Source organism: Sphaerobacter thermophilus DSM 20745, assembly GCF_000024985.1.
GTDB lineage: Bacteria > Chloroflexota > Chloroflexia > Thermomicrobiales > Thermomicrobiaceae > Sphaerobacter > Sphaerobacter thermophilus.
In genome coordinates this window covers 1,665,069-1,895,754 of sequence record NC_013523.1, presented here as the reverse complement: position 1 = coordinate 1,895,754, position 230,686 = coordinate 1,665,069, and the positions used below count along the sequence as shown (strand labels likewise).

Genomic DNA, 230,686 nt, shown 5'->3' with positions numbered 1-230,686 from the left:
CTCGCCGATCGCCTGCTCGATCGGGCCGAAGGGCCGGATCGGGTGGGATGGGAGCGGGCGGTCCACCTCTACGGCGGCAGTAATGCGGCTCACGTGGACGGCGGAGTTGCCGAGCGTGCGCGGCACCCGGGGGTTGAACTCGGCGATGACGATGCGGGCGTGGTCGACCGCGGCGCGGGCGCAGGCCACCGAGGCACCCAGCCGGCAGAAGCCGTGCCGGTCGGGCGGGGAGACCTGGATGAAGGCGACGTCGATCGGGAGCGTGCCGTCGGCGATCAGAGCAGGGATCTCGGAGAGGAAAACGGGAGTGTAGTCGGCGCGGCCTTCGTTGACGGCGGCCCGGACGTTGGCGCCGATGAAGAAGGCATTGTGGCGCAGGTGGCCCTCCATCTCGGGCGCCACATAGGGAGCCGGCGCTTCGGTGTGCAGGTGGACGATCTCGACGTCGCGCAGCTCCGGGGCGCGCTCAACCAGGGCGTCGAGGAGAGTGGTTGGGACCATCGCCGCTTCATGGACGTAGACCCTGTTGCCGGGTTCGACCAGCTCGACGGCTGCTGCCGCGTCCATGATCCGCATTGAAACTCCTCTCTCGCAACGCGTCTGGCCCACCCTGCCAGCGTACCGGCCTGGCTGTGTATTATCTCGCGTGCGGCCGGGTGTACGTGCACCTGCATGCCGAGCTCGAGTCGATCCGATGCCGGTGAGGGGGCGGGGTGCGAAGCGACCGCTGCTTGATCTTTCAACGGGACCGGACGGTGCTGGTGTCGACCGGCGCCGCCACCTACCCCGAGGCTCGGGACGGTATTCGCCAGTTCGCAGAACTCGTACACGCGGCGGGGGCGTACCACACCTACCGCATCACTGAGCTGGCGCTCTGGTCAGCCGCGGCCGGTGGGCTGACGGCTGAGGAGATCATCGCGTTCCTGGAGCGGTATGGCGAGCATCCTCCGCCGCTCACCCTGGTCGCCTTCATCCAGGAGGTCATCGGACGCTACGGGCTGCTGCGGCTGACCGGCCCACTGGGGGGGCTGCGGCTGACGGGGCCCGACCGAGGGCTTCTGGCGCGCGTGGCTGATGCGCACGGGCTGGCGTGGGACGGCGACGCGCTGGTGGTGCCGGACTCCCAGCGGGGCGCGATCAAGCGTGCGCTGGCCGATGAGGGCTACCCGGTCGTAGACGAGGCGGTGCTGGCAGCCTCGGCGCCGGTGGCGTTCGCGCTCCGACCGGACGTCCGGCTCCGTCCCTACCAGGCCGAGGCGGTGCGGCGCTTTGTTGAGCGGGCAGTGACCGGCGGGGTGGTGCTACTGCCCTGCGGTGCGGGCAAGACGGTCGTCGGCGTGGCGATCGCCGCGGTGCTCCAGTCGGCCACGCTGATCGTGACACCCAGCCGGACGATTGGAGAGCAGTGGCAGCGTCACCTGCGGGAGATGACGACCCTACCTCCGGATTCGGTCGGAGAGTACGTCCCCGGGCGGGAGCCTCCTCCGGTGACGGTGGTCACCTACCAGCGCCTGACTGCTCGCGCAAACGGGCGACAGGCCACGCTGGGCGCCCTGCTCGACTGGCCGTGGGGGCTGGTCATCTACGACGAGGTCCATGCCCTGCCCGCCGAGATCTTCCGGCAGAGCGCCAGCCTCCAGTCGCGGCGGCGACTGGGGCTGACGGCGACACTGGTGCGGGAGGACGGACGGGAGCGCGACGTCTTTTCACTGGTCGGGCCGACGGTCTTCTCTGTGCCGTGGCGCGACTTGGAGCGCCGCGGGTGGATCTCCCCGGTCGATTGTGTCGAGGTGCGCGTTCGGCCTCCGGCTACGGGCGCGGCCAGCGCGGATCGCATCCTCGCGGCCAAGCTGCGGGTGGTGCGGCGTCTGGCGCGGCGGCATGCGGGTGAGCCGACGCTGGTGGTGGCGCACCGGTTGATCGAGGTGGCCGCCGCAGCGCGTGCCCTGGGTGTGCCCATGGTGACCGGCCAGACCCCGGCAGCGGAGCGACGGGCGCTGTACGACGCGTTTCGGCGTGGCGAGATCCGCTGCCTGGCGCTGTCGCGCGTGGCGAACGTCGGGGTGGACCTGCCCGATGCCGCCGTGCTGATCCAGATCTCCGGTGCGTTCGGGTCGCGGCAGGAAGAGGCCCAGCGGCTGGGGCGGCTGCTGCGGCCGAAGGAGTCCGGGCGGCGGGCGGTGTTCTACTCGCTGGTCGTGCCCGGGACGCGCGAGGTCGAGTTCGCGGCCCGCCGTCAGCGCTTCCTGGTCGACCAGGGGTATCGCTATCGCGTGGTGGACGCTGAAGGCTCGGCCGGTTCCTGACGCCCGCGGGTCCTGCGGCGTGGCGCTCGTGGCGCGCCCTCGTCCGCGGGCGTGGTGGTGTCCCAGACAGGCTGGAGCACGGCCCACTGGCCCGGATCGCGTCTGATCATCCGCTCCAGTGCCTCGGCCATCCGGATCATGTTCACTCGCAGGTCGACATCCCAGTCGCCGGTGTCGACCATCTCGATCGCCGGCTCGACGAAGGCAAGCGACCGCCGGCTGCCCTTGCGTACCGTGCCGGCCGGGATGAGCGCCGCGCCGGTGCGCATGGCGAGGAGCACCGGGCCCGTCGGCAGGCGGGCCGGTTCGCCGAAGAGCGGCACCGGCATGCCGCTCCCGACCACGTCGCGGTCCCCGGCGAGGATGAGGATGCCGTTGCGACGCAGCAGGCGGATGATCGGCCGCAGGGATTCGGAGCCGGGCGGAATCACCTGAACCCCGAGGCTGGCCCGCAGCTCGTTGACATAGGTGTAGAGCTCCTCCGGATGCACCCGCTCGGCCACGACCGCGGTCGGGTAGCCGCGGGCCACCGGCAGACTGGGGACGACGTTGTAGTTACCGACATGGGCAGCCAGAATGATGACTCCGCGGCCACGCGTCAGCGCGGCCGTCAGGTGTTCGATGCCCTCGGTCTCGAACATCGCCAGCACGCGGTCGCGATCCATGTGGCCGAGGCGGATCAGGTCGTAATAGTTGGTGACGACACTGACGAAGACGCGCAGCGCCTGCCACCGGAGCCGGATCGGGCCGGCTGTGGGGAGAACCCGGCGCAGGTTACACAGCACGTTCCGGCGGGCGCGGACGTTGAGCCCACCGAGAATGACCCCGATGAACCAGCAGATCGTGTAGCCGATCGCGGCCGGGACATACGGCGTCAGGAAGGCGACGACCTGGAGCACGCGCAGGGTCCACATCGCGACCTCCACTCACCCCGACTAGCCCGGTGCAAACTCAGGCAGGCTCAACTCCGCGGGCGCATCCCACAGTGGACCAGGGCACGACCATTGTTCCACATGGGCGCGGATGGCGCGCTCGGCGGCGCCGAGGAGTGCCGCGTCGCGCTCACCAGGGGATACCTCGGGCCCGGGGATCGCATCCAGTCGGAGCAGGAGCGTGTCGCCGCCCGGCCGCAGCACGAGCGCGGCGAACCAGGCCGGGTAGTCCGGGGCCGACGCCTCCGGCAGGGCGAGTCGCGCCGGGGCGCGGAAAAACGGCACCATCCGGGTGGCCGCCGCGGCGGGCTGGTCGATGAAGTGCACCGGCTGGGGAGTGCCGTCCGATGCACTCAGGCCGAGGATGCGCGGCAGGAGCCACCAGGGACCGAGGTGGATGGACGCGATCGCGGAAGGCGTGGCCCGTTTGGCGAACGCGTCCAGTGGGGAGGTGGACAGCACGACGACGCGCTCGCGGAGGACGGGGTTGGGGAGGGCCGCGAGGGTAGCAGTTGCCCGGTGCAGGCGCCGCGCTTCGGCTACGCCGCGCTCGGCGACGTCGCGAACCATGGCACTGGTCGATGGTTCATGCAGCACGTACGAGAGGTTGAGGCGACGAGGCGCGAGGTCCACGGGCGGCCTCCGCTTTGTCCGATTTCGGAGGAACAGTGCAGCCGGCCGGGGCAATCCGGCCGGCTGCTTCGTCTTCGACAGACGACGTGTCAGGGGCAGCTCGACACTCGACAGTCGAGCGTCAGACCTTCCCCGCTGGGATCACCCCTGCTCGGCCGGGGTAGCGGCAGCCTCGGCAGCCTCGCGATGCGCGACGGTCTCGCGGATGAAGCTCTCAACCATCTCGCGGGCCTGGTCGTCGTGGTACTGGACGGGCGGCGACTTCATGAAGTAGGCCGACGGTCCGAGCAGCGCGCCGCTGATGCCGGTATCGAGCGCGAGCTTCGCGCAGCGGATGGCGTCGATCACGACGCCGGCCGAGTTCGGCGAGTCCCACACCTCGAGCTTTAGCTCGATGTTGAGCGGCACATCGCCAAAGGTCGTTCCCTCCATGCGGATGTGGCACCACTTGCGGTCCTGGAGCCACGGCACATAGTCGCTCGGGCCGACGTGCACGTTCTCCGGATCCACCGGGTAGTCGATCTGGCTGGTGACGGCGTTCGTCTTGGAGATCTTCTTTGACTCCAGCCGCTCGCGCTCCAGCATGTTGAGGAAGTCGGTGTTGCCGCCGAAGTTGAGCTGGTAGGTGCGGTCGATGCGGACACCGCGGTCGGCGAAGAGGCGGGTCAGCACGCGGTGGGTGATGGTCGCGCCGACCTGGCTCTTGATGTCGTCGCCGATGATCGGCAGACCCCGCTCGCGGAAGCGGTTCTGCCAGTACTCCTCGCGGGCGATGAAGACCGGGATGCAGTTGACGAAGGCGCAGCCGGCCTCCAGTACCTGCTCGACGTACCACTTGGTGGCCATCTCGGAGCCGACGGGCAGGAAGTTGACGACGACGTCGGTGCCGGTCTCCTTGAGGATGCCGACGATGTCGGCAGTGGAGCCTGGCGCCTTCTCAATGATCTGTGAGAGGTACTTGCCGAGGCCGTCGTGCGTCATGCCGCGGTGGACGGGGACGCCCAGGTGCGGCACATCGGAGAACTTATAGGTGTTGTTGGGCGACGTGAAGATTGCCTCGGAGAGGTCCTTGCCCACCTTGTTCTTGTCGATGTCGATCGCGGCGCTGAACTCGATGTCCCCGACGTGGTAGCCGCCGAGATCAACGTGCATCAGGCCGGGCACAAAGTCGTTCGGGTCAGCGTGGCGGTAGTACTCGACCCCCTGAACCAGGGATGACGCGCAGTTCCCCACGCCGATGATCGCGACACGGATCTTTCTGCTACTCACTTGTGCCGGGTCCTCCACTCCTTGCCGCCGCGCCCGCCGCCCAGCGCTTCCGATGCAGGCGACTCCCTGCGCGCGCGGCCGACAGTCAGCGCGCATGATCGCGATTCTACGGTAGCTTCTCGGGTGCGTCAATTACGCCCGAGTTGCGGAGCATGTGCAGCGCCGCCTCGACGACCTCGGTTGCGGCAACCCAGTCGAGGCAGGTCCGTAGCGTGCACCCCTGCCGCTGCCCGAGAGTGTAGCCCGTGTAGAGGCACGGCGCACACGGGATGGGCGCTCGCACAACCAGTGCCCCGGCATCGGGGAAGGGACGAGTTCCCACGTAGTGGAGGGCCGCACCCATGGGGCGCCAGGCGTCGTGGTTCGATGGGCCGAAGATGGCCAGTGTCGGGCGCCGGAGCGCGGCCGTGAGATGCGCCACGCCACTGTCCGCACCGATGACCAGGGCAGCGCGTGCCAGCACCGCCGCCAGCTCCGCGATCGTGGTCCGCCCGAGCAGGTTGACAACCCCGTCTTCCGCCAACAGTGGTCCGGCGCCGGCCGCCTCGTCCCGTGTGCCGACCGCTACGATCGGCAAACCGGTGCTAGCGCGGAGATCGCGCGCGACGGCAGCGAAGCGGTCGGCCGGCCAGGCACGGGCCTGGCTATACGACCCGACGCCCGGGTGGACGACGATGAACGGCTCCGCGATGCCAGCTTGCCCGAGGAGGCGGTCGGCCGCCGCCCGGGCGCTATCCGGGACCGCGAGGTTCGCGCGGGCGCCGTCGGTGGGCACCCCGAGCGCGGCGACGATGTCCAGGCCGTACTCCCACTCTGTCCGTCCGCCGAATCCCAGGTCGGTCGCCCGGTGGGTGAGGAACGTCCCTCGCCCGTTGTCCAGCCCGGCGACGACCGGAGCGCCGGTCGCCCGCGCCAGGGCGCGGAACTTCAGCGCACCGAAGCCGGTTGTCAGGTGGTGGAGCAACACGACTGCGTCGTAGCGCTGCGCGCGCAGGTGTGCGGCCAGCCGTGCCATTGTGACGAGCCGCCCGGGGTGTGCCAGGTCGGTGGGCCGATCGAAGAGCGCCTTGGGGAAACCGATGGTACGGTCGACCGCGGGGCACAGGGCGAGCACCGCCCGGGCAGCAGGCGTGGTCAGCGCGTCGATGCGGGCCGTGGGGAAGGCGCGGCGCAGCGCGTCGATGGCCGGCGTCGCCAGCACGGCGTCGCCCAGGTCGGCGAGTTTGACGACCAGGATGCGGCGCGGTGCAACCACGTCAGCGACGGCCATGGCTCCCCCCGGTGACGGCGACGGCCTCCTCGATCACTGCCAGCGTGGCGCGACCGGCATCGTCCCAGCGGAAGCGTGCGGCGTGGGCGCGTCCCGCCGCGACCCGGCGCTCCCGCTCGGCAGGGTCGAGCGCGCGAGCCAGCCCGGCGGCGATGGCGTCCGTGTCGAGCGGGTCGACGACGATCGCCGCGTCGCCGCCGACCTCCGGCAGCGCCCCGCGGTTCGAAATCACCACCGGTGCGCCGCAGGCCATGGCCTCGAGGACCGGCAGGCCGAAGCCCTCGTAGAGCGACGGGAGCGCCAGGGCCTCGCAGCCCGTGTAGAGCGCCGGGAGCGCGGCGTCGGGCACGTGGCCGGGCAGGTCGATGCGGCTGCGGTTCGGGCTGCGGGCGAGCGCGGCGTCGATCTCCTCCGCCAGCCACCCACGCTTCCCCGCCAGCACCAGACGCAGATCCGGGTGTTCGGCCGCCAGCCGGTCGAAAGCCGCGATGAGCCGGGCAAGATTCTTCCGCGGTTGCAGCGTGCCGACATAGAGCAGATAGGGGCGGCGCAGTCCCAGATTGGCAAGCCAGCGGTCGACTTCGTCCGGCGGGCGCGGTGTAAACGTCTCGTCGATGCCGTGCGGGATGACGCCAATCTTCTCCGCCGGCACGTGGTAGTGCCGGATGAGGTCGTCGCGCGTGGCGCGAGAGATCGCGATGACACGGGCGGCGACGCGGGCGCTCCAGCGGGTGGACCAGTCCAGGTAGCGTCGCGCCGAGGGCGTGTGTGCATCGGCTTCGTACAGGTAGCCGAGGTCATGGATGGTGACCACGCTGGCGCGCGGGTGTACCGGCGGGATGACGTGCGCCGGGACGAAGAGCGCGTCCACCCGGTGCCGCGCCAACTCGGCTGAGAGCCGCAGGTGTGTCCAGAGACGCGGGAAGGGAATCAGGCGCTGCTCGGTCCCGGCGGGAACGCGCAGCGGAATCGGCTCGGTCGCGTTGCGGTACAGCCGGTAGCGGTGGTGCGGCCCGGCGGCCGTCAGCGCCTCGATGATGTGGCGCGAGTACCGCTCGGTGCCGGTTTGGCGCTCGCTGACGCGGCTGGCGTCGATCCCGATCGTCAACGGCCGCGACTCAGCCATCGGCCAGCACCTCTCGCGCGGCTGCCAGGACCGCGTCCGCGGTGATCGCCACCATGCACCCCGCGCCCTCGGGCCGCTCCGGCGAGAGGTCGCCACAGCGGGAGCAGCACCATCCGGCGCTCACCACGCGGTGGCGCGCCGGATTACCCCAGGGGCCGAACTGTGCGGCGGAACTCGGGCCAAAGAGGTGGACCGTCGGTGTCCCGGCGGCGACGGCGAGGTGCATTGGTCCGCAATCCACCCCGACCGCCAAGCGTGCACCCTGCAGTACGGCGGTGAGCGTCGGGAGGTCGGTCTGCCCGGCGAGGGAGGCGGCCGGCGCCTGGATACGTGCCCGGATCTGGTCGATCATCGCCGCCTCGCTCATGCTCCCGGTAAGGACCACCATACAACCAAGCTCGCGCGCAAGTGTCGTGGCGACGGTCGCCCAGCGGTCCGGGAGCCAGTGCTTGACGCGTGCTCCGGCGCCGGGGATGACGGCCAGATACGACCCGGCGATCCCCGCCCCGGCGAGCGTAATGGCAGCCGACTCGCTCGCTACCGATGGCAGGCGTAGCGGCGCGGTGGCCGGCGTGACCGGCTCGTCCGGTGGGGTGCCACCGAGGATGCGGGCGGTCGCGTCGAGCAGGGCGGCGTTGCGCTGGACCCAGTGCGGCTCACGCAGCGGGATGGCGTGGGTCAAATAGCGCCTCACTGCCGGGTGGTCGGCCCCGATGCGCAGCGGAACCCCGGCGCGCTGGGCCAGGAGTGCACCCCACCAGTGGTCGTCGCGTAGAACCACGACCGCCGCGGGCGCCCGCTCGCGGATCAGCGCGGCCCACTGCTGGAGCAGCCGATACGGCTGCAGGCGGCTTAAGGGGCGGCGCGTGAAGCCGGGGAACGGCAGCGTGAGCACCTTGTCGATGTCGGGGTTGCCTGCCAGCACCGGTGCGGCCCAGGGGCCCACGACCGCAGTGATGGTGGCCTCCGGCAGCGCCTTCCGTAGGCGGCGCAGTGCCGGGGTGACGAAGAGCAGATCCCCCAGGTGGTCCGGCCGCAGCAGCAATATCTCATAGGAACGCGGCACGGCCGGCGTCACTGGCGCGCGCGAGGCGATCGCCAGGCCGGCATCGCGCAGGCGATGGAGGATCATGCGGCCCCCTTGCCCGCCGCGCCCAGCACCTCAAGGCAGGCTGCGGCGACCATGTCGACCGTGACCGATTCGACCGAGGGGCCGTCCCCGCGCTCGTGGCGAAGATCGATCACTGCACCCTTCCAGCTCTCGGGCGGTGCGCATACTCGCGCGTGTGGACCGAGCGGGCGGTAGCGGCCGGGGTTGGTGGGTCCGAAGATCGTCACCGTAGGGGTACCCACCGCCGCTGCCAGGTGGCTGGTACCGCTATCGTTGCCGACGTAGAGCGCAGCCCGCTCGGCGACCGCAGCCAACTCGTCAAGCGTCAGCCGCCCGCAGAGGTTCACCACGGGTGCCTGGGTCCGGCGGACAACCGCCGCGACCACCGCGCGGTCGGAGCTGGCCCCGGCCAGGATCACGCGCGCCCCGGCCTCCCCCGCGAGCCGGTCCGCGAGAGCGGCGAAGCGCTCGGGCGGCCAGCGCTTGGCGGGCATGGCGGTCCCCGGGTTCACCGCGCCGCCGGGGTGGATGACGACCGTGGGAGGCGCGTCATCCGGAATGATCACCGCGGCGGAGCGCCGGGCTTCGGCGGAGGGGTGGTACTCCGGCTCGGTCCCTGCGGGCGGCACACCGATCGCCGCCAGTACGGCAAGGTACGCCTCCGTCTCGTGCAGAGCAGGGTCGGGCGTGACCGGATGGGTCAGGCCGATGCCGCGACCGGCGCTGTCGATCCCAGCGCGGACCGGGATGCCCGAGCGCCAGAGGAGCACGTTGACGAGCGGCGAGGGATCGAGCCCGATTCCCAGGTCGTAGCCCGTGCGGCGCAGTGTGCGGGCGAGGAAGTGGAGTCCCACCATCGGGAGGCGATTCGGGTACGGGATGATGCGCGCTACATGTGGGTTCCCCGCGAGCGCGGGCGCCGACCAGTCGGTGGTGACGACGTCGATCTCCGCACCCGGGTAGTGTGTGGCAAGCGCGCGGAGCGCAGGCGTGGCCATCAGCACGTCACCAAGGCAACAGGGTTTGACCACCAGGATGCGCGGCGCGGTGCCGGGCTCGGGTGGTTCCGGGATGTGCCGGGGACGCGCCAACCGCCCCGCCAGGCGTGCCCCGGCGCCGACGGCGTGCTCGCGCAGCCGGTGACTACGTGCCCGTGGGCGCATCGACCACCGCGAACATCAACTCGCCGCGGGCCGCGAGTTCGCCGTCGACCGTGGCGACGGCGGTGCCGGTGCCGACCCCGCGGCGCATCTTGCCCATCTCAACCTCAAGGCGCAGCGTGTCGCCCGGGACGACCTGCCGCTTGAAGCGCACGTTGTCGATCCCGGCGAAGAGGGCCATCTTGCCGCGGAACTCCTCGCTGCCGAGCAGCGCCACGGCCCCCACCTGCGCCAGGGCTTCGATGATCAGCACACCGGGCATGACCGGGTAGCCGGGGAAGTGTCCCTGGAAGAACGGTTCCCCCATGCTGACATTCTTGATCCCGACCGCGCGTCGGCCCCACTCGACCTCGATGATGCGATCGACGAGCAGGAACGGGAACCGGTGGGGGATGATCTCCTGGATCTGCTGTGCGTTCAGCACGCCGCGCTCCTCTGCCTTGCCGATAGGGTAGCGGTCCTCCGGTGGACGGTCTCGGGCACCCGCCGGGCGCTACCGAGACATGTGGGTCCAGTCACCAGGTCGGCGGTCCGGCCGATGCGCGAAAGCGCACTCAGCGGCCGGTCCGTCGCCGGCGCACCGGAACCCGTGTCTGCGCGGATCGTACGAACGCGCGCGCGAGGTGTCAACGCGGCGGTGTCGCGCTAAACGGCCGCCCCAGCCTGGCGATGGAGCAGTTGCTGGCGACCCGGACCGACCCCGACCATCGTCACCGGCACGCCCAGCAACTCCTCGATCCGCTCCAGGTAGCGGCGGGCGTTGGGCGGCAGATCATCGACGCTCGTGGCGCTCGACGTGTCTGCCTGCCAGCCGGGCAGCACCTCGTAGACAGGCTCGACCCGCTCATAGACCGACGCCACGGCGGGCGGTGCCACGATCGGCTCCCCGTCGAGGCGGTAGCCGACGCAGATGCGCACCTCCGGCAGCGTGTCGAGCACATCGAGCTTGGTGACGGCGACCTCAGTGACGCCGTTCAGGCGGGCGGCGTAGCGCCCGGCGACGGCGTCGAACCAGCCCGTGCGGCGTGGCCGGCCCGTGGTGGTCCCATACTCGTGACCCCGGTCACGGAGCATCTGGCCCGTCTCGTCGTGCAGCTCGGTCGGGAACGGCCCGCCGCCGACACGGGTGGTGTACGCCTTGTAGACGGCGATCACCGTATCGACCTGTGTCGGGCCGATGCCCGCACCCTGGCAGGCGCCTGCGGCGGTCGGCATGCTCGACGTGACGTACGGGTAGGTGCCGTAGTCGACGTCGAGCATCGTGGCCTGTGCGCTCTCGACGATGACCCGCTTCCCGGCGGCCAGGGCGTCCTGCACCACCATCTCCGCCTGCACAACGAGCGGTGCCAGGCGCTCGCCGAGCGCGGCGTACTGCTCCGCGAGCGCGGCGACGTCAAGCGTCTCCCCGTTGTCGAACCCGGCGAGCAGCAGGCGCTTTTCCGGCACGATCAGTTCGAGCCGGTCACGGAGCGCGGACTCGTCAAGGAGGTCCGCCACGCGGATGCCCCGACGCCCGACCTTATCGCTGTAGGCGGGTCCGTTGCCGCGCAGGGTGGTGCCGATCGACTGGGTGGCGCGGCGTTCTTCCTCGGCGCGGTCGAGAGCTGGATGGTACGGGAAGATGACGTTGGCCCGGTCGCTCAGGAAGAGCCGGCTCAGGTCGACCCCGCGCTCCCGCAGCGCGTCGATCTCGTTGAGGAGTTGAACCGGATCGACCGCGACCCCGGCACCGATGACGCAGTCGCAGCCGGGGTGCAGCACCCCGGAGGGGACCAGGTGGAACTTGAAGACCCCCTGGTCCGTGACGACGGTATGGCCGGCGTTGGTGCTGCCGTTGGGGCGGACCACCATCTGCGCCCGCTCGGCGAGCGCGTCCGTGATCTTCCCCTTGCCCTCGTCGCCCCACTGGCCGCCAATGATGATCGTTGCCGGCATCGCCGACCTCCCGTCCGGGCACGCACAACGGTCCGCGAACCAGTTGCCCGCGGACCGTGCCCAACTATATCTCAGGGATGGGTTTGAGAACAGGTTGGCGTGGGTGTCGGCCGGAGGCTCGCCCAGTCCCAGACAGGGAGACGGGCCCTTACCCCCGTCCCCTCTCCCAACATAGGGAGAGGGGGGGTACTTGCAGGGCTTGGGCGGCGCTTCGTCTGCTGTCCGAGCTCACGGCGTGGCTTGTTACCGCTATGCGTGGACGCGGGCCTTGCGGGCGTCGCGCAGGCGCTCGAACAAAGCGCGCTCCTCGTCGCTCAGCCCGGTCGGGAGCACGACCTTGACCCGGGCGAGCAGGTCGCCCTTGCCGCCACCCTTGAGGGCCGGCATGCCCTTGCCCCGCAGGCGGAAGACGCGCCCGTTCTGCGTCTCGGGCGGGATGGTGAGCACCACCGGGTTGTCAAGCGTGGGCACCATAACCTCGCCGCCGAGAATGGCCGTGTAGAGCGGTACCTCAACCTCAGTACGCAGGTTCAGCCCATCGACCTGGAAGCGCGGGTGCGGCGCCAGCGAGACGAGCAGGTAGATGTCGCCGTTCGGACCGCCGTTGACTCCAGGCCCGCCCTGGCCGGCCACCCGGATGCGGGAGCCGTCGCGCACACCGGCCGGGATCTTGACCTCCAGCGTCTTGGTGCGACTCAGCGTGCCCGAGCCGCCACAGGTGGGGCAGAAGCCCTGGCCGTTCAAGCCGGTGCCGCCGCAGGTGGGGCAGCGCTCCTGGATCTGCACCTCGAAGCGGCGGGTCGTCCCGTGGTAGGCGTCACGCAGCGAAATGGTGATCGGATACTCGTAGTCCTGACCGCGCTGCGGCTGCTGGCGGACCCGCGAGCGCGCCCGGCCGATAGTGTCGCCGAACAGCGTCTCGAAGAAGTCGGAGAACGGGCTCTCGCTCGACTGGCGCGTCCCGCCGGACCACCGGCCACCGGTGAACCAGTCGGAGAAGTCGGTCCAGCCGGAACCCGTCCCGGTGCCGGCCGTCTCCGCCTGCTGGTAGCGCTCCCAGTCTGCGCCGAAGCGGTCGTACTTGGCGCGCTTCTCGGGGTCGCTCAAGACCTGATAGGCCTCGTTGATCTCCTTGAAGCGCTCCTCGGCGCTGGCATCCCCCTTGTTGACGTCGGGGTGGTACTTCCGCGCCAACTTGCGGTACGCGCTCTTGATGGTCTTCTCATCGGCGTCCCGAGGGACCCCGAGGATCTTGTAGTAGTCCTTGAACTCCATCGAACCCTCAGCTCCACCCCTGAGTCATGACGTCAGCGCCGTTGGTCGCCCAATTATACGACCTTGAGTCGATCAGTGTCAACCTTCTTGTCTACTCCCGTCACGACCTGGGTGGCACCGGGGCGTGAGGTGAGGTCCGGCGCTCGCACCGCGCGGGCGCCGGACGTCGTGCACGAGGAATGCCGCTATGCGCGCTAGGCGAGCGGGCGAATAGCGGCGGTCGGATCACCCTGAAGCTGACGGCGAACCTGGCCGTACAGGTGCGCCTGAACGACGTAGGCGAAGAACACCGTGAAGATCACGCCGATGATGCAGAGGACCACCCCGACCATGGCCAGCAGGGCGATTACGATCGACATCAGCAGAACGATCAGCAGCGAAGTGGCCACCGGCCGAATCTCGTTGAAGATGGCGCCGAACTGCAACCCGGCGCCGATGTCCTCGGTGAGGGCCACCCGGGTGGCGAAGAGCGGCTGAACGAACGCGGCGCCCAACGAAAGGATGGTAATGAGACACTGAAGGCCCAGGTTCGTCGAGCTCAAGTCGTTGCCGTTCCCGCTGAAGGAGGCCATCAGTGAAACGATAGCGGCCGGGATGCTCCAGACGAACGCGACGACGATAAACTTGAGCCCGCGCACAAGATCCCCGCCGAAGTCATTCCACTCGGGCAACGGCACGTCCTCGTTCTCCACCACCTGCCGGACCAGCCGGAGCCAGTAACCGCTGACGAAGAGCCAGCCGATGATGGGGATTAAGACGAGGAGACCCCCGATAGCGACCTTCTTGATCCACTGAGAGTCCTGGAACGTGAACGTGAACGCGCGTCCGATGTCCACTCGCTGACCTCCCCACGTTACGTACGCCGGTCATGCCGCCGGCCCCCGGAACCTACCTGTGCCACCCCTCTCGGCCCCGATCCTCAGGGGAGATTGGCGTGCTGGCAAGATCCAGCGGTCCTGATCTATGAGTAGCATGATACCAGCTAGCGTGCAGGCACGGAATCGTCGAACCCGCGTTCGTACTACGCGGAATTGGAGTGACGATCCACCCGTACCCGCGAACGTCCCCAAAGTCACCGCCGGGCCGGCTCGTGCCTGGTCAGTCGGCCGCGTGGCGGTGCGTGCCTCTGATCGGCTCAGGACGACGTGCGCGGCGGTGACCCATCGGGACGCGCAGCGCGTTGCCTGCGCACCAGTGCCGTGGTGATCCTGACGGCATGTAGCGTGACGCCGAGCGCGGCGCCGATAGCGTCGGCAAGCAGGTCGCCGAGCGACGGGTCGCGGCCAGGGACGAACGACTGATGCCACTCGTCGCTGATCCCGTAGAGCACCGCCAGGACGAGCGCCAGGCGAGCCGCGCGGCGTGGGCCGGCGCCGGACTCCTGCAGAGCCGCGGCGAGCAGAAAACCGAGGATGCCGTAGGCGATAAGGTGCCCCGCGATGGCCGTCAACTGCGTCGAGAGCCCCGGAGCGGTCGGGATCCGCGATTGGTCGGAGAGCATGTAGATGACCGTCGCCCAGAGCGCGACGGCGACCCACCGACGCGCGACCCGCACACGCCTGCGCCGGTTCATGTCCGGGTGCTCCCCGCGTCGAGCGCGACGGCGTAGGCTTCCAGGACGCGTTCGACCAGGCGATCCCAGAGGAGTTCGGCACCGATGAACGCGCGGGCGGCTTGGCCGATCTGGCGACGCCGCTCGGGATGGGACAGCAGCACGCTGACGGCCGCGGCCAGGGCTCCGGGGTCGCCGGGTGGCACCAGCGCGCCGGTCGCGCCGTCCCGGATGACCTGGGCGTTCTCGCCGACATGCGTGGTCACGACCGCTGTGCCGGTTGCCATCAGCTCCAGTAACTTGACGGAACTCTTGGCTCGATTCAGCGGCGTGTCGTCAAAGGGATGGACCGCGACGTCGCACGCAGCGGCGATAGCGCCGATGTCGGTGGCTTGTACCCAGCCAAGGCGCGTGATGGCGGAACCGATGCCGGCCTCCTTGGCGGCCTGATCGAGGATTTCCTCCGGACGGCCGTCTGCTGACGCACCTGCGATCACGAGTGTGGCGGTCGGGTGTACCTCACGTACCCGCGCAAGCACCGTCACGAGCGCAACCGGGTTGAACTCGACGAAGCGCGTGTAGAGGAGGATGCGTGGCCCGTCGCCGGGCAGGCTGGCACGGGCACGGGCGACTGCATCCTCGTCGGGTGCGAGCTGTGCGAAGCGGGCGGCGGTGAGGCCGTTGGGAACGTAGAAGACCCGCTCCGGCGGCGCCCCGAGGTCGCGGGCGCGCCGCTCCAGGATACGGCTGGCGACAGTCAGCGCGGCGGCCTGCCGCGGCCAGGTACGCTCCTGCCAGTCGAACAGGCGGCGCTCGACGGGGCCGTAGAGGCCGGTATCGTTCCAGCCGCCGTCCCCCTCCCAATCGTCCATGTCGATGACCACCGGCAGTGACCTCCGCAGCCGGCGCCCTGCCAGATCGCCGAAGCCCTTGGGTTTGAAGACGTGGATCAGACCCGGCCGGTCGGCTCGTGCCCAGCCGAGCATCTCGCGGACAGCCAGCGGCCAGAGGAGCGGATGGGTCGTGCGGGTCGTGCGGAGTTCGACGCCGTCCTCCTCCCATTGCTTGCCGGCGTCGTCGGGATAATCCCAGGGCGTGGTGCCGATCGCGGCCCACCAGCCGCGGGCGACCAGTACCTGAGCGATGCCAAGCGCGCGGGCACGCAGCGTCGCCTTCGGCCGGAAGCCGAAGGTGCCCAGCATCAGGACACGGTTTGGCTCGGGGGTCATGCTCACGGCGCAGCCTACGCTCCGACAACGTTCCCAGCCGGATGCTACCAGCGGGTCCAGGGGCACGACAACCGGAGTACAGCCGCCCGTCCCCGGCGGTATGGAGTCTATGAAGTATGACGAATACGATGGGGCACGGCGGTGGTGTGGGGCACGGGGCTCATGGCACTCGCCGAACTAGCGGCGTGGCGCAGGTCGGCACGTGCCCTGGGGTGATCGAATCCAACTCCTGCGTTCGGTCTGCTGCACCGGCATGTGTCCGGGGGTGAACCCCCGGGCTAACAAGGGAAGCCGGCTAAAGCCGGCTGAGGATGGGGCATGGCTCACGGCCCGGTGATACGGTGTTCACCAGCTGGCCCGTGCCCGGGGACTTACCCCAGGCACCAACCACGCGGTCGGGACCTGAGGTGCACCATCGACGCCGATTGCCCTTCAGCCCGCTTCAGCGGGCTTCGTCTTGTCAGCCCGGGGGTTTACCCCCGCGCACGCGCCACATCGCGGGACTCTCACCACCCACCCCCGGGGTACCGAGCACCGAGGGATCCTTTGCACAACCCATCCGCGGCCACGCGCCACGGCGCATGGACCCTCGCACTACCTGTCCCCCGGTACGGAGGAGGGCGTTGATCACAGGCGCGATCCGTTCGCATACCCGCGTAACCATCCCGCGCCGTATCAAGGCGGCGGCTCGGGCCGCCGCACTCGAAATGGATTACCCGTCAGGGGAGTCGAACGAAGCGGTGCTGCCTGCCTCGGCAGCGCAATGCGTGGGGGAGCATCGCGCCGCCCCGGGTTGTGGGCGTGGGAAATCGCTCGGTTCGGCGGTTACGAGTAGGGGCGGACGACCGTTACCAATTTCCCCTGGATTTCGACGTTATCGGGCGTAGTATAGATTGGAGACATCGTGGCATTCGCGGGCTGCAACCGAATGCGGGAGCCTTCGTGATAGAAGCGCTTGAGGGTCGTCTCCTTCTCGGCTCGGAGCCACACCGCCACCGTCTCCCCGTTCTCGCAGGTCTGCTGATGGCGGAGGATGACGATGTCTCCGTCGTTGATGAGCGCGTCGATCATCGACATCCCCTTGACCCGCAGCGCAAAGAGCCCATCGGTGCGCGAGCCGATCAGATCGCTGCTGATGTTGATGGTCTCAGTCGTCTCGTCGATCACGATGTCATCGAGGACTGGAATCGGCTCACCGGCGGCGATCTGCCCGATCACCGGGACCTGAACGATATTGCGCACCGGTACGGGACGGTTGACCAGTTCGATCCCGCGCGAGATGTTGCGGTTGCGGCGGATCAGATTCCGCTGCTCCAGGATGTTGAGGTTGTAGTCCACAACACTGGTGGACGAAATATTAAGATCCCGCTGAATCTCGCGAATGGTTGGAGGATAGGTGTTCTCCTCCAGGAACCGCTCGATATACTCGAGCATCATCTGCTGTCGTCGAGAGAGCGGCTTACCCATCCTCCACCTCATCTCCGGGCCGAACGCGCGAACGACACGACCTTAGTGTCATTATAGGAGCGAACATCTGTTCTTGTCAACTAGACGAGGCCCGGAGGGATGCGGCAGGCGGTGAGCCGCGGCGTAAGTGGGTGCCGGCTGCGTCGGAGGAGTGATAGGGGACGAGGATGAACGTCGTCGATATCGTCATGACCTTCGTCTTCCTGGGTGTGTTTTCGCTAGGATTTTTCGCGGGGCCCGCACGGGCAGTGATCGGCTTGATCTCGCTGTACGGCGGGCTCGTGGCCGCGGCGGTGTTCTATCAGCCGCTCGGGCGTACCCTGACGGATCTCTTCTGGCCGATGTCGCCGTGGATCGGCGCCGTGACGGCCTTCATCCTGCTGCTGGTAGTCGTCGGGGGTGCGCTGCTCTACGTGCTGCTCTGGTCGTTCCGGGTGAGCCGCCTGCGCAGCCGCCTCGCCAGCAACGACCGTGGGGGGCGGCTCGGGATGCTCGTGGTGGTGCTGGTGTCGGTGGTGATCAGTGCCACGGTCGTGACCACCGCCGTCCGGCTCGCGGACTGGAGCGTGCAGAACCTGCCCGAGGGAGACCGGCGCGCCGCGATAACCCGACACTTGAACGGGTCGGTGATCGCTGGGAATACGCGGCGCCTGACGCCGCACCTGTACACGGCTGTGGTGTCGTGGACGCCCGTCGCCGACGCGCCGATTCTGCGTCCTGACTGAATTAGAGGATCACATTCGTGAGCTATGAAGCATCCAGGCAGCTCGAGTTCGATCGCGTACTCGAACTCCTCGCCCAACGCTGCCAGTACTCCGTCGCCGCTGAGCGGGCGCGTGAGATCGGCCCGACCGGCGACGCGTCGCGCGTGGCCTACCTGCTGGCCGTCACGCGGGAAGCGGTGACACTCCTGACCACCTACCCGTCCTTTACCGTGGGCGGGGTTCGCGACATCCGACCACTCGTGGAGCGGGCACGCCGCGGGTCGCTCTTGTCGGCGGGTGACCTGCGCGACGCGCTCGACACCATCCAGGCGGCGCGTGAACTGCGGCGCACGTTCTTCAAGATCCCAGACGCGAACGAGCTGTACCCGAACCTCTCGGAATTCGTGGAGGCCATCGCAGACCTCGCGGGGCTGGAGGCCGACCTGGGAAGGACCGTCGGGCCGCGCGGCGAGATCCTCGACACCGCGTCCGAGCGTCTGGCGGAGATCCGGCGCGAGGTGCGAATCGCGCACCGTCGCCTGCTCGATCGCCTGAACCGGATGCTGACCGACGCCGCCTACGCCGGCGCGATCCAGGACGCCATCGTGACGATGCGCGAGGGGCGATACGTTATCCCGGTGCGCGCGGACCGGCGAGCGCAGATACCGGGGGTGGTCCACGCCACTTCGGCCAGCGGGCAGACGCTGTTCGTCGAGCCGATGGCCGTGGTCGAGTTGAACAACCGCTGGCGTGAGCTGCAGATGGCCGAGGAGCACGAGATCGAGGCCATCCTCCGGGCACGGTCGGACCAGATCGCGGCGGCTGCCGACGACCTGGATCAAACGGTTGAGGCCGTGGCTGCGATAGACCTGGCGCTGGCGAAGGCGCGGCTGGCGTTCTCCATGCGCGCCGTCGAGCCGATTCTGGTAGAGGCGAGCGGGCCGGGCGCACCCGGTGGACACCCGCGGCACCGGATCGACCTCCGGCAGGCGCGCCACCCGCTGCTTGACCCGGATACGGTGGTCCCGATCGACGTGCGGATCGGAGAGACGTACCGCATCCTGGTCGTGACCGGGCCGAACACCGGCGGGAAGACGGTCGCGCTCAAGACGGTCGGGCTGCTGACCCTGATGGCGCAGACCGGCCTGTTTATCCCCGCGGCGGATGGCTCGGCGCTGAGCGTCTTTTCTGCCGTCTATGCCGACATCGGGGATGAGCAGAGTATCGAGCAGAGCCTGTCGACCTTCTCCGCGCACGTCACCAAGATCATCGCCATGCTCCGGTCGGCGGATGCCGACAGCCTGGTGCTGCTCGACGAGATTGGAGCCGGGACCGACCCGCAGGAGGGCTCGGCGCTGGCCCGCGCCATCATCTCCGCGTTGCTCGAGCGCGGCGTGATCGCAATGGTCACCACCCACTACTCGGAACTGAAGGCGTTCGCGTACGTGACCGAGGGGACGGAGAACGCCAGTGTCGAGTTCGACCTGCGAAACCTCTCGCCGACCTACCGGCTGCTCCTGGGGGTTGCCGGGCAGTCGAACGCGCTGGCGATCGCCGAGCGGCTGGGGATGCCGCGCGAGGTAATCGAGGCGGCGCGGTCGTACCTTTCCCCCGGCACCGAGCGGGCGGACGAACTCTTGACCGAGATCCGGCGCCGTCGCGCCGAGGCGGAGAAAGCGCTGGCGGCCGCGCGCGACCAACAGCGGGCGGCGGAGCGAGCCCGGCGGCAGGCTGAGGAGGCGCTGCGGGAAGCCGAGCAGGCCCGTGCTGCCGCGCGGGAGGACGCGCTGGCGGAGCTGGCGGAAGAGCTGCGAGAGGCGCGCGACCTGCTGCGGCGGCTGCGTGCTCGTGCCGAGGCGCCGGCTACCCCGATCACCCCGGCCGAGAGGCCCGCGTCGCAGGACGTGGAAGAGCTGGGCGAGGAGCTGCGCCGCGCGCAGGAGCGCGTGCGACAGGCCGCCCGGCGTCGTCGGCCACGCACGGCACCCGCCGAGCCGCTACGGGTCGGCGACATGGTTGAGATCCCCTCGCTCGGAATGGAGGGGGAGATCGTCGGGTTTGCTGACGGCGGCGAGGAGGCCGACGTGCAGGTCGGCGCCTTCAAGGTCCGTCAGCCGGTGTCGGCGCTGCGGCGTGTTCGGTCCGCCCCGGCCCCGCGTCAGGCGACGCGGGTCACCGTGCCGGCCGCCCCGTCGGTGGACCAGGAGATCAACCTCCTCGGGCGTCGTGTCGCCGAGGCTCAAGAGGAACTGGAAACCTACCTCGACGCGGCGGCGCGGGCCTCACTACCGTGGGTCCGGATCGTCCACGGCAAGGGAACGGGTGCCCTCCGCGCCGCGGTGCACGAGATGCTGCAGCGTCATCCGCTGGTGGAGCGCTTCGAGACAGCCGAGCCGAATGCCGGTGGTGACGGCGTCACCGTGGCGTTCCTCAAGGGATGAGCCGTCCCGCAGAGCCTCGCCCGTCGATCCTGTGTAGCTCTCCTCTCCCAACCTTGGGAGAGGGTCGGGGGTGAGGGCCGCTCCCTCGGGCGGGGCGCCTATCCGGCCGCGGCGAGGACGGTCGCATCGGCCTCCTCGACGGCGTCCAGGACCCCTTGCACGGCCTCTCGGACATTCACGCGTAAGCGGGAGAGGACCAGGCGGACCTGGTTCGGGGTGACGTAGACCCCGTCGCCGAGCTCGCGCCGAAGCTGTGCCTGGTTGAGCCGGGACCCGAGCACCGGCCGGATGTAGACCTCGCCCTCGCGTTCCACCATCGAGGTGATGCCGAGCCCATTGGCGCGGATGCGCAGCCGTGCGAGGTCCACGAGCCGGAGTAGCGGGTCGGGCATCGGGCCGAAGCGGTCGATCATCTCCTCCTGCAGATCGCGCAGTTCGGCGTAGGTCCGGACGGCCGCCAGCCGCCGGTAAAGGTCGATGCGCACGCCCTCGTCGCCGACGTAGCTCTCAGGGATGGTTGCCTCGATCGGGAGGTCGACCGTGACGGCCTCCGGCTCCTCGATCGGCCGACCCTGCTTGATCTCCTCGACCGCCGTCGCCAGCATTCGGGTGTAGAGATCGAGGCCGACGGCTGCCACATGGCCGCTCTGCTCGGGGCCGAGCACGTTGCCCGCCCCGCGAATCTCCAGGTCGCGCAACGCGATCTGGAAGCCGGCGCCCAGCTCCGTCGCCTCCTGGATCGCCTCGAGCCGGGCCACTGCCTCGGCGCTGAGGGGTACGTTGGCATCGTAGAGCACGTAGGCGTAGGCGCGGTGGTGGCTGCGTCCGACACGCCCGCGGAGCTGGTAGAGCTGGGTCAGTCCGAGCTGGTGAGCGCGGTCGATGATGATCGTGTTGACGTTCGGGATGTCGACGCCCGACTCAATGATTGTGGTGCAGACCAAGACGTCGAACTCGTGCTGCATGAACGCGAGCATCAGCTGCTCGAGTTCGTCCTCATCCATCTGGCCATGGCCGACGCCGAAGCGGGCCTCCGGCACCAGCTTCTCCAGCCGCTCCAGCACGTGGTAGATGCTCTGCACACGGTTGTGTACGAAGTAGACCTGCCCGCCTCGGGAGATCTCGCGCAGGATCGCCTCGCGGATCAGTGAGTCATTGCTCGCGGTGACGAAGGTGCGGATCGGCGTCCGCTCCTGCGGCGGCGTGGTGATAACTGACAGGTCGCGGATCCCCGACAGGGCCATGTAGAGCGTGCGCGGGATCGGCGTCGCCGTCATCGTCAGCACGTCGACGTTGGTGCGGAGGCGCTTGAAGTGCTCCTTGTGGGCCACGCCGAAGCGCTGCTCCTCGTCGATGATCACCAGACCCAGTTTCTTGAAGCGCACGTCGCGCTGGAGCAGCCGGTGGGTTCCGATGATCACGTCGATCTCACCACGCTCGAGCTGCTGCAGGATCTGGGTCTGCTCCTTCCGGCTCCGCAGCCGGGAGAGCATCTCAATCCGCACCGGAAAAGGAGCCAGGCGGGAGCGGAATGTGTGGTAGTGCTGCAGCGCCAGGATCGTGGTGGGCACCAGGATCGCGACCTGATAGCCGTTGTTGACCGCCTTGAAGGCAGCGCGTAGTGCCACCTCGGTCTTGCCGTAGCCAACATCGCCGCAGACCAGGCGATCCATCGGCCGTGGCTTCTCCATGTCGGCCTTGACCTCACGGATCGCCTGCAACTGGCCGGGCGTCTCAACGTACGGGAAGGACTCCTCCAGCTCGCGGTCCCAATCCGTGTCGGGGCCGAAGGCCACGCCTTCGGTGGCTTCACGCGCGGCGTAGAGCTGGAGTAGCTCGAACGCCATCTCGCGCACGGCTCTGCGCACGCGCTGCTTGACACGTGCCCACTCCGGCGAACCGAGGCGCGTGAGCTTCGGCTCGATCCCCGCGCCTTCGTATGGGGTGATCCGGTCGATCTGGTCCACCGGCAGGTAGAGCCGGTCGTTGGCCGCGTACTCGAGGAGCAGGTACTCCCGCTCGACGCCGCTCACTTCGAGGGTGACGAGGCCACCGTAGCGCGCGATGCCGTGCTCAACGTGGACCACGTACTGCCCGGGCGTGAGGCTCGGGAGGAGCGGTGGGCGGCGGGCGGCACGGCGGCGCGGTGCGGGCGCTGCCACCCGCCGGTAGCCGAACATCTCGCGATCGGTCAGCAGGAGGACCTTGATCCCGCCGTGTTCCCAGCCGCCGTTGAGCCGGCTGTACACCACCTCGACCGTGCCCGGCGTCGGCGGCTCCGGCGGCGGCGCGATCCGCCCGTTCCCGGCGGGGCGCTTGCGCGTGCGCGGGAAGATGTCGTGTTCCTCCAGGACCTCGGTGAGCCGCCCACTCTGCTCGCTGGCCAGGATGACCGCCCAGCCGTCCGCCAATCGCTCGCGCACGTCGGCGACGAGCGCGTCGAGGCGTCCCGCGTAGGCTGGCAATTCCCGCCCGTAGACCGGGCGCGCGTCGGGGATGATCGCCACCGGCGGGGACCAGTGCGTCGGAACCGGCCCGAAGGCGATCTGGCGGGCTCCGCTCAGTCGGTCGGCCACGGCCTGCCAGTCGAGGTACGGGCGGGGCATGCCGGACGGCAGCTCCCCGGCGTCCTCGAGTGCGTCCCGTAGCTCCTCCGCCTGCGCTTCGAGCTGCGTGATCGAGAGCTGGACCGACGCCGGCTCAACCACTACCAACAGGTGCTCGCCCATGGTGAGGTAGTCCAGCAACGAGGCCGGCTCAGGCAACAGCAAGGGGGCAAGCAACTCGAGGCCGACCGTCACCTGGCCGCGCTCCAAGCGCTGGAGCGATCGCTCCCACTCCTCTGCCACCTCGGGCCGCAGGGTTGTCGTGTCCATCTGCCGCAGCGCGCTGAGGGCCGCATCTCGCTGGGCCAGGCTGACCTCCAGCGGCGGGAGGATGTCGTAGTGCTCGACGCGCCGGACCGAGCGCTGGGTGTTCGGGTCGATCAGGCGTAGCGAATCGATCTCGTCGCCGAACAACTCGATGCGGAGCGCGTGGTCGCCGACGGGTGGGAAGACGTCGATGATGCCGCCCCTGCGACCGACCTGGCCTGGGGCCTGGACCACCGGGACCATTTCGTACCCGGCGTCGAGCAGGCTGGCCACGAAGGCATCGGAGCGCAGGCGCTCGCCCACCGCGAGGTGCCATGATTGAGCAGACACGTCCGCCGGCGGGCTGAGGAGCTGTGTCAGGGCCCGTGCGGGTGCGACGATCGGGACCGGCTCCCGCCGCGCCAACCTGGCCAAGAGTTCGACGCGCAGCGCGCTCACGGACCGATCGACCGGTAGCAATTCGTAGGGCAGGGTCTCGGAGACCGGCCACAGAGTCGGATCGCGGTCGTCGGGCAGGTACTCCGCAAGCCCGGCGGTGACTTCCTCTGCGCTGTCCAACCGGTCGGTCACGATCAGGACCGGGTGGGACACCTCGGCGATCAGCGCTGCGAGGATTGCGAGGCGCGCGGAGGTGGGCGGACCTTCGATCTCCAGAACGCGGCCTGGCTTCAGCCGCCGGATGGCGTCGAGGAGCGCGCGGTGGTCTGGCTCCTGGTGAAGCAACGGGATGATGTTCTCGAATGCCACGACGACGGCTCCTCCGGTCCGGCCCACGCACAGACCCCGGCGGGTCGCGTGACCGGCCGGGTTGGATGACAGACCGCCATTATACCATTCGAAAGTGGCGCTGTCGCGGCGCCCTCTTGCCAAGCTGGCACAGACCCGCTATAGTGCGCATACGCATCCCTTGACTCCAGTGAGGTTCTGCTGGCTGTTTTCGCCAGGCCGACTCCTGGCTGCTCCATACCGTGAGGGAGGGGACGGATGGAGCTGACTCGGGCGAGGTTGATCCTGCTCGGTGTGGCAGCGGCGATCGCGGTGGCCGTTCTGACTGCCGTGCTGCGCGCCGAACGCTCTCGTGAACTGGTGCTGCAGATCGAGCCGGTGGGGGATACCAACACGCTCACCGTCTACGTCGGCGGTGCCGTGCGCGCGCCAGGGCTCTACACGCTCCCGCGCGGCAGCCGGGTCGCCGAAGCCATCGCCCAGGCCGATCTGCTCGACGAGGCCGACGTAGCAGGGCTGCCGATGGCGGACCACCTGCGCGACGGCCAGACGCTCATCGTGCCCGAGCGCCGTGCCATGTCGTCCCAGCCGGTCGCCAGCGGGGATGGATCGGCGATCACCTCGGCGGTCCCGGTGGGCGTGGCTCCCCCGGGGTTGGTGAACGTCAATACCGCTTCACAGGCGGAACTCGAATCCCTGCCCGGGATCGGCCCGGTCCTGGCCCAGCGCATCATCGCCTATCGCACCACTCATGGCCCCTTTGCCACGCTCGATGACCTCGAAGCCGTGCGCGGCATCTCCGCCCGGATGGTGGAGTCGCTGCGGGGGCTGGCGACGACGGAGTCCTGAACGTGCTCGGGGCGCTGCTGGCTGCGTCGGTCCTTGGCGGGGTACTGCTGCGCGACATGGGCACCGGCTGGCTCGCGCTGCCGGTCGCCGCCTGCGTGAGCCTCACGGTGCTCGCACTCCGGCCGGGGCGGGCGACTGCCGTAGCGCTGGCCCTCGTGCTCTGCGCCGCGGGGATCGGTTTCTGGCGGGCGGCACCGATCCCTCGTCTCGCTGCGCCTGAGCCATTGGTCACCGCCCGGGAGTTCTCGGGGACCGTTCAGGACATACCCCGTCGCTACCCCGGCCACACGCGCGTCACGGTGGCGCTCGACACGCCTGTATCGGCGCTCGTCGTCGCCCAGCTCCCCCGCGACCAGCGCGTGGCGCAGGGCGACGTGGTTGCTCTCACCGGCCGATTCCTTCCGCGCCCATCGCACACCCAACCTGGCGCTGTCGGGACAGTCGTCGTGAAGCGGGCTCGCGTGCTGGGCAATGAAGCACCGGCCTGGCAGCGGCTGCGCACGTGGCTCGTCCGGGGGATCGTCGCAAGGATCGAGCGAGCCGTGCCGCGGCCAGCCGGGCCGTTCGTCGCGGGTGTCCTCACCGGTGACGACGGCGGCATGACCGAAACGACCGTGCGCGCGTTCCGCGCGGCCGGCTTTTCGCACCTGACCGCCGTCAGCGGCTGGAACGTCACCGTGGTCGGCGCCGTGGTGGCGGTACTCACCGGGCGCGGGCGCCTTCCCCGGCGCTGGGTGCTCCTGGTGAACCTGGGAGCGGTGTGGGCTTTCGCCTATCTCGTCGGGATGGAGCCCTCGGTGACGCGTGCCGCGTTGATGGCGACGCTGGCGCTGCTTTCCCTCTGGCGCGGGCGGCCGCGCGATGTCGTCACCGCCCTCGCCTGGTCGGCGGCCCTCATGGTGCTCGTCCAGCCGGCCATCCGCTCCCACGCCGGGTTTCAGTTGTCGGTCGCATCGACCGCGGCACTGGTGGCGATCATGCCCCGCGTGGCAGGTGGGCCGCGCTGGCTGGCGCTGATCGCCACTCCGCTTGCCGCGCAGCTCGCGGCCACGCCGCTCCTGCTACACCACTTCGGGCAGTACTCGTTGGTCGCCCCCGTCGGCAACGCCCTCGTCGCACCCCTCATCCCCGCGGTCATGGCGGGTGGGGTAGCCGTGGTGCTCGCGTCGCTCGTTCACCCGGTCCTTGCCGACGCAGCCGGGATCCTTGCCTGGATCCCGGCGCAGGCGACCGTTGCCGTGGCCGAGTGGTGCGCAAGAATCGAGTGGTCATCCGGTCTGGCGCCGTCGCTCGACCGGAGCGCCGTCGTGGTTGTCTACCTGCTCCTCGCCGTGGCGTACGTGTTGGCATCGTGGCGCTGGCCACGCTGGGGCCCGGCCCGCGGGGCGAGCTTGCCCGGAACGGTTTGAAAGTCAGCGCGCGACAGTGTATCCTTGAATGCGGCTATCTGGGCGTCGTGCCCCCATAGTCTAGCGGCCTAGGACGCCACCCTTTCAAGGTGGAGATCGCGGGTTCGAATCCCGCTGGGGGTACCGGTCAAGCCGCACGTCGAGCGACGCCCTGGCCGTGCCCCCATAGTCTAGCGGCCTAGGACGCCACCCTCTCAAGGTGGAGATCGCGGGTTCGAATCCCGCTGGGGGTACCACGGTATGACCCCGATTCGATCGGGCAACATCTCCCGCTCGGGCACAAGACCGCCCAGGTGTTCCGGCACCTGGGCGGTTGGCTGTCTTGTGCTCTGGTGGGTGCCTATTCGGCGATGAAGAGTTCCGCGCCGAGGCGGCCGAGCATCACGTCGTACCGCTCGGGCCACTCGCCGGGGTGCCACTCGAAGCGCTGGCGTTCGAAGTACTGCACCGTGTACTCGACGCCGGTGTCCGGGTTGACCTCCCGGAACTCCTCGCTGATCGGCATGCCGTAGACGGCCAGGCCGCCGAACTGCTCCCAGTAGGCGCGGAAGCCACCGCAGAGATTGTGGCCGGTCGCTTCGAAGTAGATGCACCCCTCGATCGCCTGGGCGGGCGCGAAGGGCTCCTCACCGCGTCGATCGACCGTCAACTCGTTCCCCAGCAGACCCAGTTGCACGTCGAAGCGCTCCGGCCAGGTCCCCGGATGCCACTCGAAGCGTGCCCGCTCGAACCACTGGGTCACCCGCCCGGTGGCCGGATCCACGAACTCGTCGGTGATCGGGAACCCGTACACGGCGAGGCCGCCGAACTGCCGCCAGTACGCCCGGAACCCGCCGCAGAGGCTGTGTCCCGTCTCCGCATAGAAGGTGCAGTGCGGCTCCGGCTCCGGCTTCGGAGCTGGCGGGGCGGGCGGCTGCGGTGCGGGCGCTTCACCAGGCCGCCGGTAGTCGTACGGCCCGGGGTTCGACTCGCAGGCGATGCCATCCTTGTCCTGGTCCAGGTTGCTCAGGCCGATCGGGTCTGCGCGGTAGGCAGCCTGAGCGGCGGCCTGCGAGGGAAAGTCGCTGCACGTGACCCGCAGCAGATCGAACTGCTGTGCGCCTACACCCGGCGCGAGCACCATGACGCCGATGATGAGCACCATCACCAGCAGACGACGCACTGGTCGAGACTCCCTTCCGTACAGGCGCGGGAACTGTCCTCGCAGAGCCGCGGCCATGTCCGATCGATCTTGTCAACAAGCAATACTAGTCAATCTGCCCATGGACGTCCACGTGCCATCATCGCTGCAACCCGTGTCCTCTTGTCGGGGCGACTCCAAGTGACGGCTTGCGGCTGGCTTGGAGTCCCTGCTGTGCGGTTCCTGGATGCAGCGCGACGCCACGATCCCTCCCAGTCAGGTAGCCTAGTGACGGCCTCGGGTGTGAGCCTGAGGAGCGGGTGTGGACGGCAGAGGAGAGGACTGAATGGTGCGCCCGTTTCTCTCGACGCAGTGGAAGAACGTGGTCCTCGTCAACTACCGGGTGCCGCCGGAGTTACTGCTGCCCCACGTGCCACCCGGCAGTGAGCTGGACACTCCCGACGACGACCCGTCGCTCCACCTCCTCTCGCTCGTCGCGCTCGAGTTCGCCGACATGCGCGTGCGCGGCATACCCATCCCGACCGCCCGGAACTTCCCCGAGATCAATCTCCGCTTCTACGTGCGGCGCGGGCCGATGCGCGCCGTGGTCTTCCTGCGCGAGTTCGTACCGACCCGTCTCGTCGTGCTCGGCGCGCGCCTCCTCTACAACCAGCCGTACTACCTGGCGCGGATCACGCATCACACCCACCGGGACGGTGGCCGGGTGCGCGTGGACACCACGTTCGAACACCGCCAGCATCGCGGCATCATCCGGATAGACGCCCGCGATGAGCCGTTCATCCCGCCGGAGGACAGCCAGGAACACTTCCTGAAAGAGCACTACTGGGGGTTCGACCGGGACCGCGCGGGACGGAGTTTCCGCTACCGCGTGACGCACCCGGTCTGGCGGATCTACCCGATCGAGGACGCCGAGGTCACGATCTCGCCTGGCGCCCTGCTCGGCGGGGAGTGGCAGTCGATCGCGTGGGAGAAAGCGCTGCACTCGATCGTATGGGCCGAAGGGTCGGAGGCAGCCGTTTACCCGGCCGAACCGCTGGACGCGGGTGAGATGTAGCCGGTGGGTGCCGGCTGCGCGACGGCCGGAGGGGCGGTGGTGAGCCGGTACCGTGAGGTGGAGTGCACCTCCCTACGTATCCTCCTGGCGATGCCGCGTTGCCTCCTCCAGCATCGCCTCGATCCGTGCCAGCCGGGCCTCAATGTCGCGTAGTTCGGCTTGCTCCTCCTGGCCGACGAAATAGGCTGCGGTGGCGGCCGCCAACGTCGAGGCAAGCCCGATCCCGGAGAGCATCAGCAGCACCGCAACGACTCGTCCCGCGATGGTGGCTGGGGCTTCGTCGTAACCGACGGTGATGACCGAGATGATTGCCCACCAGATTCCGCCGAGGAAGCTTCCTTCCACAATCTCCGGCTCGATCAATGAGAGGAGACCTCCGCCGGCAACGCTGAGAACGCCGGTCACGATCGTGACGTAGAGGAGACCGCGCCGCGCGAAGACGACGCGTACGCCCTGGAGACCGCGGCTGGTGGCGACGATCAGCCGGACCAGGCGTGCGAGGCGTACCAGCCGGGAGAGGCGGGTGAGCCGGGTGAACGCCAGCACATGTGGCAGGATCGGGAAGCTGAGCACGACGACGACCGCGCTGATCCAGTGGCGGCACGCGGCGGTTCTGCGGTCAGGTGCTGCTGACACGGCATGCGCATAGTCAGCGACAAAGACGAACCAAATAGCCCAATCAGCGACGGTGAGCCACGGGGCCGAATGGCCGCTTAGTTGGAGGAATGTTACGGGCACGGTGAGCAGGGCTGCCCCGATCACGGCGAGCTCCAGCCGTGAGCGGGTCGTCCCACTCGCCGCACGCTTCACCGTGCCTTCGAACTCGGAGAACAGTGCGCCGGGCATGTCGGCGAGATCGCCGGGGTAGGATTGATCGCCGCTGGGTTCGAGCACAGTGCGCTCCCTTCCCGTCTGGCCAGCATCCGTGTCGCCGACAGCCGCTCGGCTTTGACCAGGATCGTAATCAATGTATGATCGATTGCGGACCCCTAAGGAATGTCGTTGTGAGTTGCATACTACCACAATCGGCAGGCACATAGACGCGCCCATATTGCTTGGATGGGTGAATCGCCGGCCTCTTGCGCGCGATCTCGGTGGTAGACGCAGCACCCCGCGCGAGGGTGCCGGTGTTCCGCCGTTTGACCCTCCCGCGCGGGGACACCTATAATTCGCCGGGCCTGCTGTTTCGGGGATGCCTCGCGAACGGCCGCGATCCCTACCCCGTGCCAGTAACCGGGATTGAGTTGCAGCCGTGGTGAACAGCCTCCAGCGATTCGAGAACTTCTTCGAGCGCCTGATGGAAGGATCCGTCGGGCGAATATTTCGCACCCCGGTGCAGCCCGCCGAGATCGGTCGCCGCCTAGAGCGAGCCATGGAGGGGAACCAACTGGCGACGGTGGATGGGATCGTTGTCCCCAACGACTATGTCGTCTTCCTCAACCCTGAAGACATGGTCCAGTTCGCGGACATCGTCCCCAGCCTGTGCCGGCAGATGGAAGACTGGCTCATCGACCTGGCCGAGGAACGCAACTACGGGTTCATCGATCAGGTTCGAGTCCAGATGATCGGGGACGAGAACGTGCCGCGGCGGCGCATCAGCGTCGAGGCCCATATCGTCGAGCTACCCGACTACGACCCGATCCAGCAGGAAGCGGTGCAGCGCACCGAGGTCTACCGCGTGGTGGAGCGGACGGGCAACGTGCAGCCCGTGCTGCTGCGTGTGGCACCGACCTCGGTATCGCCGGAGCAAGTTTTCGTCATCCGGCGGCAAGTTACGACGATCGGCCGGGCACTGGACAACGACGTCGTCGTCGAGGTGCCCGAGGTCTCCCGTCACCATGCGCGGCTGGAGTACGTCAACGGCCAGTTCCAGATCGTCGACCTGAACTCGACCAACGGGACCTCGGTGAACGGGGTGCGTGTCGACCGCCAGTGGGTGCAAGTGGGTGACGAGATCCTTCTCGGGACGGCACGCTTGACGCTGCTGCCGTACCGTGGCGACAGGCGCGGTTAGTCCCATGGCGCGTGGAGAGCAATGATGGCGTCACTACCGTTCGAGTGGTTCCTGCTCCTCCTCCGCGTCGTGTTCATTTTCCTCCTGTACTTCTTCCTCTTCCAGGTGATCCGGGTTATCCTGCGCGAGATGCAGTCGTACGCGCGGGGGTCGCAGGCCGTCCGCGCCGCGGAGCCCTCGGGCCACCTGATCGTGAAAGCGCCGGGGAACTCGGGTTTGCGTCCCGGAGCGCGGCTGGAGTTGGAGCCGGTGACCGTCATCGGCCGGCACCCACGGGCGACGATTCGCATCGATGACAGCTTCGTCTCGGGCGAGCACGCCCAGGTGACCTGGACTGAGGACGGTTGGTGGGTAACAGACCTCGGTAGCACGAATGGGACACGTGTGAACGGCAAGCGGGTCATGGTACCCACCGGCCTCCGCTACGGGGACGTGATCCAGATCGGGGACGTGGAACTCCAGTTGGCGCCGTAGCTCGCGCCGGGGTCGATCGGCCGGGGCGGCGGCATGGTCCATGCCGGGGAAACGGCATGGCCGACGGGGGACGGGTTCAGGGCCACCTGGACCCGGCGATGGGAAGGGTACGTCGCTCAGCCGAGCATCTCTCTCATAGGTCCCAGCCCCGGTCCACAACCCCGCAGGACGCCGCGACATGCGGTACCCCGGAGCGGGTGTTACGGCTGGCTGGCTGATCCACGGTTTCACGGCGCGCGATGGGGAGGCGCGCTAGAGCCGTGACCCGGCCCGCTCCCCGAGGGCCGGCAGCGACGGTTGGGCGGGTGCTGCCCGCGTGACGGGAAGAGGGAGTAATGCGCGTCCTACGCTGGCTATTCTTGTTTGTCCTGCTCGGTGCCGTGCTGGCGCCGACCAGCGGCGCGCGTGCGGAGAACCCGAGCGCGCCGGAGGACCTCGAGATGCCACGCTACTTCGCGGAGACCGGCTTCTGGGTGCAGGGGCCGTTCCGGAAGTACTGGGAGACGCGCGGCGGGCTGTTTATCTTCGGCTACCCGATCACTGGAGTCTTCGAGCAGGACGGCTTCCTGCGGCAGTACTTCGAGCGGGCGGTCTTTGAGTATCACCCGGAGTTTGCCGGGACCCCCTACGAGGTGCTGCTGATGCGGCTGGGTGCGATCCGGGTCGAGGGTCGCGAGTCCGAGGAGCCCTTCCAGCCCATCCCGCCGTTCCCGGATAACCCGGATCATCGCTACTACGCGGAGACGGGGCACTCCCTCAGCTACGGGTTCAAGAACTACTGGGACGCCAACGGCGGGCTGATGAACTTCGGATTCCCGCTATCTCAGGAGTTCGATGAGCGGAACCAGCCGCCGCCCGCCGGGGACGGCGAGGTTCACACGGTCCAATACTTCGAGCGGGCACGCTTTGAGTGGCACCCCGAGTACCGGGGGACGCCCTATGAGGTGTTGCTCGGCCTGCTGGGCACGGAGTACCTGCAGGTGCGCGGCGCGCCTGAGGACGCGCTGGCGCGGCAGGACCCGACACTGCCGCCGCCCGACCCGATTCGGAACCTGCGGCATGGGCCACACGTCGGCTACGGCTTCAACGTCTTCCTGTGGGGAGACGACCAGTCCGACGCGCTCAACCAGAAGGCCCACGAGATGGTGAAGGCCGCGGGGTTCTCCTGGGTCCGCGTTCAGGCGCAGTGGCGTGAACTCGAACCCGCACCGGGGAGTTACAACCCCTCTGGCCTCGACCGCATCGTCGATAGTGCCGCCCGCAACGGGGTGAAGCTTCTGGTCAGTGTGGTCAAGTCGCCTGAATGGGCCGGGGCCAATGGGGGCGTGCCGGAAGACCCGGCGCGCTTCGAGGAGCTGATGCGCTTCCTGGCCGAGCGTTACCGCGGTCGGGTCCACGCCTGGGAGATCTGGAACGAGCAGAACCTGGCCTTTGAAATGGGCGGGTACGTGGACATCGGGCGCTACGTTAACCTGCTCAAGGCCGGGTACACCGGGGTGAAGGCGGGCGACCCGTCGGCGATCGTCGTGTTTGGCGGCCTGACGCCGACGGGGGTCAACGACCCGACGATCGCGATCGACGACGTCAGCTATCTCCGGCAGATCTACAGCTTCAACGATGGCGAAGTGAAGCAGTACTACGACGTGCTCGGTGCCCACCCGGGCAGCAACAACAACCCGCCTGATGCCCTCTGGCCGACGCAGCCCGGCCCCGGACCGAACTGGCGCGACCACGAGTCGTTCTACTTCCGCCGGATCGAGCAGCTCCGGCAGGTAATGATCGAGCACGGCGAGGCCGGCAAGCAGATCTGGCTGACCGAGTTCGGCTGGACCACGGCCAACCAGGCGCCGGGCTACGAGTACGGCAACCAGATCTCGGAAGAGGCGCAGGCCGAGTATCTGGTGCGGGCGTTCCAGATGGCGCGCCAGTATTACCCGTGGATGGGCGTGATGTTCGTCTGGAACCTCAACTTCAGCGTCGTGACCCCGCCGGAGGACGAGAAGCACCCGTGGTCGGTGCTGTACAGCGATTGGACTCCGCGCCCGTCCTACACGGCATTGCAGCAGATGCCGAAGTAGGGGGCACTCCGGCGAAGCGGGTATACTGAAGCCCACGGTGTAGCAGCGGCCCGGTCGCACGCGACCGGGCCGTCGCCCGGGGGAGGTGGGATGATCCGGGGCAGGCTCTCGCTCGTGCTGCCGGCGCACAACGAGGTGGACAATCTGTCAGCAGTCGTCCACCGTGCGCTCGATGTCCTCCCCCAACTGGTCGAGGAATTCCAGATCGTCATCGTCAACGACGGCAGCCGCGACGGCACCGGGCCGCTGGCCGACGAGCTAGCCGCCGCAGACGAACGGATCACCGTGGTCCACCACCCGCGGAACCGCGGCTACGGCGCGGCTCTGACCTCCGGCTTCTCCGCGGCGACCGGCGACTACATCATGTTCATGGACAGCGACCAGCAGTTCGACATCGCTGACCTGAGTTTCCTCACGCCCTTCATCGGCCAGTACGACCTCGTCGCGGGATACCGGGTCAACCGCCAGGATGCCCTGTACCGGATCGTCTACGCCTGGATCTTCAACGTGGCCGTGCGGATCCTGTTCGGCGTGCGGCTACGGGACGTGGACTGCGCCTTCAAGGTGTTCCGCGCCGACCTGCTTCGGGCGATCGACCTGACGTCCCCAGGGGCGTTGATCAACACGGAGATCCTTGCCAAGGCGGAGCGAGCCGGGGCCACCTGGATCGAGGTGGGGGTCAACCATTATCCCCGCCCCGCCGGAGAGTCCTCCGGCGGCAGCCCGCGTGTCGTCTTCCGCGCGATGAAGGAGACGATTGCGCTCTGGCTTCGATTGCGCGACTACACCCCGCCGGTCGGGGTAACCAGCGGCGAACCGCCGTCGCACCGCGTCGCCAACGGGCTCGCCGGGGTCGTAGGCGGCATCGTCGGCGCCTTGACCGCCGTCGCCGTCATGCTTCGGCGTGGGAGGCGGTAGGTGGCGCGCACCAGGATATTCCCGAGGTACACCATCAGCGCTGACTGACGGGGGCTGGGGCGCTCTGGGCTTACACCTGGGTGTTGGGTGTCCACTGGCCGGTTCGTGCCCGGGAGTAAACGCCCGGGCTCACAAGGCGAATCCGGCTAAAGCCGGCTGAGGGCGATGATTCGACCGGGTGGTGAGCGGCGGAACCTAATGCCGGGGTGTGAACCGTGCTGAATCCCAGCCGGCATCAGCCGGCTTTTCCTTGTCAGCCCGGCGGCTTTAGCTCCGGGCACACGCCACGGCGTGGGATCCTTCACGCCACCGATGCCCGTGCACGCGCTACGGCGCGAGGCTCCTCACGCCACCGATCTCCCGGGCACGCGCCACGCCGCGTGGCCCCTTTTCTGCCTGTCGCCCCCTAGCGCTCCAGGGCGGCGGTGAGGCGCTCGCTGACGTCGGCGGGGGTGAGGCCGCGGAGGAGGACGGTCTTCTGGCGGCCGCGCGCTCCGGCGACGAGTTCGACGTCGCGCTTTGGCAGGCGCAGGAGGTTAGCGAGGAACTCGGTGAGGGCGCGGTTGGCGGCGCCTTCGACCGGCGGGGCGGCGAGTCGGACCCGGAGGGCGCCGTCGGCGACGCCATCCACCTGCGTGCGGCTGGCGCGGGGAGTGACGCGGACCGTCACCTGCGTGCCGTCTGCCGTCTGCCGGAGAGTCAGCTCGTCGATCATAGGGCGATCCGCGGCCGAGCGGCCGCCAGGTGCTGAACGACGTCGGTCAGGTACTCAGCGGCGAACACCGGCCGGCCGAGCGCCCCTTTCAGGTCCTCCAGGTGGAGGTCGTCGAGGAAGGTCTTCGTACGCTTCGAGAGCATGTGGTGGGAGACGAAGACCGGGTCGGTTGCCGTCTCGCCAGCGAGGGCGTCACGCACCAGCCCGCCGGTCAGGAGGCCGGAGACGTTGATCTCGGCGCCGAAGAAGGTGTTCACGATCGGGACGACCCGCAGGCGGGTGTCGAGCGCGTCGTTGACCCGGTCGACCAGGCTCTGCATTGTCGGTGCGATCAGCGTGCCGCAGGCGATGGTGCCGGACGCGCCGGCGGTGGCTGCCTTGCGCCCGCGCCGGATCAGGCGCTCGGCGTCGTCGATGAAGAGGCGGGTGATGCCGATCCCGTCCTCCACCTGGGGGAAGCCGTCGTAGTGGGACGCCGGGGGCACCGGCTTCCCGGTCATGAGGTAGAACTCGTCGCCCAACTGGAGGAAGGTGCGGCCACGCTCGCGGCGGAAGCGCACCTGCCACCCTTCGGCCTGTGCGATGACGCCTTCGGCCTCCTCCGGGGTGTAACGCCGGATGTCAAGTAGCGCGCCCGGAAGGGAGCGCATGCAGGTGCGGGAGAGGCGCACCCGCCGGCTCTGGCGCTCCTGGCCGAACTTGGACAGGCCCACGGGCACCGCGGCGATCGACAGGAGGTGCGGGCCGAGCGAAATCAAGTCGCGGATCGTGCGGTCCATCTCCGGCCCGTCGTTGATGCCGGGGCAGAGGACGAGCTGGGCGTTGTAGTCGATTCCGATCCGCTCCAGGCGTGCCAGGTCCTCCATGATCTGGGCCGCGCGCGGGTTCCCGACCAGCGCGACCCGCAATTCGGGGTTGGTAGCGTGGACGGAGACGTTGATCGGGCTGATTCGCTGCTCTTCGATGCGCTGCCAATCCTCCTCGGTCAGGTTGGTCAGCGTGATGAAGTTGCCGTAGAGCATCGAGTAGCGGTAGTCGTCGTCCATGACGTAGAGGCTCTTGCGCATGCCCTTCGGCATCTGCTTGATGAAGCAGAAGGGGCATTGGTTGTTACAGAGGTGGATGCCGTCGAACGTCGGGTCGGCGAAGGTGATGCCCCAGGGCTCGTCGCTGTCGCGCTCGACCTCGTAGAGGGTGACCTCCTCACCCCGCACGACCTCCAGCGTGACCTCCTCGGCCTCGGCGTAGAACTGGAAGTCGAGCGCGTCGCGGAGGGCGCGGCCGTTGACGGCGACGATACGGTCGCCGGGCTGAAGGCCAAGCTCCGCGGCCAGTGAGTTGGGCGCCACCTCAGCGATCGCGCCGGGCTGGTCTGGGACGTCGGTGAAGCGGCGTCGGGTGGCAATCATGGACAACTACCTCTACGTGAGCCTACGGATTGTCAGCGGCCGCAGCGGCCAGCGTGAAGATCCCGGCGAGGGCGGCCAGCGCGGCCGTCTCGCTCCGCAGGATCAACGGACCCAGCGACACCGTGCGCGCCCCGGCATCGACGGCGGCGGCGATCTCTTCGCGGGTGAACCCGCCCTCCGGGCCGATTACCACCAGCAGCGGGCCTGCGGTTGGCAGCCGCACCCGGTGCAGGGGCATCGCCTCGTTCTCCCAACAGACCAGCGCGGGAATCCGAGCCATCAGCGGGAGGAGGTCGTCAAGCGTGGCGGGCTCGTCGATCTCCGGGATCGTGACCCGGCCGCTCTGCTCCGCCGCCTCGACCGCGATCCGCTGCCAGCGCTCGCGGCGCTGGCGGGCGCGCTCGACGGGCAATGATACCACCGTCCTGCTTGTCGCCAGGGGCGTGATGCGAGCGACCCCCAGCTCCGTCACCTTCTGCACCACCCAGTCGAACCGGTCGGCCTTGATCAGGGCCTGGGCCACGTGGATGGCCGGAACCGGGCAGGAGCGTCCGGCGCGCGGCTCGCCGAGGCGGACCGTCACCCTGCGAGGGGCGCAGTCCTCGATGGTCCCCGGCACTTCCTGCCCGTCGCCGTTGAAGAGGACGACGGGGGCACCCGGCGCGAGGCGCAGCACGCGCGCGGCCTGCCGGGCTTGCTCCTCGGTCAGGGCCACGCTCTCACCCGGGGGGAGCGGCGCCGGGAGGTAGAAGCGATGGACCGTCCCGGCCACCGGCTACGCCTCGCGGGTCATGAGCAGCGACACCCAGTCCCCGGCGACACGCCGCTCCTGGAGGGTGCAGCCCACGGCCTCGAACGCGGCCAGGACCTCCGCCTCGCGCTGGGTGATGACGCCGCTCAGCACGAGCGGTGCGCCGGGGCGCGCGGCTCCGGCCAGCGTCGGTGCTGCTCGGATCAGGACGTTCGAGATGATGTTGGCCAGGACGAGGTCGTACCCCCCAGAGGGCTCCACGACCTCGACCACGTCGCCCTGGATGACGCGCACGCGGTCCGTTACCTGGTTGAGGTCCAGGTTGTGCCGCAGTGCCTTGACGGCGACCGGGTCGATCTCCACAGCGTCGACGTGCGCCGCGCCGCGGGCGATCGCGGCGATCGAGAGGATCCCCGATCCCGCCCCCGCGTCGAGCAGGGTCTTGCCCTCGACCGGCAACTCTTCCAGCCACCGTAGACAGAACTCGGTGGTCGGATGCAACCCGGTGCCGAACGCCATGCCGGGGTCGAGGGTGATGACGAGGTCGTCCGGTTCGGGTGTGTACTCTCGCCACGAGGGGCGGATGACGAATCGGCGGCCGATCCGGGTGACCTGGAAGTGCTCCTTCCAGGCGTTGGCCCAGTCTTCCTCCGGCCGCTCGGCGGTCTGCATCTCGCCCACGGTGCCGAGCTGCCGCAGGTGCCACAGGCCCTCTGCAATGCGCTGGAGGTGGTCCGAGAGCCGTTCGTCCCGCGGGAGGTAAGCGCTCACGCGGACCGGGCGGGTGGGGTCGACCGCCAGGTCCTCGCCGTCCGGCTGCTGGACGAACGGCTCTTCGATCACCACGCCCTGGTTATAGGCGTAGCGGCTGAAGAGGTCTGCCACCGCCTCAACCGACTCGGCGTCGGCTTCGACCGTGACTTCGAGCCAGCCGGCGTTCGGGGTGGTCTCCTGGTCAGTCACGCGGCTGCGCTCCCTCGGTGTGGTTGCCCCCGGCCAGAGTGATGTCGGACGAGTCGCCGACGTTCACCTGCATGAAGTAACCGCGGACGAAGGCGTCGCGCCCGACGATGGAGCGGGTCAGCATCACCGTTTCGATCTCGGCGCCCTCATCCACGATCGAGTCGGTCACGATCGAGTTGTCGATCGTGACCCGGGCGCCAATGCTGGCGTAGGGCCCGATGACAGCGTTGCGGATCGTTGCCGTCGGGTCGATCACCACCGGGGGGACGATGACCGCGCCCGGGATGTCGGGAACATGGTTGCCCAAGCGCGCCAACAGATAGCGGTTGGTGTTCAGCAGCGCCTTCGGGTTGCCGCAGTCCTCCCAGACAGTGACCGGCAGGTAGGTGAAGTGCGTCCCCTGGTCGATCATGTGCTGGATGGCGTCGGCCAGGAAGTACTCGCCCTTCGTCTGGATGTTGTGGGCCATCTGGTAGTCGATCGCGTCGAAGAGATCCTCGACGGCGCGGAAGTAGTAGATCCCCACGATCGCGAGGTTGGAAACCATGGTCTCCGGCTTCTCCACCAGCCGCGTGATTCGCCCGTTCTCGACCTCGATCACGCCGAAACGGCGCGGGTCGTCGACTTCCTTGACGAAGAGCGCCCCGTCTGCCGTGAGCCCGGAGATCTGATCCAGGTCCGCCTCAAACAGCATGTCCGGGAAGACGACGAGGGTGGGACCGGTCACCTCACCCCGCGCCTGGATGATCGCGTGGGACTGGCCCAACTGTTCCTTCTGCTCGACGAAGGTTGCATCGAAGCGGTAGTTCTGGCGAACGTAGTCCTCGATTTGGTCGCCGAGATAGCCGGTGACGAAAACCACCTTGTCGATCGGCAGCGCGAGGAGGCGATCCAACACGTGGCCGAGCACTGGTTTGCCCGCCACACTAACCAGTGGCTTCGGCTTGCTCCACGTCTGCGGACGTAGCCGCGTGCCCAAACCCGCGACAGGGATAATGATGTTCATCGGCTCCGCCCTCCCTCATCACCTGCACATGGCTATGCCGTCCCCGTCTTCCCAGTCCGGGGACGGCCTCCGATTATTGTAAGCGAGCTGTATGCCGCGTGTCCGGCGTGACAGTTTTGTCAGCCTGCCGCGAATACCTGGGTGAACATCTTGCCACCGGTTGGCGCGCTGACCACGCCGATGCCGACCCGCGTGTACTCCGGTGACAGGATGTTGGCGCGGTGACCGGGACTCTGCATCAGGCCCCGGTGGGCGATCGCAACGGTCGGCGCGTAGGCGAGGTTCTCTCCGGCTACTGTGAACGGAATCCCGGCGGCCTGGAGGCGGTCGGCAGGGGCCCCGGATACCGGCGATTCGTGAGCGAAATAGCCGAGCGAGAACATCTCGCTCGAGTGCGCCCGTGCCACTTCCTGCAGCGCCGGGTCACTCTCCAGCGGCGGCAGGCCCTCCGCTACGCGCTCCGCGTTCAGCAGGGCCAGCATCTCGTCCTCGTCGGACGGGCTTACCGTCAGTCCCTGCGTGACGCGGAAGGGGAGCCGGACGCCCGCCTCGCCCGTCGGCTCGGTGATGACGGTAAAGTCGGCCAGGTTGAGCCCGGTACGGCTCTGCGCCCAGGCCAGCACGCGGGCTGAACGGGCGACCAGCGGCGACGCCAGGTGTGAGCGCTCCAACCCTGTCTCGGTGATCGGTCCCAACGACAGTAGCGTCGCCAACAGCACCAGCAAGGTGGCTACGACCAGCCCCTTGATGGCTCCGGGGATCAGTCCCAGCATCTCGTCGGCCCAGCGGATCGGCGGAATGGCGCGGACGACGCCGATGATCGGGCCGAGCGTGATCCCCGCGATCGCGGAGAGGATGCCCTGGACGACGAGCGCGACGAGGGCAAAGCCCGCCACGTTGAGGACGATGCCGTGCTCACCGATGAGGCGTTCGAGGAGGCCGCTGGCGGCTCGGTAGCCCACCGCCCCGGCAAGCAGGCCGACGACGACCAGGACCACGTCGAGTGCGCCCCGGAAGAAGCCCCGGCGCACGCCGACCGCGGCGCCAAAGAGTACGATCAGGACGATGACGAAGTCGAGCCAGTTCACGCTACGCAGTGGCCTCTACTGGAGCAACACAGCGATGCTGCGGCGTCCCCAAGGGACCGCGAAGAAAGTCTACCGAACCGGCGGTAAACCTGCCCGGACCATGGCGTGCCCGCTTCGCCGGTACAATCCCCGAGACAGGCGGTCGAGCGGGCTGAACGCGGGAGGGAATGAGCGACGATGACGGTGGAGCAGCGGGCGGGGCGCAGAGTCGCGATCGCACCGTCGGTGCTGACGGCCGATCTGGTACGTTTGGCGGACGCGGTCGCCGCGATCGAGGCCGCGGGGGCGGACTACGTCCACCTGGACGTGATGGACGGTCGCTTCGTGCCGAACATCACTATCGGGATCCCGGTCGTCGAGGCGGTGGCTGACGTGACGCACCTACCGGTGGACGTGCACCTGATGATCGTCGAACCGGAGCGGTACGTGGACCAGTTCATTGCGGCCGGTGCACAGATCGTGACGGTGCATGTCGAGGCCAGCGTGCACCTGCATCGCACGGTGCAGCGCATCCGGGAGGCCGGCGCCCAGGCCGGAGTGGCCTTGAACCCGGCGACGCCGCTCGCGGCGATCGAGGAGATCCTCCCGTTCGTCGATCTCGTTCTGGTGATGAGCGTCAACCCGGGCTTCGGTGGCCAGACGTTCATCCCGACATCGCTGGGGAAGATCGAACGGCTGCGCCGCATGATCGATGAGCGCGGCGCTCGGGCGGTCATCCAGGTGGACGGGGGGATCAAGGCAAGCAATATCCGGCGCGTTGTGGACGCCGGGGCGGACATCATCGTCGCCGGGTCGGCTGTCTTCACTCCCGAGCGGTCCGTAGCGGAGGCGATGGCGTTGCTGCGCGAGGCGCTGGGGGAGGCGTGATGCGTCATGCGTCCCCCTCACCCCCGGCCCCTCTCGGACGGAGCCCACCAGGGGAGAGGGGAGCTTGACGCATGACGCATCACGCATGGCGTATCACTCTCGCTCCCGGCGCCCGCGCCGGGAGAGGAAGAGCGCGGGGAGGATGGCGAGCAGGCAGATGAGAGCCGCGGCGCCGAAGGTGTCGCGAATCACGTCGATGGTCGCCGGGATGGCCTGCTGCACGGCCACTTCCTGCTGTCGCGCCAGGTAGTCGGCCAGCGACTCGCCCGGCTGCTGGACGACCGGGGGCAAGTTGGTCAACGCCTCGTTTAGGCGGCTGACGCCCCAGGCGGTCAAGGCGGAGATGCCCAGCGTCATGCCGAGCAGGCGCATGACGATGACCAGGCCCGAGGCGATGCCGAGGTCGGACCGGCGCGCGGCGTTGATGGCCGCCGCGGCGATGGGCGCGATGACCAATCCCACACCGACCCCGGTGACGGCGAGGTCGAGGCCCATCCGCCTCATCTCCAGCGTGTTGCCCCACCCGCTCATGCGCCAGAATCCGGCCGCCGCGATGAGCAGGCCCGCGAGCGTCACCCCGACGTAGCCGAACCGTTCCGCGACGCGCCCGCCCACCAGGGCACCCACACCCATCGCGAGCGAGAAGGCGCCCAGCAGCTCCGCGCTGACGATGCTCACGCGGGCCTCCTCGACCAGGAGCGCGGTGAGCAGCGGGACGTTCACCATCGCCACCATCAGCGCCGCGCCGATCAGGAAGTTTGTCCCGTTGGCGGCGGCGAAGAGACGCTCACGGAAGATGCCGAGGGGGATGAGCGGATCCCGGGCCCGCCGCTCGACCACGACCAGTAGTGCGAGTGCGACGACGCCGACGACGACCAGAGGCAGACGGTAGGCTGCCAGCGGGTTCGGCGCCGCTCCGAGTGCCCGGCTGCCGCCACCCGGCATCGGCTCGGCACCAACAGAGAGTCCCAGGCTCAACCCCAGGAGGCCGATTGCTAGAAGCAGCGCGCCGGGAAGGTCGAGTGCCATACGCTGGCGTCCACCCAGCGGTGCGTCGCGCCAGCGCAACACCAGGACCGCGCCGGCCGCGAGGCCGATCGGCAGATTCAGGAGGAAGATCCAGCGCCAGTCGCCGGTGAGCTGTTCGATGGCCGCTCCCCAAAGCGGCCCGAGGACCCAGCCGAGTGTGTCGGCCGCGGCGACGATGCCAAGCGCGCCTGCTCGCCGAGCCGGAGGCAGCAGGTCGCCGACCACCGCCATCGCGACCGGTACCATGGCGCCCCCGCCGAAGCCCTGGACGACCCGTGCGGCGACGATGGCGGGGAGTGTATCGGCTGCGGCGCAGGCCGCCGAGCCGGCCAGGAAGACGCCTAGCGCCGCCAGGAAGGTCGCGCGCCGGCCGACGATGTCGGAGAGTCTCCCCATCAACGGGATCGTGAGGGTATAGGCCAGCAGGTAACCGCTGACGATCCACACGTAGCGGTCGGCCTCAGCGGTGTTGACGCGCAGGTCGACCAGGACTGCAGGGAGGATCGGGGCAATGACCGTCAGGTCCAGGGCGGCGACGACGACGATGATCAGGACCGGCACGAGCAGCCGCGCCGGGCTCTGCCCGGCGGCGGCCGCGGGTGCTAGGTCGCCGGCTTCTCGATGGTGACCGGCTCGTTGTGCCTGCTCAGTACGAGGGTCCATGTCGCCGGTGTCGCTCCCTGCGCGGCGGCCGTGTCGTGGAGCACAACCTTGAGAATGTCGGATGTGTCGCGGCCGATCCACAGGTCGAATTCGATCGGGTCGCCCTGGAAGGCGTTCCCGGTCATCGGCGCGACCGAGGCTTGCGGGACGACACCCCGCAGGTGGTAGGCCGCAGTGCCGTCCAGGCTCTCCTCACCGACCAGGGTCACGTCGCGCGTCTCACGGAGGACGCCCGGGATACCGCGCTCGGAGTCGAACACCACCGCCGGGTTGTAGTCCAGATCTTCGGGGGCGCGTTCCCACCGGCCGGTCAGGAAGTTGGTCATGTACTGCTCCTGGCCCAGGGCGACTACGTTCACCGAGAGGGTCGTGCCGGCGAAGCCGATGTCGGCCTTGGCGGTGGCGCGGTCGGGGCGCTGGAGGTCACCCTCAGCGCCGCGCAGGGCGAGCATACCCTGGGCGTCGAGGTAGACATCCCCGTCGATCGTGAGCGTGTAGTGGGCCGTATCGAGCTCGTTGAAGCGGTTCGCGGCAGCGTCGATGAGGCCCTGAGGCGAGGGGGTCGGGGTCGGTTCCTCGTCGGACCCACCGCAGGCGAGCAAGAGACCCGCCACGAGGAGTACCGGCAGGAGTCGGAGCAGTGGGACCAGTCGCATGTGTTCGTGTCTCCATCCCGGGCACGGTCGAAACAGGGCAATCGTAACACAGGTGCATGAACGGACGCGGATCGGCGAGCGTGGCCAGAGGCGCTCCGCTGTGCTACGATTTCGCAGCCAGAACCGGGGGATGTTCGCCGTTCCGGGGGAATAGAACGGTACCGAGGGTAAGGGCGCGATTACGTGGATGAGATGCGGGTGGCGGTCGGTGCTGCGACCGACACCGGGACCGTCCGGGAGGAAAACGAGGACAGCGTCTTCGTCGCCGATCCGGAAGGGGAATTGGCCCAGAGCCACGGGGTGCTCCTGGCCGTCGCCGACGGCATGGGTGGCTACCAGCGGGGCGAAGTCGCGGCACAGATCGCAGTTGATACGTTGCGCGAGGACTACTATGGGTCTGAGATCGGCCCGACCGAGGTCCCGCTGCGTCTGAAGCAGGCTTTTCGCCACGCCAACGAGCTAATCTACCAGAACGGCTCGGCCAACGGCGACGACAACATGATGGGCACGACGCTGGTCGCCGCGGTCATCCGGGGGAATGACCTGACGATCGGCAACGTGGGCGACAGCCGTGCCTACCTGATCCGGGCGAACCGGGCGACGCAGGTGACGCGGGACCACTCCCTGGTGGCGGAGCAGGTCGCGGCCGGAGCGATGACCGAGCAGGAGGCACGCGAGAGCCAGCACCGCAACATCATCACCCGGGCGCTCGGACACCGGCCGCGAGTCGATGTGGACATCTTCGAGATCCGCTTGCTGGCGGACGACCGATTGGTCCTGACCACCGACGGCGTCCACGACTACGTCGACGAGGAGGATCTCACCCGCATCGTGCTTAGCTCGCCGCCCGAGCAGGCCGCGCGGGAGCTCGTCCAGACCGCACTAGCCCGTTCTTCCAACGACAACGTCAGCGCGGTGGTCGCCTGGATGATGCCGGCCGGTGCGACGCTGGAGCCGCAGCCGGTGGAGGTAGAGGCCGGCGGGCGCGGCGCGCTGCTGGTCCCGGTGCTGGTGCTGATCGGCCTCCTCGTCTTCATCGCCATTGTGGCGGTCATCCTGTTCATGGGTGGCGGGGCCTAGGCGTTCAGGCCCTCGCCTCCGGGGATACCGCGAGCACGGGAGTGGCCGTCGATGTTGGTCGTCGACGCGCATACGCACGTCTTCGCCCCGGAGATCTGCCGGGACCGAGCGGCGTATGTGGCGCGTGACCCCTGGTTCGAACACCTCTACACGAACCCGCGTGCCGCGCTGGTGACTGCCGAAGACCTGATCGCCAGCATGGACGCCGCGGGGATCGACCGCTCCATCATCGCCGGGTTCCCGTGGCGCGACCCGGCCCTCTGCCGGATGCACAACGACTACATGGCGGAGGCGGCCACGACCTACCCCGACCGGTTGAGCTGGCTGGCGACGGTCGTGCCATCCGCGCCGGACGCGGCCGACGAGGCCGCTCGCTGCTTCGCGCTCGGCGCTGTCGGGATCGGGGAGTTGAACGCCGACGCGCAGGGCTTTGACTTCCGCGAGCCGGAGCCGCTGGCCGCGCTGGTCGATGCCTGCTTGCAGCACGACCGGCCGGTGATGTTCCACGTCAGCGAGCCGGTGGGGCACGTCTACCCCGGCAAGGGCACGGCGACGCCCGAGAAGTTCGTCCACTTCCTGGCGGCGTACCCCGACCTGCGGGTCGTTGCGGCGCACTGGGGCGGCGGGCTGCCCTTCTACGAGTTGATGCCGGAGGTCGCGTCGATCGCGCGCAACGTGGCGTACGACTCGGCCGCGTTGACCTACCTGTACCGCTTCGAGGTCTTCCGGGCGGTGTTGGATATTGTCGGCCCGGAGCGCGTCCTGATGGCGTCGGACTATCCGGTGCTGCGGCAGGATCGCTTCCTGCGGCGTGTGCGCGACGCGAACCTGCGCGAGGAGGAGGTGGGCCCCGTGCTCGGTGGCAATGCGATCCGTGTTTACAACCTTCCCGGCGGGGACGCGCGATGATCAGCGGTGTTCGGGGGCCGATCCACGCCAAGTACCCGGGGATCGTGCTCATCGATCTCCACGGGCTTATTATCCGGGTGCTTACCTCGCAGACGACCGTCGATGACCTCGGCGAGGTTGGCGACCACGCCGAGCTGTACACGCACCTGCGCGTGCGCGAGGACGACATCACGCTCTACGGCTTCAGCACGCCGGAGGAGTTGCAGCTCTTCGAGTTGCTCACGAGCGTGACCGGTGTCGGGCCACGGGTTGCGCTCAACATTCTCTCGAGTGCCCGGCCGGAGGAAGTGCACCGGGTCATCGAGTCGGAGGACATCGCCGCGCTCAGCCGGGTGCCGGGCATCGGCAAGAAGACCGCCAGCAGGATCATCCTGGAGCTCCGCGGCAAGCTGCCCGCTCCGGCCGGCGCGCAAGCGCCGGCCCTCGCTGCGGCCGACGCCGAGGCGATGGAGGCCCTCATGGCCCTCGGCTACACCGCACCCGAGGCTCGCGACGCCCTGGCTCGCATCGAGCGCCACGAGGGGCAGACCGTTGAAGAACGGGTCTACGCCGCGCTGCAGACGCTCGCCCGTCACTGAACGGATAGGTATGGGTAGACGCCGACCTGGCCGGGATCCAACAAGGTCGGCGTTCGGCTTCCTAGGCGCGGGACAGGCGGCGGTAGAGCACGACCGACAGCGGCGCACAGACGGCGACGATCGCTGCACACCAGGCCAGGGCCTGCCACGGCGCAGCTCCGGTCGATTGGCCGAGTAACAGGCCACGGACCGTGTCGACGATGACGGTCACCGGCTGATGGCGCACGATCGGCTGGAGCCACCCCGGCATCGTCTCCACCGGCACGAAGGCGCTGCTGGCGAAGGCGAGCGGCATCATCACGACGAAGCTCATGACCTGCACGGCCTCCGGGTCCCGAACGAGCAGCGCCACGACCGAGCCGACCCATGAGACCGCGAAACTGGTGGCCACGAGGAGGCCGATGGCCCCGCACCACGCGAGCGCGCTCGCCTGCGGCCGGAAGCCAACCGCAAGCCCTAGCACGAGCATCACCCCGATGACGAACAGGTTGCGCAGTGTGTCCGCCACGATTGGGCCGGTCAGCACCGCGGAGGGTGCCATCGGCAGGGTGCGGAAGCGGTCGATGATGCCGCGCTTCAGGTCGTGGGCGAGGCCGATGCCGCCGGTCATCCCCTCCATGACGACCGACTGGACGAAGATCCCGGCCATCAGGAAGTTGATGTAGGACGCTTCCGGCGTCTGGATCGCGCCGCCGAAGACGTAGCGGAACAGCAGCACGAAGATGATTGGCTGCACGGTGGCGGAGATCCACTGCTCGTGCTGCTGGGGGATGTGCAGGAGATGCCGCCGGGTGACGACCAGGGCGTCAACGAGTGCCCAATACAGCCGTCGATACACAGGGACGGCATCGAGGGTTATCGCTGAGGTGCTCATGCGGCCTCCTCGCATTCGCCCCCTGCCGGCTCAGCCGGGGCGCTGGTCAGAGCCAGGAAGACGTCGTCCAGGGTGGGCCGTCGCAGGCGGAAGTCGAGCGGGCGCACGTTCCGGGCATCGAGGTCGCGCACCACGGCGGCGAGCAGCCCGGGAGCGTTGCGGATCGGCACGCTGACCTGTCGCTGCGCGACGTCGACTCGGGCGGGACCGGTGGCGTGTCGCTCCAGTGCGCGGACCACGCCGTCGAGATCGCTCTCCGCCGCAACGGTCACGTCGAGGCGGTCGCCGCCGACCTGATCCTTGAGCTCGTCGGCGGTCCCCGAGGCGATGACCCGCCCGTGGTCGATCACGACGATGGTGTCGGCGAGCTGGTCGGCCTCGTCGAGGTACTGCGTGGTGAGCAGCACCGTGGCGCCGCGCGCGGTCTGCTCGCGGATGACCTCCCACAGCGTTAGCCGGCTGCGGGGATCGAGACCGGTGGTCGGCTCATCCAGGAAGAGGATCTGCGGCTCGGTGACCAGGCTCGCCGCGAGGTCGAGCCGCCGGCGCATGCCGCCGGAGTAGGTCTTGACCGGGCGGTCGGCAACGTCGGTCAGGCCGAATCGCTCGAGCAGCGCGTCGGCCCGCCGCCGCGCCTCGTTGCGCGGCAGGTGGAAGAGCCGCCCAATCATGACGAGGTTCTCGCGACCGGAGAGGAGCTCGTCGACGGTGGCGTACTGACCGGCCAGACCGATCCGGCTGCGGACCTGATCCGGCTGGCGGACGACGTCGAAGCCGGCGACTTGGGCGTGACCGGCATCCGGTCGCAGCAGGGTGGTCAGGATGCGGACCGCCGTCGTCTTACCGGCGCCATTCGGGCCGAGGACACCGAGGATGGTTCCCGGCTCAGCGGTCAGATCCAGGCCGGCGAGGGCATGCGTGGTCCCGAAGCGCTTGACGACGCCGCGGGCGAGGATCGCGGGGGAGTGCGCACCCATAGGCGGTGGCTCCTCTCACAGGTCGATGCGCCGGTGCGGCCGTGCTAGAATCTTACTGACCGACCGGTAAGTACTTACCTACCGGTCGGTAAGTTAGCACGGAGGAGACCCTGTGTCAAGTGGTGCACAGCAACCGACGGCGCCCCCGCCGCGTGGCGAGGCTCGGGATCGAATCCTTCAGGTAGCCTCCGAGCGCTTCGCCGCTCGGGGCTATGCCGATGTCTCAATGCAGGAGATCGCGGACGCGGTGGGCATCACCAAGGCCGCCCTCTACTACCACTTCCGCAGCAAGGAGGACCTGTTTGCCGAGGTCGCGCGCCGGGCGATCAACGACTTCTGGGCCGGGATCATCGCCCTTGCCGAAAGCGGCCGGCCGCTTCGCGAGACGCTTCAGAGCATTGCCCGCTTCGTGCGCGACTCGATGACGTCCGTCTCGATGTCGCTGCTTGAGGACGTGCACCGCCACCTGCCGCCGGAGGTCGAGCAGGAGATCTTCACCGAGCATCCGACGCCGGAGGCAGCACTCGAGGGACTGTTCCGGCGCGCGATCGCAGCCGGGGAGATGCGGCCGATGGACGTGGAGCCGGTCACGGCGATGTTTGTCGGCATGGTCATGGGCCTCGGCCAACGCGGGCACACCAGGCGACAGCCGAAGCCGGACGAGGACGAGCTGCTGGTCGATGTGCTCCTGCGCGGCATCGGCACTGAGCGAACAGGGGCCGTGCCGGATACGGACCAGGATTCGGAGCGATCGTCGCGGTAGCGCGACGCGGCCGCGTCGCGCTACGACCCCAGTCGGCGCTCGATGGCGCGTGCGTGGGCGGTGAGGCCCTCAGCACGGGCGAGGGTGGCTGCCGCGGGACCGAGACGTTTCAGTCCCTCGCGGTTGATCCCCACGACGCTGATGATCTTCAAGAACTCCTCGACGTTGATCGGCGAGGAGAAGCGGGCGGTTTGCCCGGTCGGCATGACGTGGCTCGGGCCGGCAGTGTAGTCGCCCAGGACCTCGGGCGACGACTCTCCCAGGAAGACCCCACCGGCATGCCGCACCCGGTCGAGGTGCGCCCAGGGCTCGGCCAGGAGCAGGCAGAGGTGCTCCGGAGCATAGGCATTCGCCAGGTCGAACGCCGTGGGGAGGTCGGGCACGACCGCGATGAGCCCGTTGTTCACCAGCGCCTCGCCGGCGATCTCGGCCCGCTCCAGCGCCGGGAGCTGGGCGGTCAGTTCCTGTTTGACAGCCTCGGCAAGCTGGGCCGAGGTCGTGAGAAGGATCGGACTGGCGAGCGGGTCGTGCTCGGCCTGTGCCAGCAGGTCGGCAGCGCACAGCGCCGGGTCGGCGCTCTCGTCGGCGATGAGGAGCGTCTCGGTCGGCCCGGGGAGCTGGTCGATATCCACCTCGCCGTAGACGCGGCGCTTGGCCAAGACGACGAAGATGTTGCCCGGGCCGAGGATCTTGTCGACGCGCGGCACGCTTTCAGTACCGTAGGCCATCGCGGCAATAGCCTGCGCCCCACCGACCTTGAAGACCCGATCGACCCCCGCGATGTCGGCCGCCGCCAGGATCAACGGCGAGATGCGGCCGTCCCGCTCCGGCGGAGCGCAGACGATGATCTCCTCGACGCCCGCCACACGGGCCGGCACGGCGGACATCAGCAGCGAGGACGGGTAGGGCGCCCGGCCTCCAGGGGTGTAGATCCCGACCCGCTCCAGCGGCCGGATGATCTGCCCGAGTGCGCCGTCCTCGTCAAAGTGCATCCAGGAGGAGCGGAGCTGGCGGCGGTGGAAGGCGTCGATCCGGTCGCGGGCGAAGCGTAGCGCCTCCAAGACGTCCGACGGTACTTCAGCGGTCGCCGCAGCGATCTCCTCCGGCGCGACCTCCAGCCGGTCGAGCTCAGCGCCGTCGAGGAGGCGCGTGTAGCGGCGCAGGGCTGCGTCCCCCTCCTGGCGGACGTCGGCGATGATCCGGTCCACCACCTCCCCCGCGGTAAGGTCCGCGCCGAAGATGGAGCGGATCCCGGCCCGCACCCGCTCCGGAAGCTCGGTCGCCTCCAGGCGACGCCGTCGCAGCAGGAACTCCCGCGCGGCGGCCGGGTCGTGCAGGACGCGGACGGTGACGGTGCTGGTCATCGACACTCCTCCAGGGAACGCAGCAGTCGCTCATATGCCGGCGAGCAGGCGTCGAACACGTAGTCGGGCGAGGTGACGGTGATGCCGCTGCTGCCGGCGCGGCGCAGGTGGTCCACTGCCGGCAGCAGCAGGTGGGCCGGCACGATAATCGTGACGCCGAACCAGCGCGGGCCGCCGTCGACGGTGCCGTGCTTGGGGTAGATGTCGGCGATCGTCGGCCCCTGCTCGCCCGCCGTCTCCATCTGGCTGATGACGTGCTGGGCGACCGCTTCGGCCGACTCGCCCTGCACGTTGGCGGTGATCAGGCGAAACTGGCGCGTCCGCAGGCGTGCCTCGCTCAGCTCGATGATGGTTCGGGCCGCTTCGAGCTTGGCCGGCTGGTCGCGCAGCGTCCGTCGCGAGGCGATCAGGCAGGCCTGGGCGCGCAGGATAACCCCACCGTCAAGCACGCGGAGGCGGTTGTCGCGCAGGGTCACGCCGGTCTCGCTCAGGTCGGCGATGATGTCGGCGTAGCCAAGGGTCGGGGCGGCTTCGAGCGCACCGTGGGCGTCGACGAGTGAGAAGTAGTTGACGCCGTGGCGGTAGAGGAAGTCGCGCGTGAGGTTGGGGAACTTGGTCGCCACGCGCAGGGTGCGACCCGTACGGCGCAGGTCGACCGAGAGGTCGGCTAGGTCAGCCACGGTGGTGATATCGAGCCAGCCCTCGGGCACGGCCAGGACCAGCTCGCAGCGGCGGAACCCCAGATCCTCGATCACGACGTGCAGGTTGGGCGCGTCGCCGCCGTGCTCGGCAACCAGGTCGTAGCCGGTGATGCCCAGATCGGCGCTGCCGTCGACGACCTTGTGGACGATGTCCTCCGTGCGCTGGAACAGCACCTCGACGTTGGGCAGACCGCTGATGCGCCCGACGTACTGCCGCGGGTTCGGCCGCCAGACGGAGAGCCCGGCACGCTCCAGGAAGCGCATGGTGGCTTCCTCGTAGGCGCCCTTGGAGCTGAGGGCGAGGCGCAGCGGCTCAGTCATCGTTCCCCTCCGTCGCCGCGACCGCATCCTCGCGCCGGGCCACCGGCTCTACCGTCACGCCGCCCGCCTCGTCGACCACCATCACCTCCGCGATGCCCCGCCGCAGCGCGTACTTGCGGCTGGCGTGCACCGACCGGCCGCGGACGTCGATCTCGACTCGCCGTCCCTCGGCACGGAGCCGCTCGCTCAGGCGGATTGCGGCAGCGCTCGCGGCGCTGCTGTTGGGGACCACCAGCACCTCGGGCGCGGGAGGCTCGACGGTGATCCCGGCCACCTCGACAACGCGCTCCAGGCCGTAGGAGAAGCCACAGGCGGGGAGTGGCTGGCGTGTCCCGAGCATCTGCGCCAGGTCGTCGTAGCGCCCGCCGCCGCAGAGCTGGAGTCCGGGGCGGCCCGGCGCATAGATCTCGAACAGCATGCCGGTGTAGTAGTGGAGCCCCCGGCCGAGGCCAAGGCTCAGCTCAATGGTATCGACGGCGTGACCGTAGGCGGCGAGCAGGTCGAGCACTTCCTCCAAGCGCGCGATTGGCTCGTCGTGCAAACCGTGTCTTCGGGTGAGGGCGCGTACCGCCGGGATGACATCGCCCGGCGGGCCTTGAATCGCCGCCAGCTCGCGCACGAAGTCGAAGGCGCGGCGCACGTCGCCGGCGTCGCTCTGCCGGTTCATCTTGGCGATCAACCCGGCGACGATCTCCTCCGGCGTCCGGGTGCCCCCCTGCACCTGGACACCCACCTCCCGCAGGATGGCCAGGACCCAGTCTTCGAGCCGGTCCGGGGGGATGTCGTGCAGGGTATCGCTCATCTCGGTGAAGATGCTGGCGAGCGGGTCGCCTGCCACCAGCCCGGCCAGGGCCGTCTCCAGATCAACCTCCTGGCCCTTGCGGAGCCGCTCCATGCTCCAGACGAGCCAGTCGCGCGCACGCTGCCGCAGCGGCAGGCGGTTGAGGAAGTCGAGCACGATGCCGATGTGCCCCAGGACGAGGCGGCCCTCGACCCCGACGGCCCGAAGCCCCTCCAGCGCCAGGTGGATCACTTCGGCGTCGGCGACGGGACCCTCCGCTCCCAACAGCTCACAGCCCACCTCGGTGAACTGGCGGGTTCGTCCCGCCTGCGGCTTCTCGTAGCGGAAGACCGGGCCGGCGTAGCTGAGGCGGAGCGGCAGCGGCTCGCCCTGCATGCTGTCGGCGTACATGCGAAGCACGGAAGCGGTGTGCTCCGGGCGCAGGGCGATCTCGCGGTCGCGGTAGTGGAACGCGTACATCTGCGCGACTCGCTCGCCGCCGGACTTGCGGAGGAAGAGCTCGGTCGGCTCAACGACCGGCGTCTCGATCGGCCGGTAGCCATGCCGGTCGAAGGTCTCAAGGACGCGCTCCAGCGCCAGGCGACGAGCCTGGTACCGGCTGGGGTCGACATCGACCATGCCGCGCAGGCGCTCGATCGCAGCCTGGCTGGCGCGGGGAGAGGGGCGTGGGTCGTTCAATGGCTGCTGCCTCACTCGCTCGGCGCGGCGCCGCGGCCGGGCGCGACATTCCGGCCGCGGGGTGCCGCGGGAATTCCGCTGGTCGAGTCTATCACACGACCTGGACCGGTCGGACGGGTCGCTCCCTGTCCAGGAGAGCGGCGCCCATTCTTCGCGAATTGGCGAATCTCGGAATGAAGGATGCGGTGGCTGCCGCGCGCGGAACGATTGTGACGCATGTGTTGTACTGCGCGGCGTCAATCGATGCGTCTGCGATGCAGAGTCGTGTACCGTCTCATTGAGGCTCGATTGCCGCGAGAGGAGATGCTATGTCAGCGCAGCATCGAGATGAGCCCGTGGAGGAACGAGACGCGTACGCTTCCGGCCAACCGGACGGGCTTGGAGCGGGCCATCAACGGCTGCTGCGTCGCAGCCGCACCGACCGCGTCGTCGCCGGTGTCTGTGGCGGCCTGGGCCACTACCTCGGCATCGATCCCATCTTGCTCCGCCTCGCCTTTGCGGCGCTGGTGTTCGCAGGCGGCGCCGGCATCCTGCTGTACTTCGTGTCGTGGATCGTGATCCCGGAGGCGGATGCTGATGAGCCGCTGGCCGCGGCACCGTCCTCGAACGCCGAGACGGCGCGCGTCATCGTGGGCGGCGTCCTGATCGCGCTCGGCGCCATCATCCTGTTCGAGCGGATTCTTCCGTGGTTCGACTCAACCGTGGTCTGGGCGCTCATGCTGATCGCCATCGGCGCGGCGGTGATCTTCCGGGGGATGCAGCGATGACCGTCGAAACGCGCGAGCGCCGCCACAGCGGCGGCCCCTCAGCGGGCCAGATTGCCCTTGGACTGCTCCTCGTTGTGGCCGGCCTGGTCTGGCTGCTCCGGTCGATCGGCGTGTTCGACCTCTCCTGGGATTTGCTCCTGCCCTCGGCGCTGATCCTCGTCGGCGCGGCGTTGGTAGCGACGGCCCGCGGCCGGGACCACGGCGGGCTGGTGTTCCTCGGCGTCGTGCTGACCCTGGCGCTGGTGCTGACCTCCATCACCCCAATCAACTTCAGCGGCGGTGTCGGCGACCGCACCGTTACCCCGAGCACCGCGACCGAACTGCGCAGCGAGTACGCGCTGACGGTGGGGAAGCAGACGATTGACCTGGGCCAGGTGACCTTTGATGCCGGCGAGACGCGCATCGCCGCGAGCGTAGGGATCGGGGATCTGGTCGTGCGGGTCCCGGATGACGTGGCTGTGCGGGCCACCATCCAGATCGGTGCGGGCAACGCCGATGTCATGGAGCGCCGCTTCTCGGGTGCGAATGTCGACGAAACCTATGAGTCGGAGGGGTACGACACCGCATCGCGGCGCCTGCTGCTCGACCTGAGCGTGGGTGTCGGGAACATCGAGGTGAGCCGATGACGGAGCAGGGTGTCGACCGGGGCGCGGTGATCAGCGGCCTGGTCTTTATGGTGCTAGGCGGGCTGTTCCTGCTCGACCGCCTGGGAACGATCGACTTCCGCGTCGTCTACGTCTGGCCGATCTTGCTGATCGGCCTGGGTCTGGCGGTGCTGTTCGGCGGCAGGTCTTAGGGTTGGCGCGGCGCCCGTAGCTAAGCCGTGTTATCGCCGGCAAGCGCGCTCCACGCGCAACGACCAGCCTTGTATTGGGGCGCTGCGTAGCCGGGAGCGCAGGTCCCCCTCACGCTACCCCCTCTCCCACAAGGCGAGAAGGGGGGACGACGAATTCCTGCACTGCGCCGCGCGCCGCATCCGCGTTGCCGCTGCGCTGCACCTCACGGAATTGGGACGGATGTCATAAGAGTGCGTCCGCCGCCCTTGCGGCCCGAAGGTCTGGGCGGCGGACGCACGGAGTGCGCACGTGTATCGGCTCCGGCCGACAAGCGTGAGTCGCTAGGCCCGAAGGGTGCCGGAGACCTGGCGTGCGAGCTGGCGCTCGATGCGGCCCCGGATGCGCTGGATCTCGTTCTCCGAGAGTTCCCGGTCAGGGGCGGAGAGGGTCACCCGGTAGGCGAGGCTCTTCTTGCCCGCATCGATCGCTGGACCGCGGTAGATGTCGAACAGGCGCACTGAGGTCGCCAGCGGGCCGGCACCGGCGCGGAGCGCTGCCTCCACCGCATCGGCCGGGACAGCCTCCTCGACCACCACGGCGAAGTCCTGCTCCACCTGCTGGTAGCGCGATACCGGGCGGAGCTCCACGTCGCTGAGGCCCGTGTCGAAGAGCGCCTTCAGGTCGATCTCCGCCACCGCAACGCGCTGTCCTGCCGGGATGCCGAACTGCTCCGCCACCACCGGGTGAACCTCTCCGATGATGCCAACCGGCTCGCCCTTGACCGTGATCTCGGCGGCACGTCCGGGGTGCAGGCTCGGGTGCGTGATCGGCCGCACGGCGATGTCGACCGCGCCCAGGCGGGGGAGGAGCGCATCGACGACGCCCTTCACGTCGAAGTAGTCCACCGGCCGGGCCTGGTGATAGAGGTCTGCTGCGTTGCGCTCCCCGGCGAAGCCGAGGCACAGCGTGGGGCGCTCGTCGGGCAACTCGTCCAGCCCGCGCGGCAGGTACACCCGCCCGGTTTCGAAGACGGCGACGCCGGCGGAGTGCTTCAGGTTCTCAGCCACGTTCTTGAGCCAGGCTGGCAGCAGCGTTGGCCGCATCATCGTCCACTCGGAGCGCAGCGGGTTGCGCGCCGTCACCAGATCGAGCTCCGGCCGCGGGAAGAAGCCATAGCGGTCGGGCGCGGCTTCGGCTCCCGGGACGAGCGCTCGCAGGTCGTCCTCACTCACCATCGGGTAGGTGATGATCTCGGTCATCCCGGCGGCGACCAGGAGATCCTGGGTGTCGGCGATCAGGCGCCGCATCGGGTCGCGGGTGACGTGCGGCGTCTGGCCCCAGGGGAGCGTCTCCGGCAGCGACTCGTAGCCGACGATGCGCGCGACCTCTTCGACCACATCGGCCGGGATATTGATGTCGCTCCGGTAGGTCGGCACCTGCACGACGACGGAGCGGACGCCGTCGACATCGCGGATCTCCGGCTGGAGCTCCAAACGGCCCAGCACGTCGAGGACCACCTCGTCCGGGTAGTCGATCCCCAGCAGTCGCGGGATCTCGTTGCGCGGCATGACGACGGTCTTCGGATGGCGCGGCTCGGCGTACGCGTCGGCCATTACGGTAACGCGGGCCTCGGGATTGAGCTGGAGGATGAGCGCCACCGCGCGCTGAGTGGCGGTCCAGACCAGATTCGGGTCGAGCCCGCGCTCGAAGCGGGCCGAGGCTTCGGTCCGCAGCCGCTGGGCCCGCGCTGTGTGGCGGATGTTGAGCATGTTGAAGTTGGCCGCCTCCAGCAGGATCGTGGTGGTGTCGTCGCGGATCTCGGATTCGAGGCCGCCCATCACCCCGGCGATAGCCACCGCCCGGTCGGCGTCGGCGATCACCAGCATGTCGGGCGTCAGCTCGCGATCGACGTGGTCAAGCGTCTCGATCCGCTCGCCCGGACGCGCCCGGCGCACGACGATGCGACCCTCGTGGAGGAAACGCCGGTCGAAGGCGTGGAGCGGCTGTCCCCACTCCAGCATCACGTAGTTGGTGATGTCGACGATGTTTGAGATCGGCCGGACGCCCGCAGCCGCCAGTCGCCGCTGCAGCCATTCGGGCGACGGCTCGACCCGGACGTTCTCGATGACGACACCGACGTAGCGCGGGCACAGGTCCGGCGCCTCCACGATCACCAGCCCGGGGTCGCGCGGCACCGCCTCAAGGTCAGCCAGCTCCGGGAGTCGTACCGGGGCGTCGATCAAGGCGCCCAGTTCCCGGGCGATCCCCACCATGGAGAAGGCGTGCACCAGGTTCGGCGTGATCTCAAACTCGATGACCGACTCGCCCAGATAGTCCCGGAGCGGTACCCCGACCGGAGCATCAGGATCCAGAACCAGGATGCCCTCGTGCTCGTCCGAAAGGCCCAGCTCCTTCTCCGAGCAAACCATGCCCTCGGAGCGGACACCGCGGATGGTGCTCGGCTTGAGGGTGAACATCCGGAACTCTTCAGAGTAGCCGTCGATCAGCCGGGCGCCAGCGAGCGCCAGGGGAACCTTCTGGCCTTCCCGGATGTTGGGCGCGCCGGTGACGACCGTCAGGTGGTGCTCGCCGGCATTGACCGTCGCCAGCACCAGTCGGTCGGCGTTCGGGTGCGGCTCCACCCGCTCCACCACACCGACGTAGATGCGGTCCCAGGTGCCACCGATCTCGGTGACCGCCTCGGCTTCGAGACCGGCCATGGTGAGGCGCTGGGCGATCTCGGACGGCGGCAGGTCGTTCGGGACCAGCTCCTTCAGCCAACGGACAGGAACCTTCATGCGCTCATCACCCCCCTCTCGACCCGTGCCTCACGCGGCCGCGCGGTTGAACTGCGCCAGGAATCGAACATCGCCCTGGTAGAACGCGCGGATGTCCTGGACTCCGTACTTGAGCATCACCAGTCGCTCGACGCCCATGCCGAAGGCGAAGCCGGTGTAGCGGGACGGGTCGTAGCCAACGTTGATGAGCAGGTTGGGGTGGACCATCCCGGCGCCCAGGATCTCGATCCAGCCGGTGCCCTTGCACACCCGGCAGCCCACGCCCTTGCACACCATGCAGTCGATGGCGAAGTCGACGCCGGGCTCGACGAAGGGGAAGTAATCGCAGCGGAAGCGGACCTTGCGCTCGCGCCCGAAGATCTGGCGCGCGAACTCGGCCAGGACACCCTTCAGGTCGCTCATGGTGATGCGCTCGTCGACGGCCAGTCCCTCGATCTGGTGGAAATGCCACTCGTGGGTGGCGTCGAGCGCCTCGTACCGGTAGCAGCGGCCGGGCACGACAACCCGCACCGGCGGGGTGGACTGCTCCATGGTCCGGATCTGCATCGGAGAGGTGTGGGGGCGCAGCACGATCTCGCGGGATTCACTGTGGATGAAGATCGTGTCCCACACGTCGCGCGCCGGGTGCTCCTTCGGGATGTTGAGCGCATCGAAGGCGTAGTAGGCGTCCTCGACTTCCGGGCCCTCGACCGTCTGGAATCCGAGGTGGGCGAAGATGTCGGTCACCTCGCGGATCATCTGGGTCACCGGATGCAGTGTGCCTATGTCCGGGGCGCGACCGGGCAGGGTGATGTCGACCGCCTCGGCCTCGAGGCGCTGGGTGAGCTCGGCACGGCGCACCTCTTCCTGCCGCCGGTCGAAGGACCCCTGCAACGTGGTTTTCAGTGCGTTGACGGCCTGACCGAAGGCCGGGCGCTCCTCAGGCGGCAGCGCGCCGAGGCGGCGGGTGAGCGAGGTCACCTCACCCTTGCGGCCCAGGTACTGCGCGTACCACGCCGCCAGCGCCTGACTGTCGCATGCAGCAGCCAGATCCTGCTCCGCTCGCTGACGAATTTGCTCCAACTCGTCGTTCACCGCTCAACCTCCCCCCGTGGCTGCCTGCGGCAAGAAAAAAACCCCGTCGCCCAGGGGCGAGGGGTCTCCACGCGGTACCACCCTGTTTCACCGGCAGCGCCGGCGATCTCAGTGGCGCGCCGCCCGCGGCGGCAGCACCTGCTCCGATAATGGGGAGCAGCCAGAGGCGACTACTGGGTGCACCCGTGGGTCCACCGTTCCCCGCTCGGCTCCGGAGCGAACTTCCCCGCGCTTCTCCCGAGGGAAGCTTCCAGTCTACGGCTTCCCCTCCCTGCCGGCGTCGACGCGGGTACTCCTCTCCATCGTCGCCGTTGCCATGGTTGATTGTTGCCGAGAAGTATAGCGACGCGGGACGAGGGCGGGCAACCGGCGAGCCCTCGCCTCACGGAGCCTACGCCAGCACCCCGGATGCGATCTCCTGCACGATGTGCACGTGGTTCCCGTCCTGGTCGGCGACCCAGGCGCCGTGAAGGCGGCCGATGAAGTCGTGCGGCTCGCTGACGGAGCGGACGCCCTTGTCCATCAGCTCGGCGTAGACGCGATCCACGTCATCGGTCCAGAGGATGATCTCGCCGCGCGGTGGGCCACCCGGCTCCGCGGGGAGGCCGTGAGCGCGGCGTGCGGCCTCGATCGAGGAGAGTCCCAGGGTGAAGCCGTCGAGCCGGAGTTCGACGTGGTCCGGTGTGCCGTTCACCGGGGTGCGGTACGCCTCCGTGAAGCCGAAGTGCTCGGAGTAGAAGCGCGTGCAGGCCTCGACGTCCTGCACGTAGAAGTTGACTTCGGGTGCACGGAACATGCGGCTCACTCCTCTCAATGGTCGCTCACGGCGTCTGGCTGAGACGGAGATCGCCGCCGTTGCCAGCTATTGCGAACGTGCGTTCTATGTACGTTCATCCCAGTGTATTGAGCAACGGCGCCGATGTTAAGCTCGGAGTCCCCCGGCGACCCTTGCCATCGGGTCTGGCTTGAGACCGGTGGCGGCTCCTGGACGGCTATAATGCGGCCGTTGACCTGCGGCGCGGACGTAGGGAAAGGGTGACAGGGAGTGGTGAGCACAACCATTGAAGCGATCAAAGCGCGCGAGATCCTTGACTCGCGCGGGAACCCGACCGTGGAGGTCGATGTCATCCTGGCTGGCGGTGCCCGCGGGAGGGCCGCGGTGCCCTCGGGTGCATCGACCGGTGCGTACGAGGCGGTGGAGCTGCGCGATAAGGACCAGCGCTACGGCGGCAAGGGCGTCCGCACCGCGGTCGACAATGTGAACGGGCCGATCGCCGGGGTGCTGCTGGGGATGGACGCTCAGGACCAGCGGGCGATCGATATGGCGATGATCGAGCTAGACGGCACGCCGAACAAGTCACGCCTCGGCGCCAACGCGATCCTGGGTGTGTCGCTGGCGACGGCGCGGGCCGCGGCGGCGGCTGCCGGCCTGCCCCTCTACCAATACCTCGGCGGGCCGTCAGCGCACGTGCTGCCGGTGCCCATGATGAACATCCTCAACGGCGGCAAGCACGCCGAGGGCTCCACCGTGGACATGCAGGAATTCATGGTCATGCCGGTCGGAGCGCCCACCTTCCGCGAGGGGCTCCGCTGGGGCGCCGAGATCTTCCACTCGCTGAAGAAGGTTCTTTCCAGTGCCGGGTACGCGACCGGCGTGGGCGACGAAGGGGGCTACGCGCCGAGCCTGAAGAGCAATCAGGAGGCGCTGGCCTATATCACCCAGGCGATCGAGCAGGCCGGGTATCGCCCGGGTGAGGATGTCCTGCTCGCGCTCGACCCCGCGTCGACCGAGCTGTACGAGGACGGGCGCTACGTCCTGCGCGGTGAGGGCCGAACCCTCACCACCGCCGAGATGGTGGACTTCTGGGCGGAGTGGGTCGATCGCTACCCGATCATTTCGATCGAGGACGGCCTGGCTGAGGACGACTGGGACGGCTGGGCGGAGCTGACCCGGCGCCTGGGCGATCGGGTGCAGCTCGTCGGGGACGACCTCTTCGTGACCAATACGCAGCGCCTGGCGCGGGGCATCGAGCTGGGGGTCGGGAACTCGATCCTGGTCAAGCTCAACCAGATCGGCACGCTGTCGGAGACCTTCGATGCGATCGCGATGGCGCACCGGGCGGGTTTCACAGCAGTCATCTCGCATCGCAGCGGCGAGACGGCCGACTCCTTCGTCGCGGACCTGGCCGTGGCGACGAACGCCGGGCAGATCAAGACCGGGGCGCCGTCGCGCATGGACCGGGTGGAGAAGTACAACCAATTGCTGCGGATCGAGGAGGAACTCGGCACGCAGGCCGAGTACGCCGGGCGCCGTGCCTTCGCGGGGTTGAAGGGGCGGAGCCTGTAGCCTCCGCGCACGAGAACACACAAACCCGCCCGGATCACCCGGGCGGGTTTTTTCGCCTGCGTAGTCGGCCGGTACTAGTTGAGGCTGCTGGCGAGCGCCTTCGGCGTGCGGACCTCGATCTTCCGCGCCCGAGCGTGCTCCGCCTTGGGCATCGTCAGGGTCAAGATTCCGTCGTTGTACGCCGCCTCAGCGCGCTCGGCGTCCACGGGCACCGGCAGGGTCATGCTGTGGGAGAACTCACCGCTGCCGATCTCCCGCCGGTACCAGGTCCACCCCTTGGCCTCGTCCTCGTCAACCTCAGCACCGAAGCGACCCTTGATGCGCACCGTGTTCTGCTCGATTTGCACGTCCAGCGACCCGGGCTGCGCACCCGGCACCAGCGCCCTGAGCACAAGCGCGTCGCCGTTGTCATACAGATCCACCGCCGGGCGGATCGTCGTCACCGACGTCAGCCCGTTCCGGTTCATCATGGTGCCGGTCACTTCGTCGAGCAGGCGATCAACCTCGTTGAACAGTCGAGCGACCTCGATCATCGGGCTCCAGCGCACCATCATGTGCACCTCACCTCCTGATCCGTGTTGTCCAACCTGCCGTTTGCTCTGCGGCCGGCCATCGGCCGCTATCCACCTCAGTTAATACATCATTAGTCGCTCTGTGTCAAGACTTTGCAGTACAAGGAGTCACAAAAGGTGAGCAGGTTCACGGTGCCGCGGCGCCAGTTCGCTGCTATGCTGAGCGAAACCGGGGGCGGTTAGCCGTCCCCGGCGAAGTCGAAGAACCTCTCCGGTGCCTTGTCGATCCGACGCGAGATCCGTCGCGTCGCTCCGCATGACAGGAAGCGACCGCCGGCATGCGATGACGAAGAGCGCGGGCGTCGTGCACCGACGCCCGCGCTTCCTTGCAACCGGCTACCAGGGGCTACGCGCGTCGCCCCTGGTGCTGACATGACTAACTGACTGCCCGGTCGGTGATCTCCAGCACCTCGTCGAGGATGGCGAGGCCGCGCTGGGCCTCCTCGGGCGTGATGATGAGCGGCGGGGCGATCATGATGACGTTCCAGTGGATCATCAGCGAAAGCCCCCGGTTCATCGCCGCATGGCCCAACTCCCCGACCGGTCCCATTTCTGCCCCCGAGGCGTTGAACGGGACGAGCATCTCCCGCGTCTCGCGGTTCTTGACCAGTTCGATGCCCCAGAAGCAGCCGCGGCCGCGCACGTCGCCGACCGAGGGGTGCTTGTCCATCAACTCCCGCAGGCCGGGGCCGAGGACCTCGTCACCGATCATCTTGGCGTTCTCGACGACGCCCTCCTCCTTCATCGCCGTGACTGCCGCCAGCCCCGCGGCGCAGGCCAGCGGGTGGCCGGAGTAGGTCAGGCCGCCGTAGAAGACCCGGTCCTGGAAGGCATCGGCGATCTTGCGCGAGATCACGACGGCGCCCAGCGGGACCGCGCCGCTGGTGATGCCCTTGGCGCAGGTCATCAGGTCCGGGGTGACGCCGAAGCCCTCGCAGCCGAACCAGTACCCGGTGCGGCCGAAGCCGGTCATGACCTCGTCCAGGATCATCACGATCCCGTGCTTGTCACAGATCTCCCGGACGCCCTGGAGATAGCCCTCGGGTGGCACCAGGATGCCGTTGGTGCCCACGATCGTCTCCAGGATGATCCCGGCGATGGTGTGCGCCCCTTCGTACTGGATGATCTCTTCCAGGTGAGCCAGCGCCCGCTCGCACTCTTCCTTCTCATCCTTGGAGAAGAAGGAGGAGCGGTAGGTGTAGGGGCCGCAGAAGTGGACGACACCGCTGATGGCCGGCTCCGAAGCCCAGCGGCGCGGGTCACCGGTTATCGTGATCGCGCCGTGGGTGGCGCCATGGTAGGAGCGGTACGCCGCCAGGATCTTGTGCCGGCCGGTGTACATCCGTGCCAGGCGGATCGCGTTCTCGTTCGCCTCGGCACCGCCGTTGGTGAAGAACACCATCTCAAGGTCGCCCGGAGCCAGCTCGGCGATGGCGTGCGCCAGTTCCGCGGTCGGCTGGGAGGCGAAGGCCGGCTGGATGACGCAGAGGCGCTCTGCCTGCTCCTTGATCGCGGCGACGACCTTCGGGTGCTGGTGGCCGAGGTTGGTGTAGACCAACTGGGACGCGAAGTCGAGGTAGCGCTTGCCCTCGAAGTCCCAGAACTCGCAGCCCCGCCCGCCCGCGATCGGGAGCGGATCGATCTTGCCCTGTGCCGACCAGGAGTGGAACACGTGCGCGCGGTCGTAACGCCGGACGCGCTCCTCGGTCTCCATGTCTACGAAGTCCCTAACCACGGCATCTCCCTTCCGTGATGGACGAGCCGGGGGTCGGACGCAGCCCGGCCCACTCAGTCCGGCGTCGTCGGCCGGCGGCTGCCCTGCCCGCCTGGCCCTGTGGCCCCATCATAAGCCCTTATACAGAAAGGTCCAGTGGGCCGGGGATCGGGCAGGTCGGCGGAGGATCACTTCCCTGGCCGGAGGATGAGCGAGCGGCCGGTCATCTCTTCCGGCTGCGGGATCCCCATCACGTCCAGCACGGTCGGCGCGACGTCGGCCAGCCGCCCGCCCGTGCGCAGGCTCGCCGTGCGCAACGGCGAGTCGTCCGGGGCGACGAGCACGAACGGCACCGGATTCGTGGTGTGCGCGGTCCAGACCTCCTGCGTGCCGGGGATCAGCATCTCGTCGGCGTTGCCGTGGTCCGCGGTTACCAACGCGACGCCGCCCCGGGCGAGAGTGGCCTCGACGAGACGCCCAACGCAGCCGTCGACGGTCTCGACGGCCTTGACCGCGGCCTCGAAGCTCCCGGTATGCCCCACCATGTCGGGATTGGCGTAGTTGATGATGATGAAGTCGTACTGGTCGCTCTCGATCGCCTCGAGCGTGGCATCCGTCAGCGGCAGCGCGCTCATCTCGGGTTGCAGGTCGTAGGTCGCGACTTTGGGCGACGGGATGAGCACGCGGTCCTCACCCGGGAACGGCTCCTCCCGGCCCCCGTTGAAGAAGTACGTCACGTGGGCGTACTTCTCGGTCTCCGCGGTGTGGTACTGCCGCAGGCCGGCATCGGAGATGACGCGCGCGAGTGGGCGAACCACGTCCTGGGGCGGGAAGGCGATCGGGAGGTCGAAGTCTCGCTCGTACTCGGTCATGGTCACGAAGTAGAGGTCCTGAGGGATCTTGTCGCGGGCAAAGCCGGTGAAGCCGGGGTCGGTAATGGCCTGGGTCAACTGGCGGGCGCGGTCGGCTCGGAAGTTGAAAAAGATGACGGCGTCGCCGTCGTCCAGCGTGGCGACCGGGCGCCCCTCATCCATGAGCACCACCGGCACGATGAACTCGTCGGTTACCCCGGCGTCGTACGAGGCGCGGATGGCCTCCACCGGATCGTAGCGGGGCACACCGGTGCCGGAGACGATGGCCTGGTAAGCCTTTTGGGTCCGGTCCCAGCGCTTGTCACGGTCCATGGCGTAGTAGCGCCCGCTGATGGTGGCGACCCGACCGGTGCCGATTCGAGCGGCCTCGTCGAGCAGTTGCTGGACGAAACCGGCGCCCGAGTCGGGCGGGGTGTCGCGCCCGTCGGTGAAGACGTGGATGAAAACTTGCTCCAGGCCGTGGCGGTGCGCCAGGTCGAGTAGCGCGTAGAGGTGGCGCTGGTGGCTGTGAACGCCACCGTCACTGACCAACCCCATGAGGTGGAGCTTGCTGCCGCGCTGGCGGGCGTGCTCGATGGCTCCGAGCAGGGCCGGGTTCGCGTAGAGGCTCCCGTCCTCGATCGCGGCGTCGATGCGGGTGATCCACTGGTAGACGACGAAGCCCGCGCCGAGGTTGAGATGGCCGACCTCTGAGTTGCCCATCTGCCCATCGGGGAGCCCGACGTCGCGTCCTGAGCATCGCAGTTCGGTCGTGGGGTAGACCGCGGTGAGGCGGTCCATCACCGGGGTTCGCGCGGCTCGCACCGCATTGCCGGGAAAGTCCGGCCCGTTCGCCCAGCCGTCCAGGATTACCAGCACGACCGGCCGGTACGCCATTCCACCCTCCACTCGCTGTCACTCTCTACCCAACCGGCCCGGCGGTCGGGCCGGTTTCGCGCGGCCGGACCCGTGCCCGGGCGCGCGCCTGCTTCCGCCGGATGCGCTCCAGGCGGTGGAGCAGGCTGCTCCTGCCATGATACTCCCCGTGCAGGTCGAGGAGCCGAAGCGCCCGCTCGACGACGGCCTCGGCCGCCACGAGGTCGCGGGCTTGATGCTCGTAGTACTTGGCCAGCTCCTCGAACGGGTAGAGGTCGAGCGGACGACGCCGCGCGGCTCGGTCGCACATCTTGCGCCAGAGCGGGACGGCTTCAGGTGTCCGGTCGAGTCGCTTCAGCCAGCGGCTCAGCTCGACCTCGGCGCGGCGGCGGAGCGCCGGGTCGATCTGGTCGGCGTCCTCCAGTGCGTCGGCCAGGAGGTCGATTCCCCGCATCAGCTCGCCCCGGTTCAGGAGCAGCAGGGCAAGCCCGGCGCGGTCGGCCGGGTGGTCCAGCACCGACTCCGGCGCGGCCGTGGCGCGGATCAGCAGGTCGGTCAGGCGCACCAGCGTGGCGATGTCCTCGTGGTTGTGGGCGAAGACGGGTCGCAGGCGGCGGGCGTCGCCGTCGCGGAGGTAGTCGAAGTACATCTGTGGGATTAGCCAGCCCGGCACGTCCTCGGATCGACGGACGCCGAAGAGGGAGGCCTCCAGGTTGCTGAGCGTGCAGCTCGCCAGCCGGTGGCGCCAGACGCGCCGGGCGGGGTGAAGGATGTCGAGGTGGGCGAAGTCGAAGCGCGGGCGGTAGCCGTGGATGATGAAACGCCCCTCGATCAGCGGCCAGTCGAAGGCGCGCCCGTTGAAGCTCACCAGCATACGGAAGGGCGCCAACGCCTCGCGCAGCGCGTCGAGCAGGGCCGGCTCCTCGCTTGGCCCGCGCATGAAGAACTGCCGCACCACCAACCGTCCGGCCTCGAAGTGGCCGAGCCCGACCAGGAAGACGTGGGTGCCGGCTCCGCCCGCCAGCCCCGTCGTCTCGGTGTCGAGGAACACGATCTCTTCCGGATGAACGGTTGGCGCGCCGGGCACGAAGAGCGACGGCGCCAGCGGGGCGTGCTCCAGCAGGCGGCGTACGTCGTCCTCCTCACGGGCCCACTCGGCGACGAAGACCTCACCGACCGGGCCGGGAAGATAGCGCCCGGGCACGACGGCATCGATCGGTACGCCCGCCGGTCTTGGGCGGGCTGGGCGCGCCGGGCTGGGTTGCAGGGCGGCGAGACGCTCACGCAGGCTCCGCACGGGTCCCCCTCCGTCGCTGGGCCGGCTCGTCCCCGGCATTGTACGTACCTGGTGGGCGTCTGTCAGGTCCGCACTGTTTGACACCCGTTCTTGACCCAGCCTAGAATGCGGGGCTGGTTGGGGACGGCTGGTGACGAAGTAGAGGAGTGGAAGCAGCCGATGGCATATCAGGTCACGTTTATTCCGGGGGACGGCATCGGGCCGGAAGTGTCGTCGGCCGCGCGCCGCGTCCTCGAGGCTACCGGCGTGCCGTTCGAGTGGGACGTCCAGGAAGCAGGGATGACCGCCCTGGAGAAGTACGGTGACGTCCTGCCCGACTCGGTGATCGAGTCGATTCGGCGCAACGGTCTCGCACTGAAGGGCCCGCTCACGACCCCGGTCGGCGGCGGCTTCCGCAGCGTCAACGTGGCGCTCCGGCACATGCTCGACCTCTACGTGAACCTGCGCCCCGCACGCACCTACAAGGGTGTGCAGAGCCCATACGAGGATGTCGACCTGGTTGTGGTCCGCGAGAACATGGAGGACCTCTACGCCGGGGTCGAGTTCGACACCGGGACGCCCGAGGCCAAGGAGGTCATCGCGGCGATCAACCAGCGCAGCGAGAAGCCGGTGGCCGAGAACGCGGCGATCTCGATCAAGGCGATCACCCCGGAGAACTCCGAGCGGATCGTGCGCTTCGCCTTCGACTACGCGGTCAAGAACGGCCGGCGGCTGGTCACGGCCGTACACAAGGCCAACATCATGAAGTTCACCGACGGCCTCTTCCTGCGGGTGGCGCAGGAGGTGGCCAAGGACTACCCCAGTATCGAGTTCAACGACCGCATTGTCGACAACATGTGCATGCAGCTCGTGCAGAAGCCGGAGCTGTACGACGTGCTGGTCATGCCGAACCTGTACGGCGACATCCTGAGCGACCTGACTGCCGGGATGATCGGCGGGTTGGGCGTCGCGCCGAGCGCGAACATCGGGGATAAGGCCGCGGTGTTCGAGGCGATCCACGGCAGCGCCCCGTCCTACGCCGGGCAGAACGTTGCCAACCCCGTTGCCATGCTGCTCAGTGGCGTCATGCTGCTCCGCCACATCGGGGAGATGGAGGCGGCCGAGGCGGTCGACCGGGCAGTGGCGACCGTCATTGCCGAGGGCAAGCATGTGACCTACGACCTGCGGCCCGACCGCGACCGCACCAAGGCGGCCAGCACCACCGAGATGACCGACGCCATCATCGCCGAGCTGAACCGCTAGCGCAGCGATTCTCGTAGCCGAGGAAGAACAGGCGAGGGCACGGCTGGCCGTGCCCTCGACCGTGTCTGCCGTGCTTCTTCCCCGCGACGGTGCGTGCAGGTCACTGGTGCATCTGATACGCTTCGCCCGGCGTCCATGTTCAACCCAGGATGCGACATCTCGCCGCAACGGGAATCACTGCGTTCTCGCCAACTTGTAATGATCCTCAGAGGGCGAGCACTGCAAGTAGGGGAGGAGGGGACCAGTGGTCACGGTTCGGTACTGCGCAGCCTGTGGCGCGCCGCGCCGCGCGGCCGAAGACCGTTTCTGCTATGCGTGCGGGGCGGCGTACCCGGCAGACACGCCTGTCGCGAATGGGGGCGTACCGGGGTTCGCTGAGTCAAGCTCGGCGGCGTCGGCGGCTCCTCTCACAACACGCACCGGCTCGGTCGCTGCGCCGCCTCGACCCGCTGCGTGGGGCGTGCCAGACGTCGGAGGGGTGTTGGCCGCTGCTCCGCCCGAGTCCCAGCGCCAGCGACCGCTCTGGGCGGTGGCGACTCTCAGCGTGTGCACCCTCGGGCTCTATTTGCTCTGGTGGATCGGCGCGAGTTGGGCCGAGATGAAGCGCGAGCTCCGCGACGAGGGGATGCACCCGTTCTGGCACGCCGTCTCGCTAATTGTCCCGATCTACGGCCTGTTTCGGGTCCACGCCCACTACGCTACGATCAACACGATGCTCACTGCCACCGGTGCCAGCCTTCGTCTCCGCCCGGGTGTGATGGTCGTCCTCGTGGTGCTCTTCGGGGTGCTGAATCGGATCGTCCGTGAGGATATCCCTGCCGTCGTCTGGGTGCCGCTCGCGCTCGTCGCAACTGCGTGCGCTGCCGGGATGGTCGTCCACGGGCAGCGTGGCCTGAACACCTACTTCCAGAGTCTCCCCGACCGGACCATCACGCCGCGTGTCCATCCAGTCGAGTGGATCGTCATTGTCGTCGGCGCGATCATCTGGGTGCTCGCCCTCATCGGGAGCTCCATTCCGGACGAACCAGCATCGGGGACGTTTGTCTGACCCGACCCCGAGATGTGCGGTGGCGGACGCGCCTAGTCCGTGAGCAGGCGCTCGATCGCGTCAACGGGAACGCGGCGGGCGGATTGGATGCGGCGGCGCTTCGTGAGCATGCGGGGCCAGAGTACCGGGGCGGCCAGGAGCCCGCGGAGGCGGGCCCGCGCGGCCGGCTCGCGGAGGTGGGGGAGGGTGCCGAGGAGCAGTCGGGTCTGCTGGGCGGCGATGCGCGGGAGGTTCCGCCGCAGGATCGGTCCGGGCACGTCCTTGACGAGCACCGCCAACGTGTTGCGCGCGACATAATACGACGCCAGCGGCCCGCCGCCGGTGGCCGAGAGCCGGTGGTAGACGACGGCGTCCGGCGCGAAGATGATCCGGTAGCCGAGCAGGCGCAATCGCCAGGAGAGATCGACGTCCTCACAGTACATGAAGAAGTCGGGGTCGAGCACGTGGCCGTCGATGGCGGCCACGGCCTCCAGCGCACTCCGCCGGTAGAGTGCCGCGCCGCCGCAGGCGCTGAAGACCTCCTCCTCGCGGTCGTACTGACCACGATCCACTTCCCAAACGCCGCGGCTGTTCGGCACGCCGCGCCGGGAGTAGGTGTCACCCGCGGAGTGGAGCACGTCGCGCCGGTCGAACAGGCGCAGCTTGCTGGCAACGGCCGCGGCGTCGGGGTGGCGGTCGAGCGCGGCGACCAGGGCCGCGAGCCAGCCCGGCTCCGGCTCGGTGTCGTTGTTGAGGAAGGCGACCAACTCCCCGCGGGTGCTGGCCAGGGCGCGGTTGATCGCCACGGCCAGCCCGCTGTTCCTCGGGAGTCGCAGCAGCGTCGCCTCCGGCATGAGGCTGCGGACGAGGTCGACTGTGTCGTCGGTGGAGGCGTCGTCCACGACGACGACGTGGAAGTCGCGGTACGTCTGGCGGGCGAGAGCGGGCAGGCAGACCGCCAGATGGTCACGGCCGTTGTAGGTCGGGATGATGATGTCGACGCGTGGGGTGGTCATGCCGGCTGGAGCGCCGCTCGCCGGGCGAGACAGCGCGCGAGGGCGTCCTGCCACGGCGGAAGGGTGATGCCGAGCGCCGCCGCGGCGGTATTGGCGAGGACGCCGTTGGCGGGGGGACGGGCCGCGCGGTGCCACTCCGCGGCTGGGATCGGCTCGACCCGCGTCTCGATCTCGGCGAGGCGGAAGATCTCGGTCGCCCACTCGTACCAGGAGGCGCTGCCCTCGTTCACGAGGTGGTAGGTGCCGTAGGCGGGCTGCTCGATCAGGCGGTAGATCCCGGCGGCGAGGTCGCCGGCGTACGTCGGGTTGCCCCGCTGGTCGGCGACGACGGTGAGCGAGGGGCGCTCGGCGGCGGCCCGCAACATCGTGTTGACGAAGTTCCGGCCCGTCTCGTCGTAGACCATCGCCGTGCGGACGATATAGTGGCGCGGGGCGATCGCCCGGACGGCCTCCTCGCCCGCGAGCTTGGAGCGACCGTAGACGTTGATCGGCCGCCGCTCAGCGAACTCGTGGTAGGGCTCGGCGGCCTCACCGTCGAAGACGTAGTTGGTTGAGAGGTAGACAAGGGCTGCGCCGAACTGCTGCGCAGCGGCGGCGACGTGCTGGGTGCCGGTGGCGTTGATTCGGAAGGCGCGCTCCGGGTCGCGCTCGCAGCCATCCACGTCGGTCATGGCGCCCGCATGCACGATCACGTCGGGCTGCTCATCTGCTACCAAGCGGATGAAGGCATCGAAGTCAGTCACGTCGCAGCGGTCGGAGCCGGGCGCGACGATGCTGTACCCGGGAGGTGCGAGCCGCTGCAGGGCGCGTCCCACCTGCCCCGTTCCGCCGGTCACGAGGATTCGCAAGCCGCTCCTCCTCTCCTCGGCGCCGAGTGTACACCGGGTGGCAGCAAATCAGGTAGTGGTGGTGGCTGGACTCGGCCGGAGTGGCCCGAGCCAGCGCTGACGGGCCGGGCGCGGGCGGCGCTGGGCTGTTACCATGTCGGGCATGGGATGGAACCTGACGGAAGGGGGTCGGGCAGGTGGCGAACGACGTCGAGATCTACGTCCATCCGACGTGAACGAGCTGTCGCAAGGCTCAGGAGTATCTTGAGCAGCGAGGGGTCGAGTACGTGCGGCGCGACTACTTCAAGGAGCGCTTCACGCGCGAGGAGTTGGCCGACGTACTGCGGCGAGCGGGTTTGACGCCCCGCGAGGCGCTGTCGAAGCGCAGCCGAGCCTACCGGGAACTGGGACTCGCCGAGCGCGAGGTGTCGGACGACGAGCTGTTGGACCTGATGGTCGCAGAGCCGACGCTGTTGCGGCGCCCGCTGCTGCTGACGCCCGAGGGGAGCGCCCTCGGGTTCGACCGGAAGCGGATGGACGCGCTGTTCGGAACTGGAGAGACGGGATAGCGCCGCGGATCGATGACGGCGCATGTGTAGCGGAGAGATGGAGCGGAGCATGCTGCTCTTCGGGGCGCATATGTCGATCGCGGGTGGAGTCGACAAGGCGATCGACCGTGCCGAGAAGGTCGACTGCGACGCCGTGCAGATCTTCACCAAGAACAACAACCAGTGGAACGCCAAGCCGATCCCCCCGGAGCAGGTGGAGCGGTTCCAGCAGCGGCAGGAGGAAGCGGGCATCCGCGCGGTGGTGGCGCACGACTCGTATCTGATCAACCTCGCCTCGCCCGACGATGCGCTGTGGGAAAAGTCGATCGACGCCTTCCGGGTCGAGTTGGAGCGCTGTGAACTGCTGGGTGTGCCCTATCTTGTGACGCACCCCGGGTCGCACACCGGCGCGGGCGAGGATTTCGGCATCCAGCGCGTGGCCGATGCGCTCAATCGGATCCATATCGACTTGCCGGGCTACCGGGTGATGACGCTGCTGGAGATCACGGCGGGGCAGGGATCCGCGCTCGGCTACCGCTTCGAGCAGCTCCGGGCCATCGTCGATCGCGTGGCAGAGCCGGAGCGTGTCGGCTACTGCTTTGACACCTGCCATGCCTTCGCCGCGGGCTACGAGCTGCGCACGCCTGAGGGGTACGCCGAGACGATGGACGCGTTCGATCGCATCCTGGGGCTGGCGAACCTGCGGGCGCTCCACCTGAACGACTCCAAGCGCGAACTCGGCTCACGCGTCGATCGCCACGACCACATCGGGGCCGGGATGATCGGGCTTGCGGGGTTCCACAACGTCGTGAACGACCCGCGGCTGGAGGGCCTGCCGGGGCTGCTGGAAACGCCCAAGAGTGACGATCTGCATGAGGACGCGGAGAACCTGGCGAGACTGCGAAGCCTGGTCGGCGCGCCGCGTCCGGAGGAGTAGCGCATGACGAACGGCGGGAGCTTCGAGTCGATCGCGGACTTCTGGGATGAGCAGGTTGGAGAGGAGGGTGACGACTTTCACCGGCTGCTGGTCCGGCCGGCGCTGCTGCGGGTGCTGGGCGATGTGTCCGGCCTGGATGTGCTTGATCTGGGATGTGCCAACGGCGCAACCAGCCGAGCGCTGGCCGACCTGGGCGCTCGGGTCACCGGAGTAGACGTCTCCGCGCGCCTGATTGAGCTGGCGCGCCAGCGGGAGGCGGCGCGACCGCGTGGGGTGCGGTACCTCGTCGGCGATGCAGCCCACCTACCGGACCTGGCCGACGCGAGCTTCGATCGCATCACCGCCAGCATGGTCCTGATGGACATCGAGAACGCCGAGGGCGCGATCCGGGAAGTGGCCCGCCTCCTCCGGCCGGGTGGGCGCTTCGTGGCGACGCTGTTCCACCCCTGCTTCCAGATCCCGGAAGGGTAAAGCTGGCTGATCGAGCAGGACGTGACCGACGAACAATGGATCTCGGTGCGGGTCTGGCGGTATCGAGAGCCCTTCGCGGCGTCCACCATCGCCAAGAGCGGGCAGCCCGCTCCGACAATGAACTACCATCGCCCGCTCTCCTGGTACGCCCACCAGTTGACGGCGAATGGGCTGCTGATCGATGCGCTCGATGAGGCCTACCCCGACGACGCGTTCGCCGAGCGTTTCCCGGATGCCACCGTCCGTCGCCTGTCGGTCATCCCGGCGATCCTCGTGCTCGGGGCGCGGAAGGGGTAGAAAGTGTACTGCGTGTTCCGTGTTGCGTGTTCCGTGATGCCATGGGAGCAGCCCAGTAGCCGGTTACGTACTACGGAGTACGCAACACGCAACACGCAACAGCCCTCACACCTCCGTGTTGGCGATGTAGCGCCGGGAGAGCAGAGCGGCGGTCCAGTCGAGCGTGACGCCGACCCGGCTGCGCACACCCATGATCTGCGACAGGTGGAAGACACGCCAGACGAGCCATGCCGGCAGGCCGCCGAACGCTACCGGGCCGATGGTGGCCGCCGCGTGGCCACGCCCGAGGGCGATCATCTCGCCCGGCGAACGGAAGACGAAGGGCTCGAGTGGGTGGCCGGTCAGGAGCCGCACCAGGTTGCGGCCCACGGCTGCCCCTTCCCGGACGGCGACGGAGGCGTTCGCCGGCAGCGGGGCGCCGCTGTTCTGGTCCGGGACGAAGGCGTTGTCGCCAAGTGCGAAGACGTTGGGCGCGCTCGGGATGCGCAGGTACTCGTCGACGACGATCCGGCCGTCGCGGCTCTTCTCAACGGGTAGCGACGCGGCGACCGGATTGGGCCGGATGCCTGCCGTCCAGATGAGCGTCGCGGCGGCGATCTCGTCGCCCGCCCGGGTGACCAGGGCACCGTTGCGCACACCGGCGACGGCGGTCTTGAGCCGGATATCAATGCCCAGGTCTTTGAGTCGCCGCTCGGCAATGGCGCGCATCCTGGGTGTGGTGCCCGGAAGGATCGTGTCCATCGCCTCGATCAGGACGATGCGTGGCTCCTCCCCGCGGAGGCTGGGGTAGTAGGGCAGCAGGTTGTTTCGTAACAGGTCGTCGAGCGAGGCGACCAGTTCCACGCCGGTGGCACCAGCGCCAACGACGGCGAAGGTGAGGAGCCAGCGGCGCTCCTCCGGGTCGGATGCCACGGCAGCGCGCTCAACGGAGTCGATGATGCGTGCTCGGATCGAGCTGGCGGCGGGGATGGTCTTGAGTCCGAGCGCCTCGCGTTCTACCTCGTGCATGCCGAAGTAGTTCGTCTGGCTGCCGAGGGCCAGGACGAGGTAGTCATAGCGGATTCGCCCGGCGTCGGTCTCCACGACCTGGTCGACCAGATTCACCCCGCGAATCGTCGTGCAGAGGAACTCGGCCGGGACCCCCGCGCAGAACGGGCGCAGGGGGTAGGCGATATGCTGGTCGTCCACCGACCCGGTGGCGACCTGGTACAGCAGCGGGGTAAAGAGATGGTAGTTGTGCTGGTCGATCAGCAGGATGTCGGCTCCGTCCAGCCCCGCATTCCGCAGCGCGTTCAGGACCGCGATGCCGCCGAAGCCCGCCCCGGCGACCACGACTGATGCACGTCGGTCGCCTGTGGCCTGTGCCCGATGCGGAGCACGGCGGCGGCGCGCCGCGAGCAAAGCCAACGGCACGCCCGTCGCGGCGATGAGAGCCGCGCGGTTCCGGGTTTTTGTCTCCATACTGGTGATGCTCCTCGCCGCCTGCGCTCAAGCTTGCCCGGCGGCATGTCTTCGCGCGCAGTGTGCCACGGCGTCGGGCCCGGTCGTTTGTGTTCGACCGGGCCCGACAGGCCGCTATTCCTCGTCCGGTACCCGATTGATGACCATCAGCCGCGGTTCCGTCATGTCCTCGATCGCGTAGCGCAGACCCTCGCGGCTCAGTCCGGAGTCCTTCACGCCACCGTACGGCATATGGTCGATTCGGTAGGTCGGGATGTCGTTGATGACCACGCCGCCGACCTCCAGCACCTCCCAGGCACGGAGCGCGTGCTCCAGCCGGTTGGTGAACACGCCGGCCTGCAGCCCGTACTCGGAGTCGTTGACCGCCGCCAGCGCCTCTTCGAAGTCGTCGAACGGGAAGAGGTTCACCAGCGGCGCGAACGCCTCGCGGGAGCAGACGAAGCTCGTCGGCGGGACATCGACCAACACCGTCGGTTGGAAGAAGCGACCCTCGGCCTTGCCACCGATCAGGACGCGCGCGCCTTCGGAGACGGCGGTGTTGACCCAGTCCTCAGTGCGCGCGGCGGCCTTCTCGTCGATCATCGGGCCCAGTTCGGTCGCCTCGTCCAGCGGGTCGCCGATCTTGATCTCCTTGACCGCGGCCACGAACTTCTCCACGAACTCGTCGTAGCGCGAGCGGTGGATGTAAACCCGCTGAACCGCGATGCAGACCTGCCCGGCGTAGGCGAACGCCCCCACCCGCACCCGCGAGATCGCCAGCGGCAGGTTCGCGTCCTTGTCGACGACGACACCCGCGTTGCCACCCAGCTCCAACACGACCTTCTTCTTGCCGGCCCGGGACTTCATGTCCCAGCCGACGGCCGGGGAGCCGGTGAAGGATAGCATCTTGAAGCGGGGGTCGGTAACCAGCCGATCGCCGACCGTACGGTCCATCGGCATGATGCTGACCGCGCCCTTGGGAAGCCCGGCCTCGTCGATCAACTCGGCGAAGGTGAGCATGGTCAGCGGGTCGTGCGTGGGCGGCTTGAGGACGATCGTGTTCCCGGAGGCGATCGCCGGAGCCACCTTGTGCAGGGCGAGGTTCAGCGGGAAGTTGAACGGCGAGATGCCGGCGATCGGGCCGATCGGGAAGCGGCGGGTCACACCGAAGCGACCCTGAGAGCTGGCCATCCAGTCGAGCGGGATCAGCTCGCCGCCGATGCGCTTGGCCTCCTCGACGGCCGTCCGCAGCGTGAAGACACCGCGGGCGACCTCGGTGCGCGCGTCGCGGATCGGCTTGCCGGCCTCCTGCGCCAACAGGCGGGCGAACTCCTCCTGGCGCGCTTCCAGCCCATCGGCGAGCCGCTCCAGGATGGCTGCGCGCTCGTAGCTTTGGAGCCGTCTGGTCTCTTCAAAGGCGCGCTCGGCGGCGGTGATGGCATCCTCCAGGTCCTGATCGGTGGCGAAGGATGTGGTGCCTACCACCTCGCCGTTGTACGGGTTGATCACCTCGAGTGGCTGGTCGGAGGAGCGCCACTCGCCGGCGCAATAGAAACGATATTCCTTGGCCATCGCTTGCCCTCCCATCGCGCAGGTAGCCGGGATGCGTGCGCGGCCACAGCCGCCCCCGGCGCACCTCATGCCTGCGATGATATGCCCCGGTCCAGGGCGGGTCAACGCGCTCAGGATGATACCGAAACGACTTAGGCGACGGGGTTCTGCACGGGTGGTCATGATCCGGCTCGCTGGCCCGCCGCCGGGAACCCGCTCTCAGACCCGTGGCTGGCCACGCGGCTTGATGCACCGTGCGTTCTGACAGGCGAAAACCGCCGGCCAGAACGTGGCCGGCGGTGATTGAGCGTTCCGTGCTGTGCTGAACCGGACGGTTACCGTGCGTCCTGTGTGTCAGCGTCCCACCAGCCGAGGTTCTGGGCGCCGATGGCGGCCAGCTCGGTCTTGGTGTAGATCAGACCGTCCCGCTGCAGGGTGGCGAGCTCGTACTCGCCGCTCATGGTGATCGCGTCGACCGGGCACACCTGTGCGCACATCCCGCAGAAGAGGCACCGGCCGGAGCGCAAAATGAACTCGGCCAGCTCGCGGTCGCCCTCTTCGGACGGGACAACGGTCATCTCCAGGCAGCTCGTCGGACAGATCCGGGCACACAGGCCGCAGGCGACGCAGAGCGGCTCGCCCGTCTCCGGGTCGGCGCGGAGCGACGGCAGCCCGCGGAAGCGCGGTGCCATCTGCCGCTTCTCTTCGGGGTACTGGATGGTCACGTTCGGCGTGAACAGTCGCCGGAAGGTGACCCAAAAGCCTTTGACTTCGTCGAGCATCGCGATGCCGATCCTCTTCCTGCCCGCGGCCGCGCCGCGCGCTGCCGGTTGTCGCTTAGTCCGCGACGAAGCGGACCGCCTCGGGCGCCAACCCGTCCCCAAGTTCCAAGAAAACCGACTGCTCCGCACCGAAGGGCTGCACCGGCCACTGGAGCGGGCCACGCTCCAGCCGGGGCAGCGACACGCCGCGGTAGATCGGTGTGAGCTGGGCGATCTCCTCGAGCACGAAGGACGGGTGCCGGTAGGTCAGGTTGTAGCCGAGCCGTTCGGCGATCTCCTGCAGGAACCACCAGCTCGGCTGGGCGTCGCCGGGTGGGGCGACGGTGTAGCGTAGCCGCTGGATGGTGCGATCCGCGTTGGTGTAGGAGCCGTCCTTCTCCAGGAACATTGCACCCGGCAACACCACGTGCGCGAGCTTCGCCAGATCGCTCGGGAAGCTGTCCTCGACGACCAGGAACTCCAGCTTCGGCAGAACCGCCAGCAACCGCTCGTCGATCCCTGGGCTGTACTCGTGGCTCGATGCCGCGATGTACATCGCCTTGATCTGGCCGGCCTCGATCGCGGCGATCATCCCGTCGAGATCCAGGCCCGGCGTGGCCGGGAGCTCACGCAGCGGCTTGAAGCCGTTCTGCGGCACGGCCGCGTCGTTCCATCGCGGGAGCCAGGCCGCCTCGAACTTCCGGCGGATCTCCGGGTCGTCGACCGGCTGGTAGCCGGGGAAGTAGCCCGCCTCGCATCCCATGTCGGTCGCGCCCTGGAAGTTGGCCGACCCTCGGAAGGCGATCACGCCGCCACCGGCGCGGCCGACGTTGCCGGTCAACAGGGCCAGGTTGTTGAGTGCCACGGCAGCCGGGTGGGCGTCCGCGCCGCGGTCGGTGCCGAGCGTCTGGTAAATCGCGCTGGCCGGATAGTCCGCCAGATCGCGGCCGTCCACCTCGCCGACCCCGCCCGTGGCGTAGAGAATCGCCGCGCGGCGGAGCGTGGCGACGTCGATGCCGACCTCCGCGGCGACCTGCTCCGGATCCACCTGGGCCAGGCTCGCGCGCCAGGCCTCGAACCCGGCGCTGGCACTCTCGGCCGGGCGTGCCAACCCGGCGTCGAGGATGATGCGCGCCATGGCGTCGATTACCCTGGCCTCGGCACCCCGTGGCGGCTTGATCCAGACCTCGGCGCGGTCGCAGAGCGGGAAGTGGTCGTGGCTGACGACGACGGTCTTCGCCTCACGGTAGTTCCGCGACCAGTAGAGCCAGTAGCTCCCGACCGGAGCGGTCTCTCCGATGTTGGGGCCGACGACCAGCATGCACTGGGTGTCGGTGAATGCCTCCTGCATCGAGTTGGTGCTCGCCGGGCGACCGAAGGAGTCGCGCAGCGCCTGGCTGACCCCGCTCTGTCCCCGGTGGCGCAGGCGGTCGATGTTGTTGGTGCCCATCACGGCACGAGTGAACTGCTGCAGCAGGTAGTTCTCTTCGTTGGTGTTCTCAGGCGACGCGAGCGCGGCGAACTGGTCGCCCTGATAGCGGCGGAAGGCATCCGCTACCCGGTCGAGGGCGTCGTCCAGGTCGGCGGCAACGAATTCATCGCCCTGGCGGATGTAGGCGGTCTCGAGCCGGTCCGGGTGCTGGACCTGTGCGTAGCCCCACTTACCCCGCTCGCAGGTGTAGCCGTGGTTCACGCCGCGGTCCCACAGGTGGGTCACCCGCCGGACGATCCCCCGGCTGTGCTCGACGTTCAGGGTACAGCCGACGTCGCAGAACCCGCAGATCGTCTCCGTCGCATCCAGCTCCCACGGGTGCATTCCGAAGCGGCGGTCGGTCAACGCGCCGACCGGGCAGACGGCGATGCACATGCCGCAGGAGGTGCAGGTGCCCTCGCGCAGGTCGGTGCCGTAGGCAGGCCCGATCTCGGCCTCCAGCCCCCGGTTGAGGACGCCGATCGCCGTCACGCCGATGACCTCGTCGCAGACGCGGGTACACCGCGCGCACATGATGCAGCGGTCCCACTTGTAGTCGATGACGTCGCTCAGGTGCGTGTACGGCTTGGCCAGCTTCGGGCGGCGATACGGGTTCAGGTGGACGTTGTGCAGATAAGTGTTGTCCTGGAGGTAGCACTCACCCGACTTGTCGCAGGTGGGGCAGTCGAGTGCGTGGTCGATCAAATACATCTGGAGGATGAACTGGCGGGACTTCAGGACCTCGGGCGAGTGGGTGCGGACCTCCATGCCCTCACGGACCTGTGCCGCGCACGACTCGACGAGTCCCCCACGCCTGCCCAGGACCTCCACCGTACAGATACGGCAGGAACCCCAGGGTCGCAGGAGCGGCTGGTAACAGAGGTTGGGCACCTCAATGCCCGCCGTCTGACACGCCTGGAGGATCGTGGTGCCCTCCGGGACGGTGACTTCCTGATCGTTGATCTTCAGGGTGACTAGTTTCGCTTCAGACTTCACGACCACGGCGTTGGTCTCGCCTCCTCGCTGCCCAGTCCCCCGAAGCCGCGGCCTCGGACTGGGTCCGGTCGCGCGGTGCCGCCGTACCGGTCACCGGTCGGGACCGGTGCGGCCGCGTATACTCTGCGACCGCATTGTCCGGGCCAGCGGCAGCCAGATCTTACCATAGGAACGCGCAACCTTTCACAATCTCGGTGTTGCAATACGAGCCACGAACGTGTGCGGCCCGGCGGTTAGCCCAGGAGTCCGGGACAGAGCGGGACGCGCGTCTCGGCGCGAAAGCCTTTCAGCCGTGCGCCAGCCGGTACCTGTGTACCATTGTTCACAAGTTGCGCGCTTCGTATTGTCAAGTCATGGTCGTGAATGATCCGGCGTACGTGCCGCGTGCCACAACCGTATTCCGGCCGCTGTCGCCGCCCTCACCGGCGGAAGCGGGGCGACTGTCGCGTGCGCAAAGAACGCCGTCTGCCGGTCTTGTTGCCGCAGCGCTCCAGTGGTTGCGTGCGCCCACGGTGGTGCCCTCCTGGTTGCTGGCCGTCCTCCTGATGGGCATGGTCGGCACGACGGGCCTCCTGGTCTATGCCACGAGCCGGGATACGGCCTACACGCCCGACGTGGCCGCCCGGGTGAGCGAGCCGTCGCCGGTGACGCCGGTGCCCGACGCTGGCGCTGCGGCCGCGGCGGCCGAAGCCGCGGCGCTGAAGGCTCAGCTCTCCGCGTTGATCGCCGACCTGGAGCAGGCCGAGCGAGACAGCAGCATGCTGTTCCACCTGTCGCGAGAGCAGTCGGCGGAGCTGTCGGAGACTCAGGCTGCCCTGCAGGCGGCCGAGCAGGCGCGCGTCCAGGAGGTGCAGGACCTGGAGAGCCGGATCGCGGCGCTGGAGGAGCAGATCGACACTGTCGAGAATCTCGCCGCGCGGATGCGTCAACTCGTGGGCCTTCCCGCTGGAGATGACGCATCGGGGGGGCCCGCGGTGCCGGCCAATCTGCCGAGTGATCCGGGTGACGCGGCCCGCGCCCGCATCGAGTACGCCCAGCAGCGGGTTCAGGCGTTGCACGCCGTCCTCGACGAGATCGACACGCGGGCGCGAGCGCGGCTCGCGGCGGTGGAGCAGAGCGGCGTCTTGAGCGCGGGGATCGCCCCGTCCGTGGTTGCCTTCTCTCCCGATGTGCCGCGCGGCCAGCCGGTGTCCGGCCCGATCACCTCGGGCTTCGGCGTCCGTGGGAATCCCTTTGGGAGTGCCGACGGCGAGGCTGCGTCCGAGATGCACACGGGCATCGACTTCGCAGTGCCGCAGGGGACGCCAGTTCTCGCAACCGGCGCCGGAGTCGTGCGGATCGCCGGCTGGTCCGGTGCCTATGGCAGTCTGGTGGTCATCGACCACGGCAACGGCATCAGCACCTACTACGGGCACAACTCCTCTGTTCTGGTCAGCCCAGGAGAGCGCGTCGAGCGGGGACAGGTTGTCGCGCTATCCGGCAACACCGGCCGGTCCACCGGCGCTCACGTCCACTACGAAATCCGCGTCAACGGCACGCCAGTCGACCCGAGCCCGTTCCTCGCACTCAGCCCCTGAGCCCGTCGATCCACCCGAGCAACGGGCGCTGGCAGCGTGCTGGCGTCTGCCCCCCGCGAGCGTCGCGCGGAGGCGACGCGGGCGCCTCTCCGATGTGCTCAGACGCGCGTGTCTGCGCTCCAATGCGGCGCCAGACGGGAGCGTGGCGTTTGACATCGGGGGCCGCGTTGCCGTGGAATTGGCCGTGTTATAATCGCGCCGGTGTGGTCCCCAGGACCGCAAACAGGGCGGGGTGATCCAGGTGGAATTTGAGACCATCATCGGGTTAGAGGTTCACGCGCAGCTTCTGACCCGGTCCAAGATGTTCTGTGGGTGCTCGGCGGCGTACCAGACGGCCGAGCCGAATACACATGTTTGTCCGGTGTGTCTCGGGCTCCCGGGCGCACTCCCGGTCATCAACCGCGAAGCGGTGGCCTACACCATCATGGCCGGCCTGTCGCTCGGCTGCTCGATTCCTTCCTACAGCAAGTTCGACCGGAAAAACTACATGTACCCCGATCTGATGAAGGGGTACCAGATCTCGCAGTACGACCTGCCGTTGTGCGTCAACGGCGTCTTTGAGTTCCCGACGGCCAACGGCACAGGGCGGGTCGGGATTCGCCGTGTACACCTCGAAGAGGACACGGCACGACTGGTGCACCGGGCGAGCAACGGGCGGAGCTACAGCCTGGTCGACGCCAACCGCTCCGGGGTGCCGCTGATCGAGATCGTCACCGAGCCGGACCTCCGCTCGCCGGAGGAGGCCCGCAGCTTCCTGGTCGCGCTGCGCCAGGTTCTCCGCTACCTTGGGGTGTCGACCGGGAACATGGAGGAGGGCGCCTTCCGCTGCGATGCCAACATCTCGCAGCGCAGCACCGATGGCACCGTCGTCGGCCCCAAGGTCGAGATCAAGAACATGAACAGCTTCCGGGCGGTCGAGCGGGCGCTGCACTACGAGATCGAGCGGCAGCGTGCGGCCCTCCGGAACGGCGAGACGCTGGTCCAGGAGACGCGGGGCTGGCTCGATGACCAGGGCATCACGGTGTCCCAGCGGACCAAGGAGTTCGCCGAGGACTACCGCTACTTTCCCGAGCCCGACCTGCCACCGCTCTACCTGACCGAGGAAGATGTCGCCGGGATCCGCGCGCGGATGCCGGAATTGCCGGCGGCGCGGCGGGCGCGCTTCGCCGCGCAGTACGGGCTCTCCGAGAGCGACGCGGCGCTACTGACCGAGGAGCGCGCCGTCGCTGACTATTTTGAGTCCGTCGTCGACGGGAACCAGGCTCTGGCGCGGGACGCGGCCAACTGGATCACCGGCGAGATCTTCGCGTTGATGCGCGACCAGGACCTGGCTATCGACGAGATCAACGTCTCGCCGCAGCAGTTGCGCCGGCTGATTACGCTGGTCACAGACGGCACCATCACCATGCGGTCGGCCAAAGAGGTGCTCGCGGCCGTCCACGAGACCGGACGGGACCCGGACGCGATCGTGGAGGAGCGCGGGCTGGCCCAGGTGAGCGATGCCGCTCAGTTGGCCGAGGTGGTGAAGACCGTGCTGGCCGAGAACCCGGCCGCGGTGGCGGATTACCGCAAGGGGAAGAAAGCGGCTATTGGGTTCCTGCTCGGCCAGGTCATGCGCCACATGCGCGGCACCGCCAATCCGGCGGTAGCCAGGCAGCTTCTTGAGCAGGCTCTCGAGGATGAGGGGTGAGGTTCACAGAGGCCGGGTACTCCCGGCCTCTTTCTACTAATCGGATAATCGGAGACGGTGCGGGCAGATGCCCGCCTCGACGCAACTGGAGGGACCGCGCAGACCGGTCGCGCTGGCGGGAGGCGTATCGCCGGCCCGCCAGCATCAAAGGGTGGGGACGTAGGACGGATCGAGCCATCGTCATCTCGGGCGTAGCGAAGGAGCATCGGAAGCGGGGTCCGGTCCTTCACCTCCGCTCGGGATGATGATGATCCGGTCTGACGGTGGGTCCGGCGGCAGGTCGCGTGCGGTGCCAGGCCGTGACAGATGGACGGAGGGACGAAGGTGCTAGTCGACAGTCCCGCACACGACCAGCCCGCTCCCAGCCTGTATGACATCGCGGTTGAGCAGTTCAACACGGCCGCGGATGTCATCGGGCTGGATGACGACATGCGGCGCATCCTCAGCGTTTGTAAGCGGGAGCTTGCGGTTAACTTCCCGGTGGAAATGGACGACGGCACCGTCCAGGTCTTCACCGGCTATCGCGTTCAGCACAGCATCGCACCGGGACCGTCCAAAGGCGGAATCCGGTATCATCCGGACGTCACGCTCGACGAGGTCAAGGCCCTCGCAATGTGGATGACCTGGAAGTGCGCCGTGGTCGGGCTCCCTTACGGGGGTGCCAAGGGCGGCGTCCGGGTCAACCCGAAGGTGCTGTCGCAGAACGAGCTCCAGAATCTGACCCGGCGCTATACGACCGAGATCTCGATGCTGCTCGGGCCGCACAGCGATATCCCGGCTCCGGACGTCAATACCAATCCCCAGGTCATGGCCTGGATCCTTGATACCTACAGCATGCACCATGGCGGCGTCGCGGTCCCGGCGGTGGTGACCGGTAAGCCGCTATTGCTCGGCGGTTCGGCTGGACGGTTGGAGGCGACCGGCCGCGGCTGCGTGTTCGCCATCGAGCAGGCCTGTCGAACCTACGATATCGACCTGCCCTCACAGCGGGTGGTCGTCCAGGGGTTCGGCAACGTCGGCTCCACGGTTGCCCAGATCCTGCACAGCATCGGGTGTCGGGTCATCGGCGTGAGCGACTCGCACGGCGGGATCTACAACCCCAATGGCCTAGATATCCCCTCGGTGCTGGCCTACAAGCGCCAGATGCAGACCATCGTCGACTTCCCCGAGGCCGAGAACGTCACGAACGAGGAGCTGCTGGAACTGGATTGCGACATCCTCGTTCCGGCCGCACTCGAGGAGCAGATCACCGAGGAGAACGCGCCGCGCATCAAGGCTCGCCTGATCGCCGAGGCGGCGAACGGTCCGACGACCCCCGACGCCGACCGGATTCTCTACGACCGCGGCATCATCGTGCTCCCCGACATTTATGCGAATGCGGGCGGGGTGACCGTGTCCTACTTCGAGTGGGTCCAGGCTCTGCAGTCGTTTAGCTGGACCGAGGACGAGGTGAACAGCCGCCTGCAGCGCATCATGATCGAGTCGTTCATGGCGATCCACGAGGCGGCCGAGCAGTACCACGTACCGCTGCGCACTGCCGCCCTGGTCCGGGCGATCCAGCGCGTGGCCGAGTTCACCCGCGTCCGCGGGATCTATCCCTAGGTGACGTGGCGGCCCGCGCCGCGCTTCAAGCGGACGCGGGCCGCCCAGTCGGTCCCCCTGCGATGGCTCACCCGGCGCTAGCCCGGCACGATGTTCTGGTTCATGTTGAACACGTTGTCGGGGTCATAGCGCCGCTTGACCTCAACCAACCGGTCGTAGTTCGTGCCGTAGGCGGCGCGCACGCGTTCCTCACCCTCGTTCCCCAGGAAGTTCACGTAGACCCCGCCGGTGGAGAAGGGCTCCATCACCGTGAACATGTCCCGCGTCCACTCGATGTGCTCCGCGTCTTCCGCTGGGTCGGTCCAGACACCGTTGATGTTCAGCACGTGCTGGGCGTCGCGGTGGGCAAAGGCCGTCGCCGACTCGGCCACCCGGCTGACCGCCCCACCCACCCGGGCAACGACGGTGTAGGAGCGGAGCGATGAGGTGCGCCACGCGCGTGCGAGCAGGGTGTCGATCGCGTCGTCGCTCAACCCGCTGAGGTAGTGCGACTTCCAGTAGTAGCGCAAACCCGGCGGTGCCGAGGCGTCGAACATCCGCTGGTGGAGCGTGTAGGGCTTTGGCTGGATGATATCGGCGATCGGCGACCCGAACGCCTTGAGCGGCTTGAGTACCTCTGTTCCCTCGGCGATGTTACCTGCGTAGCATGCGAGGATGGCGACCACCGGCTTGCGCCAGTGCTCGGACGGAATCCACGGGGACTCCGGCGCGTGTCGGAGCAGCACGATCGTCCCGAGGGCATCTGGTGCTTCCTCGATGTAGTCGCGGTAGAAACGCAGCACCTCGCCCGCCGCGCTGGCGGGGAAGACGATCGCTCCCGCGAGGACGGTCGGGCCGAGCGGTTGGAGAGCGAACGTGAACGAGGTCACGACCCCGAAGTTCCCGCCGCCACCCCGGAGCGCCCAGAAGAGATCAGGATGTTCCTCCTCGCTGGCCGTGATGAAGGCACCGTCGGCGGTGACGACATCGGCAGTGCGGAGGTTGTCGCATGTGAGCCCAAAGGCGCGCATGAGCCAGCCGATGCCGCCGCCGAGGGTGAGGCCCGAAACGCCGGTAGTCGACGCGATCCCGCTGGTGACGGCGAGGCCGAATGCCTGAGTCTCGTGGTCGAGATCCCCGTTGAGGATGCCGGGTTGCAGGCGAACCGTTCGCGCCGCGGGATCGACACGGATTCCCTTCATGCGAGAGAGATCCAGCACCAGGCCGTCGTCCCGCAGGGCCGTACCTGCGACGTTGTGCCCGCCGGCACGCACGGCCAGCGGGATATCCCGCTCGCGGGCGAAGCGCAGCGCGGCGAGCACGTCGGCCACGCCGGTGCAGCGCGCGATAGCGGCCGGTCTCTTGTCGATCATGGCGTTCCAGAGGGCGCGCGCCGCATCGAAGCCGGGAGTAGAGGGCAGCAGCACCTCGCCCCTGAGCTGGTCCTGCAGGGTATTCCAGGGAGCGCTCGCAGCCGGTGTGGTCGGTACCGGCATCGCAGCCGCAGTTGTCGCACGTTTCGTCGCCATAGCCCCGTCTCTTTCTATGTGCGTAAGATCATTGCCACTACTGTGGTGATAGCAGTAGACTATGGCGGTCGCTAGTATGATTTCTGGAGTGACGCCAGCGGTGGGAGAGGGGTCCCGCGATGACGCGCTACCGCCAGTTCTGCCCGATCGCCAAGGGGGCTGAGATCTTCGCCGAGCGCTGGACGCCGCTCATCCTGCGCGAGATGCTCTGCGGCAGCCACCGGTTCGCCGAGATCCAGCGGGGCATCCCGCGCATCTCACAGAGCCTGCTGGCGACGCGGCTGCGGTCGCTGGAGCGGGAGGGGATCATCGAGCGCCGGCCGGCGCGGGATGGGCACGGCTTCGAGTACCACCTGACCCCGGCCGGGCGTGAACTCGGGACGGTTGTCGAACTCCTCGGAGGCTGGGGCTATCGCTGGGCGCTGGGGCGGCTGCGTGCCGAGGATCTGGATCCCCCGTCGGTGCTGTGGTTCCTGCACCGGTATATCCGGGTCGAGCGGCTCCCCGCGGAGACGGTTGTGGTCCGGGTGGACCTGCGTGATGACCCTCTGCACGCCTGGTGGCTGATCCTGCGGCGGACGGGGGTCGAGTTGTGCTTCCGCGATGAAGGGTTCTCGGTCGACTTGTGGGTGACCGCGGACGCACCGACGCTAGCCGCCATCATCCTCGGGGAGCTTGAACCGCGGGCGGCGATGCGCTCGGGCCGCCTCCAGGTGGACGGGCCGCGCCCGCTGGTGCGGCAGTTCCCGGACTGGCTCGGCGTCACGCAGTTCACCCGCTATGGTCGTCCGGGCGAGATCGATCACCTCCTCGACCCCGGCATAGCCTGGGCGGCGCTGGCATCGCCCGATGCGGGCCCGGCGGTGCCGGAGCAGCCGTAGCCCCCGGACCCGTGGCTGGTGGGGTGCCTCAGAGGGGCTCACGTGGCGGCGCTTGCCCGGTGCGGATCCCGTGCGGTGGCACGTGCCCGGGGCTAAAGCCGCCGGGCTGAGTAGGAAAAGCCCACTGAAGGGGCTGGGGCAGCGCGTCTCCTGGGCTGCCGAATCGGCTCCGCCCCCGTGTGGCCAAGTGGGCTTACCGACAGATTCAGCCCGGGGTTTACCCCGGGCGCAGACCGACTGTTCGGCCAGTATCTCAGTCCACCAAGAGGTGCCGGAGTTCCTCTTCGCGCTCGCGTTTCGTGACGGCGATGATCTCGTCGCCGGCGCGGATCACGGTCTGTCCGGTGGGGATGATCAGGTCCCCAGCGCGGAGGACTGCCGTGACGTTGACCTCCGGCGGGAACTGGATGCGCTCGATCGGCTGATTGACCACCGGTGAGTCGTCGGACACTTTGGCTTCGACGATGGCGAGGTCGGCGTGGCGCAGCGCGAGGAGATGGACAAACGGGCGCTCCGGGATCTGCTGCTCGATGATGCTGAGGATGACGTTGGTCTGGCTCACGGTCACGTCGATGCCCAGCTTGCGGAACAGCTCCTCGTTCTTGGGGTTGTTGACCCGGGCGATGACCCGCGCGACGCCGAAGCGCTCCTTGGCCATCTGGCAGATGACGAGGTTGTCCTCGTCGTCACCGGTGACGGCGATGACGACATCGGCGCGACCCGCCCCAGCGGCTTCCAGGATCGCGGCCTCGGCGCCGTCCCCCTGCATGACGACGGCACCGAAGCGCTCGGCGTAGATCTGGCACTTGATCGGGTTCTTCTCGATCAGGAAGACCTCGTACCCCTCGTGGACCAGGGTCTTTGTGAGGTAGTAGCCGACCTTCCCGCCCCCGACGACGATGATGTACATGGTGTCGCTCCTGTGCCTGCCTGCGCTCCCCGCGCTAGCCCTGTGGCGACGCCGCGCCCGCCAGGACCTGCTCCTCGATCAGACCGGCGACGGTCGTCGTCGGGCAGACCACTGTGAGCCCGAGGTCGCGGAAGATCTCCGCCCGCACGGGGTCATAGACCCGCAGCACCACGCGGGGGACATGGTAGATCTTCTGGGCGATCTGGGCGGCCATGATGTTGGTGTTGTCGTCGTTGGTGACGGCGACGAACACGTCCGCGTGCTCGATTCCGGCCGAGCGCAAAACGTCCTCATCGATGCCGGTGCCGACGATCACGCGCCCGGGGAACTCCTCGGGTAGCTGCCGAAACGCATGCGGCTTGATGTCGACCACCACGACGTCGTGTCCCTGAGCCGTGAAGTCGGACGCCAGGCGCCAGCCGACGCGCCCACAGCCGACGATGAGGATTCTCATCGTGCCTCCCCAATCTCCCCGGCTATGCGCAGCAGGATGACATCGCACGGGGCATTGTCGAGAACGTAGGGTGCCACGTCCCCCTGTGTCAATTCGCCGTAGCGGCGCTGGTTGGTCGTTCCGAGAATGATCGTGTCGGCGCCCCGCTCGATGGCCTCGTCCACGATCGCCGCCGCTGCCAGCCGGGCCTGGAGCAAGGTCGTGGTCACGCTTGCCCACGGGTGGCCCCCGCGTTCCCGCGCGTGGTCCTCCGCCCGCTGCAGAACCTCCTCGCCGATCGCGATCAGTTCCGGGAGGTCGGCGTCGAGCGGGAAACGTTGAGGCACTTCCACGACGTACACCAGGATCAAATGGATGCGGCCGGTTCGGTTTGAGAGAGCCGAGGCCAGATCGATGCTGGGAAAGTCAGCGGGTCCCCCATCAACAGGGACGACCACGGTGCGATCCAGGGTGAGTACCCTCCACAATACCAGTCAACACCGCGCCGGCCGTGTTTGAGCCGCCGTGAACCGGTAGTATGCCCCACGACACGGCGCCGCGCAACGCGGACGACGGCGGCAAGGCAATACCTCGACGCATGGCTTATACCCCCGCTGCGAGGCGTGTGACAAGCGACTCAGGCAAGCCGGCCTCGCGCATCTGCGCCTGCGTGTCGGCGATCCGGTATTCGACGCGGTGGAAGGTCACGCGCTGGGCGTCGGGTTCGAAGATGGCGTACGACGCGCGGGGGTCGCCGTCGCGCGGCTGCCCGACGGCGCCGGGGTTGATGATGTAGCGGCCGCTGGAGACATCGAGGACCTCGCCGTCGTTGGGGTGGTGCGGGGCGACGTTGGACAGGGCCTCGTCTTCCCGGATATAGAGCGGCACATGCGTGTGCCCGACGAAGCAGAGCGGCGTATCGAATGCGGGGAAGTTCAATGCGGCGATGCGGGCGTTGTAGATGTACTCCCAGATGGGATGCCGCGGGCTGCCGTGCACGACCGTCCAGTCGCCGTCGATCATGCGGTTGGGGAGCGACTCCAGGTACTGGAGGTGTTCGGCCTGGAGTTGCATGGTGGTCCAGTAGCTGGCGAAGCGCGCGACGGGATTGAACTCGTCCAGGGACAGGCGCCCGATGCACGCCCAGTCGTGGTTGCCGATGACGCTGATGTTGGGCGCGAGCACCCGTACCAGCTCCACGCACTCGCGCGGCCGCGGACCATAGCCGACGATGTCGCCCAGGGACCAGATGTCGTCCACCCGCCCGGCGTCGCTGAGTACCGCCTCGAGCGCGACGAGGTTAGCGTGGACGTCTGAGATGATCAGAATGCGCATGCAGGTGTCCCTGTGCTCTCGCTAGCGCTGCCGCGGGACGACCGCGGGTCGCTCCTCGATGCTCGCCGCGCCCCGTTCGAGGTGCACCATCAGCACCGCCACGTCGCCGGGCGTCACGCCGGCGATGCGACTGGCCTGACCCAGCGTTGCCGGGCGGAAGCGCGCCAGCTTCTCCCGCGCCTCGTTACGCAGTCCCGCCAGCGCCGTGTAATCGATCCCGTCGGGGATTGGTCGTTCCTCCAGGTGGCGTATCCGCTCGACGCGCGCGAGTTCCTTTTCGATATACGCCTCGTACCGCGCCTCAACCTCGATCCGCTCGGCCAGCCGGGATGGCACGGACAGGCTGTCGGCGCCGAGCGCCTCCAGGACGCTCGCCAGTGCCTCGTAGCGCACCTCCGGCCGCCGCAAGTAGTCGAGCGCGGTCTGGTTCCGCGCCAGCGGCGGCAATCCGGCTCGCTCCAGAGCCTCCGCCGTGCGCGGATTCATCGAGAGGTGGTGGGCGGCGAGCCGCGCCAGAGTCTCCGTGATGATGCGGCTTTCCGCCTGCACGGCCTCCCAGCGCTCCCGCGAGATCAGGCCGAAGCGATAGGCGATGTCCGACAGGCGAGCCTCGGCGTTGTCACAGCGCAGGAGCAGTCGGTGCTCGGCACGCGAGGTGAGCATACGATACGGCTCGACGAACTCTTGGGTGGTCAGGTCGTCGATCATCACGCCGATGTAGCTCTGGTCGCGCCGGAGCACGAGCGGTTCCGCGCCCTGGGTGAAGCAGGCGGCGTTCAAGCCGGCCACGATTCCCTGACCCGCTGCCTCCTCGTAACCGGAGGTGCCGCAGACCTGCCCGGCGAAGAAGAGTCCGTCGACGCGCCGCGCGGCCAGGGTGCGGGTCAGTTCGGACGAGTCGATCGCGTCGTACTCGACGGCGTAGCCGTAGCGGGTGATGGTCGCCTCCGCCAGGGCCGGGATCGTCCGCAGGAACGCGAGCTGGACGTCCTGGGGCAGACTGGTGTTGGCACCCTGGACGTAGACCTCGGTCGTCCGCCAGCCCTCCGGCTCCAGGAAGAGGCCGTGCGACGGCTTGTCGCGGAAGCGCACGATCTTGTCCTCGATCGAGGGGCAGTAGCGCGTGCCGACCGCCTGGATGGTGCCGTTGAACATCGGTGCGCGGTCGATGTTGGCCGCGATGATGTCGTGGGTGGCGGGGTTGGTGTGGATCAAGTAGCAGGGCATCTGTACCCGCCAGCCGTCGGTGATGCCGGGGTAGATCGGCAGGGGCGGCAACTCCAGCCGCTCGATCCGTCCCTGGGCACCGTCGAAGCTGAACCAGAGCGGCCGATCGCTCCCGGTCTGTACCTCCGCCTTGCTGAAGTCGATGCTGCGCGCGTCGATGCGGGGTGGCGTGCCGGTCTTGAGCCGGCGAAGGCGGATGCCGAGATCGCTCAGTGAGGCGGAGAGGGCGGTGGCCGCTGGATCACCGGCCCGGCCGCCCGCCGCGCGCCATTCTCCCGCGATCATGCGGCCGCGGAGGAAGGTGCCGGCGGTCACGACGACCGCGCCCGCGAGGTAGCGGTTCCCGGCGTCCGTGCGAACGGCCTGGACCCGGTGGCGCCCCCCGGCCGTGACCAGTTCGATATCGGTGACGGCCTCCTGCCGCAGGGTGAGTCGCGGCTGGCGCTCCAGCGCCTCCTTCATCGCCATCGGGTAGAGCATCTTGTCGGCTTGTGCCCGAGGAGCCTGGACGGCCGGGCCCTTGCTCGTGTTGAGCATGCGGATCTGGATGGCGGTGCGGTCGATGGCGCGTCCCATCTCGCCCCCGAGGGCATCGACCTCACGCACAAGATGGCCCTTCGCGGGGCCGCCGATTGACGGGTTGCACGGCATGAAGCCGATCCGGTCGAGGTTCGGTGTCAGGACCAGGGTCGTGCAACCCGCACGCGCCGAGGCGAGCGCGGCTTCACAGCCCGCGTGGCCGGCTCCAATGACGATGACATCAAACTGCTCAGTGTATACGCTCATAATGCGAGCGAAGTATAGGGTTCCGCCCGGTCGCTGGCAATCGACGTTGGTGCTAATTCGCGGGCCGCGCACGCTTCTTGCGGTCGCAGCGGCGGTCGTCACCGCCGCGGCTGCCCATTCGGGGCACTGGGATTGGCGTACCACGTCGGCCACACGGCTGGCACGGAACGACTTCCCATCGCGGCGGGAGACCGAAGGGAGTGGAGGTACACCAATGAGGCAACGCGAACCTGATCCACTGGCAATTGGTGCGGTCGTCGCGGTGTCGGCTGCGGCAGCGGCAGGGGTGGGGAGCCTGGTTGCCGCCATGCTCCGGCGTCGGCGTCCCGAGCCGAAACCAGTAGCTACGATCCCGTCTATGGCCGCGCTCATGGAAGATCCGCGTGTCCGCTCGGTAGCGGAGACGGCGCGGACTGCGCTTGAGCAGGCGAAAGCGACGGTGGGGTCCTCCGATCGGGAGGCGATGCGCCGTGAGCTGGCGCGGCGGGTGGAACCGCTGGTGGCTGCGGCACGGACGGACCTCCCGCCGCTCACCCGAGAGGCCACGCAGCGGGCGTTGCGGGCGGCCGAGCGGCTCCGCGAGGAGGGGACAGTACGCCTCCGCACCGACGTGCAACCGGCCGCGCGCACCCTGGCCCAGGAAGCTGTCGCGGAGGCGGAGGAGATCCTGGCCGCCGCACGGGAGCGGGCCGCCGAGTTGAGTGAGTCGGCAGAGGAGTACCTGCCGCAGGTCGGGACGCGGGCCGCGGCGCTCGCCGGGCTGGTGGCCGGGTCGGCCACCGCGGCAGCACAGCAACTGGGCGACCGACTGGGTGGCGTGATCGAGTCGCGCCGCCGCCCGTCGCAGCGGGGGCGAAAGCCGAGCATGCGGCAGCGTAGTGGAGCGGCGGTCCAGCGGGCCGGCGCGAGTGTCGTGTCGGCGACGACCGAGTCCGCGTTGATCCTCTTCTGGGCCGGTGCGCTGAGTGCGGTGGTGTACTTCGGCGTGCTGAACCAGCAGCAGCGGGAGCGCGTGCGCCGGGCGGTGACCGGCGTGTACCAGCGCGTGCGGCGGATGGTCGAAGACCGCCGCGGTGAGACGGCGTAGCCTTCCCGCTACCGGGAAGCCCTATTCTTCGCGAAGGCGTCGTTGTCTCCCACGTTCCCGCGTATGAAACCCCGCCCGTGGCGGATAACGCCACGGGCGGGGTTCTGTGTCCATCCCTGCGGGACGCGCGATAGCCCGTACAAGGTATTTCGTCTTTGCGGCCGGACCGGTTGCCGCCGACTCTTCGCGCTAGGGAGGAGTCGGCGGCTGACGTCCGGATTCCCGCACGCGCTAGCTGACGCCCTTGACCGCGTCGGCGAAGACGTCCAGGAACTCCTCCGCCTGCTGCTGGTTGATGACCAGCGGCGGGATGACGCGGATGACCTGGTCGCTCGTCCCGGCGCTGATGAGGAGGGTGCGGCGCTCCTGGGCGCGGCGAATGACCTCCTGGGCGGCGGCACCGTTCGGCGCCCCGTTGGGCTTGACGAACTCGACGCCGATCATCAGTCCCATACCGCGCACATCCCCGATGACCGGGAACTCGCTCTGCATCTCGCGGAGCTGGCTCATCAGGAACTGGCCGATACGGGCGGCGTTGCCCGGCAGATCCTCGTCCCGCATGACCTCGAAGGTGGCCACACCGGCGGCGCAGGCAACCGCGTTGCCGCCGTAGGTGCCGCCGTGCGCGCCCGGAGCCCAGCGGTCCATCAGATCGCGGGAGGCGACCACGGCGCTGAGCGGAAGGCCGGAGGCAATCCCCTTCGCCACCGTCACGATGTCGGGGACGATGCCGAACTGCTCGAAGGCCCACATCGTGCCGGAGCGGCCGACGCCGGTCTGGATCTCGTCGGCGATGAGCAGGATGCCGTGCTCGTCGCACAGCCGGCGTAGCCGCTGCATGAAGCCCTTCGGTGCGACCACGTAGCCGCCCTCACCGAGCATCGGCTCGATGATGATGGCGGCGACGTCATCCGGCAGGACCTCGGTCTCGAACAGCGCCTCCAGATCGGCGAAGTAGGCGTCCTCGGCCTTGTCGGGCGGGAGGTTGTAGGGATTGCGGAACGGGTTGGGATAGGGCGCGCGGTAGATGGACGGGACGAGCGGTTCGTAGTGCGCGCGCACCTTGGCCCGCGAAGACGTCAGGGCCATGGCGAGGTGCGTGCGCCCGTGGAACGCGCCACGGAAGGAGATGATCGCCGGACGGCGGGTGGCGATCTTCGCCAGCTTGATGGCGCCCTCGATGGCCTCTGCGCCCGAGTTGCTGAAAAACACCTGGTTCAGCGACGGCGGCATGGTCTCGGTGATGAGCTGAGCCAGGCGCATCATCGGCTCGTGGGCCAGGATGTTCGCCTGGGCGTGGATGATCTTTCCGGCCTGCTCCCGGATCGCGGCCACCACGCGCGGATGGCAGTGACCGGTGTTGGTTACGGCGATGCCGGACGTGAAGTCGGTCCACCGCTCGCCGTGAATATCCCACACGTAGATCCCCTCGGCGTGGTCCACCACGACCGGTGAGTACCGCGACAGAACCTTAGGGATCAATGCAGACGGGTCGAGGTCGTGACCTGGCATCATTTTCTCCTCTCGCTACTGAACAATCAGGCCGGTCACAGCTCCGTCAGAAGGCCGGTGAGCAGGGCCGCCCGCTCGACGAGCCCGGTAACGCTGATGTGTTCGTGCTCGGCGTGGCCGCCGTCGCCCGGGCAACCGAGCCCGTCGATGGTCGGCACGCCCAGCGCTGCGGTAAAGTTGCCGTCGCTGGCTCCGCCGGTGCCCCCCTCTTGCAGGTCGAGCCCGAGGGAAGCGCCGATCTCTCGCGCGCGCTCGAATGCGGCGACGATTGTGGGGGTCCGCTCCATCGGAGGCCGGTTTAGGCCGCCTTCGACCGTGACGCTCGTCCCGGGATGACGCGGGCGGGTCTCGAGGATGGCGGCCACGACGCGCTCGGCCTCGGCCTGGCTCGACACGCGGAGGTCGATCTCGGCAACCGCCTCGGCCGCGATGACGTTCGGTCGCGTGCCGCCGTGGACCACCCCGACGTTGACGGTGGTCCCCAGGTCCAGATCGCTCAGGCTGTGCAGGTAGAGGATCTGGTTGGCGAGTTCCTGGATGGCGCTCGCGCCCTTCTCCGGGTCGGCGCCGGCGTGGGCGGCTCGGCCGGTGATGCGCATGGTGAACATCCCGACGCCCTTGCGGAAGGTCTTGAGCTTCCCTTCCGGCGGGATCGGCGGCTCAAGACAGAGGACGTAGGCGCTATCCCGGGCCAGTTCCTCGATCAGCGGGCGGGAGACGGGGCTGCCGACCTCCTCCTCGGTGTTGATGAGCCACTGGATCGGACGGTGCGGCAGATCGCGCTCGCGGATGAGGCGAATAGCCTCCAGCATCATGGCGACGCTGGCCTTCATGTCGAAGATGCCGGGGCCGCGCGCGATGTCGCCCTCCACGCTGAAGGGCTTGCGGTCGATGGTCCCAAGCGGCCAGACCGTGTCGATGTGGGTCATGACCAGCAGGGGCTTTTCGTCGGCGCTGCCCGTGCCGCCCCAGCGGGTTACGGTCAGGTCGCCGTACTCGCGCTGGGGGTGTACCTCCACCTCCGCACCGAGCGCCCGGCACTGCTCCTGGAGGTAGGCGGCCAGCGCGTCGACCGCCGCCTTGTCGGTGCTTGGGGACTCACGGCGGACCACCTCGCCCACGGTCGCGAGCAGGTGCTCGCGCCGCTCGTGCATCGCCTCGACCAGCGTCATTGTCCTTCCTCTCCCTTGACTGATCCTGTCCCCACATCCGACCCGGTCTGCGGCCTGTGGCTCAGAGTTCATCCGGCCGGCCGTTGCGGTCCTCCTGCGACGGATCGTGTGCCGCCCGGGATACCCCCTCGGACGGCATGGTCGGGAGACTCGGAGCCTGTGTCGCGCGCTCCAGCGCGAAGACGTGCAGGTTGGCCTCCAGGTCGATGTAGCGGTCGGCGATCTCCATCAAGTCCGTCGCAGTATAGCGCGGCGTGGACGCGATCTCGACCCGCAGTCCCAGACGCTGGGCCCGGTCGACCAGGTAGGTGAAGTCGCCGTCGCCGCTCACGATGACGGCCACATCGATGTAGGGCGCCTGGGAGAGAAGATCGACCGCCAGTTCCATGTCCAGGTCGCCCTTGCTGGTGCCGTCACTGTAGCGCCGGAGCGTCTTGGTGATGACGCGAAAGCCGTTGCGCCGCAGCCAGGTGAGAAATGGGACGGCCGTGTTGTCGTCCGGCGCCACAGCCATGTAGGCGTAGGCACGGTGGAGGCGCCGTCCCCCGACGATGAAATCGAGCAGCCGTGTGTAGTCGATCTTGATGCCTAAGTCTCGTGCGGCGAAGTAGAGGTTGGACATGTCGAAGAACACAGCAACCTTGTCGAATTGATCGGGTCGACACATAGGCTTGTCCATCCATCATGTCGGTTGGGTAACGTCGTATTGGCTGCTGGCCCAAACGGGCACTACCGCTCGTGCTGGTGGGACCAGATCGATCTTGGGTGAAGTGGATGCGGTCCGGGCGGGCCACGGGCAGGGGTGCTGGCATCGGCCAAGGAAGGGAAATTCGCCTGGACGGCAACAAATCCACGGGCGATGCTCCTCTGCGCCTCCCGGGGCTACTCGTCCTCCGCTGCTCGTTTGCGGGCTTCGCGCTCCCGCAACTGCTTGTAGTACTTCTTGGGCTTCGGCATCGGCCGGCTCTCCTCGGCCTCGCGCCGAGCCGCGGCCTCGGCGGCTGCGGTGGCGAGTTGCTCTTCGAGGAGTGCCAGGTCGTCGTACACGCCGATGTTGCTGTTCGCGACCGGTGTGCGCATGAGGCGCCGGACGAGTTCGAGCAGCGAGCGGACCTGCGCGCGATCGGCGCCTGGCTGGGAGGCCGTCTTTTCGATCGTGTCGATCAGGCGCAGCGTCTCCGGCCGCGCCTGGTTCGCCTCGAGAAGCTCGCGAATACGCTCCAGTGCGTTGAGGATATTCATGCGCGTCGTCCTTCCCTCTCCGGCGGCAGGCCGCCGGGTTGGTTGCCAACGGCAGTATCCGGGATCGCTGGGACCGGTGCAAGTCGCACCGCCTGCCGCCTGTCGCCTTGCCGCCACCCCACAGATCCCCGCACGGAGCACGCCATGTCGCGGGTGTGCTGTGGCGTGATGGGCGGACGTGCTTTAATCGCGGCGGTTGAGTGCGGGCGCGTCCCGCATGGGAGAGAGGTGGCGATCGGGTGAGCGTGGAGCAGTCCACCGCGCGGGTGTCGACAAAGGACCGGTTCCTCGGCTGTCTCCTCGGCCTGGGGATCGGCGATGCCCTCGGGATGCCGGTCGAGGGTTGGAGTCGGGAAGAGATCGCCGCTCGATATGGGTGGATCGACGGCTACCTGCCGCGGATCGAGGGCGAGACGGAGACCGTGCCCGCGGGTGAGTTCACCGATGCCACCGAGGTCGCGCTCTGCCATGTGGAGGCGCTCATCTCCGCAGGGGGCTTCGTCGACCCCGAGGCGGTCGGCCGCCGGCTGATGCTCCTCGCCCGGGGAGAGAGCCGCCGGTTCCTGGATCCCTTGACCTTGAGTGCGATCGAGCGCATGGAGGAGACCGACCAGTTCCAGGAGGGGGTGGTCGGTGACGGACCGCCGGACGCGACCATCGCTCCGCAGATCGCGCCGGTGGCGTTGATGCACGCGCTCGGGCGGCTGAATGCAGAGGTCTTCACGCGCGAGGTCCTGCGCGCCGGCCTGATTACCCGCAGCCACCCGGAGGCGCTGAACGGTGCGCTGGCGATGGCGTACGCCATCTGGCTCCTGGCGGCAGAGCACATCCCGCCGGACGTGCTGATCCCGGAGGTTGCCGCCTTCATCGACGAGGACGACGTCGCCAAGCGCCTGCGCCTGGCGGAAGCCCTCGCGCGGAACGGCGGGGACCGGGAGCAGGACCTGGCCCACTTGCGGCGCATTGGGACCGACGGCTCGGTCGCTGGATCGGTTGCGGCGGCGCTCTACGCCTTCGTCGTCCACCCCGACGACTTCGCCGCGGCGGTACTCACCGCGATCAACGCGGGCGGTGATACAGCGACGATCGGCGCGATGACCGGGGCGCTGGCCGGGGTCCACCTCGGTGCGACCGCGATTCCGGAACCCTTCGTCGAAGGCCTGGCCGGCCGGGCATACATCCTGGTGGCCGGGCCGAGCCTCTATCGGGCGGCGCAGCTCCGCGCCGGACGCTTCTTCCAGATCCACCGCGGCCTATGAGCGGAGCACAGGTTCGAGCCGTCGTCTTCGACCTCGACGGCCTGCTGGTCGATAGTGAGCCGGTGCAGATCGCCGCCTGGGAAGCCTTCCTGGCTGAACTGGGCCACACCCTCGACGACGCGCTGCTGGCGGAGATGTTCGGGCTGCGCCTGATGGACAGTGCCCGGCTGGTGCGCGATCGGCTGGGCCTGCCCCTGACCGTCGAGGAGGTCATGGCACGGCGGGACGCGCACTTCTTCGCGGCGCTGCCAGGCCGGCTCCACCCGATGCCCGGGGCGCGAGAGCTGGTGGCGGCGCTTCAGGCGCGGGGTGTGCCGCTGGCGCTGGCGACCTCCGGCCACCGGCGCTACGTCGACGTCGCTCTGGCCGCACTGGAGCTGGAGGGCGCGTTCGCGTTTGAAGTTACCGGCGAGCAAGTCTCCGCCGGGAAGCCGGCGCCGGACATCTACCTGGCGGCCGCCGCGGGGTTGGGGCTCCCGCCCGCGGCGTGCGTGGCGCTGGAAGACGCACCCAACGGCGTGGCCGCGGCCAAGGAAGCGGGCATGCGGTGTCTCGCGGTGCCGAACGCGATGACGGCCGACCTGCCCGGGCTCGACCGGGCTGATGCGATCCTCACCTCGCTCGATGCGGTGCTCCCGTGGCTTGACGGGGCAGGGTGGCTCCGCGCCGGTGGTGACGCTGCCCGGTCCGGATGATCGACGCGCGCGTCGTGAGTGCCGTCCGCCCTATTCCTCCGGCTCCCAGGGGTAGACGATCCACTCGTCGGTTTCAGCGGCAAAGTAGTCGGGGGCGTCGCCCGGGAAGTGCGAGCGGGTCGGCTTGAAGTGGAGCACGGCCACCTCCGGGTGCCCGCCGGCGGCGCGGATGCGGTCGCGGACGGCGACGACGGTTCGGCCGCTGTCCCACACGTCGTCGACCACCAGGATGCGCTGGCCCTTGAGCAGTTCGGCGTGGGGGAACTGGAAAAAGCGCGGTTCGTCCAGGGTTTCGCCCACGGTGGTGTAGAACTGCACGGCGGCGACCATGATGTTCCGCATGTCCATCTGCTCGGAGAGGAGGCAGGCCGGGATCATGCCGCCACGGGTGATCGCCAGGAGCGCGTCGTAGTCCGTCGGAAGCTTCTCAGCCAGCACCTGCACCAGGTCCGCGATCTCCTGCCAGGAGAGAATGCGCCGCTCGACCCCGATCTCCACCGTTGCCTCCCGCCGGTCAGACCCCTGCGCGCCACCCCGCGCCCGTTTCCGCGAAGAATACCACGGCTCCGCGCGAGGATCCGTGTCCGTTCCTTAGCACTCGACGCTTGCGAGTGCTAAGCGACCTTGAAGGCGGCAGGTAGGGTGATATACTGAGGGTTATGGTCCCTGCCCGGATGATGCCGGGCAGGAGTGTGTTACCGACCTGAGACACCGGGACAGCCCGCGACCGCACAGGCAGAGCATGACCGCAAAGCGCGACTACTACGAGATCTTGGGCGTCAGCCGGAACGCGACGGCGGAGGAGATCCGGCGTGCCTACCGGCGGCTTGCTCGTAAGTACCACCCCGACGTCAACCGAGAAGAAGGCGCAGAGGAACGCTTCAAGGAGATCAACGAAGCGTACGAGGTCCTGGGGGATGAGGAGCGCCGCGCTGCCTACGACCGCTTCGGCCACGCGGGTGTCTCTGGCGGGTTCGGCGCGGCTGGCGACCCCTTCGGCTTCAGCGGCTCGCCCTTCAGCGACATCTTCGAGACGTTCTTCGGCGGTGGCGGGCGCAGGAGCCGCGGGCCGGTGCGCGGGGCCGACCTCGAGACCTCGGTTGAGTTGACCTTCGAAGAGGCGATCTTCGGGACCGAGAAAGAGGTCGAGGTCACGCGCCTCGAGCTGTGCGACGATTGCCGCGGCACGCGTATGCGCGGGGGCAAGCAGCCGCCTGTCTGCCCGGTGTGCGGCGGCAGCGGCGAGGTCCGCCGGGTGCAGCACACCATCCTTGGTCAGTTCGTCACGGCGATGCCGTGCGACAACTGCGGGGGCGAGGGGCGAGTAATCTCCGATCCGTGCCCCACCTGTCGCGGACGAGGCCGGGTGGCCAAGACGCGCACCATCGCGGTCACGATCCCGGCGGGGGTCGACAGTGACTCGACGCTGCGCCTGACCGGCCAGGGCGAGCACGTGCCGAACGGGACGCCGGGCAACCTGTATGTGCGCATCCGCGTCCAACCGCACCCCTACTTCGTTCGGCAGGGGAAGCAGATCCACCTGGATCTGCCGCTCAACATGGTACAGGCTGCGCTCGGGGCCGAGGTCGAGGTGCCGACCGTCGACGGCCCGGTGGAGCTGAAGATCCCACCTGGGACCCAACCGGGGCAGCAGTTTCGCCTGCGGGGAAAGGGAGTGCCCGACGTCCGAGGCGGTGCGCGCGGCGATCAGATCGTCACCGTGCGGGTAGTGATCCCGACCGAGATCACGCCCGAGCAGCGGGAGCTGCTGCGCAAGCTGGCTGAGACCCTTACCACCCCGGACCTCGAGGACGGTAATCGCCGCGGTTTCTTCGGCAAGATCAAGGACGCGCTCGGCGTCTAGACTCCCCTGGCATAGACCGCTCGTCATTCACCGGGCCGGACTGGCTCCGGCGAGGTCGCCCTTGCCTTCCCGCGTGAAGACGGCCACGTACACCACGCCGACCACCGCGAGCGACACGGCTACCGCGAGGTACAACCACTGGAGCTGCGCCCCACCCGCGATGGCGTAGCCCAGCAGCGGCCCCGTCGCGGCGCCGAGGTCGAGCCAGGTGCTGTACCACCCGAGCAACCGGGCGCGCTGGGCCTCCGGGGCCAGTCCGCCGACGGTCGCATCGAGCGACACCTGGAGGGCAGTCGAGGCGAGGAACAGGGTGATGGCGGTGACGGCGGTCCAGGCGAGCGAAACGGGCAACGCCAGCATTGCCAGTGTCGCGACCTCAACCGCCCCGGCCACGAGTGTGACGCGGACCGGTCCCCAGCGGTCCGAGAGGTGACCGACGACCGGCCCCCACAGGAAGTCCCCAAGGAAGCGCGCTGACAGCAAGACGCCGGTGACGGTGGCTACCCCGAGGGCGATGCCGAGCACCGGGGTGGTCTCGCCGTAGGACCGCAACAGCCACAGGCCAAGCGTGGCGGTCACCAACCCGCTGATGGCCACGCCATGCAGGAAGACTGCGACGGAGACGACGCGGAAGCGGAGCCGGGCGATCCGGGGCATGGACTCGCGGTCGGTCGCTGGCTGATCGCTTGGGATCCGCACCGTCACCTGGCTGGGTCGCTGGGGTGAGGGCGGCCGCTCGCGCAGGACGGCGACGGCGCCGACGATGCTGATCGCGGTGAAAATGAATACCGTCGTCTCGAACCCCAGCAGGTCGGTCAGGAGCCCGCCCGTGAGCACGGCAACGAAGCTCCCGAACCGCACCACGCCGTTGAAGAAGCCCAGGTAGTAGCCGCGATTGCCGTCGCGCGCAGCTTCCAGGGCCGCCAGGTAACCACCGAGGCGTAGGAAAGACCAGCAGACCCCCCACACGGCGCGCGCGATGAGGAGAACGATGAAGCCGAGGCCGGAGGCGTAGGCCGCGGTGGTGAGCGCGGCGACGAACAGTGAGGCCACGAACGGGCCGCGGACGCCGGTGCGCGTCACGACCCAGCCTGCGATGGAATTCGAGACCAGCCGCACCCAGCGGTTGACGCTCAGCAGAACTCCGACTGACGCAACCGCGAGGCCGAGGTCGTCCCAGACGACCGGTAGGACGGCGTAGAGCAGGGAGTCGCCCAGGATCGACGCGGCGACCGCGAGGGACACCGCGACCACCCAACGCGGTGGCAGGCGCGCTCGCAGTCGAGCTCCCATCCGCTCCTCCCTGCTCCCGACGCGTCCGACGCCGTCACAGCTTCATCAGCCCGAAGGCGGCGGCGTAGGTGGGATTATCCCGGCGGAAGGTGTCCGGGTTGACGCCCTTCACGACGGCCATCTGGTAGGCGAGCATCTGCATTGGCACGACCGTCAGGAGCGGCGAGATCATCTCCGGGACTGCCGGGAGTTCGAAGACGGTGGCGTCCGGCACGGCTTCCACGCCTTCGCCGACCAGCCACAGCCGCGCGCCCACGGCCGCCAGCACCGCCGCCACCTCGCGGACGCGCTCTTGCGCCGCACCGGGCACGTTGATGAGCACGACCAGATCATCCGCATTGACCGCCACCATCGGTCCGTGCACGAACTGCTCCAGCGGCAGCCCGTCGATCCAGCCGTACGCGGCCTCGCGCACCTTGATGACCGCCTCGGTGGCGCTCACCGCATTTGGCCCGGCTCCGGCCGCGTAGACCCGGCGGGTCGTCGCCTCGCGGGCCACCGGCAGCACCTCATCCTCACGCGCCAGCACGCCGGCCACTTGATCCGGCAGCGCCTCCAGCGCGGTGCGGAAGTCCGCGGTGGCGGTCGCGCCGCGCTTGTCTCCGAGGCAGGTGGCGACCTGCGCCAGCACGGTCATCGCGCAGAGGTGCGACGACGTGTAGGCGGCCGACTTCTCCCGCTCGACGGTGCGCAGCACGAGCTGCGAGCCGGGGTGCTCGGCAGTCAGGCTGCCGACCGACAAGACGGTGGCTCCCAACGCGACCGCGGCTTCCAGGGCCTCCGACGAGAAGCGCTTCACGCCCGTATGCGCCATCACGATCACGGCGTCGTCCGATTGGAGGCCGAACTGCACCGGGTACCGGGCGAAATCGAAGGACAGGACGGCACGGGCATCGCTGCCGGCTGCCGCGAGCAGCCAGGCCCCGACCTGGGCCGCGTGGTAGCTGGTGCCGATGCCGACCAGGAAGACGCGGCGTGCACCGGCGATTCGCTCCGCGGCATCCTGCGCCGGCTCCCAGCCGGTATCAAGCAGCCGCCGCAGATCGTCCGGCTGGCGGTGCATGGTCTGGTACATCATCGAGTCGGTCGTCGGCGCGCTCATTGATACCTCCCCATCAGCGAGCCGGTGGCACGGTGGGCGCAGGCGCCCATGCCCTCCCTGGCGATCGTTCAACGTCGCACGCGCGCCACGCTACCATACGAACGGCCAGCGCGTACCATCCAATCGCCTGCACGGCCGGCGTCGGGCACCAAGCAGCCTGGCACAAGACTGTAGCGCCTTGGTGGCAGACACTGATGCCCTCGCCAGCGAGGAGCGCGCACGCTGTGGGTGCGGAGTATCGAACGTGTGCCGCAGGTGACTCACGATGGGAGGTGCGACGTGACGTCACCACGAGGGGTGCGTATCGGGCTCATCGCGTTGCAGGTCGTCGGATCCGTCAGCGCGGCAGCCGGAGCGGTCGGGCTGCTCGGCGGTGGCATCGAATATCCCACCGAGTGGCTCACGGGCAGTCCCTTCACGAGTTACACGATCCCCGGCCTTATCCTGGGCGTCGTCGTAGGTGGGAGCCAACTCGCCGGGCTCATCGCCGTCCTCCGACGCCATGATGGCGCACCCCAGCTTTCGGCGCTGGTGGGCGCCATCATGATGGGCTGGATCATCGCGGAGGTGCTCATCGTCGGCTCAATCCCCGGCATCACGCGCAACCTCCAAGTCTTGTACTTCCTCCTGGGCCTGGCGGAAGTGGGGTTGGTCGCCCTCTGGATCCGTGCTCGCGAGTACGCACGGTAGCACGGGGTGGTCATGGGGAGGTCAGCAGAATTGTGCTGCCGATCCGATTGACCGGCATGTCCTGCTCAGGACCTTCAGACTGCGTGACGCGGTTCCGGGCCGCGGCATGTGTCCGGGGCGCGTGGTGCGAGGGGCCCTGAGGCATGGTCACGGCCCTGGGGTCATGGAGGTTGACGACATAACCCGGCATGCCGGCCGCTCCGTCTCCCGCCCGCATCAGTCGGCTCGGGCGGCCACAGACCGGATCCGCGACGGGTGGCGAGACGGGTCCCGCACCGCGACGGGTGCCCGGGGCTAAAGCCGCCGGGCTACGAAGCGAAGCCCACTGAAGGGGTTGGGAAGATGGCGCCCGATGGGAAGCCGGATCACCACCGCCCCGGTGTGGCCATTGTAGCCCCTTCAGTGGGCTTACCCACTATTCAGCCCGGCGGCTTTAGCCCCGGGCACGGGCCGGGATGCGGGATCCGTCGCAGCACCCGCCCCGGAACGGGATCACCGCGCGGGGTCCGTCGCACCACCCATCGTGCATCCCTACGTCGGCGCGGTACCAACCCGGGTGCGGCTGACGCCGCGCGATACCAAAGCGGCGGCTCGGACCGCCGCCCTCCAAAGCGAGAGCGCCTGGACTGTACAGCCCAGGCGCTCCTGTTTCGTGGGCGGGAAGGCAGGGATTCGAACCCTGGGAGGACTTAATTCGCCCTCAACCGCTTAGCAGGCGGCCCCATTCGACCACTCTGGCACCTTCCCCGGTATTCGTTTGTCGGCGGAGAGGGAGGGATTCGAACCCCCGGACCTTTCGGTCAACTGTTTTCAAGACAGCCGCCTTAAACCACTCGGCCACCTCTCCGCGGCACCCGGCCGACCAGCTTCGACGGCAGCCGTGGGCGGGTAGACCGGGATCGTGGGGCCACGCGTTGCCGCTGTCGGCATGTCAGTATAGCAGAGTTACCGGATGCCTTCAATCGGCGCGGAACCGGTGCTGCCCCGGTTCGGCCCCCCTCTCCCAACCTTGGGAGAGGGGCCGGCGGTGAGGGCCGGGCGGGCGCGCCAGCCGGTCAGAAGACCGGCTGGCGGCCGATGACTTCCTGGCCACCCATGTAGGGGCGCAGGACCTCCGGGATCTCGATCGTGCCGTCCTCGCGCTGGTAGTTCTCCATGATGGCGATCAGGGTGCGCGGGAGGGCGAGCCCCGAGCCGTTCAGGGTGTGGACGAACTGGGGCCGTGCGCCGTCGGCTGGCCGGTAGCGGATGTTGGCCCGGCGCGCCTGGAAGTCCCGGAAGTTCGAGCAGGACGACACCTCCAGCCAGTCCTGGCTACCGGGTGCCCATGCCTCCAGGTCGAACTTCTTGGCGGCCGTGAACGAGAGGTCGCCGGTGCACATCTGCACGACGCGGTAGGGGATGTTGAGCCGCTGGAGGACTTCCTCAGCGTTCGCGACCAGCGAGTTCAGTTCGTCGTCCGACGTCTCGGGCGCGACGAACTTGACCATCTCGACCTTCTCGAACTGGTGGACGCGCTTGATCCCACGCACGTCGCGCCCGGCCGAGAGCTGCTCCCGGCGGAAGCAGGGCGTCTGGGCGACGTGGTAGATCGGGAGCGCGTCGGCATCCAGGATCTCGTCGGCGTAGAGGTTCGTCACCGGTACCTCGGCGGTCGGGATCAGCCACAGGTCCGACTCGTCGTCGCGGTAGAGGGCGTCGCCGAACTTGGGCAGGTTGCCGGTGCCGATTAGGGCGTCGGGGCGGACGAGGACCGGGGCGTACAGTTCGGTGTATCCGTGCTCGCGGACGTGCAGGTCGATCATCCAGGTAGCCAGCGCCCGTTGGAGGCGCGCCATGTCCCCGCGGAAGAAGTAGAAGCGCGAGCCGGACACCTTGACCCCGCGCTCGAAATCGATCAGGCCCAGTTCCTCGCCGATCTCCCAGTGCGGGCGGACGGGGTAGGGGAAGTCGCGCGGCTCGCCCCAGTGGCGGACGACCACATTGGCCGATTCGTCCGGCCCGACCGGCACGTCGGGGTCGGGCAGGTTCGGCACCTGGAGCAGGAGGTCTCTGAGCGCGGCGTCCGTCTCGGCCACCTGTGCGTCGAGTTCCTGGATCTTGTCCCCGAGGCCGCGCATCTCCGCGATGCGGGCGTCGCGCTCCGGTCCAGGGGCAAGCCGGCTGATCTCTTTCGACCCGGCGTTGCGGCGGGCCTTGAGTTCCTCGACCTCCGCCAGGAGCGCCCGGCGACGTTCGTCCAGCTCGAGGATCTCGTCGATAGGTGCTTCGGTGTTGAGCTTGGCGAGCGCCTCGCGCACGAGATCGGGCTGCTCGCGGATCAACCGCAGGTCAATCATGGTCGTCCCTCCACCACAGCGGTCGGCTGACAAACGGACGGCCCTACGCACGTAGGGCCGGAGCGGGCGACGGCAGCATGGGCTCGCCCCGCTCAGCCACTACTGCTGGCACTTTTCAACGGCTCGTAGCCAGGGATGAACGGCAACCAGTCGGGATTGACGCGGGAGTTGAGCGCCCGCTGGATGGTGTAGTAGCGGCCCGGGCGCGGCTCGAACGGCTCGCGGCGCAGCGTCAAGCGCGCCTCGGCGAGCGTCTTCCCGCCCTTGCGGTGGTTGCAGACGCGGCAGGCGCTGACGAGGTTGGACCAGGTATGGCCGCCACCGCGGGATCGCGGCACGACGTGGTCGATGGTCAGGTCGTGGGTCCGCGTGCCGCAGTACTGGCAGGTGTAGTCGTCGCGGATGAAGATCTCGCGCCGGCAGAGCTTGACGCGCGGGCGTGGCCTGCGGATCAGGTAGGCGAGGCGGATCACCGAGGGCGCGTCGAATCGCTGGCGTGCCGAGGCCACGGTGACATCGTACGCCTCGAGTACCTCGGCCTTGCCGCTGAGGACGAGGACGATCGCGCGGCGCAGGTTGCAAACGTTGAGCGGCTCGTAGTTGTGGTTCAGGACCAGGACCGGGTGGTGCCCGTTCAGGTGGTTCCCGTTGGTGTGCTGAGTTACCTGTTGGTCATCCAAGGGGCGCCTCTGTTCGTCCGTATGAATCCGCTTCGGGAGACGCTAAGCCGACTCAACTATAGCAAGTGACAAACCTATACACAACGCGACGGGGCGCGCAGCAGGGTTGGGATGCGCGCCCCGAGTCGACCTGTTTGTGACCTGGTTGACCACCCGTCGGGCCTGGCAGCCCGTGACCCGCGGCGGGGTAGCGCTGTGACCAGCCAGGCTAGTCAATCCGGACGAAGGCGCGCTCGCCGTCAAGGTCGATTCGGGTGCCGTACGGCTCCGACAGGGCGGCAAAGCGCTTCAGGATGGCCTCCGCATGTGCGCCGGTCGCGAGTCGTGGTTTTCCTCGGCGATGACTCGGCTCACCGTGTCCAAGCGAGACGGGGACGATTTCGATCTTGGTGACGCGTCCCTCCGCGAGGTGGCAGATGGGTACGACGGTTTCCCAGTAGCGGGAGTCTGCCGGGAAGCCCTTGCGGTCGTCGTCGTGGCGGATGCGATACATCTCGCTGGGGGTCCGGCTCGGATCGATGCGGAAGCGTTCGTAGGAGTCGGACGGGATTTTCAGCGTTAGCTCGTTCTGGCCGAAGAAGTTGCCGAGGCTGTAGAAGATCGGCTTGCCCCGATAGCACTCCATGCCGCGTAGCAGGTGCGGACCGTGGCCCACGACGACATCCGCGCCCTCGTCGATCATGCGATGGGCGAAGGTGCGGATGAAGGCGGCAGGTTCCTCGCGGTCGCTGCCCTGCTCGTGTGCGTGCAGGCTGACCAGGACGAAGTCGGCGCGGGCGCGCGCCTCGCGGACCCAGGTGGCGATGGCGTCGAGATCCTTGGCCTTCGGAGTCGTGTGCACCGCAACGCGGTCGGCCGCGCGAAAGTTGGTGTCGAGGAAGGGGAAGATGTCTGGCGAGTCGGGCGGGAAGGCGAAGCCGAGTTGGATGCGCTCCAGCCGCTGGCGCTCGAGGCCCAACTCCTCCGCGATCCGCCGCAGCGTCTCGAGTTGGTCAGGGAGCACGTCGTAAATGGTCTCGTAGCGGAGGGGGTTGAGTCCGGGACGACCCAGCATGTCGGGCCGCTGCTCGGATGCTTCCTGCCCTGGGGCGAAGGTGGAGGCACAGGAGATCATCGCGATGCTGCCCCTGGGTGAGTCGAGGTACACGGGCATGCGTGCCTCGGCGAGGTTGCGGCCGATCCCGGCGTAGGCGACGCCCTTGCGCTCCAGGATGTCGATGAGCGCGAGCAGCCCGGCGATGCTGTAGTTGAGCGAGTGGTTCGTCGCCGTGGCGAAAAGGTCGAAGCCCATATCGACGAGTTCGTCGATGACCCAGGACGGCGCGCCCAGGTGCGAGCCGCCGCTTTCGTAGGCCGGGTACCCCTGGAAGTCGTTCGGGACCACCTCCAGGTTGGTGAAGGCGACGTCGGCCTCACGGATGATCTGCCGGAGCTGGTCGAACGGGCTACCGGGCGGGGCCGCGAACCGGCGCGTAATGATGCTGTCTCCGGTCAGGGCGAGCCGCAACGGCTGGTGATCTGTCACGGCGGACCTCCCTCATCCCCTTCGTGGCCATCAGTCGCGCGTGCGCGGGTCAAGCGCGTCGCGCAGGCCATCGCCGAGCAGATTGAAGGCAAGGACGGTCAAGGTAATCATCACCCCGGGAGCGATGGCGATGTGGGGGTAGTGCACGATGTAGGCACGGCCGTCGGCCAGCATCCCGCCCCAGGAGGGTTCTGGGGGCTGAATGCCGAGGCCAAGGAACGACAGTGTCGACTCGTAGATGATGATCCCTCCAACCGCCAGGCTGGCCAGGACGATCACCGGACCGAGGACGTTGGGCACGAGGTGCCGGAAGATGATCCGTGCATTGGTGGCTCCTGCCACACGCGCGGCCAGCGTGAAGTCGCGCTCACGGAGGCTCATAGTGTCGGCGCGGACGACGCGGGCGTACTGCGCCCACACGGTGGCTCCGATTACGATCACCACGGTCCGGAGGCTCGGCCCGACGACGGCAGTGAGGGCGATCAGCAGGACGAGCGTCGGGAACGCCATCAGCGTGTCCACTGCTCGGGAGAGCAGATTGTCCACCCAGCCGCCGAAGTAGCCCGCGGTGGCGCCGACCAGAACTCCGATGGTCACCGCGATCCCCGTGGCGCCGATTCCCACGATGAGGGCGATGCGGGTGCCGAAAATGATGCGGCTGAGGATGTCCCTGCCGATGTGGTCAAAGCCGAGGGGGTGTGACCAGGACGGACCGACGCCGCGCATACCGCTCACGGACTGGATGGGCGAGTAGGGCGCGAGAAGATCGGCGAGCAGCGCTGTCACGACCAGCAGGCCGATGAACGTCAGTCCTGCCAGTCCCAGGCGGTGGCGCCTGAAGCGGCGCCAGATCCGCGAGAACTCGGACCGTTGCGGGCGAGCGTTGCCCGACAGTTTGTCGACGGCGGCTGCTGACTGCTCGTGGGTCGACTGCATGCTCGTTTCCTGTCGTGTGATCTCCAGACTAGCGGATGCGGATGCGTGGGTCGACGTAGGTGTACACGAGGTCCGTCAGGAGGTTGCCTAGCACCACGACGATCGCCAGGAGCAGCACGACGGCTTGGACGACCTGGTAGTCGAACCGGTAGACCGAGTTGATGAAGACTCGGCCGATTCCGGGCAAGGCGAAGACCGTCTCAATCACGATCGTGCCGCTCAGAAGGAACGCGATCCGGTAACCGATCACCGTGACGATCGGCAGCAAGGCGTTGCGGACGACGTGGCGGGAGAGGAGTGCGGCCTGGCCGAGTCCTTTCGCCCGCGCGGTGGTGACGTACTCCTGACCCAACACCTCCTGGGTTGCGCCTCGCATGAGCCGCGTCAGAACAGCGGTCTGGTCCAGGGCCAGGACCGCTACCGGCAAGATGTAGCCGGTCCACGAGCTCAAGCCGTAGGTGGGTAGCCAGCCGAGCATGCTGCCGAAGATGATGATCGAGACAAGGGCAACCCAGAAGTTCGGAAGGGCGACCCCCAGCGTCGACGCTACGACGCTCACGTAGTCGAAAAGCGAGTTGCGCTTGAGTCCGGCGACGATTCCCGCCGGGATGGCCAGGGCGACGGAGAAGAACAGCGCGAGCAGGTTGAGCTTGATCGTCAGCGGGGCTGCCTCCTTGATGATGTCCGCGACCGATGCGCCTGGCCGAACGATGAGCGATTCGCCGAAGTCGCCCCGCAGCAGGTTGCCGAGCCACCGCAGGTACTGCTGGTAAACCGGTTGGTCCAGTCCCCACTTGCGGCGCAGCATGTCGACCTGCTCCTGGGTGACCTGAGCCTCACCGACGAAGAGGCTCACCGGGTCGCCAGGGGCAAGGTGCATGAGACCGAAGGTGACGACGCTCACCAGAAAGATGGCGAGCGCCCCCTGCGCGAGGCGGACCACGATATATCTCAGCATGGGCTAGACTCGCCCCCTTTGATCGTGCGGAACGGTGCCGAACTCGGTCCGGCCCGTGACGTCCCACGCCATGCCCGCCGGCCTGCCCTGGCCCTGTGCCGGGCGCCGGAAGGAGGCGTTCTCGGTGGGAGCGCGCATCCGCGCGTACGACAGCCGCGGATGCGCGCTCTGCCGCATCTTCGGCGCGCCGGAGGTTACGCGTTCGGGTCGAGCCAGAACTGGTACGCCTTCCGATACGTCTGGGTCGGACTCAGGGCGGACTCCGGCAACCCCTTAACCTGCTTGCTGTACAGCGTGTACCACTGCCAGTACATCATGTAGAGGAAGGGCACATCCTCGGCGACGAGCGCCTGGATCTCGTTGTAGATCTCGCGGCGCCGCTCCGGGTCAACCTCGCGGAGCCCTTGGTCGATCAGCTCATCCATGCGCTCGCTCTGGTATTGGGAGAAGTTGTTGAAGCCGTCCGACCGGAGCGTATCGGACGGATCGGGCTCGCCACCGGATCCGCCGTAGGTCCAGTTGAAGACCGCCGCGTCGAGCTCACCCCTCCGCATGCTGCCACTGGCGTCGGGTACCTCCCGGATCTGCATGTCGATCCCGACCTCGCGGAGGTACTGCTGGACGAGCTCGGCCTCCGGCCGCCGCGCCTGGTCCCCGGTGATCACCCCGCAGGTGAACGACAGCTTGACGCCGTTTTTCTCACGGATGCCGTCGCTGCCGACCGTCCAGCCGGCCTCATCGAGGATCCGCCGTGCCTCGTCGGGGTCGTAGGGATATTCTTTGACGTCCGGGTTGTACCAGAACTCAAGCACCGGCGCGAGATTAGACGTCGCAATCACGGCCTCGCCGTTGAACACATCATCGATCACCGCCTGCCGGTCGATGGCGTACATCATCGCCTGGCGGACCTCTTTCTCGGCGAGCTGCGGGAGGTTGTGGTTGAGCGGGAAGTGGTTGACGCTCACGCTGGGCGCCTTGAAGACCGTGAACTCGCCGGTCGCCTCGAGCCGCTGGTTATCCTCGACCGCGAGCTGCCAGACCGAGGAATGTGCCTCGCCGGTCTCGAGCGCGATTGCACGCACGGACGGCTCGGGTACCACGTTCAGCCGGTACTCGTCGAGGTAGGGGCGCCCGCGGAAGTGGTCTTCGAACGCCTCGAGCACCGTATACTCGGCCGCGCGCCACTCCTTGAGCTTGAAGGCCCCGGTGCCGATCGGCGCGGTGCGATACTGGTCCTGCCCCACCTGGCTGTGGTAGTGCTCCGGGATGATGAACGCCGTCGCCCCACGGATCAGGAAGGCGGCGTTGGGCTCGCTCATTCGCACCACAACGGTGTAGGGATCGGTTGCCTCGACCGATTCGACGCCCGCGAACGATTGCTGCTCAATCGAGGCGTTCTCCGGGTTGCGGTACCACTCATAGGAGTAGACCACGTCGTCCGCGTTGAACTCCTCGCCGTCGTGGAACTTCACGCCCTGGCGGAGCGTGAAGGTGTAGGTAAGCCCGTCCTCTGTTACCTCATGGCGCTCGGCCAGCACCGATTCGAGCTCGTAGTTCTCATCGATCTCGAGCAACCCATTGTGAATCTGGGTGACGAGCGACCACTCGACGGTGGGGCCGGCGTCCTCGGGGCTGAGTCCGGGTACGTCGGTATGACCAAGGGTAATCAGGGTTCCGCCGTAGACGGGCTCACCCTCGTTGCCCGATTCGGACGAGCCGGTTCCGGGGCTCGCCTGAGTCGAACCGCCCGTCTGGTCCCCAGCCGGCTCGGTGGCGGGGCTCTCCTCGGTGCTGCCACCGCCGCAGGCGGCCAGGAGCGGTACCACCGCAAGGCCGGACAGGCCGAGCGTTGCCCTGACGAGGAAGGTGCGGCGCGACGACTGTCGTTTAGCAATGGTCCTGAGATCCAAGGGCTCACGCGCGTCCACCAAGACTCCTCCTTCACGTGTAGGTGCATCCCAACCACGTAGGCGGGGGAAATAGTGGTAGCGCAAGTGGATAGCGCTCCAGGCAAATGATGGATTGCGCGGATTATCGTGGACACGACAGTAGTGCGTCAAGAGGAGATGATGGGCTCGCAGCAATCAGTGGGCGCAAGCAAAGGGGATGTCTCTGCTGCGTGCGTGCGCGCAGGCAGAAGGGGTGCGGCGGCGACCGTCGCCGTCAGTCCGCCGCGGTGGCCAGCTCAGGGAGCACGGTGCGGAGGGCCTGGCCGGTGTAGGAGCGCTCGACGGCGGCGACCTGCTCGGGCGTGCCGGCCGCGACGACCTCGCCCCCGCCGTCACCGCCCTCGGGGCCGAGGTCGATGATCCAGTCGGCCGACTTGATGACGTCGAGGTTGTGCTCGATGACGAGCACGGTGTTGCCGGCGTCGGTCAGTCGCTGGAGGACGCCGAGCAGCCGCTCGATGTCGGCGAAGTGCAGGCCGGTGGTCGGCTCGTCCAGGATGTAGAGAGTGCGGCCGGTGGCGCGCCGGCTGAGTTCGGCGCTCAGCTTGATGCGCTGGGCCTCGCCGCCGGAGAGGGTCGTGGCCGGCTGGCCGAGCCGGATATACCCCAAGCCCACGTCGTAGAGCGTCTGGAGTTTGTTGCGGATGGCCGGGATGTTCTCGAAGAAGGCCAGGGCCTCCTCGACCGTCATGTCCAGCACGTCGGCGATGCTCTTGCCCCGGTAGGTGATCTCCAGCGCCTCCTTGTTGTAGCGGCGGCCGTGGCACACCTCGCAGGGGACGTAGATGTCAGGCAGGAACTGCATCTCGATGGCGATGATGCCCTCGCCCTGGCACGCCTCGCAGCGGCCGCCCTTGACGTTGAAGGAGAAGCGGCCGGGCTTGTAGCCCCGGGCCCGCGCCTCGGGCAACGAGGCGAAGAGTTCCCGGATCGGCGTGAAGGCTCCGGTATAGGTCGCCGGGTTGGAGCGCGGCGTGCGTCCGATCGGGCTCTGGTCGATGTCGATGACCTTGTCCAGGTGCTCGATGCCGAGGATCGCGTCGTGGCGGCCCGGCCGGTCCTTGGCTCGGTGCAGCACCTGAGCCAGGCGGCGGTAGAGGGTGTCGACGATGAGCGTGCTCTTGCCGGAGCCGGAGACGCCAGTGACGCAGATGAAGGTGCCGAGCGGGATATCGACATCGACGTTCTTCAGGTTGTTCTCACGCGCGCCGCGGATCTGGAGGTACTTCCCGTTGCCGGGCCGCCGCTCCCGCGGCACCGGGATCTGCCGGGCTCCGCTCAGGAACTGGCCGGTGATCGACTCCGGGCTGGCCACGATGTCGTCGAGCGTCCCGGCCGCGACGATCCGGCCGCCGTGCTCTCCCGCGCCGGGCCCAACGTCGATGATCCAGTCAGCAGTCCGGATCGTTTCCTCGTCGTGCTCGACGACGATCAGGGTGTTGCCCAGGTCGCGCAGGGTCAACAGGGTGCGGATCAGCCGCGCGTTGTCACGGTGGTGCAGGCCGATACTCGGCTCGTCCAGGATGTACAGCACGCCCATCAGGCGGCTGCCGATCTGGGTCGCGAGGCGGATCCGCTGTGCCTCGCCTCCGGAGAGCGTCGCCGCAGCCCGGTCGAGCGTCAGGTAGTCGAGCCCGACGTCCACCAGGAAGCCGAGCCGCTCGCGGACCTCCTTGAGGATCTGGCGAGCGATAATCCGCTCCCGGGGCGTCAGCAGTGGCTCGGGGCGATCCTCGTCGGCGAGATCCTCGAAGAAGCGGAGAGCGTCGACGATCGAGAGGCGGGTGACGTCGACGATCGATCGCCCGGCGATGGTCACCGCGCGGCTCTCGGGCTTGAGTCGCGCCCCGCCGCAGGTGGGGCAGGGGTGGGCGGCCATGTACTGCTCGATCTCGGCGCGCACGTAGTCGGACGACGTGCTCTGGTAGCGCCGCCGCAGGTGGGGGATCACCCCTTCGTAGTCCACCTCATAGGCGCGGGTCCGCCCGCTGCGGGCGCGATACTCCACACGTACACGCTCGCGCTTGCCGCCGTACAGGATGACCTGCCGAATCGCCTCGGGCAGGTCGCGGAACGGGGTGTCGAGCGAGAAGCCGTGCTTGGCAGCGAGGGCCGCCAGGAGCGCCTCGTACCATGCGGTGCTGTCCCGCCCGGTGCGGGCCCAGGGCGCGATGGCGCCATCGGCCAGGGAGCGATCCGGATCGGGAACGATCAGTTCCGGGTCGAACTCCATGCGCACACCCAGCCCGTCGCAGTCGGGGCAGGCGCCATGAGGGCTGTTGAAGGAGAAGCTCCGCGGTTCGAGTTCGCCGAAGCTGATGCCGCAGTGTGGACAGGCGAAGCGCTCGGAGAAGAGCATCTCCTCGCCGCCGACGATGTCCGCGATCGCGGTGCCGCCGCCGAGCCGCAACGCCGTCTCCAGCGAGTCGATCAAGCGGATGCGGAGGGCGTGCTCCTCCTCCTCGTCATCGTGGCGGACGATGAGGCGGTCGACCACGACCTCGATGGTGTGCTGCTTGTAGCGCTCAAGCTTGATCTCCTCGTCGACGTCGCGGATCTCACCGTTGACGCGCACGCGGGCGAAGCCGGCGCGGCGGACCTCGTCGAGCACGCCCTGGTGCTCGCCTTTGCGGTCCTTGACCAGCGGCGCCAGGATCATGAGCCGGGTGCCGTCGGGCAGCGCCTGGATCGTATCGGCCATTTGCTGCACCGACTGCTGGGTGATCTCCCGGCCGCAGTTGGGGCAGTGAGGGTGGCCGATGCGGGCGTAGAGCAGGCGCAGGTGGTCGTAGATCTCGGTGACGGTGCCGACGGTCGAGCGCGGGTTGCGCGAGGCGCTCTTCTGGTCGATCGAGATGGCGGGGGAGAGTCCCTCGATGAGATCGACGTCCGGCTTCTCCATCAAGCCGAGGAACTGGCGCGCGTACGCCGAGAGGGATTCAACATAACGACGCTGGCCCTCGGCATAGATCGTATCGAAGGCGAGGCTCGACTTGCCGGAGCCGGAGAGGCCGGTGATGACGACGAGCCGATCTCTCGGGATCTCGACGTCGATGTTCTTGAGGTTGTGCTCCCGCGCCCCGCGGACGACGATCTTCTCGCTCGCCATGCCGATACCGTGCCTACCCCTACCCCCGAAAATGCGAACAAACGATCGCACCCGACTATTGTAGCAAGGCCGTCCAGAGGATGGGAGCCACCGTTGAGGGCCGGTGCCGGGCAGTGGTCGGGACTTTCGTTGGATGCGTGCGGACCCGGCGCGGCCCGGCGAGTTGGTACAATCGTCTCGAGTTAGGCACGAATGCGGAGGCGCATGGATCACGGGTACGCGGACCAGGACCACGGGCAGGCTCCACAGCCGCGGCCCGAGGCGGCGGCCGTCGCCGAGCAGAGCGTTGAGGTGAGCGTCGTGGTGCCCGCCTACAACGAGGCATCCCGGCTCCCCAAGACGCTGGCGGCGGCGATCTCATATCTCGGCGCGCAACCGTACTCCTGGGAGTTGATCGTGGCCGACGACGGCAGCGAGGACGCGACGCCGGACATCGCAGCCGCCGCGGCGGCGGCCGACCCGCGTGTGCGTCACCTGCGCCTGCCCCACCGGGGGAAGGCGGCCGCGGTGCATGCCGGGGTGCGCGCGGCGCGGGGGGAGATCGTGGTCTTCACGGACGCCGACCTCTCAACGCCGATCGAGTACGTGGCGGACGTGCGCCGGCTGATCCAATCCGGGTGGGATGTCGTCATCGGCACCCGTGAGGGGGCGGGGGCGCGCCGGATCGGTGAGCCGTTCTACCGGCACGTGATGGGGCGCCTCTACAACTACTTGGTGCAGCTCCTGGCGGTGCCCGGGATCAAGGACACGCAGTGCGGCTTCAAGGGGTTCTCCGGCGCGGCGGCGCGTGAGGTCTTTGGCAGTGCCTGGCTCTACCGGAACGGTGCCGCGCCGGTGCGCGGGCCGCTGGTGACCGGGTTCGATGTCGAGTTGCTGTTTCTGGCGCGCAAGCGGGGGTTCCGGGTGGCCGAGTTGCCGGTTACCTGGCGGCACGTCGACGGCAGCAAGGTGCGGCCTGGGATCGACAGCCTGCTGATGGTGCGGGACGTGGTGCGGGTGCGCTGGAACGACTTCCGGGGACGCTACGGACGCTAGCGCGCCGTGGTGCCGCGGGGGTGCGGGCCCGGCGAGCGGACGGGGATGGACGTGCGTGGTAGCCTGAGCGACTTCAGCGTCGTCGACATCCTCCAACTCTTCCAGATCTCGGCCAAGACGGGGTCGCTCGAGGTCCGCGACGGCCAGCACACCTACGTGCTCTACTTCGATCGGGGGCACATCAGCGGCGCCGGGGCCAGCCACTGGAACCTGATCGCCGAGTTGCGCCGTATCGAGTGGCTCGCGCCCGAGGTCCGGGAGCAGTTGGATCTTCTCAAAAAGGATGAGAGCAACGTCGGGCTTAGTCTGATCGCCCGTGCGCTGGTCACCCCAGCCGTCTGGGACCAGTTCGTCGAGCGCCAGGTGGAGACGCTGATCTACCCGCTGTTCGACCTGACGCAGGGCGAATTCATTGCCACGGTCGCCGTGATTCCCCAGGTGGCGCCGCTGCGGCTGGACCTGGTGCCGCAGCAGGTGATTTTGAACGCGGCTCGCTGGCAAGAGGAGCTGCGCCGGGCAGAGTACGCCGGCGCCGGGCCCGAGTCGGTCTGGCAGCGCGCGGGGACGCCCGGGACCGGGGCCGGGGACGACGTGATCCTCACGCTGCTGACGCGCCCGCGCTCGATCGACGATTTGGCGGCAGCGGCGGGCCTCTCCGTGTTGGCGACGATCGAGCGGATACGCCGTCTGAGCCGCGAGGGTTGGATCGAGCCGGTCCTGCCGATCCACACGCCGGGGACGGGGGCTAACTGACAGGCGCTCACGCGGTCACGATCTCCTCGACCACCCGTCCGACGAGGCGGTTGGCGAGGATAGTGGGGACGCCGGCCGTTGCGACGGCCTGCTTCATCTCGGCGGTGTAGCCCATGCAGTCCATCACGATGAGCTGCGCTCCGGCGGAGCGCAGTTCTTCCGCGCGGACGCCCAATTCGGCCGCACCGGTGTAGGGCGACGCGGCGGCGCAGCGCAGGGAGCGACCGGGTGCGGCCCACTTCCGCTCCATCAAAGGGCCCTGTCCGGGGTGGGGCATGAGGACGCCCAGGATGCCATCGGGGAGGAGCGCATCGACCGTGCCGCGCAGCACGCGGTCCGGAAAGACCAGGGGCACCGGGGCGGTCAGACCGGGGAACTCGCCGGTACATAGAACGACCACGACCCGCGCGCCGTCCGCAACGACGCGCTTGACCGCGCCCGCGAGGAGGGGTAGCACGCTCTCCTTGGCGACGACCACCTCCTGCCCGTCGCGAAGGCGGGTGACGAGCGGGATCTCCCCGTCGCGCGGGGCGAGGGCGGCGATGGCGTTCGGATCGAGCCCGTCGAGTGCGCCGGCGTGCTGGCAAGGGACGGGCGGGCCGCCGGGGAACATGGTGGCTTCGATGTCCTCGCGGGGCGCCTGCCCGATGGTTACCAGCCCAATCGTTGCCATTCCGTTCCTCCTCGCGCAGTGTTCGTACAGGCGTACGTACTAAGATATCTTGTCATCCGCTAGCCTCGTGCTATACTGGTTTCGCTATTGGTGAGTTGTGTTCCCATCAAGGTTGGCCTTTTCACCGCGAGGCGCCGCTGAGGGGAAAGTTTCGGTTCTGGAAGGACGGGGCGAGACGAGTGTCCGGGCGGCTCCCCGATTTACTGAGCGCGATCAAACAGGCAATGGACGAAGGTATCGGCGCATGCGAGTCGCGTCTGGAATCGCTCGCGAGTGAACTGCGCTCCATTCTAGCGGACCTGGAGCGGGAGCGAGCGGAGGTTCAGGCCGCGATTGAAGAGCGCGAGCTGGAACGCCGCCTGGGAGTCGAGTCGGCACAGCGCCCGCCGAGCACGGCGGAGCTGCGCCAGCACGAGGATTTCGTCGCCCAAGAGTACATGCGAGCAGCGGTTCTCTATCGCCAGCTCACCGATTTTCTGGGCCTGCTGGCATCGAGCCGCCAGCAGTTCCGCGCCGATGAGACGCTGCTCGGCCGGGACGATGCCCAGCAGCTCGCGATCCGGCAAGCGATGATCCGGGCGCAGGAGGTGGAGCGGTAGCGGCTGGCGCGGGAGGTTCACGACGGCCCGGCCCAGGTGCTGGCGAACGCCATCATCGGCCTGGAGTTTGTCGAGCGCACCTTCCGTGCGACAGGCTCGTCCGACATGAGCCAGCCCCTGGCGGAGATCGAGCGGATCAAGTCGGCGATGCGGGAAGGCCTGACGGAGATCCGGCGATTCATCTTCGATCTCCGGCCGACGATGTTGTCGCAGCGCGGCCTCGTAGCGACTGTGGAACACTACATCGAGACGTATCGAAGCTTCCTCCCGCCGGAGGTCGATTTGTCCCTTCCGCCGCAACTACCCCGGCTGACCCCTGAGCAGGAGTTGACCGCCTTCCGTGTTATCCAGGAGGCCCTGCAGAATGTACATCGTCATGCCCGTGCCAGCCGTGTGTCGGTTACTATCGGGGCGAGTGACGGGGAGCTGACCGTGCGCGTCCGCGACAACGGCCAGGGCTTCCGCCCGTCGGCGGTGGCGCCAACATCGTCGAGCGGCTTTGGTCTTGCAGGTATGCAGGAGCGGGCCGCAGTCGTGGGTGGCCGGGTCAATGTGCGGAGTCGGCCCGGGCAGGGGACCGAGGTTACACTCGTGGTCCCGATCACACTGCAGCCAGCGGACGCGGTCGCGAATGAGGCGCGTGCGGTGCCGACCTACAAGCCAAAGGAGAGAGCGCGACGTGAACCGGATTGAGGTCCTGATCGTCGACGATCATCCCCTCTTTCGGCGTGGCATCCGGTGGAGCCTCGAAGAAGAGCGCGACATTCGGGTCGTCGGGGAAGCATCGGATGCCCAGGAAGCCATGCGAGCGGCCGACATGCTGTCACCGAACGTCGTGCTGCTCGACCTGAACCTCCCGGGGATGAGCGGGCTGGAACTGTGCCGGGTGCTGAAGCGGCGGCACCCTCAGGCAGCCATCGTCGTGCTGACGATGCACGAGGACGATGAGCAACTGTTCAGCTCGATCCGTGTCGGCGCCTCAGCCTACTGCACGAAGGACATTGACCCGGCCGAACTGGTCACCGTGATTCGCCGGGTGGCGCGCGGGGAATACCTCATCAACGAGAACGTGCTGTCGCGCCCATTCGTCGCCTCGCGGGTACTCGATCAGTTCCGTGAACTGGCGCAGATCGACGAGGTCTCCAGCGGTGTCTTCTCTCCGCTGACGCCGCGTGAGGTGGAGATCCTTGACTGCGTTGCCCGGGGCAACAGCAACAAGGAGATCGCCCGCCTGCTCAATATCAGTGACCAGACCGTGAAGAACCACATCACGTCGATCCTGCGCAAGCTGGCGGTGAACGACCGCACCCAGGCGGTCATCTACGCTCTCCGCCACGGCTGGATCAAGCTGAGCGACGAACCTGACCCAACCAACCAGAAGTGATGCGTCATATGTCATGCGTCATGTGTCGCCCCTCGCGTCCGGATCCTCTCGGATAGGTGCTGGCGGGAGGTCGGGGGCGATGCGTCGCGCCACGGCGTGGGTGGCCGGTTAGCTGGTGACGCAATCAGGTCCACCGTCCGCGCCCAGGGCCGGGTATTGCGAGGTTCTTCGCGTCGTAGTCAGGGCCCGGGGCGGGTGGCGTGAGGATCCCCGCGTCGCGGTTTGTGCCCGGGGGTTCACCCCCGGTCATTGGCCACGGCGCGGAGATCCTGACACAACCGGCTCTGGCCATGTGACGACATTATCCCGCGCCATACCACAACGGCGGCACTGGCAGCCGCACGCCAAACCCATCCTCAGCCCGCTCTAGCGGGTTTTTCGTTGTGAGCCCGGGGGTTCACCCCCGGGCGCGAGGCACCGCGATGGACTCGCGAGACGGCACCCGTACCCCTACCGGCGCTCGAACTGGCGCTCGAGTTCTTCCTGGCTGAGGTGGAGCATAGTGGGGCGGCCGTGGCCGCAGGCCCGTGGGGCGGTGCAACGCTCGAGCTGGGCGATCAGCTCACGCATTTCCGGTAGGGAGAGTGTCTGCCCGGCACGGATGGCCGAGTGGCAGGCGGTGCTGATTGTCAACGATTCGAGGAGGGTGGTCCCACGCCCCCCGGCGGCCATCTCGTCGAGAATGCCGAGCAGGACCGCGCGCGGGTCGCGGCGAGCGGCGATGGCGGGTACCGCGCGGACCGCGACAGCGGACCCGCCGAACGGCTCGATGTGGAAGCCGATCTGAGCCATCTCCTCGCGGCAGCGCTCGGCCGTCTCGAGTTGCACGGGTGACAGCTCGATCACCAGCGGCTCGAGCAGGGTCTGGATGTCGGGCTTGGCGCGCTCGAATTGCTGCCAGAGTTGTTCGAAGAGGACCCGCTCGTGGGCGGCGTGCTGGTCGATCAGGTACATGCCGTCCGGGCCCTCGGCGATGATGTAGGTAGCTCCGACCTGGCCGAGTACCCGCAGCACCGGGACGGCCGAGCCGGGATCGGGGACCACGGTCATGCCCGCCTCCTGGTCGTCGCCGGGTGTGTCCTCGGGTGGTGGCGGAGGCGTTGGCCGGAACCGGTCCGGGTGGCTGAGTGCCAGGCGGCGCTGCACTGTCGGCGCCGACAGGGGTGTGGTGGTGAACGACGGGATGGTCTGCGCCGGAGTGTGCTGGGTGAGGGTGCCGCGCACGGCCCGCTGGATGGCGGCGAAGACCAGCCGCTCGTCGGAGAAGCGCACCTCGCGCTTGGTGGGGTGCACGTTGACGTCGAGGCGCTCGGGCGCGACCGTGATGTGGAGCACCGCGACCGGGAAGCGGCCGACCATAATCAGCGAGTGGTACGCCTGCTCCAGGGCGAATGTGAGCGAGCGGCTCTCGATCCAACGGCGGTTGACGAGCAGGATGATGTGCTGCCGGTTGCCGCGGGTCAGGGTCGGGAGTCCGACATAGCCGCTCACGGTGACCGCGGGGCGCTCCGGGTCGTGCTCGTCGTCCGCAGGGGGGACGATCGGCACCATCTCCGCGGCGATGTCCGGCCCGAAGACGCCGACGATGGTGTTGCCAAGGTCGCCGGAGCCGTCGGTTGCCAGCACGGTGCGACCGTCGCTGACGAGCTCGAAGCGGACTTCGGGCGCGGCCAGGGCACACGCCTGGACGACACGCTGGACGTAGGCCGCCTCGGTGTGATCCTGGCGCAGGAAGGCGCGCCGGGCGGGGACGTGGGCGAACAGATCGCGCACGGTCACGGTCGTGCCCGGGGCGGCCGGCACGGTGGTGGGCGGTTCGACCCGCCCGTTCCGGCTGACCAGGGAGGCGGCGTGCGGGCTGTCCGGCGGACGGCTGACGATGCGCAGCTCGGCGACGGCGGCGATGCTGGCTAACGCCTCGCCGCGGAATCCATAAGACGTGAGACGGGCGAGGTCGTCGAAGCGGGTTACCTTGGAGGTCGCGTGCCGCTGGATCGCGAGCGGCAGTTCCTCAGCGGGGATGCCGTGGCCGTCGTCGCTGACGCGGATCAGTTCTCGGCCGCCGGCCCGGATCTCGACGCGCACGCTCCGCGCCCCGGCGTCGAGCGCGTTTTCGACCAGTTCCTTGACCACCGAGGCGGGCCGCTCGATGACCTCCCCGGCGGCGATCTTTCCAATCGTGTCCTCGTCGAGCAAACGGATCGGCATCGGTCTCCCTCGCCCGGAGTATAGCAGCGGCGCGCGGGGTACTGCCCCGGGGCGGTATACTTGGGATCAACAGGCGGCCCCAATCGATTGGGTGCGTGTGGGCGAGCGGTCTGGCGCTCGCCCACATGTGTGTGTCGTGCCCCGGGGGAGCGCGAGACGCCTGTCTCAAGACCTCCCGTTGCGCGCGGCGGGAGCCGGCACGATGCCGGTGTTCCCGATGGTCATGGTGGGAACGGCCGGGAGAGAAGGGGATGCCCGGCGATGCCGAAGCGCCAGGGGCGCTGGTCGCCGCGGCGGACGCCGATCCGAGGCCCGGCGGCGATGCAGTCCGGCGGGGCGCCGGGTTGGATCCAGAGCGGCGGGCCGTCGAGCGCCCGGCCGTTGTCGGCGAGGGTGATGCCGAGCGCGACCGCCAGCCGGCCGGGTCCGCTGGCCAGGCGCGGGCCATCAGCGCCGCCGCGCCGGGCGGCCATGTGCTCGATGCCGGCGACGGGGGCGATGGCGCGGATCAAGACGGCGGCGGCCTCGCCCTCCGGCCCGGTGACCACGTTGAAGCACGGGTAGACGCCGTAGGCCAGGTAGACATAGGCGCGGCCGGGCGGTCCCCACATGGCGGTTACCGTGCCGTTGCGGCGGAACGCCGCGTGGGAGGCCGGGTCGTCCGGTCCGGCGTATGCCTCAGTCTCGACGATCAGCCCTGCCGTCGTGATGCCGTCGTGCTGCGACACGAGCAGGCAGCCCAGCAGGTCGCGAGCGACGTCGACGACCGGGCGTTCGTAGAACGAGGCGCCCAGCGCCCGGGCCGGGTCAGGCACGAGCGCGGGCGCCTGGTTCCGCGTGCTGGTCACTCTCCGAGGTCGGCCAGCCGGCTCTGGAGGAGGGCCAGCCGCTCCTGCAGGTCGGTGAGGCGCTGGCGGTGGCGGTCCACCACCTCGGCGGGCGCGCGCTGGACGAAGTTCTCGTTGGCCAGCAGCGACCCGGCGCGGGCAATCTCCTCTTCCACCTGCTCGATCTCGCCGCGCAGACGCTGCCGCTCGGCATCGAGGTCGACCATGCCGGCCAGCGGCAGGTAGATGACGGCGTCGTCCACCACCAAGGTGACCACCTGCTCGGGCGCCTCCGCATCGGCGGGGATGAACTCGAGCCGATCGGCTGCGATGCGGGCGAGGAAGCGGAAGGCGGCGTCACCCTCTTCGAAGGTCGCCAGGTGGGAGCCGGGCTGGATGATGGCGGAGATCCAGCGAGCCGGTTCGACCCCGGTCTCAGCGCGGGCGTTCCGGATGCTGCGCACCGCCTCGATCAGGAACTCGTACTCGGCCACCGCCTGCTTGTCGATCGCCGCCGTGTCCGCTTCCGGCCAGGGAGCGACCATGATGCTGTCACCTGCATGCGGCAGGTGCTGCCACAGCTCCTCGGTCACGAACGGCATGATCGGGTGCAGCAGACGCAGTGATCGCTCCAGGACGTAGACGAGGGTCTGGCGGGTAGCGGCCTTGGCCACCGCGTCGTTGCCCTGGAGGACGGGCTTGCTCGACTCGATATACCAGTCGCAGTACTCCGACCAGAGGAACTCGTAGAGCCGCCGGCCCGCCTCACCGAGCTGGAAGGCATGGAGCAGGTCGGTCACCTCGGCGGTGACGGCCTCCAGGCGGCTGAGCATCCAGCGATCGGCCAGACCCAGGTGCTCCGCCTGGGGCCGGAGTGGAGCACCGTCCGGGCCGGTGGCGATCTCGTGGCCGTCGATGGCCCGCAGGACGTAGCGCGTCGCGTTCCAGATCTTATTGGCGAAGTTCCGGGCCGCCTCAACGCGCTGCACGCTCAGCTTCAGGTCCGCGCCGGGGGCACCGGCCGTGATCAGCGCGAAGCGCAGCGCGTCGCTGCCATAGCGTGCGGTGATCTCGGTCGGGTCAAGGACGTTGCCCTTTGTCTTGCTCATGCGCTGCCCGGCTTCGTCCCGCACCGTGCCGTGGAAGTAGACGTGGGTAAAGGGCACCTCGCCCATGAACTCCAGGCCGAGGAAGATCATGCGCGCCACCCAGAGGAAGATGATGTCGTAGCCCGTCTCCATCACGGTGCCGGGGTAGAAGTAGCGCAGATCCTCGGTGTCATCCGGCCAGCCGAGCGTGCTGAAGGGCCAGAGCCCGGAGCTGAACCAGGTGTCGAGCACGTCCGGGTCCTGGTGGATGTCGGTGCTCCCGCAGTGTTCGCAGCGGTCGATCGACTCCTCGGCGGTGACAGTCACCTCGCCGCAGGCATCGCAGTACCAGACCGGGATGCGGTGACCCCACCAGAGCTGGCGGGAGAGACACCAGTCGTGGACGTTCTCCATCCAGTGGAGGTAGATCCCCTTGAAGCGCTCGGGGATGAAACGCACCGTCTCGTCTCGCGCCACCTGGATCGCCGGCTTGGCCAGCGGCTCCATCCGCAGCCACCACTGCAGGCTGATGATCGGCTCGACGACGGTGTCGCAGCGGTCGCAGTGGCCCACCGAGTGGGCGTGCTCCTCGACGCGGACGAGGTAGCCCTCCTCTTGGAGCCGGGCGACGACATTGCGCCGTGCCTCCTGGGTGGTCTGCCCGACGAACTCGCCCGCGTTTTCGTTGAGGGTGCCGTCCTTGTTGAGGATGTTGATCGCGGGCAGGTTGTGGCGGCGGCCGATCTCGAAGTCAACCGGGTCGTGACCCGGCGTGACCTTGACCGCGCCGCTGCCGAATTCGGGATCGACCGCCTCGTCGGCGACGATCGGGATCAGCCGGTTCATCAGGGGCAGGCGAACGGTCTTGCCGATGAGCCCGGCGTAGCGCTCGTCATTCGGGTGAACTGCGACACCCGTGTCGCCGAGCATTGTCTCGGGCCGGGTCGTGGCCACCTCAATGAATTGATCGGTCCCCTCGATCGGGTAGCGGATGGTCCAGATATGCGATTGGATCTCGACGTGGTTCACCTCGAGGTCAGAGAGCGCGGTCATGCAGCGCGGGCACCAGTTGATCATGCGCTCACCGCGGTAGATGAGGCCCTTGTCGTAGAGGTGCTTGAAGGCCGTGCGGACCGCGCGTGAGGGGCCGGGGTCCATGGTGAAGCGGAAGCGGGTCCAGTCGCAGGAGGCGCCCAGGATGCGCAACTGCTCGCGGATGCGCCCCCGGTAGCGGTCCATCCAGTCCCAAACGCGCTCAAGGAACTTCTCACGGCCGAGGTCGTGGCGCGAGAGGCCCTCCTTGGCGATCTCCTTCTCAACGACCCACTGCCCGGCGATCCCGGCGTGGTCGGCGCCCGGTAGCCAGAGCGTCGGCTCGCCCAGCATGCGGTGCCAGCGGGTGAGGATATCCTCGACCGTGACGAAGAGGGCGTGGCCCATGTGCAGCTCGCCGGTGACGTTGGGGGGCGGCATGATGATTACGAACGGCTTGCGCCCTGGCTCGATGCGGGGAGTGAAGTAGCCGCGATCGTCCCACCAGTCGTACCAGTGGGCTTCGACCTCCTGGGGGGCATAGGCCTTTGCCAACTCGCCGCGCTGCGTCGCTCGGGCCATCGATCTCACCTCCGCGCGTTCGTCGCTGAACTCGCACTGGGCACCCGGCACGCCGTGGCGGGCGCGGACCGGACGCTCGGACGCTCACAAAACAAAAGCGCCGTCCTCGACGTCAAGGACGGCTCTGCCGCGGTACCACCTTGCTTCGGCTGCACCAGAGGGGTGCAGCCGCGCTCTGACGCGATAACGGGCGTACCCGCGGCGGCCTACCGGCGGCGGAAGGTCCACCGCTTCGACCGCCGGCCTCGCGGGCGACTTCGGCCACTCTCCACCGAACGGGGCTTGCAGTCAGTGACCCCGTCTCCCTGGCGGCGAGCGCGCGGCCTACTCCTCCCGGTCACCGGCGCGCTATACTTGTTTGTGACACAGTATGGCACCGAGTGGCGGCGGCGTCAATCGCCGGCGGGCCGTTCCCGGCTGCCCCGGTGTGGCGGCCTGGGCTTGTGAGAAGTTTGACAGACACGGGGCAAATCACTATACTTTCTTACTCGGTTGGCCCGACGGAGCGCCGCGCCGACAACGCTCAAGCCGACGTAGCTCAATTGGCAGAGCAGCTGTTTTGTAAACAGCCGGTTGCGGGTTCGAGTCCCACCGTCGGCTCCATATGGGGAGGTTCCCGAGCGGCCAAAGGGGCCTGGCTGTAAACCAGGTGCGTAATGCTTCGGGGGTTCGAATCCCTCCCTCCCCACCTGGCCCGTCATGCGTGATGGGCCTTTTCCCCATTATGGGGCCCGCGTCGCTCCGCGGGTGCGCGTTGGATCTCAGGTGTATGACGTGTGAGCATCGGCAAGTCGGCCTGGATCGGGTAAGGCGTTAGCGGGGAGCGGAAGCGCTCGACCCGCGTTGTTGTACGCGCCTGATGCGGGCCGCCTCGTACGCGGAGGTTACAAGAAGCCGTGGCGAAGCAGAAGTTTGAGCGGACGAAGCCGCATGTGAACATTGGGACGATTGGGCACGTCGACCACGGGAAGACGACGACGACGGCGGCGATCACGAAGGTGTTGGCGCTCAAGGGCGGGGCGAGCTTCCGCTCGTTCGACTCGATTGACAACGCGCCGGAGGAGCGGCAGCGGGGGATCACCATCGCGATTTCGCACGTGGAGTATGAGACCGAGAAGCGCCACTACGCGCACGTGGACTGTCCGGGGCATGCCGACTACATCAAGAACATGATCACCGGGGCGGCGCAGATGGACGGGGCGATTTTGGTGGTGAGCGCTCCGGACGGGCCGATGCCCCAGACGCGGGAGCACATTCTGCTGGCGCGGCAGGTGGAAGTGCCGGCGATGGTGGTGTTCCTGAACAAGGTGGACATGATGGACGACCCGGAGTTGCTGGAGCTGGTGGAGCTCGAGGTGCGCGAGCTGCTGAGCCAGTATGGTTTTCCGGGGGATGAGGTGCCGATCGTGCGCGGCTCGGCGCTGGCGGCGTTGGAGTCGAGCTCGCAGGATCCGAATGCGCCGGAGTATGCGCCGATTCTGGAGCTGATGCAGGCGGTAGATGATTACATTCCGACGCCGCAGCGGGCGGTGGACCAGCCGTTCCTGATGCCGATTGAGGATGTGTTTGGCATCAAGGGGCGGGGCACGGTGGTGACCGGGCGCATTGAGCGTGGGCGGATCAAGCCGGGGGACACGGTGGAGATCGTGGGGCTGCGCGAGACGCGCCAGGTGGTGGTCACCGGTGTGGAGATGTTCCAGAAGACGCTGGATGAGGGTGTCGCTGGGGACAATGTGGGCTGCCTGCTGCGGGGTGTCGACCGGGATGAGGTCGAGCGGGGGCAGGTGCTGGCGGCGCCGAAGTCGATCACGCCGCACACGAAGTTTGCGGCCGAGGTGTATGTGTTGAGCAAGGAGGAGGGGGGGCGGCACACGCCGTTCTTCCCGGGGTATCGGCCGCAGTTCTACATTCGGACGACGGATGTGACCGGCGAGATCCAGCTGCCCGAGGGGGTAGAGATGGTGATGCCGGGGGACAACGTGCAGATGCGGGTGGAGCTGATCCAGCCGGTGGCGATCGAGGCGGGGCTGCGCTTTGCCATTCGCGAGGGTGGCCGCACGGTGGGTGCCGGCGTCGTCACCGAGATCATCGAGTAGCTGACGGTGTGGCGGGGGCCCGCCGGGTGAGCTGGCGGGCCCTCGCATCCAGCACGGGGATGTGGTATCATGGCCAAGAAGGCGAAGGCCGACCGGCACGTCATCACGCTCGAGTGCACCGAGTGCCGAGAGCGGAACTACACGACGCAGAAGAATCGGCGGAACGATCCCGGGCGGCTTGAGCTGAAAAAGTTCTGCCCACGTTGTCGGTGCGTTCGGTTGCACCGCGAGACGCGCTAAGCGCCGCGCGCTCAGGCGCGGCACGCAGCACAGGGTCGTAGCTCAACTGGTAGAGCAGCGGTCTCCAAAACCGCAGGTTGCGGGTTCGAGTCCTGCCGGCCCTGCCGCTTCCCCCATCGGGGAGAAGCCGACGCGCTGCGAGTGCCCAGTGGGGAGTCGTAGTGGGGCAGAGCCGATGGGCTCCGCCCTTTTGTCTGCCATCAGCGTGCGGGCTCGTCTCGTCCGGGCAGCAGCGCGGCTCTCATGAGGAAGGATGCATGGCGACGAGGACACGAACGCGAGCGAATGAACCGCAGCCGCGAGCCCGGGTCGCAGCGCTGCAGCGGGTCGCGCGTGACACCGTGGCCGAGATGAAGAAGATCACCTGGCCCGACCGCGAGACGACCCGAAACCTGACCCTGGTCGTCATTGCGATCTCGGTCGTCCTCGGGTTGCTGCTAGGCGGGGTGGACGCGGCCTTCGTTCGACTCTGGAGCATCTTCTAGGAGGTCGCAAATGACGGCACGAACGCTTCGCGCGCGCCTGGCGCGGCGGCGCGAAGAGGAAGCCATGGCCGAGGGGGCCGGCGAGCAGCGGGGCCAATGGTACGTGGTGCACACGTACTCGGGTTACGAGAACAAGGTCCGCCAGAACCTGCTCCACCGGATCGAGACCATGGACATGGCCGACAAGATCTTCGAGGTCGTCGTGCCGACTCAGGAAGAGGTCGAGATCCGCTCCGGCCAGCGCCATAGTGTGCAGCGCAAGGTCTTCCCCGGCTACGTGCTGGTCCGGATGATCATGGACGACGATTCCTGGTACGTCGTCCGCAACACCCCCGGTGTCACCGGCTTCGTCGGCATGGGCAACAAGCCGACGCCGCTGGGCGAGGACGAGGTCCAGGCCATCATGCGCGGCATGGAGGCAGAGGCGCCTCGGGTCAAGGTGTCGCTGGCGGTTGGCGATGTGGTCCGCATCATCGACGGGCCGTTCAGCGACTTCCGCGGCACTGTGGATGAGATCGACCAGGAGAAGGGTAAGGTTCGGGTGCTCGTGTCGTTCTTCGGGCGCGAGACCCCGGTGACGCTGGACTTCCTTCAGGTCGAGCGCGAAGCGTAGGGTTAGCGGATAGACCCGCCGGCCGGTGCCGGCGGGTTGTGCATGTGGGAGGGGTTGATCCCCGTTCGGACCACCAGGGAGGATTGACGTACCGTGGCTAAGAAGGTCCGCGCGTACATCAAGTTGCAGATTCCGGCCGGGAAGGCGACCCCGGCTCCCCCGATCGGCCCGGCCCTCGGTCAGCACGGCGTGGCCATCATGAACTTCTGCAAGGAGTACAACGAGCGCACCGCCCATCTGGCCGGGCAGATCATCCCCGTGGTGATCACGGTCTACGAGGACCGCTCGTTCACCTTCGTCACCAAGACGCCGCCGGCTGCTGACCTGCTGCGCCGGGCTGCGGGGATCGAAAAGGGTTCCGGTGACGTGATCCGCAACAAGGTGGGCCGGGTCACGCGGGACCAGATCCGCGAGATCGCCGAGATCAAGATGCCCGACCTCAACGCGGTTGACCTCGAAGGCGCGATGAAGCAGATCGAGGGCTCCGCGCGGAGCATGGGGATCGAGGTCGTCGACTAGCCCGGTCGTTCCGGCTGGGATGTCGCAGGTGTGGGAGGGGCCAGCGCCCCGCCAGGACCACGAGGAGCACAAGAATGCCCAAGCGAGGGAAGAAGTATCTCGAGGCAGCCAAGCTGATCGAGCGTGGCCGTCTCTATACGCCGGCAGAAGCCGTCGCCCTGGTCAAGAAGACGGCCTTCGCCGACTTCGATGAGACAATCGAAGCCCACTTCCGGCTCGGCATCGATCCGCGCCAGGCGGATCAGAACGTGCGCAGCACCGTCGTCCTGCCCCATGGTACGGGGAAGGAGCCGCGCGTGCTGGTCTTCGCCGCCGGTGAGGCGGTGCGCATCGCGCAGGAGGCCGGCGCCGATTACGTGGGCAGTGACGATCTGGTCAAGAAGATCCAGGACGGCTGGCTCGAATTCGACGCGACGATCGCCATGGCGGACCAGATGGGCAAGGTCGGTGGCCTGGGTCGCATCCTCGGCCGGCGCGGCCTGATGCCCAACCCGCGCTCCGGTACGGTCGTGCGGTCAGCGGAGGATCTGCCGGCGGTCATCCAGGAGCTGAAGCGCGGCCGGGTTGAGTTCCGCAACGACCGCACGGGGCTGATCCACGCCGTGATCGGCAAGGAGAGCTTCGAGGACCAGCAGTTGGTCGAGAACCTCTACGCCCTGGTGGACGCCGTGATGCGGGCGAAGCCGGCGGCCGTCAAGGGCACGTATTGCCGCTCGATCACGCTGACGAGTACAATGGGCCCCGGCGTCCCGGTCGACGTTGCGAAGGCAACGGAGGAGGCGTCGAACTTCGCCGCCTAGCCGCTACGCGGCCCGGCCGCCGGACACCAATCGGATAGCCGACGTGCGCCGAAGACCGCTGGGGTGCGTGAGCACTTAATCATCCAGCCGAGGCGCGCGGGAAGTGACCACCGACGCGGGCTGTCCCGCGCTGTGCCTGGTGATTCCGCCCCGCGCCTCACGGCGCGGGGTTCTTGTTTGGTCGGGACACTGAACACACAAAACGGGACGGAGAGGAGGTGAAGACGGTGCCTACCCCCAAGAAGGTGCAAGAGGTCGAAGAGATCAGCCAGTTGCTCTCCAGCGCGACGCTCTCGATCCTGACCGACTATCGCGGTCTGAACGTGGCGGACATGCAGGGCCTGCGGGCGCAACTGCGGCCGCATCAATCGAACATCCGCGTCGTCAAGAACACGCTGACCGCGATCGCGGCGGAGCGTGTGGGGCTGCAGGAGCTGCACCCGCTCCTGGAAGGGCCGACTGCCCTGGTGGTCGCGATGGACGACCCTGTGCAGCCGGCGAAGATCATCAACGACTTCGTGCGGACGTCCCGCATCCTCCAGATCAAGGGCGCGGTGCTGGAGGGGCAGGTCATTCCGGCTGCCGAGGTCGAGCGCCTGGCGACGCTCCCGCCACGGGAGGTGCTGCTCGGCAAGGTCGTCGGAGGGCTGCAGTCGCCGCTGTACGGCCTGGTGGGCGTGCTGGCTGGCACGATCCGCTCGCTGCAGTACGTGCTCCAGGCACGTGCCGAGCAGTTGGGTGGCAGCGAGGCGTCGGCGGCGTAGTAACGGCATAGCGTGCAAGCAGTCGACGGTACAGGCAAGATAGGAGGACCAGACATGGCTGTGGGCCAGGAGAAGATGGAAGAACTGATCAGCACCATCGAGCAGATGACGGTGCTGGAGCTGTCCCAGCTCGTCAAGGCGCTCGAGGAGCGCTTCGGCGTGACCGCTGCTGCGCCGGTCGCGGTGGCGGCGGCGCCGGGCGCTGCGGGTGGGGATGCCGCGGCGGCCGAGGCCGAGGAGAAGACGCAGTTCGACGTGGTGCTGGCTGATGTCGGCCCGAACAAGATCCAGGTCATCAAGGCGGTCCGCGAGCTGACCAACCTGGGCCTCAAGGAGGCGAAGGATCTGGTCGAGGCCGCGCCGAAGGCCGTCAAAGAGGGCGTGTCCAAGGAGGAGGCCGAGGCGGCCAAGGCCAAGCTCGAGGAGGCCGGCGCCAAGGTGGAGGTCAAGTAACGACCTTCGCTGGCACTCGCCATGCGAGCCACAGCGGCCCACCCGTGGATACGTCCGCGGTGTGGGCCGCTCCCTTTGTGAGGAGGGGCCCATCTGTGCTATACTGCGCGTAGTTTCGGGGCGTGGCGCAGCCTGGTAGCGCACCGGTATGGGGTACCGGTGGTCGGAGGTTCGAATCCTCTCGCCCCGACCAAACATCTTGAATATCCGGGCGAGTGCGTCGCCTCCGCACCCCGGCGTGGGACTCCCCAGTCAGACGAGCGGAGAGTGGGGATATGGAGAGCGCGTCGCGCAGGGCGCGAATCATCATCGCCGACGATGAATCCATCATCCGGATGGATCTGCGCGAGATGCTGACGCACCTCGGCTACGATGTCGTCGGCGAGGCCGCCGATGGGCGGACGGCCATCGAGCTCGCCCAGAAGCTCCATCCGGACCTCGTCGTCCTCGACATCAAGATGCCAGACATGGACGGCATCGAAGCGGCCGAACGGCTGACCCAGAGCCGCATCGCGCCGGTCGTGCTCCTCACCGCCTACAGCGAGCAGAATCTCATCGAGCGTGCGAAGCGAGCAGGAGTCTCCGGGTACCTGGTCAAGCCCTTCCGCGAGAGCGAGTTGATGCCGGTCATCGAACTGGCCCTCGCGCGTTTCCACGACCTTCAGGGGCTGGAGAATGAGGTGGAGCAGCTCAAGGACGCGCTGGAGACGCGCAAGCTGATCGAGCGCGCGAAGGGCATCCTGATGGAGGTCCACGGCCTCAAGGAGGCGGAAGCCTTCAACCGCATGCGGCGCACAAGCATGGACAACCGCAAGTCGATGCGGGAGGTCGCCGAGGCCATCCTCCTCACGCACCAGGTCGAGACCCGGTCCTCTTAGACTACGCCGAGCTCACCCGCAACTCATCATTGGTGCTTTTCAACGTAACGCCGGTAGGCTGCCGCTTGGGCCGCGTGCCCAAACCAGGAGCGCGGCTGGCGCACGAAGCTGCTTCCTGGGGGGCGGCCCTCACCCCCGACCCCTTTCCCAACGTTGGGAGAGGAGAGTTAGTTATGGGTGGACGGGGGCTGCACCGGCCGACGCCGGCCCTCCTGGGAAGGCTCAGTCGTTGCATTGACACGCAGGTTCGTGCCGGGAGTGGGGATCAGGAGCCTGAGCCGGTGGCGCGCTCGAGCTGGACGGTGATCTGGGAGGGCTGCACGCTGCGGACGCGCACGCCGGACGGCACGTCGACCGAGACTCGTTCCTGGTAGAGTCCCGGCTCCTCGATGTCGCCGAGGTCGACAGTGGCCCGGACGGCGCCCTCTTCCAGCGCGTTGATGCGACTGCGCGGGCCTTGCAGGCGTATCTCAACCGTGCCGAGAGTGCCGATGACCGTGAAGCCGTCGGGCACGTCGGTGGCAACCACCGGCACGGCGGGCAGAACCTTGCTGATCTCCGGGTCCTGCTCGCTGGTCACCCAGGCCCACAGCGCGAAGGCGAGGATGAGCGCCAGGATGAACCGGAAGAGGTTCCCGGTGTCGAGGAACTGGCGCAGCCTAGTCAGCACGGGTTGCAGTCCTCGCTCCATCTTCAGGCGCTCGCTCCCGGTTATCGCCCAGGCCGTCGGCGGGCGGTGGTGGCCCGTTCAGCCGCACGCGCCGGCGGATGGTGCGCTCGGGGCGGTCAAGCCGCAGCAGCGTACGCAGGACCTTCCGCAGCCGCTCCGGGTCCAGATTTCGGTAGAGCCGCCCGTTGTGTGCAACCGCGATCTGGCCCGTCTCCTCTGAGACGACGACGGCGATGGCGTCGGACTCCTCGGTGATGCCCATGGCGGCGCGGTGGCGCGTCCCGAGCTGACCGCCGGTGGCAACGTTGTCGCTGAGCGGCAGCACGCAACTCGCCGCGAGGATCCGGTCGTTGCGTACGATGACCGCGCCGTCGTGCAGGGGCGAGTTGGGGTAGAAGATGTTGATCAGGAGCTGCCGAGTTAGCGTGGCGTCGAGTGGCACGCCGCGGTCGACATAGTCCTGCAGCCCGGTCTCACGTTCGATCACGATGAGGGCACCGTAGCGGTGGCGCGATAACTGGACGGCGGCACGCGAGATCTCCTCGACGGTGCTCTCCAGGTCGGTCTCAGCGGCGGCCGTGAAGGGTGGTCGCAACCAGGAGCCGGTGTGACCGAGCTGCTCCAGTGCCCGGCGTAGCTCCGGCTGGAAGACGACCGGCACGGAGATGATGAGCGCCGGGAGTGCCTTGTCGAGCAGCCATTTCAGTGCTGTCAGGTTGAAGATGTTGGCGACACCGACGACCACGACGATCAGGATCAGCAACCCGCGGATCAACTGCGTGGCGCGTGTGCCCTGGGCTACCCAGAGCACGCCGAAGAAGATCAGGGCCACGGCGAAGATGTCGATGATGGCCCGGAAGTCGAGGCGAGTAAAGATCCACGGGAGTTCGGGCATGAGCGGCACCCTGACGACGGACTTGCCCAGCTAGCTGATTGGATTGTACCACGGCGCCATGGCGGATCCTGACGGGGCGCGGCCCGCGGCGGCGCACGTGTTGTTCATAGTTGTCTCTTGGCGAGGGCGGCCAGCGCGGCCTGCTTTGCCTTGATCGCCGGGTCGTCAGGCGCGAGTTGGGCGAGGCGCCCGTAGACTCGCTCGGCCTGCCCGTACTCACCGACGGCGGCGAGGATCTCGCCGAGCCGGTGGTATGGCGTCAGATCCGTCGGATCGAGGGCGATGATCTGGTGGAGCGCAGCGATGGCTTCGTCGTAGTCCTCCTGGGTTCTCGCGATGCGAAAGACCTCCTGGAGCTGTGCCGTGGCCTCCGCGATGCGCCCGTGCTGGACGAAGGTGGCGGCGGCGGCGTGCCGCAGCCCGATGTCTTCGGGCGCCAGGCGGATCATGTAGCCGTAGATCGGCTCGACCTTCTCCCAGTCGCCCATGAGGGTGGCGATCTCGGCGGCGCGGCGCAGGTGAGCGATCGCCTCCGCGACGCGGCCGTGCCGCTCCAGCAACTGCGCAAGGGTGAAGAGTTCGCGGAGGGCTTCTGCCAGCCGGCCGCGCTTGAGATGGATATCGACCAGCCGCTCGCGCAGCGGGAGGTGGCTCGGAGCGATGCGCACCATCGTCTCGAGGGTTTTTTCCGCCTCGGCGTGCCGCCCGGCGGCCTCCTCCTGCTCGCGCAACGCATCGAGCTTTGCGAGGGCTTCGGCCGTCTCGCCGGCGCGGCCCACCAGTTCGGCGTGGGCACGGGCGTACCGATGGGTGTCCGGGTACTGCCCCATGAGTCGCTCGTAGACAGCGAGGGCCTCCTGGAACTCACCACGCTCGACGAGCAGGTTGGCGAGGCTCTCACCGAGAGATGCCGCCGTCGCTGGAGGATCGAAGAGGGGATTCTCCGACACGAAGGCCGCGACGTCGGGGTGCGCCGCCAGGTCGAAGGCAGCCCGGAGTGGCGGGAGCACGGTTGCGGAGTCAGCGTCCGGACCCAGGGCGCGGAGCGAGCACACCGCCGCAACGAAGGCACTGACGCGGTCGGCCGGCCGGAAGCCCGCGAGCCGGGCGGTGACCTCGCGCGAGTCACCCACGGCCAGCGCGAGCAGCGCGCGCAGCACGGGCATGGCCGTGCCCTCCGGCAACACCGCTGCCACGTCGCTCTACAGGCGCTGGGCCTCGATCCGGTCCACGCGCCCGGCGGCAGCGTCCCGAGCCAGCCGCGCGATGAGGGACCACTGCGTCTTCGCACCTGTCGCGGCGGCGACGGCCAGCGCAGCCACAAATGAGGCCGGGTCGTGTCCCACATCTTGGGTCAGATCGGCTGCCTCGGCCACCTGGCCGGAGCGGAGCAGTTCACGGACGTAGGTGAGGCGGGCGACCGAGCTACCGGGCGCCTGGGCGTGCCACTCGCGGGCGAGATCGAGCGCACCCGCTGCGTCTCCGGCCTCCAACAGGGCGGCGGTGGCAGCCGGTACGTAGGTGTCGCTGAGCGACGCGTCGCCGGCGGCCAGCGCGGCTCGTGCCAGAGCCAGGACGTTGTCCAGCGTGGGAGCGGCGTGCGCGACCACGCGCGCAAGGGCCAGGTCATGCTCGGTCTCGCTGCGCAGCGCCGCGAGCCTGCGGATCGTGGCGGCCAGCGCCAGCGCTTTGGCCTGGCGCTGTGTGGCGACGAGGAGTTCGGCGTGGCGTACGAAGATGGAGAGATCGTCCGGGGCGAGCGTCTCGGCGTAGACGGTCAGATCGAGCGCGCTCTCAAGGCGCCCTCGTGCCACGTCCGCATCTGCTTCGGCCATCACACGGGCGGCAGCCGGTGGAAGGCGGTTCGTGTGAGGGAAGGGGCCGATCGTCAGCGGGTCGAGCCGCGCCCCACGGCGCGGCCGCTTCCGTGAGGGTGCCTCCACGGCCGCTCGCTCTTCCGCGTGTCCGTCAGCGGCCCGCAGCGCGGCCTGGGCACGGGCTCCCCAGGTGGCGTCGATCGTCGCGACCTGGAGCAGCGTCCGTCCGTCCGTGTCTCCATGGCGGAGCAGGACCTCACCGAGCAGCACGCGCGCGTCGGCGCCCGGGTATCCGGCCTCGATAGCGGCCCGGAGCAAGGGGATGGCGTCGTCTTCACGGCCGTCGGCGATGAGCGCTGCGGCGTGCTCGATGTTCGCGCGCAATCGCTCGGAGTCGCCCGACACGGACCTCGTCGGGGCGGGCTCGTCGAAGTGCTCCACGGTACCCGGGGTCCTTTCTCCCAACGGTATCGGGCGCCGAGGAAACCCGGCACATTGGCAGTATACGAGCGCAGGCCGCGCCGCTGGATAGTACAAAGGTGCGGAAGTGGTCTGGGACTGCGTGCCCGGTGCCCCCTTACCGGCCGGGGAAGCGCCGGAGAGCGCTCGCGCGGCGCACGCGGTAGTCGCCCGCGGGGATCAGCACGGCGTGGCAGATGCGCGGGTCGCTCAGGCGGGAGGCGACGCGTGGATCGAGCTCGTCGAAGTTGCGGTTGGAGGTGATGATGGTCGGGCGCCGCTCGTTGTAGCGGAAGTTGATGATCTGGAACAGCTTCTCGCGGGCCCACGGGGTCGTGTGCTCGGTTCCGAGGTCGTCGAGAACCAGGAGGTCGATGGTGCGGATAGCGTTGAAGCGCGCATCATAGGTTGCGCCCTGGTCCGGAGCGAAAGTAGCGCGCAGGTGGTCGAGCAGGTCCGGCACGACCAGGAAGAGGGCGCGCATGCGCTGGTGGGCGATGACGTAGTGCGCCACCGCAGCCGCCAGGTGGGTCTTCCCGCAGCCGTAGCCGCCGAGGAGGAAGAGCCAGCCATCCGGGTTCTCGGCATAGGCGAGCGCCGCCTCGTAGGCCTCACGGACGCCCGGCACGTCCGGATCGAACGTCTCGAAGGTCTGCCCCTCGAACGCGCCCAGGCTGCTCATCTCCGCGATCTCGCGATGCCGCCGCTCCTCACGTTCGGCGATCTTGCACTCGCAGGGGATGAGCCGCCCGAAGTTGGGACTGCCCACTGGTGCGTCGACCCGCAGGAAGCCAGCCCCCTTGCAGATGGGGCAGCTATCGTCGTCGCCGGAAGATGGGGGCATGTTTACCGCGGAGGTGCCTCTCCGGGTCGAAAGCTGTCGCAGGACGTCCAGATCGCCGATCCGCTTCATCGCCACGCCCCTCGGTGGCCCAGCGCTCCAGGATCCGCTGGATGTATCGCCATTGTCGCCGATTGTAGCTTACCGCTTCCTGGATGGCGTCTTCAATCCACTGCTCCGGGTAGAGCTCCAGCGCCTCGATCAACTGGTCCGCGATGATGGGGGTCACGAGCCCGACGTTCTGCTCGTAGAGCCGGAACACGTTGGGCCGCTCCCGCTCCACCCGCAGAGACGGCTCGCGGGCGCCGACGGCAGGGGGCAGCGGCGCGAGTCCCTGCTCGAACAGGCCCAGCCGCAGGCGGTTCTCCGGCGTTGCCGGCATCAGCCAGGCTTCCCCGCCGTCGTCTCCAACGACCCGGAAGCGCAGCAGCGCGCCGCGTGCGACCGCGAGCTCGATGCCGCGGCGGATGTCGTCGAGCGGCAGGAGCGCCGCCCCGGTCAGGCGCAACCCCTCCAGCAGGTGCTCGTCTGTGTAGAGCGCGCTCTCGGGCACGACACCGTCACGCCAGTCCGGCGAGGCGAGGAGCCGATAGAGGGTCAGCATCACCTTGATCTCGGCGATGTCGCGCATCGCCGGGAGCAGCTCCTCAAAGAACTGGCGAGGGACGGGTATCCTGGCGTCCGGGTCGTTCCCGGCGTCGTGGTGCATCTGAGCCTTCCCAGCCCGTCGTGCTACGACGACGGCTCACGGTAGAGTTCGAGGTCGGCGAACCGCGCGGTGCGATCGAAGAAGCGGAGCGAGATCGTGTCGGTCGGCCCGTTGCGGTGCTTGGCGACGATGATTTCCGCGATGCCCTTCTTCTCAGTATCCGGGTCGTACACGTCCTCGCGGTAGATGAACATGACGATGTCTGCATCCTGCTCGATCGACCCACTCTCGCGGAGGTCCGAGAGCATCGGCCGGTGGTCGGTGCGGGCCTCAACGGCGCGCGAGAGCTGGGAGAGGGCCAGCACCGGGACGTTCAGCTCGCGGGCCAGACCCTTGAGGCTGCGAGAGATGTCGGAGATCTCCTGGACGCGGTTCTCGGCCCGGCGGCCCTGGGCGAGCTGGAGGTAGTCGACGATGATGAGGTCGACGCCGTGCTCGGCCATGAGGCGGCGCGCCTTGCTGCGCAGCTCCATGATGTTGATGCTCGGCGTGTCGTCGATAAAAATCTTGGCCTCCGCCAGCCGGCCGAACGCGCGGGAGATCTGGTCCCACTCGTCGTCGTTGATCAGCCCCAGGCGCAGCCGGTGAGAGTCGACGCCGGTCTCCATCGCGAGGAGGCGCTGGACGAGCTGCTCAGCCGACATCTCGAGGCTGAAGATGGCGACCGTCTTGCCGTACTGCACGGCCGCGTTGTGCGCGATGCCGAGCTGGAACGAGGTCTTCCCGACGGCCGGACGCGCGGCGAGGATGATGAGATCCGAGCGCTGCAGCCCGCCGGTCAGCTTGTCCAGATCGGCAAAGCCGGTCGGCACGCCGACGACGGTGCCGCGCTGGTGCTGGATGGCATCGAGCTTGTCAAAGTAGTGCTCGAGGATCTCGGCGATCGGGGTGAAGTCGCGCGTGCTGCGCCGCTGCGAGACGTCGAAAATGGCCTGCTCGGCCCGCTCCAGCGCCTCGTCGATGTCCAGCGACTCGTCGTAGCCGATGCGGACGATCTCACTCCCGGCCTCGATCAACCGGCGCAGGGTCGCGGTGCGCTCAACGATGCGGCCGTAGTACTCGACGTGCACGGCCGTCGGCACCGCGTTCATGAGTTCGGTGATGTAGGCGACACCACCGACCTCTTCAAGCCGCTCGCGCCGCTCCAACTCGTCGACGACGGTGACGAAGTCGGGCGGCTCGCGGCGGTTGTAGAGGTCGACGATCGCCTGGAAGATCGTCGCGTGGGCGCTTCGGAAGAAGTCTTCAGGCTTGAGGAACGAGGCGACCCTGATCACCGCATCGCGGTCGATCAGGAGGCTGCCCAGGACTGATTGCTCTGCCTCCAGGTTGTGGGGCGGAAGTCGCTCGACCGCCTGCGTGGCCACCGCCTCGCTCCTCGCTCAACCCTAGGACTCGGGCGACTCCTCGCCAGCCGCCTCGTCCTGGGCGCTCGCCGCGCCATCCTCGCCGGCAGCGCTCGCCTCGGCGTCGCCGGCCGCAACCGGTTCGCCGCCCTCGGGAGCGACGACCACCGTCACCGTGGGCCGCAGGCGACCGACGAGGTGCACCGTCACTTGATGCTCCCCAACGGTGCGGATCGGCTCCTCGAGGAGAACCTTGCGCCGGTCGATCTCCTCACCGAACTTAGCGGTGAGCACCTCGGCGATGTCCTGCGCGGTGATGGAGCCGTAGAGCCGCCCCTGCTCGCCGACGCGAGCGAGCATCTGAATGCGCGTGCCCTCGATGCGGTCGGCCAGGGCCTGCTTGGCTCGCTCCTCGCGCTCGAGGCGCCGCGCCGCGGCGGCCAGACGCTGCTCGGCTTCCTTGACGCGGCCTGGGGTCGCCATCTCGGCCAGACCCTGCGGAATCAGATAGTTGCGGGCATACCCTTCGGAGACGTCTGCAATCGCCCCCGCACTCCCCAACTTGGGGACATCCTGCAGGAGGATGACCTTCATGCTGTGATGCCTCTCTGTCGCCGTCGCGGTGCGGCGCGCGGCGCGACCCGCACGGCACTCTGTCAACGAAGACGCGCCGGTCACAAGCGGGACAACCGGCGCCAAAAACAGGTGTTCGCACGTGTACGAACACCACTCCCTCCAACATTATGATACCGAGCGTAGGGGCGGATTGCAATGTAGGCGCGGCATCCGTGCGGTTCTGACGGTCGCTTGCCCGTGCCGAGGGACCGGGAACGCCTCCCACGCCCGGCCGCGATGGAGTTCAGTCGCCCTGGGCAGCCAGGCGGCGGCGCAGCAACTCGTAGAGAGCGATGGAGCCGGCCACTGCGGCGTTGAGGGAATCGACTCTGCCCTGCATCGGGAGCGCCACCTGGACGTCGGCGCGGCGCAGGAGGGTGGGAGCCATGCCCTTCCCCTCGGAGCCGACGACGAGCACGGTCGGCTCGGGCAGGTCAGCGGTGAAGAGGGTCTGGGCCTCGGGGCCGGCCTCCAGGGCGACCACCCAGTAGCCAGCCTCCTGGCACTCTTCCAGCGCGCGCCCGAGGTTGGCAACCAGCGCCACGCGCAGGTGCTCGACTGCCCCGGCCGAGGCATTGACCACGGCCGGCGTCACCCCGGCCGCGCGCCGGTCCGGCAGGAGCAACCCGCCGACGCCCACAGCCTCGGCGGTTCGCATCAGGGTGGCGAGGTTTTGCGGATCCTGGATGTGGTCGAGCGCGAGGATGGGACGCCCCTCAGCCTGCCGGAGCAGGTCGTCGAACCCGACGTACGGGTAGGGGCCGGTCTCCAGGGCGACGCCCTGGTGGTTGACATCCGGCAGCATCTCCGCCAGGTCGCGCTGTGGAAGGTGCTTCACCGGAAGTCGGCGCTTTTCGGCCGCCTGGATGATCGCCGCGACGCGTGGCTGCCGGGCCGAACCTTCGGCGACGAACAGGCGGCGGAGGGAGCGGCGACCGCGCAGGGCCTCCATGACGGCGTTGCGGCCGTAGAGCAGCTCGGTCCCACGCGGTCGCTCGCGCATGGTCACTCCCGTCGCCAGGTGCTGCCCTGGGCGGTGTCCTCGACGCGGATGCCCAGTTCACCCAGCCGCACCCGAATGCGGTCGGCCAGATCCCACAGCCGCTGCTTGCGCAGCTCGGCGCGGACCTCCAGCAGCAGGTCGACGAACGGCTCGATCGCCTCGTCGGTGCGCTGCGTGGTCGTCTCCAGCGTCAGCCCGAGGACGCCGGCAAGCTCCTTGAGGACGCTCTGGGCGTAGGCCACGGCGGCGGCAGGCGCACCGGCGTCGCGCTCGCGGTTGATGGCGCGTGCCAGCTCGAACAGGTGGGACAGCGCCACCGGCGTGTTGAGGTCGTCGTCCATCGCCGCCCGGAACTCAGCCCGGGTCTCGTCCGCTATGCGGGCGAGCGCGTGATCCGGTGCGGTCGCCGGCGCGGTGGCCGGGTCGAAGCCGCGCACGGCGCTCTGCAGGCGCGCCAGGCCGCGGCGGGCCGAGTCCATGGCCTCATCGCTGAAGGTGAGCGGGCTGCGGTAGTGCGAGCTGAGGACCAGGAAGCGGAAGGCCTCGCCGTCGCCCCGTTCCAGCAACTCGCGGATGGTGATGAGGTTCCCCAGCGACTTGCTCATCTTCTCGCCGCCGAGCTGCAGCAGGCCGTTGTGGACCCAGAAGCGCGCCAGCGGCTCCTGGTCGGTGAATGCCTCGGACTGGGCGATCTCATTCTCGTGGTGGGGGAAGATGAGATCGGCACCGCCGCCATGGATGTCGATCCGGTCGCCCAGGTGCCGGTAGATCATCGCGCTGCACTCGATGTGCCATCCGGGGCGACCCGGACCCCAGGGACTGTCCCAGGCTGGCTCGCCCGGTTTGGCACCCTTCCAGAGCGCGAAGTCCATGGGGTTTTCCTTGCGGGGATCCACCTCGATCCGCGCGCCGGCCATCATCTCGTCGAGCGAGCGGTGCGACAGCTTGCCGTAGCCCGGGAAGGAGTCGACGCGGAAGAAGACGTCGCCCCCCTCGACGGCGTAAGCGTGCCCCTCCGCGATCAGCCCCTTGATCATCTCGATGATCGTGTCGATCTCCTGGGTCGCGCGGGGGTAGATCGTAGCGGGCTTGACGTTCAGCCGGGCGGTATCGCGCAGCCAGTCCTCGATCAAGCGCTCGGCCAGCTCGCGGGGTTCAATCCCGAGCGTGGCCGCGCGCTGGATGATCTTGTCGTCGACGTCGGTGAAGTTCTGGGCGTGGATGACCCGGTAGCCCGAGTACTCCAGGTAGCGCCGGAGCACGTCGAAGACGATCGCCGACATCGCGTGACCGATGTGCGCATCGTCGTAGACGGTGGGGCCGCAGACATACATGCGGACCACGCCCGGCTCGATCGGCTCGAACGGGCGCTGCTCTCCGGTGCGGGTGTCGGTCAGTCTCAGCGTCATGCTCGTCTCCTGTTGCGGCGCCGCGGCCGAACTGGCGGGGCGCCGGAATCACAGCCGTCGCCTCCTGCGGTCCTGGGCCGCACCCGGTGGCGTGCCCGTGCGGGTACGCGCCGGCATGCCGACTGACTCGACCCTGGACGGGTCAGCGTCGTTGGACAGCAGCAGGCAAGAGGTAGGCCGCGACGGGGGCACCGGCTCCGCCGATACCCCCTAGCGACAGGAGCAATAGCAAAGAACGCTGTGATACGAATACGAGGGGTTGGTGTGGCCGTTGCTCATAGCGGTCGCGCCGGGGCTGCTAATCAGCCGCTGCGCTCGTCTCCTTCGCGCTCGATGTGCTCTCACTGTCACTGGTGCTGCTCGAGCCGTTCGACTTCCGGCTGTCAGTAATGTACCAGCCTGAGCCCTTGAAGATGATCCCGGCGGGATGAAGGACGCGACGAACCTGGGCTCCACATTCCGGGCACTCGCTCACCGGCTCGTCGCTGAACCGCTGCTTGCGCTCGAAGGTGTGGCCACACGTCCCACATGCATACTCATAGATCGGCATCCCGCTCGGACCTCCTCTGACCTACTACGAGCAAACTATCGGTAATTCTATCCATAATCCGATGCTAGAGCAAGATGGTGTCACCAAGTTTGAGTTAGAGCGGCTCTAGCTCGTCCCAGTTCGCGCCGGCAGCGACCTCGACCACCAGCGGCACGTTGAGCGTGACGACCTTCTCCATCACATCGACTGCCAGGTCGGCCATGGTCCGGAGCTCGGAGCGTGGAACTTCGAAGAGCAACTCGTCGTGCACCTGCAGGAGCATGCGGCTGCGCAGGCCGCGGCGACGCATCTCGTCGTGCACCCGGATCATGGCGATCTTCATGATGTCGGCCGCGGAGCCTTGCAGCGGCATGTTGATCGCCATCCGCTCGGCGGCCAGGCGCCGATTCACGTTGGAAGAGTCGATGTCGGGGGTGTAGCGTCGCCGGCCGAACATACTGGTGACGTAGCCCTGCTGCAGTGCCTGCCGCTTGGTCCGCTCGAGGAAGGCGCGCACGCCGGGCAGCCGCGCCATGTAACGGTCGATGAAGCGCTGGGCATCCTGCCGGCTCATCCCGGTGTCGCGCGCCAGCCCGTAGGCCTGCATGCCGTACATGATGCCGAAGTTCACCGTCTTGGCCACTCGCCGCATGTCGGGGGTAACCTGCTCCAGCGGGACGCCGAAGACATCGGCCGCCGTGGCAGCGTGGATGTCCTGCCCCTCGCGGAAGGCGTGGACGAGTCGCTCGTCGCCGCTCAGGTGCGCCATAAGCCGCAGCTCGATCTGGCTGTAGTCGGCCGACAGGAGCACGGCCTCCTCGTCGAAGGGGCGATACCCCGGCCGGTTGTCGGCGATGAACGCACGCCGGACCGACCGGCCGAGCTCGGTGCGAACCGGGATGTTCTGCAGGTTCGGGTCAGTCGAACTCAGCCGCCCGGTGGCCGCGATGGTCTGGTTGAACGAGGTGTGGATGCGGCCGGTCTCCGGGTTCACCTGTTCGGGCAGGGCGTCCACGTAGGTGGACTTCAGCTTGAGCAGTTGGCGGTACTCCAGGATGCAGTCGACGATGGGGTGGGCGTGGCGCAGATTCTCCAGCACCTCCTGGCTGACCGAGTAGCCCGTCTTGGTGCGGCGGCCGGCCGGAAGCCCCAGCTCGTCGAAGAGCACAGTCGCGAGCTGGCGGGTGGAGTTGATGTTGAACTCGTGCTTGGCCAGGCCGTAGATCTCCCGCTCCAGCTCGGCGAGCTGCCCGGTGAGCTGGCGAGAGAGATCGCGCAGCAGGTCAACGTCGACAGCGATGCCGACTTTCTCCATGTCGATGAGGACGTCGATCAGCGGCATCTCGATCTCACGGAACAGGCGCTCCTGCTGCTGCGCTTCCAGGTCGGGCTGGAGGACCTCGACCAGCCTGTAGGTCGCCTCGACATCTGCGCAGGCGTAGTCGCCCGCTGCCTGCACGTCCGTTAGGTCCATGGTGAGCTGGTTCCGGCCGCGGCCGATCAGCGTCGTGATCTCGGTCATCTCCATGCCGAGCCGGTTGAAGGCCAGCGACTTGAGGTCGAGTGCGTTCTCGCCCAAGAGGTAGGCGGCGATCATGGTGTCGAAGGCGATGCGTGGGCGCGGGTAACCGGCCCGCTCCAGCACGAGCGCATCGTACTTGCCGTGGTGGGCGTAGACGACAGTGTTGGGATCGGCCAGGAGCGGCGATAGCGCCTCTCGCACCTCGTCCGCGTCGAGCTGCTCGTCGTCGTTCGCGTGGTTGACCGGCACGTAGAAGCTGCGCTGCCCGCTGGTCGCCAGAGCGATACCGACCAGCCGTGCGGTCATGGGGTCGGTCGAGGTCGTCTCAACATCGAGCGCGATGGCCGGGGCGCTCCGGAGCTCCTCAAGCAGGTCGCCGAGCTGGTTGTCGAAGCGGACGATGGTGCGCTCGGCGGGTGGCGCCGGCGGCGCCGTCGTCACCTGCGGTCGGGTCGGCTCGGGTAGCCGGTTGACCAGCGTGCGAAACTCAAGCTCGCGGAAGACCTCCAGGACCCGGTCGCGGTCGTAGTCACCGAGGACGCAGGTGTCGAGGTCCAGTTCGAGGTCGATATCGCGGACGACGGTGGCGAGCTCACGGCCGTGGAGGGCCTGCTCGAAGTGCTCGGCCAGCGACGCGCGGGCGCGGGGCGGTTTGATCTCGTCGATGTGCTCGCGCATCGCCTCCAGGCTGTCGTAGGCCTGGACCAGGGCCGTCGCGGTCTTGGCGCCGATGCCGGGGACGCCGGGGATGTTGTCCGACGTGTCGCCGACGAGGGCCTTGTACTCGGGGATGCGCTCCGGCGGGAAGCCGTAGCGCTCGATGACGGCCTCGCGGTCAAAGACGCGGTAGTCTCCGAAGCGCTGCCGGCCTGGCAGGATGATGCGGACCGCGCCGTCGGCCAACTGGAGGAGATCGCTGTCGCCGGTCACCACCAGCACCGACATGTGCCGCTCGGCAGCGAGCCTCGCCAGGGTGGCGATCACGTCGTCTGCCTCGTAGCCCTCGCGGGTGAAGACCGGGATATTGAGCGCGGCGAGGACCTCGTGGATCCGCTCCATCTGCCGCCGCAGATCGTCGGGCATCGGGGCGCGGTGCGCCTTGTACGCTTCGTACCTGTCGTGGCGGAAGGTTCGCCCGACGTCGAAGCTCACCACGACGTAGTCGGGGTGATAGGAGCGCAGGGCATCGAGCAGCATCGAGGTGAAGCCGAAGACCGCGTTGGTCGGCTCACCGGATGCTGTAGCCAGCGTGTCGGGCAGGGCGTGGAAGGCCCGGTAGGCCAGACCGTGGCCGTCCACAAGCATGATCGTTCGCCCTGCAGGATCGTGCGCAGACTTCATTCACCCCGCTCCTCTCCGCAAGCAACAAGTATACGGGAATGTGTGCCCCTGCGGGCACGCGAACCGGTGGCAGGCGTTGAGCGTAAGAGTGACGACGCGGGAGCCTGAGTGCGGGGTATCTGACAAGACGATCATGCCCCATACGCGCAGCCGCGCAGGCGGGGCGGCGCTCCCGGTTTGGCAGGGGTCTGATTGATATAATGCACAGCGTCGTGCTGGGATGGTCTTGGAATTGCTCCGCCCGATTTCGTGAGCTGGTAGTGATCTTGAATCGCCTCCCGCTCGACAGGTCTATCGTTCAGAGTTTCGGGCGAGATGGCACGCTGGCGCGGCCGTGACGTTTCCACGTGGCCGCTCGCGTTCGGCACTCTCCGGCCAAGGGAGGTAGAGGGCATCATGGAGCCGGTGCAGGCACTTTCCGAGCGGATTGTCACCAACGTGGAACGGGTTATCGTCGGCAAGCGACGCGAGGTGCAACTCGTGCTCGTGGCGCTGCTGTGCCGCGGCCACGTCCTGATCGAGGACGTGCCCGGCGTCGGCAAGACTGTGCTGGCGAAGGCCATCGCGCGCAGCATCGGCTCCAGCTTCAAGCGAATCCAGTTCACGCCGGACCTGCTGCCCAGCGACGTCACCGGGGTGAGCATCTTCAACCAGCGGACCGGGCAGTTCGAGTTCCGCCCGGGTCCGGTGGTGGCGCAGATCGTCCTGGCCGATGAGATTAACCGAGCCACTCCGAAGACGCAGTCGGCGCTCCTGGAGGCAATGGAGGAGTCGCAGATCACGGTCGACGGGATAACTCACCGGCTGCCCGACCCCTTCATCGTCCTGGCGACCGAGAACCCGATCGAGTACGAGGGGACGTTCCCGCTGCCCGAGGCGCAGCTCGACCGGTTCCTGATCCGCATCTCTCTCGGCTATCCCGGACACCGTGGCGAGGTCGAGATCCTCAACCGGCAGCACTACACCCATCCGCTGAACCTGCTGGAGCAGGTGGTGGGGGTCGATGAGTTGCTCGCCGGTCAGGAAATGGTGAAGCGGGTCTTCGTCGACGACTCGCTCAAGGAGTACATCGTCTCGATCGTCGAGGCCACCCGGGAGCACGACGATGTCTACCTCGGCGCGGGGCCACGCGGCTCGCTGGCGCTCTACAACACGGCGCGGGCCTGGGCGGCGATGGCCGGCCGGGACTACGTGATCCCGGATGACATCAAGGATCTGGCGGAGCCGACGCTGGCACACCGGCTGATCGTCAGCCCGTCGGCGCGCATGAAGAACGTCGATGGGCGCATGGTGGTGCGCGAGATTCTGATGAGCCTGCCGGTACCGGGGGCACGGCCCACGTCGCCCAGCGCGGAGCGGACACTCGGGTGGCGCGGGACACGTAGCCCGAGGGGTACGGGGACGAACGCGTGAACGCCCTGAAGCTAGCCGTCCTCATCGTCGTTGTCCTGGTACTTGCGGAGCTGAGCCGCTGGGACGTCCTGGAGAAGGTCTTCTTCGTCCTGGCGGGCTTGTTCGTGGTGGCCTTCATCTGGAGCCGCCTGAGCCTGCGTGGCCTGGTCGTCACGCGGGAGACGCAGGCTGACCGTGCTCAGGTAGGCCAGGCGCTGGTGGAGCGCCTGCGCATCCAGAACCTGAGCCGTCTGGCGAAGCTCTGGGTCGAGTTGATCGATCACTCCGACGTGCCTGGCCACCGGATGAGCCGGGTGGTGCACCTGCGCCCACGCGACTCGACCCGCTGGCGCGTCGAGACGTGGTGCTCCCGGCGCGGACGCTTTCGCGTTGGCCCGCTCACACTGCAGTCCGGCGACCCGTTCGGTCTCTTCCCCGTGAGGCGGCTGGTGCCCTACGTGCATGAGTTGCTGGTCTACCCGGCGACCGTCGACCTCTCCGGCTTTCGGCTCCCGGTGGGGGAGTTGCCGGGCGGCAACTCGCTCCAGCGCCGGACACAGTTCGTCACGCCGAATGCGGCCGGGGTGCGGGAGTACCTGCCCGGGGACGCCTTCAACCGCATCGCCTGGGCGGCCACGGCGCGCACCGGCCAGTTGATGGTCAAGGAGTTCGAGCTCGACCCGACGGCGGACGTCTGGATCGTGCTCGACCTGGAAGCGCGCCACCATGTGCGGGCCGGTCACCACCTGCCGCCGCTCGACCCGCGGGCCGCAGGCCGGGGAGGGGAGGAGCTCCCGCTGGCCTTCTGGCTCGACTCGACAGAAGAGTACGCCGTGACGACCGCGGCATCGCTGGCCCGCCACTTCCTGGACCAGAACCGCAACGTCGGCCTGATCACCAACAACAGCCAGCCGACGACCATCCCGACCGATCGGGGCGGGCGGCAGATGGTCAAGATTCTGGAGTTCCTGGCAGTGGTTCGGGCCGACGGGACGCAGCCGCTGGCGGAGACGCTGCTGGCGGAGGGTGGGAACTTCGACCGGAACTCCACCGTCATTGTTGTGACACCCTCCACTGATGAGCAGTGGGCGCAGGTCCTCATGAACCTCAGCGCCCGCGGCGTCGGTGTCGTCGTAGTACTGATCGAGAGCAGCACGTTCAATGGGGGGGAGAGCAGCCTGATGGTCGTGAGCGACCTGGCGGCGATCGGCATCCCCACCTACCTCCTGAAGTACGGAGACGACATCGGGCGAGCCCTGGCCACGCAGGCGGCCACGATGGGGGCGGTTAGGACAACGCCGTAGACGGGCTGAGCGCCCCGCGGCTGCCGGGATGGGAGCGACATGCATCGGTTGGCGCTTCGCGAAGGCTGGACCACCTTCTGGCTGATCGCTCTGGTGGTCTTCACCGCCACATGGTCGGTCCAACTCGCCGACTGGGCGGACGGGTTGCAGATCCTCTCGACCATCACCCTCGTCGGGCTGGTGGTCGGGCTGGTGCTCTCCAACATTCGACGGCTGCCCTCTCTGGCCGCACACATCATCGCGCTGGCGGTGGGTTCGGTCGTCGTGCTGTACCAGATGACCGGCTTCCTGAGCGACGCGCTCGGCGGCCGCCGGGAGAAGCTGGCCTACCTTTGGCAGCGCTGGGAGCTCTGGTCCAGTGCCGTACGCCAGGGTGAGCGAGCGGACGACCTGTACCTGTTCGTCCTGCTCATGGCCTCGCTGTTGTGGGTCCTCAGCTACATCTCGGTCTGGTTCGTATTCCGCTCCCGCTGGGTCTGGCTGACGCTCCTGCTTCCCGGTGTGATCCTCCTGCTGAACATGGGCTATTCGCAGCGCGTCTCGCACGGCCTGGTGGCCCTCTACCTCTTTGCCGCTATCCTGCTGCTGATGCGCTTCACCGTCAGCCAACGCGAGTTGACCTGGCGGAGCTTGTCCGTGCCGTACCCCGAGACACTGGCCTGGCGCGGGTTGTGGGTGGGGAGCTACCTGGCCATGCTGGTCATCTGCGCGGGTTGGCTGGTGCCGTGGTCCATGCAGAGTGAGCGGATTCAGGCCGGTTGGCAGCAGATCAACGGCCCGTGGAGGCAGGTGGAGCGAACCTTCAACTCCTGGTTCTCCTCACTGCGAGGTCCGGGCGGCGTTGGCATCGGCGGCTTCGCGAGCTTTGGGGATCGCTTCGAGTTGGGCGGGCCGCTCCGGCTGAGCGATGAGCCCGTGGTACTGGTCAAGGGTGACGGCGCCCCCTACCTCGTCGCGCACCGCTACAGCACCTTCGACGGTCGGGTCTGGGAGGCAGACCTTGACTCCCGGGTGGCTTCCTACGCTCCGCTGCTCGAGTTCGAAGCTGACCAACCCTTCCCGCGCTCGGCCACTACCGGCGGCGCGCGCAGCGAGGCGGAGTACACGATCGAGGTGTACCAGCCGCGGGGCGCGGTAGTCTACTCGACTGAGGCGGCCGCTCAGTCGAGCGTCCCGACGCGGCTGCAGGTTGGGTGGCACACCTACCAGCGGGAGGTCCTCGATGTCCAGGAGGCCACTGAGGAGACCACTCCACATGTCCTCTGGCCACTGGTAGAGCTACTGAAAGAGGCCGATTACACCCCGCCCGAGCCGACTCCGACCCCGGTTCCGGAGGAGGATGAGACGGCGGACGGGGAGGAGCCACTGGCGGCGACACCGGAGGCGACCCCGGAGGCGTCGGAGATCCCGTCGATCCCCGAGCGACCTCGCCGGTTCGGTATTCCGGCGCAGCAACGCGCCATCATGGAGCAGGTTGAGCAACTCAGCAGGATCGGGATACGCGTGCGGTTCGAGCCGGACCCGGAGGACTACCGCGTCCACACGCTGCGCTTCAGCGGACCGCTACCGATCTACGACGACGTGGACGCGATCTACGCACGGGACGGCCTTCGGGCGGGGGACACCTACGAGATCGTCTCGCTGGTCAGCGAAGCGACCGCCGATGACCTGCGGGCGGCCGGGACGGATTACCCCGCGGAGATCACCGAGCGCTACCTGCAACTGCCGGAATACTCCGAGCGGACGCGGCAGTTGGCTGAGCAGCTCGCGGAGGGCAAGGACAACCCGTACGACATCGCGAACGCCATCGAGGAGTACCTGCGTCAGAACCTGACCTACAACGAGAACGTGCCCACCCCGCCGGCCGGTCGCGATCTGGTCGATTACTTCCTGTTCGAGCTGCGTCAGGGATACTGCACGTACTACGCCTCGGCGATGGTCGAGATGCTCCGTATCCTCGACATCCCGTCGCGGATCGCGGTCGGGTTCTACCCGGCTGACTTCGACGCTGATCTGGGTGGGTACCTCTACCGGGACCGCAACGCCCACGCCTGGGTCGAGGTGTACTTCCCGCAGTATGGCTGGATCTCGTTCGAGCCGACGTCTGCGCGGCGGGCGATCCAGCGCGGGACGCCGGACCCGACGCCGTCGGCCACGGCGGACGGCAGCGCCATCTCGGGCGACAACATCCCGCTCGACCGCGAGGCGCAGATCCTCATGGAGTTGAACGAGGGCTTCGGAGCGGCGGGCGGTGCGGTCACGCCGCCCCCCGACCAGACGACCCGCGCGGAGTGGATCGCACGCGGGCTAGTCCTGGCGGTGGTGCTGGGGATCACGGTCTTCTCCTTCTACTGGATGCGCGGCACGCGTGGCATGACCTCAACCACCCGGTTCTTTACCAAGGTCCAGCGGGCCGCAGGCTGGAGCGGCTTGCCGACGCGCACGTCAATGACCCCGTACGAGTACGCCGCGGTCGTCTCTCGTCACCTGCCGGGTGCGCGGCCGCACATCCGGCTGCTGACCGACCTCTATGTGCGCGAGCGGTACGGCCAGCGGCCGCCGACCGAGAACGAGTTGAACCGGGCTCGCGCGGCCTGGCAGCGACTGCGCGCGCTCCTGGTTCGCTACGGACTGCTGCAGCGCTGGCGCCGGCGGAATACGGGCGTCGACGGCCAAGACTGAGGGCGACTTGAGGGTGACCCTCAGGTACCAGGGATGGATTCACTGCCGGAGGCGCCTCGCCGGGACAGCGTGCGGGCGAAGCGGGCGAGGAGCGTGAGCGCCACGATGCTCGCGATCGCTTGCCCAGCCTGGTCGACTGCATTGCCTGACGTCACGTAGAAGAAGCCATACAACATGCTCACGAGCAGTGCACCGACTGCCAGAGCCAGGCGGTGCACGTCGCTCCAGTTGCGCCGCGTGGCCGCCCAGTGGGCGATCAGCCGCGCAGCGATCGCGTCTACGGATAGCGCAACCATCATCGGCACCCATACCCACGCCCCCACTCTCAGCCACTCGGGCAGATCCACGAGCGGGAGGAACCAGGCGGCAGCGGCCACGAAGGCGAGAAGACCGACGCGCAGCGGCGCCGGGGCATCGAGCGCCGACCGCGGTCGCGCGAGGTCGATTTCGGACCACCGCCAGCGTAGCGCGAGGACTGCAAGCAGCGCGGCGATGAGCCCGGCCGCAGCGAGCGTTATCGGAGAGGCTGCAAAGTCGGCGGCGACAACGAACCGGAATATTGCCGCCAGGACCGCGATGCCGCAGACGTACGCGACCGCGACGACAATGAGTCCGGTGGTCCCCAACCAGGAGCGGCCGCGCCGGGCGGGGAAGAGGAGCTCGGCTGGCCGCCGCCCCCAGCTCCGCTCAGGATGACAACAACCGGGCAGCTCCGGTGTAGCACGGTAATTCGTCAAACTTCATAACGCGCGAGCATTCGCTGCAGCTGGCGCGGTGATCACCCACTGGAATACCCGGCAGCCACGCCCACACGCGCGTATCAGCGCACGAGGAGAGATGCCTGCGCCTTTTTGTCTCTGGATAGCGACAGGGGCCCTCGACGGGCCCCTGTGCGACGAGCAGGCGCACCGCAGCGCGCGGGAACTCGCTTGCGTACTACCAGCCCATGAAGGCGACGATCAGCAGGGCGACGATGTTGACGATCTTGATCATCGGGTTGATGGCCGGGCCGGCGGTGTCCTTGTAGGGATCGCCGACGGTGTCGCCGGTGACGGACGCCTGGTGGGCGAAGCTGCCCTTGCCGCCGTGGAGGCCGGACTCGATGGCCTTCTTGGCGTTGTCCCAGGCCGCACCACCCGTGGTCATGGAGATGGCCACGAACAGCCCGGTGACGATCGAGCCGATCAGCAGGCCGCCCAGCGCCTCCTTGCCAAGGGTGACGCCGATGATGATCGGGACCACGACCGGCAGGAGCGCCGGGAGCATCATCTCGCGCAGCGCCTGCCGGGTCACGATGTCGACCGCGCGACCGTACTCGGGCCGGGCGCGGCCTTCGAGCAGGCCCTCGATCTCACGGAACTGCCGCCGGACTTCCTCGACCACCGCACCGCCGGCCTTGCCCACGGCCTCCATCAGGATGGCGCCGAAGTAGTAGGGGAGGGCGCCGCCGATGAAGAGGCCGATCAGGACGCTCGGGTTGGAGAGATCGAAGGTAATCTGCTCCGTGATCTCCAGGAAGTAAGAGGCGAACAGCACCAGCGCCGCCAGCCCGGCGGAGCCGATGGCGTAGGCCTTGGTGACCGCCTTGGTGGTGTTGCCGACCGCGTCGAGCGGGTCGGTCACCGCGCGAACGCTGTCGGGCAGTTCGGCCATCTCGGCGATGCCGCCCGCGTTGTCGGTGATCGGGCCGAAGGAGTCGATGGCGACAATGATCCCGGCCATCGAGAGCATGGCCATGGCCGCGACGGCGATGCCGTAGAGGCCGGCCGTCAGGTCACCCGGCACGGCAGTGAGCCGGTAGGCGACGTAGATGGCCACCGAGATGAGGACGATCGGGAGCGCGGTGGAGCGCATCGAAACCGCAAGGCCGGCGATGATGTTGGTGCCGTGGCCGGTCTCGGATGCCTCGGCGATGTGCTTGACCGGGCCGTAGCGCTCCGAGGTGTAGTACTCGGTGATGATGACGACGCCCATGGTGACGATGATGCCGACGATGGCGCTCAAGAAGAGCTTGGCCGTGGCGGAGAGGCTGAAGCTGAGGCCGAAGAGCGAGACGGGCTGATCGCTGATGATCGGGTTGTCGCCCATGAGCCAGAGCGTGAGCGGGAAGAAGGCGACGGCGGCCAGGATCACGGCGGCGACGACACCCTGGTAGAGCGCGCGCATGATCGAGCCGTTGTTGCCGAGCCGCACGAAGAAGGTGCCGATGATCGAGGTGAAGATCGATGCGGCGCCGAGAACCAGCGGGTAGACCACGGCCGTCTCGGTGTCGAAGACGAGGTGGCCGAGGAGCATGGCGGCGACCGCGGTGACGGCGTAGGTCTCGAACAGGTCGGCGGCCATCCCGGCGCAGTCGCCGACGTTGTCGCCCACGTTGTCGGCGATCACGCCCGGGTTGCGCGGGTCGTCCTCGGGGATGCCGGCCTCGACCTTACCGACCAGGTCGGTCCCGACGTCGGCGGCCTTGGTGTAGATACCGCCGCCGATGCGAGCGAAGACGGAGATGAGGCTGCCGCCGAAGCCCAGGCCGACCAGCGGAGCGACGTCACGCGTGATGGCATAGAAGACCGCGACGGCGAGGAGGCCGAGGCCGACGACGAAGAGGCCCGTGACGGTGCCGCCGCGGAAGGCGACCTTCAGCGCCGGGGCGAGGCCCGACTTTGCCGCCTCGGCGGTGCGCACGTTCGACCGAACGGCCACGCTCATCCCGATGAAGCCGGCCGCAGCGGATGCAGTCGCGCCGACCACGAAGCCGATCGCGGTCGACCAGTTGATCAGCAGGCCGAGCAGCAGCGTGATGACGACCGCAACGATCGCGACGAGCGTGTACTGGCGCCGCATGTAGGCTTCGGCACCCTCCTGGATGGCCTGTGCGATGTCGATCATGCGCGACTCGCCGCGCGGTTGCCTGAGAACCCACTGCACGAGGAACAGGCCGTAGAGGATGGCGGCCACCCCTGCGACGATCGCGATGGCAAGCGCGATTGTCACGGTATCCACAGACTTCTTACTCCCCCCACTCGCAGGACCACTGACGCTCGATAGCCGATAGAGGGCAGCCTGCCGTGGCCTGACTGCCTACTCCGACGGGCGCCCGAACGTGCGACGCGCGGGCTCGATTGGCCCGCGCTGCTATTCCACGCACCACGCCTGCCCGAGCCACATTCCGCGGCCTTCAGGCACGCACTGTTGGAGTTTACCCGACGCGCTTCGCGACGTCACGGTGGGGTGATTAGTACGCGTAGAGGGCTATCATCGCCAGGACGATTGCGATAGCCACGAACATGCCCCACGCGAAGATGCCGGTGAAGAGCCGGGAGTCGAACTTCAGGTGCATGTAGAACGCCACCACCAGGACGAACTTGCCGATCGACAGCACGATCAGGATCGGGGTGATGACCGGCAGCAAGGCTGGGATGTAGTAGACCGCGACCTCGGTGATCGTGAGGATCGCCAGGATCGCCGCGACCTTGATGTACGTGATCGCTCCTGGATGCGCGTGCGCGTGCTCGACGGACGACTCACCACCCGGATGGCTCATACCTCTCTGCCTCTCCCTTCACTACCGGCCTGGCTCTGGGACCGACCGGTGTGCCTGCGCGGCGGGGGTGCGCCCCGCCGCGCCGCAGTGCCCTAGTAGGGCAGCAGGTAGACGAAGGTGAAGATCACGATCCAGACGATGTCGACGAAGTGCCAGTAGAGACCCGCGATCTCGACCTTCTCCGCGTTGTCCTGACGCACCAGCCCCCGGAAGGAGAAGGCGAAGAGCGTCAGGAGCCAGATGATGCCGAGGCCCACGTGGGTGCCGTGGATACCGGTCAGCACGAAGAAGGATGACCCGAAGACGTTCGTGCCGAGCCCGAGGCCGAGATGCGAGAACTCAGTGAACTCGTAGTACTGGCCACCGAGGAAGAGTAGCCCGAGCAACGCGGTGGCGAGAATCCAGACCCGGAAGACCTTGATCTTCCCCCGCTGCAGAGCGGACAGCGCCAGGACCATGGTCAAGCTGCTGAGGAGCAGCACCGCCGCGCTCACCGAGGTGAACGGGATGTTGAACACGTCGTCCGGGTACGGCCCGTTGAGGCTCCGGCCCCGGTAGACCATGTAGGTCATGATGAGGGAGCCGAAGAACATGCAGTCCGACGCCAGGAAGGTCCACATCAAGAGCTTATTGTGGGACAGCCCGGTTGATGTCCGGTGCGCGTCCGCGTGAGCCGCGGCTGCGTTTGCGTGACTCAACGTTCTCTCACCCTTCCTCACTCACGCCCACCGGGCTACTCGTTGGGCTCGATCGACCAGGCGATGATGCTGATCAGCAGGATCGCGAGGCCGACCCCGACGAGGACCCAGACCTTGTACGTCATGGCTGCGCCGGCGATGGCGAAACCGAGGGCCGACACGAGCGGGATGATCGACGGAGGCGGCAGATGGATGCCCTCAGCCTCGTCACCGCTACCGCCCTTGACGGCGGCCGGCGCTGCCTGGTTCTTCAGCTTCCGCTCCCACAGTTCATCGCGGCTGGAAACCACCGGCACCTCAGCGAAGTTGTAGACCGGCGGCGGCGAGGGGATCGACCACTCCAGCGTGCGGCCGTCCCACGGGTCGGCCGGGGCGCGCTCGCCCGAGCGGAGCGAGGTGAACATGTTGTAGGCCATCACCAGGACACCCACGCCGAGCATGTAGGCGCCGATGGTCTCAACCATGTTCCACAGGTTCCAGCCCATCTCCTTGGAGTAGGTGAAGATGCGGCGCGGCATGCCGTCGACGCCCAGCAGGTGCATCGGGAAGAAGGTCAGGTTGAAGCCGATCAGCGTGATCCAGAACTGAACCTGGCCGAGCTTGTCATTGAGCATGCGGCCGAACATCTTGGGGAACCAGTAGTAGATGGCCCCGAAGATGGCGAACAGCGCGCCACCGAACAGGACGTAGTGGAAGTGGGCGACGACGAAGTAGCTGTCGGTCTGCCAGTAGTCGATCGGCACCGAGGCGTGCATCACGCCCGAGATGCCGCCGATGGTGAACATGCCCAGGAAGCCGATGGCGAACAGGAGCGGCGTGGTGATGCGGATCGAGCCGCCCCAAAGCGTCCCCAGCCAGTTGAAGATCTTCACGCCGGTGGGGATGGCGATCAGCATCGTCGTGGTGCTGAAGACCGCGTTGGGCACCGTTCCGAGGCCGACGGCGAACATGTGGTGCGCCCACACGCCGAAGCCGAGGATGGCAATCGCGATAGCCGAGTAGACCATGAACGGATAGCCGAAGAGCGGCTTGCGGGTGAACGTCGGCAGGATCTCGGAGACGTAGCCGAACGCGGGCAGGATCAGGATGTAGACCTCCGGGTGACCGAAGATCCAGAAGAGGTGCTGCCACAGGACCGGGTCACCGCCGGCAGACGGCTCGAAGAAGACGGTGCCGAAGAAGCGGTCGAAGGCCAGCTCGATCAGGCCGACGGTGAAGGACGGGAGGGCCAGGAGCAGCAGCACGGACGTGATGAGCGTCATCCAGGCGAAGATGGGCACGCGCATCATCGTCATGCCCGGTGCCCGCATGTTGATGATGGTGACCACGAAGTTGAGCGACGCGGCGATCGACGAGACGCCCAGGATCTGGAGCCCCATCGTGTAGTAGTCCAGGTTGGGGCCCGGGGAGAAGGTGGTGTTGGTCAGGTTTGCGTAGGCGAACCACCCGGCGTTGGGCGCCACCTTCAGGATGATGCTCGCGCTGAGGAGCAGGGACCCGAAGAGGAACACCCAGTAGCTGAAGGCGTTCAGCCGCGGGAAGGCGACGTCACGCGCGCCGATCAACAGCGGCACGAAGTAGTTGAAGAACGCCGAGTTGAGCGGCATGACCACCAGGAAGATCATGACCACGCCGTGCATCGTGAACACCTGGTTGTAGGTGTCCGGGCTCAGGAAGTCATTGTTGGGCACGGCGAGCTGGGTGCGGATCAACAGCGCCAGCAGGCCGCCGACCAGCAAGAAGAAGAGCGAAGTGAAGAAGTAGAGCTTCCCAATCCGCTTGTGATCAACGGTGGTGAGCCACCCCCAGAGCCGCGAGAGCGCCGTCTGCTCCGGTGCCGTGCGCTCTAGCGTGAACGCTGACTGCGCCATTCCTACATTCTCCCTCGCCCACGCGGCACGCGTCGCCGCGCAGTGCTCTCCGCTACCTCGTCGCGCACTTCTCTCTGCTCAACCGCCCAGCTCACTTCAGGCTCTCCAGGTAGGCCACGAGGGCATCCACTTCCTCGTCGCTCAGCCGAGTGAAGGCCGGCATCTGGAGTGGGCGACCGGGCTGGCCCGGCTTGACGGACGGTGCGTTGTGGATCCACTCCTTCAGGTTCTCGGTGCTGTAGGGCACCACCCCACCGGCAATCATGTTGCGGCTGCCGAAGTGCGTCAGGTCCGGACCGACCTTGCCCTGAGCCTCGGTGCCCTGGATCGTGTGGCAGCCCAGGCAGTTGGCCATGAAGAGCTCCTTGCCCTGGGCCTCGACGCTGCCGGGCTCCGGCTCGACGGCGGGCTGCAACTGCTGCTCAAGCCAGGCTTCGAACTCTTCCTCGGTCTGGACGATGACCTTGAACTTCATGTTGGCGTGCTGGGCGCCGCAGAACTCCGCGCACTGCCCGGAGTACTCACCCACGGCGTCCGCAGTGAAGTGGATGGTGTTGGTCCGCCCGGGGACAACGTCCTGCTTCCCGGCCAGGCGGGGCACCCAGAAGCTGTGGATGATGTCCTTGCTCTCGAGCTCGACGCGAATCGGGCGGCCGACCGGGACGTGGAGCTCATCCGCGGTGACCACGCCGCTCTCCGGGTACTCAAAGGCCCACCACCACTGCTGGCCGATCGCCCGCACCGTGAGGGCCTCGTCGCCGGGATCGCGAGCCAGGTCGGCGATGGTGGTGATGGTCGGGACCGCGATCGCGGCCAGGATCAGCGCCGGCGCCAGGGTCCACGCGATCTCGAGCTTGGTGTTGCCGTGCATCGCGTGCGGAATCGGATCATTTGGCCGACGCCGGAATCGGATGAGGGCGACGATGATGATGCCCTGAACGATGACGAACACGACGACGGACATCCAGAAGATGGGCATGAACAGATCCCAGATCTTCCTCGCGTTGTCCGCCGCGGGGTCGCTCGCCGACTGCGGTGTGCCGCCAGCGCAGCCACTGACGAAGACGACGAGTGCGACTGTGAGCGCCGCGAAGAGCGCCCAGCGGGCCGTTCTCCTGAGACCCGTCATGATCCTCCTGCTCCCCCTCCTGGCACACAGCACCCCCACACGCTCGGGGCAGCGCCTCCGACCAATTGCTTTCTATGCTACCAGGGTCCGCGCGGGGTGTCACTATTTTGTTATGCCATTCACAAGCCGTGACACGCCAATGTCACGCCAATGTCACGCTCTTGATGCCGAGAGTGGCACGCGCGGTCGTGCGGTCTGGGAATCGCGTAAGAGCTGCGAGAGAAACATGCGATAGTGGCGACGCGCCGCCGCCGGTGCGTGAAGCCTTTCTTGCATGCGGATTATAGATTAAGATACCCCTGAGAGGTTCCCTGGGAATGGGATGGAGGTCGCCGCTGGGGCAGAGTAGCACCGTGGCATCGCCTATGATGATGAGGCAGTCCCCGCGTGTGGACCGTGGAAGGAGTGAGTCATGTCGACTGACCCGATGGGCACCATAACCGGGTTGCTGACCGAGACGCGGCGATACCCGCCCCCGGAAGACTTCGCCGCTCAGGCGAACATCAACGACCCCGCGGTCTACGAGCGTGCCCGGAAGGACCCGGAGGGATTCTGGGCTGAGGCGGCAGAGCTGTTGGACTGGGACCAGCGCTGGGAAAAGGTGCTGGATTGGAACCCGCCCTGGGTCAAGTGGTTCGTCGGCGGGAAGCTCAACGTCTCCTATAACTGCGTCGACCGCCACATCAAGACCTGGCGCCGGAACAAGGCTGCCCTCGTTTGGGAGGGGGAGCCGGGGGACGAGCGCATCCTCACCTACCAGGACCTCTATCGCGAGGTGAACCGCGCCGCGCTGATGCTCAAGAACCTGGGCGTGCAGACCGGGGACCGGGTGGCCATCTACCTGCCGATGATCCCCGAGCTGCCGATCATCATGCTGGCCTGCTCCCGCATCGGCGCACCGCACTCGGTGGTCTTCGGCGGGTTCAGCCCGAATGCGCTCGCAGACCGGATCAACGACTGCGAGGCGAAAGTTCTGATCACGGCTGACGGCGGCTACCGGCGGGGCGGGATCGTCCCGCTGAAGGAGAACGCCGATAAGGCTCTGGAGCAGACGCCGTCGGTCGAGCGCGTTGTTGTGGTCGAGCGTGTTGGGCGCGACAAGCACCCGGTCCAGATGCGGGAGGGCCGGGACATCTGGTGGCATGACGCCATGGCCCAGGTAAGCGGCAACTACTGCCCGCCCGAGTCGCTCGACTCCGAGCATCCGCTGTTCATCCTGTACACCTCGGGCACGACCGGCAAGCCCAAGGGGGTGCTGCATACCACCGGTGGTTACCTGCTGGGTGTGGCGCTCACCACGAAGTGGGTCTTCGACCTGAAGGACGAGGACGTCTACTTCTGCACGGCTGACATCGGCTGGGTTACCGGGCACAGCTACATCCTCTACGGACCGCTGGCCATTGGTGCCACCAGCGTGATGTATGAGGGGGCGCCCGACTGGCCGGACAAGGATCGCTTCTGGGATATCGTCGAGCGCCGCGGGGTGAACATCTTCTACACCGCGCCGACGGCGATCCGGAGCTTCATGCGCTGGGGTCCCGAGTACCCGGCCAAGCACGACCTGTCGTCGCTGCGGCTGCTGGGGACGGTCGGTGAGCCGATCAACCCGGAGGCCTGGGTGTGGTACCGGGAGCACATCGGCGGCGGGCGGTGCCCGGTGGTCGATACCTGGTGGCAGACCGAGACGGGGATGATCCTGATCACCCCACTCCCGGGCCTCACGACGCTGACGCCTGGCTCTGCTACCCGCGGGTTCCCGGGGATTGAACCGGACATCGTCGATGAGCAGGGCAACTCGGTGCCGCGCGGGCAGGGTGGCTACCTGGTCATCAAGCGACCATGGCCGGCCATGTTCCGGACCCTCTGGGGCGACCCGGACCGCTACGTCAATTCCTACTTCTCGAAGTTCGGGCCGACGGTCTACGTCTCGGGGGACGGCGCCAAGCAGGACGAAGACGGCGACTTCTGGATTATGGGGCGGCTCGACGACGTGCTCAACGTCTCCGGCCACCGGTTGGGGACGATGGAGCTCGAGAGTGCGCTGGTGAGCCACCCGGCGGTGGCCGAGGCGGCCGTCATCGGCGTCAGCCACGAGATCAAGGGGCAGGCGATCGCGGCATTCGTCACCCCGCGCGCAGGTGTGGAGCCGACCGACGAGCTGGCGCGGGAGCTGCGGCAGCACGTGGCCGAGACGATCGGGCCGATCGCACGACCGGACCGGATCTACTTCACGGCCGAATTGCCGAAGACGCGGAGCGCGAAGATCATGCGGCGGCTGCTGCGCGACATCGCCGAGGGCCGCGTGCTCGGCGACACCACCACGCTGACCGATCCCTCCGTTCTGGAGGAGATCAAGCAGCGCTACGCGGCGAGCGAGGCAGCGGGCGAGTAACGGTCCGAGCCGCTTCCACGGCACGGCGTACGAACGGGGCCGGGCATACACGCCCGGCCCCGCTTTTTCATCCTGCCTGAAGCCATCCTGGGCGGAGCCCGGGACCCCCGGCGGGTCGAAGGATGACACGAACATCAGGCGCCTCGGTGCGCGCGGCGGGCCCGTGGCGTGGGGAGTGCGGTCACCGATGCGGAGGTGGTCGCCATGAGCTACGACGGACACGAGCCGGGAGCCGACCGGGCGAGCCTGTTCATGCTGTTGTTGCTGCTGGTTGGTCTGGTGGCAGCAGCGGTCATGATCGTGGCGGTGGCCCTTGGCTGGGTGATGTCCTCGTTCTGGGAAGTCGCGCCGTTTGCTCATGTCTTCGTCGTCGGAGTCATGATTGCGGTGTGGCTACTCGCTCTCGGGGTGACCGGGCTGCTGGCACGGGCAATTACGCGGCGGCGCGTGTGAATCGGGCATACGGCGGCGGTGGCTCCCACCGGTCACGGCAGGCCGGGCGGTGCGGCATGGCTACGGGGCGGGGCCGCCGTACTGACAACAATTGGTAGATAGCAGAACGCCCCGGTGGATCTCACCGGGGCGTCGCTGCATGCGGTGCCGAGGGCCGGGATCGAACCGGCGACACCGGCATTTTCAGTGCCGTGCTCTACCGACTGAGCTACCTCGGCGGGCTGTCGCCGGGTCATCCCGCGCAGTTGTGGGCGATAGAGGGCTCGAACCTCTGACATCCACGGTGTAAACGTGGCGCTCTACCAACTGAGCTAATCGCCCGCACCTCGCGGTGTTGGTGCCGAGGAAGGGATTTGAACCCCCACGCCCTAAACGGGCACTAGCCCCTCAAGCTAGCGCGTCTGCCTATTCCGCCACCTCGGCATGGGCCCCTGCCTCTCGGCAAGCGCATGGAATTATAGTCGCCAGTCGGCTGACGTGTCAAGGATGCTGGCCGCCCACGAGCGCGGTCTGGGGCCGGCGCGGGAGGGCACGGAGCCCTCTCCGGCCGGCACGGCGGGTGCCTACTCGCACTCGGCGATGCACTCGATCTCGACCAGCGCACCCGCGGGCAGCTTGGCTACCTGGAAGGTGCTGCGCGCGGGCGGGTTCTCGCTGAAGTAGGTCGCGTAGACGCTGTTGAAGGCGGCGAAGTCGTCCAGGTTGGCCAGGAAGCAGGTCGTCTTGACGACGCGGTCGAGCGACGAGCCCGCCTCGGCCAGGATGGCCTTCAGGTTCTCCAGCACGCGCCGGGTCTGCTCCTCGATACCGCCCTCGACTAGCTTGCCCGTCGCCGGGTCGAGCGGAATTTGCCCGGCGGTGAAGACGAGATTGCCGAGACGAACCGCCTGCGAGTACGGCCCGATCGCTGCCGGTGCCTTATCCGTCTGGATGATCTGCTTGCTCATGGTCCTCCCATCTCCCCGCTCGTTGGCGGGCAACGCCCAGGGAACCCGGGCGCCACGAACCGTCCGCTGCCGGTAAGGGCCTCAACCGGCAGTCCGGCGCCCATCGTAACACGCTGGCGAACACCCGGCGCCACGGCACGCAGTTGGCTATACTGACCTTAGCGCGGGCAATCCGGGAAGCGGGAGCGGATGGTGGCGCTATCGACCTCCGTCGTCATTGTCAACTACAACGGATGGCCGCTGTTGCGCGGCTGTCTCGCATCCCTGCGGGAGCAGGAGCGCCCGGCCGACGAAATCATCGTCGTTGACAACGGCTCCCGCGACGAGACGACCCGGTTCCTGCCCGTGGAGTTTCCCGAGGTGCGGCTGGTTGACGCCGGTCGCAACCTGGGCTTCGCTGCCGGGAACAACCTGGGAATCGCCCATGCCCGGGGCGAGGTCGTGGTGCTGCTCAACAACGACACCGTCGCCGAGCCGGGCTTCATCGCACGCATCACCGAGCCGTTGGAACGCGACCCTGCCGTCGGCGCGGTTGCCGCGACCATGGTCTTCGCCGGCGCGCCCGACATCGTGGCCTCGGCAGGGATCGAGGTGTACCGCGACGGCCTCGCGCTCGACCGCGGCGTCGGCTTGCCCCGGGCTACGCTGACCGCGCCGGCGCCCGTCTTCGGGGCGTCGGCAGGGGCGGCTGCCTATCGGCGGGCGGCTCTGGACGATGTGGGGTTCCTCCCCGAGCCTTTCTTTATGTATCTGGAGGACGTGGACCTTGCCTGGCGCTTGCGCCTGCGCGGCTGGGAGGCGGTCCACGCGCCGGGCGCGGTGGTGCGGCACTTCTACTCGGCCTCGTCGGTCGAAGGCTCGGCCTGGAAGCGGCGGCTGCTGGCCCGGAATCGCCTCTGGGTCATCGCGCGCTGCATGCCGACCCCGCTCCTGCGGCGGGGAGGCTGGGCCGTGCTCCGCTATGAGGCGATGGCGGGGGGCTACGCGCTGACGCGGCGTGACTGGGCCGCCTTGGACGGGCGCCTCCGCGGGCTGATGGGCCTGCCGGCCAGATTGCAGGAGCGCCGCGTGATCCAGGGCGCCGCGACGGTGTCGGCTGAGAAGGTGGGTCGCTGGCTCCAGTCGCCGCTGCCGCCCACGGAGTTGCTGCGCGTACGGCGGCTGACCGCGGAGCTGGCGGTGAACGGTGCAGGGTCGTGGTCCGGCCAACAGGCGGCGCCACCGGCCTGACCGGGCCATGTAGAATTGCGTGGCAACCGCGACCTGTGAGCGTCGCGCGAGCGTCCCCGGCCGGGGACCGAAGGGCCGGGACGGGTTCAACCGTAAGGGGATGGGAAGGGCCACCAGCCAGGTGATCACCGACGGTACACAGCAGCATGCCATGGTGGCGCGGGGACATGTCCCGGTCATCCGCTTCGCAGCGCCCGTCCTGACCGGAGTCGCGGTCCTCGCTGCCGTAATCGCGCTGGCCGGGATCGCAGTCCTGGCGTACGGACGCATGCACGGCCCGACCATCTACCGCGGTGTCAGCGCCGTGGGTGTTCCCCTGAGCGGTCTCGACCAGGCCGAAGCACGGGCGCGGATCGAGGCGGCGGTGCAGGGATCGTTGCCGGCCGCGGTGGAACTTGAGGCCGGCGATGCCCGCTGGCAGGTGCCCCTGATGGATCTCGGCATCGAGGTGGACCCTGCGGCGACGGCCGAGGCGGCCTGGCGCTGGGGGCGCAGCGGCGACCTCTGGGCCGACAGCCGCGCCTGGTTGCTGGGCCTGCTGGGTGGCTACGAGGTGCCCCTGGCGGTGTCGCTCGACGAGCAGGCCGTGTACCGGACGCTGGAAGCGATCGCCCCGGAGGTGACCCGCCCAGCACGCGACGCTCGCTACGATGAGGGAAGTGACGGGCGGCTTGTGGTCGTGCCGGAGGAGGACGGGGTCGCGATCGACGTCGTGGCGACCGCCAATCAGATCCGGCGCCGGGTGCAGCAACTCTCAACCGAGCCGGTTCCAGTCGTCACCATCTCGATCTCGCCGAAGGTAGACACCGAGGCGCTGGAGCGCGAACTAGATCGAGCCGAGAAGTTGATCGCCGAGCCCGTGTTGCTGACGTACGGCGGCCGGAGCTGGGTGCTCGACCCGGAGACGCTGCGGGCGATGCTGACCGTGGCGAACGACGGCTCGCGGAAGAACGCGGAGCTGACGATCGACCGGGAGCGCCTGCGCGCGAGCGTGGCCAGTCTGGCCGAAGGCGTGGGGCTGCCTGGCCGGGATGCAACGCCGGTCTGGGACGGACAGCGTTTCGTGGTCGAGTCGGCCGGGATGGGCGAGGCGCTCGACGTCGACGCCACGGTGGACGCGATTCTGGCCGGGTTGGAAGACGGGGAGCGTCGGTTCGAGCTCCGGACCCGTCAGGTTGCGGCGCGCATCGGCAATGCCGAGGCGGAGGTCGCGGCCGAGCGCGCGACCGCGCTGGTCGCCAGCGGACTGACCGTGACCTGGCCGGACGGCAGTCAGCACCTCGCGCCCGGCGAACTGGCCGAGGCAATTCGCTTCACCGCGGTGCTCGACGATGAGCCCCGCCTTGAGCCCGAGGTCGACATGGACGCGCTCCGGCAGGTGCTGGAGCGCCACGCGCCGGCGATCGAGATCCCGATGCGCAACGCGGACTTGCGGTACATCGACGGGCAGGTGGTGGTCAGATCCCCCGAGCAGGCCGGGCGGGCACTCGACCTCGATGCGTCCGTGGCCAACGTTGCCCGGGCGCTGGAAACGGGTCAGTCGCAGGCTGAGCTGGTGACGATCCCGGTCGAGCCGCAGGTCACGGCCGCGATGGCTGGCTCCGTTCAGATCCGGGAGGTCCTCGCCAGTGCCGCAACCTACTACGCCGGGGCGCTGGACAACCGCCGCCACAACGTCGAACTCGGAGTCGAGCGGGCCAACGGCGCGCTGATCCCACCGGGCGGCGTCTATTCGTTCATCGAGACGGTGGGGGCGATCGATCTCAACTCGGGGTACAAGGTCGGTTACGGGATCATCGGAACGAGCAACGGCAGCGTCTCAACGGTGCCGTCGGTCGGCGGCGGGGTGTGCCAGGTGTCGACCACGGTGTTCCAGGCTGCCTTCTGGGCGGGACTGCCGATCGTCGAGCGCAACTGGCACCTCTACTGGCTGCCCTTCTACGGCCAGCCGCCCAGCGGCCTGACTGGTCTCGACGCGACCGTCGACACCGACTGGGGGCTCGATCTCAAGTTCAAGAACACGACCGACGACTGGATCGCGATCGTGGCCACCGCCGACGGCGAATGGGTCCGCGTCGAGATCTGGGGCACCGATCCCGGCTGGACGGTCCAGGTCGACGAACCGGTCGTCACCAACGTCGTCAAGGCCGACGAGACGATGCAGTACCGGGAGTCGGACCAGCTCCCGACCGGAACCAGCCTCCAGGTGGAGCGGGCGCAGGACGGCTTCGACGTCAGCATCCACCGGCAGGTGCTGCGCGACGGCGAGGTGATCGACGACCTGACGCTGCGGAGCCAGTACCTCCCGTCGGCCAACGTGACCCTGGTCGGGACGGGCTAGACCGCGCCTAGCTGCAGTAGCACCACGGACCCGCTCGCGCGCCGCGTTGACCCGGCCTTGGCGCGAGGGGTACGATTCATGCATGTCTCCTTCGCGTCCGGGCCCGCACGACTGACGTGCCGCAGGCTGCACTGGGAAGGCGCACCCCATTGGCAAGATCAGCATCCCCAGATAAGCGACTTATCTCAATCGGCCTCCTGATCGGAGCAGCGGTCGGCGTGTGGGCGGGCAACCGCATGCGTGAGCAGCAAGCCCGGCAGGCGACGCGCGAGGTCGCCTCCCCAGGCGAGCCACCGCCGCTCATCAACTGGAGCCAGGTGCGTAGCATCGCCGTCAGCTTGAACCGCGAATCGAGCCTGGAGGGGGCGGACCGCGACGGGCTCCACGCCTACTACCGTGAGCTCGTCGAGCGCGCGGTGCCCCTGGTGGCGGCCTATACCGGCGATGAACTGCCCGGTACCCTGGACCGGGTGTATGCCTTCGACCGGGTCGACTGGATCGACGCCAACATCGACGGTTTCAAGGACATGTTCAAGCCACTGGAGGCGCTCAACCCGCTGGGCGAGCAGCGCGGCCCGCGCACGATCAGCCTCCTGTGGGGCGGCCTGAACCAGACGGTGCTCAGCGCGGAGATCGGGTTCCTCCTCGGCTACCTCGCGCGGCGCGTTCTGGGGCAGTACGACCTGGCGCTCCTCGGACGCGAGCCGTTGACCGGCGGCAAGTTGTACTTCGTGCAGCCCAATATCACCTCCGTCGAGCGCGCTCTGCGCCTGCCCGGTGAGGACTTCCGGCTCTGGCTGACATTGCACGAGGTCACGCATGCCTTCGAGTTCGAGTCGCACCCCTGGCTGCGGCAGCACCTGAACGGCATGATCGAGCGCTACTTCGAGTTCCTGAGCCAGGACATCGAGCATCTCAAGCGGGGCATGGACGGCTTGCGCGCCTTCTGGGACCGGGCGCGCAGCCGCGAAGGCACCAACGGGAGTTGGATCGAACTGGTCATGACGCCGGAGCAGCGCGCGCTCTTCAACCAGATGCAGGCGACCATGTCGGTCGTCGAGGGATACAGCAACCACGTCATGAACGCCGTGGGCAAGGACCTGATCCCGAGCTACGAGGTCATCGCGCGGCGCTTCGAGCGGCGCCAGCGCCAGCGGACGCCCGCCGAGCACCTGTTCGCCCGCCTGACCGGTCTGGACATAAAGATGGAGCAGTACCGGCAGGGTGAAGCGTTCGTGAACCACGTGGTGCGGGAGCGCGGGCACGACTTTGCGCGGCGGCTCTGGGAGGGGCCGTGGATGCTGCCGACGATGGACGAGATCCGCAACCCGGACCGGTGGATCGAGCGGGTCTCCACGGCGCAGCACCCGGCGCCGCTCTAGGCTCCCGGGCATGGACTGAGGGCAGCTATGGAAAAGCCGGACATCAGCTCGGCCGAGCGCCTGCTGCGGCAGGACGAGTACACCCTGGAGGAGCTCGCCGCGCTGCTGGAGATGCGGCCCTACGTGCTGGAGAGCGCGATCTACGGCGGCGAGCTCAAGGCTCAGATGGTCGGCACCGACATTGTGAGCATTCGCCGCGAGGACGTCCTCGCTTGGTTGCGCGCCCGCGAGGGGTAGGGGCTGCGGACGCACCTGCTTGTAGCCCGGCGTGGGTCCAATCGGGGGACAGCGATGACACTGGACCTCAGCCGCATCGCGGATCAACTCAACCGGATGGTCGCCACCCAGCGCGGCGATGGTTTGGCGGGCCTGGCGGAGCTGCGCGAAACCTACGCCACGGTTGACACCGCCGACTTGCGCGGGCGGCTCGCCGAGGCGAAGACGTCCTGGCTGCTGGCCCGGACCGACGGGGACTTTCGCGCGCATATCCCGGCGCCCGCAGTGGACGGTGACTTCGCCGTCGTGGCGAGCGACGGATCGTTCATCCTCCCCGACCGGCACAGCCCGGCCCGGTTCTACCTGATCAATATCGGTAAGGTGCTCCTCCGGTACGGGGACGAGCCGCGCGCCGAGTTTGCCACCGAGCCGCACCTCTACTACCAGGAGGATGAACTGTACGTGCCCCACACCGTGCGGCGCATCCCCGTGAACGGGACGGTGCTGGGGCTGAAGCGGGCGACAGAGGAGCTGCGGGCGGTGGCCGAGCAGGCGACGGACCTGCCGTGTCCCGCCCTTGCGCTCCAGGACGGGACGCTCATACTCTGGGCGCTGGAGAGCCAGCCCGACTTCGTGGTGGAGTGGGTGCTGGACCCCTTCCTGGAGACGCTGGCGCGTCTGCGCGACGCCGGAGTGCCGGTCGCTGCCTACATCAGCGCCCCTGGCTCGACGGACGTGGTGAATACCCTGCGGGTGTCGATCTGTGACTACCCGGAGCGGGGGCTGCCGGTCAACTGCGACCACTGCCGGTCGCAGATCCCGCACGGCCGGGTGCCGGCCTGCGACCGCTTGCCTGACGTGACCGATCGCTTCCTGTTCGAGCAGGCGGCGGGGCTGGCGCCGGGCGAGCGGACGCAGGTCTTCGCCAGCACGTCGAAGATCCTGGAGCAGTACGGGCCAGACTTCCACATCCACTTCTTCTACCTGCACACCGGGACCGAGATCGCGCGGGTCGAGATCCCCCGCTGGGTGGCGGAGGATGTCGACCTGCTCGACCGGACGCACGCGATCCTGGTCGATCAGTGCCAGCGTGGCCGGGGCTACCCTCCGGCGCTGCAGGAGGCGCACGAGCTGGCGGCAATCCGCGCCGAGGAGCGCCGGGCGGTGGAGGTGTTGATCGAGCAGGCGCTGGCTGAGCATGGGATCGTCGCTCTGAGCACCGGGAAGGACGGGAGTAAGCGTGGTCGGTTCGTCTAACGGATCGGCACCGCAGCGGCTCGGGGAGGTCATCGAGACCAGCACGGTGCGGCTGTGGGTCGAGAGCGACCGGCTGCACATCTTGCCGCCACTTGGGTCGGTCGTGCGGGTGGCCAACGGCGCGGGCGACACGATCTACGCGGTGGTGTCGTTTGGGCAGACGGCCGGCATCGACGAGACCCGGCGGGCAATCCGTCGCGGCTCGGACCAGGTCCGCGACGACGAGGTTTACCGTCGCCACCCCGAGTTGACGCAGATCCTGCGTACCACCTTTGAGGCTCTGCCCGTGGCGTATCGTCGAGGCGGTGTCATCCGGCGGATGCTTCCTCCGCTCCCGCCGCCACTTCACTACTCGGTTGAAGCGGTCGAGGGCGACGACCTGCGAGATCTGACCGACGATCCGCGTTACCTGTCGCTGCTGGTGGCGGCTGACGCAGCCGTCCCGACCGACCACCTTGTGGCGGCGCACCTGCGGCAGGTGTACGAGGCGCGCGGTGACGACCGGCCGTGGCTCGAGATGGCGGCACGCGAGATCGCGCGGCTCCTGAAGAACGACTACGACCGCGTGCTCCCCTTGCTGGAGGCGATCGATCCGGACGGGTAGGGACCAAGACCGGCGGCCCTTAGGCCCGGGCACAGACTACGGCGCGGTGGCACGGCCGACGATGAAAACTCCCCGCCTCCGACAGGAGGCAGGGAGTAACGCGCATGGCTGCTGCCGGCCGTGGTGGCTCGGCGCATCAGTGGCGGAAGTGCCGGATGCCGGTGAATACCATGGCGATGCCCGCCCGGTCGGCGGCCGCGATGACCTCCTCGTCGCGTACCGAGCCCCCCGGCTGGGCGATCGCGGTCACCCCGGCCTCGGCCGCGGCCTCCACGCCGTCCGGGAAGGGGAAGAATGCGTCGCTGGCGAGGACGCTGCCGCGTGCCCTCGCCCCCGCGCGCTCCACGGCGATGCGCACCGCATCCACGCGGTTTGGCTGCCCGCCACCGATCCCCACGGTCGCGGTGCCCGTCGCGAGCACGATGGCGTTTGACTTGACGTGCCGCACCGCGCGCCAGGCGAAGACGAGGCTCTCAAGCTCGCTCTCCGTCGGGGCGCGCCGGGTGACGGTCTTCCAGGACGCCGGGTCGGGTTCGACCCGGTCAGGCGTCTGCACCAGCATGGCGCCGTCGAGCACCCGAACTTCCAGCGGGTCCTCCATCCCGGTGTCGGGCACTTCGACGACGCGCAGGTTCTTCTTGCGACGAAGCTCGTCGAGCGCCTCCGGGGAGAAGGCGGGCGCCAGGACGACCTCGAAGAAGTGGTCGGTGATGAGGCTGGCGGTGTGCGCATCGACCGGACGGTTCAGGGCCACGACGCCGCCGAAGGCGGAGACCGGGTCGCTGGTATGAGCAGCCAGGAATGCCTGGGAGAGATCGTCGTGGGTGGCGAGCCCGCAGGGGAGGTTGTGCTTGATGATGCTGACCGCCGGTCCGGGGAAGTCCGCGGCGGCGGCCCAGGCGGCTACGGCGTCGAGGTAGTTGTTGTACGACATCTCCTTGCCGCTCAGGACTCGCCAGGCGGCGACGCCTCGTGTGCCGCGCGGGTTCAACAGGCGGTAGATCGCCGCTTCCTGGTGTGGGTTCTCGCCGTAGCGCAGCATGGTCATGCGCTCCCCGGCCAGCGGCAGGTGGTGAGGGAATTCGCCGGCCGGGCGGAGGTATGCAGCGATCACGCTGTCGTAGGCCGCCACGTGCGCGAATGCCTTGGCAGCCAGGTTCCGGCGCATCTTGATCGGCACCCCGTCGAGTCCGCCCTCGGCGAGTGCGTCAAGCACCGGCTCGTAGTCGCTCGGGTCGACCAGCACCAGCACCGCCGGGAAGTTCTTGGCCGCGGCGCGGATCATCGTCGGTCCGCCGATGTCGATGTGCTCCAGCGCGTCGTCGAGCGTGACCTCCGGATGGGACACTACCTCGCCGAACGGATAGAGATTGGCGACCACCAGGTCGATCGTGCCGATGCCGTGGCTGGCCAGCTCAGCCATCTGGTCGGGGCTGTCGCGTCGCGCCAATAGCCCGCCGTGGATGGCCGGGTGCAGGGTCTTGACCCGGCCGCCGAGCATCTCCGGGCTGCCCGTCACGTCGCTCACGGCGCGGACGGGTACGCCCGCGTCGGCGATGGCTCGCAGTGTGCCGCCGGTCGAAATCAGCTCGAAGCCGATCTCGTGCAGGCGGCGTGCGATCTCGACGATCCCCGTCTTGTCCCACACGCTCAACAGGGCGCGCATCGGTGGGCAAACTCCTTCCGTCGCCGGTCAGGCCGTCGGTGGCGCATCCGGCTCGCCGGTCCGGATCTCGGGTATGAACACGATGTCGCGTTGGAACACGTCGCGGAACAGGCCGCTGCGGGCGTGCGCCCGCTCAACTTCCATCATCGGGTACTCGCGGGCGCGGACGCGGACAGTGACAGCGTCCGGACCGACCGTGCACCGGATCTCCCGGACCACCTGGAGGTGCGAGGCGTCGAGCGCCTCGGCAATGCGCAGTAGCGCGGCCATCTGGTCCACAAGGGGCCGCAGCCGGCGCGGCAGGCTCCGGTAACCGGTGTGCTCCAGCGACGGGGCGGCACCCCGGTGGTAGCGCGCAATGTTGGCGATCGCCAGTCGCTCCTCGGGGGTGAACTCGCGGGCCACGCTGTCGCGGATCACCTCGTAGCTGAGCCGGTGGTGGTCCGCGAGCCGGATCCGCTGCCCGACATCGTGCCACAGCGCGGCAGCGGCAAGGAGCTCTCGCCCCTCGGCGGGGAGGTCGAGCGGCTCGCGGAGCTGGTCGAACAGGCTCAGCGCCAGCACGGCGACGTGCCGGCTGTGCTCCGGGTCGGGCGTCTCAAGCGTGGCGGCCGCTTCGGCCCGCCGCAACGCGGGATCCTGTTCCGGTGGCTCTTGGTGTTCTTCGTACGCGCTCATGCGCGGCACTGTCTCCCCTCGTCCGACACGGGTCGGCACCCGCTGGCACGATCATGCCAGGAATCGGCCCGCGCGACCAGGGCAGACCAGACAGGAGTCCGCCCCTCCCAGGTCATCGGGGAGGGGCGGGGTGGTCGTCGCCAAGACCTGCGCCTAGTCGATCCCGTACTGATCGCGAACGTAGGGGAGCAGGCCGCGCTTCTCCAGCCGGTCGAGTGGCGCACGGAAGGTGACCTGCACCACGCCCGGGTGTCGGCCGATCTCGATCGCACCGGTGATAGTCGCGCGGTTCTTGACCTCGGGGACCGTCATTTCGAGAAGATCCGCCGCGCGCTGCAGGCCATTGTCGGTTGCGCTGTTCAGGTCAGGCCCGGTGCCGATGACGGAGATGGGTGCCGACTCCTCCAGCGCCGGAACGCCCCAGGCCTGTGCTAACGCCTCGGCGCGGGCGCGCTCCTCGGCGGTGAGTGGCTTGGCCAGGAAGGGCAGATCTTCAGCGACTGGCAGCAGGATCGGCCCGTCGATGTTCAAGCCCTTGATGACATGCACCTGCAGCGTCACGACGCCCGACACGTCGCAGGTGTGCCCGGCAATCTCACCGTCGCCCTGCAGTGCGTGCATGTCACCCATGTAGACGCCACCGCCCGGTGCCTTGACAGGACAGATCAGGATCGCCCCGGCCCGCACGGCGTCCACGTCGAGGTGGCCGTCAGTGCGGTGCGCGAGCTGATCCACGGTGATGCCGTACTCGTGGGGTGCGCCGACGAGGAACGAACCGAAGTCGCCCGCGTTGTGGGAGTCGGGCATGTCGATCGCCGGGGTGGTGCCGAGCTGACCCAGGAAGGGGCGCATGCGAGCGACGACTCCGACGAGGTCGTGCGGCGCGAAGGTGAGGATCGGGTTCTGGATCGAATTCTCCGGCAGGGCGGCGTAGCGCTCGGCCTCGCGCGCGATCGACTCGGCCGCCTGCTGGTGTAGGGTGACCCCGACCTGGCGGTTCTCGTCGAAGGCGATGGTGTAGCCGTTCGTGAAGATGAAGGGGGTGGCATCGGCGCCGCAGTTGACGCACCGGACGGCCGTGGGGCCAATCCCCTCGATACGGGTCTCGGGATAGAGCGTGCCGCACTCGGGGCAACGCCCGGCGACGTAGGGGTCGCCGAGGAAGCGCCCGGCCATGACCTGATCGTTGCCGGAGGCGGTCGCGATCGACGTGACCACGATGTCCTTGATCCGGATCGCGATCGCATCGCCGACCTCGGCGCCCTCGACGGCGACGGGCTGAGTCACCTCGTGGCCGCCACGGATGGCCGGGGTGATCATCGGCCCCCAGCAGCCGGGTGCGGTGTTGGCGACGATGTGGCCGCCGTCTCGAACCGGACCGAGCATCGGTCCGGTCGGGCTGAGGATGCCGTTGGTAAAGGTGTCGACGAAGACGGTCTCGTGTCCCGCCTGGACTTTGATGGCCATGACGCGCCCTCCCTTGTGGATTGCGTCTCGGCTCAGCGCCCTGCCGAGCCGCCCGACACCGGTTTGAGGAACGCGACCTCGTCGCCGGGCGCCAGCGGATGGTCGGCGCTCACGGAGGTTCCGCGGACGACCGGCAAGGCCGAGCCGAGCGCGGCCCCCAGCGTTGGGTAGCGCTGGCGGAGGTGGCCGAGCAGGTCATGCACGGTGGCGCCCGGTTCCAGCGATATGGTGAGTCGTGGGACCCCGGCGAGTTGGGAGAAACCAGGCCCCAGCCGGACGAATACCTCCATGCGCGCCGCTCCTCCGTTCTCCCTCCTCGACGATGGCGTCGCACGCCCCTCGGTGAATGGTGTGGGTTCAGGACAGTATAACCGGGCCGCGCTGGTGCTGCACCAGCCGGCAAGCCAGGGTCAGGGGTGGCTCGATGCGTCGTCGCTACAGCTTGTTGACGACGAGTTTGGAGATCGCCCGCAGGGTCTCGAAGACGCCCTTGCCGGTCACCGCGACCGCCTCAAAGCGCGGGGCCTTGATTGTGTTCAGGTAGCGGTCGAGCACGGGCGTGGGCAGGGCATCCGGCAGGTCGGTCTTGTTGTATTGCATCACTAGTGGGAAATCGAGGAAACGCTTGCCCTGCGCGGTGATGTTCTGTGCCAGCTCGCGGAGACTCTGCAGGTTGTCGGCCAGGCGGTCGCGCTGCGCGTCGGCGACGAAGACGACGCCGTCGGTGCCGTTGAGCACCGCCACGCGGGTGCGCTCGTAGAGCACCTGCCCCGGCACGGTGTAGAGGTGGAAGCGGATGGTGAAGCCGTGCACCTTGCCCAGGTCGAGCGGGAGGAAGTCGAAGAAGAGGGTGCGCTCCGTCTCCGTCTCAATGGAGAGGAGTTCCCCCTTGGTGTGGGCGGGGATCCGCGAGTGGATGTACTGCAGGTTGGTCGTCTTGCCCGAAAGGCCCGGGCCGTAGTAGACGATCTTGCCGTGGATCTCGCGGGCCGCGACGTTGATCAGCGCCATCTCGGTGTCCGCTTCCTCGCCGTTACTTGCTCGAAGGGTCCTTCGTCCCGCTCGAGTCATCCTTGAAAAGCAGGTCGATCGTATCGGTGGTCGCCTTGCGCACCTGCGCGAGACGCGGCGTCTGGTTTGCCTGCATGCTGCGCTCGCGCACGAGGTCCAGGATGCCGGAGAGCACGGTCGTGGCTCGCTTGGCGAGCACCTTGACCAGCCCGAGGTGGGCCTGGTGATCGAAGATGACGACGAGCAGCCAATCGTCCTGGACCGTCTCGGTGAAGATCTTCTCCCGGAGCCCCTCCTGGAGGAGGGTCCGGAAGCCGTCTTCATTGAGCAGCCGGGCCATCTCCCGGGTGGAGGCGTAGGTCGCTGCCAGCAGCGCACCCAGGTGCTGCATCTCTGGCCGGATACTGTCGCTCTCCCAGGCGAGGATCTGCCCGGCGCGGTCCAGCACCATGCTGTAACTGGCTCCGGAGTCCGCGATGAGCCGCTGCAGGCACGCCGTGATTTGCGCCGTGTCCTCTTCGGTGACGACCAGGTTGCTGAGTGCCCGGTCAAACGGAATCATCATGGCCTCCCGCTCGCGTCGGGTGCCGGGGCGCCTTAGTCACCACCGGCATCGGCCAGTCCCACGTAGCGCGCTCTGGTTTGTTGCCCCTCCGGGGCCGCCTGGACTTCACCAATGATGCGTGCGCCCTCAAGCTGGGCGGCGAGCTGCTGCGCATCACCGGGTGCGGCGATCAGGACAAAGCCCACGCCCATGTTGAACACGCGGTACATCTCGGCGGAGTCGATGTTGCCCGCCTGCTGCAGGCCGCGGAACAGCGCCGGCGGTTCCCACGAGCGGACGTCGATCACGGCCTCCAGCCCCTCCGGGATGACGCGCCCGACGTTCCCCGCGATCCCTCCGCCGGTGATGTGGGCCATGCCGCGGAGGACCCCCGTGTCGAGCAGCGGCTCAACGACCGGCAGGTAGGAGCGGTGCGGCTCCAACAGGAGTTCCCCGAGCGGGCGGTCGGCCCACGCGGGCGTGGCTGCCAGTCGCTCACGGGCGGCGGCGTCCTTGGGATCGAGCCCAAACGCCGCTCGTGCCAGGCTGTAACCGTTGGTGTGCAGGCCGGAACTCGGCAGACCGACGAGCAGGTCGCCAGCGCGGATCGTAGCCCCGTCGACGATGCGGTCCCGGTGGACGCTGCCGACGATGAAGCCGGCCAGGTCGTAAGTCCCGGGCTGGTAGATGCCTGGGAGCTGCGCCGTCTCACCGCCGATCAGCGCGCAGCCGGCTTTCCGACAGGCGTCGGTCATTCCGCGCACCAGCGCCTCGATCAGGCCCTCGGGGAAACGCTCGGCTGCGATGTAGTCGAGGAAGAAGAGCGGCCGGGCGCCGCAGGCCAGGATGTCGTTGACGCAGTGGTTCACCAGATCGACACCGATCGACTCGTGCTGGCCGGCGATCTCGGCGACGAGGATCTTGGTGCCGACACTGTCGGCGCTCGACACCAGGACGAAGGGGTTGTCCGGCCCAGGCGCCTGGAAGAAGGCACCGAAGTGGCCGACGCCTCGCACTACCTGCGGTCCGTGAGTGGCGGAGACCAGTCTGGCGATCTGCCCCTTCGCGGCGTCGGCGGCGTCGATATCGACACCTGCGTCCCGATAGCTGGCCTTGCCACCGTAAACTGGCTTTTCCGTGCTCACCGAGGCTCCCGTGGTGCGCGCGCCCCCGCTCAGATGGCGGCGACGGCGCTGGAAATCTGATCGACGAAGCGCCGGATGATGAGGCGCATCCGACCGAGGTTGAAGTCGCCGCGGGCCACGGTCACCAGGAGCAGGTCGTCATCCAGCGGCGTAAGGATCACAACGCTCTCGCCGTACTCCAGGATCGCCTGCCGCGCCGACCCTTCACCCAATTCCTGCCCCAGGGCGTCCATCATCAGCAGGCCGCTCACGGCCATCGCTGAGAGCGACTCCGCATCGACCCCGGAATCGGCGGCGGCCTCAACCACGAGGCCGTCCGCGCCAACCACCGACACCATCAGCAGCCCGCTGGCATCTCGTAGAGCTTGCAGTGCCTGCCCAAGCGACCCCGTCATCTTGGCTCCTTGTCGCTGACGACCTCGTAACTCGCGCCTCGATTATAGCGACGGGGTAGGGCTTCCACTAGGTACCGACTTGTCCTGAAGGAATGAATCGAACCTAAGTACTACCGACTCCCACCGGTGTCAGGGCGGCGCGGGTCATTCCCGCGCCGCCCTGACACCTTCTCGGCCAGCGGGCCGGCGTGAGTATGGCACAACGGGAGTCAGCGCGTCCCGGCCGTCTCCCGGTACGGCTCGAAGCGTGGGAGCAGATCGACGGGCAGGTGCCCCGCGAGCAGCGTGCCGTGCTCGCCGAAGCGCTCGCTGTCGACCTTGCCGGCCCGGTGGAAGAGGTCCACCAGCCCGGCCTCGCTGTAGGGCACGACCACGCGGACCGGCACCAGCCGCTGCTGCTCGGTGAGGATCTCTTCGACCCGCTGGAGCAGCAGATCCACCCCGGCCCCCGTCGCCGCCGAGATGGGTACGTAGGTCGGCGGGAGGTTGAGGTCGGCCGCAATCTGGTCGGGCGTGAGGCCATCGCCGAGCCGGTCGATCTTGTTGAGCGCGGTCACCTTCGGCCGGCTGTCGGCGCCCAGGTCCTCCAGCACGGTCCGGACCGTCTCCGCCTGCTCGGCAGCCTTGGGGTGCGTCACGTCCATCACGTGGACGATCACGCTCGCCTCGAGGATCTCCTCCAGCGTCGCCCGGAAAGCCGCGACCAGGAAGGTGGGCAGGTTGTGGATGAAGCCCACCGTGTCGGTCATCAGCACCGTCCGCCCGCTGGGGAGCGTTACCCGGCGGGTGGTTGGGTCGAGCGTGGCGAAGAGCTTGTCCTCGGCCAACACACCCGCGTCTGTCAGCCGGTTGAGCAGCGTGGACTTCCCGGCGTTTGTGTACCCGACGAGCGCGATGACGGGGATGTTCTGGCGCCGGCGCCGGTTCCGGTACAGCTCGCGGTGGCGATGGACCTCCTGCAACTGACTCTTGATCAGGGCGATGCGACGCCGCGCCTGCCGGCGGTCCACCTCCAACTGCGTCTCACCGGGGCCTCGCAGGCCGACGCCACCGACCGCCTGCCGCGAGAGGTGCGTCCACATGCGGGTCAGCCGGGGGAGGCGATACTCGAGCTGCGCCAGCTCAACCTGCAAGCGCCCCTCATGTGTCTGTGCCCGGCGGGCGAAGATGTCGAGAATGAGCGCCGTGCGGTCGATCACCTTGGCGTCGAGCGCATCTTCCAGGTGCCGGAGCTGGCCGGGGGACAGTTCATCGTTGACGAGCACGACATCGTAGTGCAGGGTGTCCTTGAGCGCGCGGATCTCCTCCAGCTTCCCGGAGCCCACGTAGTGGGTCATGTTGGGCTTGGGGAGGCGCTGGGTCACGGATCCCACAACGACGAGGCCGTCGGTCTCGGCCAGATGGGCCAGCTCAGTCAGCGAGGATTCCAGATCCCACCCATCGTTGCGCCAATCGACGGCGACCAGCAGCGCGCGCTCGGCGGTGGGGTTGGTTTGGAGTCTGCGTCCGATAGTCTCGCCTTCCTTCCGAATCGTCGGGTCGCGTCCACTTCAAACGGTGCGGCATCAAGTTGCTCAGTGCGACCAAAGTATACCACCGGCGGTCCGGCCGGCCGTATCGTTTCAACGGTGGACGAGCCGTTTACGCGCTCGGGCACGGTCGAGGAGCCGGGTCACGGCGAGCCGCCGGTCGATCGCGCCGATGACCTCGCCGCCGTGCGTGACGAGCAACACTCCGGCCTCAACCTCGGACAACCAGACGAGGACATCACGCACGCTCGCGTCGTCCTCCAGCCGGGGCAAGCCGGCAAGGGGAACCATCGCCTCGGCGACCGTACGGTGCGGCCACTCCGCGCGCCGGAAGCGCCGCAGCCGGTCGAGCGGGAGGATCCCCACCACCCGACCGTCCTCTTCCACGAGCGCCGGCCCGCCGTGCTCCTGCGCCAGGAGCACGTCGAGTGCGGCATCGATCGACTGCGCGGCGTCGATGCGCGGGTTGATCCCGGCGACGATTTCCCCGGCCGAGATCTCGGCGCCCGCGACGACGAAGAACGTGCGCGCCATCTCCTCACGGGCAGCCCGGCTCATTGCCCAGCCGACCAGGACCATCCACAGGCCCCAGACGGCGAGCGCACGCCCGCTGCCGAGGAGCGCCAGTCCTCCGGCGAAGGCGATAAAGGCGATGAACTGCCCGTACACGACGGCGGCGCGGGTGCCGATGGTGTAGTCGTCGTGCAGGTACCACACCAACGCGCGGAAGATGCGGCCCCCATCGAGCGGGTACCCGGGGAGGAGGTTGATGCCGGCCAGCGCGATGTTGACCGCGGCCAGATAGCCGACATCGCGCCGCAGCAGCACCGGCTCCGTCGGAAGCAACCACCAGATCAGCCCAAGGACCAGGCCCAGCGCCAGTGAGGTGAGCGGTCCGGCCAGAGCTACGAGGGTATTCTGGCGGGGTGTCCCCGGGTCGTTGAATCCGGCCCGCGCTCCGCCGAAGGGGTAAAGCGCCAGGCGGCCGGGATCATAACCCAGCCGGCGCGCGACCGCAGCGTGCCCGACCTCGTGGAGCAGGAGCGAGCCGAAGGCTCCCGCAATTAGCAGAGTTCCAGCCAAGTACCAGTGCGGTACGCCGATGGATGAGTCTGCGGACGGTCTGAGGGTACTCAGGGTGAAACCGGCCGCGGCCAGCGTGATGAACAACCATCCTAGCGGGATGGAGAGTGAGGAGCCAAGGAAGCGGACGGCGAGGGCGGGTCGGGGATGCATTCCCGCTCCCTCCTGGCCAGCGATCGACGGCGCGCGGGTCGCCGGTCACCCCGGCTCGACTGGCTGGTGTGCCGATCAGAGCCGGTGGTAGTCCTCGAGGTTGAGCACGAACACGGTGGCAGCAGAGGTCTGCACCTCGGTGCCCTCACCCTGCTGGGCGCGAGCCCTGGCCTCGTGCCGGATCACGTCGAGCACTTGATCCACCTGATGATCCTGCACGCCGATCATGATGGTGGTGTTGCCACGCCGCAGGAAGCCGCCGGTACTGGCGAGGCGGGTCGCACGGAAGTCGGTTTCCAGGAGGGCGTCGATGACCGCATCGGCGTCCTCGTTTTGAACGACGGCAATGATCAGCTTCATGCGTTCCTCTCCCCGCTCCGACGGCCCGTCGCGCTCCGCGATTATAGGCTCACACGAGAAGGAGCGTCAATGGAGGCGGTCCTGGTGCAGCCCTTGCGGCGGTTGCCAGCGGGTTCCTGTCCGCATGAGCGGCACGTCCGATCTGCACGTCCCCGTGCCTCCGGCGGCTGATCCATTGTTGCAGTGACAGTAGCTATGCAACAATGAGCAGGTAGCGCACCAGAACCCAGCAGGACCTGGGTGCAGCCTTCTAACCGACTCGATGCTGAGCCGCAGTTCAACACGCGGTGCGGCCGCGGGAGCGCGGCAGCACCGGCGACGAGCAAACTGACCGTGTCCGTCGGAGGGATATCTGGGGCCGCCATGCCGGTATCTACCTGCCCCGGATGCGCACGCAGAGGCTCCCGACGGAGTGTGCACCGGAGCCCGAATCCGATTTCGTGGAGGGAGAGGACGAATGGCGAACATGCGCTACTCCGTCACCCAGGCGGCAGTAGGCACCCTGTTCACCTGGATCGAGTCGGGAGACATCGCTATCCCTGAGATCCAGCGGCCCTTTGTCTGGGACGCAGTGAAGGTGCGAAACCTGCTGGACTCGCTGTTCCAGGGCTTTCCCGTCGGTTACCTCATCACCTGGCGCAATCCGGATGTCAAGCTCAAGGACGGAACCGTTTCCGCTGGCAGGCGCATCCTCATTGACGGTCAGCAGCGAGTGACGGCGCTCATGGCGGCGCTGCTTGGGCGCGAGGTGATAAACAAGAACTACCAGCGCGTGCGACTTCGCATTGCGTTCCACCCCGGGCGCCAGCAGTTTGAGGTTTCCAACTCTGCCATTCAGAAAGACGCTGCCTGGATCCCTGACATCGCCGTCGTGTTCGACCCACAGACGAGCTTGTTCGACCTCGTCAACACTTACTGTGACCGGAATCCGGGCACCAGCCGTGACGAGGTGTTCCGCAGCATCGAGGCACTGCGTGGGATTACGGCCAACCAGATCGGCCTGATTGAACTCGATCACGACCTCGACATCGAAACCGTCACCGAGATCTTTATCCGCGTGAACTCAGAAGGCGTCCCGCTTAGCCAGGCCGACTTCGCGATGTCGAAGATCGCTGTCAATGAAACATACGGCGGGAACATGCTGCGCAAGGCGATCGACTACTTCTGCCACCTGGCTGTTGCGCCCGAGTTCTTCGACACGGTTCAGGCCGACCGCGAGTTCGCCCGGAGCGAGTTCTTCCCGCACCTGAGTTGGCTGCGACAGGAGAATGATGATCTGTACGATCCGTCCTATACGGACATGCTTCGGGTCGCATTTACCTCCGAGTTCCGACGCGGCCGCCTGGAAGAGCTCGTGGCGCTGCTCTCCGGGCGAAACTTTGAGACGCGCCAGTACGAGGAGGCCATCGTCGAGGAGTCGTTCGCCAAACTGAAGAACGGGATCTTGCGCTTCATGAACGAAACGCACTTTAAGCGTTTCCTCATGATCATCCGCTCGGCGGGGTTCGTCGACTCCTCGATGGTTAGTTCGCAGAATACGCTCAATTTTGCCTATATCCTCTACCTCACGCTCCGCGATGCGAGGATCCCAGATGCGGATATTGAGAGGTACGTGCGCCGTTGGTTCATCATGTCTATCCTGACCGGCCGATACTCTGCAGCACCTGAGACCGCCATCGACTACGATATTCGCCAGATCCAAGAGCAGGGTATTGCCACCTACGCGGAGAACGTCATCCACGCGGAGCTGTCCGACACCTTTTGGGAGTCGCTTCTGCCGCAGTTGATGACGACCTCGGTCGCGTCGAGCCCCTACTTCCGTGTGTTCCAGGCGGCGCAAGTCAAGATGAACGATCGGGGATTCCTCTCTCAAGACATTAGCGTCCGCGACCTGATCGAGGTCAAGTCGGATCTGCACCATATCTTCCCGCGCCATTTCCTCAAGAGTCACGGAATGTCCCGTGGGCAGTACAACCAAATCGCCAACTACGCGGTCACCCAAAGCGAGATCAATATCGCCATCGGTAGCAAGGAGCCGGGTGTCTACTTCCGCGAGCTGCGAGAGCAGTGTCAGGGTGGACCGAGACGCTACGGGAACATCACTGATCTTGACATGCTCCGCGAGAACCTTCGGGCGCATTGCATCCCCGAGGGAATGGAAGAAATGACGGTTGAGGATTACCCCGCATTCCTGGCGGAGCGCCGCAAGCTGATGGCTCGCAAGATTCGGAGGTATTTCGAGAGTCTGTGAATCGTCGCGCTGCCGCCTGTCCCAGCGACCACACGGACGAGGTGGATTCCACTCCCAGCGTCACGCTCGCTGCGAATCCAGGTAGCTCTGGAGGATGAGGGCGGCGGCGACGGCGTCGACGTGCTGCTTGCGGCGGGCGCGGCGGTGGCCGGCTTCGATGAGGCTCTGATCGGCCATGAAGGTGGTCAGGCGTTCGTCCCAGAAGATGATGGGGCGGTCCACACGCCCCCTGAGTTGCTGGGCGAAGGCGCGGGTTGCGGCGGCCTGCGGGCCCTCCCGGCCGGACATGCCGAGCGGGAGGCCGATGATGATGCGCTCCGGGTCGTAGCGCTCGATCAACGCGACGAGGCGGTCCATGCCGTCGCGCTTCATGTCGACCGACTCGACCGGGCTGGCGATCAGCCCCAGCTCGTCGCTGACGGCGACGCCGACGCGTCTCGCCCCGACGTCGAGCGCGATCAGTCTACGACCCGGTTGCGAGCTGCTCGCCACTGGTGACTTCCACTCGTATACGCGACGGAATCTGTGGCATGCGTCGCGGCAGCCAGTCGGGGCCCTGCTCGATGTGGTACTGGGCCACGCCGGGCATGGCGTCCAGCGCCTCCTCGGCTTCCTCGATGCTCTTGCCGGTGACCTGGTCGATCAACTCCTGCTGCTGCTCAGCGGTGATCACGGTGCGTACCACCGCTTCGGCGTGGACGCGGAAGGCCGTCTGCTCCTCGTTGAGTGGGGTGGGGTCGCTCACGGTCACCGTGGGGCCGAGCAGGATCACCCCGTTGCCCGCCTGGGCTGCCAGGCGGCGGCCGACTTCGTCGCGCGCCTGGGCGTCGAGCTGCTCCGGGTTGTAGAGCTTGCCGCGGACCGTCTGGCGGGCGCGGACGGAGACCGTCTCGGCGTCCTGCCCGGCCTCGTGGCTGATCTCGATCACCGGCTCCTCCACCTGCAACGAGCCGGGGACAAGCTTGAGCTCGGGGTCGATCTTCTCGCGGAACTCCGCCTCGGCCCGTGCGGCCAGATCGGCTTGGGCGGCTTCACGGAGCGCGGCGATGTCCGCCTCGCTGACGGTGGCGATCCGCTTCATGGTGCCACCCTGGATCGGCTCGCGGTTGGTGAAGTAGAGGCCGTTCTCGAGCTGTCCCACGATGGTCCCGGCATCGGCGTTGCCGTCCGGGCCCGGCTCAGCAGCCATGACCGTCACTCCCGCCGTGCCAAGCGCGAGGGATCCGAAGGGGTCGGCGGCCGGGACGGTCACAGCCTCGCGGGTGAGGTAGACCATGCCGTTGGTACCGGTGAGCCGCGTCTGGGACGGGACGGCGATCGGCCGCGTCGTCGGGTTCATGAACTGGACCGAGCCGGTCGCGGTGCCGTCCGGCTCGAAGCGCTCGCCGGTAGTGGGGATCTGATGCTCGAAGACGGTCGTGTTCTCGAGTTCGGTTGGCTCGACGGTGATGTCGTAGCTCGCGCCGGGCATGGCGACGCCATAGGTGAGGTCGGCCTCGATGGTGTGTTCCTCCGGCACCAGGGTGATGGTGGCTGTCGGAAGGACGTAGTAGAGAATGCCGCCGACCAGTAGCAGCACGACCAGGGGCGCGACGATGGCGAAGATGAGGGCGAAGGGGATTCTGCGCCGCCGTGGCTCGTCTTCTGCCTCTTCATCGTCGTCCAAAGCATGGGCGGCTGGCCGGGCATAGCCGTTGGCGCCCGCAGCGATCTGCGCGGTGAGCCAGGCGGGCGGCCGCTCCTGATCTGGGTCAAGGACGATGGTGCCGGTCGGCGTCCGGGGGATGGCTCGGGTCGCGGCTGCCGAGGCCTGACTCAAGGGCGTTGACGGTCTGGGGATGTAGGTGGCAAGGTCGGCGGTCGTGTCCTCGTCGTGCTCGGGCGCCGGGTCGAGCACGGTCCACCCGATCATACGCGCCAGTTCCTGGCGCAGGGGATCGCGGGTGCTCAGCGCGAGCGTCACGCGTTCTCGCCGGGCGGCGGCCAGGACGCGCGACAGCTCGGCAGCCGTCGTCAGCACGTCGGACTCGTCCGCCACGACCAGTGTGACGCGGCGATCAGCGTACTCGGGCAGGCGTGCCAGCAGATCGTCGAGGTCCGTCCCGCTGTTGATGTGGACGATCATCGGCTCCGGTGCCCCCATGGAACCCTTCCCTTGCAGTGGGCTCGGTCGAGCGGCGCCAGCCCCGGGTTAGCCCATGAGCTGGCGCTCGACGACGGAGCGGGCGGTCTCCAGTGCGGCATCGAGTCGCGACGGGTCGGTGCCGCCGCCCTGGGCGAGTTCGGGGCGGCCACCGCCGCGGCCGCCGACAACCGGGGTGATCTCGCGGATCAACTTGCCGGCATCGACGCCCCGCTGCACCAGGTCACGGGTGACCATGGCGAGGAGCGCCGGCCGGTCGTCGATGACCGCGCCTAGCACGACCACGCCGCTGGCGAGCTTGTCGCGCAGGCGGTCGCCCATCTGGAGCAGTGTGTCACGATTGGGCGCCTCGACGCGGGCGGCGAGCACGCGCGTGCCGTCGACAGTGACCGCCTTCTCGATCAGGTCGCCGATCTGGACGCTGGCGAGTTCAACTCGCAGGCGCTCGATCTCGCGCTCCCGCTCCCGCAGGCGCTCCTGGAGCGCCGCGACCTGCGCGGGGAGCTCGTCGAGCGGGACGTGGAGGTCGCGCACCAGGCGCTGAGACATCTCCTGGAGACGCAGCGCGTACTCGGCGGCGGCGCGCCCGGTCAGGGCCTCGACCCGGCGCACGCCGCTGGCGACGCTCGACTCCTCGGTGATGACGAAGAGGCCGATTTCGCCGGTGTGGTTGACGTGCGTGCCGCCGCAGAGCTCCTTGCTGAAGGACGGAATGGTCACGACGCGCACGTTGTCCCCGTACTTTTCGCCGAACAGGGCGATCGCACCCTCGGCGATCGCTTCCTGGTAGGGCTTGATCTCTGCCTGCACCGGGCTGTCGGCGAGGATCTGCTGGTTCACGATCTCCTGCACTTCGCGCAGCGCGGCGGCGCCGACTGGCTCCAGGCTGGTGAAGTCGAAGCGGAGCCGGTCGGGCGCGACGAGGGAGCCGGCCTGCTGGACGTGCTCCCCGAGAACCCGGCGCAGTGCGGTATGGAGCAGGTGGGTGGCGGTGTGGTTGCGTCGGATGTCGGCCCGTCGCTGGGCGTCGACCCGCGCCTCGGCCGTCTGGCCCACCTGGATGTATCCCTCGCGGACGATCCCGCGGTGCACGATGACGCCGGGAGCCGGGCGCTGCGTATCTTCGACTTCGAAGACGCCCGTGTCGGTCTGAATGTTTCCGGTGTCACCGACCTGGCCGCCGCCCTCGGGGTAGAAGGGGGTCTGGTCGAGGACAATCTCCACCTGTTCCCCTGCCTCGGCGCTCTCCTGTGCGGCCTCGGCCCCGAGGATACCGACTACGGTGCCCGTCGCCTCGGTCGTCTCATAGCCCAGGAAGACGGTCGGCTTGTCGGTCAGGTTGGCGTAGAGTGCGGCGCGCGTGCGTGCCTCGTCGCTGAAGATAGCGGCGCTGGCACGGCTCTGCTCCCGCTGGGCGGCCATCGCCCGGTCGAAGCCCTCGCGGTCGACGGTCAGCCCGGCGTCGCTCGCAAGTTCCTCGGTCAACTCGTACGGGAAGCCGTAGGTGTCGTAGAGACGGAACGCTTCGGCGCCGGGGACGACCGTCTCACCGCGCGCGCGGAGGTCCGCCGCCAGCGTCTCGAAGCGGCCGATGCCGGTCGCGAGCGTGCGGCCGAAGTGCTCCTCCTCGTGCCGAATCACCTGGCGGATGCGCTCCTGCTGCTCGCGCAGGTTCGGGTAGTGCTCGGCGAACATATCGATGACGACGTCCGCGACCTCAGTGAGGAAGGGCCGGTCGATGCCGATCAACCGGCCGTGGCGCACGGCGCGGCGCAGGACGCGGCGCAGGACGTAGCTGCGACCCTCGTTGCCGGGGAAGACACCGTCGCCAATTAGGAAGGTGACGGCGCGGCCGTGGTCGGCGATGACGCGCAGCGAGCGGTCGACCTTCGGGTCCTGGCGGTACTGGACCCCGGCCAGTTCGGCCGCCTTCAGGAGCACCGGCATGTAGAGGTCGGTCTCGAAGACGGAGCCGACGCCCTGGAGGACCATGGAGATGCGCTCTAGGCCCATCCCGGTGTCGATGTTCTTGCGCGGCAGCGGGCGCTGGGAGCCGTCCTCTTCCTTGTAGAACTCCATGAAGACGAGGTTCCAGATCTCGAGGAAGCGGTTGCAATGATCGCAGCCGGGCCCGCAGTCGGGCCGGCCGCAGCCCAGCTCCTCGCCGCGGTCGTAAAAGATCTCGGAGTCGGGGCCGTTCGGACCGGTGGTGCCGACGGGTCCCCACCAGTTGTGCTCGTCGCCCAGCCGCGCGATGAGGTGCTCGGGGATGCCGATCTCGTCGCGCCAGAAGGCGAAGGCGAACTCGTCGTTGCGGTGCACCGAGGGGCGCAGCCGCTCGCGCGGAATGCCGAACCGCTCGGTCAGAAGCTCCCAGGCCCAGGAGATCGCCTCGGCCTTGAAGTAGTCGCCGACCGAGAAGTTGCCGAGCATCTCGAAGAAGGTGAGGTGCTCTTCGTCGCCGACCTCGTCGATGTCGACGGTCCGGAAGCACTTCTGGATCGAGGTCATGCGGACGCTGGGTGGGCGCTCCAACCCGAGGAAGTAGGGAGTCATCTGCTGCATGCCGGCGGTGGTTAGCAGGACGGTGGGGTCGTTGTGCGGCACCAGGGATGAACTCGGCACATGGAGGTGCCCACGCTCGGCAAAGAATTCGACGAAGATCCGGCGGATCTCATTACTCTTCATCTGGGTAACGCCCTCACGAGTCGCGGCCAGACAGCAGCCATGGATTGTACCGACGTTGGAGCCGCCGGACCACCTCCAACCGCGACGTGTACGTACAGTATGGCAGGGCGGTGCCTGGGTGTCAACGGGTTCGGACGCCCGATCCGCAGTGTGCGGCGATCGATGAACACGGGCGGGGATGCATTCCCGGCGGCGTGGCCTCGATCACGGGAGAAGCCTCATTTCGTGCGCGACCGACGGCTCACCATGTCCGGGTTGGCGGGGGCCGATGCGATGACCCGGACGACAGCCGGCAAGTGTGCCAGGAGACTCAGCACCGTACCGAACTGCCAGAAGCAGTCCCTCGAGAGCCCATCGTCCGCATCACAGCGGTGAGCTGCGACGGCAATCGCATGGGTAGAGGGGCCGTCGGCTGAAGGTCCGCTAGGTGACGCGACGAGCGAAAGCAAGAGGGGCAGGGATTTTCCCTGCCCCTCCGCGGTGTTTCTTTGGGGTGCCTCACGGGGCTTGAACCCGTAACCCCTGGTTCCACAGACCAGTGCTCTGCCAATTGAGCTAGAGGCACCATGTCATTGAATGGCGTGGGCGAGTAAGCCGAGTTCTGTTCTTGACGGTCATCTGTCTCGGCCGATGGCTCGTGGCCACCGACCGGCCACGTCGTCGCCTCCGTGGCTGCTCTCGACTTCGGGCCTCGGCGAGCAACCTGATAGCGGCCCATTCGGAGATTGCTGCGGGGAGGATTGCCCTTTTCACTCCGGACCGCAGAGGGCCCGGCATTGGTCTCTGTTGCTCTCACCGCGGCGGGGTACCCGCCACGGTGCCGATCTGGACTGTCAGCGCCACCGGCGAACGCTGCCCCGGCTTTCGCCGGGCACCCTCGCTCTATGCAGCTCGGACTTTCCTCTGGCCGGAACGGCCAGCGACCGTCCTGCCCACGCCATTCAATTGTTAACGGAAGCCCGCTTGCGGCAGGCTCCCGGCCGGTGGTGCCGAAGGGGAGATTTGAACTCCCACGGGCGTCAGCCCACTACGCCCTGAACGTAGCGCGTCTGCCAGTTCCGCCACTTCGGCATGTTCCCGACTCGTTGTCAAGTCGGAGCGCCGTATCCCGACGCGGCAAGCAGTATAGCACATTCCGACCGGTGCCGCAAGGACGCCCCGGCCGGTGGCACGTCGGCGCTGCAGCCGGGGACGATCCGAGCGAGGGAAGCCGCGGCTCTTGACACAACTTTCACAAGCCGGTATGATGCGAAGAGTCAGTAGACCCGTGCAGGGTGAGTGACGGGTGGACCAGGCAGTGACGGCCGAAGCGCAGACAATGTACGAGCAGGTTGCGGCGGCGATGCCGATGCCTGCGGCTGCGCGTGTCTTCACCCTTCGCGATACCCTCGTTGGCGCCTTCCTTATTATCGTAGGCCTTATTCTTATTATTATCGGCCATTTCCATATGGGGGGCGCAGCGAGAGCGTAAACACGGAACACTGAACATCGAGTAACTCGCGAGCCTCCCAAGTCGGGAGGCTCGCTCAATTTATGGGGCGGGGTGAGCACGATTCCCCCGTGCCAGGCGAGCGGAAGAGGGAGGCACATGGTCGTCGAGACGAAGCGAGTGGAGACAGAGCGTCCGACGCAGGCCGAGCCGGCGAGTCGACGGTCGATCGGAGCGCGGCTGCTCTGTCAGGCGCTCGAGCGTGAGGGCGTCGATCTGATCTTCGGCTACCCGGGCGGCGCGGTCATTCCGCTCTACGACGTGCTGCCGGAGTTCAACATCCACCACGTGCTTGTCCGCCACGAGCAGGGGGCGGCGCACGCGGCCGACGGGTACGCGCGTGCCACCGGCCGGCCGGGTGTCTGCCTGGCGACCTCCGGGCCGGGGGCGACGAACCTGGTGACCGGAATTGCCACCGCGATGCTCGACTCGGTGCCGGTGGTGGCCATCACCGGTCAGGTGCCGCAAGGGGTCATCGGGAGCGACGCCTTCCAGGAGATCGACATTACCGGCATCACCCTGCCGATCACCAAGCACAACTTCATCATTCGTCGGGTGGAGGACATCGGGCCGACGATTCAGAAGGCGTTCTATCTCGCCACGACGGGGCGTCCGGGGCCGGTGCTGGTCGATGTCCCGAAGGACGTGCTGCTGGCCGAAGGGGAACTGGCGCCTGCCGAGCCGGTGCAACTTCTGGGTTACCGGCCGACGATCGTGCCACACCGTCGTCAGATCCGCCGGGCAGCCGAGGTGCTGCGCGCGGCGGAGCGGCCGCTGATCCTCGCCGGGCACGGCATCCTGATCTCGGGCGCGACCGAGGAACTGGTCCGCTTCGCCGAGCGGACGCAGATCCCGGTCGGGCTTACCCTGCTCGGGATCGGCGGCTTCCCCGGCTCCCACCCGCTCTGCCTGGGCATGGTCGGTATGCACGGCTTCGCGCACGCCAACCGGGCGATCCATGAGTCCGACGTGATCGTCGGGATCGGCATGCGCTTCGACGACCGGGTCACCGGCCGGGTCAGCGAGTTCGCGCCGAACGCGCAGATCATCCATATCGACATCGACCCGGCTGAGATCGGCAAGAACGTGGAGACGGCGGTCCCGGTGGTGGGAGACGCTCGCGAGGCGCTGCTGGCCTTGCTCGAGGAGATGGAGCCGCAGCGGCACGACGAATGGCTGGAGACGATCGCGAGCTGGCGCAAGCGGTCGTCGGGCCGTTCGCGGGGCGTGCCGGGCGCCCTGGCACCGCAGTACGTGGTCGAGCGGCTGCACGCGCTCACGGAGGGGAAGGCGATCGTCACCACCGACGTGGGCCAGCATCAGATGTGGACCGCTCAGTACTACACCTGCGATGTCCCCAACCAGTGGATCACATCGGGCGGCCTTGGGACGATGGGCTATGGCGTGCCGTCGGCGCTGGGGGTGGCGCTGGGACGGCCCGATGCCGAGGTGTGGGCCGTGGTCGGTGACGGCGGGGTCCAGATGACGATGTTCGAGTTCGGCACCATCGTCCAGGAGGGGGCGAAAGTCAACATCGCCATCGTGAATAACGGCTACCTGGGCATGGTGCGCCAGTGGCAGGAGTTGTTCCACAACCGGAACTACTCGGAGACGCCAATCAGCAGCCCGGATTACATGCTCATCGCCCAGGCGTACGGTATCCCGGGTCGCCGGGTTACGCGGCCGGAGGAGGTCGACGACGCGATCCGCTGGGCGCGCTCGGTCGACGGGCCGACGCTGCTGGAGTTCCAGGTCAATCAGGAGGAGAACGTCTACCCGATGATCCCGTCGGGCGGGTCGATCCGCGAGATGATCGAGGAAGCGTAGGGGTGGTAGCCGTGCGACGTCACACACTCGTCGTCCTGGTCGAGGACCGGCCCGGCGTGATGAACCGGGTGATGAGCCTGTTCCGCCAGCGCGGGTTCAACGTAGACAGCATCGCGGTCGGGCACAGCGAGCAGCCCGGCCTGTCGCGAATGACGTTGGTGGTGCAGGGAGACGACCGCACCATCGAGCAGGTGACCAAGCAGCTCTACAAGCTGCTGGAGGTCATCAAGGTCACCGACGTGACTGGGGAGAACCTGATCCAGCGCGAGCTGGCGCTGGTCAAGGTAGCGGCGACCGAGCGGACGCGCGGTGATATCATGCGCCTGGTGTCCGAGGTCTACCGCGCGCGGATCGTCGACGCGGCGCCGGACACGCTGGTGATCGAGGTCACCGGGCCGAGCGAGAAGATCGACTCGCTCATTACGCTGGTACGACCCTACGGGATTAAGGAGATCGCCCGGACCGGCTGCGTGGCGCTGGAGCGTGGCAGCGGTGCGGTCGCGGTACGGGCAGAGGATGCTGTGGCGTAAGGGAACCCCTCACCTCCGTCCCCGTCTCCCACAAGGGGCGAGGGGCGGAGGTGAAAGACGCGGCATGCAACACCCTTGACGCATGCGCGTGACCGGCCGAGAGGAGAGTGGAGGAAGTGGCGGTAGTCTACTACGAGCAGGACGCGGATCTTTCCCTGCTGAAGGGGAAGAAGATCGCGGTGATGGGCTACGGCAGTCAGGGGCACGCCCACGCCCAGAACCTGCGCGACAGCGGGTGCGACGTAATCGTCGGGCTCTACGAGGGCAGCAAGAGCTGGGACCGCGTCAAGGCCGACGGCCTGGAGGTCGCCACCGTCCGCGACGCGGCGCGGCAGGCCGACATCATCATGATGTTGATGCCGGACCACACCCAGAAGGCCGTCTACGACGAGAGCGTGGCGCCCGAGCTGCGCCCGGGCAAGACCTTGATGTTCGCCCACGGGTTCAACATCCACTTCGGCCGGATCACGCCGCCCTCGGACGTTGACGTGTCGATGATCGCGCCGAAGGGGCCGGGTCATATCCTGCGCGACACCTACCAGGAGGGCATCGGCATCCCCGCGCTCCTCGCGGTGCACCAGGACGCGAGCGGGCAGGCGAAGCAGGTTGCTCTGGCCTACGCCAAGGGGCTGGGCTGCACCCGCGCCGGCGTGCTGGAGACCACCTTCAAGGAAGAGACCGAGACGGACCTCTTCGGTGAGCAGGCGGTCCTCTGCGGCGGCATCTCGGCGCTGGTCCAGGCGGGGTTCGAGACGCTGGTAGAGGCCGGCTACCAGCCGGAGCTGGCGTACTTCGAGGTGCTCCACGAGCTGAAGCTGATCGTCGACCTGATGTACCAGGGCGGCATCAAGTACATGCGCTACTCGGTCAGCGACACCGCCGAGTACGGCGACTACGTCAGCGGCCCCAAGATCATCGACGACCGCGTGCGCGAGTCGATGCATCAGATCCTGCAGGACATCCAGAGCGGGCGCTTCGCCGAGCGCTGGATGCGCGAGAACGACACAGGCCGGCAGGAGTTCATGAAGATGCGGGAGGCCGCGCTGAGCCACCAGATCGAGCAGGTTGGCGACCAGTTGCGGGCCATGATGCCGTGGCTCAAGCGGCGAGAGATCCCGACTCAGAGCAGCTCCTAGCAGCGACGGGCGGCACAGCGCGGCGGTGCGGGCTCTCGGGAGGCTCCGGAGCCCGCGAGGTGCTGTGTGGTGTGCGCAATGCGTAAGCGCTGCCGCATTGGCTGTTGGCTTGCCCATCGGGCTCGTGGTATACTGGCCGTTGGATCATGCGTGGCGTTCGCGCGGAGAACAGAGGGAGGCGCCGCTCGAATGGCGTTGTACAAGGCGCAGAAGGACGAGATCGTCAAGAACTTCCAGGTGCATGAGACCGACACCGGTTCGCCGGAGGTGCAGATCGCGCTTCTGACCGAGCGGATCAATGGTCTGGTCGAGCACCTGCGGGCGCATCCGCACGACAACCATTCGCGGCGGGGCCTGCTGAAGCTGGTCGGTCGGCGGCGCCGGCTGCTGGCATACCTGAGCGAGAAGGACGTTGAGCGATATCGCGCGACGATCGAGCGGCTTGGATTGCGCCGTTAGGTACGTGGTTGCTCCTTCCTGCCTGACTACCGGCGAACAGACACGATCGGCGGACCTCCGCCGGTTCCCCGTTAGCTTGTGGACGAGCCCAGGGGTCATGTCCCTGGGCTCCGCTATTTCCCGCGCGCCCCGGCTCGGGGTGCAGGCGACGGGGCGAGGGGAGGTGTAGGCACTGATCTCGCGGTGTCTCGCCAGTGGGCGCGTGAGAGGGGTTAGGTATTGGAGCCCGGCGAGGAATCGGGTCCGGTTCGTCGCCGAACGCCAGTCCCTAACACCTCCCACGTCCGCGACGAGACACCGGTGGTTCCGTTTCAGCCGCGACCAGAGAGGTCGCGAGGATGTGGGAGTTACACACAATGCCACCACTCATACATGAGCGCACGATAGAGGTCGCAGGCAGGCGCCTGACGATCGAGACCGGCCGCATGGCGGGCCTGGCGCACGGCGCCGTAACGGTCCGCTACGGTGACACATTGGTTCTGACCACTGTCGTCGGTGAGCGGGAGCCCCGGGAGGGCCTCGACTTCTTCCCGCTCACTGTCGACTACGAAGAAAAGATGTACGCTGCGGGGAAGATCCCCGGCGGCTTCATCAAGCGCGAGGGGCGACCAACCGAGGCAGCGATCCTTGCGGCCCGCCTGACCGACCGGCCGATCCGGCCGCTTTTCCCCAAGGGCTACAAGGCCGAGGTGCAGGTGATCACCACCGTCCTCTCGGCCGACCAGGAGAATGCACCGGATGTGCTGTCGATCATCGGCGCGTCGGCCGCGCTGATGCTCTCGCCGATCCCGTGGGCCGGTCCGGTGGGTGCCGTCCGCATCGGCGACATCGACGGCGAGCTGGTCGTCAACCCGACCGAGCACCAGTTGATCGACAGCAAGCTCGACATGGTCGTGGCCGGTACGGCCGACGCCGTGATGATGGTCGAGGGCGAGGCCGACGAGATCTCCGAGGACCGGTTCCTCGAGGCGGTGCTGCTGGCTCACGATGAGATCAAGCGCATCGTGGCGATGCAGCACGAGCTGCGCGAGCTGGCCGGCAAGGAGAAGTGGGAGTTCACCCCGCCGGAGGAGAACACCGAACTCAAGCAGCAGATCGAGGAGTACATCGGCGACAGGCTGGTCTCGGCGGTGTTCAACCCCGACAAGGAGCAGCGCCTCGCGGCCACGGACGAGCTCAAGCAGGACGTGATCGCCCACTTCACCGAGGCCCCCGAGGGTGAGGAGCCGGTGGCGACCGTCCGCGAGGTGTCGGAGATCTTCGACGGGCTTGTCAAGGGTCTGGTCCGGCGGACGATCCTTGAGCGCAGTGAACGCCCCGACGGGCGCCGGCCCGACGAGATCCGGGAGATCTGGATCGAGACCGGTGTACTGCCGCGCGCGCACGGTTCGGCGATCTTCACCCGTGGCCAGACGCAGGCGCTGACGGTCGTCACGCTGGGCACGACCTCGGAGGAGCAGCTCCTCGACGGCCTCGGGATCGAGGAGTCGAAGCGCTACCTGCACCACTACAACTTCCCGCCGTTCAGCGTCGGCGAGGTGCGGCGGCTGCGCGGGCCGAGCCGTCGGGATATCGGGCACGGTGCGCTTGCCGAGCGGTCACTCCTGGCGGTGCTGCCCGATGAGGACGTCTTCCCCTACACGATGCGCGTCGTGTCGGAGATCGTCAGCTCCAACGGCTCGACATCGATGGCCAGTGTCTGCGGAAGCTCGCTGGCGCTGATGGATGCAGGTGTTCCGATCCGGGCGCCAGTCGCCGGGGTGGCTATGGGGCTGATCACCGACCCGGAGACGGGCCGGTACCAGATCCTGACCGACATCCAGGGCATCGAGGACGCGCTGGGCGACATGGACTTCAAGGTCGCCGGCACGGCGGAGGGCATCACCGGTATCCAGATGGATATCAAGGTGATGGGCATCACACCGGAGATCATGCGCGAGGCGCTCGAGCAGGCGCGCCGCGGCCGGCTCTACATCCTCGACAAGATGAACGCGGTGCTGGCGCAGCCGCGGCCGGAGATGTCCCCGTACGCGCCGCGGATCTACCGTATCCAGATCCGACCGGATCAGATCGGTGAGGTCATCGGCCCGGGCGGCAAGGTGATCCGCGGGATCCAGGAGGCGACCGGCGCCAAGATCGACATCGAGGACGACGGCACCGTCTTCATCAGCGCTGTCAACGAGGAGAGCGCCCGCAAGGCGGTCGACACGATCGAGCGCATGACGAAGGTGCCCGAGGTTGGCGACATCTTCTTCGGCCGGGTGAAGACGATCATCCCGTCCGGCTGCTTCGTCGAGATCCTGCCGGGCAAGGATGGCTTCCTCCACATCTCCGAGCTGGAGCCGTATCGGGTCAACTCGGTCGAGGACGTGGTCCAGGTCGGCCAGGAGCTGAACGTCGTCGTCACCGGGATTCGTCCGGACGGCAAGATCAACCTGTCGCGCAAGGCGCTGCTGACCAGTGATGCGGATCAGCGCGAGCCGGCTTCGGCAGGTGCCGGGCGTGGCGGCCGGCGTCAGGACGACCGGGGCGGGCGCGGCCAGCGTGGCGGCGACCGGGACCGCCGCGGCGGCGGTGACCGCGACCAGCGCGGCCGCCAGCCGGAGGCACGCGACCAGCGCCCGAAGCCCCGTCCGGACGACGGCGGGCAGGCGTTGATGCGCCGTCCGCGTGACAGCCGGACCCTGCCCGGGCGCGGCCCGAACCGGTAGCACCGGCGGCGACGCTGCATAAGTTGACCAGGCACGAGCGGGCGTTACCGCCCGCTCGTTGCGTTTGCTCCTCATACATGGGCGATAGGCGCACCGGCATGTCCTGCTGCGTGGCCCAGGCCATCCTGAATGCCCCTGGCATCCTGAGCGGAGCGAAGGATCTCCGGTAAACGCAACCGCCTGAGCACGAGATCCTTCGCTGCGCTCAGGATGACACCAATTCGGCGATGGCCCGGCCCTTCGTGTCACTCGCCGACGGCGGGGAAGGGGCGGAAGCACGCGGCGCCGGGGAACGCGTCGCTACCGCTCCAGGCGGATGATGCCGCGCTCGAGAGCGACGGTGACGGCGGCAGTGCGGTCGTCGACGTCGAGCTTGTCGAAGATGTGGATTAGGTGCGACTTCACCGTGGCCTGGCTAATGGAGAGGCGCGCCGCGATCTCCTTGTTCGATGCACCCTGCGCGACCAGGCGCAGGACATCGATCTCACGCGGAGTGAGCGGCTCCTGCCGTGGCTGGTTCAGTCGTGCCATGAGGCGGGCGGCGACAGACGGGGCGAGGAGCGGCTGGCCCGCCGCCGCGGCGCGGATGGCGCGGAAGAGGTCCTCGCGCGTGGTGTCCTTCAGCAGGTAGCCGGTGGCTCCGGCTTCGACCGCGTGGAGGATGTCTTCGTCGCTGTCGTACGTCGTCAAGACCAGGACATGAACGTCCGGCATCTCCGCGCGGATCTGTGCCACCGCAGCCGCGCCGTCCATCTCCGGCATGCGCAGATCCATCAGCACGACGTCGGGCCGCAGCCGGCGCGCGAGGGCGACAGCCTCAGCGCCGGTTGCCGCTTCGGCGAGGACGGTGAATTCCTCGTGCTCCGCCAGCATCCCGATTATGCCGGTGCGGACGACCGGGTGGTCGTCCGCGATGATCAGACGGATCGGCTTCACGGCTTCGCTCTCCAGCTCACGCACCGCTCGGCACCAGTGCTTCTACCCGCTCAGTGCTGGGCTCCACGCGATCGGCCAGGGGGAGCGCAACCGTGATGCTCGTGCCCTCGCCAGGCGCGCTCTCGATCATCAGTGAGCCGCCCAACAGACGCAGGCGCTCGCGCATCCCGGTCAGGCCGAAACCGCCGTTGACGGACCCCGGGGTGGCGGATACCGTCGCGCGGTCGAAGCCCACGCCGTCGTCTTGCACGTCGAGCAAGACCTCGTCGTCGAGATAGGAGAGGGTAATGTCCACCCGGCCGGCCTGCGCGTGCTTGCGCACGTTGGCGAGTGCCTCCTGCGTGATGCGGAACAGCGTTACCTCGACATCGGGTGGGAGCGGGACGGGCGTCCCGTCCACGGTGACGTGAGCCGTAATGCCGGTATCTTCGGACCAGCGCTCAGCGACGCGAGCGAGCGCGTCGGCAAGCGAGCCTCCCTGCTCCAGTTGTTCCGGTCGCAGTGCCCAGACGAGTCGCCGGGCGTCGTTCAGGCTATCCCGCGCTGTCGCCCGTGCCTGCTCGACGTGGCGACGGAGCGCGGTGGCCTCGGCAGGGATATGCGGCTCGGCGGCCTCCAGGTGCATCACGATGCTGGTGAACCCCTGCGCCAGGGTGTCGTGGATCTCGCGAGCAAGGCGCTGTCGCTCCTCAATGACCCCCGCTTGCCGCTCACGCTCGGCGAGTGCGGCACGCGTCGCCATCAACTCGTCGATCAGGCGCTTACGCTCCTGGCTCTGGCGCGTGATAGCGGCGAAGAAAAAGATCGAGATGATGGTGAAGATGACGGAGAAGACGGCGCCCAGCAGCGCGCCCTCGTTCTCCCAGAGGTACTGGCCATCGAGCGCGGCGTCGCGGGTAAACAGGATCAACGTGAGGGCGATCACGCCGGCAGTGGCCCAGGTTGGAGGGATGAAGGCGAAGAGCTGGACGAAGATGGCGAACGACATGACCAGGAACGACGCGTCGAGCCACGCCAGCGTGCCGAGCATCACGGCCTCGCCGAGAAAGAAGACGAGAATGTGACCCGGAGTCATGTCGTCGCATGACCACCGCACGATCATGACGGTGTACCAGGCCGCGAGTGCGGCGGTGAGGGCGGCGAGCAGAGCGGCACGGTCGAGGCTCGGTCCGTTGAGCAGGGACAGGATCAATCCGAGGGCGAGCGAGAAATAGAAGACGCCGTGCCAGATCCGCTCCCATCGCTCCAGGACATCTTGCGATGGATGTTGCGGTCGTCGCCGGTGCCACCGGACCAGGGCGTCTCGGGCTTGGGTGAGTCCGACAGGCATGAAGCCGCCTCCCTCCGGTATGGACCGTGGATTCGTGGCACGCAGCGTTCACCGGTTTCCCGGCGCTCTCCATAGGATACCTGACGTAACCGAGAACGCATCGACCGGGTGGACGGGGGGATATCCACCGATTGGTGGATACAGGGCAGCCTCGCGGTCGCTCAGCTTGCGGTCTGGGCAGCATCCGCTGCCGGGCGGGATTCCTCAAGTCGCGTCAGGTGACGCTCGATGACGAGTAGCGCCCCGGTGCCGACCAGCACGCCGAGCCAGAGAGTCGCGAAGCGGACGAGCAGCGTCGCGGCGGCGGCGAGGTCCGAGGTCATGCGCGGGTCTCGGACGATGAGCAGGAGCAGGCCCGCCACCCCCGCTTCGGCCGCGCCGAGCCCGCCGGGCAGCATGGATATCGCGCCCAGGAGCGAGGCGGTGGCCATGATGAAGGTGCTGATCACCAGCAGTTTCAGGGTCGGCTCGAACCCGAGGCCGATCAGGATCAGAAAGAACGCCGCGCACTCGCCGAACCAGGAGACCATCCCGATCCCGACTGCGATGCCCAGCTTCCCGGGGCGAAACAGGAGGTAGGTGTTCTCATAGAGCACGTGGAGCGCGTGCATGCGGCGGTTGATGATCGGGAGGTGCTCGAGGCGGGTAAAGATCCGGAACATGAGCGACCGGCTCTGCAGCATGAGGATCCCCGCCAGCGCTAGCACCGCCAGGATTGCCAGGACCTGCCACCCGTACCGGACCGAGACGAGTCCCAACGCGGCCAGCACCAGCATGGAGATACCGTCGGTGACCCGCTCAGCAAACACGGCAGGGGCGGACACCGAGAGCGGCGTGGACGTGGCGCGCCGAAGCAGGTACGACTTCAGGAACTCCCCGAGTTTCCCCGGTGTGATCGACATCGAGAGCCCGGCGAGGAAGATGCCCAGGCTCGTGCGCGGTCGCAGGCGGCCGATGTCAAGCCACTGGAGGTAGAGGTGCCACTTGGCGAAGCGCAGGGCGTAGTTGACGAGCGTGAGCAGGATGATCGGCGGCACGACCCACCAGTCGAACGTTCGCAGCGTCCGGATCAGTGCCGGGCCGTCACCCAGGAGCGTCACGCCGATCACGACGAGGACGCCGAAGACGAGGCCGTAGACGAAGCGGCGCTTCAACCGATCGAGCGGGGATCGTTCCTCGTCAGTTTGGGGACTCGCCTCGTGCGGCGTGCGCGCCATCTGCCGTTCTCTCTCCTTCGCTCCCGGCCGCCGGTGGTGCGGCTCCGCGGCCGCTGCCCCTCCGCAGGTTGCCGGCCAAGTCGGACGCGGAGGGCCGGGCTGATGGTACTGCAGCCGGTCCACCCGCGGCGAGGAGGGTCAGGCACCCCTGCCTACTGATACCAGATTCGGGAGCATGCCCCCCACGGCATCCTGAGCGAAGCGAAGGATCTCTGGGCGGGTTCACCACCCACCGGAGAGATTCGTCGACTCCTCCGCACGCCGCCCCGCAGCGTACAGCTCCGCTCAGGCTGACATCGAAACCAGGAGACACGTTCACTCGGTGCGCGGCAGGCCCGGTAGTCCCCATCGCTGAGCGATGTCGGGCGGCCGGTCGGAGCGGGGTGCGTGCCTGCCCAGATGGAAGCCCGGACGAGGATGCACCCGCTCCGACCGCGCTGCTGCGGTCAGTCGAGGTAGCCCTCGACGCGTAGCAGTTCTGCGTTGAGGATCGACGCCCCGGCGGCGCCGCGGATGGTGTTGTGCCCGAGGACGACGAAGCGGACGTCGAACACGTTGCACGGGCGGACACGGCCCACGACGGAGGCCATCCCACGCTCGACGTTGCGGTCCAGGATCGGCTGTGGTCGGTCGTTCTCAGTGCGGACAACGATCGGCCGCTCGGGCGCCGAGGGGAGGCCAAGCTCCTGCGGCCGGCCGCGATAGCTGGCCAGGATCTCGACTACCTCCTCCACCGACGCCTTCCGACCGAGCTTCAGCGAGACCGCTTCGGTGTGGCCGTCGCGCACCGGGACGCGGGTGCAGGTGGCGCTGATCGCGAGGTCCGCGTAGCGGAAGCCGTCCGGCCCGTAGCTGCCGAGGAGCTTCTTGGTCTCCGTCTCGATCTTCTCCTCCTCGCCGCCGATGAAGGGGACCACGTTGTCGATCAGATCCATCGACGGGACGCCGGGGTAGCCCGCGCCCGACGCAGCCTGCAGGGTGGTGACCATGGCCTGCTCAATGCCGAAGGCGTCCCAGAGCGGCTTGAGCGCCAGGACGAGGTGGATCGTCGAGCAGTTCGGGTTGGTGACGATGAAGCCGTCCTTCCAGCCGCGCCGCTCGCGCTGCGCCTGGATCGCCGCGACGTGGTCCGCGTTGACCTCAGGGATCATCAGCGGGACATCCGGATCCATGCGATGGTCGCGCGCGTTGGTGAAGACGCGCTTGCCCTCGGCGGCGAGGCTCGCCTCGACCTCGCCAGCGATGCCTCCCGGCAGAGCCGAGAAAACGACCGGGCTGCGCACCGGCTCCTCATAGTGCTGCACCCGCATCTCGGCCGCCTCCCGTGGCGGCGCATCGCTCAGGCGCCAGTCGCAGACCTCCCCGTAGCGCTTGCCTGCTGAGCGCTCGCTGCCGACTAACTCGGCCACCCTGAACCACGGATGCCCATCGAGCAGTTGCACGAAGCGCTGGCCGACGCTCCCCGTCGCCCCCAGTACGGCGACATCGATCCGCTCACCCATACCCTCACGACCCTTTCCGCGGCGTGACCCGCCGGCTTGGCGCCGCCCGCGGCGGCGGTACGGCGCAAACAAAAACGGCAGAGGTGCTTACCTCTGCCGGTCCCTCACAGGCGTTGTGTTGGCGCGATCAGGTCACCGCACCCGCCTGTGCACCGGCGGGCGTAATAGTCATGCCGTCAATAATGGTGATGATCGCGCGCAGCGAAACCATCGGTTCCGTGCTCTCCTGGAACGGCCTTGCCGTCCTCAAGTCCGACGCGTACCCTCAGGGGGACGCTGCGCAGACGATAGCAGGGATTGGCTGCGCCGTCAAGGCGCGGGCAGGGCAGCGAGCGGGGAAACGATGGAGGCGAGGATGAACGACAGACAGGTCGGCGTGGCGATCCTGGGGCTGGGGACGATCGGCTCGGCGGTGGCCCGGGCGATCCGGGAGCAGGGCGATCTGATCGCGGAGCGTTACGGGCTGCGCCTGGTGGTGCAGGCGGTACTGGAGCGCTCGCGCGACCGTGCGGCGCGGGCGGACCTGCCACCGGAGACGATCGCCACCGACCTGGCGACCATCCTGAGCGACGACGGCGTGGACGTGGTGGTCGAGGTCCTGGGAGGGGAACAGCCGGCGGCCGACTTCATGCTGCGCTGCCTGCGCGCGGGCAAGCACGTGGTGACGGCGAACAAGGAGGCCCTGGCGAAACACTTTGGCGAACTCACCGCGGCGGCTCAGGAAGCGGAGCGGGCGCTCCTCTTCGAGGCCAGCGTCGGTGGCGGCATCCCGCTGCTGGTGTCGTACCGGCAGATTCTGGCTGCGAACCGGATCACGCGCGTGCGCGGCATCGTGAACGGCACGACCAACTTCATCCTGAGCCAGATGGCGGAGCAGGGAACAGCCTACGACACGGCCCTGGCCGAGGCTCAGCGGCTGGGCTATGCCGAGCCTGACCCGACCGCAGACGTTGAGGGCTACGACGCCGCGTACAAGCTCGCGATCCTGGCTTCGCTCATGCTTGGGCGGCACGTTCGCCCGGACGAGGTGGACCGCACCGGCATCACCGGCGTCACGGCCGAGGAGGTCGCGGCGGCGCGGGAGCGCGGAGGAGCGATCAAATTGATCGCGAGCGCGGAACGGGACGGCGACGCCGTCCGCCTCCAGGTCGCGCCGACGTTCGTGCCGGGGGACAATCTCTTGGCCCACGTCTCGGCCAACTTCAACGCCATCGAGCTGACGGGGGACCGTGTCGGCCCGGTGGTCCTCAGCGGGCAGGGAGCGGGACCGCTGCCGACGGCCAGTGCGATCCTCTCCGACGTGGTCGAGGCGGCGCGGGTTGGCGCCGCTGCGAACGTCGTGCTGGGCGCGTAGAACCACACCGCCGGGAGCGCCGGCCGGCGCTCCCGGCGCTCTGTCTCACGCCGTGAGCAGGCTGATCCCGAGGCTGACCACGCCCAGAGCGAGCGAAACCCCGCCGGCGTAGAGGAGCAGGATCAGCCGGTTCGGCGTCGTTGTCCCTTTCCCGATCGCGGACAGGAAGAACCCGGCGGGCATCAGAATCGCCGCGAGCCAGATGCCGTTGCGGGCGAAAGGGGCAAGCGGGCCGTCGACGGCTGCGGCGTCCGCCAGGATCAGCCCCACCAGCGCCAGTGTCACCAGCATTCCCGCGTGGGCGTGCCCGGCGCGGAAGAACGCCCGCTGGAAAGGCGTTGCCGGCTGCTGGCCGCGTACCACTCGCAGCATGAAGAGTCCTCCAGATTCGATCGCGACGATCGTCAGCAGGATGATGCCGGCCGTGCTCAGTGTGTCCGGTGAGAGGGTGAGCGTTGCATCCACGATGTACCTCCAAGGGGACTTCGATCCCGAGTCGTGGGCGCGACGGCGTCCTGGGGATAGGTTCCGCCGCCGCTCAATCTTGACACTGACAAGATAACAGGTGGGCTGAATCTTGTCAATGGAAAGATTGAAAGGTATACTCGGGCCATGGAGCCGACTAGTCGGGAGACAAACGAGTCCCGTTCGTACCACCACGGCGATCTACGGCGCGCGCTGATCGAGGCGGCGGTCGTGGCCATCGCCGAACGCGGTCCGGCGGCCGTCAGCCTGCGGGAGCTGGCGCGGCGTGTCGGGGTGTCGCACGCCGCCCCGGCGCATCACTTCGGAGACAAGACGGGACTCCTCACGGCCGTGGCGGCGGAGGGATACCGGCGCCTCAGTGCGGTGCTGCGGGACGCGTACGAGGCGACCGGGAGCTTCCTCGAGGTCGGTGTCGCCTACGTGCGCTTCGCGGTCACCAACCGGGCGTACTTCGACGTCATGTTCCGGCCGGACTTATTGCGGCTGGATGACCCCGAGTTGGCCGAGGCGCGAGCCGCTGCGCGGGAGATGCTGTATTCCCCGGCGGCCGAGGTGACCGGGGCTGGGCCGGGCGACGAGACGCTGCACGCCGGGGTGGCGGCCTGGTCGCTGGCGCACGGGCTGGCCACGCTCTGGGTCACCGGCAACCTACCCTCGGCGATCGGGGAGGACCCGGAGGCGGCGGCCCGAGCCGTGCTCGCATACCTCGCCGGTCCGCCTCCGCGGTCCGATGGATAGTGGCGGTAGTTCGCCGCCAGCGCTTCTTGTGCGCAGCTTCCGGCTACATCCCGCGCCCCTCGACGGCCGTTACCTTCCCGGTCTCGACATCGAAGATGTGGCGGTGCTGGCGCCGTAGATCGGTGCCCAGTACGTGGAGCGAGTAGCTCGGTTCGGGACCGACCGTCTCGATGCGGTGGATGTCGTCCGGCGGGAGCAGGGGGTAGACCGCGCCGCGCTCGAGAACTTCTTCGTCGATCAGCTCCAGCGTTGCGTGCTCCGGGTCGCTCCCGTCGTCGACGCGGCGGTAACGGGTCGTCCGCTGCGCACCGCCGCAGACCCCGATCACTCCCCAGGTGACGTGGTCGTGGACAGGGGTCGGCATCCCGGGGGCGAACTCGACGACGTAGATCTGGAGCGTACCGTCGGGGTCCTGGTAGTGGATGTAGCGCGGGCGATCGCCGGGCGACTCGGTGCGGCGGGCCGGGTCCATGAGCGCGTCGTTCCACACCACCTTTTCGACCAGCGGGATGAGCTGCTCGACGATCGCCTGCCGGTCGTCGGCCGCGCTGCTCATGATGGTCCGCGCGTCTTCGACGAACTGATCGACTGAGTAAGACTTCGTCGACTCCATGAGGGCACCTCCTTCCAGGGTGGCGGCGTCTCGCACTGTGTGTGCCTGCCTCACGCGGGTTCGCTCGAAGCGGCGCCGTGCTGTTGCCAGCAGGAATGCCATCAAGTCCGCGGCGCCGTACTGATGCCTCGGCGCCCAGGAAGGGCGCGACGAGGCCGTGCGGTCCTCTTCACTGCGCGGGTGCACGAGTATCCCAAACACGGGAATGAGCACCAACACGCCCCCGACACCCGGATGATCAACTCGCTGACCTGATGGTCGCAGGGCCTAGACTATCCTCAGATCGGACTGGCGTCGAGATGGGCGTGCGTCTCCTCCAGCGGGCGGCCAGCGCTAGAGACGGTGAACAAGACTCCGATCAGGCTACATCTGACCAGGGTGAGCACGCGCCTGGCATAGGACCAAACGGGCCAGGTGGGAAGGGCGAGCCGGGCGCCAACCAGCGCAGATGCCTCCGGTAGGCCGGCGTGTGGACAGCGCGGCTGAAGGCTCGGTGGAGGGTTCGGACCAGGTCGTGGATGATGGACTGGCGGTCCGAACGCCGATTGAGAGGTGGCGCCGGGCGAGCGTGATCCGGGACGTACGTGACCAGCCCTCGGCGTGAGGGTAGGGGGACTGGAGGCCGAGCCGGGGCAGGCTGCGAGCGTGCATCGGTCAGACTGAGGCGGAGCCAAGCAGCTCGGCGCTGCGCCGACGCAACGGAGAGCCCCTTCGCCCCGCCCGAGATGACACCTGTCCACTGGTGGACTGCTCGGCGGACGACTTCAGGACCCGAATTCGAGCGACGCCATGTAGGTGCCGCTCCCGCCCTGGCCCGCGAACGAGCCGTGGCCGCTGAGTCCTTCCAGCCCACCGGTGCCGCTGCCCTCGACGACGGTGAAGGCGCCGTGTATGGTGTCGGTCGTCGTGTCGAGGACGGCCACGTTCTGGAACTGCACCGTGCCGACTTCTCCATCGATGACCCCGCTGAATGTTTCAAGGGCCAGGCACGCGGCGTGTCCCGACGGGTGAAGTGCGCATGTGCCGGCGGTCATCGAGGTACCGGTGGCAGTGCCGGTCAGAGCGGTCTCCTCCAAGAAGTCGAAGAGGGTGAGGTCGCCGACCGCCCGCTCGTTGGCCGTCACAAAGCTAGTCTGCGTAAACGTCCCGACTACCTGAACTGGTTGGGCGGTGGCGACATTCACGTTGGCAAGCGCCAGCATCATCGCGAGGGCCAGCGTAACGGCGACCAACCACCGCGCGGGTCTCGCAGCCAGTGCCCGTCGCATTGCCGTCTCCATGGTGCGTCCTCCTAATCGTGCCGCCGGTCACATGACCACGCAGTCGTTCGGTACGTGACGCGTCCTCGGTACGGCACCGCGGCGGTCGACGGTCACGGCCTGGAGCCGCCCCCGCGGCGATGTGCGATGCGCCCAGACTACCCCGGTTGCGTCCTTATGTCAATTGCCTCGATGCACCTCATTGGGCTCGGCCGGTGGGGGAGGGGACGCCGGACATCGGCGGATGCGATGACTGGATATGACGACGCCCCCGACAGGGGGCGGGGCGATGGACCTCGTCTCCGCTGCGGGGGCGTCGTGTGGTTCTGGGCCCGGTCGGCGCGTGGGCGGACGGGCGCAGCGTACCCGCGTGCCTAGACGGTCGCGTGCACGGACCGGCCCACGGCGATGTTGAGCGCCCGGTCGAGGTCGTCGATGATGTCCTCGACGTCCTCGATACCGATCGAGAGGCGCAGCAGGTCGGGCGTGACGCCGGCCGCGAGCTGCTCCTCCTCGCTGAGCTGCTCGTGGGTCGTCGTCGCCGGGTGGATGATGAGCGACTTGGCGTCGCCCACGTTGGCGAGCAGCGAGAAGAGCTGAACGTTGTCGATCACGGCGCGACCGGCTTCGATGCCGCCCTTGACGCCGAAGTTCAGCACCCCGCCGAAGCCGTGCTCGAGCTGCTCACGGGCGACGTCGTGGTAGGGGTGGCTCTCCAGTCCGGGGTAGTTAACCCACTCGACGCGCGGGTCGTCTTCCAGCCAGCGAGCGACGGCCAGGGCGTTCTCGCAGTGGCGCTCCATCCGCAGCGAGAGCGTCTCCAGACCCTGCAGGAAGAGGAAGGCGTTGAAGGGCGAGAGGGCCGGTCCGAGGTCGCGGAGGGGCTCCACACGGGCGCGCACGATGTAGGCGAGGTTGCCGAAGCGCTCGACGTACTCCTCCATCTTGGGGAACTTGCCGTTGGTCCAGTCGAAGCGCCCGCCGTCGATGATGATCCCGCCGATGCTGGTACCGTGGCCGCCGATCCACTTCGTTGCCGAGTGGACCACGATGTCGGCCCCGTGCTCGATCGGCCGGCAGAGATACGGTGTGGCGAAGGTGTTGTCCACGATCAGCGGCACGCCCACCTCATGGGCAATGGCCGCCACGTCGCGGATGCGCACCACGTCGAGTCGCGGGTTGCCGATCGTCTCCATGTAGAGCGCGCGGGTCTTGTCGGTGATCGCCTCGCGGAAGTTGTCGAGGTTCGACGGGTCGACGAAGCGGGTGGTGATGCCGTGCTTCGGCAGGGTCACGGCGAAGAGATTGTAGGTGCCGCCGTAGAGGCTGGCAGCCGAAACGATCTCGTCCCCCGCTTCAAGGAAGGTGAAGATGGCGAGCGACTCCGCTGCCTGGCCGGAGGCGGTCGCCAGGCCCGCGACACCCCCTTCGAGCGAGGCAACGCGCTGCTCAAACACGTCGTTGGTGGGGTTCATGATGCGGGTGTAGATGTTGCCGAACTGCTCCAGCGCGAACAATTGGGCGGCGTGCTCCGCATTGTGGAAGACGAACGAGGTCGTCTGGTAGATCGGCACCGCGCGGGCCGTGGTGGTCGGGTCCGGCTGTTGGCCTGCGTGGACCTGTCGTGTGCTGAATCCCCAGCGACGCTCGGTTCCATTCTTCTCGCTCACGGCTACGTTCTCCTCTCGAACCATTCGATCACTCGTGTCATGCAGTGGCCGGCCTCTTCCGGCCGCGGTCGTCGGGCGCGGGCGTGCTTCCCGCGCCCTGGCGGTGGCCGTGCCTCGTCGTTCAGCACGGCTACGGCTCCTCGATAAAGGACTTGATAATCGGCGCCAGGAGGTGGAAGTCCTTCAGGAAGGCGTCGTGTCCGTTGGGCGAGTCCAGCTCGTAGTAGCGCGCGTCGCGTCCCAGGCGCTGCAGGTGCTCGGCGATCTCGCGGCCGTAGATAGGCAGGAACAGGATGTCGGAGCGAATGCTGACCGCGAGCGTCCGCGCCTGGATGCGCGCCAGCCCTTCCTCGTACCCGCCGCGACCGCGACCCAGGTCGTGCGAGTCCATCGCGCGTGTCAGGTAGAGGTACGAGTTGGCGTCGAAGCGGCGTACGAGCTTGTCCCCCTGGTAGTGCAGGTACCCCTCGACATCGTAGCGGGTGAGGAACTCCGGCCAGGCGGTGTAACGGGCCTCCGGCCGGCGGCCGAAGCGGGCCTGCATCAACTCGTCGCTCTGGTAGGTGATCATGCCGACCATGCGGGCCAGAGCCAGGCCGCGGTCGGGTCCCATGCCGGGCTCGTACTCGCCGTTGCGCCAGGCCGGATCGAGCATGATCGCGCGCCGCTGCACCTCGTTGTAGGCGATCCCCTGCGGGCTGAAGCGGCCCGACGTGGCGATCGGCACGATTCGGTCGACGTAATCCGGGAACATGGCCGCCCACTCCAGCGCCTGCATCCCGCCGAGCGAGCCGCCGATCACGGCGTGCAGCCGCCGGACGCCGAGCCGTTCCAGCAGGCGGGCCTGCGCCGCGACCATGTCGCGGACCGTGATCGAGGGGAAGCGCAGGTTGTAGCGCGTGCCGGTTCGCGGGTCGATCGAGCACGGCCCGGTCGAGCCGTAGCAGCTCCCCAGCAGGTTGGAGCAGACGACGAAGAAGCGGTCGGTGTCGATCGGGCGACCGGGGCCGACCAGCGGCTCCCACCAGCCCGGCCTGTCGTCTGGGCCATGCGAGGCGACGTGGCTGTCGCCGGTCAGGGCGTGGGTGACGAGGACGGCGTTGTCGCCGTCCGCATTGAGCTCGCCCCAGGTCTCGTAGGCGAGCTCGACATATGGGATCGTCGCGCCCTGCTCCGTGATGAACGGTGCATCGGGCGTCGCGATCGTGAGCGAGCGGCGAGTCGATACGGTCGATGCGTCGGTCGTGATGGTCACGTTCCCCTCCCGCGGCGGTCAAGGTTGCTCAGCCCTGGTGCCTGCCATCGGCCGGGGCGGGGAATACAAAACGCCCGTCCCCGGCCTCGGGGACGGGCGCTAGAGCCCGTGGTACCACCCCGCTTCGCCCGCGCCTCGCGACGCGGACCTCAGTGGGTGCGTATGCACCCTGACCTGGATAACGGAGGTCAACCCGGCGGTACCTACTGGGGGCAACTGCCCGGTTCAGCCCGCGGCTCGGAGGTCATCTTCACCCGGCACCCGTGCGCCGCCTTCCACCGTCGCGGCTCGCTAGAGCCGTGGTTTCCGGGCTACTCTCCTCGTCATCGCCGTTGCTGGCCGTCTGCTTGGCTGTGGGAGGGATCAAAAAACCCTCCACACCAGGTGGAGGGGGCCTTCATTCGTTCGCTCATCGTGCGGACACTGTCCGCCGGCATTGGCACCTGGCGCAGTACGCGCTGGTTGCCGGGCTTCGCAGGGCCGTTCCCTCCACCACTCTGGATGAGCGTAGGCCATATTCACTTGTGGCGCTGATCGTACTGGACTCCCAGGGTCTCTGTCAAGTCCCATTCCCTGACATCTGGCAATCGCCCATCGCACCGGTTCGTCGAGTCACAGCCGAATTCACGCCCACCAGGTTGACATCGGATCGTGGTGCGCGTAGAGGGACGGCCGTGAGAGTGGCCATTACCGCTTCCTGCTGGTCGGAGTTGCTCTCGTGGTGGTAAGTGGCTTGCGCGCGTCTTGCGCTAGAGGGAGTCGACCGGAGCGCTACACGAGGGGTCCGGGCATGGACAATACCACCTCCGGCGCATCGCTGCGCCTGTCGGCCGCGTTGCTGCTCGTGGGACAACTCCTGTACATCGGGGTCACCCAGCTCCACGCCGGTGGAGAGGCCAATGACCATCCCACCATCTTCGCCGTGTACGCCGGCAGTGGGAACTGGACGGTGGTCCACGTCGGCCAGTTCGTGGCCATGGGGATCTTGCTTGCCGGGCTGCTCGCGCTCTACTTCGGCGTGGATCTGCGGGCGGGCACGGCCAGATGGGCAGGACGATTCGGTGCCGTCTTGGCCGGGGTCGCGCTCGCGCTGTACGGCGCCCTCCAGGCGGTCGACGGGGTCGCCAACAAGCAGGCCGATGCTGCGTGGGTACGCGCCCCGGACGCCGAGAAGGCGGCGCGCTTCGCGAGCGCCGAGGCCATCCGCTGGATCGAGTGGGGGATGCGGAGCTACCACGACTATGCGCTTGGCCTCGCCCTGCTCCTGTTTTCAGTCGCGGTCGTGCGGACGGCGTGGGTCCCGTGGCCCATCGCGTTCCTGATGGGCCTGTCCGGCCTCGTCTATCTGGTCCAGGGCTGGGTGGTTGGCGCCGAGGGCTTCTCGCAAACGCTGTCGATCGAGATCGTGCTGGCCTGGGTGCTGAGCCTGGTGTGGATGATCTGGCTCGTCCTCGTCTCCTGGCGGATGCCGGAATCGGAGCTCCGGCGCCTGGCGGCTGAAGGCCGGGGTCGCCCCGGGACGATCCACTCATCGTCCGGGTGATGGCCACACCGGTTGCCGGAACGGTGCAGGCGTTTCCCGGCGCTGCGACTGCACTGACTCATCGAGTGGTGGAGCGTCGCCCGACAGCACCCCGTGCTGCCGTCCTGGACCAGGAGCCATTGGCACACCGCGTGCAAGCGCCGTGTGGCCGGTATCGCCCGCTCCCGTGCGCCGGGAGAGGCCGCTGAAGGGGTGAACCATGCAGCCAGCCGACCGGCAATCGATGATCTCGATCCTCCAGGCGCTGTACTACCTGCCGACCGGCATCTGGCCGCTCGTCAGCCTGCGCACCTTCATGGCCGTCACCGGCCCGAAGGTGGACGGCTGGCTGGTCAAGACGGTAGGCGCGCTGATCACGGTGGTCGGCGGGGTGTTGATGCTGGCCGGGCTGCGGCGTCGCGTGTCCCCCGAGGTTCGCCTGCTGGCCGTCGGGAGCGCGGCCGGGCTGGCGGCCATCGATGTCGTCTACGTCGCTCGCCGCCGGATCTCCCCGATCTACCTGCTGGATGCTCTCGGCGAGGTGATCCTGATCGGCGCCTGGGTCGCCGCGATGCGCACCGACCGGCGTGGACGAGGGCGAGGTGTCCGCAGACAGCTTGCGCGCATCCGCAGGAAGAAAATGCGTGCGGTGCGGGCTTAGGGGGGCGGCTGCGTGCGATTCGCGCGGCGACTGGGCCGAATCGTTGCCGCAGTGGTCCTTGACAAGCCGATCACCGATCGCTACCGTGTTTCCAGCGCAGAAATAGTTAGTATACCGGGCACTGTTGGTTTCCAGCGCCAGATCGTGGCTCAAGCGTGCGGGCGTGAGGAGGAGCGAGGCCATGGCACATCGCGATGCTCGGCTCGTAGCACTGATCGAAGAGGCGCGGACACGGCGCTACAGCCGCCGGCAGATCATCCGGCGGGGTCTGGCGTTGGGGCTCTCGATGCCCGCGATCGGGTGGATTCTGGCCGCCTGCGGGGGCGGGGAAGCGGCGCCGACCAGCGCACCCGGCGGCGGCGCGGCGCCCGGCGGCACGACCGCGGCCAGCCCCGGGGCGGGCTCCCCGGCAGCGGGCGGTCCCGCGATCAAGGTCGGCGTCGTCACCTCGCTCTCCGGCGACGATGTCTTCGGCGGGAACCTCACGCGGCGAGGCTATGACTTTTGGGCCGAAACGGTCAACGCGCAGGGTGGCGTCGAGATCGGGGGCCAGCGCTACCCGGTCCAGATGTTCTACGCCGACGACCAGAGCCAGCCCGCCACCGGGGCCGACGGTGCCGAGCGGCTCATCACCCAGGATCAGGTCGACGTCATCTTCGGCCCCTACACGAGCGGCGTGACGCTCGCTGTCGCGCCCATTTGCGACAAGTACAAGGTACCGATGATCGCCGGCTCGGCTGAGTCGCCCAACGTCTGGAAGGCGCAGCCACAGTACACGTTCGGCATCATTCCCTCCGTCGACCTCACCGCGGGTAAGGCGCTCCAGGTGATCCTGGATCAGGCCGACCCGAAGCCCACAAGCGCGGCGATCCTCGGGGCCGATGAGCCCTTCTCCAAGGAGGCCGCCGAGGGTTTCCTGGCCGGAGCACGCGAGGCCGGGCTCACCATCACGCGGGAGGAGTTCTTCCCGCCGAACGCCGACCTGACGCCGCTCGTCAGCGGCGTGGCCGCGACCGACCCTGACATCGTCGCGGTCGGCGGGCACGAGGAGATCCTGATCAACTTCGTCCGGGCGGCAAAGTCGCTCAACTTCGCCCCGAAGGCGATCATCATGCACTACGGGGTGACGGTACCGGACTTCGCCGCGAACCTGAGCGAGGACGCCGAAGGCGTCTTTGGCCTTGTGGTCTGGACGCCGGACGTGTCCTACGAGGACGAGGTGTTCGGCACCGCCGAGGAGTACTTCCAGGCTGCCCAAGAGCGCTGGGGCACCGCGCCCGACTACACCGAGGCGGCTTGCTCGGCCAGCGGGCTGGTGCTCGCCGATGCCCTGGCGCGGCTCGGCACGCCGCCGCCGTACTCCGAGGAGGATCGGGTGCGGCTGCGTGACCTGCTGGAGGAGACCGACATCACCACCTTCTACGGGCCGATCCGCTTCGAGACCGAGGGCGACCACTTCCACGACAACACGGCGCCAACTCCGGTGCTGGTTCAGATCCAGGATGGTGCGGTCGTCGCGGTGGGACCGTCCGACGCCGCCACGGCGGAGATGATCTATCCGCTACCGGCCTGGAACGAGCGGTGAGTCGCCCGTGATCGCGCGGGGCGCAGGATCGTGGCGGCGCTCCGCGTCTGGATGAGCGTTCAGATGACGCTGCTGCTGCAGACGATCGCCAATGGGGTGCTGATCGGCGGGCTCTACGTCGGGATCGCGATCGGCTTCGCACTGGCGTTCGGTGTCCTCGACGTGGTCGACTTCGCGGTGGGCGAGTGGGTGATGCTCGGGGGCTTCCTCGGCTTCTACCTCTGGCAGTGGCTGGGCGTCGACCCGTTCTTCCTCTTGCCCGTTGCCTTCCTGGTGTTCGGCGTCGCGGGTTACCTGCTGGCGCCGCTGATCTACCGGGTGCGGAGCGGCAGCTACGCCAGACCGGCCCTGATGGCGCTGGCCTTCACCTTCGGCATCTCGCTCATTATGCGCGGGTCGACCCTGACGCTGCTCGGGTTCAACACGCGCACGGTCACCACCCAGGTGGGGCAGCAGACCTTCATGCTCGGGCAGATCGCGCTCCCGGGGCTGCGGGTCGTCGCCTTCGCCTTCGCGCTCCTCGTCATCGCCGCCTTTCTGATCTTCCTCTACCGCACCAGGCTGGGGCTCGCCATCCGCGCGGTCGCACAGAACCGGCAGACCGCGGGGTTGATGGGGATCGACGTCAAACGTGTCAGCGCCATCGTCTACGCCCTCTACGCCGCGTTGACCGGAATGGTCGGCGTGCTGATGGCGGCGATCTATTCGGTCAACGCTGAGGTGGGCATCCGCTACACGCTCTTCGCCTTCTTCGTGGTGGTGCTGGCCGGTCTGGGCTCGATCAGCGGCGTGCTGGCCGCCGGCCTGTTCCTGGGCATCCTGGAGGCGCTGTCGGCGGTCTACGTCGGGGGCAGCTACACCTACCTGATCGTGTTCGGCGTCCTCTACCTGGCCCTCGTCGTCTCGCCGCACGGCCTGCTGCGCCGGGGAGCGCGGGTGTGATGGGAGCGGCCGTGCCACGCATCGCGCCCGTCCTGCTCGGCCTCGCCGTGCTGGCCAGCCTGCCGTTCGTGCTGGACCCCTACTGGCTGCGCATCGCGACCGGGATCCTGATGTGGGCCGGGCTGGCCTGCGCCTGGAACATCATCGGCGGCTATGCGGGCTACATCAGCTTCGGCCACTCGGCGTTCTTCGGCATCGGAGCCTACGCAGCCGGGATTCTGATGGGCAACCGCTACGGCCTGCCGTTCGGCGTGGCGCTCCTGGTCGGGGTGGTGGCCGCGTCGGTCGTGGCGGCGCTGATCGGCTGGCCGACCCTGCGGCTGCGCGGCGCCTACTTCGCGATCGCCACCTGGGCCTTCGCCGAGATGCTGCTGCAACTGGCGAACATTCTCGACATCACCGGCGGGACCGCGGGTCTGACGCTCCCGCCGCTCCTCGACGAGCGGTTCTTCTTCTACGCGATGCTCGTCGCAGCGGTCGTGACCTACGGGGCCAGCTACTTCCTGCTGGAACGCTCGCGCTTCGGCTACCGGCTCAAAGCGGTGCGCGACAGCGAGGTGGCGGCCGAGAGCCTGGGGATCAACACGACGCTGGTGAAGATCCAGGCGTTCGTCCTCAGCGCGGCGATCCCGGCGGCTTTCGGCAGCATCTATGCCTACTGGATCACCTTCATCAACCCCACCAGCGTCCTCGGGGCCTACATCGCTGACCAGATGGTGGTGATGGTGCTGCTCGGCGGGCTGGGGCACTTCTGGGGACCGGCCATCGGCGCGGTCAGCATGTACCTGGTCAACCGGATCATCTGGACGGAGTGGGCCAACACCACGGCCTACATCGCCATCCTGGGCGCCGTGATCGCGGCGGTGGTCCTCTTCCTCCCGGACGGGCTGGTGAGCCTCTGGCCGGGCACCCGACGCCTGCGGCTCGTGCGGGCACTGGCGCGCCAGATGGGACGTCTGTCACCTCGGACCGGCACGGCGGAGGAGAAACCATGAGCGTGCTGGAGCTCGACCAGGTGTCGCGCGCCTTCGGCGGGATCCAGGCGGTCGACGGCGTCAGCCTGACGGTCGCCCCGGGTGAGATCGTCGGCATCATCGGCCCGAACGGGAGCGGCAAGAGCACGCTCTTCAACCTCATCACCGGGGTGTACCGGCCGGATACCGGGCGGATCCTGTTCCAGTCGCAGGACATCACCGGGTGGCGACCGTACCGCATCGCCCGGCTGGGCGTGGGGCGAACCTTCCAGATCCCCACCCTGTTCCAGCACCTCACCGCCTACGAGAACCTGCTCGCCGCCGCGGTGGAGGGGGACTGGCGGGGGGCACCGCGCCGCGCGGACGAGGTGCTCCACCTGCTAACCCTGGACCACGTGCGGGACGAGCGTGCCGACAACCTCTCCGGCGGTCAACAGAAGCTGCTGGAGTTGGGGCGGGTGCTGATGCGCGACCCGCGGCTCATCCTGCTGGACGAGGTCACGGCAGGCGTCCACCCGCGGCTGCGGGAGGTCATCCTCAGCGCGGTCCGTGAGCTGCGCGACGCGGGCACCACCTTCCTCGTGATCGAGCACGACATGGAGCTGGTCCGCACGATCTGCGACCGCATCGTCGTCATGGACTTCGGTCAGGTCGTCGCCACGGGCACCTTCGACGAGATCGCCGCGGACCCGCACGTGATGGAGGCCTACCTGGGGAGGGGGGTCTGACGGCGATGCTGCGCGTCGAGGGGGCGGTCACCGGCTACGGCAGGCTCGCCGTGCTGCATGACGTCTCGATCGAGGCGGCGCCCGGGCAGATCACCGCCGTCTTCGGTCCGAACGGCAGTGGGAAGAGCACGTTGGTCAAGGCGGTCGCCGGTCTCCTACCGTTGTGGGAAGGCAAGATCTGGCTCGACGAACAGGATCTGACCGGTCTCCCGGCGCATCAGGTGGTCCGTCGGGGCGTGACGCTGATGCCCCAGGGAGGCGGGGTCTTCCCGCAACTGACGGTGCTGGAGAACCTGCGGCTGGGCGGGTACGTGCTCGATTCGACGCGCGAGGTGGAGGAGCGTGTGAACCAACTCCTCGACGAGTACCCCGCGCTCGCCCGCCGCCGAAACGTCGCCGCCGGGAACCTAAGCGGTGGGGAACAGATGCAACTCGCGATCGCCCGCGCCCTGGTGAGCCGCCCGCGGTTTCTTCTGCTCGACGAGCCCTCGGCCGGGCTGTCACCCAGGCTCGTGGCCGAGACGCTGGAGCGCGTGGCTGCCCTGCGCGAGCGGGGCGTGGGCATCCTCATGGTGGAGCAGAACATCCGCGAGGCGCTGCGCATCGCCGACGTGTGCTACATCCTGGTCGGCGGCGCCAACCGCTGGCAGGGCACGCCGGCCGACCTGCGCGATGACCGGCAGATCATGGAACTCTACCTCGGGGCGGCGGGTGCGTAGTGCGTATTGCGTGTTGCGTGTTCCGTGTTCCGTGAGACTGTGGACGGGAGCGCGGCAGGCGGGTGGTGCCTCGCCCGTCCTCGTCCCGGGGGCGCGGGTATCCTCGCCGGCCGCATCGTCCTCGCGCATGACGCGGGCACGAAGGACCGGCGAAGACACCGGCGCTCCTGGGCTTACTGTTCGGCACGGAGAAGGTCGAGCGTCTCGACGGCGTGGCGCAGGTGCGGGATGACGATGCTGCCGCCGACCACCAGCGCCACATTCAGCGCGTCGTAGATCTCCTCGTCGGACCACCCGGCCTTGACGCACTGGTCGAGGTGGTAGTCGATGCAGTCGTTGCAGCGCAGGACGGTCGAGGCCACCAGTCCGAGCAGCTCCTTGGTACGCCCGTCGAGTGCGCCGTCGCGGTAGGCTCCCGAATCGAGGCTGAAGAACCGCTTGATCCCCAGGTGGTCAATCTCCGCGATGCGCGCGTTCATCCGCTCCCGGTAGGCCCGGAACTCGTCCAGCCGCGTGGTCATGCTGCGCTCCTGTCCCCTAGCGAGCTCATGCCGGCGACTTACAGCGCGCCGGCGGCCTCGAGGCGCCGATCGATCTCGGCCAGGTCGTCGGCGTTCAGCTTCCATTCCCCGGCGGCCACGTTGGCTTTGACCTGCTCCGGGCTCGTCGCGCCCGGGATGATCGAGCAGACGACCGGTTGGGCCAGCAGCCAGGCCATCGCCAGCTCGGCGACCGTGTGCCCGTGCTCCTTCGCAAAGCCCTCCAGCGCCTCCAGCGCGTTGAAGTTCCGCTCGGTCAGCCGCTGCTGCTGCCACGCCTCGCTCGCCGCGCCGCGCGTCCCGGCCGGCACCGGCTCGCCCCGCCGGTACTTGCCGGTCAGGAACCCACCTGCCAGCGGCGCGTAGGGCACCACGCTCATCCCGTAGTGGGTGCAGGCCGGAATGACCTCCGCCTCGATGCCGCGGTCGAGAATGTTGTAGAGCGACTGACTGACGACCGGCTTGACATAGCCACGCCGCTCGCAGATCCCGACCATGTCGGCGATCTGCCAGCCCGCGTAGTTCGAGCAGGCTGCGTAGCGGATCTTGCCTGCGCGGGCGAGGTCGTCGAGGGTCCGCAGGCTCTCCTCGATCGGCGTTGAGGGGTCGGGGAGGTGGAGGTAGTAGACATCCACGTAGTCGGTCCCCAGGCGGCGCAGGCTCGCCTCCAGGCTCGCTACGATGCGGCGCCGGGAGAGCCCCTTGTCGTTCGGCCCCTCACCGAGCGGGAACCCGGTCTTGGTCGCCAGGATCACCTTGTCCCGCCGGTCGGCGATGGCTCGGCCGATGTACTCCTCCGAGACGCCGTTCGAGTACAGATCGGCCGTGTCGATGAAGTTGACGCCCAGATCGAGCGCCTGGTGGACAATCCGGGCCGTCTGATCGGCGTCGCAGAATCGTCCAAACGTATTGCCGCCGAGCCCAATGGCCGAGACGAACAGGCCGCTCGAACCCAGGCGCCGGTACTCCATAGTCCTGTACCTCCGTCTCATGCGGATGCCGGTTGAAACGCGCGCCGGGGCCTGTAGTCGTGCCCCGCGCTGTGCCGCGTCCACTGTAGCCGGGTGCGGGGCAGCGCTCAAGTGGGACGAGGGATCTGGCCCGTCGATCCGGGTGTCCAGTCGGGCGTCCGGAGGCCATCCGCGCCGGAATGGGCCATCCCGACCCCGCGCCCGATGCTGCGTGCCACGCGCCCGGCGCCTACTGCTCGGCCCGACAGCTCTTCGCTCATAAGCAACAGGCGTGTCACGGGTATTCGGTGTGGTGACAGAAACTATCCGCTACAACCTATCAGTGCAATGATGCCGAACATCGCCATCCTCGATCATCGACATAACCATATGATTTCTGCACAGTAGTACTTGACGACGAGTAGAACATTGCATTACCATCGGACTGCCATTGTGCTTGGCTCCATGGGCCTATCACACCGCCGTGCGGCTGGCCTTGCCGCGGCGGGCGTGGGCGGGCGCGACTGGGGCTGGTGAAGCGAGATCCGGAGGCGCGGGGACGACGCCTCGGGCCAGGGAGGAGATCCAAAGTTGCGACGGTTGGTGACCCTCGTACTCGGCATGGCGCTGGTGTTTGGCTTTGTGCTTTCCGGCGTCAGCGGGTTGCCCGGCGCACGGGCGGCCGGTCAGCCGAGTCAGTGGCTGTTCTTCCCGTTCGTACCGAACGGCTCGTCGATCGGCGACACGGGTCCGTGGTACGGATCCGTCACCGTCCAGAACCTCGAGGCAGAGCCCGTTACGTTGCGCTTTGCCACCACCGCGGCACCCGGTAGTGGCGGGTTCTCCGTGACACTGCAGGGCCTGGGCTCGTAGACCTTCACGGCCGCGGAGTTGGGAGTGCCCGCCGGGGGTGGTGGCATCGCGGTGAACGCCACCTGGCAGTCGTCCTCCGGTAAGGCCGCTCCGCCGCGGATCACCGGTGTGGTCAAGCAGGCCGCCCCGGCCAGCAGCGCCTTCCGCGGCGTCACCGACGGCACCATGGCCATGGTAGACGGCTACGCCGGCATCCCGCAGGCCGACGTCGCCTGGGGCTCCAGCAGCACGATCTGCTCCGGCTCCGCGACCGACTGCAACGACCTCGATGCCTTCCTTGAGGGCCTGCCGGCTGACGTCGCCCGCGAGCTTGAGTTCGACGGTCGCAGCTTCCTCCCGATCGTTCAGGCCGGCTGGTTCGGCTGGGAGACCGTCATCCACATCACCAACATCGACGCCTCCGGCTCCGGATCGTCGACCGCCCAGCTCACCTTCTTTGGCAGCAGCGCGGCCAGCGGCACCACCATCGGCCCGATCACGGTCAACGTGCCGCGCGGCACCACGACGACGATCGACGTCGGCAGCACCCTGGCCAACAACGGCTACACCGGCGCGTTCGTCGGCTCGGTCATGATCTCCTCCTCGCACGCCATGGTCGCCAGCGCCACCCGCGTCAAGGCCGAGACCCAGATGGCGCTGACGAACACCGCCACCCCGCTGCCGTACGTGGAGGTCGACATGGATGGTGACGACCTCGCGGACGGCGGCGCGGCCGACTACGAGCCGGTCGGTGGCGGCACCTACACGCTGTTCGCTCCGCTGGTGTTCCACAACTACAACGGCTGGAACACCGGCATCAACATCGCCAACCTGTCTGATTCGTCCAACACCGTCACCGTCGAGGTCTATGGCCGTGACGGTAGCCCCCTCGGGACGTACTCCCGCAACATCGCCGCGCGCGGCATGGAGTACGTCTACATCCCCGAGGTGAGCACGCTCGCCGCGAACGACTTCGGCACCGCCGTCCTCTCCGCCTCCCAGCCGTTCCACGCGGTGGTGGACGAGGTCAAGTACGAGACCGGTGAGGCGATGGCCTTCCTGGCCATCCCGGCCAACGCCCGGGCGGGCGCGGCGCGCACCGGCGCGCTGGGCATCCCGCTCTTCCAGAAGGGTCTGTACGACGGCGCCAGCGGTGATACCTCGGGCCTGAACCTGTTCAACCCCAGCGGGCAGAACGCGTTCGGCAACGTGACCTTCTACAACGCGGTGGGAGCCCCGCAGGCGACGGTTCCCTTTAACCTGCCGGCCCGCGGCACCGCGCTTATCTACGCGCCGGAGATCGCCGGCCTGGGAGACGGCCAGACGACCTCGGCGGTCGTCCAGACCTCCTCCGGGGCGGGCGTTGTGACCGCCGTGTCGAACGTGGTCAACTACGATGTGGTTGAGGACGGCGGCGCGGTCTTCAACGTGGTCAACCCGCTCGGCCAGTTCCGCCTCGTCTGCACCGAGACCGGCTGCGGCTACCTGCTGCTCGCCTCGGACGGCAGCCTGCAGGTGATGGCGCCGTGGAAGGGCGGCGAGCCGACCTCGGCGCCCGCCGCGGTCAAGGTCGAGGCGAGCGCCACCAAGCTCTCGGTGGACGACGAGGTCACCATCACCGCAACGGTGACCGACCACCTGGGCCGCCCGGTGGCCAACACCAACGTGAACTTCGTCGTCGAGACCACCGGTCTCGCCAACCAGGGGATCGGTTCAGCGACGACCGACGGCCAGGGCAAGGCCACCTTCAAGTACAAGCAGCAGAAGGTCGGCAAGGACAAGGTCACGGCCACCGCCACGGCCGGCCCGGTGTCCGGCGAGATCGAGATCGAATGGACCGCCGGCGCGCCGAAGTCCGTGGACCTGACGGTCGACAAGGACGAGCCGCAGGTCGAAGAGACGGTGACCTTCACCGCGACGGTCAAGGACCAGTACGAGAACCTCGTGCCGGGCGTGGAGGTCGCCTTCACCACCGACTCGACCAGCGTCCACCCGAGCGAGAACCAGAAGGCGAACACCGGCACGTCCGGCGATACCCTCGGGAAGGCGACGCTGGCGTTCACCGGCAAGACCAAGGCGGGCATCGACCGCTGGAAGGCGACCGCTGGCACGGCGTCGTCCTCCGAGCTGACGGTTACGTGGAAGCCGGGTGCGCCCGACAGCCTGACGCTCGAGGTCGACAAGAAGACCCCGACCGTCGGCGACAAAGTGACCTTCACTGCGACGGTCAAGGACAAGCACGGGAACCCGATCCCGAACCTGACGGTCAGCTTCGCGACCACCGGCGCCGACGACGTGCATGACGACGCGGGGGGCCAGGCGCCGACCAACGCCAGCGGCGTCGCGACCTACCAGTTCACCGACGACACGCCGCAGGGCACCGGCACCGACCACTGGACGGCGTCGATCGCGGACGGACCCAGCGCCGGCGTCGACGTCGTGTGGCGCGCCGGGAACCCGCACCGCATCGGCCTGACGGTCCAGGACGACAAGACCAGCCCGAAGGCGGGCGAGCAGGTCACCCTGGTCGCGACCGTCTACGACGTGTACGACAACGTGGTCGACTGGTTCGGGGACAACGGCGAGAAGATCTTCTTCCGCACGCAGGCCGGTGCGGTTCATCCACAGAGCGGCTATAAAGACGTGACGGCCGGCGTCGCGATATTCACGGTTAGCGAAACGAGCGTCGGCCAGGACGTCTGGGAGGCGGTTCGCGACGCGATCACCTCCAACCCGGTCACGATCGTCTGGCAGCCGGGCGACTTCACCAAGATCGCGCTGACGGTCGACCGGACGAGCCAGACCGTAGGCAGCAGAGTTCAGTTCACGGCAACGCTGCAGGATACCTACGGCAACACGGTCGACAAAGACGACGAGGTGACGTTCGTCGTCACGCAAGGATCGAACGTCGGTCGCTCCCGCAAGGCGGTCGCCGTGAACGGCGTCGCAGTGCGCGCCTACGGCCCCAATCAGACGGAGGCCGGCGATCAGACCTGGAAGGCGACCTACGGCGGCGTCGACTCCAACGAGGTGACGGTGACCTGTCTTGCGGGCCCGGCCGACAAGGTAGCCCTCGAGGTCGACGACACCAACCCGTCGGTGAACGGGCAGATCAAGCTCACCGCCAAGGTCCTCGACGCCAACGGAAACCCGGTCACCAACGCGTCCGGCACGGTGACGTTCGAGACCGTCGACGTCGACGTTGATACGAATCAGTCGAGCATCCACAAGGGCGCGACGGGCACGGCGGACCTGACCAACGGCCAGGCGACCTGGTACTTCACCGGCGGCACCAAGACCGGCGTCGATCACTGGCAGGCGACGTTCGACGGGCTGTCAGGCCAGCCGTCTGCTCCCGTCACCGTGACCTGGGGCAGCGCGGCAGCGCATCACATCCTGCTGACGACGGACCAGACTGACCACACCGCCACGGCCGGCACAGCGGTGACGCTCACGGCGACCGTCAAGGACCAGTGGGACAACGTCGTCACCGGCCAGGTGGGGAAGATCCGTTTCTCCCAGACCGGTACGCCCGCCAACAGCAACGCTGGCGACGAGGTGGACCTCTTGAATGGCGAGGCCCAATTCCAGTACACCGGCACCAAGGCCGGGCAGGACCAGTGGCAGGCGCAGCTCGTGGTCGACGGCAGCGTCGTCGGCGACGTGGACGCGGACCAGGTGACCGTCACCTGGGTGGCTGGCCCGGCGGCGCAGCTGCTGGTGACGCCCGAAGGCACCATCACGCGGCAGGTCGGCGGTACCGCCCGCCTGGTCGCGACCGTGCTGGACGAGTTCGGCAACCCGGTCAAGGACCAGACCGTCACCTTCAAGCTGACGGGGACCACCCGCGAGGGCGTGACTCCGCCCGACCCCCTGCACAGTGGCACGAGTAACCGAAACGGCCGGGTGATCTTCGACTACAAAGACGTGCTCGTGAGCGGGACCGATACCATCACAGTTACGGTCGACTCGCTCCCCGAGACCGAAGTTCAGCGGACGGTCGTGTGGGAGCCGGGCCCGGTCGCGACGATCGAGTTGACGTTCGCGCCGAACCCGCCGACCGCGGGTGCGGATGTGACGGTGACCGCGACGCTGAAGGATCAGGGCGGCAACGCGGTTCCCGACACCGAAGTGCGGCTGATGAGCGTGCCGGGCAGCCGCAACACGGTCGATCTGACGGCGACCACCGGCGCCACGGGGATGGCCAGCCTGACCTATACCGGTGCCACGGATTCCGCGGAGAAGACCGACACGCTGTGGGCCCTGGCCAGCGGTGATGGCGGCTCGGTGATCGTGTCCAATCCGCTGCAGATCACGTGGACGGGCCCGGCACCGGACAGCATCACCCTGTCCGTGTCGAAGGAGAACCCGTCCGCCGACGACACGAACGTCGAGCTGACGGCGACGCTCTACGCCGGGGCCACGGTGGCGGACTGGATCGACAGCGGGACCGTCGTGTTCAGCGTGGCGTCCCCGAAGTCCACCCCGCAGGGGACCGCGGAACCTGACGACTCCTACGTCGTCACGGTGATCGACGGGAAGGCGACGCTGCTGCTCGACGGCAACCTGGCCGGGACCGAGACCTGGACGGCGAAGTTCACCCCTGCCGGCGGGGCGGAGATCAGCAACGATCTGGCCGTTACCTGGTCGCCGGGTGCGGTGGCAACGGTGACGCTCGATGCGCGGAAGAGTGGCGCTACGAGTGACCAGTGGGTCGAGACGGAGTTCCTAAGCCCGTGGAACGACACGGTGGAGTTCCGCGTCATCGTGCGCGACGCGAAGGGGAACGGGATTCCGAACCAGACCGTAACGATCCAGACCACCGGTGGCACAGCACATCATGGCCAAGCAGGCTGTAGCAGCGGCGAGTGCCAGCTGACCGGCACGACTGGTGGCACTGGCGGCTTCAGCGGGACCTTCACGGGCGAGCAGGCGGGGTACGACGACTGGGCCGTGACGGTCGACGGCAAGACCGCAACGATCCGGATCGTGTGGGAGCCGGAGGTCACGTTCGAGGCCTCGACCAACGGGAGCACCTGGACTTCATCAGAGCCCATCACCGCCTCGACGAACTCGCGCGTGGACCTGCGCGCCACGATCACCGGGTTCCAGTGCTCGGCACTGTTCGACGCGGGGCAACCCACCGTACTCGGCGAGAAGCTGCTGTTCGAGCAGAATCCCCGCCGGAGCTCGGTGGCTTTCGTCAAATGGGAGTGCGCCGGGGATCCGGAGGTAGCGACCGCAACGGGATGGGCAGAAAAGACTGACGCTGGGGAGATCACGTTCACGGTTCGGCTCAACCTGGATGGCGACTCTGCACTGAATCCGACCATCGGCGAGGTCGAAAAGTCCGTAACGGTCACCTGGGGGCCGTAGCCACACGCTTCGCGGCTTCAGCCGTGGGCGAGCGCGGCTGAGGCAGACACGGCGGCGGGCTGCCGGGGATTCCCCGGCGGCCCGCTTCGTTTGTGCGACAGCGGCGTCGCCCGGCGGAATGATCCGGGTTATAGTCAACGTGCCTGGGCGGGGTGACACGAGGCTGGAGCGCAGGGAGGCGTGCGGTGCAGTTTGGGCTCTTCGACATCATGCAGGTGCTGCCGGACGTGCCCTCGGGGCAGGCCTACGCGGAGCACCTTCGTGCGGTGGAGGTGGCCGACCAGCTCGGGCTGGACTACTACTTCGTCGCCGAGCGCCACTACATGCCGCACTACCGCACCCCGACCCCAAGCGTCTGGCTCGGCGCCCTCGCCGCGCGCACGACGCGCATCCGGCTCGGGACGCTCGCGTACACCATCCCGCTGCACAACCCGGCGCGGCTGGCCGAGGAGGTCAGCATGCTCGACCACCTAAGCCGTGGGCGGATGGAGGTCGGGGTTGGGCTGGGCCACCGGCCGGAGGAGCTGGTCGCGCTCGGGATCGACCCAAACCGGCGCCAGCTCCTCATGATGGAGGGCATCGTCCTGATGCAGCGGGCTTGGCGTGGAGAGCCGTTCGACCATCCCGGCACGGCGTACCGGTTCCATGGACTGTACGTCGATCCACCGGTACAGCGCCCACATCCACCCCTCTGGTACGCCGGAAACGACCCGATGGCAGCCCAATGGTGCGCCAACAACGGGCTGTCGCTCGCGGTCGGCTTCCAGCCGGCCGACCAGCTCCTCGGTCCCTGCGCCGTCTATCGCGCGACGTTGAAGAAGCAGCCGGAGCCGAAGCCGTCCCAGCGGCTGGCGTTGATGCGGCACCTGTACATCGCCGAGAACGACGCCGCGGCCGATGAGGAGATGACACGCGACGTGATGGCGGCCGGAGAGGCGTTCGCGGCCAGCCCTCGGCAGATCGCGCAGGTACAGAAGACGAGAATGACGCGCGGCGAGGCGCGGCAGGCGGTCGCGCGGCTGAAGGAGCGGCAGGTCGTCATCGGCGGCGGGCCGGAGACGTGCGCGCGGGTCATCGCCGAAACCGCGCGGACGCTCATGCTCGACGTCTTCCTGGCCAACCCGTGGCTTACCTCCGTCGAGCCAGAACGGGTCGAGCGCACGATCCGCCTGTTCGCGACCGAGGTCGCGCCGCGGGTGAAGGAGATGGTGTGAGGCGAGATGCGTGTTGCGTGGTGCCTAGTGCGTAGTGCATGAGTCGTCATGCGTCATGCGTCATGCGTCCCCCTCACCCCTGGCCCCTCTCGAACGGAGCCCACCAGGGGAGAGGGGAGCAGAACAGATCACGGAACACGGAACACGGAACACGGATCACGCATCACGCATGACGTATGACGCATGGTCCCCACAAACGCTGGCCGGGAGTGTGCGATTCCCTGCGTAGGAACGAGTTTCGTCGCGGGTTCACATCCAGGAGGTAACACATGGACGAAGAGCGACGAGAGCAGCAGGGTGAGGAGCAGATGCCGGTACCTGCGACGCCCGCTACACCTGAGCCGGCGACGCGCGGAGATGAGGGTCGCAGCCTATCGGAAGCCTGGCGCGAGGTGGGTGAGCAGCTCCGGGAATTGGCCAATCGGCTGGCGATGGCGTTCCGCGCCGCGTGGGGCAGCGAGCGTGGCGCGGAAGAAGAGGCAGCGGTCCGCAACCTGCGCGACGACCTGCGCGATGCAGCCGATCGGCTGGACCGCGTGCTGCGGCGCGTGGCGTCGGAGACAGAGGAGCAGCGGACGCGGGCGGCGCAGGTAACGCGGGAAGCGTCGGAGCGGTCGCTCGCCGAGGCGCGTGTGGCGGCGTTGCAGGCGCTGCGCACGCTGAACCGGCAGTTGGACACGCTGGTCCAGCGGCTGGAGCAGGAGACCGGCCGCTCCGGTGCCGAGCAGCCCGAGGGCGGCCCCGAGCCGACCGGGACCACGCAGCAGCCGAGCGCCGCGTCCGAGGAGCATCCGGAGCAGCACGGCTAGCGTGCCGACTCGGAACCTCACGGTGGCGGTTCACTCGGTGTGAGCCGCCACTGCTGCTTGTCGGGAGCAACCACTCCGTTCTCGTCCGAGATCTTTCGCTTCCGCCGACCGCCGCCTTGCCGTTGTAACGGCCTTGGGACGAGAGCCGCCGGGCGTAGCGGCCCGGCCGCCCGGCAGGTGCCCGGGGGTGAACCCCCGGGCACCTGCCACCGCCGCTGACTCCATCGAAGCGTGGAGCCCCATCCCTGCCGGGCGATGTCCGCCGAGCGGGGATAGATGGCGGCAGCGTCCCCTCCCGGCGGCGGAGCGTGCCTATCGCCCGACCATGTCCCGGATGGTGACGAAGCGGTAGCCGTCGGCGCGGAGGCGGGCAATGATGTCGGGCAGCGCGGCGGCGTCCTGCGACTGGGAGCCGACGTGCATCAGGATGATCCCGCCGGGCTCGGTCATCGTGACGCAGCGCTCCGCGATCTCCTCCGCCGTCAGGCCGTTCCACCCCAGGCTGTCCACGCTCCAGAGGACATTGACGGTGTAACCCGCCTCGGCGATGTCGGCCATGACCGAGTCGTCGTAGTCGCCGTAGGGTGGGCGGAAGTAGGGCCGCATGTCGTAGTCGACGATCTGCCGGATCACGTCTTCGGTGCGCTGGAGGGTGGCGATTCGCTCCTCGCGGCTCAGCGGCGGCTGGTTGGTGGAGAAGCCAGTGAAGGAGGGATGGTCGTAGGTGTGATTGATCATCTGATGGCCTTCGGCCACGATGCGGCGGACCGCGTCGGGGTACTGCTCGGCCCAGGCGCCGGTCATGCCGAAGGTGGCGTGGATCCCCTCGCGTGCGAGTGTGTCGAGGATCTCGTCGACATACCCGCTATCAGCCCCGGCGTCGAAGGTGAGCGCGACGATCTTCTCGGTGGTGTCGGCACGCGCGATGGTGATCGGCTCGGCCGGTTGGGGCGGTGTCGGCGTCGGGAACGGGCTCGGCGTTGGGGTGGGCGCCAGGGTCGCGGTAGGTGACGGGGTCGGCTCCGGCGTTGGGCTGGGCTGCGCCGCGCTGGTAGGCTCGGCTGTTGCCGTCGCGGCCGGGGACACGGTGGGCGTGGGTTCGGTCCCGCCGGGAGTGCTGCAGGCGGCGAGGGCGGTGCCCAGGAGTGCCAGGAACAGGGCGAGAGCGATGGTGCGCGTGCGAATCGACATCGTGATCCCTTCCCAGGGCGGCGACGCGGTCGGTCTCGGTGGACCCACACCGGCCGCTACGTCTTCGACGCATGGGCTCGCAAGAACGTTGCGCGGAGGCCGCACCAATGAGCGCCAGTATCGTTGCCGGCTCCTGTGCCTGCGGACGCCACTCGAGGCCGGCACGGTTGCTCTCAGGCGAAGTGGCGTGGGCTGCGGGCACGGGAACGCCCGGCCACGCGGCCGGGCGGTGTGGAGTGCCGGCGTACGTGTCGGGCTACCAGATGCCGAGCTCGTCCTTGGCTTCCTCGGACATCATGTCCGGGGTCCAGGGCGGGCTCCAGACGAGGTTGACATCGACCTCGCCCAGGTTGGGTAGCCCGTCGAGGGCGCGTGTGAGTTCCTGCATGATGATCGGGCCGAGCGGGCAGCCCATTGACGTGAGGGTCATGGTCACCAGCACGTCGGTCTTATCGTCGCGCTCGGTGAGGTCGATGTCGTAGATCAGGCCGAGATCGACGATGTTGATGCCGATCTCGGGGTCGTACACGGTCTTCAGGTGCTCGCGCACGTCGTCGGCGGTGAAGTGTGGCATGATCTGCTCCTCTGTTCCTCAGGGCGAGCCCGGTGGCCGCCCGTGGGTCGCGTGGTGGCTCAGTGCTCCGGCCAGTCGGTGATCCCGTAGGCGGCGGACTTGAGCACCTTGAGTCCCAGCAGCGCGCACTTGACGCGGGCCGGGCTGATCGGCACCCCGAGTTCATCCAGGATGTCCTGGGCGCTCAGTTCGCGGATCTCGTCGAGGTCCGCGCCCTCTACCATCTCGGTGAGCATCGACGCGGATGCCTGGCTGATGGCGCACCCGCGCCCGCTGAACTTGATCTCGACGATCTTGCCGTCTTCGATGCGCATGTCGATGCGCACGCGGTCGCCGCAGAGGGGGTTGGAGTCCTCGTACGAGATGTCGGCGTTCTCGATGGTGCCGTAGTTCCGCGGGTTGCGGTAGTGGTCGAGAATGTTCTCGCGGTAGAGATCTGCCACGGCTCACGCTCCTGGACCAAAGATGCGCCGAACGGTCTGCAGCGCGTCGGCCAGGCGGTCGACGTCTTCCTCGCTATTGTAAACGTAGAAGCTGGCGCGCGCCGTGGCGACCACGCCGAGCCGGTCCATGAGCGGCTGGGCACAGTGATGCCCGGCGCGGATGGCGACCCCTTCGCTGTCAAGGATGCTGGCGATGTCGTGGGGGTGGATGTCGTCCAGAGTGAAGCTGACCACCCCGGCGCGATCCTCGCCCGTGGGGCCGTAGAGGGTGATGCCCGGCACCTGCGCCAGTCGCTCCAGGGCGTAGGCGACGATCTCCCGCTCGTGGGCACGGACGGCGTCCATGCCGAGCGCGGTGAGGTAGTCGATGGCGGCACCCAGCCCCACGGCGTCGCCGACGCTGGGCGTGCCTGCCTCGAACTTGGCGGGCAGGTCGGCCCAGGTGGAGCCGCAGGTGGTGACCTCACGGATCATGTCGCCGCCGCCGAGGAAGGGCGGCATGGCCTCCAGGATCTCCCGGCGACCCCAGAGGACGCCGATGCCCATGGGGCCGAGCATTTTATGGCCGGAGAAGACCAGGAAGTCGATGTCGAGCGCCTGAACGTCGACCGGCATGTGCGGCACGCTCTGCGCGCCATCGACCAGCACCAACGCCCCGGCGGCGTGGGCGCGGGCGGCGATCTCCGCGACCGGGTTGATCGTCCCCAGCGCGTTCGCGACGTGGGTCACGCCGACGAGCTTGACCCGCTCGGTGCGCAGGTAGTGGTCGAGCTGGTCAAGGCGCAGCCGGCCGTCGTCGTCGATGTCGACGTAACGGATCGTGGCGCCGCGCTCGGCGGTGATGATCTGCCAGGGGACGATGTTGCTGTGGTGCTCCAGGAGCGTCAGGACCACCGTGTCTCCGGGGCCGAGATTGGCGCGTCCCCAGGAGTAGGCGACCAGGTTGAGCGCCTCGGTTGCGTTGCGGACGAAGACGCAGCTCCGGGCGTCGGGAGCGTTGATGAAGCGGGCGACCTTCTCGCGTGCCTCGTCGTAGAGCGCGGTGGCTCGCTCGCTGAGCCAGTAGACGCCGCGGTGGATGTTGGCGTTGGACGCGCGGTAGTACGCGTCCAACGCCTCGATGACGACCGAAGGCTTCTGCGAGCTCGCGGCACTGTCGAGGTAGGTCAGCGGCTTCCCGTGGATGGTCTGCTGCAGGATCGGGAAGTCCTGCTTGACCTTCCGTGCATCGAACGTGCCTGGCGGGGTCGTCGACTGGGTTGTCATAGCCCGATCTTCCGGGCGATCGCCGCCCGAACGGTCTCCTGGACCTCGGGTACCGGTACCCGCTCGATCACCTCGTCGAAGAAGCCGTCCACGATGAGCTTGACCGCCTCAGTGCGGCCGATACCGCGGCTCATCAGGTAGAAGATGTACTCTTCCTCGACCTGGCCGACGGTCGCGCCGTGCGTGCAGCGCACATCGTTGGCACCGATCTCCAGGTTGGGGATCGTGTCAGCTCGTGCGGTGCGGCTCAGGATGAGGTTCCGGTTCGCCTGGTACGCGTCGGTGCGCTGCGCTCCCTCGAACACCTTGATGATGCCCGAGTAGACGGTGCGCGCCCGGTCCTTGATGGCGCCCTTGAAGAGCAGGTCGCTCTGGGCGTAGGGAGAGATGTGCCACTGGCGCGTCTGGAAGTCGAGGTGCTGCGTCTCGTCGGCGAAGTAGAGACCCAGCATCTCCGCCAACGCACCGGCGCCGACGAGGTGTCCGGCGATGAACGACTTGCTCAGCTTGGAGCCGAGCCCGACGTTGAGGCTGTTGACCACCGCGTCCTGGGCGATCAGCGAGCGCTGGGTGACGAAGTTCCAGACGTTGCGGCCCCAGTCCTGTAGCTGGATGTAGCGGACCTGCGCCTCCTCGCGGGCGATGATCTCGACCACCCCGGCGGCGATGGTCGGTTCGTCGCTTGTCTCGGAGTTCCAGGCGTCGATCACCACCACGCTTGCGCCCTGCTCGGCCACGACCAGCGTGTGGGGGAAGACGCCCACACCGGCATGGGCGTAAACCTGAGCCCAGAGCGGCACCTCGACCTGGACCCCGGCCGGGACGTAGACGAACGTGCCGCCGCTCCAGAAGGCCCCGTGCAGCGCGGCGAACTTATTGTCGTCGACCGGAACGGCCTCGGTCATGAAGTGCTGCTTGACCAGGTCCGGGTACTTCTCAATGGCGGTGGCCAGGTCGCAGAAGATAACGCCCTGCTCGGCCAGGTCGGCGCTGAGCTCGCTGAAGACGCTGCTCGAGTCGACCTGGACGGTCAGTCCGGCCCGGCGCTCCTCGTCGCCGAGGACGGCCGCCACCTCCGGCTGCAGCGCCGCTACCGAGTCGACCCGCCCGTTGGGGGTCGCGTAGGGAGCGACATCGCCAATGGGCAGGCGGCGAATGTCGGTGCAGCGCCACTCCTCGTCGGTGCGGGTGGGCATCGGGATGGCCTCGTAGGCCTCCCATGCGGCCAGGCGCTTCTCGCGCACCCAGTCCGGCTCACCGCGCAGCGAGGAGAGCTCCTCGACCGCGCGGCGCGTGAATCCTCTCGTTACGTCCTTGACTGCTTCCATGCTCTCCCTCACGTCCGGAGGCGGGCCGCGGTGCCCGCCCCCGGGCCAGAATGCCGCGTCGTCGATACCGAGCGGCGCCGCCTACCCGACGGAGCCCTCCATCTCGAGCTGGATCAGCCGGTTCAGCTCGACCGCGTACTCCAGCGGGAGTTCCTTGGCGATCGGCTCGATGAACCCGCTGACGATCATGCTCATGGCATCGGCCTCGCTGATGCCGCGGCTCTGGAGGTAGAAGAGCTGCTCCTCGGCGACCTTGCTCACCGTGGCCTCGTGGCCGATCGAGACGCGCTCCTCCTCGATCTCCATGTAGGGGTAGGTGTCGGTCCGGCTGGTCTCATCGAGCAGCAAGGCGTCGCAGACCACATTGGACTTGACGTCGTGCGCGCCCTTGTGGACCTTGACCAGACCTCGGTAGGAGGCTCGCCCGCTCTCCTTCGAGATCGACTTGGAGATGATCTGCGAGGAGGTGTGCGGCGCGACGTGCACCATCTTGGCGCCGGTGTCCTGGTGCTGGCCGTCGGCCGCGAAGGCGACCGAGAGGACCTCACCGCGGGCGCCCGGCTCCATCAGCCACACGGCCGGGTACTTCATGGTGACCTTCGAGCCGAGGTTGCCGTCGACCCACTCCATCGTGGCGTTCTTGTAGGCCGCAGCGCGCTTGGTCACCAGGTTGTAGACATTCTTCGACCAGTTCTGGATGGTGGTGTAGCGGCAGCGACCGCCTTCCTTGACGATGATCTCGACGACTGCGCTGTGCAGCGAGGCGGTGCTGTAGGTCGGCGCGGTGCAGCCCTCCACGTAGTGGACGTAGGCGCCCTCGTCGACGATGATCAGCGTCCGCTCGAACTGGCCCATGTTCTCCGAGTTGATGCGGAAGTAAGCCTGGAGCGGCACCTCGACCTTGACGCCCTTCGGCACGTAGACGAAGGAGCCGCCCGACCAGACCGCGGAGTTGAGCGCGGCGAACTTGTTGTCGTTCGGCGGAATGATCGTGCCGAAGTACTGCTTGACCAGATCCGGGTGCTCACGCACTGCCGAGTCCATGTCGAGGAAGATGACGCCCATCTTCTCGAGGTCCTCGCGCAGCGAGTGATAGACGACCTCGGACTCGTACTGCGCGCCGACGCCGGCGAGGAACTTCCGCTCGGCCTCGGGGATGCCCAGGCGGTCGAAGGTCTTCTTGATGTACTCGGGGACCTCGTCCCAGCTCCGGCCCTGGCGCTCGCTGGCGCGGACGTAGTAGTAGATATCGTCGAAGTTGAGGCCGCTCAGGTCAGCGCCCCAGGTGGGCACCGGGCGCTTCTCGAAGTACTCCAGCGCCTTGAGCCGGAAGTCCCGCATCCACTCCGGCTCGCCCTTCATCTCCGAGATCTGGATCACGACCTCACGGTCCAGACCCTTGCGGGAGCGGAAGACCGGCTCGGCGTCGTCGCGGAATCCGTACTTGTATTCGAATTCGAGCTCTGGCTTGGCAACCATGAACATCGTCCCTTCTGATGGGTGCAGCGACGGCTAGCTGCCGACCGCCTCGGACTCCTCCTTGAGCCAGTCGTACCCGCGCTCCTCGAGCGCCTCCGCCAGCTCCGGCCCGCCCGACTCGACGATGCGGCCGTCGAGCATGACGTGCACGAAGTGCGGCTTGATGTAGTTCAGGAGGCGCTGGTAGTGCGTGATCAGCAGCATGGCCATGTTGGGGTTGAAGATCGAGTTCACGCCCTCCGACACCGTGCGCAGGGCGTCGATGTCGAGGCCGGAGTCGGTCTCGTCCAGGATGGCGAACTCCGGCTCGAGCATCGCCATCTGGAGGATCTCAGCCCGCTTCTTCTCGCCGCCGGAGAAGCCCTCGTTCAGGTAGCGGCTGGCGAAGGACTCGTCGATGCGCAGGAGCTCCATCTTCTCGCGCAGCAGGCGACGGAACTCGCGCGGCGTGAGCGGCTTGCCCTCGCCGTTCCCCCGCGCCTGGCGCACCGAGTTGACGGCTAGGCGGAGGAAGTTGGCCATCGTGACGCCAGGGATCGCGGTCGGGTACTGGAAGGCGAGGAACATGCCGAGCTGGGCCCGCTCGTCCGGCCCCATCTCCAGGACGTTCTCGCCCTTGAACAGGACGCGGCCCTCGTACACCTCGTAGTTGGGGTGCCCGGCAACCGCATAGGCCAGGGTGCTCTTTCCCGAGCCGTTCGGGCCCATCAGGGCGTGGATCTCGCCCCGGTTGATCGTCAGGTTGACGCCGCGCAGGATCTCCTGCCCTTCGATCCCGGCGTGGAGATTCTCAATGACAAACAGCGGGCTTGCGTCGCTCATTGGCTCGCCTCATACCTCCTACTGTCTCGCCCCGGCCCGTGCCGGATGCTCCCCCATTAGTCTACCAATTGGTTTCGAAATGCGATACCATCGGCGCACACAGAACCCGCGGCAGGCGGTGGGGACGCTAGTCGTTGTCCCGTCCGTCTCTGCCGTCCTGGCGCGACCGTTGGCAATCGGGACAAATCCCGGTGAAGACGGTTTGGTGGCCGTGGATCTCGTAGCCGGTCTGGTCTGCCGCCACCTGGCGCGCGAGGATTGCGCTCGGAACGTCGACGTCCACCAGCGCCCCGCAGGAGGTGCAGTGGACGTGATCGTGGCGGTCGGTGCGGCGGTCGAAGCGACTGGCCTGGTCACCGAAGGGGAACTCCTGGATCAGGCCGCGCTCCGCCAGCAGGTGCAGCGTGCGGTACACCGTCCCGTACGCGATGGTCGGGTATTTGCGGCGGACGCGCTCGAAGATCTCGCCCGCGGTGAGATGCTCATCGGCAGCCTGCACCTCGGCCAAGATCGCTGCCCGCTGGGTTGTCATCCGGATTCCCGGGTCGCCCCGCACCTGAGACTGACTCCTAGCTAGGAATGATTCCTACTGCCACCGTGGTATACCATACTCTGGTAGTCGGGATTCGTCAACCACTCTTGGTGCGACTGTTGCGGCGACGGGCCGGGTGGGAATAGGACCGGGTGCCGGCGTGGTTGTCAGAGTCAAGAACCGGCGTTCCCGGGCCGAGGTACCGTTCGCGCCGGCCGTGCCGCGTGTTAGCGTAAGGAGGCCAAGATGTCTCAATCGTCGGTGCCCCCCGCCGTCTCGGAGGAGATCGCAGCGCGGGGCTATGCCAATCCCGACGTGCTGGTGACGACCGAATGGGTCGCGCAGCACCTCAACGACCCGTCGATCCGGATCGTTGAGTCGGACGAGGACGTCTTGCTCTACGACATCGGGCACATCCCAGGGGCGGTGAAGATCGACTGGCATCAGGACCTACAAGATCCGGTGGTGCGCGATTTCATTGGCCCCGAGGCGTTTGCCGCGCTGATGTCGCGGTTGGGGATCGGCGACGACACGACCGTGGTCTTTTACGGCGACAAGAACAACTGGTGGGCCGCCTACGCCTACTGGTTCTTCAAGTACATGGGGCACGATCACCTGAAGATCATGGACGGGGGCCGCAAGAAGTGGGAGGCCGAGGGACGCCCGCTCACCCGTGAGGTGCCGAGCTACCCGCCGGCGAAGTGGACGCCGCGGGCGATCCGAGAGGAACTGCGCGCCTTCCGCGACGACGTGCTGAAGCACATCGGCTACGAGGGTCGGCGGAAGGTCGGGCCGAGCCTGCCGCTCGTTGACGTCCGCTCCCCGGCCGAGTACAGCGGCGAGCTGCTCCACATGGCGGATTACCCGCAAGAAGGGGCGCAGCGCGGTGGCCACATCCCCGGGGCGAAGAACATCCCCTGGGCCCGCGCAGTCAACGAGGACGGCACCTTCAAGACGGGGGACGAGCTGCGCGAGCTGTACCGCAACGAGGGGATCACGCCCGACAAGGACATCGTGGTCTACTGCCGGATCGGCGAGCGCTCGGCGCATAGCTGGTTCGTCCTCCACGAGCTGCTGGGTTACCCGAAGGTGCGCAACTACGACGGCTCCTGGACGGAGTGGGGCAACGTCGTGGGCGTGCCGATCGAGAAATAGCGTCTGGCCTGATAGGATTACAGAATCACGGCAGGGCGCCGACCGGCGCCCTGCCCGTCGGGGATGAGAGCGACGAGCGGCCAGGCCGACAGAGAGGACACCGATGGACCGTCAGGAACAGATCGAGATGCTGTTGGATCACTACGAGCACCCGCGGCACCGTCACGCCGACGAAGGGGCCGACGTCGTGATGCCGGGTGGTAACCCGGGCTGTGGCGACGTGATCACGGTCTACCTGACGGTGGATGAGGACGGCAAGTCGGTGAAGGACGTGTCGTTCGTCGGTGAGGGCTGCACCATCAGCCAGGCGGCTGCCTCCATCCTGATGGAGATGATCCACGACGAGAAGTGGGATCTCGACACGATCGTCAACACGGACTACCACGCCATGATGGACATCCTGGGCGCGGAGGCGGTGCAGTCTCGACCCAAGTGCGCCACGCTGGCCCTCGGGACGCTCAAGGCGGCGGTCCAGAAGTACCTGCGGGATCGGATGCTAGCCGATGCGCGGCTCGATGCCATCGAGGCCGAGAACGAGGAAATGGGCATCGTCACTGGCGAGGCGGCTCTGGAACAGGCCGACGACGAAGCAGCCCGATCACATTAGGAATGCTCCAAC

General features: G+C 67.9%; 200 protein-coding genes, 13 tRNA genes, 1 other RNA gene and 1 riboswitch (1 of these 215 running past the window's edge). Of the genes, 86 read left to right on the top strand and 128 right to left on the bottom strand.

Annotation, left to right across the window (positions count from 1 at the left end):
- Positions 1-576 carry the beginning of an acetyl-CoA hydrolase/transferase family protein gene (locus STHE_RS08710; RefSeq protein WP_012872201.1) on the bottom strand. The gene continues 708 nt to the left of window position 1, outside the view, so the window shows 576 of its 1,284 coding nt (coding positions 1-576); the start codon lies at positions 574-576; its stop codon lies beyond the left edge, outside the window.
- A 155-nt stretch (positions 577-731) separates the two neighbouring features.
- Between STHE_RS08710 and STHE_RS08705 the strand changes: the two genes are divergently transcribed.
- Entirely contained in the window at positions 732-2,306 is a 1,575-nt protein-coding gene (locus tag STHE_RS08705; protein ID WP_041399869.1) for a DNA repair helicase XPB, read from the top strand.
- On the opposite strand, the gene STHE_RS17955 is transcribed toward STHE_RS08705, so the two are convergent.
- The 14 genes from STHE_RS17955 to lexA all read right to left on the bottom strand — a co-directional run bounded on the left by STHE_RS17955 (position 2,267) and on the right by lexA (position 17,265).
- Positions 2,267-3,220 carry a lysophospholipid acyltransferase family protein gene (locus STHE_RS17955; RefSeq protein WP_012872199.1) on the bottom strand — a complete coding sequence of 318 codons (954 nt, stop codon included), beginning with the start codon at positions 3,218-3,220 and terminating at the stop codon, positions 2,267-2,269. The two genes, STHE_RS08705 and STHE_RS17955, sit on opposite strands and share 40 nt — an antisense overlap.
- A 21-nt stretch (positions 3,221-3,241) precedes the next feature.
- On the bottom strand, positions 3,242-3,871 hold the full coding sequence (locus STHE_RS08695) for a hypothetical protein (protein WP_012872198.1): 630 nt from the start codon (positions 3,869-3,871) through the stop codon (positions 3,242-3,244).
- A 141-nt stretch (positions 3,872-4,012) separates the two neighbouring features.
- Entirely contained in the window at positions 4,013-5,140 is a 1,128-nt protein-coding gene (locus tag STHE_RS08690; RefSeq protein ID WP_012872197.1) for an inositol-3-phosphate synthase, read from the bottom strand.
- A 106-nt stretch (positions 5,141-5,246) separates the two neighbouring features.
- Positions 5,247-6,410: a glycosyltransferase family 9 protein gene (locus STHE_RS08685; RefSeq protein WP_012872196.1), complete on the bottom strand. Its 1,164-nt coding sequence runs from the start codon at positions 6,408-6,410 to the stop codon at positions 5,247-5,249.
- Positions 6,397-7,536: a glycosyltransferase family 4 protein gene (locus tag STHE_RS08680; RefSeq protein WP_012872195.1), complete on the bottom strand. Its 1,140-nt coding sequence runs from the start codon at positions 7,534-7,536 to the stop codon at positions 6,397-6,399. The genes STHE_RS08685 and STHE_RS08680 overlap by 14 nt, the downstream gene beginning before the upstream one ends.
- Positions 7,529-8,668: a glycosyltransferase family 9 protein gene (locus tag STHE_RS08675; RefSeq protein WP_012872194.1), complete on the bottom strand. Its 1,140-nt coding sequence runs from the start codon at positions 8,666-8,668 to the stop codon at positions 7,529-7,531. Before STHE_RS08675 ends, STHE_RS08680 begins: the two co-directional genes overlap by 8 nt.
- Entirely contained in the window at positions 8,665-9,810 is a 1,146-nt protein-coding gene (gene waaF, locus STHE_RS08670) for a lipopolysaccharide heptosyltransferase II (RefSeq protein ID WP_012872193.1), read from the bottom strand. Before waaF ends, STHE_RS08675 begins: the two co-directional genes overlap by 4 nt.
- Entirely contained in the window at positions 9,791-10,231 is a 441-nt protein-coding gene (fabZ, locus tag STHE_RS08665) for a 3-hydroxyacyl-ACP dehydratase FabZ (protein WP_012872192.1), read from the bottom strand. The genes waaF and fabZ overlap by 20 nt, the downstream gene beginning before the upstream one ends.
- A 221-nt stretch (positions 10,232-10,452) precedes the next feature.
- Positions 10,453-11,742 carry an adenylosuccinate synthase gene (locus STHE_RS08660; RefSeq protein WP_012872191.1) on the bottom strand — a complete coding sequence of 430 codons (1,290 nt, stop codon included), beginning with the start codon at positions 11,740-11,742 and terminating at the stop codon, positions 10,453-10,455.
- Positions 11,743-11,991: 249 nt separating this feature from the next.
- Positions 11,992-13,017, bottom strand: a complete 1,026-nt coding sequence (locus STHE_RS08655; RefSeq protein WP_012872190.1) for a DnaJ C-terminal domain-containing protein — start codon at positions 13,015-13,017, stop codon at positions 11,992-11,994.
- A gap of 194 nt (positions 13,018-13,211) precedes the next feature.
- A complete protein-coding gene (locus tag STHE_RS17950) occupies positions 13,212-13,853 on the bottom strand; it encodes a DUF4013 domain-containing protein (protein ID WP_012872189.1) in 642 nt (213 codons plus the stop codon).
- 299 nt (positions 13,854-14,152) lie between these two features.
- A complete protein-coding gene (locus tag STHE_RS17945; RefSeq protein ID WP_012872188.1) occupies positions 14,153-14,590 on the bottom strand; it encodes a VanZ family protein in 438 nt (145 codons plus the stop codon).
- Positions 14,587-15,798, bottom strand: coding sequence for a glycosyltransferase family 4 protein (locus tag STHE_RS08640; RefSeq protein WP_012872187.1), 1,212 nt, complete (start codon positions 15,796-15,798; stop codon positions 14,587-14,589). The genes STHE_RS17945 and STHE_RS08640 overlap by 4 nt, the downstream gene beginning before the upstream one ends.
- A gap of 825 nt (positions 15,799-16,623) precedes the next feature.
- Positions 16,624-17,265 (bottom strand): transcriptional repressor LexA, encoded by a 642-nt coding sequence (gene lexA, locus STHE_RS08635; RefSeq protein ID WP_012872186.1) that lies wholly within the window; start codon positions 17,263-17,265, stop codon positions 16,624-16,626.
- 167 nt (positions 17,266-17,432) lie between these two features.
- Here lexA and STHE_RS08630 point away from each other — a divergent pair, with 167 nt between their 5' ends.
- Entirely contained in the window at positions 17,433-17,990 is a 558-nt protein-coding gene (locus tag STHE_RS08630) for a CvpA family protein (protein WP_012872185.1), read from the top strand.
- Between the two features lie 17 nt (positions 17,991-18,007).
- Positions 18,008-20,410 carry an endonuclease MutS2 gene (locus STHE_RS08625; protein WP_012872184.1) on the top strand — a complete coding sequence of 801 codons (2,403 nt, stop codon included), beginning with the start codon at positions 18,008-18,010 and terminating at the stop codon, positions 20,408-20,410.
- A 98-nt stretch (positions 20,411-20,508) separates the two neighbouring features.
- On the opposite strand, the gene mfd is transcribed toward STHE_RS08625, so the two are convergent.
- A complete protein-coding gene (gene mfd / locus STHE_RS08620; RefSeq protein WP_012872183.1) occupies positions 20,509-24,030 on the bottom strand; it encodes a transcription-repair coupling factor in 3,522 nt (1,173 codons plus the stop codon).
- A gap of 237 nt (positions 24,031-24,267) precedes the next feature.
- Between mfd and STHE_RS08615 the strand changes: the two genes are divergently transcribed.
- The 4 genes from STHE_RS08615 to STHE_RS08600 all read left to right on the top strand — a co-directional run bounded on the left by STHE_RS08615 (position 24,268) and on the right by STHE_RS08600 (position 26,503).
- The gene (locus STHE_RS08615; protein WP_012872182.1) at positions 24,268-24,858 is read left to right on the top strand and encodes a ComEA family DNA-binding protein; all 591 of its coding nucleotides are present in this window, start codon (positions 24,268-24,270) and stop codon (positions 24,856-24,858) included.
- A gap of 2 nt (positions 24,859-24,860) precedes the next feature.
- The gene (locus tag STHE_RS08610) at positions 24,861-26,267 is read left to right on the top strand and encodes a ComEC/Rec2 family competence protein (protein WP_012872181.1); all 1,407 of its coding nucleotides are present in this window, start codon (positions 24,861-24,863) and stop codon (positions 26,265-26,267) included.
- Between the two features lie 49 nt (positions 26,268-26,316).
- Positions 26,317-26,390, top strand: a tRNA-Glu gene (locus tag STHE_RS08605).
- A 36-nt stretch (positions 26,391-26,426) separates the two neighbouring features.
- Positions 26,427-26,503, top strand: a tRNA-Glu gene (locus tag STHE_RS08600).
- A gap of 104 nt (positions 26,504-26,607) precedes the next feature.
- Here the strand turns inward: STHE_RS08600 and STHE_RS18480 are convergent.
- Entirely contained in the window at positions 26,608-27,429 is an 822-nt protein-coding gene (locus STHE_RS18480; protein ID WP_012872180.1) for an LGFP repeat-containing protein, read from the bottom strand.
- A 304-nt stretch (positions 27,430-27,733) separates the two neighbouring features.
- On the opposite strand from STHE_RS18480, the gene STHE_RS08590 reads away from it, so the two are divergent.
- Complete coding sequence (locus tag STHE_RS08590) at positions 27,734-28,462, top strand: YqjF family protein (RefSeq protein ID WP_012872179.1); 729 nt, start codon at positions 27,734-27,736, stop codon at positions 28,460-28,462.
- Between the two features lie 72 nt (positions 28,463-28,534).
- On the opposite strand, the gene STHE_RS08585 is transcribed toward STHE_RS08590, so the two are convergent.
- Positions 28,535-29,356, bottom strand: coding sequence for a potassium channel family protein (locus STHE_RS08585; RefSeq protein ID WP_012872178.1), 822 nt, complete (start codon positions 29,354-29,356; stop codon positions 28,535-28,537).
- A gap of 358 nt (positions 29,357-29,714) precedes the next feature.
- Between STHE_RS08585 and STHE_RS08580 the strand changes: the two genes are divergently transcribed.
- From STHE_RS08580 to STHE_RS08565, 4 genes are all read left to right on the top strand, one after another.
- The gene (locus tag STHE_RS08580) at positions 29,715-30,476 is read left to right on the top strand and encodes an FHA domain-containing protein (RefSeq protein WP_052295284.1); all 762 of its coding nucleotides are present in this window, start codon (positions 29,715-29,717) and stop codon (positions 30,474-30,476) included.
- A gap of 24 nt (positions 30,477-30,500) precedes the next feature.
- Complete coding sequence (locus STHE_RS08575; RefSeq protein ID WP_012872175.1) at positions 30,501-30,950, top strand: FHA domain-containing protein; 450 nt, start codon at positions 30,501-30,503, stop codon at positions 30,948-30,950.
- A 335-nt stretch (positions 30,951-31,285) separates the two neighbouring features.
- Positions 31,286-33,028, top strand: coding sequence for a cellulase family glycosylhydrolase (locus STHE_RS08570; protein ID WP_012872174.1), 1,743 nt, complete (start codon positions 31,286-31,288; stop codon positions 33,026-33,028).
- Positions 33,029-33,118: 90 nt separating this feature from the next.
- Positions 33,119-33,946 (top strand): glycosyltransferase family 2 protein, encoded by an 828-nt coding sequence (locus STHE_RS08565; protein WP_012872173.1) that lies wholly within the window; start codon positions 33,119-33,121, stop codon positions 33,944-33,946.
- 406 nt (positions 33,947-34,352) lie between these two features.
- Here STHE_RS08565 and STHE_RS08560 read toward each other — a convergent pair whose 3' ends face one another.
- The 6 genes from STHE_RS08560 to STHE_RS08535 all read right to left on the bottom strand — a co-directional run bounded on the left by STHE_RS08560 (position 34,353) and on the right by STHE_RS08535 (position 39,878).
- On the bottom strand, positions 34,353-34,661 hold the full coding sequence (locus STHE_RS08560) for a DUF167 domain-containing protein (protein WP_012872172.1): 309 nt from the start codon (positions 34,659-34,661) through the stop codon (positions 34,353-34,355).
- A complete protein-coding gene (locus STHE_RS08555; RefSeq protein WP_012872171.1) occupies positions 34,658-36,070 on the bottom strand; it encodes a DUF512 domain-containing protein in 1,413 nt (470 codons plus the stop codon). Before STHE_RS08555 ends, STHE_RS08560 begins: the two co-directional genes overlap by 4 nt.
- A gap of 22 nt (positions 36,071-36,092) precedes the next feature.
- Entirely contained in the window at positions 36,093-36,842 is a 750-nt protein-coding gene (locus tag STHE_RS08550) for a 16S rRNA (uracil(1498)-N(3))-methyltransferase (RefSeq protein WP_012872170.1), read from the bottom strand.
- Between the two features lie 3 nt (positions 36,843-36,845).
- The gene (gene prmA / locus STHE_RS08545) at positions 36,846-37,784 is read right to left on the bottom strand and encodes a 50S ribosomal protein L11 methyltransferase (RefSeq protein WP_012872169.1); all 939 of its coding nucleotides are present in this window, start codon (positions 37,782-37,784) and stop codon (positions 36,846-36,848) included.
- Positions 37,777-38,790, bottom strand: a complete 1,014-nt coding sequence (locus tag STHE_RS08540) for a sugar phosphate nucleotidyltransferase (protein ID WP_012872168.1) — start codon at positions 38,788-38,790, stop codon at positions 37,777-37,779. Before STHE_RS08540 ends, prmA begins: the two co-directional genes overlap by 8 nt.
- Before the next feature lie 119 nt (positions 38,791-38,909).
- Entirely contained in the window at positions 38,910-39,878 is a 969-nt protein-coding gene (locus tag STHE_RS08535) for a CvpA family protein (protein WP_012872167.1), read from the bottom strand.
- A gap of 177 nt (positions 39,879-40,055) precedes the next feature.
- Here STHE_RS08535 and rpe point away from each other — a divergent pair, with 177 nt between their 5' ends.
- A complete protein-coding gene (gene rpe, locus STHE_RS08530) occupies positions 40,056-40,745 on the top strand; it encodes a ribulose-phosphate 3-epimerase (protein WP_012872166.1) in 690 nt (229 codons plus the stop codon).
- Between the two features lie 93 nt (positions 40,746-40,838).
- Here rpe and STHE_RS08525 read toward each other — a convergent pair whose 3' ends face one another.
- Complete coding sequence (locus STHE_RS08525; RefSeq protein WP_012872165.1) at positions 40,839-42,437, bottom strand: MFS transporter; 1,599 nt, start codon at positions 42,435-42,437, stop codon at positions 40,839-40,841.
- Positions 42,377-43,093, bottom strand: a complete 717-nt coding sequence (locus STHE_RS08520; protein ID WP_012872164.1) for an LppX_LprAFG lipoprotein — start codon at positions 43,091-43,093, stop codon at positions 42,377-42,379. Before STHE_RS08520 ends, STHE_RS08525 begins: the two co-directional genes overlap by 61 nt.
- Before the next feature lie 192 nt (positions 43,094-43,285).
- On the opposite strand from STHE_RS08520, the gene STHE_RS08515 reads away from it, so the two are divergent.
- From STHE_RS08515 to ruvA, 3 genes are read left to right on the top strand one after another with little or no spacing between them, the layout of a single operon-like run.
- Entirely contained in the window at positions 43,286-44,173 is an 888-nt protein-coding gene (locus STHE_RS08515; protein WP_012872163.1) for a Stp1/IreP family PP2C-type Ser/Thr phosphatase, read from the top strand.
- A gap of 51 nt (positions 44,174-44,224) precedes the next feature.
- Positions 44,225-45,082 carry an amidohydrolase family protein gene (locus STHE_RS08510; protein ID WP_012872162.1) on the top strand — a complete coding sequence of 286 codons (858 nt, stop codon included), beginning with the start codon at positions 44,225-44,227 and terminating at the stop codon, positions 45,080-45,082.
- Positions 45,079-45,660, top strand: coding sequence for a Holliday junction branch migration protein RuvA (ruvA, locus tag STHE_RS08505; protein ID WP_012872161.1), 582 nt, complete (start codon positions 45,079-45,081; stop codon positions 45,658-45,660). The genes STHE_RS08510 and ruvA overlap by 4 nt, the downstream gene beginning before the upstream one ends.
- A 61-nt stretch (positions 45,661-45,721) precedes the next feature.
- Here ruvA and STHE_RS08500 read toward each other — a convergent pair whose 3' ends face one another.
- Both STHE_RS08500 and STHE_RS08495 read right to left on the bottom strand, forming a co-directional pair.
- Positions 45,722-46,534 (bottom strand): ABC transporter permease, encoded by an 813-nt coding sequence (locus STHE_RS08500; protein ID WP_012872160.1) that lies wholly within the window; start codon positions 46,532-46,534, stop codon positions 45,722-45,724.
- On the bottom strand, positions 46,531-47,511 hold the full coding sequence (locus STHE_RS08495; protein WP_012872159.1) for a daunorubicin resistance protein DrrA family ABC transporter ATP-binding protein: 981 nt from the start codon (positions 47,509-47,511) through the stop codon (positions 46,531-46,533). Before STHE_RS08495 ends, STHE_RS08500 begins: the two co-directional genes overlap by 4 nt.
- Positions 47,512-47,623: 112 nt before the next feature.
- Here STHE_RS08495 and STHE_RS17940 point away from each other — a divergent pair, with 112 nt between their 5' ends.
- The gene (locus STHE_RS17940) at positions 47,624-48,274 is read left to right on the top strand and encodes a TetR/AcrR family transcriptional regulator (RefSeq protein WP_012872158.1); all 651 of its coding nucleotides are present in this window, start codon (positions 47,624-47,626) and stop codon (positions 48,272-48,274) included.
- 20 nt (positions 48,275-48,294) lie between these two features.
- Here the strand turns inward: STHE_RS17940 and hisD are convergent, their stop codons facing one another.
- The 3 genes from hisD to hisZ are packed head-to-tail and all read right to left on the bottom strand — an operon-like array spanning position 48,295 to position 52,140.
- Positions 48,295-49,638 (bottom strand): histidinol dehydrogenase, encoded by a 1,344-nt coding sequence (gene hisD, locus STHE_RS08485; RefSeq protein ID WP_012872157.1) that lies wholly within the window; start codon positions 49,636-49,638, stop codon positions 48,295-48,297.
- Positions 49,635-50,660 carry an ATP phosphoribosyltransferase gene (gene hisG / locus STHE_RS08480; protein WP_012872156.1) on the bottom strand — a complete coding sequence of 342 codons (1,026 nt, stop codon included), beginning with the start codon at positions 50,658-50,660 and terminating at the stop codon, positions 49,635-49,637. The genes hisD and hisG overlap by 4 nt, the downstream gene beginning before the upstream one ends.
- Entirely contained in the window at positions 50,653-52,140 is a 1,488-nt protein-coding gene (gene hisZ / locus STHE_RS08475) for an ATP phosphoribosyltransferase regulatory subunit (protein ID WP_012872155.1), read from the bottom strand. The genes hisG and hisZ overlap by 8 nt, the downstream gene beginning before the upstream one ends.
- Positions 52,141-52,448: 308 nt before the next feature.
- Here hisZ and STHE_RS08470 point away from each other — a divergent pair, with 308 nt between their 5' ends.
- From STHE_RS08470 to STHE_RS18985, 3 genes are read left to right on the top strand one after another with little or no spacing between them, the layout of a single operon-like run.
- Positions 52,449-52,907 (top strand): PspC domain-containing protein, encoded by a 459-nt coding sequence (locus STHE_RS08470; protein ID WP_012872154.1) that lies wholly within the window; start codon positions 52,449-52,451, stop codon positions 52,905-52,907.
- Positions 52,904-53,533, top strand: coding sequence for a LiaF domain-containing protein (locus STHE_RS17935; RefSeq protein WP_012872153.1), 630 nt, complete (start codon positions 52,904-52,906; stop codon positions 53,531-53,533). The genes STHE_RS08470 and STHE_RS17935 overlap by 4 nt, the downstream gene beginning before the upstream one ends.
- Positions 53,530-53,703 (top strand): LiaI-LiaF-like domain-containing protein, encoded by a 174-nt coding sequence (locus tag STHE_RS18985; protein WP_012872152.1) that lies wholly within the window; start codon positions 53,530-53,532, stop codon positions 53,701-53,703. The genes STHE_RS17935 and STHE_RS18985 overlap by 4 nt, the downstream gene beginning before the upstream one ends.
- Positions 53,704-54,024: 321 nt before the next feature.
- Here the strand turns inward: STHE_RS18985 and pheT are convergent, their stop codons facing one another.
- The 3 genes from pheT to STHE_RS08450 all read right to left on the bottom strand — a co-directional run bounded on the left by pheT (position 54,025) and on the right by STHE_RS08450 (position 58,351).
- Complete coding sequence (gene pheT, locus STHE_RS08460) at positions 54,025-56,481, bottom strand: phenylalanine--tRNA ligase subunit beta (protein WP_012872151.1); 2,457 nt, start codon at positions 56,479-56,481, stop codon at positions 54,025-54,027.
- A 30-nt stretch (positions 56,482-56,511) separates the two neighbouring features.
- Positions 56,512-57,555 carry a phenylalanine--tRNA ligase subunit alpha gene (gene pheS / locus STHE_RS08455; RefSeq protein ID WP_012872150.1) on the bottom strand — a complete coding sequence of 348 codons (1,044 nt, stop codon included), beginning with the start codon at positions 57,553-57,555 and terminating at the stop codon, positions 56,512-56,514.
- Positions 57,556-57,946: 391 nt separating this feature from the next.
- Positions 57,947-58,351 carry a VOC family protein gene (locus tag STHE_RS08450; RefSeq protein WP_012872149.1) on the bottom strand — a complete coding sequence of 135 codons (405 nt, stop codon included), beginning with the start codon at positions 58,349-58,351 and terminating at the stop codon, positions 57,947-57,949.
- Between the two features lie 249 nt (positions 58,352-58,600).
- Here STHE_RS08450 and eno point away from each other — a divergent pair, with 249 nt between their 5' ends.
- Entirely contained in the window at positions 58,601-59,902 is a 1,302-nt protein-coding gene (eno, locus tag STHE_RS08445; RefSeq protein WP_012872148.1) for a phosphopyruvate hydratase, read from the top strand.
- A 74-nt stretch (positions 59,903-59,976) separates the two neighbouring features.
- Here eno and STHE_RS08440 read toward each other — a convergent pair whose 3' ends face one another.
- The 4 genes from STHE_RS08440 to STHE_RS17930 all read right to left on the bottom strand — a co-directional run bounded on the left by STHE_RS08440 (position 59,977) and on the right by STHE_RS17930 (position 65,212).
- The gene (locus STHE_RS08440) at positions 59,977-60,456 is read right to left on the bottom strand and encodes an Hsp20/alpha crystallin family protein (RefSeq protein ID WP_012872147.1); all 480 of its coding nucleotides are present in this window, start codon (positions 60,454-60,456) and stop codon (positions 59,977-59,979) included.
- Between the two features lie 394 nt (positions 60,457-60,850).
- Positions 60,851-62,188, bottom strand: coding sequence for an aspartate aminotransferase family protein (locus tag STHE_RS08435; RefSeq protein ID WP_041398948.1), 1,338 nt, complete (start codon positions 62,186-62,188; stop codon positions 60,851-60,853).
- A gap of 188 nt (positions 62,189-62,376) precedes the next feature.
- Positions 62,377-63,936: a 2,3-bisphosphoglycerate-independent phosphoglycerate mutase gene (gene gpmI, locus STHE_RS08430; RefSeq protein ID WP_012872145.1), complete on the bottom strand. Its 1,560-nt coding sequence runs from the start codon at positions 63,934-63,936 to the stop codon at positions 62,377-62,379.
- Between the two features lie 25 nt (positions 63,937-63,961).
- On the bottom strand, positions 63,962-65,212 hold the full coding sequence (locus STHE_RS17930) for a ribonuclease H-like domain-containing protein (protein ID WP_012872144.1): 1,251 nt from the start codon (positions 65,210-65,212) through the stop codon (positions 63,962-63,964).
- Positions 65,213-65,371: 159 nt separating this feature from the next.
- Here STHE_RS17930 and STHE_RS08420 point away from each other — a divergent pair, with 159 nt between their 5' ends.
- Entirely contained in the window at positions 65,372-66,454 is a 1,083-nt protein-coding gene (locus tag STHE_RS08420; RefSeq protein ID WP_012872143.1) for an isocitrate/isopropylmalate dehydrogenase family protein, read from the top strand.
- Positions 66,455-66,935: 481 nt separating this feature from the next.
- Entirely contained in the window at positions 66,936-67,502 is a 567-nt protein-coding gene (locus tag STHE_RS08415; protein WP_012872142.1) for a hypothetical protein, read from the top strand.
- A gap of 32 nt (positions 67,503-67,534) precedes the next feature.
- On the opposite strand, the gene STHE_RS08410 is transcribed toward STHE_RS08415, so the two are convergent.
- The gene (locus STHE_RS08410; protein ID WP_012872141.1) at positions 67,535-68,497 is read right to left on the bottom strand and encodes a glycosyltransferase family 2 protein; all 963 of its coding nucleotides are present in this window, start codon (positions 68,495-68,497) and stop codon (positions 67,535-67,537) included.
- Positions 68,494-69,345, bottom strand: a complete 852-nt coding sequence (gene rfbD, locus STHE_RS08405; protein WP_012872140.1) for a dTDP-4-dehydrorhamnose reductase — start codon at positions 69,343-69,345, stop codon at positions 68,494-68,496. Before rfbD ends, STHE_RS08410 begins: the two co-directional genes overlap by 4 nt.
- 176 nt (positions 69,346-69,521) lie before the next feature.
- Between rfbD and STHE_RS08400 the strand changes: the two genes are divergently transcribed.
- From STHE_RS08400 to STHE_RS17925, 4 genes are read left to right on the top strand one after another with little or no spacing between them, the layout of a single operon-like run.
- Complete coding sequence (locus tag STHE_RS08400; RefSeq protein ID WP_334223678.1) at positions 69,522-69,893, top strand: arsenate reductase family protein; 372 nt, start codon at positions 69,522-69,524, stop codon at positions 69,891-69,893.
- Positions 69,894-69,942: 49 nt separating this feature from the next.
- On the top strand, positions 69,943-70,809 hold the full coding sequence (locus STHE_RS08395; protein WP_012872138.1) for a deoxyribonuclease IV: 867 nt from the start codon (positions 69,943-69,945) through the stop codon (positions 70,807-70,809).
- 3 nt (positions 70,810-70,812) lie between these two features.
- Entirely contained in the window at positions 70,813-71,280 is a 468-nt protein-coding gene (locus STHE_RS08390; protein ID WP_012872137.1) for a class I SAM-dependent methyltransferase, read from the top strand.
- Between the two features lie 21 nt (positions 71,281-71,301).
- The gene (locus STHE_RS17925; RefSeq protein WP_012872136.1) at positions 71,302-71,577 is read left to right on the top strand and encodes a hypothetical protein; all 276 of its coding nucleotides are present in this window, start codon (positions 71,302-71,304) and stop codon (positions 71,575-71,577) included.
- A 105-nt stretch (positions 71,578-71,682) separates the two neighbouring features.
- Here the strand turns inward: STHE_RS17925 and STHE_RS08385 are convergent, their stop codons facing one another.
- From STHE_RS08385 to STHE_RS08370, 4 genes are all read right to left on the bottom strand, one after another.
- Positions 71,683-73,038, bottom strand: a complete 1,356-nt coding sequence (locus STHE_RS08385) for an NAD(P)/FAD-dependent oxidoreductase (protein WP_012872135.1) — start codon at positions 73,036-73,038, stop codon at positions 71,683-71,685.
- A gap of 114 nt (positions 73,039-73,152) precedes the next feature.
- Entirely contained in the window at positions 73,153-74,589 is a 1,437-nt protein-coding gene (locus STHE_RS08380) for an aldehyde dehydrogenase family protein (protein ID WP_012872134.1), read from the bottom strand.
- Positions 74,590-74,903: 314 nt separating this feature from the next.
- The gene (locus tag STHE_RS08375; protein WP_012872133.1) at positions 74,904-75,350 is read right to left on the bottom strand and encodes a NuoI/complex I 23 kDa subunit family protein; all 447 of its coding nucleotides are present in this window, start codon (positions 75,348-75,350) and stop codon (positions 74,904-74,906) included.
- Positions 75,351-75,405: 55 nt separating this feature from the next.
- Positions 75,406-77,802 carry a molybdopterin-dependent oxidoreductase gene (locus STHE_RS08370; RefSeq protein ID WP_012872132.1) on the bottom strand — a complete coding sequence of 799 codons (2,397 nt, stop codon included), beginning with the start codon at positions 77,800-77,802 and terminating at the stop codon, positions 75,406-75,408.
- Positions 77,803-78,323: 521 nt separating this feature from the next.
- Here STHE_RS08370 and STHE_RS19205 point away from each other — a divergent pair.
- The 3 genes from STHE_RS19205 (at position 78,324) to STHE_RS08355 (ending at position 82,665) form a co-directional block, all read left to right on the top strand.
- The gene (locus tag STHE_RS19205) at positions 78,324-79,373 is read left to right on the top strand and encodes a M23 family metallopeptidase (protein WP_052295282.1); all 1,050 of its coding nucleotides are present in this window, start codon (positions 78,324-78,326) and stop codon (positions 79,371-79,373) included.
- A 241-nt stretch (positions 79,374-79,614) separates the two neighbouring features.
- Positions 79,615-81,063, top strand: coding sequence for an Asp-tRNA(Asn)/Glu-tRNA(Gln) amidotransferase subunit GatB (gene gatB, locus STHE_RS08360; protein WP_012872130.1), 1,449 nt, complete (start codon positions 79,615-79,617; stop codon positions 81,061-81,063).
- Between the two features lie 324 nt (positions 81,064-81,387).
- Entirely contained in the window at positions 81,388-82,665 is a 1,278-nt protein-coding gene (locus STHE_RS08355; protein ID WP_012872129.1) for a Glu/Leu/Phe/Val family dehydrogenase, read from the top strand.
- A 77-nt stretch (positions 82,666-82,742) separates the two neighbouring features.
- On the opposite strand, the gene STHE_RS08350 is transcribed toward STHE_RS08355, so the two are convergent.
- Positions 82,743-84,173: an FAD-binding oxidoreductase gene (locus STHE_RS08350; protein WP_012872128.1), complete on the bottom strand. Its 1,431-nt coding sequence runs from the start codon at positions 84,171-84,173 to the stop codon at positions 82,743-82,745.
- 119 nt (positions 84,174-84,292) lie between these two features.
- On the opposite strand from STHE_RS08350, the gene STHE_RS08345 reads away from it, so the two are divergent.
- Positions 84,293-85,054 carry a winged helix-turn-helix transcriptional regulator gene (locus tag STHE_RS08345; protein WP_012872127.1) on the top strand — a complete coding sequence of 254 codons (762 nt, stop codon included), beginning with the start codon at positions 84,293-84,295 and terminating at the stop codon, positions 85,052-85,054.
- 253 nt (positions 85,055-85,307) lie between these two features.
- On the opposite strand, the gene STHE_RS08340 is transcribed toward STHE_RS08345, so the two are convergent.
- From STHE_RS08340 to mnmG, 5 genes are all read right to left on the bottom strand, one after another.
- Positions 85,308-85,964 (bottom strand): potassium channel family protein, encoded by a 657-nt coding sequence (locus STHE_RS08340; RefSeq protein ID WP_012872126.1) that lies wholly within the window; start codon positions 85,962-85,964, stop codon positions 85,308-85,310.
- 34 nt (positions 85,965-85,998) lie between these two features.
- Positions 85,999-86,418 (bottom strand): potassium channel family protein, encoded by a 420-nt coding sequence (locus tag STHE_RS08335; protein WP_012872125.1) that lies wholly within the window; start codon positions 86,416-86,418, stop codon positions 85,999-86,001.
- Complete coding sequence (locus STHE_RS08330; RefSeq protein WP_012872124.1) at positions 86,415-86,855, bottom strand: universal stress protein; 441 nt, start codon at positions 86,853-86,855, stop codon at positions 86,415-86,417. Before STHE_RS08330 ends, STHE_RS08335 begins: the two co-directional genes overlap by 4 nt.
- 145 nt (positions 86,856-87,000) lie before the next feature.
- The gene (locus tag STHE_RS08325) at positions 87,001-87,732 is read right to left on the bottom strand and encodes a metallophosphoesterase family protein (protein WP_012872123.1); all 732 of its coding nucleotides are present in this window, start codon (positions 87,730-87,732) and stop codon (positions 87,001-87,003) included.
- Between the two features lie 21 nt (positions 87,733-87,753).
- Positions 87,754-89,745: a tRNA uridine-5-carboxymethylaminomethyl(34) synthesis enzyme MnmG gene (gene mnmG, locus STHE_RS08320; RefSeq protein ID WP_012872122.1), complete on the bottom strand. Its 1,992-nt coding sequence runs from the start codon at positions 89,743-89,745 to the stop codon at positions 87,754-87,756.
- A gap of 214 nt (positions 89,746-89,959) precedes the next feature.
- On the opposite strand from mnmG, the gene STHE_RS08315 reads away from it, so the two are divergent.
- The gene (locus STHE_RS08315; protein ID WP_012872121.1) at positions 89,960-90,832 is read left to right on the top strand and encodes a hypothetical protein; all 873 of its coding nucleotides are present in this window, start codon (positions 89,960-89,962) and stop codon (positions 90,830-90,832) included.
- 231 nt (positions 90,833-91,063) lie between these two features.
- On the opposite strand, the gene STHE_RS08310 is transcribed toward STHE_RS08315, so the two are convergent.
- From STHE_RS08310 to STHE_RS08295, 4 genes are all read right to left on the bottom strand, one after another.
- The gene (locus STHE_RS08310; RefSeq protein WP_012872120.1) at positions 91,064-92,344 is read right to left on the bottom strand and encodes an aspartate aminotransferase family protein; all 1,281 of its coding nucleotides are present in this window, start codon (positions 92,342-92,344) and stop codon (positions 91,064-91,066) included.
- 35 nt (positions 92,345-92,379) lie between these two features.
- Positions 92,380-93,516 carry a M20 family metallopeptidase gene (locus STHE_RS08305; RefSeq protein ID WP_012872119.1) on the bottom strand — a complete coding sequence of 379 codons (1,137 nt, stop codon included), beginning with the start codon at positions 93,514-93,516 and terminating at the stop codon, positions 92,380-92,382.
- 61 nt (positions 93,517-93,577) lie between these two features.
- Positions 93,578-94,183, bottom strand: a complete 606-nt coding sequence (locus STHE_RS08300; protein ID WP_012872118.1) for a LabA-like NYN domain-containing protein — start codon at positions 94,181-94,183, stop codon at positions 93,578-93,580.
- Positions 94,184-94,398: 215 nt separating this feature from the next.
- Complete coding sequence (locus STHE_RS08295) at positions 94,399-94,758, bottom strand: hypothetical protein (protein WP_012872117.1); 360 nt, start codon at positions 94,756-94,758, stop codon at positions 94,399-94,401.
- A gap of 239 nt (positions 94,759-94,997) precedes the next feature.
- Here STHE_RS08295 and STHE_RS08290 point away from each other — a divergent pair, with 239 nt between their 5' ends.
- Both STHE_RS08290 and STHE_RS08285 read left to right on the top strand, forming a co-directional pair.
- Positions 94,998-96,017, top strand: a complete 1,020-nt coding sequence (locus STHE_RS08290) for an ADP-ribosylglycohydrolase family protein (RefSeq protein ID WP_012872116.1) — start codon at positions 94,998-95,000, stop codon at positions 96,015-96,017.
- Positions 96,014-96,712: an HAD family hydrolase gene (locus STHE_RS08285; protein ID WP_012872115.1), complete on the top strand. Its 699-nt coding sequence runs from the start codon at positions 96,014-96,016 to the stop codon at positions 96,710-96,712. Before STHE_RS08290 ends, STHE_RS08285 begins: the two co-directional genes overlap by 4 nt.
- Before the next feature lie 30 nt (positions 96,713-96,742).
- Here the strand turns inward: STHE_RS08285 and STHE_RS08280 are convergent, their stop codons facing one another.
- Positions 96,743-97,210, bottom strand: coding sequence for a phosphoribosyltransferase (locus STHE_RS08280; RefSeq protein WP_012872114.1), 468 nt, complete (start codon positions 97,208-97,210; stop codon positions 96,743-96,745).
- Positions 97,211-97,454: 244 nt separating this feature from the next.
- On the opposite strand from STHE_RS08280, the gene dnaJ reads away from it, so the two are divergent.
- Entirely contained in the window at positions 97,455-98,576 is a 1,122-nt protein-coding gene (gene dnaJ / locus STHE_RS08275) for a molecular chaperone DnaJ (RefSeq protein ID WP_012872113.1), read from the top strand.
- A gap of 27 nt (positions 98,577-98,603) precedes the next feature.
- On the opposite strand, the gene STHE_RS08270 is transcribed toward dnaJ, so the two are convergent.
- Positions 98,604-99,869, bottom strand: a complete 1,266-nt coding sequence (locus STHE_RS08270) for an MFS transporter (protein WP_012872112.1) — start codon at positions 99,867-99,869, stop codon at positions 98,604-98,606.
- A 34-nt stretch (positions 99,870-99,903) separates the two neighbouring features.
- Positions 99,904-100,971, bottom strand: coding sequence for an SIS domain-containing protein (locus STHE_RS08265; protein ID WP_012872111.1), 1,068 nt, complete (start codon positions 100,969-100,971; stop codon positions 99,904-99,906).
- 279 nt (positions 100,972-101,250) lie between these two features.
- Here STHE_RS08265 and STHE_RS17915 point away from each other — a divergent pair, with 279 nt between their 5' ends.
- A complete protein-coding gene (locus tag STHE_RS17915) occupies positions 101,251-101,661 on the top strand; it encodes a hypothetical protein (protein WP_012872110.1) in 411 nt (136 codons plus the stop codon).
- A 657-nt stretch (positions 101,662-102,318) separates the two neighbouring features.
- Here STHE_RS17915 and STHE_RS08255 read toward each other — a convergent pair.
- The 9 genes from STHE_RS08255 to uvrA all read right to left on the bottom strand — a co-directional run bounded on the left by STHE_RS08255 (position 102,319) and on the right by uvrA (position 113,157).
- A tRNA-Ser gene (locus STHE_RS08255) sits at positions 102,319-102,408 on the bottom strand.
- Positions 102,409-102,425: 17 nt separating this feature from the next.
- Positions 102,426-102,508: transfer RNA gene (locus STHE_RS08250), tRNA-Ser, on the bottom strand.
- Between the two features lie 208 nt (positions 102,509-102,716).
- A complete protein-coding gene (serS, locus tag STHE_RS08245; RefSeq protein ID WP_012872108.1) occupies positions 102,717-104,000 on the bottom strand; it encodes a serine--tRNA ligase in 1,284 nt (427 codons plus the stop codon).
- Positions 104,001-104,092: 92 nt separating this feature from the next.
- Entirely contained in the window at positions 104,093-104,680 is a 588-nt protein-coding gene (locus tag STHE_RS08240; protein WP_012872107.1) for an HNH endonuclease, read from the bottom strand.
- A 208-nt stretch (positions 104,681-104,888) separates the two neighbouring features.
- Positions 104,889-106,205 carry a CapA family protein gene (locus STHE_RS08235; RefSeq protein ID WP_012872106.1) on the bottom strand — a complete coding sequence of 439 codons (1,317 nt, stop codon included), beginning with the start codon at positions 106,203-106,205 and terminating at the stop codon, positions 104,889-104,891.
- 30 nt (positions 106,206-106,235) lie between these two features.
- A complete protein-coding gene (locus STHE_RS08230) occupies positions 106,236-107,141 on the bottom strand; it encodes an ABC transporter permease (protein ID WP_012872105.1) in 906 nt (301 codons plus the stop codon).
- A 28-nt stretch (positions 107,142-107,169) separates the two neighbouring features.
- The gene (locus STHE_RS08225) at positions 107,170-108,099 is read right to left on the bottom strand and encodes an ABC transporter permease (protein WP_012872104.1); all 930 of its coding nucleotides are present in this window, start codon (positions 108,097-108,099) and stop codon (positions 107,170-107,172) included.
- A gap of 194 nt (positions 108,100-108,293) precedes the next feature.
- Positions 108,294-110,027 (bottom strand): ABC transporter substrate-binding protein, encoded by a 1,734-nt coding sequence (locus STHE_RS08220; RefSeq protein WP_012872103.1) that lies wholly within the window; start codon positions 110,025-110,027, stop codon positions 108,294-108,296.
- Between the two features lie 235 nt (positions 110,028-110,262).
- On the bottom strand, positions 110,263-113,157 hold the full coding sequence (gene uvrA, locus STHE_RS08215) for an excinuclease ABC subunit UvrA (protein WP_012872102.1): 2,895 nt from the start codon (positions 113,155-113,157) through the stop codon (positions 110,263-110,265).
- A 204-nt stretch (positions 113,158-113,361) separates the two neighbouring features.
- Between uvrA and STHE_RS08210 the strand changes: the two genes are divergently transcribed.
- Positions 113,362-114,192, top strand: coding sequence for a dolichyl-phosphate beta-glucosyltransferase (locus tag STHE_RS08210; protein ID WP_012872101.1), 831 nt, complete (start codon positions 113,362-113,364; stop codon positions 114,190-114,192).
- Between the two features lie 45 nt (positions 114,193-114,237).
- Positions 114,238-114,945, top strand: coding sequence for a DUF4388 domain-containing protein (locus STHE_RS08205; RefSeq protein ID WP_012872100.1), 708 nt, complete (start codon positions 114,238-114,240; stop codon positions 114,943-114,945).
- A gap of 7 nt (positions 114,946-114,952) precedes the next feature.
- Here STHE_RS08205 and STHE_RS08200 read toward each other — a convergent pair whose 3' ends face one another.
- Positions 114,953-115,618, bottom strand: coding sequence for an AroM family protein (locus tag STHE_RS08200; RefSeq protein WP_012872099.1), 666 nt, complete (start codon positions 115,616-115,618; stop codon positions 114,953-114,955).
- Positions 115,619-115,797: 179 nt separating this feature from the next.
- Here STHE_RS08200 and STHE_RS17910 point away from each other — a divergent pair, with 179 nt between their 5' ends.
- From STHE_RS17910 to STHE_RS08190, 3 genes are read left to right on the top strand one after another with little or no spacing between them, the layout of a single operon-like run.
- Entirely contained in the window at positions 115,798-116,217 is a 420-nt protein-coding gene (locus STHE_RS17910; protein ID WP_012872098.1) for a hypothetical protein, read from the top strand.
- A 3-nt stretch (positions 116,218-116,220) separates the two neighbouring features.
- Positions 116,221-116,910, top strand: a complete 690-nt coding sequence (locus STHE_RS08195; RefSeq protein ID WP_281047869.1) for a sensor histidine kinase — start codon at positions 116,221-116,223, stop codon at positions 116,908-116,910.
- Positions 116,897-117,601: a response regulator gene (locus tag STHE_RS08190; protein WP_012872096.1), complete on the top strand. Its 705-nt coding sequence runs from the start codon at positions 116,897-116,899 to the stop codon at positions 117,599-117,601. Before STHE_RS08195 ends, STHE_RS08190 begins: the two co-directional genes overlap by 14 nt.
- Positions 117,602-118,051: 450 nt before the next feature.
- Here the strand turns inward: STHE_RS08190 and mutL are convergent, their stop codons facing one another.
- The 3 genes from mutL to STHE_RS08175 form a co-directional block, all read right to left on the bottom strand.
- Positions 118,052-119,809 carry a DNA mismatch repair endonuclease MutL gene (gene mutL / locus STHE_RS08185; RefSeq protein WP_012872095.1) on the bottom strand — a complete coding sequence of 586 codons (1,758 nt, stop codon included), beginning with the start codon at positions 119,807-119,809 and terminating at the stop codon, positions 118,052-118,054.
- 221 nt (positions 119,810-120,030) lie between these two features.
- A complete protein-coding gene (locus STHE_RS08180) occupies positions 120,031-120,657 on the bottom strand; it encodes a DNA-3-methyladenine glycosylase (protein WP_012872094.1) in 627 nt (208 codons plus the stop codon).
- Positions 120,654-123,338 carry a valine--tRNA ligase gene (locus STHE_RS08175; RefSeq protein ID WP_012872093.1) on the bottom strand — a complete coding sequence of 895 codons (2,685 nt, stop codon included), beginning with the start codon at positions 123,336-123,338 and terminating at the stop codon, positions 120,654-120,656. The genes STHE_RS08180 and STHE_RS08175 overlap by 4 nt, the downstream gene beginning before the upstream one ends.
- A 527-nt stretch (positions 123,339-123,865) precedes the next feature.
- Here STHE_RS08175 and STHE_RS08170 point away from each other — a divergent pair.
- The 13 genes from STHE_RS08170 (at position 123,866) to STHE_RS08110 (ending at position 130,186) form a co-directional block, all read left to right on the top strand.
- Positions 123,866-123,941, top strand: a tRNA-Thr gene (locus STHE_RS08170).
- Positions 123,942-123,944: 3 nt separating this feature from the next.
- Positions 123,945-124,026, top strand: a tRNA-Tyr gene (locus tag STHE_RS08165).
- 208 nt (positions 124,027-124,234) lie between these two features.
- Complete coding sequence (gene tuf / locus STHE_RS08160; protein WP_012872092.1) at positions 124,235-125,434, top strand: elongation factor Tu; 1,200 nt, start codon at positions 124,235-124,237, stop codon at positions 125,432-125,434.
- A gap of 69 nt (positions 125,435-125,503) precedes the next feature.
- Positions 125,504-125,674 carry a 50S ribosomal protein L33 gene (gene rpmG, locus STHE_RS08155; protein ID WP_012872091.1) on the top strand — a complete coding sequence of 57 codons (171 nt, stop codon included), beginning with the start codon at positions 125,504-125,506 and terminating at the stop codon, positions 125,672-125,674.
- 31 nt (positions 125,675-125,705) lie between these two features.
- Positions 125,706-125,778 (top strand) — tRNA-Trp (locus STHE_RS08150).
- A gap of 153 nt (positions 125,779-125,931) precedes the next feature.
- Positions 125,932-126,159: a preprotein translocase subunit SecE gene (gene secE / locus STHE_RS08145; protein ID WP_012872090.1), complete on the top strand. Its 228-nt coding sequence runs from the start codon at positions 125,932-125,934 to the stop codon at positions 126,157-126,159.
- A gap of 64 nt (positions 126,160-126,223) precedes the next feature.
- Positions 126,224-126,772: a transcription termination/antitermination protein NusG gene (gene nusG / locus STHE_RS08140; protein ID WP_041399813.1), complete on the top strand. Its 549-nt coding sequence runs from the start codon at positions 126,224-126,226 to the stop codon at positions 126,770-126,772.
- Positions 126,773-126,865: 93 nt separating this feature from the next.
- Complete coding sequence (gene rplK, locus STHE_RS08135; protein ID WP_012872088.1) at positions 126,866-127,291, top strand: 50S ribosomal protein L11; 426 nt, start codon at positions 126,866-126,868, stop codon at positions 127,289-127,291.
- 74 nt (positions 127,292-127,365) lie between these two features.
- Complete coding sequence (rplA, locus tag STHE_RS08130; RefSeq protein ID WP_012872087.1) at positions 127,366-128,091, top strand: 50S ribosomal protein L1; 726 nt, start codon at positions 127,366-127,368, stop codon at positions 128,089-128,091.
- A 227-nt stretch (positions 128,092-128,318) separates the two neighbouring features.
- Complete coding sequence (gene rplJ / locus STHE_RS08125) at positions 128,319-128,855, top strand: 50S ribosomal protein L10 (RefSeq protein WP_012872086.1); 537 nt, start codon at positions 128,319-128,321, stop codon at positions 128,853-128,855.
- Positions 128,856-128,909: 54 nt separating this feature from the next.
- Complete coding sequence (gene rplL / locus STHE_RS08120; RefSeq protein WP_012872085.1) at positions 128,910-129,308, top strand: 50S ribosomal protein L7/L12; 399 nt, start codon at positions 128,910-128,912, stop codon at positions 129,306-129,308.
- Positions 129,309-129,424: 116 nt separating this feature from the next.
- Positions 129,425-129,501 (top strand) — tRNA-Pro (locus STHE_RS08115).
- 82 nt (positions 129,502-129,583) lie between these two features.
- A complete protein-coding gene (locus STHE_RS08110) occupies positions 129,584-130,186 on the top strand; it encodes an ANTAR domain-containing response regulator (RefSeq protein WP_012872084.1) in 603 nt (200 codons plus the stop codon).
- A gap of 265 nt (positions 130,187-130,451) precedes the next feature.
- Here the strand turns inward: STHE_RS08110 and STHE_RS08105 are convergent, their stop codons facing one another.
- The 12 genes from STHE_RS08105 to polA form a co-directional block, all read right to left on the bottom strand.
- Complete coding sequence (locus STHE_RS08105; protein ID WP_012872083.1) at positions 130,452-130,856, bottom strand: CdaR family protein; 405 nt, start codon at positions 130,854-130,856, stop codon at positions 130,452-130,454.
- Complete coding sequence (gene cdaA / locus STHE_RS08100) at positions 130,846-131,751, bottom strand: diadenylate cyclase CdaA (protein ID WP_012872082.1); 906 nt, start codon at positions 131,749-131,751, stop codon at positions 130,846-130,848. Before cdaA ends, STHE_RS08105 begins: the two co-directional genes overlap by 11 nt.
- Before the next feature lie 104 nt (positions 131,752-131,855).
- Positions 131,856-132,947, bottom strand: a complete 1,092-nt coding sequence (locus STHE_RS08095) for a tetratricopeptide repeat protein (protein ID WP_148219938.1) — start codon at positions 132,945-132,947, stop codon at positions 131,856-131,858.
- Between the two features lie 6 nt (positions 132,948-132,953).
- Positions 132,954-134,009, bottom strand: coding sequence for a tetratricopeptide repeat protein (locus tag STHE_RS08090; RefSeq protein ID WP_012872080.1), 1,056 nt, complete (start codon positions 134,007-134,009; stop codon positions 132,954-132,956).
- Positions 134,010-134,145: 136 nt separating this feature from the next.
- Complete coding sequence (locus STHE_RS08085) at positions 134,146-134,796, bottom strand: ATP-binding protein (RefSeq protein WP_245534852.1); 651 nt, start codon at positions 134,794-134,796, stop codon at positions 134,146-134,148.
- Positions 134,797-134,842: 46 nt separating this feature from the next.
- A complete protein-coding gene (locus STHE_RS08080; protein WP_012872078.1) occupies positions 134,843-135,577 on the bottom strand; it encodes a DnaD domain-containing protein in 735 nt (244 codons plus the stop codon).
- 23 nt (positions 135,578-135,600) lie between these two features.
- The gene (dnaB, locus tag STHE_RS08075; protein WP_012872077.1) at positions 135,601-136,944 is read right to left on the bottom strand and encodes a replicative DNA helicase; all 1,344 of its coding nucleotides are present in this window, start codon (positions 136,942-136,944) and stop codon (positions 135,601-135,603) included.
- A 21-nt stretch (positions 136,945-136,965) separates the two neighbouring features.
- Entirely contained in the window at positions 136,966-137,517 is a 552-nt protein-coding gene (gene rplI, locus STHE_RS08070; protein ID WP_012872076.1) for a 50S ribosomal protein L9, read from the bottom strand.
- Positions 137,518-137,782: 265 nt separating this feature from the next.
- Positions 137,783-138,541 carry a 23S rRNA (guanosine(2251)-2'-O)-methyltransferase RlmB gene (gene rlmB / locus STHE_RS08065; protein WP_012872075.1) on the bottom strand — a complete coding sequence of 253 codons (759 nt, stop codon included), beginning with the start codon at positions 138,539-138,541 and terminating at the stop codon, positions 137,783-137,785.
- A gap of 2 nt (positions 138,542-138,543) precedes the next feature.
- Complete coding sequence (gene cysS / locus STHE_RS08060) at positions 138,544-139,950, bottom strand: cysteine--tRNA ligase (protein ID WP_012872074.1); 1,407 nt, start codon at positions 139,948-139,950, stop codon at positions 138,544-138,546.
- 298 nt (positions 139,951-140,248) lie between these two features.
- Positions 140,249-140,500: an FmdB family zinc ribbon protein gene (locus STHE_RS08055; RefSeq protein ID WP_012872073.1), complete on the bottom strand. Its 252-nt coding sequence runs from the start codon at positions 140,498-140,500 to the stop codon at positions 140,249-140,251.
- 94 nt (positions 140,501-140,594) lie between these two features.
- Positions 140,595-143,342, bottom strand: coding sequence for a DNA polymerase I (polA, locus tag STHE_RS08050; protein WP_012872072.1), 2,748 nt, complete (start codon positions 143,340-143,342; stop codon positions 140,595-140,597).
- Positions 143,343-143,738: 396 nt separating this feature from the next.
- On the opposite strand from polA, the gene STHE_RS08045 reads away from it, so the two are divergent.
- Genes STHE_RS08045 through STHE_RS08035 form a run of 3 tightly spaced genes read left to right on the top strand, consistent with a single transcriptional unit; the run spans position 143,739 to position 148,720 of the window.
- On the top strand, positions 143,739-144,755 hold the full coding sequence (locus tag STHE_RS08045) for an AAA family ATPase (RefSeq protein ID WP_012872071.1): 1,017 nt from the start codon (positions 143,739-143,741) through the stop codon (positions 144,753-144,755).
- Positions 144,752-146,038, top strand: a complete 1,287-nt coding sequence (locus STHE_RS08040) for a DUF58 domain-containing protein (protein ID WP_012872070.1) — start codon at positions 144,752-144,754, stop codon at positions 146,036-146,038. The genes STHE_RS08045 and STHE_RS08040 overlap by 4 nt, the downstream gene beginning before the upstream one ends.
- 39 nt (positions 146,039-146,077) lie before the next feature.
- The gene (locus STHE_RS08035) at positions 146,078-148,720 is read left to right on the top strand and encodes a DUF4129 domain-containing transglutaminase family protein (RefSeq protein ID WP_012872069.1); all 2,643 of its coding nucleotides are present in this window, start codon (positions 146,078-146,080) and stop codon (positions 148,718-148,720) included.
- 20 nt (positions 148,721-148,740) lie between these two features.
- Here the strand turns inward: STHE_RS08035 and STHE_RS08030 are convergent, their stop codons facing one another.
- The 6 genes from STHE_RS08030 to coxB form a co-directional block, all read right to left on the bottom strand.
- Positions 148,741-149,346: a hypothetical protein gene (locus STHE_RS08030; RefSeq protein WP_012872068.1), complete on the bottom strand. Its 606-nt coding sequence runs from the start codon at positions 149,344-149,346 to the stop codon at positions 148,741-148,743.
- A 310-nt stretch (positions 149,347-149,656) separates the two neighbouring features.
- Positions 149,657-151,720, bottom strand: coding sequence for a sodium-translocating pyrophosphatase (locus STHE_RS08025; protein WP_012872067.1), 2,064 nt, complete (start codon positions 151,718-151,720; stop codon positions 149,657-149,659).
- Positions 151,721-151,952: 232 nt separating this feature from the next.
- Complete coding sequence (locus STHE_RS08020) at positions 151,953-152,261, bottom strand: cytochrome C oxidase subunit IV family protein (RefSeq protein WP_012872066.1); 309 nt, start codon at positions 152,259-152,261, stop codon at positions 151,953-151,955.
- A 92-nt stretch (positions 152,262-152,353) separates the two neighbouring features.
- Positions 152,354-152,881: a cytochrome c oxidase subunit 3 gene (locus STHE_RS08015; RefSeq protein ID WP_148219936.1), complete on the bottom strand. Its 528-nt coding sequence runs from the start codon at positions 152,879-152,881 to the stop codon at positions 152,354-152,356.
- Between the two features lie 113 nt (positions 152,882-152,994).
- Positions 152,995-154,830, bottom strand: a complete 1,836-nt coding sequence (gene ctaD, locus STHE_RS08010; RefSeq protein ID WP_012872064.1) for a cytochrome c oxidase subunit I — start codon at positions 154,828-154,830, stop codon at positions 152,995-152,997.
- Positions 154,831-154,921: 91 nt separating this feature from the next.
- Positions 154,922-155,959 carry a cytochrome c oxidase subunit II gene (coxB, locus tag STHE_RS08005; RefSeq protein ID WP_012872063.1) on the bottom strand — a complete coding sequence of 346 codons (1,038 nt, stop codon included), beginning with the start codon at positions 155,957-155,959 and terminating at the stop codon, positions 154,922-154,924.
- 412 nt (positions 155,960-156,371) lie between these two features.
- On the opposite strand from coxB, the gene acs reads away from it, so the two are divergent.
- Together acs and STHE_RS07995 are read left to right on the top strand one after the other, a co-directional pair.
- Entirely contained in the window at positions 156,372-158,351 is a 1,980-nt protein-coding gene (gene acs / locus STHE_RS08000) for an acetate--CoA ligase (protein WP_012872062.1), read from the top strand.
- Between the two features lie 204 nt (positions 158,352-158,555).
- Entirely contained in the window at positions 158,556-158,804 is a 249-nt protein-coding gene (locus STHE_RS07995; RefSeq protein WP_012872061.1) for a hypothetical protein, read from the top strand.
- Between the two features lie 145 nt (positions 158,805-158,949).
- On the opposite strand, the gene STHE_RS07990 is transcribed toward STHE_RS07995, so the two are convergent.
- From STHE_RS07990 to STHE_RS07975, 4 genes are all read right to left on the bottom strand, one after another.
- Positions 158,950-159,022, bottom strand: a tRNA-Phe gene (locus STHE_RS07990).
- A gap of 30 nt (positions 159,023-159,052) precedes the next feature.
- Positions 159,053-159,125, bottom strand: a tRNA-Val gene (locus STHE_RS07985).
- A gap of 14 nt (positions 159,126-159,139) precedes the next feature.
- Positions 159,140-159,227, bottom strand: a tRNA-Leu gene (locus tag STHE_RS07980).
- A gap of 140 nt (positions 159,228-159,367) precedes the next feature.
- Positions 159,368-159,751: a RidA family protein gene (locus STHE_RS07975; protein ID WP_012872060.1), complete on the bottom strand. Its 384-nt coding sequence runs from the start codon at positions 159,749-159,751 to the stop codon at positions 159,368-159,370.
- Positions 159,752-159,943: 192 nt separating this feature from the next.
- On the opposite strand from STHE_RS07975, the gene STHE_RS07970 reads away from it, so the two are divergent.
- From STHE_RS07970 to STHE_RS07945, 6 genes are all read left to right on the top strand, one after another.
- A complete protein-coding gene (locus STHE_RS07970) occupies positions 159,944-160,981 on the top strand; it encodes a glycosyltransferase family 2 protein (RefSeq protein WP_012872059.1) in 1,038 nt (345 codons plus the stop codon).
- Between the two features lie 19 nt (positions 160,982-161,000).
- A complete protein-coding gene (locus STHE_RS07965; protein WP_148219935.1) occupies positions 161,001-163,322 on the top strand; it encodes a peptidoglycan binding domain-containing protein in 2,322 nt (773 codons plus the stop codon).
- A gap of 236 nt (positions 163,323-163,558) precedes the next feature.
- A complete protein-coding gene (locus STHE_RS07960) occupies positions 163,559-164,704 on the top strand; it encodes a zinc-dependent metalloprotease (protein ID WP_012872057.1) in 1,146 nt (381 codons plus the stop codon).
- Between the two features lie 27 nt (positions 164,705-164,731).
- Positions 164,732-164,941 (top strand): MerR family transcriptional regulator, encoded by a 210-nt coding sequence (locus STHE_RS07955; RefSeq protein ID WP_012872056.1) that lies wholly within the window; start codon positions 164,732-164,734, stop codon positions 164,939-164,941.
- 54 nt (positions 164,942-164,995) lie between these two features.
- Positions 164,996-166,177: a DNA double-strand break repair nuclease NurA gene (locus STHE_RS07950; protein WP_012872055.1), complete on the top strand. Its 1,182-nt coding sequence runs from the start codon at positions 164,996-164,998 to the stop codon at positions 166,175-166,177.
- Positions 166,161-166,781 (top strand): hypothetical protein, encoded by a 621-nt coding sequence (locus STHE_RS07945; RefSeq protein ID WP_012872054.1) that lies wholly within the window; start codon positions 166,161-166,163, stop codon positions 166,779-166,781. Before STHE_RS07950 ends, STHE_RS07945 begins: the two co-directional genes overlap by 17 nt.
- Positions 166,782-166,917: 136 nt before the next feature.
- Here STHE_RS07945 and purH read toward each other — a convergent pair whose 3' ends face one another.
- The 11 genes from purH to STHE_RS07890 form a co-directional block, all read right to left on the bottom strand.
- Positions 166,918-168,447: a bifunctional phosphoribosylaminoimidazolecarboxamide formyltransferase/IMP cyclohydrolase gene (purH, locus tag STHE_RS07940; RefSeq protein WP_012872053.1), complete on the bottom strand. Its 1,530-nt coding sequence runs from the start codon at positions 168,445-168,447 to the stop codon at positions 166,918-166,920.
- 27 nt (positions 168,448-168,474) lie between these two features.
- A complete protein-coding gene (locus STHE_RS07935) occupies positions 168,475-169,125 on the bottom strand; it encodes an HD domain-containing protein (protein WP_052295278.1) in 651 nt (216 codons plus the stop codon).
- A gap of 153 nt (positions 169,126-169,278) precedes the next feature.
- Positions 169,279-170,592 carry an acetamidase/formamidase family protein gene (locus tag STHE_RS07930; protein WP_012872052.1) on the bottom strand — a complete coding sequence of 438 codons (1,314 nt, stop codon included), beginning with the start codon at positions 170,590-170,592 and terminating at the stop codon, positions 169,279-169,281.
- 32 nt (positions 170,593-170,624) lie between these two features.
- Positions 170,625-170,882 (bottom strand): MoaD/ThiS family protein, encoded by a 258-nt coding sequence (locus STHE_RS07925; RefSeq protein ID WP_012872051.1) that lies wholly within the window; start codon positions 170,880-170,882, stop codon positions 170,625-170,627.
- 145 nt (positions 170,883-171,027) lie between these two features.
- On the bottom strand, positions 171,028-171,603 hold the full coding sequence (locus tag STHE_RS07920; protein WP_012872050.1) for a GTP-binding protein: 576 nt from the start codon (positions 171,601-171,603) through the stop codon (positions 171,028-171,030).
- Positions 171,604-171,625: 22 nt separating this feature from the next.
- On the bottom strand, positions 171,626-172,168 hold the full coding sequence (locus STHE_RS07915) for a roadblock/LC7 domain-containing protein (RefSeq protein WP_052295277.1): 543 nt from the start codon (positions 172,166-172,168) through the stop codon (positions 171,626-171,628).
- A gap of 32 nt (positions 172,169-172,200) precedes the next feature.
- The gene (gene purM, locus STHE_RS07910) at positions 172,201-173,292 is read right to left on the bottom strand and encodes a phosphoribosylformylglycinamidine cyclo-ligase (protein WP_012872048.1); all 1,092 of its coding nucleotides are present in this window, start codon (positions 173,290-173,292) and stop codon (positions 172,201-172,203) included.
- A 29-nt stretch (positions 173,293-173,321) separates the two neighbouring features.
- On the bottom strand, positions 173,322-173,687 hold the full coding sequence (locus STHE_RS07905) for a roadblock/LC7 domain-containing protein (RefSeq protein WP_012872047.1): 366 nt from the start codon (positions 173,685-173,687) through the stop codon (positions 173,322-173,324).
- 209 nt (positions 173,688-173,896) lie between these two features.
- Complete coding sequence (gene hflX / locus STHE_RS07900; protein ID WP_012872046.1) at positions 173,897-175,198, bottom strand: GTPase HflX; 1,302 nt, start codon at positions 175,196-175,198, stop codon at positions 173,897-173,899.
- A 111-nt stretch (positions 175,199-175,309) separates the two neighbouring features.
- Positions 175,310-176,452: a site-2 protease family protein gene (locus STHE_RS07895; RefSeq protein ID WP_012872045.1), complete on the bottom strand. Its 1,143-nt coding sequence runs from the start codon at positions 176,450-176,452 to the stop codon at positions 175,310-175,312.
- Between the two features lie 75 nt (positions 176,453-176,527).
- The gene (locus STHE_RS07890; protein ID WP_012872044.1) at positions 176,528-176,812 is read right to left on the bottom strand and encodes a cyclic-di-AMP receptor; all 285 of its coding nucleotides are present in this window, start codon (positions 176,810-176,812) and stop codon (positions 176,528-176,530) included.
- A 457-nt stretch (positions 176,813-177,269) separates the two neighbouring features.
- On the opposite strand from STHE_RS07890, the gene STHE_RS07885 reads away from it, so the two are divergent.
- Entirely contained in the window at positions 177,270-179,063 is a 1,794-nt protein-coding gene (locus tag STHE_RS07885; protein WP_012872043.1) for a GmrSD restriction endonuclease domain-containing protein, read from the top strand.
- Positions 179,064-179,123: 60 nt separating this feature from the next.
- Here STHE_RS07885 and ruvX read toward each other — a convergent pair whose 3' ends face one another.
- From ruvX to STHE_RS07860, 6 genes are all read right to left on the bottom strand, one after another.
- On the bottom strand, positions 179,124-179,555 hold the full coding sequence (gene ruvX, locus STHE_RS07880; protein WP_012872042.1) for a Holliday junction resolvase RuvX: 432 nt from the start codon (positions 179,553-179,555) through the stop codon (positions 179,124-179,126).
- Complete coding sequence (locus STHE_RS07875) at positions 179,527-181,206, bottom strand: baseplate J/gp47 family protein (RefSeq protein WP_012872041.1); 1,680 nt, start codon at positions 181,204-181,206, stop codon at positions 179,527-179,529. The genes ruvX and STHE_RS07875 overlap by 29 nt, the downstream gene beginning before the upstream one ends.
- Positions 181,207-181,254: 48 nt before the next feature.
- Positions 181,255-183,894 carry an alanine--tRNA ligase gene (gene alaS, locus STHE_RS07870; RefSeq protein ID WP_012872040.1) on the bottom strand — a complete coding sequence of 880 codons (2,640 nt, stop codon included), beginning with the start codon at positions 183,892-183,894 and terminating at the stop codon, positions 181,255-181,257.
- Positions 183,895-184,383: 489 nt separating this feature from the next.
- Positions 184,384-184,459 (bottom strand) — tRNA-His (locus tag STHE_RS07865).
- A gap of 9 nt (positions 184,460-184,468) precedes the next feature.
- Positions 184,469-184,833: RNase P RNA component class A (gene rnpB, locus STHE_RS18125), an RNA gene on the bottom strand.
- A 45-nt stretch (positions 184,834-184,878) separates the two neighbouring features.
- A tRNA-Leu gene (locus tag STHE_RS07860) sits at positions 184,879-184,965 on the bottom strand.
- Positions 184,966-185,482: 517 nt separating this feature from the next.
- Between STHE_RS07860 and ilvB the strand changes: the two genes are divergently transcribed.
- From ilvB to pnp, 5 genes are all read left to right on the top strand, one after another.
- On the top strand, positions 185,483-187,210 hold the full coding sequence (gene ilvB / locus STHE_RS07850; protein ID WP_012872039.1) for a biosynthetic-type acetolactate synthase large subunit: 1,728 nt from the start codon (positions 185,483-185,485) through the stop codon (positions 187,208-187,210).
- A 2-nt stretch (positions 187,211-187,212) separates the two neighbouring features.
- On the top strand, positions 187,213-187,740 hold the full coding sequence (gene ilvN / locus STHE_RS07845) for an acetolactate synthase small subunit (protein ID WP_012872038.1): 528 nt from the start codon (positions 187,213-187,215) through the stop codon (positions 187,738-187,740).
- Positions 187,741-187,856: 116 nt separating this feature from the next.
- On the top strand, positions 187,857-188,876 hold the full coding sequence (ilvC, locus tag STHE_RS07840; RefSeq protein ID WP_012872037.1) for a ketol-acid reductoisomerase: 1,020 nt from the start codon (positions 187,857-187,859) through the stop codon (positions 188,874-188,876).
- 189 nt (positions 188,877-189,065) lie between these two features.
- Entirely contained in the window at positions 189,066-189,335 is a 270-nt protein-coding gene (rpsO, locus tag STHE_RS07835; protein WP_012872036.1) for a 30S ribosomal protein S15, read from the top strand.
- Between the two features lie 356 nt (positions 189,336-189,691).
- Positions 189,692-192,046 carry a polyribonucleotide nucleotidyltransferase gene (gene pnp / locus STHE_RS07830; RefSeq protein WP_041398930.1) on the top strand — a complete coding sequence of 785 codons (2,355 nt, stop codon included), beginning with the start codon at positions 189,692-189,694 and terminating at the stop codon, positions 192,044-192,046.
- Positions 192,047-192,346: 300 nt separating this feature from the next.
- On the opposite strand, the gene STHE_RS07825 is transcribed toward pnp, so the two are convergent.
- From STHE_RS07825 to asd, 4 genes are all read right to left on the bottom strand, one after another.
- Positions 192,347-192,982, bottom strand: a complete 636-nt coding sequence (locus STHE_RS07825) for a response regulator (RefSeq protein WP_012872034.1) — start codon at positions 192,980-192,982, stop codon at positions 192,347-192,349.
- A gap of 16 nt (positions 192,983-192,998) precedes the next feature.
- Complete coding sequence (locus STHE_RS07820) at positions 192,999-194,312, bottom strand: sensor histidine kinase (RefSeq protein WP_012872033.1); 1,314 nt, start codon at positions 194,310-194,312, stop codon at positions 192,999-193,001.
- 161 nt (positions 194,313-194,473) lie between these two features.
- On the bottom strand, positions 194,474-195,529 hold the full coding sequence (locus tag STHE_RS07815; RefSeq protein WP_012872032.1) for a lysylphosphatidylglycerol synthase transmembrane domain-containing protein: 1,056 nt from the start codon (positions 195,527-195,529) through the stop codon (positions 194,474-194,476).
- Positions 195,530-195,975: 446 nt separating this feature from the next.
- Positions 195,976-197,031: an aspartate-semialdehyde dehydrogenase gene (asd, locus tag STHE_RS07810; RefSeq protein ID WP_012872031.1), complete on the bottom strand. Its 1,056-nt coding sequence runs from the start codon at positions 197,029-197,031 to the stop codon at positions 195,976-195,978.
- A gap of 355 nt (positions 197,032-197,386) precedes the next feature.
- Here asd and STHE_RS07805 point away from each other — a divergent pair, with 355 nt between their 5' ends.
- On the top strand, positions 197,387-198,385 hold the full coding sequence (locus STHE_RS07805; RefSeq protein WP_012872030.1) for a homoserine dehydrogenase: 999 nt from the start codon (positions 197,387-197,389) through the stop codon (positions 198,383-198,385).
- A 45-nt stretch (positions 198,386-198,430) separates the two neighbouring features.
- Here the strand turns inward: STHE_RS07805 and STHE_RS07800 are convergent, their stop codons facing one another.
- The gene (locus STHE_RS07800) at positions 198,431-198,850 is read right to left on the bottom strand and encodes a hypothetical protein (RefSeq protein ID WP_012872029.1); all 420 of its coding nucleotides are present in this window, start codon (positions 198,848-198,850) and stop codon (positions 198,431-198,433) included.
- 147 nt (positions 198,851-198,997) lie between these two features.
- Here STHE_RS07800 and STHE_RS07795 point away from each other — a divergent pair, with 147 nt between their 5' ends.
- Complete coding sequence (locus tag STHE_RS07795; RefSeq protein WP_012872028.1) at positions 198,998-199,609, top strand: TetR/AcrR family transcriptional regulator; 612 nt, start codon at positions 198,998-199,000, stop codon at positions 199,607-199,609.
- A gap of 43 nt (positions 199,610-199,652) precedes the next feature.
- Here STHE_RS07795 and STHE_RS17905 read toward each other — a convergent pair whose 3' ends face one another.
- The 4 genes from STHE_RS17905 to metX form a co-directional block, all read right to left on the bottom strand.
- Entirely contained in the window at positions 199,653-200,222 is a 570-nt protein-coding gene (locus STHE_RS17905) for a cysteine dioxygenase family protein (protein WP_012872027.1), read from the bottom strand.
- A gap of 764 nt (positions 200,223-200,986) precedes the next feature.
- Complete coding sequence (locus STHE_RS07785; RefSeq protein ID WP_012872026.1) at positions 200,987-201,502, bottom strand: DUF3224 domain-containing protein; 516 nt, start codon at positions 201,500-201,502, stop codon at positions 200,987-200,989.
- Between the two features lie 353 nt (positions 201,503-201,855).
- Complete coding sequence (locus STHE_RS07780; RefSeq protein WP_052295276.1) at positions 201,856-203,175, bottom strand: O-acetylhomoserine aminocarboxypropyltransferase/cysteine synthase family protein; 1,320 nt, start codon at positions 203,173-203,175, stop codon at positions 201,856-201,858.
- A gap of 106 nt (positions 203,176-203,281) precedes the next feature.
- On the bottom strand, positions 203,282-204,406 hold the full coding sequence (metX, locus tag STHE_RS07775; RefSeq protein WP_012872024.1) for a homoserine O-acetyltransferase MetX: 1,125 nt from the start codon (positions 204,404-204,406) through the stop codon (positions 203,282-203,284).
- Between the two features lie 406 nt (positions 204,407-204,812).
- Positions 204,813-204,914: riboswitch (SAM riboswitch) on the bottom strand.
- A 282-nt stretch (positions 204,915-205,196) separates the two neighbouring features.
- Here metX and STHE_RS07770 point away from each other — a divergent pair.
- From STHE_RS07770 to STHE_RS07740, 7 genes are all read left to right on the top strand, one after another.
- Complete coding sequence (locus STHE_RS07770; protein ID WP_012872023.1) at positions 205,197-205,949, top strand: hypothetical protein; 753 nt, start codon at positions 205,197-205,199, stop codon at positions 205,947-205,949.
- Between the two features lie 199 nt (positions 205,950-206,148).
- On the top strand, positions 206,149-206,589 hold the full coding sequence (locus STHE_RS07765; RefSeq protein WP_012872022.1) for a hypothetical protein: 441 nt from the start codon (positions 206,149-206,151) through the stop codon (positions 206,587-206,589).
- Positions 206,590-206,770: 181 nt separating this feature from the next.
- Positions 206,771-208,174, top strand: coding sequence for an amino acid ABC transporter substrate-binding protein (locus STHE_RS07760; RefSeq protein ID WP_012872021.1), 1,404 nt, complete (start codon positions 206,771-206,773; stop codon positions 208,172-208,174).
- A gap of 63 nt (positions 208,175-208,237) precedes the next feature.
- The gene (locus tag STHE_RS07755) at positions 208,238-209,116 is read left to right on the top strand and encodes a branched-chain amino acid ABC transporter permease (protein WP_012872020.1); all 879 of its coding nucleotides are present in this window, start codon (positions 208,238-208,240) and stop codon (positions 209,114-209,116) included.
- Complete coding sequence (locus tag STHE_RS07750) at positions 209,116-210,111, top strand: branched-chain amino acid ABC transporter permease (RefSeq protein WP_012872019.1); 996 nt, start codon at positions 209,116-209,118, stop codon at positions 210,109-210,111. The genes STHE_RS07755 and STHE_RS07750 overlap by 1 nt, the downstream gene beginning before the upstream one ends.
- Positions 210,108-210,818, top strand: a complete 711-nt coding sequence (locus STHE_RS07745; RefSeq protein ID WP_012872018.1) for an ABC transporter ATP-binding protein — start codon at positions 210,108-210,110, stop codon at positions 210,816-210,818. The genes STHE_RS07750 and STHE_RS07745 overlap by 4 nt, the downstream gene beginning before the upstream one ends.
- 5 nt (positions 210,819-210,823) lie before the next feature.
- Complete coding sequence (locus tag STHE_RS07740; protein ID WP_012872017.1) at positions 210,824-211,537, top strand: ABC transporter ATP-binding protein; 714 nt, start codon at positions 210,824-210,826, stop codon at positions 211,535-211,537.
- Positions 211,538-211,710: 173 nt separating this feature from the next.
- Here STHE_RS07740 and STHE_RS07735 read toward each other — a convergent pair whose 3' ends face one another.
- Together STHE_RS07735 and STHE_RS07730 are read right to left on the bottom strand one after the other, a co-directional pair.
- A complete protein-coding gene (locus STHE_RS07735; protein WP_012872016.1) occupies positions 211,711-212,058 on the bottom strand; it encodes a carboxymuconolactone decarboxylase family protein in 348 nt (115 codons plus the stop codon).
- A 38-nt stretch (positions 212,059-212,096) separates the two neighbouring features.
- Entirely contained in the window at positions 212,097-213,047 is a 951-nt protein-coding gene (locus STHE_RS07730) for an aldo/keto reductase (protein ID WP_012872015.1), read from the bottom strand.
- 570 nt (positions 213,048-213,617) lie between these two features.
- Here STHE_RS07730 and STHE_RS07725 point away from each other — a divergent pair.
- The 4 genes from STHE_RS07725 (at position 213,618) to STHE_RS07710 (ending at position 221,277) form a co-directional block, all read left to right on the top strand.
- On the top strand, positions 213,618-213,899 hold the full coding sequence (locus STHE_RS07725; protein WP_012872014.1) for a hypothetical protein: 282 nt from the start codon (positions 213,618-213,620) through the stop codon (positions 213,897-213,899).
- Between the two features lie 24 nt (positions 213,900-213,923).
- Entirely contained in the window at positions 213,924-219,254 is a 5,331-nt protein-coding gene (locus tag STHE_RS07720; protein WP_012872013.1) for an Ig-like domain-containing protein, read from the top strand.
- 185 nt (positions 219,255-219,439) lie between these two features.
- Positions 219,440-220,468, top strand: coding sequence for an LLM class flavin-dependent oxidoreductase (locus STHE_RS17900; protein ID WP_012872012.1), 1,029 nt, complete (start codon positions 219,440-219,442; stop codon positions 220,466-220,468).
- Between the two features lie 269 nt (positions 220,469-220,737).
- The gene (locus STHE_RS07710) at positions 220,738-221,277 is read left to right on the top strand and encodes a hypothetical protein (RefSeq protein WP_012872011.1); all 540 of its coding nucleotides are present in this window, start codon (positions 220,738-220,740) and stop codon (positions 221,275-221,277) included.
- A gap of 312 nt (positions 221,278-221,589) precedes the next feature.
- Here STHE_RS07710 and STHE_RS07705 read toward each other — a convergent pair whose 3' ends face one another.
- The 8 genes from STHE_RS07705 to STHE_RS07670 form a co-directional block, all read right to left on the bottom strand.
- The gene (locus tag STHE_RS07705; RefSeq protein WP_012872010.1) at positions 221,590-222,468 is read right to left on the bottom strand and encodes a polysaccharide deacetylase family protein; all 879 of its coding nucleotides are present in this window, start codon (positions 222,466-222,468) and stop codon (positions 221,590-221,592) included.
- Between the two features lie 256 nt (positions 222,469-222,724).
- A complete protein-coding gene (locus STHE_RS07700) occupies positions 222,725-223,042 on the bottom strand; it encodes a metal-sulfur cluster assembly factor (RefSeq protein WP_012872009.1) in 318 nt (105 codons plus the stop codon).
- A 59-nt stretch (positions 223,043-223,101) separates the two neighbouring features.
- Positions 223,102-223,485, bottom strand: coding sequence for a Fe-S cluster assembly sulfur transfer protein SufU (gene sufU / locus STHE_RS07695; RefSeq protein WP_012872008.1), 384 nt, complete (start codon positions 223,483-223,485; stop codon positions 223,102-223,104).
- A gap of 3 nt (positions 223,486-223,488) precedes the next feature.
- Positions 223,489-224,751 (bottom strand): cysteine desulfurase, encoded by a 1,263-nt coding sequence (locus STHE_RS07690; protein ID WP_012872007.1) that lies wholly within the window; start codon positions 224,749-224,751, stop codon positions 223,489-223,491.
- Positions 224,748-226,079 carry a Fe-S cluster assembly protein SufD gene (sufD, locus tag STHE_RS07685; protein WP_012872006.1) on the bottom strand — a complete coding sequence of 444 codons (1,332 nt, stop codon included), beginning with the start codon at positions 226,077-226,079 and terminating at the stop codon, positions 224,748-224,750. Before sufD ends, STHE_RS07690 begins: the two co-directional genes overlap by 4 nt.
- Positions 226,080-226,160: 81 nt before the next feature.
- A complete protein-coding gene (gene sufB, locus STHE_RS07680; protein WP_012872005.1) occupies positions 226,161-227,564 on the bottom strand; it encodes a Fe-S cluster assembly protein SufB in 1,404 nt (467 codons plus the stop codon).
- 27 nt (positions 227,565-227,591) lie between these two features.
- Positions 227,592-228,380, bottom strand: coding sequence for a Fe-S cluster assembly ATPase SufC (gene sufC / locus STHE_RS07675; RefSeq protein WP_012872004.1), 789 nt, complete (start codon positions 228,378-228,380; stop codon positions 227,592-227,594).
- Positions 228,381-228,507: 127 nt separating this feature from the next.
- Positions 228,508-228,912, bottom strand: a complete 405-nt coding sequence (locus STHE_RS07670; RefSeq protein ID WP_148219932.1) for a Fur family transcriptional regulator — start codon at positions 228,910-228,912, stop codon at positions 228,508-228,510.
- A gap of 246 nt (positions 228,913-229,158) precedes the next feature.
- On the opposite strand from STHE_RS07670, the gene STHE_RS07665 reads away from it, so the two are divergent.
- The gene (locus tag STHE_RS07665) at positions 229,159-230,067 is read left to right on the top strand and encodes a sulfurtransferase (protein WP_012872002.1); all 909 of its coding nucleotides are present in this window, start codon (positions 229,159-229,161) and stop codon (positions 230,065-230,067) included.
- A gap of 103 nt (positions 230,068-230,170) precedes the next feature.
- The gene (locus STHE_RS07660; RefSeq protein WP_012872001.1) at positions 230,171-230,674 is read left to right on the top strand and encodes an iron-sulfur cluster assembly scaffold protein; all 504 of its coding nucleotides are present in this window, start codon (positions 230,171-230,173) and stop codon (positions 230,672-230,674) included.
- Positions 230,675-230,686 lie beyond the last annotated feature (12 nt).

What these genes read in the sequence shown, in the direction of transcription:
- STHE_RS17955 (WP_012872199.1), bottom strand. Translation starts at nt 3,220, where the DNA reads ATGTGGACCCTGCGCGTGCTCCAGGTCGTCGCCTTCCTGACGCCGTAT.
- STHE_RS08685 (WP_012872196.1), bottom strand. Translation starts at nt 6,410, where the DNA reads ATGGCCGTCGCTGACGTGGTTGCACCGCGCCGCATCCTGGTCGTCAAA.
- STHE_RS08680 (WP_012872195.1), bottom strand. Translation starts at nt 7,536, where the DNA reads ATGGCTGAGTCGCGGCCGTTGACGATCGGGATCGACGCCAGCCGCGTC.
- STHE_RS08675 (WP_012872194.1), bottom strand. Translation starts at nt 8,668, where the DNA reads ATGATCCTCCATCGCCTGCGCGATGCCGGCCTGGCGATCGCCTCGCGC.
- waaF (WP_012872193.1), bottom strand. Translation starts at nt 9,810, where the DNA reads ATGCGCCCACGGGCACGTAGTCACCGGCTGCGCGAGCACGCCGTCGGC.
- STHE_RS08660 (WP_012872191.1), bottom strand. Translation starts at nt 11,742, where the DNA reads ATGCCGGCAACGATCATCATTGGCGGCCAGTGGGGCGACGAGGGCAAG.
- STHE_RS08655 (WP_012872190.1), bottom strand. Translation starts at nt 13,017, where the DNA reads ATGGAGTTCAAGGACTACTACAAGATCCTCGGGGTCCCTCGGGACGCC.
- STHE_RS17945 (WP_012872188.1), bottom strand. Translation starts at nt 14,590, where the DNA reads ATGAACCGGCGCAGGCGTGTGCGGGTCGCGCGTCGGTGGGTCGCCGTC.
- STHE_RS08640 (WP_012872187.1), bottom strand. Translation starts at nt 15,798, where the DNA reads ATGACCCCCGAGCCAAACCGTGTCCTGATGCTGGGCACCTTCGGCTTC.
- lexA (WP_012872186.1), bottom strand. Translation starts at nt 17,265, where the DNA reads ATGGGTAAGCCGCTCTCTCGACGACAGCAGATGATGCTCGAGTATATC.
- STHE_RS08630 (WP_012872185.1), top strand. Translation starts at nt 17,433, where the DNA reads ATGAACGTCGTCGATATCGTCATGACCTTCGTCTTCCTGGGTGTGTTT.
- STHE_RS08615 (WP_012872182.1), top strand. Translation starts at nt 24,268, where the DNA reads ATGGAGCTGACTCGGGCGAGGTTGATCCTGCTCGGTGTGGCAGCGGCG.
- STHE_RS08590 (WP_012872179.1), top strand. Translation starts at nt 27,734, where the DNA reads ATGGTGCGCCCGTTTCTCTCGACGCAGTGGAAGAACGTGGTCCTCGTC.
- STHE_RS08575 (WP_012872175.1), top strand. Translation starts at nt 30,501, where the DNA reads ATGGCGTCACTACCGTTCGAGTGGTTCCTGCTCCTCCTCCGCGTCGTG.
- STHE_RS08570 (WP_012872174.1), top strand. Translation starts at nt 31,286, where the DNA reads ATGCGCGTCCTACGCTGGCTATTCTTGTTTGTCCTGCTCGGTGCCGTG.
- STHE_RS08565 (WP_012872173.1), top strand. Translation starts at nt 33,119, where the DNA reads ATGATCCGGGGCAGGCTCTCGCTCGTGCTGCCGGCGCACAACGAGGTG.
- STHE_RS08560 (WP_012872172.1), bottom strand. Translation starts at nt 34,661, where the DNA reads ATGATCGACGAGCTGACTCTCCGGCAGACGGCAGACGGCACGCAGGTG.
- STHE_RS08555 (WP_012872171.1), bottom strand. Translation starts at nt 36,070, where the DNA reads ATGATTGCCACCCGACGCCGCTTCACCGACGTCCCAGACCAGCCCGGC.
- STHE_RS08540 (WP_012872168.1), bottom strand. Translation starts at nt 38,790, where the DNA reads ATGAACATCATTATCCCTGTCGCGGGTTTGGGCACGCGGCTACGTCCG.
- rpe (WP_012872166.1), top strand. Translation starts at nt 40,056, where the DNA reads ATGACGGTGGAGCAGCGGGCGGGGCGCAGAGTCGCGATCGCACCGTCG.
- STHE_RS08525 (WP_012872165.1), bottom strand. Translation starts at nt 42,437, where the DNA reads ATGGACCCTCGTACTGAGCAGGCACAACGAGCCGGTCACCATCGAGAA.
- STHE_RS08520 (WP_012872164.1), bottom strand. Translation starts at nt 43,093, where the DNA reads ATGCGACTGGTCCCACTGCTCCGACTCCTGCCGGTACTCCTCGTGGCG.
- STHE_RS08515 (WP_012872163.1), top strand. Translation starts at nt 43,286, where the DNA reads ATGCGGGTGGCGGTCGGTGCTGCGACCGACACCGGGACCGTCCGGGAG.
- STHE_RS08510 (WP_012872162.1), top strand. Translation starts at nt 44,225, where the DNA reads ATGTTGGTCGTCGACGCGCATACGCACGTCTTCGCCCCGGAGATCTGC.
- ruvA (WP_012872161.1), top strand. Translation starts at nt 45,079, where the DNA reads ATGATCAGCGGTGTTCGGGGGCCGATCCACGCCAAGTACCCGGGGATC.
- STHE_RS08500 (WP_012872160.1), bottom strand. Translation starts at nt 46,534, where the DNA reads ATGAGCACCTCAGCGATAACCCTCGATGCCGTCCCTGTGTATCGACGG.
- STHE_RS08495 (WP_012872159.1), bottom strand. Translation starts at nt 47,511, where the DNA reads ATGGGTGCGCACTCCCCCGCGATCCTCGCCCGCGGCGTCGTCAAGCGC.
- hisD (WP_012872157.1), bottom strand. Translation starts at nt 49,638, where the DNA reads ATGACCAGCACCGTCACCGTCCGCGTCCTGCACGACCCGGCCGCCGCG.
- hisG (WP_012872156.1), bottom strand. Translation starts at nt 50,660, where the DNA reads ATGACTGAGCCGCTGCGCCTCGCCCTCAGCTCCAAGGGCGCCTACGAG.
- STHE_RS08470 (WP_012872154.1), top strand. Translation starts at nt 52,449, where the DNA reads ATGTCAGCGCAGCATCGAGATGAGCCCGTGGAGGAACGAGACGCGTAC.
- STHE_RS17935 (WP_012872153.1), top strand. Translation starts at nt 52,904, where the DNA reads ATGACCGTCGAAACGCGCGAGCGCCGCCACAGCGGCGGCCCCTCAGCG.
- STHE_RS18985 (WP_012872152.1), top strand. Translation starts at nt 53,530, where the DNA reads ATGACGGAGCAGGGTGTCGACCGGGGCGCGGTGATCAGCGGCCTGGTC.
- pheT (WP_012872151.1), bottom strand. Translation starts at nt 56,481, where the DNA reads ATGAAGGTTCCTGTCCGTTGGCTGAAGGAGCTGGTCCCGAACGACCTG.
- STHE_RS08450 (WP_012872149.1), bottom strand. Translation starts at nt 58,351, where the DNA reads ATGTTCCGTGCACCCGAAGTCAACTTCTACGTGCAGGACGTCGAGGCC.
- STHE_RS08440 (WP_012872147.1), bottom strand. Translation starts at nt 60,456, where the DNA reads ATGATGGTGCGCTGGAGCCCGATGATCGAGGTCGCTCGACTGTTCAAC.
- STHE_RS08435 (WP_041398948.1), bottom strand. Translation starts at nt 62,188, where the DNA reads ATGGAGACCGAGGAGCGCGTCCGGCGTTACGACCGCGCGCACGTGTTC.
- gpmI (WP_012872145.1), bottom strand. Translation starts at nt 63,936, where the DNA reads ATGGCGTACCGGCCGGTCGTGCTGGTAATCCTGGACGGCTGGGCGAAC.
- STHE_RS08420 (WP_012872143.1), top strand. Translation starts at nt 65,372, where the DNA reads ATGGCATATCAGGTCACGTTTATTCCGGGGGACGGCATCGGGCCGGAA.
- STHE_RS08410 (WP_012872141.1), bottom strand. Translation starts at nt 68,497, where the DNA reads ATGACCACCCCACGCGTCGACATCATCATCCCGACCTACAACGGCCGT.
- STHE_RS08395 (WP_012872138.1), top strand. Translation starts at nt 69,943, where the DNA reads ATGCTGCTCTTCGGGGCGCATATGTCGATCGCGGGTGGAGTCGACAAG.
- STHE_RS08390 (WP_012872137.1), top strand. Translation starts at nt 70,813, where the DNA reads ATGACGAACGGCGGGAGCTTCGAGTCGATCGCGGACTTCTGGGATGAG.
- STHE_RS08385 (WP_012872135.1), bottom strand. Translation starts at nt 73,038, where the DNA reads ATGGAGACAAAAACCCGGAACCGCGCGGCTCTCATCGCCGCGACGGGC.
- STHE_RS08380 (WP_012872134.1), bottom strand. Translation starts at nt 74,589, where the DNA reads ATGGCCAAGGAATATCGTTTCTATTGCGCCGGCGAGTGGCGCTCCTCC.
- STHE_RS08375 (WP_012872133.1), bottom strand. Translation starts at nt 75,350, where the DNA reads ATGCTCGACGAAGTCAAAGGCTTTTGGGTCACCTTCCGGCGACTGTTC.
- STHE_RS08350 (WP_012872128.1), bottom strand. Translation starts at nt 84,173, where the DNA reads ATGGCGACGAAACGTGCGACAACTGCGGCTGCGATGCCGGTACCGACC.
- STHE_RS08345 (WP_012872127.1), top strand. Translation starts at nt 84,293, where the DNA reads ATGACGCGCTACCGCCAGTTCTGCCCGATCGCCAAGGGGGCTGAGATC.
- STHE_RS08340 (WP_012872126.1), bottom strand. Translation starts at nt 85,964, where the DNA reads ATGTACATCATCGTCGTCGGGGGCGGGAAGGTCGGCTACTACCTCACA.
- STHE_RS08335 (WP_012872125.1), bottom strand. Translation starts at nt 86,418, where the DNA reads ATGAGAATCCTCATCGTCGGCTGTGGGCGCGTCGGCTGGCGCCTGGCG.
- STHE_RS08325 (WP_012872123.1), bottom strand. Translation starts at nt 87,732, where the DNA reads ATGCGCATTCTGATCATCTCAGACGTCCACGCTAACCTCGTCGCGCTC.
- mnmG (WP_012872122.1), bottom strand. Translation starts at nt 89,745, where the DNA reads ATGAGCGTATACACTGAGCAGTTTGATGTCATCGTCATTGGAGCCGGC.
- STHE_RS08315 (WP_012872121.1), top strand. Translation starts at nt 89,960, where the DNA reads ATGAGGCAACGCGAACCTGATCCACTGGCAATTGGTGCGGTCGTCGCG.
- STHE_RS08310 (WP_012872120.1), bottom strand. Translation starts at nt 92,344, where the DNA reads ATGCCAGGTCACGACCTCGACCCGTCTGCATTGATCCCTAAGGTTCTG.
- STHE_RS08305 (WP_012872119.1), bottom strand. Translation starts at nt 93,516, where the DNA reads ATGACGCTGGTCGAGGCGATGCACGAGCGGCGCGAGCACCTGCTCGCG.
- STHE_RS08300 (WP_012872118.1), bottom strand. Translation starts at nt 94,183, where the DNA reads ATGTGTCGACCCGATCAATTCGACAAGGTTGCTGTGTTCTTCGACATG.
- STHE_RS08295 (WP_012872117.1), bottom strand. Translation starts at nt 94,758, where the DNA reads ATGAATATCCTCAACGCACTGGAGCGTATTCGCGAGCTTCTCGAGGCG.
- STHE_RS08285 (WP_012872115.1), top strand. Translation starts at nt 96,014, where the DNA reads ATGAGCGGAGCACAGGTTCGAGCCGTCGTCTTCGACCTCGACGGCCTG.
- dnaJ (WP_012872113.1), top strand. Translation starts at nt 97,455, where the DNA reads ATGACCGCAAAGCGCGACTACTACGAGATCTTGGGCGTCAGCCGGAAC.
- STHE_RS08270 (WP_012872112.1), bottom strand. Translation starts at nt 99,869, where the DNA reads ATGGGAGCTCGACTGCGAGCGCGCCTGCCACCGCGTTGGGTGGTCGCG.
- STHE_RS08265 (WP_012872111.1), bottom strand. Translation starts at nt 100,971, where the DNA reads ATGAGCGCGCCGACGACCGACTCGATGATGTACCAGACCATGCACCGC.
- serS (WP_012872108.1), bottom strand. Translation starts at nt 104,000, where the DNA reads ATGATTGACCTGCGGTTGATCCGCGAGCAGCCCGATCTCGTGCGCGAG.
- STHE_RS08230 (WP_012872105.1), bottom strand. Translation starts at nt 107,141, where the DNA reads ATGCAGTCGACCCACGAGCAGTCAGCAGCCGCCGTCGACAAACTGTCG.
- STHE_RS08225 (WP_012872104.1), bottom strand. Translation starts at nt 108,099, where the DNA reads ATGCTGAGATATATCGTGGTCCGCCTCGCGCAGGGGGCGCTCGCCATC.
- uvrA (WP_012872102.1), bottom strand. Translation starts at nt 113,157, where the DNA reads ATGGCGAGCGAGAAGATCGTCGTCCGCGGGGCGCGGGAGCACAACCTC.
- STHE_RS08210 (WP_012872101.1), top strand. Translation starts at nt 113,362, where the DNA reads ATGGATCACGGGTACGCGGACCAGGACCACGGGCAGGCTCCACAGCCG.
- STHE_RS08205 (WP_012872100.1), top strand. Translation starts at nt 114,238, where the DNA reads ATGGACGTGCGTGGTAGCCTGAGCGACTTCAGCGTCGTCGACATCCTC.
- STHE_RS08200 (WP_012872099.1), bottom strand. Translation starts at nt 115,618, where the DNA reads ATGGCAACGATTGGGCTGGTAACCATCGGGCAGGCGCCCCGCGAGGAC.
- mutL (WP_012872095.1), bottom strand. Translation starts at nt 119,809, where the DNA reads ATGCCGATCCGTTTGCTCGACGAGGACACGATTGGAAAGATCGCCGCC.
- STHE_RS08175 (WP_012872093.1), bottom strand. Translation starts at nt 123,338, where the DNA reads ATGGCCCGAGCGACGCAGCGCGGCGAGTTGGCAAAGGCCTATGCCCCC.
- rpmG (WP_012872091.1), top strand. Translation starts at nt 125,504, where the DNA reads ATGGCCAAGAAGGCGAAGGCCGACCGGCACGTCATCACGCTCGAGTGC.
- secE (WP_012872090.1), top strand. Translation starts at nt 125,932, where the DNA reads ATGGCGACGAGGACACGAACGCGAGCGAATGAACCGCAGCCGCGAGCC.
- nusG (WP_041399813.1), top strand. Translation starts at nt 126,224, where the DNA reads ATGGCCGAGGGGGCCGGCGAGCAGCGGGGCCAATGGTACGTGGTGCAC.
- rplA (WP_012872087.1), top strand. Translation starts at nt 127,366, where the DNA reads ATGCCCAAGCGAGGGAAGAAGTATCTCGAGGCAGCCAAGCTGATCGAG.
- rplL (WP_012872085.1), top strand. Translation starts at nt 128,910, where the DNA reads ATGGCTGTGGGCCAGGAGAAGATGGAAGAACTGATCAGCACCATCGAG.
- STHE_RS08110 (WP_012872084.1), top strand. Translation starts at nt 129,584, where the DNA reads ATGGAGAGCGCGTCGCGCAGGGCGCGAATCATCATCGCCGACGATGAA.
- cdaA (WP_012872082.1), bottom strand. Translation starts at nt 131,751, where the DNA reads ATGCCCGAACTCCCGTGGATCTTTACTCGCCTCGACTTCCGGGCCATC.
- STHE_RS08080 (WP_012872078.1), bottom strand. Translation starts at nt 135,577, where the DNA reads ATGCACCACGACGCCGGGAACGACCCGGACGCCAGGATACCCGTCCCT.
- rplI (WP_012872076.1), bottom strand. Translation starts at nt 137,517, where the DNA reads ATGAAGGTCATCCTCCTGCAGGATGTCCCCAAGTTGGGGAGTGCGGGG.
- rlmB (WP_012872075.1), bottom strand. Translation starts at nt 138,541, where the DNA reads ATGCGCGAGCGACCGCGTGGGACCGAGCTGCTCTACGGCCGCAACGCC.
- cysS (WP_012872074.1), bottom strand. Translation starts at nt 139,950, where the DNA reads ATGACGCTGAGACTGACCGACACCCGCACCGGAGAGCAGCGCCCGTTC.
- STHE_RS08055 (WP_012872073.1), bottom strand. Translation starts at nt 140,500, where the DNA reads ATGCCGATCTATGAGTATGCATGTGGGACGTGTGGCCACACCTTCGAG.
- polA (WP_012872072.1), bottom strand. Translation starts at nt 143,342, where the DNA reads ATGAAGTCTGCGCACGATCCTGCAGGGCGAACGATCATGCTTGTGGAC.
- STHE_RS08045 (WP_012872071.1), top strand. Translation starts at nt 143,739, where the DNA reads ATGGAGCCGGTGCAGGCACTTTCCGAGCGGATTGTCACCAACGTGGAA.
- STHE_RS08035 (WP_012872069.1), top strand. Translation starts at nt 146,078, where the DNA reads ATGCATCGGTTGGCGCTTCGCGAAGGCTGGACCACCTTCTGGCTGATC.
- STHE_RS08020 (WP_012872066.1), bottom strand. Translation starts at nt 152,261, where the DNA reads ATGAGCCATCCGGGTGGTGAGTCGTCCGTCGAGCACGCGCACGCGCAT.
- STHE_RS08015 (WP_148219936.1), bottom strand. Translation starts at nt 152,881, where the DNA reads ATGTGGACCTTCCTGGCGTCGGACTGCATGTTCTTCGGCTCCCTCATC.
- ctaD (WP_012872064.1), bottom strand. Translation starts at nt 154,830, where the DNA reads ATGGCGCAGTCAGCGTTCACGCTAGAGCGCACGGCACCGGAGCAGACG.
- coxB (WP_012872063.1), bottom strand. Translation starts at nt 155,959, where the DNA reads ATGACGGGTCTCAGGAGAACGGCCCGCTGGGCGCTCTTCGCGGCGCTC.
- acs (WP_012872062.1), top strand. Translation starts at nt 156,372, where the DNA reads ATGTCGACTGACCCGATGGGCACCATAACCGGGTTGCTGACCGAGACG.
- STHE_RS07995 (WP_012872061.1), top strand. Translation starts at nt 158,556, where the DNA reads ATGAGCTACGACGGACACGAGCCGGGAGCCGACCGGGCGAGCCTGTTC.
- STHE_RS07975 (WP_012872060.1), bottom strand. Translation starts at nt 159,751, where the DNA reads ATGAGCAAGCAGATCATCCAGACGGATAAGGCACCGGCAGCGATCGGG.
- STHE_RS07960 (WP_012872057.1), top strand. Translation starts at nt 163,559, where the DNA reads ATGCGTGAGCAGCAAGCCCGGCAGGCGACGCGCGAGGTCGCCTCCCCA.
- STHE_RS07955 (WP_012872056.1), top strand. Translation starts at nt 164,732, where the DNA reads ATGGAAAAGCCGGACATCAGCTCGGCCGAGCGCCTGCTGCGGCAGGAC.
- STHE_RS07950 (WP_012872055.1), top strand. Translation starts at nt 164,996, where the DNA reads ATGACACTGGACCTCAGCCGCATCGCGGATCAACTCAACCGGATGGTC.
- purH (WP_012872053.1), bottom strand. Translation starts at nt 168,447, where the DNA reads ATGCGCGCCCTGTTGAGCGTGTGGGACAAGACGGGGATCGTCGAGATC.
- STHE_RS07935 (WP_052295278.1), bottom strand. Translation starts at nt 169,125, where the DNA reads ATGAGCGCGTACGAAGAACACCAAGAGCCACCGGAACAGGATCCCGCG.
- STHE_RS07930 (WP_012872052.1), bottom strand. Translation starts at nt 170,592, where the DNA reads ATGGCCATCAAAGTCCAGGCGGGACACGAGACCGTCTTCGTCGACACC.
- STHE_RS07925 (WP_012872051.1), bottom strand. Translation starts at nt 170,882, where the DNA reads ATGGAGGTATTCGTCCGGCTGGGGCCTGGTTTCTCCCAACTCGCCGGG.
- STHE_RS07920 (WP_012872050.1), bottom strand. Translation starts at nt 171,603, where the DNA reads ATGGCGCTGATCAACGTCGCGGCCCGCGAGATCCACGGCAAGATCGTC.
- STHE_RS07915 (WP_052295277.1), bottom strand. Translation starts at nt 172,168, where the DNA reads ATGATGATTCCGTTTGACCGGGCACTCAGCAACCTGGTCGTCACCGAA.
- STHE_RS07905 (WP_012872047.1), bottom strand. Translation starts at nt 173,687, where the DNA reads ATGACGGGGTCGCTTGGGCAGGCACTGCAAGCTCTACGAGATGCCAGC.
- STHE_RS07895 (WP_012872045.1), bottom strand. Translation starts at nt 176,452, where the DNA reads ATGCATCCCCGACCCGCCCTCGCCGTCCGCTTCCTTGGCTCCTCACTC.
- STHE_RS07890 (WP_012872044.1), bottom strand. Translation starts at nt 176,812, where the DNA reads ATGAAGCTGATCATTGCCGTCGTTCAAAACGAGGACGCCGATGCGGTC.
- STHE_RS07885 (WP_012872043.1), top strand. Translation starts at nt 177,270, where the DNA reads ATGGCGAACATGCGCTACTCCGTCACCCAGGCGGCAGTAGGCACCCTG.
- STHE_RS07875 (WP_012872041.1), bottom strand. Translation starts at nt 181,206, where the DNA reads ATGGGGGCACCGGAGCCGATGATCGTCCACATCAACAGCGGGACGGAC.
- alaS (WP_012872040.1), bottom strand. Translation starts at nt 183,894, where the DNA reads ATGAAGAGTAATGAGATCCGCCGGATCTTCGTCGAATTCTTTGCCGAG.
- ilvB (WP_012872039.1), top strand. Translation starts at nt 185,483, where the DNA reads ATGGTCGTCGAGACGAAGCGAGTGGAGACAGAGCGTCCGACGCAGGCC.
- rpsO (WP_012872036.1), top strand. Translation starts at nt 189,066, where the DNA reads ATGGCGTTGTACAAGGCGCAGAAGGACGAGATCGTCAAGAACTTCCAG.
- pnp (WP_041398930.1), top strand. Translation starts at nt 189,692, where the DNA reads ATGCCACCACTCATACATGAGCGCACGATAGAGGTCGCAGGCAGGCGC.
- STHE_RS07820 (WP_012872033.1), bottom strand. Translation starts at nt 194,312, where the DNA reads ATGCCTGTCGGACTCACCCAAGCCCGAGACGCCCTGGTCCGGTGGCAC.
- STHE_RS07815 (WP_012872032.1), bottom strand. Translation starts at nt 195,529, where the DNA reads ATGGCGCGCACGCCGCACGAGGCGAGTCCCCAAACTGACGAGGAACGA.
- asd (WP_012872031.1), bottom strand. Translation starts at nt 197,031, where the DNA reads ATGGGTGAGCGGATCGATGTCGCCGTACTGGGGGCGACGGGGAGCGTC.
- STHE_RS07805 (WP_012872030.1), top strand. Translation starts at nt 197,387, where the DNA reads ATGAACGACAGACAGGTCGGCGTGGCGATCCTGGGGCTGGGGACGATC.
- STHE_RS07795 (WP_012872028.1), top strand. Translation starts at nt 198,998, where the DNA reads ATGGAGCCGACTAGTCGGGAGACAAACGAGTCCCGTTCGTACCACCAC.
- STHE_RS17905 (WP_012872027.1), bottom strand. Translation starts at nt 200,222, where the DNA reads ATGGAGTCGACGAAGTCTTACTCAGTCGATCAGTTCGTCGAAGACGCG.
- STHE_RS07785 (WP_012872026.1), bottom strand. Translation starts at nt 201,502, where the DNA reads ATGGAGACGGCAATGCGACGGGCACTGGCTGCGAGACCCGCGCGGTGG.
- STHE_RS07780 (WP_052295276.1), bottom strand. Translation starts at nt 203,175, where the DNA reads ATGGTTCGAGAGGAGAACGTAGCCGTGAGCGAGAAGAATGGAACCGAG.
- STHE_RS07770 (WP_012872023.1), top strand. Translation starts at nt 205,197, where the DNA reads ATGGACAATACCACCTCCGGCGCATCGCTGCGCCTGTCGGCCGCGTTG.
- STHE_RS07765 (WP_012872022.1), top strand. Translation starts at nt 206,149, where the DNA reads ATGCAGCCAGCCGACCGGCAATCGATGATCTCGATCCTCCAGGCGCTG.
- STHE_RS07760 (WP_012872021.1), top strand. Translation starts at nt 206,771, where the DNA reads ATGGCACATCGCGATGCTCGGCTCGTAGCACTGATCGAAGAGGCGCGG.
- STHE_RS07755 (WP_012872020.1), top strand. Translation starts at nt 208,238, where the DNA reads ATGACGCTGCTGCTGCAGACGATCGCCAATGGGGTGCTGATCGGCGGG.
- STHE_RS07750 (WP_012872019.1), top strand. Translation starts at nt 209,116, where the DNA reads ATGGGAGCGGCCGTGCCACGCATCGCGCCCGTCCTGCTCGGCCTCGCC.
- STHE_RS07745 (WP_012872018.1), top strand. Translation starts at nt 210,108, where the DNA reads ATGAGCGTGCTGGAGCTCGACCAGGTGTCGCGCGCCTTCGGCGGGATC.
- STHE_RS07740 (WP_012872017.1), top strand. Translation starts at nt 210,824, where the DNA reads ATGCTGCGCGTCGAGGGGGCGGTCACCGGCTACGGCAGGCTCGCCGTG.
- STHE_RS07735 (WP_012872016.1), bottom strand. Translation starts at nt 212,058, where the DNA reads ATGACCACGCGGCTGGACGAGTTCCGGGCCTACCGGGAGCGGATGAAC.
- STHE_RS07730 (WP_012872015.1), bottom strand. Translation starts at nt 213,047, where the DNA reads ATGGAGTACCGGCGCCTGGGTTCGAGCGGCCTGTTCGTCTCGGCCATT.
- STHE_RS07710 (WP_012872011.1), top strand. Translation starts at nt 220,738, where the DNA reads ATGGACGAAGAGCGACGAGAGCAGCAGGGTGAGGAGCAGATGCCGGTA.
- STHE_RS07705 (WP_012872010.1), bottom strand. Translation starts at nt 222,468, where the DNA reads ATGTCGATTCGCACGCGCACCATCGCTCTCGCCCTGTTCCTGGCACTC.
- STHE_RS07700 (WP_012872009.1), bottom strand. Translation starts at nt 223,042, where the DNA reads ATGCCACACTTCACCGCCGACGACGTGCGCGAGCACCTGAAGACCGTG.
- STHE_RS07690 (WP_012872007.1), bottom strand. Translation starts at nt 224,751, where the DNA reads ATGACAACCCAGTCGACGACCCCGCCAGGCACGTTCGATGCACGGAAG.
- sufD (WP_012872006.1), bottom strand. Translation starts at nt 226,079, where the DNA reads ATGGAAGCAGTCAAGGACGTAACGAGAGGATTCACGCGCCGCGCGGTC.
- sufB (WP_012872005.1), bottom strand. Translation starts at nt 227,564, where the DNA reads ATGTTCATGGTTGCCAAGCCAGAGCTCGAATTCGAATACAAGTACGGA.
- sufC (WP_012872004.1), bottom strand. Translation starts at nt 228,380, where the DNA reads ATGAGCGACGCAAGCCCGCTGTTTGTCATTGAGAATCTCCACGCCGGG.
- STHE_RS07670 (WP_148219932.1), bottom strand. Translation starts at nt 228,912, where the DNA reads ATGACAACCCAGCGGGCAGCGATCTTGGCCGAGGTGCAGGCTGCCGAT.
- STHE_RS07665 (WP_012872002.1), top strand. Translation starts at nt 229,159, where the DNA reads ATGTCTCAATCGTCGGTGCCCCCCGCCGTCTCGGAGGAGATCGCAGCG.
- STHE_RS07660 (WP_012872001.1), top strand. Translation starts at nt 230,171, where the DNA reads ATGGACCGTCAGGAACAGATCGAGATGCTGTTGGATCACTACGAGCAC.